This is a genomic window from Acetobacter ascendens, from assembly GCF_001766235.1.
Taxonomy (GTDB): domain Bacteria; phylum Pseudomonadota; class Alphaproteobacteria; order Acetobacterales; family Acetobacteraceae; genus Acetobacter; species Acetobacter ascendens.
Map to the genome: position 1 here is coordinate 1,575,858 of NZ_CP015164.1, position 230,686 is coordinate 1,806,543.

Genomic DNA, 230,686 nt, shown 5'->3' on the forward strand with positions numbered 1-230,686 from the left:
GGCTTTGTAAAATCCTTATGGGATTTTATGGGACAGGCTGAAGGTAAGGGTGAAACGGTGCGGTAAGAGCGCACCGCTCCGCTGGTAACAGAGGAGGCACGGTAAACCCCACCGGGAGCAAAACCGAATAGGAACGGCAGAAACTCTTGTGGTTTCGGGGGTTCTTCCGCCCTGCCGTTCGGGTTGGTTGCGAGAGGCATGTTGCAAAACATGCCCTAGACGAATGACCGTCCAGCCTCTTTACGGAGGTGGACAGAACCCGGCTTACAGACCACCTGACACTCTCTTTCTCCTCAATCTGCTCTGTTTTTACACCAAAAATAGAACATAAAAAGAACAGAAAACGGCAATCTTTTGTTTGCTGCCACAAAATCAATACATTCGTGTCAGAAATCTTTTCTGCATGAATACTTAAATAATGGCGGTTTTCTGCTGTTTTTTCTGTCATTTTAATTTGCGTCCCATAACATCCCATGCTATCCCATACCAGACCACAAGTGTGGTGAAGGCGGTTCTGTTCCCCGCTGAATTGCGAACGGAAAGGCTGTTTCTGCAAAGGCTTCTGACGTACGTGGGCGTATTTCTCGGCACGCATGAAAATCGATTCGACGCCAAGGGGCGCATTTCGATTCCAGCCGGGTTCCGTTCAGTGCTCAAAACGCAGCAGACGGAAGGTGACGCGCTGATGATTCTTCGCCCCTCCCATACCCTGCCATGTGTTGAGGCATGGCCTGCCGTGGCTTTTGCACGCCTGACCGAACCGTTGGATCGGCTGGACATGTTTTCTGATGAGCATGATGATCTGGCCGCCGCCCTGTATGCCGATGCTTACCCCATAGACCCCGATCGTGAAGGCCGCATTATTTTACCCGATTTTTTACGTGAACATGCCGGGCTGACAAAAAACCCCACGGCTGCCTTTATGGGTGTTGGTCGTGTTTTTCAGATTTGGGAGCCTCAGGCCGCGCAACAGCGCCGGGCAGAAGCACGCCAGCGTTCACGCCGTGTAAGTATTCCGGCCGCAAGTGGAGCAGATTCAAAAGGGCGTAATGCATGAACGCTCTTTCTTCCTTTACGCACCCTGAAACAGCTCAGGGCCACATTCCGGTTATGCTAGCAGAGGTTCTGGAATATCTTCATCCCGCAGATGGTAAGCGTATTCTGGATTGTACTTTTGGTGGAGGCGGCTACAGTTCCGCCATTCTAAAAAGTGCTGATTGCAACGTATGGGGTATTGACCGTGACCCGGATGCCATTGCGCGTGGGCTGGTATTAAGCCGTACATTCCCTGCTGCAAATGGCGGTTCTCGCCTTCATATGCTGCAAGGCAGCTTTGGCAATATGCAGGATCTGGCAAGTGCAGCAAGCATCTCCACGTTTGATGGTATTGTGCTGGATCTGGGCGTGTCCTCTTTCCAGTTGGATGAAGCTGATCGTGGGTTTTCCTTCCGTATGGAAGGCCCGCTGGATATGCGCATGGAAAAATCCGGGCCATCCGCAGCAGATATCGTCAACAAGGCACCTGAAGCAGAGCTGGCAGATATTTTCCATTTCTATGGAGAAGAGCGTCATGCACGCCGTCTTGCCCGCGCGGTTGTAAATGCCCGTTCGGAAACGCCTTTCGAAACCACTACGCAGCTGGCTAATCTTGTGCGATCTGTTATTCCCAAAGATCGTTCCGGCATAGATTCCGCTACACGTGCCTTTCAGGGGCTGCGCATTGCGGTAAACGATGAGCTGGGCGAAATTGAGCGCGGGTTGGAGCAGGCACTGGATATGCTGGCCCCGGGCGGGCGGCTTGTTGTTGTTTCCTTCCATTCACTGGAAGATCGTATCGCCAAGCGTATGGTGCAGCATGCCACGGGTAAGGATAATAGCTTTTCACGCTATGACCCCCGTGCAGCAGGAACCCCCGCGCCAGAAGCGGGCTTTGTAGCCCTTACGCACAAAGCCCGACGGCCCAGCGATACTGAATGTAGCCATAATCCTCGCGCCAGAAGTGCACGGCTGCGCGCTGTCATGAAACGTGCATCAACCCCTGCTTCCGTAAAAAAGGGCTAAGTCCATGATACCCCGTCCATTTACATGCTGCTGTGCGGTTCTGGCGATTGCATCTGGCTTTTTCCTTTACACAAAGAAACATCAGACCACCCTTCTTGATCAGCAGATTTCTCAGATCGTGAAGGAAACGGAGCACGTTCGCACACAAACATCTATCCTACGCACGGAATGGGCTCTGGAAAACCAGCCAGAACGCCTTGCCCAGCTTGTGGCGCGGCATGAGGCCGGGTTGCAGACCATGAACCCTACGCAGTTTGTGCGTATGACTGATTTGGAAAGCCACCTGCCTGCGGTTGCAAAAGATGCCTTGCCACCTGCACCGGCACTGGTGGCAGATAAATCAACCAGCATTGCGCCCCCTCCGGTTATTGCGCCACCAGCGCATGCACCGGCTGTTGTGGCTGATGCACGCCCTACTCACGTAACGCCGCCAGCAGTTATTCATCCAGCGCGCCCTGTAACAGCGCCAACTGTTGTGGCTGACGTGCCGCGTATTGCAGCGGAACCTGCCCCTCACCCACGTGCAACATCAGTGGCTGATGCGGCACCTGTTTTGCGCGCACCTATTGTGCATCATGATCGCCCGCACACTGCGCCTGAATCTGCCGTTGCTCCGGTCCGTGTTGCTCAGGTGGCTGATCCTGTAGCATCTGCGCACCCTGTGCATCATCTGGCTGCAGAAACACCACGCCCACAGGTTGTTGCCTCCACCAACGTGGATGATGATGCGCCTGTAGCCCCGGTTCGCCATAGCCTTACACGTGTGGCATCTCCGGCTATTCGGCATGTTGCACAGGCTTCAGATGATGATACAGCGCCAATCCGGCATCCGCTTCCGGTTGCGGCCGCTAGTTGGCATGCCACGCGCCCGCATCGCGCATCATCTACGCCTTCCAGCTATATGGAAGCACGCGCTACTTCCAGTTATAGCAGCGGCTCTTTGCTCAGCCGTAGTGGTGATGCGCTGCCGGCTCCTGTTCCGGTTGCCAACTGATTTTTTGTGGTTAAAGGCCTTTCTGACCTGGCATGTCTGTCTCCCCCAATGACCCCGACTCAACGCGCACAGTAGGTGTTACGGGGGACGATTTGCGCGCCCGCGCACATCGGGACCAAATGCATGTAAGGCTTTTGGGCGTTGCTGGCGGTTTTTGCCTGATTTTTGCTGTTGTCGCCATCAAACTCAGCATTGCGACAGTCATTCACCCCATGGCGCCGGAAAAGCGGCAGATTGCGCCGCAGATTCCCGAAATTCCTAAAATTGATCCTAAGGGCAGCCTTGCTGGGGATTTCTCTCTACCGCAAGTGCATCGCGCTTCCATTGTAGATCGCAATGGTCAGACACTGGCACTTTCCCTGCCTGTTGCGCAGGTTTATGCCAATCCGCAAGAACTGATTGACCCCAAGGATGTTGCGCACAAGCTAAAAGCTATCCTTAAGGATATGGATGAGCAGGAAACTGCCGATCGCCTTTCCCGCCCCAAACAATTTGTTTACATCGCGCGCAATATTTCCCCCCAGCAGGAACTGGCCATCAATAATCTTGGCATTCCGGGTATCTATTTTGAACCGGGTGAAAGACGGCATTATCCGCTAGGCCGCATGGCCGCCCAGATTATGGGTACTGTTGATATTGACGATCACGGCGTGGCCGGGATTGAAAAATACTTCGATAAGCGCCTGCTTTCTGACCATCGTCCTCTTCATCTGTCATTGGATATTCGTGTTCAGTCTGCTGTGCGTGAAGAAGTGGCTAATGCTATGCAGACATTTCAGGCGATTGGGGCATGCGGCATTGTAATGGATGTGCGCACAGGCGAAATTATTGCCATGGTCAGCCTGCCTGACTTTGATGCCAATAATTTTGCCCACGCCACCAATGATGAACGTTTTAACCGTGCTGTTACCGGTTTGTACGAACCCGGTTCCACCTTTAAACTGCAAACAACGGCTATGGGGCTGGAAACAGGTACCATCCATATTTGGGACCGGTTTTCATCTGTGCCTTTGCATATCGGGCGCTTCACCATCCGCGATATGAAGAATGATCATTTCTCTCCGTGGCTAACGCTGCCCGAAGTGATGGCTTATTCCTCCAACCCGGCAGCCGCACATATTGCATTGGATGTTGGCGGCAAAAAGCAGTCCGAATGGCTGCGTTCCATGGGTTTTTTCTCCCCCGTTCCGGTTGAGCTGCCAGAAGCTGCACGCCCGTTGGTGCCACACCAATGGGGTATTGCCACAGTTATGACAGTTGGGTTTGGGCATGGTGTGGCTGAACCCCCATTGGCCATTGTGCGTGGCACAGCGGCTACGGTTAATGGTGGCATTCTGGTAACGCCTACCTTGCTGGATAAGGAAGATCCGGCCAATGCCACTGCCAGCGCGCCGGGCATAAGCCCACAATTTGCCAGTGGCATTCAAAACGCAGCGCTTGAGCAAAGCGTAGAAGATGATACTCAAAGCAACGCGGCAGATGCCCCAGTTACGCCCGCAGGCCCACGTATTCTTTCCGAAAAAGTATCCAGCCTTCTACGCCGCCTTCTGCGGCTGGACGTTACCCACGGCACAGGGCGCACAGCAGAATCTCCGGGGTATTTTGTGGGTGGTAAAACCGGCACGGCAGAAAAAATTGGCCCACATGGCGGCTACCTGAAGCACGTGAACATCTCAGCTTTTACAGGCATCTTCCCCATGAACGCACCGCATTATGCCGTGTATGTCATGCTGGATAGCCCCAAACCCACACCTCAAACCCACGGCTGGACAACTGCTGGCTGGAACGCAGCACCTACTGTTTCCAAAATTGTTTCACGCATTGGCCCCATGCTCCAGATTTTCCCGGATACAGAGCATGCTGAGCAGATTGATGCGCAAATGGCCCTGCCCCTGCATCCTGCAGTGCCGCGGGGCGTAAGACCGCTTGGGCCGGGGAATGATCCGGGTGATCCGCGCAAAGCAGAAGCCGAGCACAAGGCAGAAAAAGAAGCGCTTAAACGCGCAATGGCAGAACGCAAAAAAGCAGCCGCTGAGGTTATGGACGAATGAGCCTTCCTCTTTCCGCCCTTCTTGCATTTGCAGGGCTTCCAAACCTACCCGAAAACCCTGATATTTCCTCCATTACGGCGGATAGTCGGCAGGTAAAACCGGGTACGCTTTTTGCCGCTTTGCCGGGCGTTAAAGCCGACGGTCGGGCCTTTATTGCAACAGCCGTGCAAAATGGTGCTGCGGCAGTTCTGGCACCAGCAGATACGCAGTGGCCAACAGGAGTGCCCACCTGCCCACTTATTCTGGCCCCAAATCCGCGCCACGCACTGGCACTTATGGCGGCTGTTCTGGCTGGGCCTCAGCCGCAGCATCTGGTGGCAATTACTGGCACAAATGGCAAAACCAGCACTGCGGATTTTCTGCGCCAAATCTGGGCATTACAGGGGTTTAAAGCCGCTGCCATTGGCACGCTTGGCCTTACTGGAGCGGAAGATACTCTCATCTCCCTCCCTGCGCTTACAACGCCAGATCCGGTCGCTCTTGCCAATGGGTTGGCTGCACTCACCCAAGCTGGGTTTAACCATGTTGCACTGGAAGCCTCGTCCCACGGGCTGGAACAAGGGCGGCTAGATGGTTTGCACCTTGCCGCCGCTGGTTTTACCAATCTAACGCGGGATCATCTGGATTATCATCTGACCATAGAGGCCTATCGCACAGCCAAATTGAAGCTGTTTGATACTCTTTTGCCGGAACATGCCATCGCCGCCGCCAATGCTGATATGGATGCGCAAACACTCCAAGCCCTCCGCACCATTGCTGCCCGCCGGAACCTACGGCTACGGCTGGTTGGTGAACGGGGCACAACATTACGCCTTGTAGCACACAACGCTCTTCCTGCTGGGCAGGAACTGACCATTGAACACAATGGCCACGTCAGCACAGTTTTACTCCCTATTCCGGGACGCTTTCAGGCAGATAACGTTTTACTGGCTGTAGCTCTAGCTGCGCAGGATGATACCGAAATTACAAGTATCCTGCCCCATCTCCCTCACCTCAAAGGGGTTCGGGGGCGGCTGGAACGTGCAACAATTCTGCCCAACGGGGCCTGCGCATATGTAGATTACGCCCATACACCAGATGCGCTAGCACGGCTTCTGGCTTCTTTGCGCCCCCACGCACGCGGCAAGTTGGTTGTTGTTCTGGGCGCAGGGGGTGATCGTGATAGTGGCAAGCGCCCTCTTATGGGTCAGGAAGCCATTAAAGGTGCGGATATTGCCATTATTACAGATGACAACCCGCGCACAGAAAATCCCGCATCTATTCGTGCAGAGATAAAAGCCGGCGCCCCGCAAGCGCTGGAAATTGCAGACAGAAAACAAGCAATAGCAGAAGCTCTTTCCATGCTTAAAGCAGACGATGTACTGGTTGTGGCCGGCAAAGGCCACGAACAGGGGCAAATTATAGGCAATACCATTTTACCGTTTGATGATGCCGCCGTGTTGCGCACACTGGCGGGCCATCCATGAGCCTTTTGTGGACGCGTGAAGAGCTGGAAATCGCAACAGGTGGAACGTTTTTAGGAAATACCTCTGTTTCTGTTACCGGTATTTCCATTGATACGCGCACTCTCGCCCCCGGAGATCTGTTTATTGCCCTAAAAGGCGATAACAGCGATGGACACACACATATTGCCACAGCGCTTGAAAAAGGTGCTGCGGCTGTTCTGGCTCATTCAGCCGAAGGGATAACAGACCCGCGTATTCTGTTGGTACCAGATACCATGCGGGGCCTTCAAAAGCTGGCGCAGGCCGCACGGGCACGTTTTAAGGGCAAAGTTGTCGCCATAACAGGTAGCGTGGGTAAAACCACCACCAAGGAAATGCTGCGCCTTTGCTTAGCGCCTTCTGGTCTTACACATGCGGCAGAGGCTTCCTACAACAACCATTGGGGGGTGCCACTTACACTTGCACGCCTACCGCGAGAAGCTGCTTTCTGTATTAGTGAAATTGGTATGAACCATCCGGGAGAAATCCTTCCGCTTGCTAAAATGGTACAGCCGGATGTGGCCGTTATTACCACTATTGGTTCAGCGCATCTGGGCCATATGGGCAGCTTGGATGCTATTGCGGAAGAAAAATCTTCTATCATTACCGCACTTCCCAAAGGCGGGATTGCCATTGTGCCGGATGATGCGCACGGCAGGCAGTTTTTTACTGCTGCAGGAAAAAAAACACAGGCTATTTTATGGCCCTGTGGTGCGAACCCTCAAAGCACAGCACATCTGGCACATTTGCAAACTGGCTCTGATGGCTCACGCTTTGATGTTTCTATTCAGGGCAAAACGTTTAACGTCCACCTTCCAGCCCCCGGCACACATCTGGCCCGCAATGCTGTTGCAGCACTGGCAGCCTGTGCCGCTCTTGGCGCAGATGTTGCTAAAGCTGCGGCCGCACTGGCAGATTTTCGCCCCGGTAAAGGCCGTGGTGCCCTCATCCAAGTTGCTGGTGGAACCATTACTCTGCTGGATGAAAGTTATAATGCCTCGGCAGCTTCCATCCGGGCTGCATTGGATGTTCTGCGTCATATCCCTGCCACGCGCCGCATTGCCGTTCTGGGCGATATGCGTGAGCTAGGTGAATTCTCCATTTCCGAACATCAGGCACTTGCTGCCCCGGCTGCCAGTGCTGCTGACCTCGTTTTTTGCTGCGGATCTTACATGAAAACCCTTTTTGATGCCCTTCCGCCCTCCAAGCAGGGTGCATGGGCAGAAAGTGCTGCCTTACTTGCTCCTCATGTCTGCGCGGCTTTGCGCAAGGGGGACGCTGTATTGGTGAAAGGCAGTTTAGGGAGCCGCATGCGAGACATTATTGCAGCACTAAACGCACTTCCCGCAGTGGAGTGTGCCTAATGCTATATATGCTGATTTCTCACGCTGCGCATGATGGGCACATCACGATCCTGAACTTGCTGCGTTACATTACGTTCCGCGCAGGCTGTGCGTGTATGACCGCCTTGGGCATCAGCCTGCTTCTGGGCCGCCCGCTTATTAGAATGCTGCGCCGTATCCAGCGAGAAGGTCAACCCATTCGCGCTGTTGGCCCTGAACGCCATATTCTGGAAAAAACTGGCACGCCAACAATGGGCGGTGTGTTGATTTTGATTTCTCTGGTGATCTCCATGCTGATTTGGGGAGATCTGGAAAACGGATTTGTGTGGGCTGTTATGCTCACCACTCTGGGTTTTGGCGCCATTGGGTTTGCAGATGATTACCGCAAACTGGCACGCCGCAACACAGATGGCCTTTCCAAACGCGCCAGACTTGGCGGGGAGTTTGGTATTTCGCTTATTTGCGGGTTATGGCTGCAATATCTCATGCCACCAGAACTGGCAAACCATCTGGCTTTCCCGTTTGTAAAAGATCTTTTGTTGCCACTAGGTATTCTTTACCCCGTATTCGCCATGATCGTGATTACCGGCTTTGGCAATGCGGTCAATTTTACAGATGGGCTGGATGGGCTGGCTATCGGGCCTGTTATTGTGGCCTCTTTGGTGTTTGCCATTCTCTCCTATCTGGTTGGCAACCATGTTTTTGCAGATTACCTGCAAATCCACGCCGTGCCCGGCACGGGGGAACTGGCTGTATTCTGCGCTGCCCTTGTTGGTGCTGGCCTTGGGTTTTTGTGGTTTAACGCCCCTCCGGCCTCGGTATTTATGGGGGATACGGGCTCCCTTTCCCTTGGTGGGGCGCTGGGTTCTCTGGCCGTTGCCATCAAGCATGAACTGGTGCTGTGCATTGTGGGCGGCCTGTTTGTGGCAGAAACACTTTCTGTCGTCATTCAGGTATTTTGGTACAAACGCACAGGCCGTCGTGTGTTTCTTATGGCCCCGTTCCACCACCATTTTGAGAAAAAAGGGTGGGCAGAACCCAAGATTGTTATCCGGTTCTGGATTGTTTCCATTGTTCTGGGGCTGTGTGGTCTGGCCACACTGAAACTAAGATGAACGGCTTTTCACCCTCCCTGTTTTCCGGGCAGCACTTTGCTGTTTTCGGCCTTGGCAAAAATGGCCTGCCAACCGTGCTTATGCTGGCAAGCACAGGTGCCACCGTGCAGGTATGGGATGATGGTGAGGCCGGACGCAAAGGGCTGGCAGACGCACTTTCCACCCTTGCGCCTGATGTTGCAGCACGTATTACGTGCAAGCCGTTTGAAAACTTGAACGGGTTTGAAGCGCTTATTCTTTCCCCCGGTATTCCGCACGTTTTACCCAAGCCTCACTCTATCGCCCTTATGGCCAAGGCAGCGGGTATTCCCATTTTTTCCGATGCCGAATTGCTTTATCGGGCTGTGCGTAAATCTGGCAGCAAAGCCCGTTTTGTAGGCATTACAGGCACCAACGGCAAATCCACCACTACCACTCTGCTGGCCCATATTCTGGCAGAAGCCAAACTGCCCGTAGCTGCTGGTGGCAACCTTGGGCCAGCCGCACTGGCCCTGCCTTTGCTGCCAGATAACGGCGTATATGTGCTGGAAATGTCATCCTACATGTTGGAACGGCTGGATACCCTGCGCTTTGATGCCGCTTGTTTGCTGAACCTGACACCAGATCACCTAGACCGTCATGCCGGTATGGATGGCTATGCCCAAGCCAAACAACGTGTGTTCACCGGCCAAACAAACAAGGATCTGGCCGTAATTGGTATGGATGATGCATGGTGCCGCGCCATTGCCGCCGAACTGGAACATGGCCCTGCCAAATGTGAGACCATTTCCGGCACCAACCCTGCCTGTTCTTATTACGGCAAGGATGGTGCCATATGGCACCACAACACACGCATAGCGCAAACCGGGCCTAGCCTTCCCGGCACGCATAATGCAGAAAATGCTGCTGCCGTTATTGCCATAGCGCGTTTTCTGGGTGTGCCAGATGCAACCATTGCACAAGCCGTGGTCTCTTTTCCCGGCCTACCGCATCGGCAAAAGCTTGTAGCTTCCTGCAACGGGGTAGATTTTGTGGATGACAGCAAAGCTACAAATGCAGATGCAGCCTCTCGCGCCTTGGGGTATTATGAAAAACTGGTGTGGATTGCAGGCGGCACGGCAAAAGAAGGCGGCATTGCCTCTCTCACGCCCTATTTCCCGCATATTGCACATACATTCCTGATCGGGCGGGATGCGCCGCAACTGGCCCAAACACTAAAAGAACACAACGTGCCTTTTACAATGGCAGAAACACTGGAAAACGCCGTGCCTGCGGCTTATACGGAAGCACACCTTACGCATACGCCTGTTGTGTTGCTTTCACCCGCCTGTGCCAGCTTTGATCAGTTTTCTGGGTTTGAGGCACGTGGCCTGCGCTTTCAGGAACTGGCGGATGAGGTTTGCGCCCGGCATGCGGGCATGACAGAGCAGTGAGAGACTGATGGCCGGTTCTTCCCGCACCGATGATTCTCCGTTTGGCCGCTGGTGGCGGAATGTAGACCGGACAACTCTGATCTGCACCTTTATCCTTATTGGTTTTGGCTACATTCTTATGCTGGCTGCCAGCCCTGCTGTGGCTGTGCGTATTGGCGCATCGCGCAATATGTTCATTTTCAAGCAGGTGCTGTTTCTGGGCATTGCGGGCGTGATTGTGGTGGGCATTTCCATGCTTTCTCGCAAAGCTGTGCTACGCCTTTCCATGATCGGCGGCGTGCTGATGCTGGGGGCTACGGCGCTTACCCTTGTGCATGGCATAGAAATTAAAGGGGCACGGCGCTGGATTGCCCTGCCCATGATGTCTCTCCAGCCATCCGAGTTTTTAAAGCCCTGCTTTGCCGTTGTTACGGGCTGGCTGCTCACACAGCGCCGCGTTTCTCGCTACTTCCCCGGTATGCTGATTGCCTTTGCCCTGTATGGGTTGATTGTGCTGCTGCTGAAATCTCAGCCAGACATTGGCATGCTTACGGTTATTACCGCCGTGTTTCTGGTGCAGCTTTTTGTAGATGGCCTCAACCTCATTCTGGTTGCATTTGGCTTTGGCTGCATGATTGCCGCCGGTATTGCGGCGTTCTTTATCTTCCCACATGTGCGTTCACGCGTTGAACGGTTTATGCACCCCGGCGTGGGGGATCATTACCAGATTGATACCGCCCTGCGCGCCTTTGGTAATGGTGGCTTACTGGGCCGTGGCCCCGGTGAAGGCCGCGTGAAAGACCTGTTGCCCGATGCGCATGCAGACTTTGTGTTTGCTGTAGCGGGGGAAGAATACGGGATGGTGGTGTGTATGCTCATCATCTGCGTATTTGGCGTGATTGTGGTGCGCACCCTGCTCCGCCTAATCCGTGAGGATGATCCGTTTGTTGTTATTGCCACATCTGGCTTGGTGACTGGCTTTGGCCTGCAAGCATTTGTGAACATGGCTTCTTCCTTGCATCTTATTCCCACCAAGGGCATGACACTGCCATTCATTTCCTATGGTGGCTCTTCTGCCATGTCAGTCGCATTGGCTATCGGCATGGTGCTTGCTCTTACACGACAACAGCAGGGGCGGCCCCTCGCTGGCAATGGTTTTGTAACCACACTCAGACAATGGCGGTCAGCATGAGTTCACGTACTATCGTCATTGCCGCAGGCGGCACTGGCGGACACTTTTTCCCGGCCGAAGCTTTAGCAGACACGCTGGCGGAACGTGGCCACCATCTTGTGCTCATGACGGATGGGCGCGCAGGCAAGCGTGAAAGCGGCGTATTTGCTCGTGGCCCACAATATGTTCTTAGCGGTGCAGGTGTGGCTGGACGTGGACCAATACGTGCCATTCGCGCAGGTCTCACCCTGTTGGCAAGCGCATGGAAAGCACGTTCCATTCTCCAACAAATCAAACCTGATGTTGTGGTGGGGTTTGGGGGCTATCCTTCCGTACCGCCTTTGCTGGGGGCACGGCTTATCGGGCGTAAACACCCTGCCCTGATTATTCATGAAGGCAATGCCGTATTGGGTAAAGCCAACGCGGTGCTTTCGCGCTTTGCGGATGTTATTGCCACATCCTTCCCCTCCGTTGCCAAACTGCCAATTGGTGCACGCACCGTGTTTACTGGCATGCCCGTACGCCCCGCCATTGCCGCCCTTGCGGGTGAAGGATGGGTGCCACCAACAGACCATATCAATCTGCTGGTATGGGGTGGATCTTTGGGGGCGCGCATTTTCTCTCAGGTTGTGCCTGCGGCTATAGCCAAACTGCCGGAGGGTTTGCGCCAGCGTATTCGCATTACGCAACAGGCACGGCAGGATGATCTGGACGCCGTGCGTACTGCCTATGCTGAAATGGGCGTGCAGGCACGTGTTGAATGCTTCCTGCAGGATGTGCCCGAACTTCTGGCCTCTGCCCATCTGGTTATCGGGCGTGCAGGCGGATCTTCTGTGGCAGAAATTACAACTGCGGGCCGTCCGTCCATTCTGGTGCCCTTGCCTATTGCCGCCAGCGATGAGCAGACAGAAAACGCCCGTGCCATTACCAATGCTGGAGCAGGCTGGATGATCCGCCAGCCAGACTTCACCTCTGCGGCTCTTGCCAGCCGCCTGAATGATCTTTTCACCGCGCCGGATGAACTGGCACAGGCAGCACAAGCCGCTGCCACGCTTGCCCGCCCGGATGCAGCCCTCCGCTTGGCCGATATAGTAGAAGAATGCTTCACTCCTTCCCCTGCACCCGCCCATCCGACGACCTCCAGCGAGACGGAGACACGCGCATGAGAGCCCTCCCCCTTTCCATCGGAACCATCCATTTTGTCGGCATTGGCGGCATTGGCATGTCCGGCATTGCAGAGGTGCTGTGCCTGTTGGGCTATTCTGTTCAAGGGTCGGATATTGCAGAAAACGCTAATGTTAAACGCCTGCGGGCTGCGGGTATTCCCGTAACCATTGGCCATAAAGCCGAAAATCTGGGTGATGCACAGGTAGTAGTTATTTCCACTGCCGTTAAGCGCGACAATCCGGAAGTTGTGGCCGCACGCGCCAAGCTGCTTCCGGTTGTGCGCCGGGCAGAAATGCTGGCGGAGTTAATGCGCCTGCGCTGGTCTGTTGCTGTGGGCGGCACGCACGGCAAAACCACCACCACCAGCCTTGTTGCTGCGGTTCTGGAAGCCTCCAAACTGGACCCAACAGTTATTAACGGTGGTATTATTGAAGCCTACGGCACCAATACCCGCATGGGTAAGGGAGACTGGATGGTGGTTGAGGCAGATGAGAGCGATGGCTCCTTCCTGCGTCTGCCTTCCGTGATTTCGGTTGTCACCAACATGGACCCGGAACATCTGGATCACTGGGGCTCCCCCGAAGCCATGGAAGCTGCTTACGACCAGTTTGTTTCCAACGTGCCATTTTATGGGTTTGCTGTGCTGTGTATTGACCACCCAGCCGTACAGCAGATGATCCCACGCCTGTCTGACCATCGGATTGTCACCTATGGATTCTCTCCACAGGCTGATGTGCGCGCAGAAAAACTGATTACCGACAAACTGGGCGCCACGTTTGAAGTCACGCTGACAGACCGCGTAAGCCGCCGCACCCGCAAGGCTGGCCCCTTCCGCCTGCCTATGCTGGGTTCTCACAACGTGCAGAACGCTCTGGCCGCCATTGCTGTAGCAACGGAAATGGACATCAGCGATGATGTTATTCGTTCCGGCTTGGCCAGTTTCCGTGGTGTAAAACGCCGCTTTACCCGCACGGGGGAAGCAGGCGGCATTACGGTGATTGATGATTACGGCCATCACCCTGTTGAAATTGCAGCCGTGCTTAAAGCGGCTCGGCAGGCAGGTGCCAACCATGTTATTGCCGTTATGCAGCCGCATCGTTATTCGCGCCTGAAAATTCTGTTCTCAGATTTCTGCGCCTGCATGAATGATGCAGATACCGTGATTGTGTCTGATGTTTACGCTGCGGGTGAAGACCCATTGCCCGATGCCAGCCGTGACAAGCTGATTGAAGGCCTGCGTGAACGTGGCCACCGCTCTGTTGTGCCACTTTCCAGCCCAGACCATTTGGCAGAAATGATCAATGCCATCGCCAAGCCGGGTGATTATGTTGTGTGCCTTGGTGCTGGCACCATCACCAACTGGGCGCAGGCTCTTCCTGCCCAGCTTGCCGCCCTGCAGGCGGAAGACAAAGGTGGCAACGCGGCATGAACAATCCGGCCTCCATGCAGGATATGGTCAAGCACGCCTTTGCCAATATGCGCGGAAGGCTGACACCACAGGCACCTCTTGGCCCACGCACATGGTTTCGGGTTGGTGGGGCTGCAGAATGGCTGTTTCAACCTGCCGATGCCGAAGATCTGGCCGGTGTTTTGCAACGTCTCTCCCCCGAACTGCCCATAACGGCTTTGGGGGCTTGCTCCAACATCATCATTCGTGATGGTGGTTTGGAAGGTGTTGTTGTGCGTATGGCCCGTGGCTTTGCAGACATTACGGTAGAAGCTGATGGCATTATAGCTGGCTGCGCCTGCCTGGATGCCACAGTGGCCGAACATGCAGCACAGGCTGGGCTTGCTGGACTGGAATTTCTGGCTGGCATTCCCGGCTCCATTGGGGGTGCCGTGCGCATGAACGCTGGCGCTTATGGATCAGACATTGCCAATGTTCTGGACTGGGCCGAAATTATTACCCGTGATGGCAGCCTGATCCGGCTGGATAACGCAGCCCTGCGGTTTGGCTATCGTCGCTCTGGCCTGCCAGAAGGCGCATTTGTTATTCGTGCGCGCTTGCGTGGCACGCCTGCAAACCCACAAGATGTTGCCAATCATATTACAGAAGTACGCGCTGCCCGTGAACTTTCTCAGCCTGTGCGCGCACGTACGGGCGGCTCCACCTTCCGTAACCCAGATGCAGAAACATCTTCCCGCAAAGCGTGGGAATTGATTGACGCAGCAGGGTGCCGTGGGCTGCGCCGTGGAGATGCGCAAGTGAGCGAAAAACACTGCAACTTCCTCATCAATCTGGGCAATGCCACAGCGGCAGATCTGGAAGGATTGGGGGAAGATGTGCGCACGCGTGTTGCCCAGAATTCTGGCGTTTCCCTGCACTGGGAAATCAAGCGACTAGGTAAAACGGAGGCATCTGTCCAATGAATGCACCAAAACGCGTTACCGTGCTGATGGGTGGCATGTCTTCCGAACGGGTGGTCAGCCTTTCATCCGGGCAAGGTGTGGCTGAGGCTCTGCGCAGCAAAGGGTATGAAGTTTGCACGCTGGATGCCCAAGCGGATTTGGCCACATTGGTTGAAACACTGAATGCACAAAAGCCGGATGTAGTGTTTAACGCCCTGCATGGCCGTTTTGGTGAAGATGGCAGCATTCAAGGTATTCTGGACTGGATGGGTATTCCCTATACCCATTCGGGCATTCGGGCCTCTGCCACTGCTATGGATAAAGCCGCTGCCCGCGCTATTTTTCAAACAGCCGGGCTACCTGTGGCAGAAGGCATGGTGGTAGATATTGCCACCCTTGCAGATACAGACCCCCTGCCCACCCCCTATGTGGTGAAACCGCTCAATGAAGGCTCATCCGTTGGGGTTTCCATTGTGCGTACGGGGTCCAACACGCGGGCAGATATTGTTAAAAACTGGACTTATGGCCCGCAGGCTCTTGTAGAAGCTTTTATTCCCGGCCGGGAAATTACCGTAGGCGTTATGGGCGATCGTGCCCTTACCATCACGGATATTACCCCTACCGGCACTGGCCATGATTTTTACGACTATGATTCCAAATATCAGGTCGGTGGCTCTGCCCATGTTCTGCCCGCGAAAATTGATACCGCCAGCGCCAAACTTGCGCTGGAAGTTGCTGTAAGAGCGCATCAGGCTTTGGGGTGTTCTGGTGCATCGCGCTCTGATTTCCGATTGGATGATACCAATCCAGATCAGCCGCACCTCATTCTGCTGGAGGTCAACACGCAGCCGGGTATGACGGCAACATCACTGCTGCCCGAACAGGCCGCCTATTGTGGTATCAGCTACCCAGAACTTTGCGCGTGGCTGGTTGAGCAGGCTACCTGCCGACAATGAGAGCCCCTCCATCTCCTGCTGACAGGCCTTCCCGCATCGGGCTTTTTCTTAGGCGGCAAAAACGCTTGCTACGGCCTATTGCCGGGCTGCTGTTTCTTGCCGGGCTGGGTGGCGCTGGATATGTCAGTCTGAAAATTCCTGCGGTGCAGGAACAACTGGCCCCCTTGCGGGATAAGCTGCTGGGCACCTCTACCCTACGCGTTACCAGTATTCATATTGATGGTGCACAGCTCACCAGTGAGCAAAGCATTCGTGATGCTTTGGGTGTAGAAGTTGGAGACCCCGTGCTAGACTTTAGTGTTTCCGATGCGCGGGAAAAACTGGATACCCTGCCGTTTGTTGATCACGTTACCATAGAACGCCATCTCTCTGGCGAAATTGACGTGCATATTACAGAACGCCTGCCTTATGCTGTGTGGCAGCATCAGGGGCATTTTGAACTAATAGACAAGCAAGGTAACCGTGTGCCAGACCAAGGCATGACAGGTAAGGATGCAGAAGCCTTTACCAAATTGCCATTGGTTGTAGGTGATGGGGCAAACACATCTGCTGCGAGCCTGATCGATGTTCTGGCACAAGAACCGGATGTTAAAGCCCACGTTACGGCTGCGGTACGTGTAAGTAACAGGCGCTGGAATCTGACATTACGTGATGGCGCAACTGTGCTCCTGCCTGAAGGTGAGGAAGCCCCGGCCATTCACAAGCTAGCAAAAATCAACGCCACAACACGGCTGTTGGATCGGCCCGTACTGCTGATAGATATGCGTCTGCCTGACCGGTTGACCATTAAGGAAAAACCACCTGCATCTCCCCCACCATCAGATGCAGGAAATAACACGCAAGATACGCCAGTCTCTGCTCCGCACAAGGCTGACACGCCCAAACCGGTCTCGCATCCTGTGCATCCTGCGCCTAAAGAAACAAAAAAAGATAACCCGGAGGAAAACCCAGATGAGTGACCCCACGCGTTCACCCGCTTCCTCTGGATTTAGTCTTTCTGACCGCCTGCATAAAAAGCGTACGACCGTAGCAACCGGATCTTCCTTGTTGATGAGCGGTGGGGAAAGCTCACTCCCCTTGCCTCCCAGTGAAAAAAACAAGCGGCCACATACGTGGCGCAACGGTTACACTGCTGTTCTGGACATTGGTTCCACAAAAATCACCTGCCTGATTGGCAAAGGTGAGCCCAACGGTAATTTGCGCGTGGTTGGCTACGGCTGGCGGCGTTCTGCTGGTGTACGTAATGGGGCCATTACAGAACTACAGGAAGCAGAAGCTGCTATTCGGGCCACCGTTGGGCAGGCCGAAACCATGGCAGAGCGCCCCATTGATAAGGTGGTGGTGAATCTTTCATGCGGGCATCCGGCTAGCCGTCTGTTTAACGTGCGCTGGCCTATTGGTGGCCGCGTTGTTACAGAAGCAGACATTCGGCGCGTAGTAACGGAAGGTCGTATTCAGGTCACCGTTCAGGGGCGCGAAGTTATTCACACCCTGCCCATAGATTTTACCGTGGATGACACAGAAGGTGTTTCAGACCCACGGGGGCATCTGTGCGAAACGCTAAAGGCACGCCTGCACATTATAGATGCAGCCACCACAGCGCTGATGAATCTGGAAACCGTACTCAGCCGTGCGGAACTCAAAATGGAAGCCCTGGTTTCCTCCCCCCTTGCTTCCGGCCTTTCCGTGCTGGATGCCGATGAGCGAGACCTCGGCACCACCGTAGTGGATATGGGCGGTGGCACCACATCTCTGGCCGTGTTTGGTGAAGGGCAAATCCTGCACACGGCGCAGATTGGTGTAGGTGGCCTGCATGTTACGCGTGATATTGCACGCGGGCTTAGTACCTCTTTAGAAAATGCCGAACGCCTGAAAACCTTTTATGGCAGTGCAGATCTGGCATCGGATGTAGAAGACGAAATTCTTACCGTTGAACTTCTAGGCAACGATGTACCACACTTTGAGCAGGTTTCTCGCGCACAGCTCGGCCATATCATCCGCCCGCGTGTAGAAGAAACACTGGAACTGGTGCGCGAAAAACTGGATGGAGCGGGCCTTGGCACTGCGGCCAGTGGGCGCATTGTGTTAACGGGTGGTGCATCCTTGTTAGATGGTATTCGCCCTATGGCAGAACGCATACTTGGCATGCCAGTAAGCTCCGGCCGCCCATCCGGGGCTGGTTTTACGCGCTCTGTGCGCCTCGGGCGGCCCAAACATATTGTTGGTTTGCCTGAAAATACTGCGGCGGCGGCGGGCTTTGCAACAGCCGCTGGGTTGCTGTGCTGGGCTGCCAGCGCAGAACGTCCTTTTGGGGACGTAGAATTTCGGGAAGCAGCCCCTACCGGCTTTTTACAAAAACTCGTCGCTTTTATTCGAGAGAGGGTTTGATTTAGCTTACAAATTCTTGGTAATCTGAACGTAATCTTATTTCTCTAAGCATATACCGGTAAGCTGCAGCCGTTCGGGAGACACACATGACACTCAACCTGACCGTTCCCCCCCAAACACATGCTGATTTTTCCCCAAAAATCACAGTCATTGGTGTTGGCGGTGGGGGAACGAACGCAGTTGACAACATGATTGCGTCTAACCTGCAGGGTGTTGATTTTGTTGTTGCCAACACAGATGCCCAGAGCCTGGAAAAAAGTCTGGCAGATAGCCGAATCCAGCTTGGCCCACATCTCTCCCATGGCTTGGGTGCCGGTGCAAAGCCAGAAGTAGGCCGTGCTGCAGCAGAAGAAGCCGCAGATGAAATTGCACGGTATCTGGATGGCGCTCACATGGTTTTTATCACCACAGGCATGGGTGGTGGTACGGGTACAGGGGCAGCCCCTGTTATTGCCCGCATGGCACGTGAGCGGAATATTCTGACCATTGGCGTTGTCAGTAAGCCTTTCGCTTATGAAGGCAAGCGCCGTGGCCGTGTTGCAGATGAAGGTATCAAGGAACTTCAGCAGTATGTTGATACGCTGATTGTTATCCCTAACCAGAACCTTTTCCGTATTGCCAACGAACGCACCACGCTGCGTGAAGCCTATCAACTGGCTGACCAAGTGCTCAACATGGGTGTGCGCGGCGTAACCGACCTGATGATGGATCGTGGTTACGTTAATCTGGATTTTGCCGATATTCGCAGCGTTATGGCTGAAATGGGCAAGGCCATGATGGGTACGGGTGAAGGTGAAGGTGAAAACCGTGCTGTAGAAGCAGCAGAAGCCGCTATTTCCAACCCACTTCTGGAAGACACCTGCATGTCCACCGCCAAGGGCCTGCTGGTAAACGTAACCGGTGGCGAAGACATGACCTTCTTTGAAGCCGAAGAAGCCTTTAACCGTGTCTGCCGTGAAGTGCCTGAAGATGCGAACATGATCTTCGGGACTGTTATTGATGAAAAGATGAGCGGTCGTATCCGGGTATCCGTGGTTGCCACGGGCATTGATATGCCTTCCGATTCGGCAGATCGCCCCCACCTCGTAGCTGTTGAAGGTGACGCTCAGACAGAACAGCCGCAGGCTGCTGTTGGTGGTGCCGCTGCTCCAGCACCTGCTGCTGCTGTTCCGCCCACAACCACGCAGGCTACTGCGGCACCGCAGCATGCTCAGGTTTTTCAGCCAGCAGGCGCCAATAATGTTTCTGCTCCGCCAGCGCATACGGTGCCGTTGCAGGCCGCGCCTGCTGCTGCAGCCCCTAACCAGCCCCAGCAACTGCGCCCGGCGGTATCTCCCCGCGCGGGTCTGTTTACAGAAACGCCGCGCCAGCCTTCAGCAGCTCCTCAGCAGCAGGAAGCCCCAGCACATCGCAGCCTTTTTGGCCGCGTAACTGGCGCATTCCGCCGCAACGCAGCTGATGCAGCCCGGCAGGAACCAAATGCTCAGCCTCGCCCCACCATCAGCCAAGCTGATCAGGGATCTGGCCTGCGTTCTGGTGAAGAGGATTCCGGTCTGGAAATTCCGACCTTCCTGCGCCGTTAATTTTTTATACTTTACTCTATAAATGCGTCGCCTTTTATAAGGCGGCGCATTTTTTATGTAATAGATGGCAATAATCGTTGACTGGCTTCTCCCAGAAACAGGCTTTAGCGTTGTCATAACTTTCTATCTACGCAAACATAGGATGCCCAGATAATGGACGGTCTGCTAAGGGAGCCACTCCTGTATTCCGATATTGTAGAAAGCCCAGCATCTTTTATGCGTTCTGTAAGGAAAACCCCGTCTGCTTTGCAGCATACGTTGCGCCATGCCATTTCGTGCACCGGCACCGGGCTGCATACAGGGCAATCCATTCGCATGAGCTTGCATCCTGCCTCTGCCGGACATGGCATTGTGTTTCAGCGCACAGATCTGCCCAATGCGGCCCCCATTGCTGCCCGGTACGACAATGTGTTGGAGACACGCCTGAGCACCGTTTTAGGTGAAGTCCAGCACCCGGAAAACCGCGTGGCTACAGTTGAGCATCTTATGGCAGCTTTAAATGGTTGCGGCGTAGATAACGCGCTTGTTCTGATTGATGGCCCAGAAACTCCGGTTTTTGATGGTTCTGCCGCAGATTTTGTATTTTTGCTGGATTGTGCAGGGCGTAAGGCACAGGATACGCCACGCCGTTTTATTGAAGTTTGTAAACCCATTCGAATTTGCCATAACGATTCATGGGCCGAACTTCACCCTACCGCAGGCCACCATCTCCACCTTTCCCTGAGTATTGATTTTCCGGCAAAGGCTATTGGCCAACAAAGCTATAGCGCAGAGCTTACACCGTGGTCTTTCCGCCATGAGCTAGCAAACAGCCGCACCTTCACCCTTAAAGCAGAAATTGAAGCCCTCCACCGTGCCGGACTGGCACGCGGTGGTTCGCTCGATAATGCCATTGTGGTGGATGATGACCATATTCTGAACCCCTCCGGCCTTCGTAAGCCAGATGAATTCATCCGGCATAAAGTTATGGATGCGGTGGGGGATCTCTACCTTGCCGGTGGCGTGTTGTTGGGTGAGTTTCGTGGCCACAGATCCGGTCATGCATTGAACAATCAGGTTTTGCGCGCTCTTTTTGCAGACCAGAATGCTTGGCGTGATATCACCACATCTCTGCCCGCAGCGTCTGCCGCCTGATGCCTTTTTGACGCAATAACGAATCAATAGCTGTTTCATTGCTTTTCTTGCGCAGTGGGCATGCTATAAGATGCCGTCTCTAAATGAAGAGCCGGTATGTCTGATATTTGCATTAAACCACAGTTGCTTCGCCACGTTCTGCCCCGCGTGCTTTCAGTTGCCCTGCTGACGAGCTTGGCTGGCTGTGGCTTGTTTAATGAAAACAAGAAGCTTCCGCCGGCTCCCAAAATTGCTGCGCCTGAAACACTGTACAATAACGGTATTGATGCCCTGCGTACTAGGCGCTACGCCCTTGCGGCTTCAGAGTTTGAAACGCTTCAGCAGAATTACCCTTACTCTGGTTACATCGCGAATGCCCAGCTTATGGAAGGCTACGCGTATTACCTGAAAGGGAAATACCCTGAAGCCGTGCAGCAGCTTAACCGCTTTATCAGCCTGCACCCCACCAGTTCAGATTCAGCTTACGCCTATTACCTGCGCGCATTGTGCTTTTATGAGCAAATTGCAGATGTACAGCGCGATCAGCAAGGCACGGCAGAATCCATGGATGCGTTGGAAGAAGTGGTCACACGCTTTCCGCAGTCCAAATACGCACGTGATGCGCAGCTGAAAATTGACCTTTGCCGAGATCATCTGGCCGGTAAAGAAATGCTGGTTGGCCGCTATTATCAGCGCGAAAAAAACTACGAAGGTGCTATCAACCGCTACCAACGCGTGGTGCAGGATTTCCAGACCACTAACCACGTGCCCGAAGCTTTGGAGCGCATGGTGGAGGTGTATCTGGATTTGGGTCTAACGGATCAGGCGCGTAAATCTGCCATTGTGCTGGGCTACAACTACCCCGGCAGCAAATGGTATCGTTACGCTTATGATAACCTGCACCAGTATCATTTGCTGACAGATAAGTTCCCTATTCCCGGTAAGCTTGTTTCCGCATCTGATATGCCAAAAGATGCAGAACCCGGAACAACTGGCGCCAAAAAAGGCGCAGCTATGGAACCAGATGCCCTAGCGACAGATACGCGGAATGAAAACACACAGCCGCAGGCCATGCCTATCAAGGCGGCACCTGTTACGCCTGTAAAAGCTGAACCTACTGCTCCTGCTGATTCTGCAAGCTCACCAGCAAAATAAAGAACACATAGAGAACATTTTTCTGGCGGCTCGTGCCTGAAATGAGTATTGTGCATTTGCCGCCCCTCGCGGGCGGGGCAAGCAGGAAGCTATTGGCTTTTGTGTTTTGCCGTCTTTCCTGTCATTTGGGCGCAAGCCCGGAAAACCGGATGCCATTATGCTAACAAGCCTTTCCATCAGGGACGTAGTTCTGATTGAAACGCTCGATCTCTCACTCCATGCAGGTTTTACTGCACTTACGGGGGAAACCGGAGCGGGCAAATCCATTCTGCTGGACAGTTTGGGCCTTGCCATGGGTGATCGCGCCAGTGCCGGACTGGTACGTGCTGGTGCCCCAGAGGCACGCGTAACCGCCAGTTTTGATGTTTCTGCTTCACACGAGGTATTCGGCATTCTGCAAGAACAAGACATTCCCGCAGAAGCGCAAGAGCCTTTGGTCCTCCGCCGCGTCATCTCCAAAGAAGGCCGCTCTCGCGCATGGATCAATGATCAGCCTGTTGGCATCACGCTTTTGCGGCGCGTGGCGGCAACCCTTATTGAAATTCAAGGCCAGCATGAGCAAATGGGGCTGGCTGATTCCAGCACACATCGTGGGCTGCTTGATGCATACGGTGTCAAACCCTCCCTCTTAAATGGTGTGGCCTGTGCATTTGATCGTTGGCAAACTCTGCGTTCAGAACTTGCCAATGCGCATCGCGCATTAGAGGAAGCTGCGCGGGAAGAAGAATGGCTGCGCCATACAGTTGATGAACTCACAGCCCTTGCCCCCCAGCCGGGTGAAGAGGATGAACTGGCTCAACAGCGCCATGCTTTGCAGCAAGCTGAACGACGGGGAGAAGCCGTAGCCGCAGCCCTTTCCGAACTCACACCCAAAGATAGACGCTCCCCCGGCCCGGCCGCTGCCTTGCGCGGGGCAACTCGTGCCCTGTTGCGCCTTGTACCAACAAATGCTTCCGCTGCTCCCTCAACATCGGCAGAAGCCGAACCTCTGGAAGCCCGCACAACAGAAGCCCTTACGGCACTGGAAAATGCCGAAAATGCCTTGGCAGAAGCGGAAAACCTACTCTCTCGCCTAGCGGCAGATACAGAAGCTAACCCTCGGCTGCTGGCAGATACAGAAGAGCGCCTGTTTGCCCTACGCACCGTGGCACGCAAACATTCCATTCCCGTAGATGATCTGGCAGATCTGCTTACCCGCCTTTCTGGCCGCTTAACAGCACTGGAAAACGGTACGGCAGCGCTGGAATCCCTTAAAGTGGCAACTGAAGAAGCGCGCGTAACGTATATTCAAAAAGCCGAAGCCCTGCACGAAGCCCGCACCAAAGCCGCCCGTAAGATGGAGCAGGCTGTTACAGCGGAATTAAAGCCTATTAAACTAGAAAAAGCGCGCTTTCTGGTGGATATCAAACAGCTTCCCGCTGAACAGTGGAGCCGGCAGGGTATGGAACAGGTCATCTTTCTGATCGCTGCCAACCCCGGCCAACCGGCAGGGCCTTTGGCAAAGGTTGCTTCTGGTGGTGAACTTTCCCGCCTTATGTTGGCGCTTAAACTGGTTCTGGCTGGTCAATCAGGCATTGGCACGCTGATTTTTGATGAAATTGATGCAGGCGTTGGTGGTGCCACAGCCGCTGCCATTGGTGAACGCCTGCATCGGCTTGCGCAAAATGTGCAGGTTCTGGCTGTTACCCATAGCCCTCAAGTGGCAGCTAGCGCAGATGCACACCTGCGTATTGGCAAACTTACCCGCAACGGCCAAACCGTAACACACGCCACCCCACTAACAGACACAGAGCGTAATGAGGAAATTGCGCGTATGCTGGCAGGTGATACAGTAACCGATGCCGCCCGCGCCGCCGCCGCCAGCCTGCTTGGACATGATAATAATGCCTGAAACTGCCCTTCTTCCCGCTACAATGACTCCGCAACAAGCACGGGAAGAACTGGAACGCCTTGCCGCCGAAATTGCCCACCATAATGCGGCTTACTATCGGAACGATGCCCCAGAAATCAGTGATGCAGAATATGATGCCCTGCGCCGGCGTTATGATGCCATTGTAGCCCAGCACCCAGAGGCCGAACCAGAAAACAGCGCAGCCCAAGACGTAGGGGCCGCACCCGATACCGCTTTTGGCAAGCACATCCACCTTGTGCCCATGCTCTCGCTGGATAACGTGTTTGACCGCGAAGATTTTGAAGGCTTTATCAGCCGCGCCACCCGCTTTTTAGGGATGGATCAAAAAGCAACAGAACAACTGATTTTTGTAGGGGAACCCAAGATTGATGGCCTTTCCATCAGCCTGACCTACGAAAAAGGCCGTTTTATGCGTGGCACTACCCGTGGAGATGGCACAGAAGGCGAAGATGTTACCGCCAATTTGCGCACGCTGAAGGATTTGCCGTTACGCCTTTCTGGCTCCTATCCCGATCTGATCGAAATTCGTGGTGAAGTTTTCCTTTCCAAAAAACACTTTCTGGAACTCAACGCCGCGCAGGAAGCTGCAAACAAGCGGCTATTTGCCAACCCACGCAATGCAGCAGCAGGCTCTTTGCGGCAACTGGACCCCAAAATTACGGCACAACGCCCGCTTTCTTTGTTTGCCTACGCTCTTGGTTTTTGCTCAGAAAAAATCAGCCGCAGCCATTGGGCGTATCTGGAACAACTGAAAGAATGGGGTTTTCCCGTTAACCCGCTCTCCCGCCAGATTAAGGGCGTGGAAGATGCCGAGGCTTTTTTTGCTGAAGTCAGCCAGAGTCGGGCTGAACTTGCTTACGATATTGATGGCGTTGTTTACAAAATTGATGATCTGGCCTTGCAGGAACGCTTGGGTTTTGCTGGCCGCGCGCCCCGCTGGGCCATTGCATGGAAATTTCCGGCAGAACAGGCAATCACGCGCCTAAAAGAGATAGAAATTCAGGTTGGCCGCACAGGAGCCCTTACCCCTGTTGCTCATCTGGAGCCGGTAAATGTTGGTGGCGTGCTGGTAATGCGCGCAACCTTGCATAATGAAGATGAAATTGCCCGCAAGGATGTCCGCCCCGGTGATACGGTTTTTATCCAGCGGGCTGGGGATGTTATTCCGCAAGTGCTAGGTGTTGCTCCTTCCACAGATGGCACGCCCCGGCTGGCACCATATCACTTCCCCGATCATTGCCCTGTCTGTGGAGCGGCTGCTGTTCGACCAGAGGGAGAAGCTGTGCGCCGTTGTACGGGCGGGCTCACCTGCCCTGCTCAGGTTGTAGAACGGCTTATCCACTTTGTTTCCCGCCAAGCGTTTGACATTGAAGGCTTGGGAGACCGTAGCATTCGTGAATTTCATGATATCGGCCTGATTTTAACACCCGGCGATATTTTCCGTCTGCATGAACACGCCGCAGACATAGAAAAGCGCGATGGATGGGGGGAGCAATCGGTTCAAAAGCTGTTGCAGGCCATAGAGAGCCGCCGCACCATTTCCCTTTCTCGGTTTATTTACGCACTGGGTATCCGCCGGATTGGCGCCAGCAATGCCCGCCTGCTGGCACGCCATTACGGCACGTATGAAAACTGGTTCAGCCAAATGCAGGCTGCCGCCATTATTGGATCTGATGCTCGGCTGGAACTGGGCTCCATTACCGGCATAGGCACGACCACGGCGGAAGATCTGGTAGCCTTTGTGGCAGAAGAACATAACCTGCAAACATTAGCAGATTTGCGCGCAAATCTGACCATAACGGAAGAAACCGCGGCATCCGAAGGTGCCTTGGCTGGCAAAACCATTGTGTTTACTGGCACCTTGCACACCATGACACGGCCAGAAGCCAAAGCAACGGCGGAACGTATGGGCGCTAAGGTTTCGGATTCAGTGTCCAAAAAAACAGATCTGGTTGTTCTGGGGGAAAAAGCTGGCTCAAAAGCCAAAAAGGCTGTGGAGCTCGGCCTTCAGACCATGGATGAAGCTGAATGGAACGCCTTTTGCTCCGAACAGGAATAGTGGGGCACGGCACACGTTTTTTTGTATTCTGATACAAAAGAGAGATTGCTCGCCCAGCAAAACTACGCCATGCTACCTTCCAACGAAGGGATGGATTACCAAAGTCGTCCAAAACCAAGAATAAAAATAGCACGCAGGCCAGCCTATCGCCCCGTTATCTCCTTTTCCTCCCCTCGGTCGGGGCTTTTGGCTTTACTGTATGCAGGAATGAAGTGAACGGCACATGACCAAGTGGATCTACAGTTTCGGCGCAGGCCAGAGCGAAGGCAACGCCGGGATGCGCAATCTCCTCGGCGGTAAGGGAGCCAATCTGGCAGAAATGGCCAATATCGGCCTGCCCGTCCCCCCCGGATTTACCATTACCACTGAAGTCTGCACGGCGTTCTACGAAAACGGACGGAAATACCCGGCTGAGCTGGAATCCCAGCTTGAAGAAGCCATGGGTCTGGTTGAAAAAGCCATGGGCCTGCGCTTTGGCGATGCCAATGTCCCCCTGCTTGTTTCTGTCCGTTCTGGCGCACGTGTTTCCATGCCCGGCATGATGGATACAGTTCTCAACCTGGGGCTGAATGACAGCACCGTTGAAGGGCTTGTAAAATCATCCGGTGATGCCCGGTTTGCATGGGATAGCTACCGCCGCTTCATTCAGATGTACGGCTCTGTTGTGCTGGGTGTTGCCCACCACCGCTTTGAAGATCTGCTTGAGCAGATCAAGCGTGCCATCGGCAAGGAAGACGATACGTCTCTGAGCGCTGAAGAATGGCAGGAAGTCGTTAAAGGCTACAAACAGATTGTTCTGCAGGAAACCGGCACCGCCTTTCCTGAAAGCCCGAAGGAACAGCTTTGGGGTGCCATTGGAGCCGTGTTTGGCTCATGGATGAACCCACGCGCCAACACTTACCGCAAGCTGCACGATATTCCGGCAAGCTGGGGCACGGCTGTTAACGTGCAATCCATGGTGTTCGGCAACATGGGTGATGATTGCGCCACTGGCGTCTGCTTCACACGAGATCCTTCTACCGGTGAAAACATTTTCTACGGTGAATACCTGATCAACGCGCAGGGTGAAGACGTTGTGGCCGGTATCCGCACGCCGCAGCCTATGGCGGCCTCCCGTGCGGCTGAAGGCCAAGTGCCTATGGAAAAGGCCCTGCCCAACGCGTATCAGGAACTGCTGAAAGTGCGCGATCTGCTAGAACGCCACTACCGCGATATGCAGGACATCGAGTTCACGGTACAAGCCAACAAGCTGTATCTGCTCCAGACACGTTCGGGCAAACGTACAGCCGCAGCTGCTCTGCGCATTGCCATTGATATGGCCAAAGAAAACCTGATCACGCAGGAAGAAGCGGTTAACCGCGTGCCTCCTGCATCCCTTGATCAGCTTCTGCACCCTGTGCTGGACCCCAAGGCCGAACGTCAGCTTCTTACACGTGGCCTTCCCGCTTCGCCAGGTGCGGCAACAGGCGTTATCGCGTTCTCTGCTGAAGATGTGGAAGATCGCGCTGCCAAGGGTGAAGATGTTATTCTGGTGCGTGTTGAAACCTCCCCAGAAGATGTACACGGCATGCACGCTGCACGTGGTGTACTGACAACACGCGGCGGTATGACATCCCACGCTGCTGTGGTTGCTCGTGGTATGGGCCGCGTGTGCGTGGCTGGTGCTGGTAGCATTGCTGTAGATTACAAAGCCCAGACCATGAAAGTGGACGGCCACACGCTCAAAGCGGGTGACTGGCTTACACTAGACGGTGGCACAGGTGCTGTTTACAAAGGCCGTGTTCCCACCATTCCGCCAACACTCTCTGGTGACTTCGCAACCCTTATGGGGTGGGCAGATTCCATCCGTCGCCTTGGTGTGCGTGCCAATGCTGAAACGCCAGAAGATGCGGCAACAGCCCGTCGCTTTGGGGCTGAAGGTATTGGCCTGTGCCGCACAGAGCACATGTTCTTCGGTCCGGATCGGATTGGCCATGTGCGCCAGATGATCATGGCGGATGACAAAGCCACACGTGCCAAAGCCATTAACGCACTTCTGCCCTTCCAGCGAAGTGACTTTACAGAATTGTTCCGCATTATGGCGGGGCTGCCTGTTACCATTCGTCTGCTTGATCCGCCTCTGCATGAATTCCTGCCGCATGGTGAAGCAGAGCTGGAAGAAGTCGCCAAAGCGCTTGGGCAGGATGTTGAAACCCTGCGTGCCCGCCGCTCTGCACTATCCGAAGCCAACCCAATGCTGGGCCACCGTGGTTGCCGTCTGGGTATTACATACCCAGAAATATACGCCATGCAGGTGCGTGCCATTGCAGAAGCGGCTCTTGATATTGCCAAGGAAACAGGCAAGCCTGTTGCCCCAGAAATCATGATCCCGCTGATTGGCACAAAAGCAGAGCTGGATCTGGTGCGTAAAACCTGTGAAACTGCCATTGCTGATGTTCTTTCTGAACGCAAAGCAGAGCTGTCTTACAAAATTGGCACCATGATTGAGCTGCCGCGTGCAGCTATTACGGCAGACCAGATTGCACAGAGTGCTGACTTCTTCTCCTTCGGCACAAACGATCTCACGCAAACCACCCTTGGTCTTTCCCGTGATGATGCTGGCTCCTTCCTGCCAGAATACGTGGAAAAAGGGCTGCTTCCGCAGGATCCGTTTGTTTCGATCGACCGCGAAGGCGTTGGCGCACTGGTGCGTATGGGTGTTGAAAAAGGCCGTGCTACCAAGCCTGACATCAAGCTGGGTATCTGTGGTGAACACGGGGGCGATCCGCTTTCCATCTCCTTCTTTGAAGAAGTTGGGCTGGATTATGTGTCCTGCTCCCCTTTCCGGGTGCCCGTTGCCAGATTGGCCGCAGCACAGGCCGCACTGGCTGCTAAAAACAACAAGGCCGTAAAAGCCTGAACAAAAAGGTGGCCGCCTCTCACCGAGGCGGCCATTTTTGAATCTAGATCATGCAAAAAAAAATCACGCTCCACCTTGTCTCCGAAGCAACGGGCCAGACACTGGATTCTGTTGCCCGCGCCTGTATTGCGCAGTTTCCTAATACAGAGGTGCATCTGCGCCACTGGAACCTTATTCGCACGCAGCTCCAGCTCCGCCGGGTTTTACGGCATATCGCGCTGGACCGTGGGCCAGTTATGTCTTCACTGACAGACCCAACCTTGCAGGCTGATATGGAAGCAGGCTGTGCAAGCCTACAGGTGCGGCTGTTGGATGTGCTGGATAACGCCCTGCACTTTTTAACGGAAGAAACAGGAGAAGAAGCTACGCTGCATCCAGGTGGCCAGTACATCATGGATGAAAACTATTATCAGCGCATTGAGGCCATGCACTATGTGCTAGCGCATGATGATGGTCAGGAAACTAAGGGCCTGAACGAAGCTGATGTTATTCTAGTGGGTGTTTCACGCGTTTCTAAAACGCCCACTTGCTTTTATCTGGCAAACAGGGGCCTAAAGGCTGCCAATGTTCCCTTGGTTATGGGCATTGAACCACCGCAGGATCTGTTCACAACCAATAAACCCGTTATTGGACTGACAATAGACCCAGAACGCCTGATTGAAATTCGCCGTAACCGTCTATCCCAGATGGTGCCATCTAAGGCCAAGATCGATCCGATAGCAGATTACGCCTATATTGATCTGGAAAAGGTGCAGGAAGAACTGCACTGGGCGCGCCGCTTGTGCCGCCGCCATAACTGGCCGGTTATTGATGTGACTCGCCGGTCTATTGAGGAAACATCCGCCGCTATTCTGGATCTGATTTCCGCCGGATAAAAAACACCTTCTTCTCCCTGAATGTATACAGGAAGAAGAAGGAAGTCTGTTCTAGTCAGCCATTTCTTCCGGGGTCAGGTGCTGGATGCGTATCGCCTGCCCTTGTGCATTATAATAAATAATGCTGCTTCCACGCCGCTGTGCGTAACCATCTGGCTTGCCATCTTGGGTCCAGAATAACAGTCGGTTTGCATCTGGCTGTTCCTGCACTTTATCGCCCTCTGGCTTGTAGCGATATTTGCTGAAATCCTTATGGGCACGTGGCAATGGCGGTTTGGTTGCCAACTTGTGCATATCTGCTGGGCGATGCGTGTCTGCATCATCATCATCGCCCAGCCCTTCTTCTGCCATAGCAGAAGGCATATTCAAAACAGGCAGAGCAACTGCGCAAACACCTGCCAGAACCAACCACTTCTTACGCAACACAGGCATCATGCTGCTGCTTTCCTTTTTCTGCTCCACTGCTTGCAGATACATGATCTGACAGCAGCGAAATGCCATTGTTCCCATATATTGGAACAAAACGATCCTACACCCAACAGAGCAAGCCTGTTTTTCACCATCCTGTCATGCCATTTTACCAAAGAAATATCCTTAATAAGGCCACAACAGCGATATTCTGCGTATATATCCACCAGAATACCTGTTTGCGGGGCTTTAGGCAGGCTGTATCATTAAGCGCATGACCGAAACGCTTCTCAGCCCCTTTACTCTGGAACGGGATATTAAAAAAAGCCGCTTTCTCGCCAGTGCTACACCTATAAACAGCATAGAAGAGGCCGAAGCTTTTATCAGCCGTATTGCCGCGGCAGGGCCAGATGCCACGCACCATTGCTGGGCATGGCAATTTGGCCCGCACTGCCGCTGCCATGATGCCGGAGAACCATCGGGCACTGCTGGGCGGCCAATTTTACAGGTTGTTGTTGCACAAAAGCTTGATCGGGTTGCCATTGTGGTGTCGCGCTGGTTTGGCGGCATCAAGCTTGGGGCCGGAGGCCTCGTGCGCGCTTATGCAGGCACTGCGGCAGAGTGTTTGCGGGAAGCCCCCAAAGAACCGCTGATAGACCGTATTAAGCTGAGCTTTCATTGCCCGTTTTCACTTATCGGGCTGCTACAGTCTCGCCTGCCTGAATGGGGAGTAGAGGCTGACACGCCAGAATTTGATGCTCTGGGCGCTCAGTTCGTTCTTACGCTGCCCGCTGAATGGCAGGAAGACATCACTCAACGCATCACAGACCTGACAAATGGTCAGGCCCAGATACGCTTGGTGGAAGAAAATTAGCGCGGGATAACCCACCCGTTGCCGGTAGAATCCCCAACCTGCCCGGAACCAAACGGGCTACTGCTCTGATAAGCAGAACCGTATTTGGAAATATCAGAACCGGTTACCGAGTCACGGTGCACCTTGGCCAGATGATCTGGATCTGCGCCATGCTGAAAATCCATGGACGGGGCATCCTGATACCCCGGCGGCAAATTACGATGCCCATGCACGGTCTTCTTTTCAGAAGACTGGCTCTGCTGGCCATTGGAATCGAGGCTGCCAGAACCTTCAGCGAAGGAAACATTATCATCAGGCATCAGGGCCGGATCTGCATAAGCCGCAGAAATACCAGCCATAAGGCCAAACCCAACACATATGCCCGAAAGCACCGTTACAAACGGTTTACGCAGCTGCGCCATTGCGCGTTACCCCGCGGAAAAATGAAAATTTACCCTGCCCGAAAAACCGTTCCAGCCGGGCTGTGCTAGTGCTATATTGCACCAACGTGGCAAAATGCCAAACCAAACGGCCATATGTCCGCCATACATTAACGGCAGGCGCGCGCGTTTGGCATAAAGATGGAATTTGCCTATTGCCGCTGTTTTAGACATAAAGGCTTCCCCTTGGCAGCCGTACGCGGATGCAAGGCGCTTTATGTATCTTTATTCAACCTCTGACCTGACCACCCTTAAACTGACAGGAACCGCGTTATGAGTGCAACGCTCACCCAGCCCAACCCGACGTCTGCGACCTGGATGCCGGATAGCTGGCGTTCGTTTCCCGTAAAGCAGATTCCCAGTTATCCGGACCAGGCTGCGCTTAAAACGGTTGAAGATCGGCTGAGTTCCTATCCGCCACTGGTGTTTGCTGGGGAAGTGCGCACCCTGCGCAACCATCTGGCACAGGCTGCTACCGGGCAGGCCTTTGTTCTTCAGGGCGGCGCATGTGCCGAAAGCTTTGGTGAATTCAAAGCCAATATCGTGCGTGATACCTTCCGCGTGCTGTTGCAAATGGCCGTGGTGCTGACATTTGGCGCCAAGGTGCCAGTTGTTAAAATTGGCCGTATGGCTGGCCAGTTCGCCAAACCGCGCTCTTCCGATACAGAAACTGTAAATGGCGTTACCCTGCCATCTTACCGGGGTGACATTATTAACGGTTCGGACTTCACGCCGGAATCCCGCATCCCTGATCCTGTGCGTATGGAAACCGGCTACTTCCAATCCACCGGTATCCAGAACCTTTTGCGTGCATTCTCACACGGTGGGTATGCCAATCTGCATCAGGTGCACCACTGGAATCTGGGCTTTATTGAGCGTTCTCCGCTTTCCAACCGTTACCGCGTTATGGCGGAACGTATTGGGGAAACACTGGCATTCATGCAGGCTTGTGGGCTGAACGCCGCATCTGCCCCGCAGATTGATGAAACAGAGTTTTATACCTCTCATGAAGCGCTGCTGCTGCCTTACGAACAGGCTCTGACACGTATCGACTCGACATCTGGTGAATGGTACGACTGCTCCGCCCACTTTGTGTGGATTGGTGACCGCACCCGCCAGCCCGATGGCGCGCATGTTGAGTTCCTGCGTGGTGTGCGTAACCCTATCGGCATTAAGGTTGGCCCTACCACCAGCGTGGAAGACATCAAAAAGCTGACAGAAATCCTGAACCCAAAAAACGAAGCCGGGCGTATTACGCTTATCTCTCGTATGGGTGCGGATAAGATTACAGAAAAACTGCCCCCGCTTATGCGGGCCGTAAAAGCTACAGGGCAGACTGTAACGTGGCTGACAGACCCCATGCACGGCAACACCACATCCACGCAGCAGAAGATTAAAACCCGTTCCTTCGATTCCATCGTGAAGGAAGTAAAAGGCTTCTTTGCTGTTTGTGCGGCAGAAAACGTGCCTGCCGGTGGCGTGCATCTGGAAATGACAGGCCAGAACGTAACGGAATGCGTAGGTGGTGCGCATTGCCTGACAGAAGAAGATCTGGGTAACCGTTACGAAACCTTCTGTGACCCGCGCCTGAATGCTGAACAATCCTTGGAACTGGCATTCCTGATTGCAGAAGAACTCAAAAGCGAACGCTAAGGCAAACACGCTTTTATGAACTCAGCCTGAACATTCAGGCTGATCACAGAACCGGGGGGTGGGGTTTACCTTGTCCCCCGTTGTTCCCATCATCCCTGCAGCCCCAATGGCAGAAAGAGCAGATCAGGATGACGCATTCCTTCTCCAAACCTTCAGCAGGCGTCTGTTCGGCCCGCACAGCAGCACCGCTTTCCGATGCGGAAATTCGCGCGCGCACAGATTCCTACTTTAATCGTACCCGCCAGATTGTAAGCCGGTTTGGAGATTGCGAGGTTACATACGCCTTCTTTATCCGTCGTCCGGTTATTTCTGCTCCGGGGCTGATGCTGGAATGGCTTAAAAACGTTATGGCCCAGCGCCAAGCGCCCTACACCGTAGATGTGGTGCACCCGGAAGGTGAATGGGTGGGCGCTGGTGAGCCGCTGGTTTACGTAACAGGGTCCTTTACCCATCTGGCGGATTTAGAAACGCTGCTGCTGCAAAAACTCGGCAGCCCATGTGTTGCGGCCCATCGCGCTTACCAGATGGCTCTTTCCCTACCCCATACTCGCTTCTTGGCCATGGATGCCCGCCATTGCGCTGGGTATGAAATGCAAGAGCTTATGGCTTACGCGGCCTCTGTGGGTGGGCGTGAGGCGCAGGAAAACGGGGCTATCGGGTTTGTAGGAACAGCCAATGATGCCGTAGCACCCTTTTTTGGGAGCACACATGGCGCAGGCACCATGCCACATGCCTTAATTGGCTATGCAGGCTCTACCGTGCGTGCGGCTGAAATGTTTCATGCGGAATTCCCGCATACCGATCTTGTGGTTCTGGTAGATTACTTCGGGCAGGAAATTACGGATGCACTGGCCGTTTGCTCTCGCTTTCCCCAACTGGCGGCAGAAGGCAAGCTAGCTGTTAGGTTGGATACACATGGTGGCCGCTTTATGCAGGGGCTGAATCCGCAGGAATCCTATGCGGTCGTCAACCGTCATGCGCCTGAAGCACTGCGCCGTTACCGTTCCGATAAAGAACTGCGTTACCTGATTGGCACAGGTGTTTCTGCCGCAGCCATTTGGAAGATGCGTGAAGAGCTGGACCACGCAGGCTTCCCACACGTTAAAATTATTGCGTCTTCTGGCTTTGGCGTTACCAAGTGCGCCTGTATGGCGGATGCACATGCCCCCATTGATGTTGTGGGCACTGGCTCCTTTATTCCTGAACTGTGGAACGAAACCTACGCCACAGCCGATATTGTCTCCTATAACGGCGTTGAACGGGTAAAAATTGGACGGGAATTCCTTCTTCCTTCCTTCCGCAAAACCACCAAAGGCGAACAGACATGACCGAAAAAACCGATACTGAAGAAAAAACATGGAAAGTTCGCATTCTGGATCTTTCTGGCGGTGCGGAAGATAACATTGTGGAAGATGTTGGCGTTTTTCATGATCTGGCCCACGCCAACGCATTTGCCCGCGCCTATGTGCGCGACAGTGTAGAACGCTGCCGCACCCCCGGTGCCAGCGCCAAAGATGTGCTAACAACATGGTTCAGCTTTGGTGAAGATGCCATTGTGCTGGATGCAGGTGAAGATGGCTGGCATTCTGCCAATGAGCTGGATGATTTTACAGCCCACCGCGCGACACCAATGGAACGAGACTGGCGTGCGCTGGACCCGCGCCGGCTGGTTGAAGATAATGAAGACCTGACAGACCTTTACGGCACGCCAGACGATGCAGATAATAGCGGCCACCAGCACTAACACAGCATAACGCTGTGGCTGGCCTTTCCTGTTCATTCGCGCCATAAGCTTCTGTCATGAAACTCCGTTTTGCTCCCAGCCCTACCGGCCTCCTGCATGTTGGCAATGCCCGTCAGGCACTTGCCAATGCCCTTTACGCCCGCCGCCATGGTGGCCAATTCCAACTTCGTATTGATGATACGGACATCGGCCGCTCCCGCGAGGAGCTGGTGGAAGCTATCCAGAAAGATCTGCACTGGATGGGCATTCAGTGGGATGAAACCTTCCGACAGACAGAACGGCTAGACCGCTACGCTACGGCTATTGAGAAGCTAAAGGCTTCTGGCCACCTTTACCCCTGCTTTGAAAGTGAGCAGGAACTGGCCGCCAAGCGCGAAACACAGATTCGCCAGCGCCGCGCCCCGGTTTATGACCGTGCCATGTTGAAAATGACACCCCAGCAGCGCGCGCAGGCAGAAGCAAATGGTAAAGTGCCTTACTGGCGCTTCAAGCTATCCAACACCACCGTGCGCTGGCGCGATATGGTAATGGGTGATTGCCAGGTTAAGCTTCCTTCTGTTTCAGACCCCGTTCTGGTGCGCACAGATGGTACGGTGCTGTACACGCTAGCATCCGTTGTGGATGACCTGGAAACAGGCATTACCCACATTATCCGTGGGGAAGACCACGTTACCAACACCGGTGTGCAGATTGATATTGCTCAAGCGCTTGGTGCACATCCTGACCATTTCCGTTTTGCACATCTGCCACTGCTGCTTGATGAAAACGGTGGCAAACTTTCCAAGCGGTTTGATGCGTGTTCGCTGCGCACATTCCGGCAGGATGGCATAGAAGCAACAGCCCTTATCTCCTACCTCGCCCGCCTTGGCTCTTCGGATGATCCGGTGCTGCTGCCGTTTGATGAGCAGGCCAAGATATACGATATCTCCCATATCTCCCGTTCTGCTGCACGGTTTGATACGCGCCAGCTTTTGGCTATGAACCATAAGCTGCTAGCCCAGACACTCTATGCAGATGTGGCAGACAGATTGCCTAAAGGTGCAACCGAAGCATTCTGGCTGGCTATTCGTGGAAATATCGAACTGCTTTCAGAAGCTCGCCTGTGGCATAATGTAACGGATGGAGACATCATTCCCCCCGTGCAGGAAGGTGAAGATGACTTCCTGAAAGAAGCTGCCAGCCTGTTACCGCCTGAACCATGGGATGAAACCACATGGAAGGCATGGACCACTGCTGTGCGTGAAAAAACGGGCCGTTCTGGCAAAGCCCTGTTCCACCCCCTTCGTCTGGCTCTAACTGGGGAAGAACAAGGGCCGGAACTGCGTGACCTTCTGCCGTTAATTGGCCGCAGCCGCGCCTTGGCCCGGCTGCTTCCTTCTGCATAAAGAGTAACACTCATGCCACCGCAATCAGCGCCTTTCCCTCCTGCCTTTATACCAGGCAAAACGGATGCGTTGATTGTGGTGGACGTGCAGAACGATTTTCTACCAGATGGCGCCCTGCCTGTGCCCAAAGGCCATACCATTGTGCCTGTTATCAACAGATTGGCACATTTACCTTTTGGGTTGATCGTGACCTCGCAAGACTGGCACCCATCCGATCATATTTCTTTCAAAACCAATCATCAGAACGGTCTGTGGCCTCCGCATTGTGTAGCCGATACATGCGGAGCGGACTTTCCCAAAAATTTACACCTGCCTGAACATGCCCTGCACTTGTTTAAAGGCACACAATCCGATCAGGACAGTTACTCTGCTTTTGGGACCCAAACAAAGGCAGGCCTGTTACTAGATGCTGTTTTAAAACAGCATGGCATTACGCGTGTTTTTGTGTGTGGCTTAGCATTGGAATACTGCGTGCAAGCCACAGCAATGGATGCACAAAAAGCCGGATATACAACCGTGCTTCTTACAGATGCCACCCAAGGGTTAGAGGCTAACCCTAGCCCCGCTTTAACTGCCTGTCAGGCAAAAGGCATTTTGCTGTATTCTGGTTTACAATTACACACATCTTGCCCAACACGCTGATTCATACCCTACGCAAACCAGCCAGAGGTTTTTATGCGTACCAGTCTTTCTCGCCGTCGTTTTGGTCTTTGCTGTGCCAGTATGGGCATTTCTGCTCTGGCAGGGCTACCCATTGTTGCACGTGCAACATCCATTCCCGAACTGATGGAACGCGAACCACCTATGCTGGAAACCCTTAAATGGGCACCGCATGTGCATAAGGCCATTCAAGACGTTATCAACGCCAACGGGCAATATTCTTCCAGCTATAACCCGCAGCGTCGGCCCTACGTGGTGGTGGATTGGAACAACACAACTATTGTAGGCAATGTGCAGGAAACGCTGTTTCTTTACATGCTGGAACACTTCAGCTTTTTAATGCGTGCAGATGAGTTCCGGCACCTCATCCACGTGCATGCATTTGCGCAACCCTTGCCTGCCCCATTTTTCAATATGGCCGGGCAACCTGTTTCCTTTCCGGTGCTGGTAGATGATCTGATAGAGGATTACCGTGCGCTGGCGGCCCGTTACGGGCATATGCCGCACCCGCTCCCACGGGATGTGCTGGCAAAAGATGTCACTCTGCAAGCTTTTCGGGCCAGAATGGCCTTTTGCCAACAAGCTGTTGCCGCACTGCATGGGCCAGAAGCTGCACAACGTTGGATGATACGGCTGGTAGCAGGGCAGACGGCAGCAGATGTTATAGCCCTTAGCCGTGCAGCAAATGAGTGGTGCCTAGGCGCTTCCATAACTACACAAACATGGGAATGCCCAGCCGAGCGCCCCGGCAAGGCTGGCCCTGTATCTGCCAAAGTTATGCAGGCTCTGCGGCTTACGCCGGAAATGGCCAACTTGTTCCAGATTTTACAAGAACACGGGATAGACCCTGTTATCTGCACCTCCGGTATGGAGGATATTACTGCGCTGTTCGCCACATCGGCAGAATATGGATACAATCTGCCGCGAGAGCATGTTTTTGGCGCACGTTTGGCCGAGCGTAAAAAAATCCTGCTTTCTACCGAGGCCGCCCATTATCCCTTCCCGGCAGAGGCTGGCAAAACAGCTATTATTCACAAATATTTTGTCGCAAAACGGCAAATGCCCCCGTTAATGATTTTTGCGGGGGAAGACTGCTCCGCCCATATGCTGGAAGCTTTTCCTGATACCAAGCTGAACTGCCTGATTAACCGCAAACAATCCGCCCCTATGCAAAAATTTCTGCAAAAGGCTGCGCAATCTATATCAGACACCACGCCCCGCCAGTTTTACCTGCAAGGGCGTGATGAAAACACAGGGGAATGGCTGCCAGAAGAAGGCAGTATTCTATTGGGAGAAACCAATCCTTCCCTCCCCACCTGATATCATCAGGATTTGGGTTTCCACCGGTTCAGCAATAGGGAATTGCTAACAACAGACACAGAACTCATTGCCATGGCGGCTCCGGCCAGAACTGGGTCCAGTTTACCAAGGGCTGCTAAAGGCAAACCAAGAATATTGTAAATAAAAGCAAAAAACAGGTTCTGCCATATTTTGGAAACAGTCGCGCGTGAAAGGGAAAGCGCATCCACCAAGGCCATCAGGTTGCTGCGCATCAGCACAACATCCGCCGTTTCCAAGGCAATATCTGCCCCAGCACCTATGGCAAACCCAACATCAGCAGAGGCAAGAGCTGGGGCATCATTAATGCCATCACCCACCATGCCAACGCATTTGCCCTGCTCTTTCAGTTTACGAATTTCAGCCGCTTTGCCATCTGGCAGCACACCAGCAATAACTGTTTTTATACCCACTTGCTGGGCTACGGCCTGCGCAACACGGGCATTATCCCCTGTAAGCATCACCACATCCAAGCCCTGCTGCTGCAAGGCGGCTACTGCTTCTTGCGCTTCTGGGCGGATCTGATCTGCCAGCGCAAACCACGCCAGAACCATTTGCCCCTGCGCCACGCCCACAACGGTACGCCCGTGCTGCTGCCAGCTTTGGGTGAGGCCATAATCTATCGTACAACCAAGGGTGGCCAAATATGCGGGAGAGCCCAACGCAATAGGATGGCCCTGATATTCCGCCTTAACACCCTGCCCGGGCACGGCCTGAAAGCCAGATATTGCTGCCGCAGTTACATCCTGCGCACGTGCATAGTTCACAACAGCCCGCGCTAACGGATGCTCGGATTGGCTTTCCAGCGCATACGCCAATGCCAGCGCATCTTGCACAGAAACATGCTCTGCTCCCTGAGCATCCACAACTGCGGGCTGCCCTTGTGTCAAGGTACCTGTTTTATCCACCACAAGCGTTGTGAGCTTACGTGTTTGTTCCAGCGCATCTGCATTACGGAACAAGATGCCCGCCCGTGCACCCAGCCCTGTGCCCACCATAATAGCGGTGGGTGTGGCTAGCCCCAGAGAGCACGGGCAGGCAATGACCAATACGGAAATAGCGTTAACAAGGCTTTGGTCCCACACACCTGTTAGCAACCAGCCTGCGGCAAATGTCAGCACAGCCAATGCCAGCACCACCGGTACAAAAACAGACGCCACTTTATCTGCAAGCCGTTGCACACTGGCTTTGCTACCTTGTGCTTGTTCTACCATATGCACAATACCTGCCAGAACTGTCTGGCTGCCAATGCCGGTCACTTTGGCACGCAGGGCACCTGTCTGGTTTAATGTGCCAGCAAATACGTTGGCTCCGGCCTGCTTGGTAACAGGCACGCTCTCACCCGTCAGCATGGCCTCGTTCACATCCGATGCGCCAGAAAGCACCACGCCATCTACCGGAATATTCTCACCGGGGCGCACCAGAAACACATTGCCTACTTGCAATTGCTCTACGGGTTCATCCGTTATCTGCCCGGCTCGTTCAACATGTGCTGTTCTGGGTTGGAGCCGCAGCAGACTTTCCATACCGGCACCTGCGCGTGCCTTGGCGCGTGCCTCCAGTAAACGCCCCAATAATACCAGCGTAATAACCAGTGCGCTGGCCTCAAAATATACAGGCTGATCTAGCCCAAACAATACCACAACCGCACTGAAGCCATAGGCAATGCTGGTGCCCAAAATCACCAACACATCCATAGTGGCTGCACCGCTACGCAATGCGTGCCATGCACCCGCATAAAAGGAACGGCCACACCAAAACTGCACCACAGTGGCCAAAACAAGCTGAACCCATAACGGCAACATAACCGCATGGTGTGCGCCCACCACCATGCCCACCATTTCCATCAGAAATGGCAAACTTAAAACAGCAGCCAGCACAAAACCCATAAGCGCTGCACGCCATTCCTTCTGCCGCTGATGTTTGGCTTCTTCCACTGTTTTCTGTTGGAAAACACTTGCGCCATATCCGGCTTTTTCTACCGCCGCTATCAGCGCCTGTGCGGTTACAATGCCGGGAACAAAGGTAACGTGCGCACGCTCGGTAGCCAGATTAACGTTTGCATGCACGGATGGCAGGGCGTTGAGCACCTTTTCCACCCGTCCGGCACAACCCGCACAAGAAAGCCCTGTAAGGGCCAGATCCACACTGGATGCTTGTGCCCCAAATCCGGCTTTGGTAATGGCATCCAATACATCCGTGACGTTGCTTGCACCGCCCCCCAGATCAATCTGTGCCTTGCCTGTTGCAAAGTTAACAGAGGCTTGCACACCCTCCAGCCTGTTCAGCACTTTTTCCAGTCGGGCAGCGCATGCGGCGCAGGACATCCCTTCTACCGGGAAACTGATTGTCTGGCTCATTCACCCTACTCCGCCTATAGCTGCCACGCCTGCATATCGCACCAAAAACCAACTATGATACGACTTCCTGCTTTGCAGGACATTTTCTTGCTCTCATATACACATTGCAGATATGGTGGCGAGATGATGGATCGCATCCTGCCTTTCAGAAAAATTCTGAGCGGCCTGCTTTTTGTAGCAGTGCTGGTAGGGTTGTATGCGCTTTTGCCAGGCAAGGTGTTTGCATCTGCCCATGCCATGACAAACTGGCACACAGGCGTACAATCTGCGGAATGCCATTCTCATGGTTCCATGAACATGCCGATGGCACACCCTGCGGCACCCGCACATACAGCACATTGTGCAGTGCAAGATCATGCGCACCATCATCAACAGCATTGTTGCCAGCCCGACTGCTTTGCATCTGGGCTTTCTGCGCTTCTGCCTTATACACCTGCGCATGAAGCTGCATGGCAAATGCCTGCGCACCAGTTGCGCAGGAATGCTCTATTCCTGCCAGAATACACAGTGGCTCCCCTGCTAAGGCCACCCAAACTGCATAACGTCTGATTTTTCATACGTTTTAATCAGTCGGTCTGCGCGTTTTTATATGCGTGCAGCATGATGCAGAATGGACAATACCCATGCGTATTCCCCCTGTTTTGAAAGGGAGAAATGTGCCTCGTCGGCAGTTTATAACTGGCGGCAGCGCATTGGCAGCCCTGTATGCTTTTAAGCCACCCAAACAAGTTTTTGCTTCTGCCCACACATCTGGAGTTGTACCCCAGAACACCAGCAACACTTTTGATCTGACCATCGGCTGGGCGGACGTCAATATTCTGGACAAACCACAGCGCGTACCCACCATGAATGGTGGCGTACCCGGCCCTATCCTGCGTTGGCGTGAGGGCGATGATTTACGCCTGAACATCCATAACACACTGGATGAAACAACCTCCATCCACTGGCATGGCCTCCGCTGCCCCGCAAATATGGATGGTGTGCCAGGGCTAAGCTTTGCGGGAATTGAACCCGGCGCACGCTTTACCTATCGCTTTCCCGTAAAACAGAGCGGCACATACTGGTATCATAGCCACTCCAACATGCAGGAAGCCATGGGGCTGTATGGGGCCATTGTGATTGACCCCAAGGAGCCAGACCCCAACAGTTATGATCGGGATTATGTGATCCTGCTTTCAGATTGGTCTGATGTGGCGCCCCACACCATTATCAACAAGCTGAAGTTTCAGGATGACTACTATAATTTCCGGCAACGCACGGCTGTTTCGTTCTTTCATGATGCTAAGAAATCTGGGGTTTGGCCGACGCTAAAAGACCGCATGCAGTGGGCTGGCATGAACATGTCCGCTACAGATATTTCAGACGTAAGTGGTATTATCTACACCTACCTGATGAACGGCTGCGCCCCCGCTGCCAACTGGACCGGTATTTTCAAACCCGGTGAACGTATCAGGCTGCGGTTTATCAACGCTTCCGCCATGACCTTTTACGATATCCGCATTCCCGGCTTACAGATGGATATCATTCAGGCCGATGGAAATAATGTTGAGCCCGTGCGGGTAGATGAATTCCGCATTGGCGTGGCTGAAACGTATGATTGCATTGTGCAGCCCCAAGGCAACCAAGCCTACACCATTTTTGCCCAAAGCGAGGACAGAACCGGCTATGCCCGCGGCACGCTCGCCCCTCATTTCGGCATGAGCGCTCCTGTTCCGCCTATGGATGAACGCCCTGTACGCACCATGGTGGATATGGGCATGGCCATGCATGGAAAGCACGATATGGGCGGCATGAACATGCACGACATGCCGATGCACCAAACTGCAAAAACACATGCCCCCCCTTTGAATGTAGAAAACCAGAACCGTGCCGCCATGCCGATCAACCGGCTGGCAGACCCTGGTGATGGCTTACAAAACAACGGCCGACGGGTTCTGACATATGCAGACCTGCGCGCCACTCACCCAGTCACAGATCAACGCCCACCATCGCGCGAGATCACGTTGCACCTTACCGGCAACATGGAGCGTTATATCTGGGGATTTGATGGCAAAAAATTCTCGGAAGCCGAACCTATTCCGCTGCGTTTGGGTGAACGCGTACGCTTTACCCTGATAAATGACACCATGATGGAACACCCCATCCATCTGCATGGTTTATGGAGCGAACTAGAAAACGGGAACGGTCTGTATAACCCCGTAAAACACACCATTATTGTGCAACCGGGTGGGCGGCTCAGCTATCTGGTTTCTGCCGATACACCGGGTTTATGGGCTTTTCACTGCCATCTGCTTTACCATATGGATTTAGGCATGTTCCGCACTGTGGTGGTGTCATGAAAACATATTTAAACCGCCAATATATTTCCCATTTTTTGCTTTGGGGCATATCGGCTGTGTTTATGGCATCTGCGGTTATTACCCAGGCCAAAGCTGCTTCCATGAACCATGCAGATATGGAAGGCATGGATGATATGGATATGCGCGACATGGACATGCCTGCCCAAAAACCTAAGCCCCAGCAAAGCTCAACACCGGCACAGCATTTTGGGCACAGCATCGCGCCCAACAAAAGCACCAAGACGGGCGCTTCTGCCTACCCACCCATAACGCCCAGTGCCCAGTGGCCTGCAACGCCGCCACCTGTGCCTAAAGTGCATTATGTGCAGCACATCCATCCGGTTATGGACCACAACACATATTTCCATGCCTTATTGGAACAGTTTGAAGGCCGATACACGCCGGGCAACAGCTTGTTCCGGTATTCTGGCCAAGCGTGGTTTGGCACAGATTACAACAAGTTCTGGGTAAAGTCTGAAGGCATACTAGATGGCCACCGTCGTTTTTCAGATGGTGATCATGAGTTCTTTTATGACCGAGCCATTTCCACCTATTTTGATGTGCAGGCTGGCATTCGGCTAGATGTGGATAGCGGCCCTACCCGCGCATGGGGTGCCGTAGGTGTACAAGGGCTGGCACTTTACTTTTTTGATGTGTCTGCCACGGCGTATTTCAACAACACAGGTGTAGCTGGCAAACTGGAAGGCTCTTACGACTTCCTGATCACCAATCGCCTGATTTTACAACCACAGGCCGAACTGAACTTCTATTCTCATGCAGACCCGGAACGCGGTGTCAGCCGGGGTTTTTCTGACATAGATGCAGGTTTGCGCCTACGCTATGAGTTCAAACGCCAGATTGCCCCTTATATTGCTGTTACTTATGCCGGGCATTATGGCAGCACTGCCAGCGTAGCCAGAAACAACACCCGCATGGCAGAAAATGGGCCAGAGGATTTACGTTTTACCTTTGGCATTCGCTCATGGTTTTAACCTTACGATAACCCCCAAATAGAAAAAGCCCTGCCACATATTTGGTGGCAGGGCTTTTTGCTACGGCTAACGCCAGAACTGGATTAGTTCTTGGTTTTGTCAACCAGACGGGATTTTGCAATCCACGGCATCATGCCACGCAGTTTTTCACCAACGGCTTCAATCTGGTGGGCATCGTTACGTGCACGTGTGGCTTTGAAGAACACGTTGCCGGACTGGTTTTCCAGCACAAAGTTACGCACGAACGTACCGTTCTGGATGTCCGTCAGGATACCTTTCATAGCTTTTTTGGTTTCCGGCGTAATCACGCGCGGGCCAGACACGTATTCACCATACTCAGCTGTGTTGGAGATGGAGTAGTTCATGTTGGCAATGCCGCCTTCGTAGATCAGATCCACGATCAGCTTCATTTCGTGCAGGCACTCAAAGTATGCCATTTCCGGTGCGTAACCACCTTCAACTAGCGTTTCAAAGCCAGCGCGGATCAGTTCAACCAGACCACCGCACAGAACTGCCTGTTCACCAAACAGATCGGTTTCAACTTCTTCCTTGAAGGACGTTTCGATCGTGCCAGCGCGGCCACCACCAATGGCGGAAGCATAGGACAGAGCAATGTCCAGAGCCTTGCCAGACTTATCCTGCGCAATAGCAACCAGGCAGGGCACGCCGCCGCCACGCTGATATTCGGAACGCACGGTATGGCCAGGGCCTTTTGGTGCAATCAGGAACACGTCCAGATCAGGGCGTGCTTCAATCAGACGGAAGTGGATGGACAGACCATGAGCAAATGCCAGAGCCACACCCTGCTTCAGGTTCTTTTCCAGAGATTCTTTGTACAGAGCGCCCTGGCCTTCATCCGGCGTCAGCACCATAACAACGTCTGCCCATGCAGCAGCTTTGTCTGGGGTCATGACGGTGAAGCCAGCAGCCTTGGCTTTTTCAACTGCTGAGGAGCTTTCGCGCAGGCCGATCACGACCTCTTTCACGCCGCTGTCCTTCAGGTTGTTAGCGTGGGCATGGCCCTGGCTACCATAACCAATAATGGCAACCTTTTTGGATTTAATCAGATTCACATCGGCGTCACGGTCGTAATACACGCGCATTGCCATGATTTTTGCTCCTTTTAGCAAGCCGGAATAGCTTTTCCGGCTTTTCTCATACTTCAGATGCTCTGAATTGTCTGCGGCCCGCGGCAAATGGAGGCCACGCCTGTGCGCGAAACCTCAGCCAGCCCAAGCGGACGCATCAGCTCGATAAAACTGTCCAGCTTTTCTGTAGAGCCAGTCAGTTCAAACACAAAAGAACTTGCCGTGGTGTCCACCGCCCGTGCACGAAATGCCTGCGCAATCCGCAAGGCCTCTGTGCGTGGTTCGCCAGAGGAAACCACTTTCACCAACGCCATTTCCCGCGCCACATATGGGCCTTCTGCCGTAAGGTCCACCACGCGGGATACAGGCACTACACGCGCTATCTGGGCACGTATCTGGCGGATGGCGGAGGGGGTACCGGTTGTCACCACATTTACGCGGGATGTGGTCTGGTTTTCATCAACCGGGGCAACTGTGAGGCTTTGGATGTTGTATCCTCGGCCAGAAAACAGTTCAACAATACGGGCCAGTGCGCCGCTTTCGTTGTCTACCAGAAGAGAGATAACGGCAGAACCGGAAATTTCCTGCTGCATTGTCAGTGTATCCTGAAATCAGACTGGAAGAAGAAAGAAACCTCTTGGGGAAAACCCCAACCAGTCTCAGACCAGCATCTGCCCTTCTTTGGTGATCTTGGCTCCGCTTTCTTCCTGATCTGGCCCCAAAATCATTTCATTATGGGCTGCGCCAGAGGGAATCATGGGGAAGCAGTTTTCACCTTCCGCCACGCAGATATCCACTATCACCGGCCCATCATGCGTCAGTGCCTGCCGGATGGTATCATCCAACTGGCTTAACTGTGTGACGCGCAGGCCCGTGCCATGGAAGCTTTCTGCCAGCTTTACAAAGTCTGGCAGCGCATCGCTGTAGCTTTCAGAATAGCGAGAACCATGCAGCAGTTCCTGCCACTGACGCACCATGCCCATATAGTGGTTGTTAATGATGAAAATTTTTACCGGCAGACGGTACTGCGCAATGGTGCCCAGTTCCTGAATATTCATCAGGGTAGAAGCCTCACCGGCAATATCCATTACCAATGCATCTGAATGTGCAATCTGCGCGCCAACGGCTGCTGGCAAGCCATAACCCATGGTGCCAAGGCCACCAGATGTTAGCCAACGGTTGGGATGATCAAACTGAAAGAACTGCGCAGCCCACATCTGATGCTGCCCAACTTCGGTTGAAACATAGGTATCCCGCCCGGTTTCACGCGCCAGTTCATAAATACGGCGAATAGCCTGCTGGGGCTTAATAACCGCATCTGGTGCCTGATCCTGCGTAAAGCGCAGGCAATCCAGCGCACGCCACGCATCAATCCGGCTCCACCATTCAGCAAGGTCTGCCTGATGTGTGTAGGCGGGTTCTTTTTCCCATTCCTCAATCATCATGGCGATGGTTTCACCCACATCACCAATAATGGCTTCATCTACGTGGATGATCTTGTTGATCTGGACCGGATCAATATCCGCATGAATTTTGAAGGATGTAGGAGAAAACGCATCCACACGCCCGGTCACACGGTCATCAAACCGGCTGCCTAACGCAATCAGCACATCGCAATCATGCGTGGCCAGATTGGCTTCGTAAGTGCCGTGCATCCCCAGCATCCCCAAAAACTGGGAATCGGTGCCCGGATAAGCTCCAAGGCCCATTAGCGTAGAGGTGATGGGAAAGCCCGTCATCTTCACCAGCTTGCGCAGGGCCTCACTGGCCTGCGGGCCGGAATTGATAATACCACCACCCGTGTAAAACAGCGGGCGTTTGGCGTTTTTCATGGCCTTTACGGCGCGGGCCACAGCGTTCTTATCCGGCTTGGCCTGCGTTCTTTCCGTACGTGGTGCAATTTCCTGAGCATCCATGTACGGCGCATCACCCACAGTGATGTTTTTAGGCAGATCAATCAGCACCGGGCCGGGACGACCAGAGCGTGCAATGGCAAAAGCCTCATGCACTGTTGGCGCCAGATCTTCGGGCTTGCGCACCAGATAATTGTATTTGGTAACAGGCCGCGTAATGCCGGTGGTATCTGCTTCCTGAAAAGCATCATTGCCGATCAGGCTTGTAGGCACCTGCCCAGACAGACACACCAGCGGGATGGAATCCATCATGGCGTCCAGCAAGCCAGTTACGGCGTTTGTGGCACCCGGACCGCTGGTGACCAGCACAACCCCTACCTTGCCGGTAGAACGCGCATAAGCCTCTGCAGCATGAACAGCCGCCTGCTCGTGCCTTACCAATACGTGGCGAATCTGGTTTTGCTTAAACAGGGCATCATAAATAGGCAGGACCGCCCCGCCCGGGTATCCGAAAATAACTTCCACACCCTGCTCAGCCAGCGCGCGCATAAGGACTTCCGCACCAGAGAGAGCTGGTGTGTTCCGTGCGTCTGATGGTGCCGAAGCAGTTTTGAGTGTCATGTCATCCTCTCTTCCCGGAAATGGGACAGGCGGCATCTTTAGGCCTCGAATCAGGCAGCGTCAATCCCGGAGAGCACAAAAGATACAATTTCTTCGTATTTCCTTTCCGAAAATTGCGCAAAATCAGAAAAAGATGCATCAACTGTGCATTCCACGCCCTTTTTTGCCAAACTGTGGTGCGCAAACCACGTTGCTTGCCGCTTTGTATACCGCCCTGTGGCCTGCACTGCCCGTTGCGTAGCTTCTTGCTCCGTTATTTCTCCGCGCAGCATGGCAGAAAGCTCTGGCACACCATGCGCACGCATGGCTGGCAGGCTGGTATCCAGCTTTCGGGCTAGTAATGTCTCCACCTCCGCCACGGCACCATTGCGCAGCATGTTCTCAAACCTTGCCGCAATACGCGCCCATAGCTCCGCACGTTCAGGATTCAGGCGCACGGCCACAAAACGGCAGGCAGCGGGCGGTAAGCCGGGCTGTTTATGCCACCATGTCAGCCCATGCCCAGTGCCACGCCAGACCTCCCACGCGCGTGAAATGCGTTGGGAATCTAGGGGCTTTAGGCGGCTGGCTGTTTCTGGGTCTACTTCCATCAGGCGTGCATGCAAGGCTGGCGCACCATACTGCGCCACACTCTGGCGAGCTTCCTGCCGTGCCTCATCCCCTGTATCTGGAATAATGGCCAAGCCATTTGTGAGGGCGTGTAAGTACATGCCTGTGCCGCCACATAAAATAGGCAAACGGTTTTGCGCCCACGCTTGTTGCATGGCGGCCAAAGCCTGCTCTCGCCACCATGCAACACTGCCTTTTTCTTCCGCTGGCAGCACACCATAAAGCCGGTGTGGCACAAACTGTTCATCCGCCGCACTGGGGCGAGCCGTTAAAATATGGAGGTCCTTATAAACCTGCATGGAATCGGCATTGATAATCTCGCCGTTCAATCTGTGGGCCAATGCCAGCGCCAGAGCGGATTTGCCAGAACAGGTTGGCCCGGCCACAATAAGTGCTGCGGGCAGGTTAGCGGAGGTCTCCGCAAGTCTGCCCATATGGTGTTCTGCTTGCCTCATGCCTGCATTCCTGCCACACACCCCTTTGCCATGACGAGCCTTGTTCTGACCCTTGTTGCCCAGCGTGAGGCAACCACCCTTGATACCGCCACCATTGCACTGGTGCGCGACATTCTTGCCACCAATGCAGAAGCCACTGTGCTTTCAGCAGGGGAAGCGGTTGATATCCCTTGCCCACAAAGCGCAGCAAGCAAATTGCCCGCCGTGCGGGAAGCACTGAATACCCTGCCTGTGGATACGGTGCTGACCCCTACAGCCACGCGCCGCAAAAAGCTGCTAGTTTCTGATATGGACAGCACCATTGTTGCCAATGAAACATTGGATGACGTGGCAACCCATGCTGGTATTGGTGAAAAAATAGCCGCCATTACCGCACGCTCCATGAATGGTGAGCTGGATTTTGCGACATCCCTACGTGAACGCGTGGCCCTGTTGAAGGGGCTCCCCGCTTCCTTGCTGGAAAAAGCATGGAAAGATGTCAAACTTAACCCCGGCGCGCGTGAACTGGTGCAAACCATGCATGCACATGGCGCTTGCACAGCACTGGTTTCTGGTGGTTTTACCTTTTTCACTTCCAAAGTGGCTGCGCTGTGCGGGTTTGATGAAAACCACGCCAATACGCTGCTTTTTGATGCAGAAGATTGTCTAACAGGCACAACCGGCCAACCTATTCTGGGGCCAGATGCAAAACTGAGCCTGCTGGAAAAGCTGACAGTTACACACAACCTGCCCCCAGAAGCCACGCTGGCTATTGGTGATGGTGCGAATGATCTGCCCATGCTGCGTAAGGCCGGGTTAGGCATGGCTTTTTATGCTAAGCCAGTTGTGCGCAAGGAAATTACAGCCCAGATCAATCATACATCCCTGCGCACGGTTCTGTTTGCGCAAGGGTATCCTGCTTCTGCATTTATCAGGGACTAAACATTACATTTGGCATGACGGCATAAGGAAAAGATTATGCAGTTTGATCCGCGTGATATTTCAAGTTATCCCATCGTCCGTACAATCTGCGTGATTGTTGGGTGTGGGCTGATGGCCTACTGCTTTGTCTTTTACCTAAATTTGCCACCAGATACGCCAGAACACGTTATGCGCCATGTTGCCGCACTTATTGTGGGCACACTAATCCTGCTGGGATCTATCTGGATTTAGAATGCATCACACAAATGGTTTGGTTAAAAACCAAGCCGTTTGTGCAGTTCCCTAATAATATAGGGTGTATCATCCAATGGTAGCGCCAGCCAGGGAGCCGGAAGGCGCGTTTCTGCCTCTTCCAACACATGCACCCGCCCGACAAGTTCCAGCTCTTCTATAAAATCGCTAATCCGGCGTGAACGGCCCGGCAGTGGATAAATTGTAACCGGTGCGCACCCAGCAACAGCTTCTGATATCATCGATACACTGTCGATCGTGACAATCAGATTATCCGCACAGGCAATGAGCCCTTCATAGGGGTTTTCTCCTTCCCCATTCCAGATATGGCCGCCAGCCCCTTCTACAATAGCGGTCAGCACTTTCATGGCTGCCGGGCTTGTACGCCGAGAAGGTGTAACAACTAAGCTGCCCCCCTCCGCCTTAAGCGTTTCCACCAGAACTTGACCAAGGCGATGGGCTTCTGCCTCTCCAAAATGGAAGCGGCCATTTGAGCCTCCAACCAATGCAGCAATAAGAGGCCGCGGCAGTTCTGCAAATTGTGGCTGCCATTTTTCACGCGCCTGCTCCAACGCTTCTGGCGTAAGCCCGTGCAATGCTGTGCGCCCCAGCAAAACATTGGGGCCAGCAATATCATCGTGCCGGCAAGCAACAATCAGATCAAACCGTGACAGATTTTTACGAGGATTCTGGATTTGCACCACAGGCCGGTGTGAGCCGCGCAACCCAGCCCCCACTTCTCCACCTTTGCCACCAACACTCACTACAACAGAGGATTGTGCAAAAGCCGGATTTTCTTGCAGCTCTGCCCCATCGCTCCCGCGTAAAAAGGGCTTACCAATCCAGCGCGGCCCACGCAGCATAACACGGGCGAGTTTACTGGGGCATATCGGATGGAAAGTGCCATTCCACCCCGCACGTGCCACAAGCCCTAAAGCCTGCGATCGCATGCCAGCAAAATCTTCCCCCACCACAAAGGCAGCAACGCCCGCCTGCATTCCGCAAGACGACATATTTGAACCCTCTGGGGTTCCGGCGTAATCTGCACGCGCCATGATGCGTTCTTCCTCTGTTGCGCAAGGGAGAGTGCTGAAAAGCGCTCCCGTATCTTTCTCTCCTTGCCGCTGGAACGGAAAGCGTGCAAGGCGTGTTTGCGCATTCCAGATAAGGAGAAAGGCAACACGATGTCCGGCAGTTTCCATGATCTGGGCCTAGATCCAGCATTATGCGCATATGCGCAGCAGGCGGGCATGGCTGCCCCTACTCCAGTGCAACAGGCAGCTATTCCTGCTATTTTGGATGGCAGAGATGTCTTGGTGCGCGCCCCCACGGGCACAGGCAAAACGGCTGCCTATGCTTTACCGCTTAGCCAGAAGCTGCTGAAATCTCGCAAGCCACGCTTTGTGCTAGTGCTTGTACCCACGCGTGAACTGGTTTTGCAGGTAGAAAAGGTTTTTCGCACCTGTTTGGGCGAAAGTAAAAAAGGCCAGAAGCAAACCCCAGTTACCCTCGTGCCGCTTTTTGGTGGATCTGACCGCGCAGAGCAGGAACATTTTCTTGCGCAAGCAACAGGCCGGCGCATTCTGATTGCAACACCCGGGCGCTTGCTGGATTTTGTTTCCAACCGGATTTGCGATCTTTCAGAGTGCGGATACCTGGTTCTGGATGAAGGAGACCGTCTGTTTTCTCCCGAATTTCAGGAAGATACAGAAACCCTGCTCTCCTATCTGCCTTCCATGCGGCAAACGCTGGTGCTTTCCGCTACCCAGCCCGAAAGTCTTAAAAGCACGCTCTTGAACCTGCTGCATAAGCCGGTTGAAATCTGCATTGAACAAGCCCCTCAAAAGCGAGGGCCTATCCGCCAGGCTACGTTGTTTTTAGATCCTACCCAGAAGCCGGGCTTTATTAAGGAATTTTTCAGCCGTGCGCCTAAAATGCGCAGCATTGTGTTTGTGCGCACAAAAGCAGAAGCAGATCAGTTAGCCGCTATCCTTAAAAAAGCTCGGCTTGCTGCCGCCCCTTTGCATGGCGATATTGCGCAGGACAAACGCACCAGCACCGTTGCCAGCTTTGAATCTGGGCGGCTTTTTATTCTTGTTGCTACAGATGTTGCTGCACGTGGGCTGGATGTGCCTTCTGTAAAGCAGGTCATCAACTACGATGTGCCGGACCAGCCAGAAACCTATTTACATCGTATCGGGCGCACAGGCCGTGGTGGAGAAAAAGGTTCTGCTTTGACGCTATGCACAATGGATGACCGCAAAAGCCTGAGGCAAATTGAAGTTGGCGCTCAGGTAAAATTACGGATTATCAGCGCCGAGCAAGCTCTTCCCGCGGCTAAGCTGCCTCAAACTGCTTCACGCCGTTCAAAATCTGTTCGGCCATAATCTGCCACGCCTGCTCTGCCTCCCGCTTGCCTTGTGTATTCGGTGTGGCAGCAGGTTTACTGTTTACAAATTCTGCAAGCGTTGCCGCAATGCTTTGGGCTTCTGGTTTACAGAACAACACATTGGGTTGCCCGGTAAACTGTTCTGCCAGACCGCTGACATCGGTTGAAATCACCCAACGCCCGGCAGCAAGGGCTGCTGCCCCTACACCACTTTGCGTTGCCTCTCTGTAAGGCAGCACCAGTGCATCTGCCCATGCCAGAAGCTTGCTAACTTTTGTTTCCGGCACCCATCTGTTTTCAATCTGCACATTTGGTAAGGCTGCAAGCTGTTCCAGCTCTGCACTATGTGGGCCTTTACCTGCAACACGGCAGATATAATGGGTATGATCATCCATGGCTGTAAGAGCTTGGGCCAGCAGATCCAACCCTTTGTAAGACAGCAATCTGCCAAAAAAGAGCAGCCGAACAGGGCCTTTATGCGCAAAAGGCACACTTGGCGGCCCCTCTGGCGCAACAAATGCAAAAGGTGGATGAAAAGCCACCAGCGCACGCCGCCCACGCATACACCATTGCTTTTCAAGCTGGGCCGCCACATGCCGACTTAATGTAACCGGAATATCAGCGGACCAGATAAGTAGGCGCTGCAAAAACATCTGCCCAACAAAACCATCGCCAGGGTGGGCTGCCGCATCATGCACCAGCACCACAACAGGCACGCCCGCTTTACGCAAAGCCGCAACCATAATCAGATCAAGCGGTCCCGGCATGGCGCATATGGCAATATCTGGCCGAACAGTGCGTAACATACGGCCTAATGCATGCAACATATGCGGGGCTTGCAACAAACGCATAAAAAAGCTGGAAAGGCTTGTATATGTGCGCACCGGCACATCGTTATGGAGATCAGGCTCGGCCTGCAGCACCTCTGCCTCAGAAGAGAGGGAAAGAACAGCCGATGTATTTGGTAACGTGTTCAGGGCTTTGGCAAGTTCCGCAGCAATGCGCGGCCCGGCCCCTTTGCGCCCCCACTGCCAGACAAATACCCGTGTGCCACTCAAACCACTTTTCCTAACCTACTTCTGCAACGCAGCTACGGCGTTCAGTAAAGGGGCTGGCCCAAAGGCCCGCAATGCTGCCTTACCAGCAGCCTGCCCAAGCTGGCGGCGCTTGTTGGCATCATCTGCAAGAGTTTGCAATGCTTCTACTGCGCACCCAATATCTGCCTCTGCCCACACAGCTTGAGGCACCTGATACACGCCCCGCGTATCTGTGGCTGTTACAAGTTTGTAAGAAATTGGCCAACCACAGTCTGATGTTAGAAATTCTGATGTAGCAGACCAGTCTGTGGCGATAACAGGGCGTTCCAACAACATAGCTTCTGCTGGCACCAACCCAAACCCTTCGCTCCGGTGTAGGGAAAGCACAATATCAGCCTGTTGTGTCATGGCGTACACATCTGGCATTGGCAGCATACGGTTTTCAAAGCGAATGTTCTGTGCGCCACCTGCGGCATCCTTCAGGCGCTGCATATCTGCCGCATAATGGTCCGAGCCAGATATTTTCATCACCAACAGGCGGTCTTTTCTATCTCCAAACGCCTGCCGAAATGCCGCTATAGCGGCCAAGGGGTTCTTGCGCTCAAAACTGGATGCAAGACTAAAGGAAACCAGCACCACCACAGCGTTCCCAGGCCACCCAAAAGCCTGACGATCCAATTTGGAGGGCTGCGGAGGCACACACGCCAACGGATAAGGCACAACCTTGACCCGGCCAGGCATGAGAGGTTCCAGCGCGCGTGCGCTAAAGTGCGAAGGTGTCCAGATTTCATGCACGCATGGCACGCTAGCATGCCACTCTGGCGAGATAACCGGTAGCTCCCACACCCAATAGCCCACAATACGCCGCCCGAGCACATGCTTGCGACCCAGGCGCAAAAGAGCTGCTGGCGTTTGTGGTGCATTTACATGCAGAACCAAAGCCGCTTTTGGATCTGCAAATACAGAATCCAGCCCCTCTTTCCCCTGAGATTGTAGGAGGCCAGCCTCTACCCCTTCTGTACTTACGCCCTGAGAAAGCAGACCTCGCAAAAGCAATCTGGCCCCTTCACCCAAGCCAGAACCCCGGCCGAGTTCTCCTCCAATAATCACGTTTGCATCAGCTATAGGCGTAGGGCTGGCCGCTTTGGGAGCGAGCAAAGCAGTGGCCTTGGCCAATAAACGCCGCCTTTGAGCTACGGGAAACAGACGCCACAAGTGATGTAGAGGATGAAGGGAAGATGTCACTCGTACTGTCCGTCACCTGAAAATAAGAAGAAAGTTGAGACAAAGCAGGGATTGCAGCCCCGCACAACCCACCGCATACTTTTGCCCATGCGGTGCTGTTCCTTCTTTCATTCCCCCATACACGCCGAAATACCTTCTTCCACTGGGTATCTGGAGAGAGGGTTATGAGTTGTGCTTCCAAGCGGCATGTACGTTCTGAAAGCGCATTTCGTTTTCGGGCTGTTTCTGCTTTACTGCCACCTTCTCCCCCAGCCTTGCCTGCTGTGCGTATTGAATACCCACCACCAGATATAAGCCCATGGATTGCCGGAAATTGCGGCATTCAAGGCGTGCATCATTTTGAAAGTCGCCGCCCCGGCCCCCATGTGGCTGTTACAGCCCTTATGCATGGCAACGAATACGCCGGGGCCTATGCTCTGCAACAGCTTCTTATGCAGCCATTACGCCCATTACATGGAAGGTTAAGCCTGATTTTTCTCAATCTGGCCGCTTATAAAAACTTTAACCCCGCACGCCCCACATTATCCCGCTTTGTAGAAGAAGACATGAACCGGTTGTGGCAGCCGGAATTAATTGCTTCGGCACACACATCCGTTGAAATGCAACGCGTACGCGAAGTGCTACCAGTGCTGGAAACAGTAGATATTCTTTTGGATATCCACACCATGCTTTGGCCCGCGCAACCTCTTTTCCTGTGCAGTATGGCGGAAAACAGCCGAGATCTGGCCTATTGTGTATCTGGCGCACAAACTAACCCTCCTGCTGTTGTTCAGGATAGCGGGCACGAGGATGGATTAAGGCTTATTGATTATACGCGCTTTAATACACCACATTCATATATGCGCGCCTGCTTGCTGGAAGCTGGGCAACACTGGCAAAAAAATGCCGCACAGCAAGCCTTGCTCAGCACACGCCTATTTCTGGCACAAACCGGCACCCTACCTTCCGCTCCAACATCTACTGCACCTTCAGAACCTGTAAGGCAAGCTGTTGTGACAGACTGCGTGCAAGCGCTGACATCTCGTTTTGTTTTTGTGCAGCCGTTTACAAGTGGCAGTATTATCCGCAAGGCGGGCACTGTTATTGCTTTTGATGGGCAAGATGAAATTCGCACACCCTACAATAACTGTATCTTGGTGATGCCCAATTTGCGCCCCCGCCGGGGCCATACAGCCGTAAGGCTTGCAAAGCGCCTTAACAACAAAACAGGCACGTAAGCCTAAGCCTACATGCCTGTTCTGAGCGCCTAAAAGGCTTAAATATTATGCGCGGCTATAGATAGGGAACTTAGCGCACAGAGCCTTAACGCGTTCATGCACAGCGTTTTCAACTTCGCTGTTACCCTCGCCACCAGAAGCGGCCAGAGCTGTCAGAACTTCGTCAATCATTTCACCAATCTGGCGGAATTCTTCTTCACGGAAACCGCGAGCCGTTGCTGCCGGGCTACCCAGACGCACACCGGAAGTGATGGCAGGCTTTTCCGGATCAAACGGAATGGCATTTTTGTTGGCTGTAATACCAGCGCGTTCCAAAGCCTGTTCTGCTGCTTTGCCTGTCACCTTTTTGGGGCGCAGATCAACCAGAAGCAGGTGTGAATCCGTACCGCCTGTTACAATATCGAACCCGCGTTCCACCAGAACTTCGGCCAGAACGGCTGCGTTTTTCTGCACAGCTTTCTGGTATTCCTTAAATTCCGGACGGAGGGCTTCACCAAACGCCACAGCCTTACCGGCAATAACGTGCATCAGCGGGCCACCCTGCAAACCAGGGAACACAGCGGAGTTGATCTTTTTGGCCAATGCTTCGTCATTGGTCAGGATCAGGCCACCACGTGGGCCACGCAGGGTTTTATGCGTGGTAGAGGTAACAATATGCGCGTGTTCCAGCGGGTTCGGATACAGGCCAGCAGCCACCAAACCAGCAAAATGCGCCATATCCACCATCAGGAAGGCACCAACTTCATCCGCAATGCGGCGGAAGCGGGCAAAATCAATGATACGCGGATAAGCAGAGCCACCAGCCACAATGATGGAAGGTTTATGCTCGCGCGCCAGCCGTTCCATTTCCTCATAGTCCAGCATGCCGTCTTGCTGACGCACACCGTACTGCACGGAATTAAACCATTTGCCGGAATAATTAGGGGCTGCACCGTGGGTAAGGTGGCCACCAGCAGCAAGGCTCATGCCCAGCACCGTGTCACCGGGCTTGCCCATAGCCATAAAGGCGGCCTGGTTGGCGTTGGCGCCAGAATGCGGCTGCACGTTGGCAAATGCGGCACCAAACAAGGTTTTTACGCGGTCGATGGCAAGGTTTTCAACCTTATCCACTTCCACACAGCCACCGTAATAGCGGCGGCCGGGATAACCTTCGGCGTATTTGTTGGTTAGCACGCTGCCCTGAGCCTGAAGCACGGCTTCAGACGCCATGTTCTCACTGGCTATCAGTTCAATGCCTTCCTGCTGACGCTTCAGCTCGCCTTCAATGGCGGCTGCAACATCCGGATCAGTCTGGGCTAGAGACGCATGGAAAAAGCGATCCAGATCCGTGTGGCTCATTCAGGTGTTCCCTCAAAATCAGACAATATGTTCACCAGCATATTTGCCGGGCGGCAGGCGGTGTCGTTTGTTACGTTAGAAACACATCTTGCCAGGATGTGCTGCTGGCCTGTTTATAGAAAAAAGACCGTTGGAGGCTTCTTACCGCTTTCCGTGCGGCCCGGACAGGAGAAAAATATATGGAGCAGAAGTCTGCCCCCTCTATGACATCGGCATTTACGCGATGTTTGCCGCTGGACAAGCTACAGGCAGCGCCTGGGCTAAAGCGAGTTCTAGGGCCGGGAAGCCTTGTAGCGTTGGGTGTTGGTGCCACAATTGGGGCGGGTCTGTTTTCTCTTACCGGCATTGCAGCTTCTGAAAATGCCGGTCCTGCTGTAGTTCTTTCCTTTTTTATTGCAGCCATTGCCTGTGGCTTTGCCGGGCTCTGCTACAGTGAGCTGGCCAGCATGATCCCCATTGCGGGCAGCGCCTATACTTATGCGTATGTCACGCTAGGGGAAATGATGGCATGGATTATTGGCTGGGATCTGGTGTTAGAATACGCCGTGGGTGCGGCCACTGTTGCGGTCAGTTGGTCTCGGTATGTGGTGTCGTTATTGGATTCGTGGGGAATAGTACTGCCCCCGCGGCTTACTGCTTCTCCCTTTGAAACTGTGCAGATGCCAGATGGCAGCATGGTATCTGGGCTGATGAACCTGCCCGCAGTTTTTATTACCTGTCTGGTTTCATGGATTCTTATTCGCGGAATTTCGCAATCCGCTATGGTGAACGCCGTTGTAGTGGTTATCAAACTGCTGGTAATTACCGCATTTATTGGCTTTGGCATTCACTACATTAACCCAGCCAATTACCACCCCTTTATCCCACAAAATACGGGCACCTTCGGGCAGTATGGCTGGTCTGGCATTATGCGCGCAGCGGGCACCATCTTTTTTGCCTATGTGGGGTTTGATGCCGTTTCCACCACAGCGCAGGAAACCAAAAACCCGGCGCGTGATATGCCTATTGGCATTTTGGGCAGCCTGCTGATTTGTGCTCTGGCTTATGTTTGCTTCTCTTTTGTCATGACCGGTCTGGTTAATTACAAAGACATGCTGGGGGATGCCGCCCCAGTGGCCACAGCCATTAACCGCACGCCCTATACATGGCTGCAATTGGCCATTAAAATTGGCATTATCTGTGGGTTTACGTCGGTTCTTATGGGCATGCTTTTGGGCCAGAGCCGCGTGTTTTTTGCCATGTCCCGCGATGGCCTGCTGCCTCCAATGTTCAGCGCCACACATCCAAAATATCAGACACCTTGGATGTCCAACGTCTTTTTTATGGTCATTATCTGTGTGCTCAGCGCGTTTTTGCCCATTTCTGAGCTGGGACACATGACATCCATCGGCACGCTTCTAGCCTTTATTCTGGTATGCATTGGCGTGATAATCCTGCGCCGGAAGGCTCCTGATCATCCACGCGCTTTTCGGGTTCCCGGCGGAGACATTATTCCCATTCTGGGTGTTCTCTCTTGCGGTACGGTCATGGTCTCACTTGATGGGCTGACATGGATCCGGCTGATTGTGTGGCTGGCTATAGGAATGGTGATTTACCTCACCTATGGCCGTTACCACAGCGCATTAGCGCGACCCAGCATTCCGCCAGACAGGGTTGCATAAAGCGCACAGGCGCGCATACTTCCGGGCAGCATTCACCCGTCTGTCCCGCCCGCCGTGGTTGGGGTTCTTTAAAAGCACCCCACTACGCCCGCAGGCAGCAGCAAGGAGATCCTGCCCATGATGGCTGGCCGTTTTCCTCTGGCTCGCCCCCGGCGCAACCGGATTGATGATTTCACGCGCCGCTTGGTTGCTGAAAATACGTTGGGCATCAACAATCTGATCTGGCCCATCTTTTTTATGGAAGGCACCAACACAGTTACCGAAGTGTCCTCCATGCCCGACGTACACCGCGTTACGCTGGATAAACTGGCTGCACATGTTGAACCCGCAGCAAAGCTAGGCATTCCGGCTTTGGCGCTATTCCCCATCACACTCACAGAAGCGCGGGATGAAAAAGGCACGGAAGCCACCAACCCGGATAATCTGATGTGCCGGGCCGCCCGCCTACTTAAAAAGGAATTTCCAGAAGTCGGGCTGATTGGTGATGTGGCGCTAGACCCCTACACCAGCCACGGCCACGATGGCCTGATTGAAAATGGCTACGTGGTGAATGATCCATCCGTAACCATTCTTTCCCAGCAGGCCGTTAATCAAGCCGCTGCAGGTGTGGACATTATTGCCCCATCAGACATGATGGATGGCCGTATTGAGGCTATTCGGCGTGATCTGGACGGCAACGGACTCATTAACACCCGTATCATGTCCTACGCTGCTAAATATGCCAGTGCCTTTTATGGCCCGTTCCGTGATGCTCTGGGTTCTGGCGGTATGCTGAAGGGTGATAAAAAAACCTATCAGATGGACCCTGCCAACAGCGATGAAGCCCTGCGCGAAGTGGAAATGGACATTGCCGAGGGTGCAGACATGGTTATGGTCAAGCCCGGCCTGCCGTATCTGGATATCATCCGCCGCGTGAAAGATGAATTCCACGTTCCCACCTTTGCCTATCAGGTATCTGGTGAATATGCGATGCTGATGGCTGCTATCCGCAATGGCTGGCTAGACCATGAACGCGCCGTTATGGAAAGCCTTCTGGCCTTCCGCCGTGCTGGTGCCAATGGCATTTTAACTTATTTTGCTATTGAAGCCGCCGAACGTATCCGGGCATCTTTTGGCAAATAAGTTTCCGGTCAATATCACGGCATATGGGCCAGAGTTTTCTGGCCCATAATTTTGTTGCGGGATAATTTCTCCCCATGACGTCATCGCAAGACAGGCCGCATTTTTTCTACACCGCTCCGCCCGGTGCCTGTCCGTATCTGCCCCATCGTATTGAACGTAAAATACTGGTGGATTTGGCAACTCCGGATGCCAATTTCCTACACAGCCGCCTTTCCCATGCGGGTTTCAGGCGCAGCCATACCTTAGCTTATGCGCCTATTTGCGATGGGTGCTCTGCCTGTATTCCCATTCGCCTGCCTGTCAGCCGCCTAACACCTAATCGCACACAAAAACGCGCCATCCGGCGTAATGCTGATCTTATTCGCAGCCTCCTGCCCCCCACCGCGACAGACGAACAATACACGCTCTTCCGCAGGTATCTGGATAGCCGACACTCAGACGGTGAAATGGCGGGCATGTCTGTGCATGATTACCGGATTATGGTGGAAGAAACGCCGGTAGATACGCGGCTTGTCGAATTTCGTGCACCAGACACCACCTTAATGGCAGCTAGGGCCTGTTAGCACTTGATCCAGTCTGCGGCGGCAGCGATGTGGATGACCGCGAGGAACGAGGTTGCTGTTTTTTCGTATCTGGTTGCGACAGCGCGCCATTCCTTGAGACGAGCCCAGAGGTTCTCCACAAGATGTCGGCATCGATAGGCCCATTTGGGACAGGCGACCGGCGCATCGCGTCGTTTCGCGGGAATGGCCGGTCGGGCTCCCATGTCCCATATCCGTTCACGAAAGGCGTCTGACGCGTAGCCTTTGTCCGCCACGACCCACAGGGGAACAGAGGGGAGATCGTCGAGCATGGCTGGCGCCAGTGGCAGTTCATGGGCCTGTCCGGGTGCCAGAGCGAAACCAATGGCTTTTCCGTGTCCGTCCGCGATCACGCACACTTTTGTGCCATAGCCGCCGCGAGAGCGGCCAAGTGCTTCACGATGGTCTCGCTCTTCGAAAGAGGCCCCTTTTTTTGGGCTCCCGCCGCCTTGTGGTGAGCCCTGATGTTCGTGCCATCCAGAAAAGTCATGCCCAGCGCCACTCCGTGGTGGTCCTGAACCAGTTCGAGCAGGCGTTCCCACACCCCCAGTTTCGCCCAGCGGATGAAAAGCTGCGCCGCCCGCCACCACGGACCCAGCTCAGCGGGGATACTTCGCCATTTCGCACCATTCTCATGACGCCAGAAGATCGCTGCTATCGTACGCCGCAGATCATGGGGCGGTGTCTTGCCCCTTGGCCGAACCGCCTCAATCAGCGGTTCCCAGATCGCCCATGTCTCATCAGTGAAAGTGCCTGTTCCGTCTCCTTCTTCAATCCATACAATATAGGAAGTATTTTAAGATCTAACAGGCCCTAGCCTGATTGATGTTCTGGAAGATGGAATTTCTGCTGTTTACAGTTTTTATGAGCCTGACTGCCCCCAACGTTCGCTCGGCAGTTTTGCCATTCTTTCCTTGGCAGAATTAGCCATGCAAATGGAGTTACCATACCTGTATCTGGGATATTGGGTGCCGGGCAGCCCTAAAATGGCTTATAAAGAACGCTTCCAGCCCGCAGAAATTTTGCGCAATGGCACATGGCTGACGTTAGACGTAAGCCATCCCCTCCAAACAGAAAGGGCCCATCCGTTTCCGGAAGACCCTCTGTTCTAAACACCAGCACTTAGCCTTTTTTAGCAGCCCAAGGTGGCGCAACCTTGCCAACGGCTGCACGACGGCTGACCCAATCTTGCAGATCAGCAAACTGGCGTATGCGTGCAGTACCCGGCCAGTGCAGCCCATCTGCTGCGGTAAACACTACGGCTTGGCGCAAACCACCATCCGAGTATTTTTGCAGGGCCACACCAAGACCCCGCGCCATAACAGGCAACTGTTCCAGTGGGAAAATCAGGAATCGCCGATTATCCCCTACAACAGCAACGTGGTCCCCTTCTGCAGGCACACATACGCGGGCAAACTCGCCTTCCTTCAGGTTCAGTACCTGTCGGCCAGAGCGTTTTTCCGCAACCAAGGCGTCTTCTTCCACCAGCATACCGCGCCCAGCGCTTGAAGCCACCAAACGACGTTTTCCATCTTCTATTGGGAAAACAGCCAGAAGGTCTTCATCGTTGGAAAGATCAATCAACAGACGAATAGGTTGCCCATCTCCACGGCCTCGCGGCAGATCTGTTCCTTTTACGGTATAGGCCCGTCCATCCGTTGCAAAGAAGCATAGCCTATCTGTTGTCTGGCAAGGAATAGCCAGCTTAAGGGCATCTCCTTCCTTGAATTTCTGGTTTTCCAGATCAACATTGTGGCCCTTAACCGCACGCACCCATCCTTTTTGAGAAAGGATCATGGTCAGTGGTTCGCGCTCCACTTCTTCCACCACAGAAATATCGACTAGCTTGGGTGCAGAAAGAATGGTGCTTCTACGCTCGCCCAAGCGGCCTTTCCCGAAGGCCTTGATCATACCAGTGAGTTCGCGCTCGATCGTTTTCCAGCGCTGTTTTTCGCTATCAAGCAACGCCATCAATGCTGCTTTCTCGGCGGAAAGTGCATCATGTTCCTTGCGGATTTCCATTTCCTCAAGCCGACGCAAACTCCGCAGCCGCATGTTGAGCACGGATTCTGCCTGCAAATCTGTCAGCTTGAACGTGGCTATAAGGCTGGCCTTGGCATCATCATCTTCACGAATAATGCGGATAACCTCATCCAGATTAAGGTAAACAGCCAGAAAACCCGAAAGAATTTCCAGCCGCCGTTCCACCGCTGTCAGCCTATGGCGGCTGCGGCGTTCCAGCACCTCATGCCGATGGTTCAACCATGCCTGAATAACCTGTTTAAGCCCCATGACACCGGGGGAGCGATCCGCCCCCAGCACATTCATGTTCAGGCCAAAGCGACTTTCCAGCGGTGTGGCACGGAACAGCGTTTCCATCAGCACTTCTGGTTCTATGCCACGTGTTTTGGGCTCCAGAACCAAGCGGATTTCATCCGTACTTTCATCGCGGATATCCCCCAGCAGAGGCAGTTTTTTCTGATTCAGCAAATCAGCAATCTGCTCAATCAGGCGGGATTTTTGCACCTGATACGGGATTTGCGTGACAACAATATGCCACGTGCCAAAACGGCCCTGTTCGACCTCCCACCGCGCACGCATCCTAAAGCTACCGCGCCCGGTTTCGTAGGCCTGCAAAATGGCATCCGAATCTTCAACAATCAGACCACCAGTGGGAAAATCCGGCCCCGGCATAAGCTCTAGCAGTTCCTGCGTGGTGGCAGAGGGTTTACGTACCAACAGGGCAGCAGCGGCACATACCTCTGCGGCATTATGGGGCGGAATGCTGGTTGCCATACCCACAGCAATACCCGCCGCACCATTGGCAAGAAGATTGGGGAAAGCCGATGGCAGAACAACAGGTTCCTGCTCCTCACCATCATAGGTCGGGCGGAAATCTACGGCATCATCTTCAATGCCATCCAACAAGGCTACAGCAACTTCTGTCAGACGAGCTTCCGTGTACCGCATGGCGGCTGGGTTATCACCATCAACGGAACCAAAGTTCCCCTGCCCTTCTACCAGCGGATAACGCGCGGCAAAATCCTGCGCCAACCGCACCAGTGCCTCATAAACCGAAGCATCACCATGTGGGTGGAACTTACCAATAACATCACCCACCACACGGGCGCATTTTTTAAAGCCGGAAGCCGGATCTAACCGGAGTTGGTGCATGGCATAAACCAAGCGCCTATGCACCGGCTTAAGCCCGTCCCGCACATCCGGCAAAGAGCGAGACATGATGGTGGAAAGCGCATAGGCCAGATAACGCTCACTCAGCGCCTCTGCCAGTTTTGTTTCCTCAATATGTCCTGCGGTTTCGCTCATCTGCCATCCCTGGAAAGCTGTGCATGATCCATTAGAAACAAGACATACAGCCCTCGTATCGGTTGTGCCAGTCTTGCGCTACTCGGTTATAGGTGTTTGGTCTGCCAGAACACGCATTTCCAGCCGATCATACATCCGTTGGCGGGCTGCGGGTAACGGTAAATGGCGCTGGCCAAAAGCATCCCGTGCCAGAAAATGGCCTGTCAGGCGTAAACCTTCCAACCAATCTGCGGCATTACCGGTTTGTTCTGTATCTCGTAAAAAAGATGGAAGTGGCAAAAGCCGATCTTTCCACTCTCCCGCACCTTCTTCGCTAACTGCTCGACCTGTGCGTGGTGAAACATAATGCAAATTTTCTGCACTGCCAGTAACGGCACAAGCTGATAAATCCAGCCCAAAACCCAATGTTGCCAGCAATGCCATTTCCCACCGCACGACGTGAGGCATACCTTCACGCTCTGCAACAATAGGATCATACCCCAAAAAAGTGAGCAAGCGCACTGTTTCTGCAAAAAGGAATGGGCAAGGATCAGCTTCTGGCAGAGTCACATCTGCCAACACACAAACAGATTGCACCATACCTAACGCTAACGGAGCATCCAGCAACCGTGCGGCACAGGCGTAAAGGAGCTCGCCTGAAATTTGTAATGGTGCAGCGGCACTGCGTTTATGGAAGTTTGTTTTAACAACATTGCCTGGCTGCCAAAGGGCCCGGCCTGTTTTACTAGCCCCGCCATAGGCTATACCCCTTAGAGGGCCATAATCTTCTGTTAGAATATGCACGCGTGCGCTGGTTTCACCCTGCACACCTGCAAAAAGCACAAGGGCGGGAGCCTCCTGTTGATAGGAAGTCCCGCCCTTGTCCGTCATTCGGAAAACCCGACCTTAGGCGCCAGCAACTTTGGCGACTTCAGCAGCAAAGTCATCTTCTTCCTTTTCGATGCCTTCACCCAGCTGGAAGCGGTCAAAGCCAACCAGCTTAACGCCAGCTTTCTTCAGCACATCTTTCACGCGGTTTTCGCCATCATGCACCCATACCTGTTCCAGAAGCACAACTTCTTCGTAGAACTTACGGATACGACCTTCGACCATCTTTTCGATGATAGCTTCTGGCTTGCCGGAAGCACGGGACTGTTCAACCAGCACTGCGCGTTCACGTTCAACTTCTGCCGGGTCAAGGCTGGAAACATCCAGAGCAGAAGGACGTGTGGCGGCAACATGCATGCCAACCTGACGGCCAAGCTGTTCGATAGCTTCATCAGCTGTCGGAGCTTCAACAGCAGCCAAAACGCCAATCTTACCCAGACCGGGGCGCAAAGCACCGTGAACATAGGTAGCAACAACGCCAGAAGGCACAGTGAAGACACGAGCCCGACGCAGGGTCATGTTTTCACCAATGGTTGCAACCAGATGTGTCAGTTCGTCAGCAACGGTGCGACCGGTTTCAAGCGTGGCAGCCTTAATGGCTTCCAGATCTTCACCAACCTTGAGCGCAACCTTGGCAACGGATTCCACAAAGTTCTGGAAGGATTCGTTACGGGCTACAAAGTCGGTTTCAGCGTTCACTTCAACCATGGCAGCCACTTTATCTGCAGAGGCAACGCCTACCAGACCTTCAGCAGCAACACGGCCAGATTTTTTTGCCGCAGCAGCAAGACCCTTGGTGCGCAGCCAATCAATAGCGGCTTCGATATCACCGTTGGCTTCGTTCAGTGCTTTTTTGCAGTCCATCATGCCTGCGCCGGTTTTTTCGCGCAGATCCTTGACCAATGCAGCCGTAATTGCCGCCATAATTTTATACTCCTTGAAAAACCCGAACGCGCCCTCTTAGGGGCGCGAACCGGAATATTCCATGGCCTGCTAATGCAGGCATTCATGCAGGAAAAAACAGCCCGGCATGATAACCGGGCTGTTTGTGTATTCCGTTAGCTTGCAGCCGGTGCTGGAGCTTCTGCTGCAGGGGCAGCAGCTGCCGGAGCAGCTTCGAGAGCAGGCTCAACAGGCAGTTCTTCAGCAGCGCCGATATCTTCACCGGAAGCGCCCAGTTCTGCGGAAATACCATCCAGAACAGCGGAAGAAACCAGATCACAATACAGGCCGATGGCGCGGATGGCATCATCGTTACCTGGGATCGGGAATGTTACGCCACGCGGATCGGAGTTACTATCCAGAATAGCTACAACCGGGATACCCAGCTTGTTGGCTTCTTCAATAGCCAGCTTTTCCTTGTTGGTGTCGATCACGAACAGGATGTCTGGCAGACCACCCATTTCCTTGATCCCGCCCAAGGAACGTTCCAGCTTGTCGCGCTGGCGGGTCATGTCCAGAATTTCTTTCTTGGTCAGACCGGCTGTTGCACCGTCCAGCGTTTCTTCAATACCACGCAGGCGCTTGATGGAACCCTGAATGGTCTTCCAGTTTGTCAGCATACCGCCAAGCCAGCGGTGGTTGACGTAGTACTGACCGCAGCGACGCGCAGCTTCTGCAATCGGATCCTGTGCAGCACGCTTGGTGCCAACAAACAGAACGCGGCCACCACCTGCAACAGTGTTGCGGATAGCCTGCAGAGCGCGATCAAGCAGGCCAACGGTCTGCTGCAGATCAATGATATGAACCTGGTTGCGCACACCGAACAGGTACGGCGCCATGCGCGGGTTCCAGCGACGGGTGTGGTGACCAAAGTGAACACCAGCTTCCAGAAGCTGACGAAGGGTAAACTCAGGCATCGCCATAAGCGTATTCCTACCTTTCTGGTTATTCCTCCGCGAGGGGTTACCCTGCCAGACAGACAGAGCACCAGATGGTGTTTTCCTCGCGTGTGTTATGCTCCCGGCCTTGACCGAGCGCGGCTCTTATGGCCGTTTTTTTGCGCCCGGACAAGATAAAAAACGCTTTTTTCAGGCTGCGTCTTCGGACTTGGAGGCTGTTTCCACCGGATGTGCGTATTTGTTGGGCACACCACTCCGCGCCAGCAGAGCACGAAGTGACTTTACAACAGGGAACACTTCAACGTTGTGATCTCCGCCCAGTTCACGCCATGCGTTCTGTTCCATTTCCACAATTTCGCGGTCTTCTTCAAAGATGCGGTGTGTGAAAATACCCAGTGCAGGCCATGCCAGATTAAGCAGGAAGTTCCATTTGGGCTTTTTAACAGAAAGCAGACCAAATGCCTGTGTAACCTGCTGCGTTTCACCCAGCGGCACATAGGATGTCCACAAATCCATAATCAGATCACCATCCTTATCGTGGATCTGCAGAGTCTGATACGGATAGGTGGTGCGGATGGACACAACTTCCTCAACCGGCTGTTCCCGGTCTTCGTAGTCATGGTGCTTGCCAAAAATCAGGGCTTCAGCCAGCGGCTGATTGCCACCTTTACGGGCAAAGCTGTAGCGTGCTTCTAGGAAATCATCACCTTTATCCTGCCCCAGAAAACGGGCTGTGATGGAACCCATCTGCCGCCGGTGCAGGAACTGATGGTTCATGTCCATCAGGTTTTCATGCATGAAGGTATAGTGGCATTTCAGGCGCGGGCTGAACATGCGGGTTTTGTATTCTGGGTTCCCTACCTGCGCCACATCTGGCACGGGCACTTTATCTGCCAAAGCCGGATCACCGGGGAAGATAAAGATCAGCCCGCTTTTTTCACGGCAGGGGTAAGACTTAACCGGGCGGCCCACCCCTTCTTTGTTCAGGTAAGGCACGGTCACGCACTTGCCCGCCCGATCAAATGCCCAACCATGGTAGCAGCATTTTACGCAGCCTTTATCATCCACAACGCCCTTGCTCAGAGGCACCTGCCGGTGTGCGCAACGGTCTTCCAACGCATAGACGGACCCATATTCGGGGCGAATAAGTGCAATGGGGTGCCCGGCGTAACGCGCGGCAAATGTTTTGCCGGGGCGCACCTTGTGCGACCACGCCACAGGGTACCAGAAATTAGGATCGCAATCGATCTGCCGAAGATCGTAATGCGGCGTATTAGAACCGTCCGCCTGTTTGCCCTTGGCCTCTTCCACCAGCATGACGTCACCCTTTCAGAATCCAACAAGGCCGATGCAGCAGGAACAACATCACCTTAAAAACATGCCTATGCCCATGCGCCCCACAGATCCGCATAACGGAACCGCCAGGGCAAGCATGGGCGGGGATGACGCCTTCAAGATATTGAAGCTGCTTTTTGCTCAGCCCTGCCGCGCCATCACATGGATGGGAAGGCTAGCCGATTTTACACGCTACGCCCAGATGCAAACAGCCAACCAAGCTGTGCGCTAGCCGCAACGGTCCTATCCTGCCAAGCCACATGCTTAACAGGATAACCACTCTTCATTGCATTATTGTGGGGCGTGATTTTCCAGAAGATGCGTAGAAGACGGCTGGTTGTCGCCAGGGGTTGTTTCACTTGGGCTTTCCATAACCCCAGACTTCTTGCCATGCTGATTATGGTGAGGATGATATTCCTTAACCGGATGCGCCGGATGCTTGTCATCATTAGAAGGGGGTTGGGTGCCGGGCTGTTCATCTACCGTGCGTGGATTGCTCCATAGTTTTTTGGATGGATCAACATGTTCGCCATTCGGCCCCTCTGCTGCTTTTGAGGGAGGCTGCCCCTGCTGGGCCGCCGCTCCTGCCGCTGTAGGGGGTGTGCCGCTATTATCCTGCGCCATGACTAATGCTGGCACCACGCTTAAAGACGCACCAAGCAGCATAGAAGTTAAAATTTTCTGCATGGGACATTCCTTTGTCATAAAATGAAGTATCCCGTTTTCCAACGCCAGCACTTTGGAAGGGTTGCAAATTTTTATTTTTCCAGAATTTCCCTTATTTTCCCATAAGATTCCGGATGATGTGCGATCGGTTTTCCATCTAAATGCGTGACAGTGCGCAAAGAAAGACTGTTTGTTAAATATACACCCTGTGCTCTTATAATATCTTCGTAAGAAACAGATCTCTCTTGCACCACTCCTGCATCTAGTAGCAACCTGCGGGCAATACCCGGCAAAGCACCTTCTGCAACAGGAGGCGTTATTAATCCCTCCTCTGTTTGCACAACAATATTGCTAATGGTGCTTTCCGCTACGCGCCCTTGCATATTCAGCAAAAGAGCATCGTCGCAACCTTTTCGATCTGCTTCCTGCCTTGCCACAATGCCGGACAAGTAACTAAGCGATTTAATACGCGAAAGTGGGGAAAGCTCATCCCGCCGGATCAGCTCACTGATGCACACACAAATAGCCTGCTCCCTAAAAGCACCCGCCGCACCTGTTATAAAAACCGTTGGCTTGCAATGTTCTGGCGGCAGCAAACTGCGTGGCGCTACCCCGCGCATTACAGTTAACCGGGCAGAGCCATTCTCAAAACCCGCATGCGCCAAAAACTCCCAGATCGCCTGCAAAGTGTGTTCTTGCTCTGGAACAGGCATAGCCAGAACTTGCGCACCATCACAAAGACGCTGATAATGCCTTGGAAAATGTAGAACTGCGCTGTTTTTTATACGCAGAGTTTCAAACAATCCGTCTCCCAATGTTACACCACGATCCAAAGGGCTGATAGAGGCATGTTCTGCTGGGTATATTTTTCCGTTTAACCAGATCACACTCATGCCTGCCCCCAGAACTTCTGAAACGGCGCAAACTTCAGGCACATTTCTTCGTACTCTTTTTCTGGGTCAGATAGAATGGTCACACCACCGCCAACGCCAATACTCAGGTAATTTTTGGAACGCTCCAGACTGCGGATAATGACTGAGCTGTCCATACTGCTATCGGCCCCAATCCGGAACACGGTGCCACAATACGCACCCCTGGCCGAGGCTTCCAGTTCATCTATAATCTGCATGGCCCGATATTTGGGTGCTCCAGTTACAGACCCCGGGGGCAACGTGACTTTCAAAAGATCAAAAACATCTTTATCAGGCAACAATTTTCCACAGACTTCTGAAACCAGATGATGCACATGCGGAAACTGCTCCACCACCAATAGGTCTGGCACACACACGCTACCTATTTGCGCCATGCGCCCAATATCATGACGCATCAGATCAACTATCATCAGGTTTTCGGCACGTTCTTTTTCATCATGTAGAAGTGTTTTATGCCAAAAAGCATCTTCTTCTGGCGTTTGCCCACGTGGTGCCGTGCCCTTGATAGGCCGTGATGAGACACAACCATTGGCATCCACTTTTAAAAACCTTTCCGGGGAAGAAGACAACAGCGCAAAATCTGGCCCGCATGACAAATATGCGCCAAACGGCGCTGGTATTTGCTGCCGCAACGCACGATAAACCTCTGCGCTCAGCACACTTGCATCCACTTCTGCTGTGTGCCGACATGTTATATTCGCCTGAAAAATATCTCCTGCAGCAATATAGTCCCGCGTTTGTGTAACGTTTTGACAATAAGCCTGACGGCTTTGCTCTGCCACAAACTGCGTGCTTGTATGTATCTTATATGGTGGAACATGCTCAGGAAGCATATTCCACGCCCTTACCGACTGCGCTACATTTACATTGTCTGCAAAGAATTTTGAAATTCCTGCAAGAAACACACGCTTTTCAAAGCGGTCCCAAATAAAGGCATGATCATACACACCCGCTGTCAGTATGGGCGTATGCTGATCTTTATGCCGAGATAAAACGCCTTCCAGCATCATTCCCATTTGATAACTGGCAAACCCAACAAGACCACCCCAGAATGGAATGTCTTGCAGGCGCGTACCATCTGTCTCTTCTTTTAATTCATTATAAAAAATACGTAGAGTTTCAAAAACATCGCAAACCGAAATTATCGGTTTATTTATGCCATCAACCTCTATTCCATGAGGCCAAGCCACCACTGTATGGCATGGTTTATGGCAAAAAATCTGCCACCGGCTCCGATTGTCTATCTTGCCGCCACTATCCAGAAAAGCACACCACGGCTGCTGGCCCCATACTGATAAAACAGCATCAGGGTCCTTCCATGATAATTCCTTTATCTGAACCAATGTCAGACCTGTTCCACCCGTGAAACGCCAGAAAGCGTGCGCAGCCTTTGCCCCAATACAGGCGTAACTTTATAGCGCCCACGCAGCCGCACCTCTACATCACAACTATCAGCCACACCCGGCAACAGAACAATCCGCCCTGCCCCACCCTTTTGTGGTTCCAGAATAGCTTGCAAATCAGGCAAGGCATCTGGCTTTTCCAGCCACACCCGCATTTCGCTTTGCCCCTGCGCCGCAGCCGCTTCCAAATCCACAATATCTGTAGCGGTAAGCCGCAGAGCCTCCCCTTCCAGCTTTAAATCGGCTGTTACAAGTATAGCTGTGCCTGCCACCAGAATATCGCGCACTCGCGTCAACACTTCCGAAAAAACGGTTACCTCGCAGCCGCCAGAAGCATCGGAAAGGCGTACCCATGCCATTTTATTACCTGTGCGTGTGGGGCGCTCTTTTTTATCCACCACACAGCCTGCAATTTTAACACGGCCACCACCCAGTTCCGCCGCTGTTAGCAACTGAGATGTGCGTGTAACACCCAGACGCCGCAGCACAGAACCATAAGCATCCAGCGGGTGGGCTGTCATATGGAAACCAATAGCTTCGGCCTCCATCGCCAGACGTTCAAATTCTGGCCAATCATGGCCTTCCACCAACCGTAGGGGTTCGACTTCACCCGGCCCGCCAAACAATCCAATCTGGCCAGAAGCAGCCTCCTGCGCCTGGCTATGGGCCCGCCGCAAGATCACATCCGCAGACCTGAAAACACGCGCCCGGTTTTTATCAATACATTCAAATGCACCGGCTTTTGCCAGATTTTCCAACTGCATCCGGTTAATGTGCTTAGGGTCAATACGGATTGCAAAATCCACCAAATTTTTAAAGGGTTTTTCGCCCCTTGCCTCTACCAGAGCTTCCATTGCGCCATAGCCAACCTTTTTAATGGCAGCCAGCGCATAACGGATTGCATATGTTCCATCCGGCTGTTGTTCCACCGAGAAATCAGCTTCTGATTTATTGATATTTGGCGGCAGAACAGCAATGTGCATGCGCTCTGCTTCCTGACGCAAAGCGGCAAGCTTTTCCGTACGTTCCCGCGCCAGAGACATACAGGCAGCCAGAAAGGCCACCGGGTGGTTGGCCTTCATCCATGCTGTTTGGTAAGACACAAAAGCATAAGCCGCCGCATGGGATTTATTAAAACCATAGTCTGCAAACTTGGCCATGAGGTCAAACACCTCAACGGCTTTATCACGGTCAATCCCGCGTTTGGTTGCACCTTCTGTAAAGATTTCGCGCTGATGATCCATTTCCGAACGGATCTTTTTACCCATGGCACGGCGTAGCAAATCTGCGCCGCCTAGGCTGTAGCCAGCCATTTTCTGGGCAATCTGCATAACCTGTTCCTGATAGACCATGATGCCATAGGTCTCTTCAAGAATATCGCGAATTTCCTCGTGCGGGGGTTCCCATGCTTCACCGTGTTTTCTGCGGCAATAATCGGGAATGTTGGCCATTGGGCCGGGGCGATATAGCGCCACAGCCGCAATCAGATCTTCTATTCGGGTTGGGCGCATCTGTTTGAGAACATCGCGCATGCCTGCGCCTTCAAACTGAAACACGCCAGCGGTATCACCACGCCCCAGCATTTCATACGTTTTGGGGTCATCCAGCGGAATGTGGCTCAGATCTACATCTTTGCCCATTCGGCGGATGAAATCGACACCCCTTTTGAGAATCGTAAGTGTTGTTAAGCCAAGAAAGTCGAACTTAACAAGGCCCGCCTGCTCAACAAACTTCATGTTATACTGGGTAACCAGCGTATCACTTTTAGGGTCTCGGTACAGCGGCACAAGCTGCACAAGTGGCCTATCCCCAATAACCACACCCGCCGCATGTGTACTGGCATGACGGAAAAGCCCTTCTAGCTGCTGGGCAATTTCCAGCAACCTACGCAGGGCCTCATCATTATCTCGCATGTCCTGCAGCTTAGGCTCACCCGCGATAGCTTCCTTCAGCGTAACCGGCTTGGCAGGGTTATTGGGAATAAGCTCTGCCACACGGTTAACCATACCGTAGGGCAGCCCCAGCACACGCCCAACATCGCGTACAGCGGCACGAGCTTGCAGCTTACCGAAGGTAATAATCTGCGCAACGCGATCTGCCCCATATTCACGCCGCACATAAGCAATCACTTCGTCTCGCCGGTCCTGACAGAAATCGATATCAAAGTCAGGCATGGAAACACGTTCTGGGTTTAGAAAACGTTCGAACAGCAGATTAAACGGAATAGGGTCAATATCCGTAATGGTGAGCGCCCATGCCGCCAAGGAGCCCGCACCAGAACCACGGCCCGGCCCAACCGGTATGCCATGCGCCTTAGCCCACTGGATAAAGTCTGCCACGATCATAAAGTAACCGGGGAACCCCATCTTGGAGATAATATCCAGCTCGAAACGTAAACGTTCCTTGTATTTTTCTACCGTTTCTGCATCCAGATCCATGCCGGACATGCGGTGTTCCAACCCTTCCCACGCCATGGCGCGCAGGGTTTCATCTTCTGTCGCGCCTTCTCTTACTTTGGGGCAGACAGGCAATAGCGGCTTGCGGGTTTCTACCTTAATGGCGCAGCGGCGTGCAATTTCCAGCGTGTTGTCACACGCATCTGGTAGATCGGCAAAAAGTGCGCGCATCATTTCCGGCGGCTTAAACCAATGCTCCGGCGTAACGCGAAAGCGATCTTTTTCCGCCATGGTGCGCCCTTGGGCAATGCACAACAGAGCATCCTGTGCTTCGTGCATTTCTGGCGTAGGAAAAAAGCACTCATTGGTGGCTACCAATGGCAAGCCGAACCGATCTGCCAATGTGAGCACGCCCGGTTCCACGGCTTTTTCAATAGCCAGGCCATGACGGTGCAGTTCTACAATAAGTCTGTCACCAAATGCCTCGTGCACACGGGCCAGCCATTTTTCGGCATCTTCCGTTTGCCCTTCTGCCAGCATCTGGAACAGTGGCCCGCGTGAGCCCCCTGTCAGCAGCAGCAGACCCTCTGCTTTTTCACATAGTAGGTCTAAAGAAACAAAAGGATCTGCCGGATCTGAGGTCTGGAATCCGGCGGAAGAAAGAAACTGGAGATTGGCCAACCCCGCTTCGTTCTGTGCCAGAAGCACGACTGGTTCGGCCGGGGAACCGGGTTTATCATTACGCGCCGGCAGGCCGATCTGGCTGCCAATAATAGGCTGAATCCCGCTTTTTGTACAATACTGAGAAAATTCCAACGCCCCGAACAGATTACCAGAATCTGCAATACCTACGGCAGGCATATGCATTTCCTTCGCCAACCCCACAATATCGGGCACACGAATGGCCCCCTGGCTAAGCGAATAGGCAGAATGAACACGAAGATGGACAAAATCAGCGTAAGACATGCGCCTTTATAGCACAGACTTAGGTCTTTTCACTCTGCCTAAAATTCTGTTTTAGCTTATCTCGGTATGCGCAAAAATCTACCAACCCAAAGCACTTCGCGCCGCTTCTGGCAGTGTAACAGATTCAGCGATACATTGTTGTTCTATAAAGCATGGAACATCTATTCCGGCTGACTAAATGACTGGCGTTCAGGATTCATCATGCAGATTATAAAAACCAAGGCAGAACTGGCAGCATTAAGCTCCAGTTGGCAGAAAGAAGGCCAGACTATTGGCTTTGTGCCCACTATGGGCGCACTTCATGCAGGCCATCTCTCACTGATAAATGCGCTAGACGGCAAAGCTTCTCGTCGGATTGTGTCCATTTTTGTAAATCCCATCCAGTTCAACAACACCAGTGATTTCCAGCATTACCCGCGCGGGCTGGAAGATGATGCCACCCTGTTGCACAATACCGGCAAAGTGGACGTGCTTTACGCGCCAGATGAAAGCCAGATGTATACGCCCGGATTTGCAACCCGCATAAGTGTTTCCGGTCTGGACAGCATGTTGTGCGGAGAGGACAGGCCCGGCCATTTTGATGGCGTTGCCACGGTGGTAACCAAGCTGTTTTTACAAACGCGCGCCAATATCGCAGCTTTTGGTGAAAAAGATTACCAGCAGCTCTGCCTTATCAAACGCATGGTGCAGGATCTGGATTTATCAGTAAATATTCTGCCCGTGCCGACCTTGCGGGAAGCAGACGGGCTTGCTCTTTCATCCCGCAACCGCAGGCTTACGCCTGAACAACGCCAACAAGCCGCACTTCTACCCCAAGCCCTAAAAGCATGCCTTGCAGCCATACAAAACGGCACAAGCGTAGAAAGCAGCTTGGTGACATGCCGTGAAGCATTGAAGAAAGCGGGCTTTCACGTTCATTATCTGGAACTCCGCCATGCGGAAAACCTGGCACCTGCACCTATTGCTGGCAAAGATACACGTTTGTTTGTGGCTGCCAGCCTAGGGGATATCCGGCTTATTGATAATATGCCGTTTGCCTAACTCTTGCTTTCCAGAAAACGCTATTCACAACAGCAAAGAACCTAAAATCATGAGCATCAAACGCCTTGCACCCGAAGAACGCTTAACAGGTGCCGTTATTCATAACGGCCTTGTTTATCTGGCTGGCCAGATTGCCGATGATTCCTCATTGGATGCAGAAGGCCAGATGGCTGATATTCTACAGCAAGTAGATGCCTTATTGGCTGAAGCAGGCACAGATAAAAGCCGCCTGATTTCCGTTCAGATCTTTTTGGCTGACATGAATGATATGGCCGGCATGAACCGTGCATGGGATGCGTGGCTAGATAGAAACAACAAACCTGCCCGCGCAACGGTAGAAGCAAAACTGGCCGACCCCACATGGAAGGTGGAATTAACCGGCATTGCCGCGCTGCCCCAGCCATAACGGCATTTTGGTGGGCGGCTGCTTTGCCAGCCGCTCCCTACAAAAGCATAAGCCAAAACAAATGCTTTAAAGCACTTCTGTATTTTACAAATTTTAAAGGGGAAATAAGGGTGGCTCCCGAAGTAGGACTCGAACCTACGACCCAGCGATTAACAGTCGCTTGCTCTACCAACTGAGCTATTCGGGACCAGCGAGGGAGCATATAGCTAACCTAAATCGCGCCGTAAACCCCCTTTTTTATTTTTTTTCATATTTCCTCCATCACTGATAAAGCGACAGACAGAGCAAGGCATAGTAAACCTACAAAAATGAACGCCCAAGGTCCTTCCCCAACACGTCGTAACCTCCTGCTCGCTAGTATTGGCGGTATTGCTGCTATTGGTGGAGGAACCTTTCTGGCAACACGCGGCAGACACCACCCGCACAAACAGCCCGATGGTGCCTATCGGCAGATCAAGATAGGCTGGCCAAATTCTGGCTCAGCTCCTGTATTGGCTGTTGCAGCACAAAAAGATTTTTTTGCGCATTATAGCTTGGATGTAGATCTGCCCTTCGCCACCATAAATGGGGAGGACACAATTAATGCATTGGCTAGAGGTGATATTCCCTACGCTGTGGCCCCGGCCCTCACGTGGTTGAGGCACCTTTACGCGGGGCTAAATGCGCAATTACTTATTGGGGTGCAGCCGGGCAATTTCCGCCTGCTAGTGCGCCGTAGCAGCCGTATTACACGGCTAGATCAACTTATGGGCCGCTCTGTAGCTGTTATGGATCAGAACGCAGCAGATAAGCTGTTTTTTGCCATCATGATGCGCCGCAAAGGGTTGGATGCCATGAACCGCATCAACTGGCTGGATCTTCCCCTCCCACAAATTGATGATGCCGCACGTAGCCAAAGAATCGATGCTGTTGTCGCGCATGATTATCAGGCTTGGTGGCTGCTCCAATCATTCCCTGATCTGTTTATTGAGCTGGCAGGCAGCAACACCGGCCATTATGCCGAGCGCACAAGCATGGTGCTTGGTGCCTCCAGCTCTGTACTACAAGATGACCCAGACGCTGCCATTGCTCTTGTGCTGGCCCTGCGTGATGCTGCCCGCTGGACAGATACCCACCGCGATGATGCCGCAACCCTGATTGCGCCGGATATTTCGGATCTTTCCGCAGCCAGCATACGCGCAATGCTGCACAGTGAACCTGCTATCCGGCCCGTTATTGGTAAATCATTGCGCGAACAATTGGCGCAGTATTGCGATGAGCTGCAACTGGTTGGCCTGCTGCCCGAAACGGAAGACAGCGCCGCACTCGCGCGCCGTTTTGCGCGTAATGTTTTGAAAGAATAAAAAGTGCCGACACATTTTTGATGCACCTGCACTTTAACTAGAAAGCCTTATTGCAAACCTTCTACAAACTGAGCAATACGCTGGCAGGCCTCTTGCAGCGTTTCATCTGCCGTTGCGCAGGACAGACGCAAATAAGGTGAATGCCCAAAGGCGCTTCCTGGCACAGTGGCTACAAAAGCCTCCTCCAGCAAAGCCAATGCAAAGTCATGGTCTGTTTCCAGCCGCTTACCCGCAGCGGTGGTCCGGCCAAGACATCCGGCAACACCCGGATACGCGTAAAATGCACCGTCTGGCATAGCGCAGGTAAACCCCGGAATAGCCCGCAATGCCTCCACCACCTTCCGGCGGCGGCGGCCATATGTTGCCACCATTTCCTGCACCAGATCTGCCGGGCCATCCAGCGCAGCCGCAGCCGCAGCCTGCGCTATGGAACACACACCCGACGTAGCATTGCCCTGAACACCCCGCATGGTGGCAATAATATCTGCCGGACCACCTGCAAAACCTACACGCCAACCTGTCATGGCATACGCTTTGGAAACGCCGTTGAGAGTAATAGTGCGATCTTTCAGGTCAGGCGCTACCGCTGCAATAGATGCTGATTTTGCACCATCAAACACCAGATGTTCATAAATTTCATCTGAAAGTATCCAGATATCTGGATACTGCCGCAGCACTTCTGCAATAGCGCGCAGATCATCCGCTGAACACACACCACCAGTTGGGTTGTTGGGGAAGTTCAACACCACCCAACGTGTGCGAGGTGTGAGCACTTTTACCAGCTCATCTGCCTTCAGGCGGAAACCGTCTTCTTCCCGGCAGGAAACATAAACGGGGGTTGCGCCAAACATACGGGCAATAAGCGGATAGCTGACCCAATAAGGTGTGGGCACCACCACTTCATCCCCCGCATTAAGCGTGGCCATGAAAGCGTTAAAAATAACCTGCTTGCCACCGTTGGAGACCATAATCTCCTCCGGCTTGTAATCCAGCCCGTTTTCACGCGTAAATTTGCGAGCAATGGCTGCCTTAAGTGCAGGCGTGCCATCTACGGGTGGGTATTTGGTCTGCCCGGCCAAGGCTGCCTGATGGGCTGCCTCCACCACGGCAGGCGGTGTGGCAAAATCCGGTTCCCCCAAAGCAAGGGAGATAACAGGCCTGCCTTCCGCCTTAAGTGCGCGTGCACGGCGTGCCATTTCAATAGTAGCTGGTGCAGGCAAACCTTTTAGCCTGTTCGCAAAAAACCGCGCCATATTTTACAGCAGCCCTTTGCAAAAGCGCTGAATACGCGTGCAGGCTTCGCGCAGGCTATCTGTATCCGTTGCATAGGAAATGCGGATATGGCCGGGGAACATGAAGGCCGAACCATGCACGGCAGCAACGCCTTCTTCTTCCAGCAGGGCTGTTACAAAATCCTCATCCGTTTCCAGCTTTTTGCCGCCGGGGGACGTTTTGCCCAAACATTTTTCCACCGTTGGGAACACATAGAATGCACCCTGCGGCATGTCGCATTCCATCCCTTCGGCTTCATTCAGCATGGAAACAACCATGTCGCGCCGCCCCTGATAGGTGGCAACCATTTCCTGAATGAAGTCCTGCGGGCCTGTTAGCGCTTCCACCGCAGCAGCCTGCGCGATGGAACAGGTGTTGGAGGTGGACTGCCCCTGCAGTTTGTTCATGGCTTTTGTCAGTTCTACCGGAGCACCGGAAAAACCAATACGCCAGCCTGTCATGGCATACGCCTTGGAAACACCGTTCATGGTAACGGTGCGGCTACGCAGCAGCGGTTCAACTTCCACAAAAGTAGCCGGACGGAAACCATCGTAAACCAGCTTGGCGTAGATATCGTCCGTAAAGATCCACACATGCGGGTGGCGCAGCAGAACATCACACAGCGGGCGCAAATCTTCGGCTGAATAAGCCACGCCTGTTGGGTTACAGGGTGAATTCAGGAAAAACCATTTTGTACGTGGTGTAATGGCGGCTTCCAGCTGTTCTGCCGTAATGCGAAAACCATTTTCACGTTTGCAGGGCACAATAACAGGTGTACCTTCTGCCAGCGTGACAATATCGGGGTAAGAAACCCAGCAAGGTGCCGGAATAATAGCCTCGTCACCCGGATTAAGGGTGGACATCATGGCATTGTAAATAATCTGCTTGCCACCAGTGGAAACAATAACTTCCTCTGGCGTGTAATCCAAGCCACTATCAAGCTTAAAGCGCTCTGCCACAGCCTTACGCAGTTCTGGCGTGCCAGCAACATCGGTATAACGGGTCTGGCCGTTTTCAATCGCCTTGGCTGCTGCGCGGGAGATGTTTTCGGGCGTGCGAAAATCTGGCTCACCGGCAGAAAGGCTGATGATGTTCCGGCCTTCGGCTTTAAGTGCACGGGCCCGTGTCGAAATGACAATCGTCTGGCTCGGGCTGATCCTATTCATGCGGTCAGCAACAATGCTCATGGTTCTCTTACTTTCCGACACTATGTTTTTCATGCCAATAACCAGGACATCACCCATGCCCCAGAAACAGACATTTGGTTCTGGGGCGGCACAGTAATCCTGTTCGGCCTCCGGCGGAACCGGAGATTTCTCATACGCCGCATTTTTGTACGCAATTCAGCGTTTATCTCTCAAAAATATGAGGGAAACCTGCTTTGCAACGCACATCTTCAGCCGAAAGGCCTGCTTCACGCATAGCGCGCACGGCCAATGCCCCATCCCGCTTGGCCAACCTGCGCCCTTCTGCGTTACACAATAAGGGGTGAAAACTGTATTCCGGCACGCTCCACCCCATAAGTGTTTGCAATACCCGGTGCAGGTCTGTTGCAGGCCGCAAATCTTCCCCACGCGTTACCAGCGTAACACCTTGGGCGGCATCATCATGCGTAACGCAGAGATGGTAAGATGCGGGAATATCTTTACGCGCAAGAACCACATCGCCAAACAATTCAGGGTGGCACACAACTGTCCCGTGCTCTTGATCCTGATACGTTAACGGCACGCCATATGTATATTGATGCACCCATTGTAAGGCTTTACCCATATCCAGCCGTAGCACGTGGGGATGTCCTTGGCTGATACGCTCCCGCCTTTCCTGATCTGAGAGATGGCGGCACGTTCCGGGGTAACACAAACTGCCATCTGGAGCTGTATGTGGTGCCGAAAATATAGCAGCACTTTCTCGCATAATATCAGACCGCGTGCAAAAACAAGGATACAGCATCCCCATTGCATCCAATGTTGCCAACGTAGCCTCATATGCTGGCATATTGGCTGATTGCCTTAAAACAGGTCGCGCAGGCTGTAACCCCAACCATTCCAGATCTTCCAGAATAGCGGGTATAAATTCCGGCTTGCAGCGCTGGATATCAATATCCTCCAGCCGCACAAACCATTCTCCATCCGGCTGCGCTTTTTGCCATCCATACACAGCCGAGGCCACATGCCCCAGATGCAAAAAGCCCGTGGGGCTAGGTGCAAAGCGTGTTACCCATCCTGCATGGTTTATTTGACTATTATGTAATAAATTGTTCATGTTTTTCGTGAAACTACGGCGTGTCGTCAGTTAAGCCCTGAGAGTGGCACGTGAGGGTTGTACTTTGTGTCTGCGTGTGCTGACTGTTTTCCCGTTTTTTTGGGGAGACAGACAGATGCGGCGCTATAGTTTACGCGATGACCAGTGGGAGCGGATAAAGGATCTTCTTCCTGGTCGAGAAGGCTATGTCGGCGGCACTGCGGTGAACAACCGTCTGTTCGTGGAGGCGGTGCTGTATCGCTATCGCGCGGGTATTCCATGGCGCGACCTTCCTGCCCGTTTCGGTGACTGGAAAAACGTGCACCGGCGTCTGCGCCGCTGGTGTGAAAGCGGCGTCATCGAACGGATATTTCGTTATCTGGCCGCTGATTACGACAACGAATACATGATGATCGACAGCACAATTGTCCGAGCGCATCAGCATAGTGCCGGAGCTCTCAAAAAAGGGGCACGGATCAGGCCATCGGACGATCACGAGGCGGGCTAACTACAAAGATCCATGCCATCTGCGACGCTCTGGGCAATCCAGTGGAACTCGGCATCACACCGGGACAGGATGCCGATATCACCCAGGCAGAACCACTTCTGGAAAACATCGAACCGGATGCTTTCCTTGCTGACAAGGCGTATGACGCGGACAGGTTGATCGATCGGCTGATACAGCGCGGGATTACCCCGGTCATCCCGCCAAAACGCAACAGAACGACACGACGGAAAACCGATTTTTCTCTCTACCGCGAACGGAACCTTGTTGAGAAGTTCTTCAATAAACTCAAGCAGTTTCGCGCTATCGCAACCCGCTACGATAAACTGAAATCGACCTTCCTCGCAGCCGTGCAGTTCGCCTCAATCATCATCCTGCTTAACTGACGACACGCCGTATTACTAAACTCTCAAAAGACGCATCAAACAGACAGCCGTTTTGTTGCCTCCTTCTAGAACCTCTGCAATACTACATGCAGTAATTACCTCGACGACGCACCTTTTGCAGGCAATCGGCTCCGAGTTTTACGATCGCAGAAAGATGCGCCCTCGAAGATAAGCCGAGGAGACAAGTCTTGCCTGACGGAAGTACCCTCAACTTTCCTGCATTGGTTCTAAATGCAGATTTCCGGCCACTCTCCTACTATCCTCTTTCCTTATGGGCTTGGCAGGATGCCATCAAGGCTGTTTGGCTGGATCGTGTTTCTGTGCTGAGTGAGTATGAAACAGAAGTACACTCTCCGCACCATACCATCCGTCTGCCCAGTGTAATCGCCTTAAAGGACTACATTCCTGCAGCCCGCAAACCTGCTTTTACCCGTTTTAATGTTTTCCTGCGGGATAACTTTTCCTGCCAGTATTGTGGTGAACGCCACCCCACGCAGGAACTCACGTTTGATCACGTTATCCCGCGCTGCAAAGGCGGCAAAACAAGTTGGGAAAATATTGTAACTGCGTGCGGATGCTGCAATCTGCGCAAAGGCTCTCACCTTCCGCACGTTATTGGCATGCTGCCACGGCATCGGCCAGAACGCCCCTCATCCTGGCAGTTGCAGGAAAACGGGCGTGCCTTTCCGCCTAACTATCTGCATGAGAGCTGGCGCGATTATCTGTATTGGGACACTGAACTGGAAAACTGATCAGGTAGGCGTTTTTAGCGCGTATAGCTATAACCGTATTCATCTGCCTGTTTCTGAAGATCCGGCGCATCTTTCAGGTTCAGCGGAATCGGTTTTGCGTTTTTCTCACCAAACATAAAGCCATGGTTGGTCATACGCTGGCATGTGTTGGCGGCAAGCGGAAAGCTAAGATACATCGGCCCGGCCATTTGCTTGCGCAGGCAGGTAATATCCGTATCAACTAATGGCAGACGCCCAACCTCGGAAGAGCAGCCACCCAGCAGGGCCAGGCCTACCACTACAAACCCAAGGCGTAATGTATTTTTCATCTGCATAACGGATCAGCCACCTTGCTTCAGCATATCTTGCAGCGGCTGCGGGCCGCGCTGACGTGTCATTCATAAACAGCCATACTGTCAGTTTCTGCCCCTTTCAGCTAGACAGGGAACATCACGCCCCCTGTCTGCTAGCCGCATGGCAGAACTGGCTTAAAATAAAGATGCCGCTTTTAGCTTACTTCGTAACCTGCTCCTCGGATTGCATTCTGCAGAGAAGAAACGCCAGCCCGTGTTGGATCATACGTTACTTTCACTTCACGCGTTGCCAGATTAACATCTGTGGCTTCCACACCATCAATAGCAGCAAGGGCGCGCTTAATAGCAGATACACAGCCATCGCATGACATACCATCCACCATAAAGCTTGCTGTAGTTTGGGTCATTTATCTGTACCTTTCTCAAATAACATATTTACGCCGCATCATACGTTGCGCGCCTTATAGCGCAGCTCTGGCCCAGACGGAATAAGCAGATGGGCGGTCTGCCATCCTGCATTCTCATGCTATAGCTATGCGCATGAGCAGCCTTTCCATGCCTTCTGGCCCAAGCAAAATGCACAACACCATATCTGAGTGGCAGAATACCCCGCTCCACCGCCTCATGCTGGCAACTCTTATAGAAAAACTGGAAAACAAGCTGCTTGCCAACCCCAGCGCCACACGCGTGCTGGAACAGTGGATACATACTTACAATCTGGCGCCAGACAGCAATCTGCACGCCCATCGCCAAACGGAAAGCTCTGCGCCCTGCCCGCCATTCTTGCTGCAAACGCTATTTGGTACCTCTGATACGCAAACAGAGGATGTGCATTACCGGAAGGTGCAACTTACCGCGCATGGGAAGGTTTTTTCAGAAGCCGAAAACTGGTACATTCCGACAAGATTATCCCCGGAAATGACCACACAACTCAATACCACAGATAAACCCTTTGGGCTTGTTGTGGCTGCCCTTAACTTCTCGCGCCAACTTATCAAACGAGAGAGTTTATGGTTCCCTCTTCCAGAACACTGGGAACAAGAAGGGATACCGGCTGGTTCTACCCAGCCTATTAGCCTACCACCTTACCTATTCCGGCATATGGCGGTGTTGCGTGCGCAAACAGGGCAAGCTTTTTGTGTGGTGATTGAAACCTACACTACAGAAGCATTGGGGTTTCCGCCGCCAGCCATGCCAGCATAAACGAAAACCCCTTTACTTTGGCCTTAGGCTTCAGCGTCAGCCTCTGCGCATTCACCCATACGGGTTGTATCTACAAATTTTTCAGTATCATCATCCAGCGCACGTGTTTTACGCCCACCGGGACCATGCACGTACAGGTCTTTCTTGTTCAGCTTGGTCACAGCGTCAGGCTGCACAGGCATCAGATACCGTGCAGGGCGTTGGTGATCTGCCAGCTGAAGTTTGGGGTTAAAGACCGAATTAAACTTCCAGAGCATTTTTACAAAGTTGGTCTGGCCATTGCGTAGCAGACGTGCCGCAATACCTGCGGTGTCTTTTAATGCTTCCCAACCCATATGCTTGGTGTTGAGCACCTGCTGGGTTTTCACCAGTTCTTCGTAAAATTCAGGCAGAGGCAACGTGGTAGGCAGCACTGCATGCTGAATATCGAACAGACGATAATCCCGCGTGGTCAGGCGGCGTGCTTCCTTGTGCCAAATTTCTGTACCCGGATACGGCGTGGTGACAGAAATATTCACGATATCCGGGATTTCCAGACACCACTGACGCACCGTTTCAAAGCGCTTCCGATCCCATGAAGGATCAGCAATGATGTTAATGGCAACAATCAGCCCCAGAGAACGCGCGTATTCCAGTGCTTCAAAGTTTTTATCAAGAGAAACACGCTTACGGAACTGCTTCAGGCCTTCTTCATCCACGGCTTCCATACCGATGAAGATGTAGGAGAGCCCTATTTCACTCCAGACCTTGAACACTTCCTTATTGCGCAGCAGCACGTCTGCGCGCGTTTCAAGGTAGTATTCTTTTTTAATGCCGCGCTTCTTAATTTCGTTGGCAATGGCCATGCCATGCTCTTCATGCACGAAGGCCACGTCATCCACGATAAAGATGCCCGGCTCCTTAATTTCCTCCAGCTCATCCGCAATCACCTGCGGGCTGGCTGTACGGTAGGAACGACCATAGAATGTCCATGCAGAACAGAACGTACAATCCCACGGGCAGCCACGCGCAAATTCGATAGAGGCTGCCGGATCCAGCGTGCCAATAAAGTATTTATTGCGGTGCCGCAGAAGATCACGCGCCGGGCGCACCTCATCCAGAGATTCTACAAAGATAGGCGGCGGGCCTTCACCATCCTTGGTGATAACGCCGGGCACTTCCAGAATATCCTTACCATTCTGCACGGCATCCAGCAGCAGCCCAACCGTGGCGTCACCTTCACCTTTAAGAATGCAGTTAATGGTACCTTCAGAAAGCTCCAGCACATCCTTTGCAATAAAGGATACAGAGTGGCCGCCTACAAACTGGAAGATATTGGGGTTGCGGTAGCGGGTTTCTCGGCACAGATCCAGAATTTCTGGCACGTTTGCCAGATAGTTGCCGGAGTAACACACCACATCGGGCTGAAACTCATCCAGCATTTTCCAGTAATCTTCATGCGTTTCAGCCTGAAGATCTAAGATCTGCACATCATGGCCGGCACTACGAGCTGCACCAGCAACCAGTTCCATGCCAAGAGGCTCCAGACGGAGAAAGACCCGCGTGTACATCAGGGCGCTGGGGTGAACCGCCAGAACTTTCATGTCATTCCTTTTCGCTCGCCAAGCCAACAGCGCGCGGAGGTTTCCTCAACACGCAGCCGGAAAATTCTTTGGATGCTTACATATTAGAGGAATGCTTATAGAGCAAATGTTAGGCATGACCTCATCTTTGCAGCCACACCTCCCATGCAAAAGGTGATTACCTCTTGTATACTGCGCCCAATAAAAGGCCACAGCAATATATTTATATAGCTCTGGCTGGCAGCAAATGCACCAGCCAGAGTAAATCCGAAAAAACGGATCAGGGCAGGATTTCGGTTTCCGCAAAGAAGAAGCGGATTTCGTTCGCTGCGTTTTCTGCACTATCAGAACCGTGCACGGAGTTTGCTTCAATGCTTTCAGCAAACTGAGCGCGGATGGTGTTGGGTTCTGCCTTTTTGGGGTCTGTTGCGCCCATCACTTCGCGGTTCTTGGCAACTGCGTTGTCACCTTCCAGAACCTGCACCACAACCGGGCCGGAGATCATGAAGGACACCAGATCGTTATAGAACGGGCGTTCTTTGTGCACTTCATAGAATGCGCCAGCCTGAGCCGGAGACAGCTGGATGCGCTTCTGGGCAACAATGCTCAGGCCTGCATCTTCAAACACGGCATTGATCTTGCCGGTCAGGTTGCGACGGGTTGCGTCCGGCTTGATAATGGATAGCGTACGTTCTTTAGCCATTGGGTTTCTCCTTTTTTCTGGCATACCAGCACCATAAGGGTGGCAGCCGTAGCGCTCCATCTAGAGCATATCGGCGCGGGCTGGTAGGTACCATGCCGGATGTAATGCACGATTCATAAAGAAACGAGAGTTGCGTTGAGCCTTCTTGTCATATCCGATCTTACCCTGCGTATGGCAGGCCGCACCCTTCTGGACCAGGCAAACCTGTCTATAGAGCCAGGCCGCAAGGTGGGCCTTATCGGGCGCAACGGGGCCGGAAAATCTACCCTATTGGCTGCTATTGCGGGCGACATTTCCCCAGATGGCGGTGAAATTCGCCTATCTGCCCGCGCCCGTATGGCACGCGTAAAGCAGGAAGCCCCAGCAGATGGTGCATCGCTTCTTGATACCGTGCTGGCCGGTGATACCGAACGCAGCGCCCTTCTGGCAGAGGCCGAAACAGCGACGGACCCCGTACGCATTACAGAAATACATGAACGTCTGCGCGCGATACGTGCAGATAGCGCTCCAGCGCGCGCGGCCTCTGTTCTGGCCGGGTTGGGGTTTAATGCTGCCGCACAGGCCCGCCCTGTTTCAGACTTTTCCGGCGGCTGGCGTATGCGTGTTTCCCTCGCAACGGCCCTGTTTCTTGAGCCAGATTTGCTGCTGCTGGATGAACCAACCAACCATTTGGATCTGGAAGCTACCCTTTGGCTGGAAGATTGGCTCCGCCGATTCGCAGGGGCTGCGCTAATTGTCAGCCATGATAGAGGGCTGTTAGATTCCTGCGTGGATGCCATTGCGCATCTGGACCACGGCAAGCTCAGCCTAACACCAGGTGGATACGAAAATTTTGTGCGTATTCGCACGGAGCAGGCCTTACAGCAGGCTCGGCAGGTTGAAAAAATTGCGGCTCAGCGGGCGCATATGCAGTCCTTTGTTGATCGCTTTCGGGCCAAGGCCACCAAAGCCAAGCAGGCACAAGCCCGCCTGAAGGCTTTGGAAAAACTGCCCGTTATCGAATCCGTGGCGGAAGAAACACCCGCTCACTTTTCATTCCCAGAACCCGAGCAGCTTCCCCCTCCCATTCTGAGTATGAGCCGTGCCAGCGTAGGGTATGATGGCAAGCCTGTGCTCAGCAATCTTTCCCTCCGGTTGGATATGGATGATCGCATTGCCCTGCTTGGCGCCAACGGCAATGGTAAATCCACCTTTGCCAAGCTTCTTGCTGGCAGGCTGGAACCACTATCTGGCATGGTAGAGCGTAATCCTCGGCTTAAAATTGGGTATTTTGCCCAACACCAGGCAGAAGAACTGCGCCTGAACGAAACACCTATCGATCACATGACACGTGCCCTACCAAAAGCCACACCTCCGGTTGTGCGTGCCCAGCTTGCGCGCTTTGGGCTGGATGCAGAACGGGCTGAAACAGCGGTTAAAGACCTTTCGGGCGGAGAAAAAGCACGCTTGCTGCTGGCTTTGGCAACGCGTGATGCCCCGCAACTTCTGCTGTTGGATGAACCCACCAACCATCTGGATCTGGATGCCCGCGATGCGCTTATTCGTGCATTGGCAGACTATGAAGGCGCAGTGGTTCTGATCAGCCATGATCCTCATTTGGTTGAACTGGTAGCGGATCGCCTGTGGCTGGTGGGTGATGGCAAGATCACCCCATTTGAAGGCGATATGGCAGAATATCGTGCATGGTTGATCGAGCATAACCGCGCGGCAAACCGCCCCAAACAAGAGGGGGCAGCCCAGCCCAGCCGCAAGGATGACCGGCGTGAGCGTGCAGAAGCCCGCAAAGCCTTGGCACCATTGCGCAAGATTATAAAAGACGCCGAAGCACGCCTTGCCAAACTGGCGCTGGAGCAAAAGAAAATTGAAGCCAGTTTGGCTGACCCTGCGCTGTATAGTGAAGGAAAAACACAAGATCTTACGCGCCTGAACACACGCCTTGCTGCCCTTAAAAAAGAGCAGGAAGAAGTAGAAGAACGCTGGCTGGCGGCCGAAGCTGAAATAGAAGAAGCGGCTAACGAAGCATGATTCCAAAGCTAGCGTGAGGCATTTTTGCCAATGCGCTAGCTTTTCGTGTCTGACTTTTCAGAATTTTCTTCTCAGATCGTGAGACACATGGATAAGAATACACCTCAAACACAATAGCACGCCCTTCGCGCCTACCCCTTCCAAACATTCCAGTTTTCAAGCAGCATTTCGAAAGACACTTGCGCATGCCTTCAGATACCCCTTCTTCTCCTGCCGCTCCTCTTTCTGGCGGGCCGTATGAAGGCAAGCCGCACTCTGCGGATTGGTTGCAATCTATCTCCAGAATTCTGCGTATGACCTTCAGCGGCGCTATTATTGCGCTGGTGGTGTGGTTAATGGGCGATGTGCTGATGGTGGTGTTTGCAGCAGTGCTTTGCGCTGTGGTGCTGCATGGGCTGTCTAAAATTCTGGTGCGTCATCTTCGGCTGCCATATGGGTGGGCACTGAGTGCAGTTATCTGCGGATTAATTGGAAGCGCTGTCTTTTTGGTCTGGAACAGCGGGCCAGCCATGATCAGCGAAGCCCTGCGCCTGCAAGATGCCTTGCGCCAGCAGGAAACCGCACTGCGTAGCACCTTGCAAAGTACACCCACAGGACAGATGATTCTGAATTATCTTCCGGCTTCTCTGGGTGGTCATCAGGCAGGTGGTGGAGATACCAGCAGCCTTGCTTCTCTTGGCTCACGCATTGCCGGATCCATGACTGGTATTCTGGGGTCTGCTTTTGGGACTATTGGCACATTGCTGGTTGTGCTGATTGCCGGGTTGTATTTTGCCATGTCCCCCGCAGTTTACGCCAATGGCTTCCTGCGGTTGGTGCCTGTTTCTAAACGCCCCAAAGTGCGTGATCTTCTACTACGGGCTGGGCAGACACTTTGGGCGTGGGTTGCCGGGCAATCCTTAGACATGCTGGTGGTTGGCACGCTTTCTGGCCTTGGCCTGTGGTTTATTGGCGTACCTTTGGCGCTTGCACTGGGTGTGCTTGCCGGGCTGTGTAACTTTATCCCGTATATTGGCGCCATTATGGGGGCCGTTCCTGCGTTGTTGCTGGCACTTTCTCTTGGCACACGGGAAACCATTATGGTGGCTGTACTTTATAGCGTGATCCAGTTTCTAGAAGGTAATGTGCTGACCCCGGTTATTCAGCGCCATGCCGTGCAAATGCCCCCTGCTCTTACAGTTTTGTCACAGACCCTGTTTGGCGCCATCTTGGGTTTTCCGGGCCTAATTTTTGCCTCTCCGCTTACGGCTGTGTTGATGGCAACATTGGATGGCCTTACCCCCAAGCTGGATGAAAAAGACCAGATTTGAACGCGGACCGTGACATGAATGTATATTTATCGTAAGGTTTTGGTAATACGCTCTGGATAATGTAAGGTCTGGATCATGCGCGTTCTTCTTGTTGAAGACGATCAAACAGTTCGCAATTTTGTAGCCAAAGGCCTGGCAGAAGCTGGGCATTTGGTTGAGCAGGCTGAAGATGGCAAAACCGGGTTATCTCTCGCTGCCAGCGAAAAGTTTGATGTCATCATTCTAGATCGCATGTTGCCAGGCGGTGTAGAGGGCCTTCATATCCTACAAACATTGCGAAATCAAAATAACCTAACCCCCGTACTGCTGCTTTCCGCCTTAGCCGATGTGGATGAAAAAGTGGCCGGACTAAAAGCGGGTGGGGATGATTACGTTACAAAGCCCTTCTCGTTTTCCGAGCTTCAAGCGCGTCTGGAAGCATTGGTGCGCCGTAACAGAAATGAGGCTCAACCCCAGACGCGCCTGGCCATTGGAGATCTGGAAATAGATCTGCTCTCACGCAATGTACGGCGCGCAGGCCAGAAGGTTGAATTGCAACCGCGTGAATTCCGCCTATTGGAATTTTTAATGCGCCATGCCGGTCAGGTTGTTACGCGCACCATGCTGCTTGAAGGCGTGTGGGATTATCATTTTGACCCCCAGACAAACGTAATTGACGTGCATATTTCCCGCCTGCGCCAGAAAATAGACAAGCCGTTCCAGCACGCGCTGGTTCATACCATCCGTAATGCGGGGTATATGCTACAAGAATAAACAGAATTGCAGCCAGAGGGCCGGATAAGAACCTCTTTGGCGCGGTTTAAATTGTTTAGCCTTAGCTGGAATGAGCAGCGCAATGTTTCAACGTATTATTCGTCTCATTCACAAAACCACTGCAGCTATCACTCAAGGCGATCTTTCCCAACGTATCCCACTCTCTAGCAACAAAGATGAAGAAGATAATGTTGCCTCCGCCATAAATACCATGTTGGATAGCGCCAGCCAGCAGATGGAGGATGTGAGGCAAACTTCCAACGCCATTGCGCATGATCTGCGTGCCCCTATCGCACGCGCACGCTCTCAACTGGAAGATGCTGCCCTACATGCACGCACTGAGGCTGAACTTCGGGCAGCCATTGAGCGTGCGGTTGAGCATCTGGATGCTGTTACCAGCATTGGTGACGCACTGTTACGTATTGCGCAGATAGAAGCCGGTACCCGCCGCTCTGCTTTTACCCAGTTTGATATAGTGCCTGCCCTACAGGATATTTTAGAGCTTTACGCCGCCGTTGCAGAAGATCGCGGGGTAGCAATCCAAGCTACTTTGTCCGAAGAACTTCCTTTTTATGGTGATCGCGCCATGTTCCAGCAGGCTATTGCCAATGTGCTGGATAATGCCATTAAATTTTCTCCGTCAGGAGGCAGCATTACCTGCTCTGCCCAGCTTATTCCGCCCTCACTTCATTCAGAAAATGACGGCACTATAGAACTCACCATAGCTGACAACGGCATGGGCATGACACCAGAAGACATGCTGCATGCCACAAAACGTTTCTTTCGGGCTGAACAGACACGCCATATTTCCGGCTCAGGCCTTGGGCTTTCTGTTGTGCAGGCTATTGTGCAGCTTCATGGGGGGCAACTGCACCTCGCCAACAACAATCCCGGCTTGATTGTGCGTATTGAAGCCCCGTTGCCCAGCAAGACAATCAGTAAGATTGCGGAAATTAACGGTTAATCTAACGTTTTAGAGACAACCCTACCTTTGCAGCAGATACATTGCCTTTCTGCCTTGAACTTGCCCCACTGATAGATTGTTATCGTAGTAGCAAGCATTCACCTGTTGTAGACAGCCTGAGAAAAAAGCGCTGCTCTTTGCCAATAGGGAAACATCTGGTCTCATTCATTTTCTGATATCAAAAGGAAACACACCCTGATGCGTTTTTATTCTCGTTCCATGTTGTTCCTCCTTTCCGCAAGTTCCTGCGCATTCATGACAATGCTCCCCACAGCTCATGCGGAAGACACAAATACTTTCACCAAACTTGAGCTTTCTGCTTCTGGCACCACAGATGCCACGCCAGACCAGCTTACCGCCATATTCCGGGCAGAAGCACGCAACAAAAATGCAGCAACCGCCCAGCAGGCTGTAAATGCACTGGTGCAGAAAGTTACCGAACAGATAGGCAAAAATGATGCCGTGCAGTTAGCGGTAACAGGATACGATGTTTCTGAAACACGCCCAGACAAAGACCCTGCTTTCTGGACAGCCACCCAGAGATTGAGCCTAAAGGCCCAAAATGGCAACGCGCTCCTGCCTTTAGCCGGACAGTTACAGGCGAATGGCCTTATTCTGGAAAGTCTAGATTGGTCTATTTCTGATGATAAGCGCGAAGCTCTGTTTTTAGATGCTGAAAAGAACGCCATTGCCGAGCTTAAAAAACAAGCAGATACGGTGGCGGCATCTCTGGGCTTACATGTTGTGCGTTTTTCAAACGTAATCATGTCTGAAAACCAAATCATGCGCCCCATGCCTATGATGATGTCCATGGCTCGCAGCGCAAATGCCCCGGCAGCACCATCCAGCACAGCGCAAACCCAGCACGTTCGCGCAAATGCACACGCAACTATCTTACTCGCACCATAAAACAGAAACCCCCTGCCTCCTTAATAAGGAGGCAGGGGGTTGTACTGGAAATCAGACTAAAAACACGGTTTAGCGCGGGGCCAGAACCATGATCATCTGGCGGTTTTCAAGGCGCGGCATCTGCTCCACCTTGGCAACCTCATCCATTTCGCCACGAATGCGTTCCAGAACCTTAATACCCAGTTCCTGATGCGCCATTTCACGACCACGGAAGCGCAGCGTAACCTTTACTTTGTCACCTTCACCAATAAAGGTTTTCACAGCACGCATTTTAACCTGGTAGTCATTTTCGTCGATATTCGGACGAACCTTGACTTCCTTGATTTCAATGACCTTCTGCTTCTTCTTGGCTTCGTTGCGCTTTTTCTGCTGTTCGTACTTGAACTTGCCGTAATCAAGAATCTTCGCAACAGGCGGTTCGGCATTCGGGCTTATTTCAAGAAGATCCAGCCCAACACTATACGCTTTTGCCAAAGCATCACGCACAGTCATAATGCCTGCCATTTCGCCATTTTCATCAATAAGGCGAACCTGTGGCACACGGATTTCTTCATTCACTCGCGGCCCTTCTCGGCTGGGCGGCGCGGGATACGGTGATCTGGCTATGGTCGGCTCCTGTAGTACATTTCAATAATTTGCAGAGGCCCCTTTCGGAGCTTCTACCTGTGGTTAGTATGTGCGCAATTATCTGCGCTTTATCAAGCAGGGCAAGCACAAAAACATCTTCATTGCTGCCCTGCTGTGGCAATAAAACTCCGGTTCACCCTTTTTTGCGCAAATCTGGCGGTGTTGCTTCGTTTTTCAGGCGGGCAACAGCATCATCCAAGCTCAGAGTCTCTTGTGCCTGGGTGCCAAGGCGGCGCATGGCAACAGTGCGTTCTTCTGCCTCACGCCGGCCAACAACCAGAATAACCGGAACACGGGCCACGCTGTGCTCGCGCACTTTGGCGTTGATCTTGTCATTCCGCACATCGGCTTCCACAGCCAGCCCGGCTTCACGCAGAGCAGCAGCTACTTCCTCTGCATAAGGTGCGGCATCGCTTACGATGGAGGCCACAACCACCTGCACAGGTGCCAACCAGAGTGGGAAACGCCCTGCGTGCTGTTCGATCAGAATACCAAGGAAGCGTTCGAAAGAACCCAGAATGGCACGATGCAGCATAACGGGGCGATGCCGCCCGGAGTCTTCACCAATATAGCTGGCATCGAGTCGTTCTGGCAGAACCAGATCAACCTGCAAGGTGCCGCACTGCCAATCACGCCCAATGGCATCACGCAGCACAAACTCCAGTTTGGGGCCGTAGAATGCGCCTTCACCGGGGTTATGTTCGTATTCCACCCCAGCCACGGTGCAAGCTTCTTTCAGAGCGTTTTCAGCCTTGTCCCACACTTCATCGCTGCCAGCACGCTGCTCTGGGCGGTCAGCAAACTTTACGCGCACATGCTCAAAGCCCAGATCCTGATACACATCATGCAGCATCTTTACGAAGCGCACAGTTTCATCTGCAATCTGATCTTCGGTGCAGAAAATATGCGCATCATCCTGCGTAAAGCCACGCACACGCATCAGGCCATGCAATGCGCCTGAAGGTTCATACCGATGGCATGCACCAAATTCTGCCATACGCAGCGGCAGTTCCCGATAAGAGCGCAAGCCATGCCGGAAAATCTGCACATGGCAGGGGCAGTTCATGGGCTTGAGCGCAAGAGTTTTGTTCTCGTCCTCAACCGTCGCAATGAACATGTGGTGGCGGTATTTATCCCAGTGGCCAGAAGCCTCCCACAAGGCACGGTCAACAAGCTGCGGTGTGCGCACTTCCTGATAACCGTGACGTGTTTGGGCGCGGCGCATGTAATCCTGCAGCGCCGTATAAAGCCGCCAGCCTTTAGCGTGCCAAAACACCTGCCCCACGGCTTCTTCCTGAAAATGGAACAGGCCCATTTCCTTACCGATCCGGCGATGATCGCGCTTTTCTGCTTCTTCCAACTGGTGCAGGTGAGCATCCAGCTCCTTCTGATCACGCCACGCCGTGCCGTACACACGGGTCAGCATGGGGTTACGATGGTCCCCACGCCAATAAGCGCCAGCCACCTTCATCAGTTTGAAAGCATTGCCTACATCCTTGGTGGTACGCAAATGTGGGCCACGGCATAGATCCAGCCATTCACCCTGCCGATAGATGGAAATTTCTTCATCTTCCGGCAGATCACGAATCAGTTCGGCTTTGAACTTTTCACCGCGCTCTTCAAAAAAACGGATCGCATCATCGCGCTTCCAGACTTCACGCACAAAAGGCTCAGCCTTAGCGACAATTTCACGCATCTTGGCTTCAATGGCCGCAAAGTCTTCCGGGGAGAACGGTTCAGAACGATAGAAATCGTAATAGAAGCCGTTTTCGATGGACGGGCCAATCGTCACCTGAGTGCCGGGGGATAGCGCCTGCACGGCTTCTGCCAGCACATGGGCAGCATCATGCCGGATAAGTTCCAGAGATTCCGGGTCCTTGCGGGTAATAAACCGCAGGGCGGCATCTTTGTTGATGGTCTGGCGGATATCGCACAGTTTTCCATCCACTTCCATGGCCAGGGCGGCTTTGGCAAGACCGGGACCGATAGCTTCCGCCACCGTCGTGCCTGTCACCGGCCCGTCAAAACTACGAACAGAACCGTCAGGCAAGGTAATGGCGGGCATGGTCAAAGGCTCCAGAAAAGAAAATCAGAAACTGATAGAAGATGCTTAATGACGCCACCAGAGCGCGGCTGCAACCCTTTGCACACAAAGCAATGCAAGATCTCGCACACGTAGCACGCGCACCTGCCCTGCCTGCCACCCTAACGGGGCTGTAAGTGCAGGGTTACTATCAGCAGAAAACAGCACAACGCAGCGGCAACCCATAACGGCAGCCAAATGCATGGGGCCTGTATCATTCCCCACAGCACATTGGGCCCGTGCTGCCAGCCCGGAAAGCTCTGGCAGAGTGGTTTTGCCCATTAGATTTAGGGCTTGTGGGCAATAATCCAGAATATCCTGCGCCAAAGGCTGCTCGGCTTCATGCCCCACCATTACGGGAAGCAAACCACGACGGGCAATTTCTGCTGCCAGTTCACCATACCGTCTGGCAGGCCAGCGCTTGGCTGGCCGATGCACGGCTGCCCCGGGCACAATCAGCACATAGGGTTCATCTAGTTTTGGCCCTTTATCACGCAACCATGAAACATCTGGTTGCGGCACATCCTCAATACCAGCCACACGTAGCTGATCACGCTGGCGAGCACGGGTGTGCATTTCATCCCGCCATGGGTTTAAATGGGCCAGATTACCTTTTCCCACATGCCCACACCATGATGCAGGCCGACCAGCCAGCACAAAATATCGCGCTGTGCGAGCAGATGTCTGCAAATCATAAACCCAATCATACCTGCGCAACATCTTACGCAGGGCGCGTATTTGGGGTACATCTGTCCAACGCGGGCGTGTATCCGTAAGCACTTCATCAAACCAAGGTGAAAGCCGGGCCAGCTCAACAAACGGCGCAGTTGTTAGCAAGGTGATATGTGCAGCAGGATATGCCTGCCGAATGGCCTGAAACGGGCCAAAACTTTGCACGAAATCTCCCAACGCACCCAAACGGATAACAAGAACCCGTTGCGGTGTGTGCCCTTGGTTTTTTTCAGAATGAACTAAATTGCTCATGGTGTATCCGGATCTGCGGCCATAACGGCAAGATCCTGCCGAGCCAGATCTGCTTCATGGCTATCTGGCGCCAGATCAAGCACCCGCTGCCAATCTGCCTGTGCGCCGGTAGCATCTCCTTTGCGTTCACGCACAATGCCGCGTTCCAGCAAGGCTGCCGGGTTTTCCGGCTCTATTTCCAAAGCATGCGCGACATGCGTGGCAGCCGTATCAAGTTGCCCTACGCGGCGCTCTGCAGATGCCAGCAGAACATAGGCATCGGCTCCAATATCTGGCTTTTTGGCCACCAGCGCAGAAAGTTCTTTAACCACAACATCGGCCTGATCCTGCGCCAGCAAAGCACGGGCACGCAGCAAATGCAGGCGGGTATCATCTTCAAACGCCAGCCCGTAATCTACACTGCTCAAGGCTTTTTCTGGCTGCCCAGCAGAAAGCCAAGCATCTGCTGCATCTTCCTCCAACCCAGCGCGAAAGCTGGAAGGTGCGCGCTCTGCGTGTTCTATAGGCTGGTGGGCAAGTTCATCCAGTTCCTGTGCCGCGCTTTCTTCATCCCCGGCTTCCAGCAATGCCAGAGCGTGACAATGCTTGGCCTCCTGCCCTCCGTTGCCGTGGCGCTCCCAGTCCAGCGCGTAATCTCTGGCGCCAAATGGATCATCCCTCACCATGGCCATACAGGCTTCGACCGACCATTTCTGCCCATTGACTGGCCCGGATGCAGCCGCAGCATGGCCGCGTGCAGTGGCCGCCATAACAGGTGCGGAAACAAGCAACGCTGTGCCTGCAACCACGCAGGGAAGATGCCGCCGTGTAGGCACAAAAGAAAACTTCATCCTGCCTCCATACCAAACAGGTTCATTCACGCACAGGCCGGGAACCTGAAAAGGAAGAACAGTTCTGCCCTACTGATCTTATGGCACAAAATGTGCAAATTGTGATAACACCCTGTTCATGAGCAGTTTTCTGGCCTCTGCCTCCATTCTGCAAATCCTGCCCGCTCTGGAGCAGGGCGGAGTGGAAAGAGGCACCATAGAAATGGCGCAGGCCATTACGCAAGCTGGGGGCAAAGCACTTGTCATCAGCTCTGGTGGGCGTATGGAACCTCTGTTGCGGCATAGTGGCGCAGAGCATATTACCCTTCCCGATTGTGGCAGCCGAAACCCGTTAAAAATTGCCAAAAACAGCCATTTCCTCAGCAACATCATCCGCCAGCACAATGTGCAGCTTGTTCATGCCCGCTCTCGCGCACCTGCGTGGGTTGCCAGAATGGCCTGCAAGCGCACACAGACACCTTTTGTCACAACATGGCATGGCGTGCATGCCAACAGCTTTCCCGGCAAACGGCATTACAATGCCGTTTTAGCATCTGGTGACCGTGTTATTGCCATTAGCAACCATATCGCCCAGCGCCTTGCGGAAGAATACCATGTAGGACCAGATCGACTACGCACTATCCCGCGCGGGGCAGATACCGATCAATTTTCACCTCAAGTGGTGTCCAGCCAGCGTGTGCACCGTTTGGTAGAAGCTTGGGCGCTTCCGGCTGATGCGCCGGTTATTCTCATGCCCGGCAGGCTGACAGCGTGGAAAGGCCAAAGCCTTGTACTGGATGCGCTGGCACAACTGCTAGACCTTTTACCGGATATAAACTGGCACTGCGTGTTTGCTGGTGGTGGCACGCCAGAAGATAAATATGCACAGGAACTTAGTACAAAAGCCGCACAACTGGGCCTGACTGACCGCGTGCGTTTTGCGGGCCATTGCGATGATATGCCTGCCGCCATGATGCTTGCCAACATGGTGGTTGTGCCCTCCCTCCGCCCAGAACCCTTTGGCCGTGTGGTGGTGGAGGCTCAGGCAATGTGCTGCCCGGTTATTGTAGCGCATCATGGCGCAGCAGTAGAAACCGTAGCCCACGGCCAAACGGGCTTTAGCTTTACCCCTGAAAACGCCAATGAACTGGCACAGGCCATTTATGATGTGCTAGCTGCGCCGCCAGAAATTTTGGAAGCTATAGGATACACTGCGCGCCAGATGGTACTGAGCCATTACAGCACCTTTGCCATGCAACACGCCACACTGGCTGTGTATGACGAACTGCTTGGCACCACTCTGGCAGAACACTTTGCTAGCATTAAAAATGACCCTGCCCTCTTTCAGGAACCAACATTTGCGGGATAAGGAAGAAAGACTTTAATTTTCCTGACCTGGAAGGAAGCAGGACACAGGCATGACTGCTACTTCTCTTACAAACCCGCCCTCAATCTTTATGCGGCCTCCGCAACATCTGGCCTTTATGGCAGCCCCTACAGAAACCGCCCGAGATGAGCTTGACCGGCTGGTAACCCGTTATGGCAACTGCCACCCCGGCGAGGCAGACGTTGTGATCTGCTTGGGCGGTGATGGTTTTATGCTGGAAACCCTGCGCGTTATTCTGGAAGCCGGGTTGACCACCCCAGTTTATGGCATGAACTGTGGATCTGTAGGGTTTCTGATGAACCCTACAGATGAAGAAGATCTGCCCTACAGATTGGCGCATGCACAAGCTGCAATTATTCACCCCCTGCGTATGAAAGCCGTAACAGCGCACGGTGAAGCGCAGGAAGCACTGGCGCTGAACGATGTTTATCTGTTCCGCCAAACACGACAGGCAGCCAAATTACGCATTGATGTGGACAGGCTGGTGCGCATTCCCGAGCTAATTTGTGATGGTGCGTTATTAGCCACGCCAGCCGGTTCCACCGCCTATAATCTTTCTGCCCACGGGCCAATTGTACCGCTTTCTGGCAATTTGCTTCCACTCACCCCTATCTGCCCATTTCGGCCACGCCGCTGGCGCGGGGCACTTCTACCTTCCTCGGCCCATGTCGGCTTTAGTGTTCTGGAGCACGATAAACGCCCGGTTGCAGCCGTTGCCGATTCGATAGAAATTCGAGATGTTGTTTCTGTGCAGGCGTGGGAAGACCGTGAATTGGCCGTAACCTTGCTGTTTGACCCCGGGCAAACCCTTTCCGAGCGTATTGCGGCGGAACAGTTTTCTGCATGATGCCGCAGTGTGGCCGCTTTCAGGCACCAAAAGCAGGTTGCCTCTGTTCTTCTTCCTCTTTTTCTGGATTAGTCTTCCATTTAATGCAGAACATGTTTCCTTTCTCTCGCCGCCTTGTCCTTCTGTGTGCCGCAAGTTTACTTGCCACCAGCGCGGTCTCACATGCTCAGATTGTCACCAACAGTCAGGCTCTGGACAGCTTGGGCGGCGGCGCACCCGTAGCAGCACCCACAACTCCTGCTGCACCTGTGCGTGAAGCAGCTCCACGCCGGACAACAACGCCCGTGCGCACTGAAACGCGCCGCCGCGTTGTGGAAAAGCCGCAAGCCACCACAACGCAGAAAAAAGAAACATCCAGCGTAAAAAATACGCAGCCGGCTGCAACTGCGCCTAAAAGTGCACCAGCCCCTAAACCGACAACCACGGTTCCGACCGTACCCGCACCCGTGGCTAAGGCTCCGCCTGCCCCGGCGCAAGAAAGCAAAAGTGCAGCACCTGCAGTTCAGCCGCACAAACCACCGCCACCGGCAACAATACCCAATGCTCCTCCTCCGCTGCCGCAACTAACTCCGGCACCATCAGACGTGGAAGTTCATCCTTTCCCCGTGCCTCCGCAGCCCTCTGTGGATCTGAAAGCCCAAGGCGTGGTGACGCCTATTGAAGGCGGTGTGCGCATTACCTTTGCGCCAGAAGCAGCCACACTTAACCCAGAAACACATCAGGCCATTCTGGCATTTGGGCAGCGCTTGTCTGACAAACCGCATGAACGCGCCCTGATAGATGCCTACAGCTCTGGCGCTGTAGATGATCCATCATTGCCACGGCGTATGGCATTGGCACGCGGGTTGGCCGCACGCAGTGTGCTTATGAATGGAGGCACACCCTCCACCCGCATTTATGTGCGCGTTATTGGTCTACCCAAACAATCCGCACCCAACACACCGCAAGATTATATTGATATTTATCAATCTGATGTTGAGCCCTGAGAACGGACTCTTCAGTTCTGCGGCATCTTAAAGGGGTGTGACCATATCAGCAGAATATTGCTGCCTATGGGTATTTCCCTTTGTGCAGGCCCAAACTGCGTTTGCGCCTGCCGGGCCTGATCTGCACTTTCACATACAATAAAATTGCCGCCTGTTTCATACCATTGCCGCTTGCTGAGGGTATGAAATGCTTTGATGCCTGATGGCATGAACTCAATGGGCGCAAGACGTGTCGGAAATGGCAGACTATTGCGGGCAGCGCTCCAATATGGGGCAAAACCCTGCTTAAGCTCCATTTGTTCCAGAGTGCGATTTACGGGAAAGTTTTGGTTTGCCGCAGCATATCCCAAAACAGGGTGTGGCAGAATTGTTACCGCATATAAAATACAGCAGGCACCCAACAGCAAACCATAACCACGGGACATCTGCACATGCCGAATGACCAGCAAGACAGACAACAAACACGGAAAAACCAGATAGCGGAATGACTGCTCATCCATTGTCAGTTCGCCAAAAACAAAAGCAGCCAACATAATAACAATGGCAAATACGGATGAGAGATCAAACAGGCTCCATTGCCGGTTTTTGCGCAGCGCATAAAAGCAGCTCCATACTGCGCCACCAGCACAAGCCAGATGGAACAGTTCGCGCCCAGACCCTGAAAGCGTTATCGGCTTTCCAAAAAAATCAGCACCAAAATACTGCAAAAAGCCGGAAAACAGGACGCTCAGATTATAAGAGGCCCGACTTTGTGAGCCAAAAGACGAACTCCACAACCCCGGCACATGGAAGGCCCCATTATGGACCAGCACTGTCTTAATAACGTGCTCCAGCAGCAAAGCCCCCACCATGCCGCTGGCAAGCCCGAAATATCTTGGAGCACGTTGTTCGAGGCTGCATCCGATAGCCGCCAGAATAACTGGCAAAGCCAGAGTGTATTTTACCAGATCATCACTGCTTAACAGCAGCGCAACAAACAAAACGGTACCACTCCAGCACGCGCAGGTGCCGAACGCACTTTTGGATTGTAGGTATTGAGGCTTCTGCAACCACATCAGCCAGAACAGCAACATGCCCACATAAGCGCCAACATGATAACAAGGCGACAACACCAGATGGACGGCAAAGGCGCTAGGCACCCCTAACAACACAAGAAGCGGCCACCCCGTATTGCCCTTTGCCAAACCAGCAATATGAAACGCCAATAACATGGCAATGGCCCACAGCATGGCGGGCACGATGTAATAAAAAGATACATGCCAGCCAAACAGGCCGACCATCACAACATAAGGCAGTATTTCGGTAAAATAGAAGGATTGGGTAGAAAGGTCCCACCCTTTCAGCAAAACATTGCCGTGCAGAATATCCTGCGCTGCCAGCAAGGTAGAAACACTGTCTGAATTAAAAGGCTGCGTCATACCCAAAGTAGTATAAAGCAGCGTTAAAGCCACAAACGCCACCATATACCCTGCTACGGTTTGGTATGTTTTGTGTTCAGCCACAGTGATTTTTCCCTCACAATGCGCCATGAAAAAAACCGGCCTTTCAGCCGGTTTGTTTTTAGCTCTCTAAAAGAGACTGCTCTATTTTTTCCCGGGCTTCTGTTGCCAATTGGTCCACCCGTTCATTTTCTGGTACACCGGAATGTCCTTTTACCCAGTGCCAAGAAACCTCATGCCTTTTGGCTACGTCCAGCAGCCTGCGCCATAAATCCATATTGGCAACTGGATCACCCGATGCATTGCGCCAATTCCGCCTTACCCAGCCTGTATGCCACCGGGTAATGCCATTGCGCACATATTCGCTATCTGTATGCAGGTTCACCACACAGGGGCGTGTCAGAGCTTCCAGCGCTTCTGCTGCGGCTGTGAGTTCCATACGGTTGTTGGTGGTTTCACGCTCACCGCCAGAAAGTTCCCGTTCTACGCCTTTGCAGCGTAGCAGAACGCCCCAGCCACCTGGGCCGGGGTTTGGGCGGCATCCGCCATCTGTCCAGATTTCAACCGCCAGAGCGGGTTGTTCTGTTGCGTTGCTATTTTCAGAATCCGTAGGCATCGGCACTTTCCGTTTCCAAATGGAAGCGCAGGCGCTTCAGATAATCCATAGGATCTTTGGGCGTGACCAAGGCATCTGCTGGCGTGTTGATCCAGTCATACAGCCGGGTTAGCAAAAAGCGCATGGCCGCACCTCTGGCCAGAACAGGCATAAGCTTACGTTCTGCTGGCTCCAGTGGGCGTATTTCCTCATACCCTTGCATCATGTGCCGGGCAAAGGTGATGTTAAACGCCCCATCCGCCTGAAAACACCATGCGTTCAAACAGATGGCAATGTCGTAGGCCAGTAAATCCGTGCAGGCGAAATAGAAATCAATCACGCCTGAAACGGCATGATCCAGAAAGAAAACATTATCTGGAAACATGTCTGCATGAATCTGCCCGCGCGGCAGAAGTGGATTATTCCCCCGTCCCGGCCAGAACGGCAGAATATGCTCAAGCGCATTTTGCAGTTCATCCCGCAAGCCAGCGCACACATTATCCGCGCCTGCGCCACAGCTTTGCAGCAGCGCAAACCACGCATCTGGCCCCAAACCATTCTGACGTTCCGGCTTATAGGAACGCCCTGCCACATGTAGTTGTGCCAAAGCGCGCCCAAGCGGGCGGCAGTGTTCCAGCCTAACCACACGCGGCCAAACACCGGGCAAAAATGTGGTAATAGCAGCAGGCCTGCCAGCCAGTGTTTTGAGCACATGACCTTGCGAATCAGCCACGGGCTGGGGGCATGTTACCCCCTCACGCGCCAGATGCTGCATCAGCCCTAAAAACCAGGGCAGATCCTGCGCATTCACCCGTTTTTCGTACAGGGTAAGAATGTAATCTCCATCTGTTGTACGCAGCTGGAAATTACTGTTCTCCACCCCTTCGGCAATACCGCGAAACGCAACCAGAGACCCTATGGCGTAATCCTGTAAAAACGCTTCTAGGGCCTCGTTCCCAACGTCCGTATAAACGGCCATGCAGCACCTTTAGCCTAGCGGTGCGGGAAGGCGGAACGTTACGTTTTCTTCCTTCACAATCCGCTCTTCAATGCACAGCGTGTAACGCTTGGCCATTTCTGCCAGCATTTCCTGCACCAGTGCTTCTGGCGCAGAAGCACCAGCCGTAATGCCCAGCGTGTTCACGCCTTCCAGCACAGACCAATCCAGAGAATCCAGACGTGGCACCAAAAGTGCGCGCGGCGTGCCGGAACGTTCTGCCACTTCACGCAGACGCTGGGAGTTGGAAGAGTTGGGAGAGCCAATAACAATGACCAGATCGCACTCGGGTGCGATGGTTTTAACAGCTTCCTGACGGTTTGTGGTAGCGTAGCAAATATCTTCGCGCTTTGGCCCTTCAATCAGCGGAAACCGCGCACGCAGAATATCTACGATTTCTGCCGTATCATCCACAGAAAGTGTTGTCTGGGTGATAAAGGCTAGACGTGTTGGATCTTCCGGCTCTACCGTACGGGCTTCTTCTGCATCGTTAATCAGCGTCATGGCACCCGGCGGCAGTTGGCCCATTGTGCCAACCACTTCTGGGTGGCCTGCATGGCCAATCATCAGAATATGGCGGCTTTCTGGCCCACCACCAGCGAAATGACGCTCAGCTTCACGGTGCACCTTAGAAACCAGCGGGCACGTGGCATCTAGATACAGCAGGTTACGGCGTTCGGCCTCAACCGGCACGGTTTTTGGCACGCCATGAGCAGAGAAAACAACGTGGCCATCTACGGGAACTTCATCCAGTTCCTCAACAAAAATGGCGCCTTGTGCTTCCAGCTCTTCCACCACTGTCCGGTTATGGACAATTTCATGGCGGACATAAACAGGCGCGCCGTAGCGGCGGATGGCTTCTTCCACCACACGGATGGCGCGGTCCACCCCTGCGCAGAAACCACGTGGGCCTGCCAGCAGAACCTTAAGAGATCTGCCGTACTGAGCATCTGCGCTCTGGGGCGGGGTAAGGGTATCAGTTTGATCGGGCATGGTGTTCCCCAAAGTTGCAGCGGACTGTATAGAAGAAAACTGGCTATGAAGAAGCATATTGAAAACAGGCTATGCCCGAAACCCATAAAGGTGACGGAAGTTGTGGCCTACGCAAAGGACGCATGGGATGCAACCCGTTTTACGGCATCAAAGCCTTGAAAAACATACCTATGTGGGTGTGATGGCTGCTATCTGCTGTGTTCAACCCGTTTTAACCGATAACGCCGGATCCATACATGTTCCCTAATCACAACCAACGGCGCAGCCTGTTCCCCCGTATTGCCGCCCCGGGTCTGGCAGCACTTGGGCTGCTGGCCACCCTTAGCGGCTGCGGTGATGGTGAAAGCAAATCCATGGATTTTGCGCCCACCTGCCCCATTACGCATATTCCCTCTGAAGCCGCAGATTACTACCTCTACCAAGGTAAGCAGACGGGTTTTAAAAACATGATCGCCCGCGCCAGCATCCTGCAATTACAGGGTGATTGCCTTGCCGCAGGCCCCAAGGACCTGAAAACCCGAATCGTATTGCGCTTTGTGATTGAACGTGGCCCAGCAGCGGCAGCCAATACGCTTACCCTACCGTGGTTTATTGCCGTGCTGCACGGGGACAGGATTGTGAACAAGCATGTGTTCCGCCACACCGTGTCCTTCCCGGCCAACCTCTCTACCTTTGAAGACGATACAAAGGTGATCACAGTGGATCTGCCTATTCCACCCAAAAATGTGGATTCAGATTATCGGTTTGAAATTGGTTTCCAGCTCACCAAGGATCAGCTTGAATATAATCAGCTTCACCTTAAGCGCGCGGCTTATCAGGCTTACTGATATTAGGTGGTAGCACTTTGCTGGGGGCTTTTATCACCCCCAGCTAAAACACCTTTGATCGGGAAGCTGGCTGCGTTTCTGGAGGGAAACGTGCGGCCTTTATGGCTGCCTGCTGGCGCTGTGCCAGAGCCTGTTCATCAAAATCCTGCACGATTTCATGGAATAGCTGATACCAGTTCATCTTAACCTTCAGCCGCATGAATACAGAACCCAGCCCAAGAGCTGAACGATCAACCAGCACAAACTCACGCGGCAGGCGCACACCTCCGGCTTTTTGCAGCCCATCATGCACCTTGGAAAGAATTTCCCGCCCAAGGGCTGGGTTGTTATCATCCTGAATGTAGCGTTCTTCATCTACCATCAGCGGGGCATATAACAGCCCTGCCCATTCGTTCAGAACAGCCACTTTCTCACGCGTCAGGTCACGGAAGCCCCATGCTTCATAAGCATGAGCGGCCATGTCCATATCCTTGTTACGGAGCGCGTAATACAGATCAATATTACCCTTGATGAACGAAGGCTGGAAAATACGGATAGCCCCAAAATCCAGTAGATTCAGGCCAGCATCTTCCCGCATGGTAAAGTTGCCCATATGCGGGTCACCATGCACCACGCCATACTGATACAGTGGCACATACCATGCTCGGAACAGCGCGCGTGCAATGCGTTTTTTCTGTTCTTCTGTCAGGCCGGCCTTGATGGCTGCATTGAGGTTTTGCCCCTGCACCCACTCCATAGTCAGCAGCCGCTGCGTGCATAGTTCATCTATTGGCAAAGGCACCGTAACTTCGGGGCAATCTGCCAGCACGGCATGATAGAGGCGCATATTGGCGGCCTCGTGCCGGTAATCCAGCTCTTCCCGCAGTCGTTCAGAAAGTTCCTCCACCACATCATCCTGCCGGATGGCATTATCCAGCTTGTGGTAAACCCCAATAGCCATACGGAACTGGCGCAGATCGGCCTCAACAGCCGCCTTCATATCAGGATACTGCAACTTACAGGCTACGCGGCGGCCATCAGTCAACACAGCCTGATGCACCTGCCCAAGGCTGGCCGCGGCAGCAGCTTCCCGCCCGAAGGAACGGAAATTCTTTTCCCACCCCGGACCAAGCTCCGCCGTCATGCGGCGGCGCACGAAGCTCCATCCCATTGGCGGCGCGTTAGACTGGAGCTGCGCCAACTCATCGGCATATTCATCCGGCAACGCGCCGGGAATGGTGGCCAAAAGCTGCGCTGCCTTCATGAGCGGGCCTTTCAGCCCACCCAGCATGGATTTAAGATCTTCTGCGTGAGAAGCCCCACCAGAACGCAGGCCGATCTTGTTACCTGCCAGCCGGGCTGCAATGCCACCAACGGTTCCGGTTGTTTGCACCATACGGCGCAGTTCACCAAAAACGCCGGTATTATCCATATCTCGCGCCATAATCAGCCTTGCTCCAACTGGTCAATAAAGCCGGAAATGACATCCAGCCCCTTGCGCCAGAAACCCGGATCAGATGCATCCAGCCCGAAGGGAGCCAGCAGTTCCTTATGGCGGAGGGTGCCGCCTGCTTCCAGCATGGCAATGTATTTATCCTGGAAACCCGGCGCGCCTTCACTGAACACCTGATACAGCGCATTCACCAAGCAATCTCCGAATGCATAGGCATACACATAGAACGGAGAATGGATGAAGTGCGGAATATAAGCCCAAAACACATCGTATTCCGGCGTAAAGTTAAAGGCTGGACCAAGGCTTTCTGTCTGCACACTGCGCCAGATAACGCCAATCTGTTCGGGAAGTAGCTCACCCTTTTTACGGGCATCGTGCACGCGGGTTTCAAATTCATAAAATGCAATCTGGCGCACCACGGTGTTGAGCATATCCTCAACCTTGGCGGCCAGTAGCAGACGACGGCGCTGCGGATCTTTTTCTGCATCCAGAAGAGACTGGAATGTTAGCATCTCGCCAAACACACTGGCCGTTTCAGCCAGTGTCAGCGGCGTGTCGGACATGAAGTAGCCCTGCTTTGCCGCCATAACCTGATGCACACCGTGGCCCAACTCATGCGCCAACGTCATGACATCCCGAATACGACCATGATAGTTCAACAGAATATAAGGATGTGCTGAAGGCACAGTAGGATGTGCAAACGCACCGGGGGATTTGCCCGGTGCAGGTGGCACATCAATCCACGGGTTGGTCAGGAAAGTGTTAATAACCTTCCCCATACGCGGGTCAAAACCATCATATGCTTTTTGCACAATGTTTTTGGCTTCAGACCACGGAATCAGCTTGTCATCATTGCCGGGTAGCGGGGCGTTGCGGTCCCAATGTTCCAGTTTGTCCAGCCCCATCCACTTAGCTTTTAAGGCATAATAGCGATGGGAAAGACGCGGATAATCTTCCCGCACGGCAGAAACAAGCGCATCCACCACTTCATCTTCCACCATGTTAGAAAGATTGCGAGATGAGGTTGGCCGCGCAAAATGCCGCAGATTATCCGAAATGGATTTATCCTTGGCCAGCGTATTGGTAATGAGCGCAAAGAGGCGGACATTCTTTTCAAAAACGCCACCTACAGCTTTGCCTGCCTGCTCTCGCGTTGCCCGATTTGTATCAGACAAACGGTTGAGCGCATCTCCCACCGTAATTTCCTGCCCATCCAGAGTGACACGCAGGGCTGCAATCGTTTCATCAAACAGACGGCACCATGCCTGCCCACCGGTTACGGATTTTTCTAGCAAAACCTTTTCCACATCATCAGAAAGCTGATGCGGGCGATACATGCGGATATCACGCAGGTAAGGCTGCCAATGCGCCAGTGCGGGATCTTTCAGCTTTTCTTGAAGGTCCGCTTCTTCCAGCCGGTTCAGTTCCAGCGTGAAAAACAGCAGATGGGTGGAAATGGCCGTCAGCCGTTCATTGATGGACTGGCTGAACTGACTGATGGAGGCATCTGAAGAATCTGCGGCAAACAGCAGGGAAGCGTAAGACCCTGCCTTGCCCAGCATTTCCTCAATAACTTCAAAGGCTGCGATGGCGTCTGCCAGTTCCTTGCCGGAAAGGCCGCTGATTTTGCCCTGATACTTCTTGGCAAAATCCTGTGCCTTTTTTTCTGCTTCAGCCAGATCAGCATGCAGCTTCGGATCATCCATCCCTGCGTAAAGGGCTGAAAGATCCCAACGCGGAAGAGAGGCCGCCCCCTGCCCTGCAGGTGTGTTGGCAACGGTACCGGCTTGTGTTGCAAAAACCGGAAGCGAATGTGAACGGAGGGAATGCGCTGTGTGTTCCATATTGAACACTTTACAGTGCATTTCTGCTGGAAGCGAGAGGCCGTGAACACAAGCGCGGTTCACATGCACAACAGATATGAAAAACAAATGGGCGGAAGGTTTCCCCTCCGCCCATCTGCTTCTGTCAGCTTGCAATCAGCCTTATGGTTCAGGCTGTTTTTTCTAGCTGCTGCTCCGGCACCGTAAAGCCGATAATACGGGCGTAATCCTTGGGAACAACGTGCCAGAAGTGCGGCAGAACCTCATCCCATTTATGCAGCAACATGCTGGCATAAGCAGAACCTGTTTCTTCCACATGCCGTTCAACAAGGCCGCGCAGCATCTGTTCCCATTTAGGTTCAGTTACGCGCACCCATAGCAAGGATTCGGGGTTTACCCGGCTATCAAACACATTGCTCTTGTCCAGCACAAAGGCCATGCCGCCGGTAAAGCCCGCGCCAAAGTTATCACCCACATCATCCAGCACCACTACGGTGCCGCCAGTCATGTATTCACACCCGTTAGACCCACAGCCTTCTACAACTGCGGTTGCGCCAGAGTTACGCACGGCAAAGCGTTCACCCGCCTGCCCTGCGGCATATAGTTCACCCGCAGTGGCCCCATACAGAACCGTGTTACCGATAATGGCGTTCTTGTTAGATACCAACGTGGAGGACGGAGAAGGACGCACCGTAATGGTTGCGCCAGAAAGCCCTTTACCCACGTAATCGTTGGCATCGCCCAGCACTTCCAGCTTGAGCCCCTGCACGGCAAACGCCCCCAGAGACTGACCGGCAGAACCACGCAGGCGCACTGTAAGATGCCCCGGTGCCAATGTTTTCATGCCAAACTGACGCACGATCAAAGAGGAAATGCGCGTGCCAATGGCGCGCTGGGTGTTCTGCACATTGTAGTGCAGCTGCATTTTTTCACCATGATCGAACAGCGGCTTAGCATCGCCAATCATCTGCGCATCCAGCGTATCGGGCACTTCATTCCGGCCATCCAGAGTGCAGTAGCGCGCAAACGGCCCCGGATCTGCCTGAGACAGCAGAGAGTTCAGATCCAGATCATCCAGATAATCATCCCCGCGGGAAACCTGCCGCAGCAGATCCGTGCGCCCGATAATTTCATCCAGAGAGCGGAAGCCCAGCGAAGCCAGAATATTCCGCACATCCTCTGCAATGAAGGAGAACAGGTTGATGACCTTTTCTGGCGTACCTTCAAATTTGGCACGCATTTTGGGGTCCTGCGAACACACGCCCACCGGGCAGGTGTTGGAATGGCACTGGCGCACCATAATGCAGCCCATGGCCACAAGGCTAGCCGTGCCAATACCAAATTCCTCAGCCCCAAGCATGGCGGCTATCACCACATCACGCCCGGTTTTGATGCCACCATCGGCCCGCAAACGCACACGATGGCGCAGGCGGTTAAGCATAAGCACCTGATGTGTTTCTGCCAGCCCAAGCTCCCACGGCAAGCCCGCATATTTAATGGAGCTTAGCGGACTTGCGCCTGTGCCACCACAGTGGCCGGAAATCAGAATGGCATCAGCTTTTGCCTTGGCCACACCAGCGGCAATGGTGCCAATACCAGAACGTGCCACCAGCTTAACGGTAACCGTTGCTTCCGGGTTAATCTGCTTCAGATCGTAAATCAGCTGCGCCAGATCTTCGATCGAATAGATATCATGGTGCGGTGGCGGAGAAATCAGCGTCACACCCGGTGTGGCATGGCGCAGCTTGGCAATTAGCTCCGTGACCTTAAAGCCCGGAAGCTGCCCACCTTCACCCGGTTTGGCACCCTGTGCCACCTTGATTTCCAACTCACGGCAATCATTCAGATACTGCGCCGTTACACCAAAGCGGCCAGATGCCACCTGTTTGATGGCGGAAGATGCGTTATCCCCATTCGGGCGTGGCTTGGCGCGTGCCGGATCTTCCCCACCCTCACCAGAATCGGATTTTGCACCAATGCGGTTCATCGCGATGGAAAGCGTTTCATGCGCTTCCGGGCTGAGCGCACCCAGGGAAATTGCCGGAGAAATCAGGCGTTTACGCAGTTGCGTAATACTTTCCACTTCTTCTACCGGAATAGGCGTGCGCCCATCACGGAAGTCCAGCAGATCACGCAGGGCTACAGGCGGCTGAGCATGTACGGCATCTGCATAGCGCTGGTAGATGGTAAAGCTGCCAGTGGCCACTGCTGTTTGCAACATATGGATAAGGCCGCCATCAAAAGCGTGCTGCTCCCCACTCCGGCGCAGCTTGTAAAGGCCACCCACCGGCAGAGTGAGCGCATTGGTTGCAGCCCATGCACGTTCGTGCAGTTGCAGCACGTTGCGCGCAATACCGGAAAGCCCAATACCAGAAATACGCGAAGGCATGCCCGGGAAGAATTCTGCCGTAAGCGCGCGGGAAAGGCCCACCGCCTCAAAATTACAGCCGCCACGATAAGATGCCACGATGGAAATACCCATCTTAGACATGATCTTGAGCAGGCCTTTATCCACCGCTTTACGGTAGCGTTCCATGCACTCACGCAGGCTCATCTGCCCAAACAGACCACGGCGATGCCGGTCTGCAATGCTTTCCTGCGCCAGATAGGGGTTAACCGTGGTGGCGCCCACGCCAATTGTTACCGCAATGGCGTGCACATCCAGCGCCGTAGCTGTACGCACGTTCAGAGACGTAAATGTGCGCAAGGATGTGCGCACCAGATGCGTATGCACAGCACCTGTCGCCAAAATCATGGGGATAGATGCACGTTCGGCAGACTGATCTTCATCCGTCAGGAACACGTGGGTGCACCCACCGCGCACACCTTCTTCTGCCTCACGCCGGATACGGGCAATGGCTTCACGCAGACCTGCTTCCCCATCCTTGGAGGAGAATGTGCAGTCAATCACGCAACCAGACGCACCAGTGAAATTACGCAGCCCTTCATACTCACCAGATGTCAGCACCGGGCTAGGCAGTTGGAGCATGTCACATTGTTCGGGCGACTGATCCAGAATATTACCCAGATTTCCCAACCGCGTTGTCAGACTCATTACGCGGGATTCGCGCAGAGAATCGATTGGCGGGTTGGTAACCTGGCTGAACATCTGCCGGAAATAGTGCGCCAACCCACGATAACGCGGAGAAAGCACAGCCAACGGCGTATCATCACCCATGGAGCCAATGGCTTCACTGGCGGTAGATACCATCGGATGCAGAATAGCTTCCAGTTCTTCCAGCGTGCTGCCCACAGCCAACTGGCGGCGGCGCAGTTCTTCACCTTCATAATAAACTGGCTCCGTCACATCCGAACGGACGATATGGCCAATTTTCTGGGTGCGTTTAATCCAACTGGAAAAATCCTGCCGTGCAGCAAGCAGATCAAGCAGTTCGGTATTACCGTACAGCTTGGCTTCCTGAAGATCGACGCCGATCATCTCACCCGGTCCAAGGCGGCCACGGCTGACAATAGCGTTTTCAGGCACGCGCACCATGCCGGTTTCAGAGCCGACAATCAGCAGATTATCAGTTGTGACCGTATAGCGCAGCGGGCGCAGGCCGGAACGATCCAACCCGGCCACAACCCAGCGGCCATCTGTAGCGCAGAGTGCTGCGGGGCCATCCCACGGTTCCATGACTGCGTTGCAATACGTGAACATGTCACGGTGCGCGGGCTTCATGGAGGAATTGCCACTCACGCTTGCCGGGATCATCAGCGCCTTAGCAAATGGGGCATCACGCCCTGCAAAAGTCAGCAGTTCGTAAACATTATCCAGAGTTGCGGTATCGGACCCACCAGCCTGCACCAGCGGCTTGATATCTGCCATCCACGGATCAAGATCTGGGTGAGAAAGCCGTGTTTCATGACTTTTCATCCAGTTGATGTTGCCTGAAATGGTGTTGATTTCACCATTATGCGCAAGGCGACGGAATGGCTGTGCCAGCTTCCATGTTGGGAAGGTGTTAGTGGAGTAGCGCTGGTGATAAATAGCAAAGCGGCTGACAAAGCGTTCATCCAGCAGATCTGGGTAAAACTCTGTCAGATGCTCGGCAAGGAACATACCTTTATAAATAACAGACCGGCATGATAGCGAGCAGATATACAGATCAACCTGCGCGGCAATGGCTGCTTTTTCTATCCGGCGACGGATCACATACAGATCACGCTCAAATTCCTCTTCCCCCTTGTTGGGAAGATTGCGGATAAGGATCTGCTCAATTTCCGGGCGCGTTGCGTTGGCTTTTTCACCAATGCAGGAGGTATCAATCGGCACCTGACGCCAGCCATAAATGCCGTATCCAAACGCCAGAATCTGGGTTTCGATAATCTGGCGGCACTGTTCCTGCGCAGCCAAATCGGTTTTGGGTAGAAACACCTGCCCCACCGCAATCCGGCTTTCGTCTGGGCGATCACCCGTGCTGGTGATGGCATCTGCAAAAAATTCCTGCGGAATTTCTACATGGATACCTGCGCCATCACCTGTTTTACCATCGGCATCCACAGCGCCGCGGTGCCAGATAGCTTTCAGCGCGGCAATACCGGCTTCAACCACCTCACGCCGGCGCTTGCCATCCAGTGCGGCCACAAGGCCCACACCGCAGGAATCGCGCTCATCAGCGGGATCATACAGCCCATCCAGCGCGGCCACGTTGGAATCCCACGCTTTCAGAAATTCCTCGCCACTTTCAGCGGAAACGGTGTTGGGAAACTGTTCCATATCCATTAGCCCTGCTCCGCCTTGGCGGTAGCCATTATATTTTCCTGAATCCATGTGTGCATGCAGGCGGCTGCATCGCGCCCATCACGAATGGCCCACACAACCAGACTGGCCCCACGCACAATGTCCCCTGCGGCGAACACGCCCGGCAGAGATGTCATGAAATCTTTCTGACCAACCTTGAGCGTACCCCAGCGAGATACGGCCAGATCCTTCTGCCCCCACAGTTGCGGCAAAGGTTCCGGATCAAACCCAAGAGCCTTGATAACCAAATCAGCATCCAGCGTGAAAGAAGACCCCTCCAACGGCTCGACCGACTGGCGGCCCGTAGCATCTGGTAGGCCCAACTTCATCCGCACGGCACGCACGGCAGAAACATGACCTTCGCCCAAAAATGCTTCGGGGGCTGCCAGCCATTCAAACTGCACGCCTTCTTCTTCCGCATTTTTTACTTCGCGGGCAGAACCGGGCATGTTGGCTTTATCGCGCCGATACACACATTTCACGGATTTTGCGCCTTGGCGAATAGCCGTACGCACGCAGTCCATTGCGGTATCACCACCGCCCAGAACTACCACGTTTTTGCCCGCTGCATCCAATGCCTGAGCTTCTGGCGGCAAGGTATCCCCCAAGGAACGCCGGTTAGAAGCCGTAAGGTAATCCAGCGCCTTTTCAATACCTGCCAGCCCAACGCCGGGGCCACCGATTTCACGCGATTTGTAAACGCCTGTTGCAATCAAAACGACATCATGGCGGCTACGTAAATCTGCAAAAGACAGTTCGCCTTCACCATCGCCAATGCCTTGGCCGAGATGAAAGACCACGCCACCTTCTTCCAGCAACTGATGGCGGCGCGCCACAATATGTTTTTCCAGCTTAAAGCCAGGAATACCGTAAACCAGCAGACCGCCTACCCGATCATACCGATCATATACATGCACTTTATAACCTTGTGCACGCAACTGATCTGCCGCTGCCAAGCCAGCCGGGCCCGCACCAATAATGGCAACAGATTGGCTGCGCTCCAGCACCGGGCTAACAGGTTTAACCCAGCCTTTTTCAAACGCGGTATCGGTAATGTAGCGCTCTACAGCGCCAATGGTCACACTTTCGAAACCCGGCTCGATAACGCAGTTACCTTCACACAGCCTATCCTGTGGGCAAATACGACCACAGATTTCTGGAAAGGTATTGGTGGCGGAGGAAACGCCATAGGCTTCTTCCAACCGCCCCTGTGCCGTGAGCATCAGCCAATCAGGAATATTGTTGCCGAGCGGGCAATGGACCGAACAGAACGGCACACCGCACTGCGAACACCGGCTGGCCTGTTCGGTGGCTTCTGGTGTTGCGAAGTCCTTATAAATTTCATCAAAATCTGTCCGCCGCGCCGTAGCCGCGCGCTTGTCTGGCTGCTTTTGCGGCACAGAGACAAATTTAAGCATCTTGGTCGTCATGTGGCATCCCCGGAGAAAGGGCGCGCCAGACAGACTCCGCCCCTAAACTTTGCTGGGGCTAACATGCTTCTTCTCCGTAAATATAAAAAGACAGCAATGCTTACCTTTTTATATTTTTCGTCATGCCGAAACCAAAATTCATCCAAGCGGTCAGATAAAAAGGTATTTTTTCGGACCTTTTTGGCCTTAACCTATTATGCAGGAATGGATATGTCTTTTTGGGCTCCACCAACCCTAAACCGCGCCAAATAAGTCGGCACAATAGCCGCAACGCTTTGCGGCACTATATTCAATGCCTCAAAACCGGACTTTCCTGCCGGCACTACATTATCGGTTGCCAGCATGCGCAGTTGGTCCTGCGTAAGAAAATGCCCTGGCAGTCGCTCTAAAACCATAGCCTGCAACTTTGCCAGCACTGACGGCACAATAAAAATGGGCTTATGCCGCTGCGTTACGCGCAACACAAATCGAGCAATATCCAGCATGGTCATTTCCTGCGGACCACCTAACAAAAGCTCCTTCCCCGCAAAAGCCGGAGATTGCGCAGCCATGAATACCGCCTGCGCCACATCTGCCACATACACGGGCTGTAGGCGCGATTGCGCACCGTAAACCGGCAAGCACGGCAAATACCGCGCAAGACCAGCAAACATATTAAAGAAATGATCGTCTGGCCCAAAAATAACAGAAGGCCGTATGATCACAGCGTCAGGCCGATATCGGCGCACGGCCTTTTCACCCGCTGCGCGGCTTTTGCCATAAGCCGAAAGAGCTGTTTCTGAAGCCCCAAGCGCTGACATTTGTACAAACACAGGCACTTTTACTTCTGCGGCTATGCGGGCTACACGCCCCGCACCTTCTACATTAATAGCCTGTAGTGTTTGCCGCTTTACTGAAGACAAGACAGCCACAAGGTTGATGACCACATCCGCCCCCTGTACCGCGCAAGCCACGGAAGCATCATCCAAAACAGATGCATAAAAAGGTGCAATTTGCCCAACACGCCCCAATGCGTGTGAACGCGCAGTTAAATCTGGCCGACGGCTGGCAACGCGCACCTCATATCCAGCCCGCGCCAGATTTTGCACCACATAACGCCCTACAAACCCGCCGCCACCCAATACGGTTGCAATTTTACGCGCACCCATAAGTCACCCTCATTTTCCACGTTTAGCCAGTGTTTTGTGCACTGTGTGCTATTCCCCTCGCCCACGCCAGACAGGCAAATGACACAAATCTGTCAGAAAAATCATTTTCCCTGTTGACGCCCCCACCACAGCGGGGTAAACGGCTCTTCACCAGCCGGGAACACTCCTGGTTGCCATTTGAGCCCAGATGGCGGAATTGGTAGACGCGCAGGTTTCAGGTACCTGTGGCCGCAAGGTCGTGGAAGTTCGAGTCTTCTTCTGGGCACCAAATATCATATATAGCTTATATGATATTTTCTTCTCCCTAAATGGTAAATATAAAGAATTGAGTGTTCAATTCAGCCTTCGGGCTGTTTATGACACCTCTTTATTCTTTTCACTTACGCGCCATTAGGCAGAGCAAAACACATGAAACTTAGCCCGCCCACCAAGGGCCTGCTGCTGTCTTTATTGGGGTTTGCAGCTTTCTCCATAAGTGATGCTTTTTCCAAACTGCTTACCGGCAGGCTCAACCCATTTGAGGTCGCCTTTTCTGGTGGCGTTTTTGGGTTGCTGCTGGTCCCGTTTGTTAAAACACGCGGGCAATCATGGCTGAACATTCTGCCCATTCAAAAACCGGACATGTGGTGGATTCGGGCTATCGCAACATTTATTGCCACAGCCGCCAGCGTAGAATCCTTCATGCTTCTGTCTATGCCAGAAGCGCTCTCGCTGATGTTCCTAATGCCTTTTATTGCTACCATTCTTTCTGTGGTGGCCCTTAAGGAAAAAGTGTCTCCTTGGGGCTGGGTTGCCGTGGCAATCGGGTTTCTGGGAGTTCTGATTGTACTGCGCCCCGGCGTGCGGCCACTCCATTTTGGACATGCCTGCGCATTAGCCGCTGCCATTGCCAGCGCTGTAAATGTTATCGCTTACCGGGTAGCTGGTACGGGCACAACAAAGTTGGGGGTTCTTGGCTCCAGCCTTGCCGGACCACTATTAGGGGATGGCCTTCTGGCCCTTCCCAACTTTACATGGCCCGATACGGTTGCTGATTGGGGAAATCTGTTTGGCTATGGGTTTCTAGCTGCTCTCGGCCAATTGCTTATCATGCTGGCCGCCACCCTCACCCCCGCCAGCCGCGTAGCGTTGCCTCAATACACCCAAATGGTTTGGGCTGTGTTGTTCAGTTATACGCTGTTCCACGAACCGTTGGATAAATGGACAATCATTGGCGTAACCGTTGTTACACTATCCGGCATGCTGGATTGGTTCCGCAAGCACCTGCTGATCCTTAAGCAACGCCGTCTTGCTCGTAAGCAGGCGCGCCTTCAGCCCGCAAGCCCCACCCCGGCTGATGCAAAATAACGATTAACGGCGTCTCGCATGGCCCCGGCCACCATGGCCCGGTGGCCTGCCTGACGCAACGCAGCCTCATCCATCCGGTTTGACATAAAGCCCATTTCAACCAGAACAGAAGGAATCTGGGCAGATTTCAACACCGCAAAAGCCGCATGCCTATGCGGGTGCGGCAACAACAATACCCGAGAATTAAACGCCGACACCACAGCCTGCGCCATGTGGGCCGAGCCTTTACGAGTTTCCTCGGTGACCAAACTGGCGAGAATCTGCTGCACCTCTGGTGATGCACTGTGCACCATTGGCCCACCACATCTATCTGCACTGTTTTCGGTTTTAGCCAAATCTGCCGTCTGGCTATCTGATGCACCGTGCGAATGAGTGTAAACACTTGCGCCGCGCACCTGCGGGCTGTGCAAAGCATCTGCATGCATGGAAATAAAAAGCGAAGCCCCATGCTGCTGTGCCAGTTCTACCCGTCCATCCAGCGGCACAAAATGGTCTCCGGCACGCGTCATGGCTACACGGTAGCGCCCTGTTGCCAACAATTGCCGCCTAAGCTCCTGCGCGGCAGCTTCCGCTACATGCTTTTCATATGTGCCGGTATACCCAATGGCTCCAGGATCTTTGCCCCCATGTCCTGGGTCTAGCATAACAAGAGGGGCTGCTGGCCGTGCTTTACCAACAATAGCCGGAGCTGCCAGTTTATGCGCCGTTACTTGCTTATTTGCAGCCCAAACATCTGTAGATGCTACTGTAGCAATCAGCCCGCCACCGCCTAAATACAGCAGCCCGGAACGGCGTGTTATACTCTTCCGCACCGTTGCAGAAGCAACAGTTTTGCCGTCCATCTTGTCTGCCTGAAAAGCCATTAAAGTGCTCCTGTTTACTTTATGCCAAAGCGTGCACTGAAAATGACAGAAAAAAGGTATATCGGCACCCTAAAACAGTGTTTGTTACGAATGGCTTGCGATTTATGGTTATTTGAGCCATGTTCACACAGCGTGGCACAAGGGTAGAAATGCCCGTCATGCGCTTTTTCCGCTCCGTCCATGCCGTGAACGGGGGCCGCCGGTTACATAACACCGCGCCCGCACGCATAAAGATCAGGGGCAGAAAACACTGACTGAAGGATACATGACCATCGCCCGCCCCACCCCTTTGCTGAAAACAGCCAGACCACAGGCCGTACCGTGCCTGAAGGATGCTGATACAGGGGCAGCTGTGGAAACTTTGTACGCCTTCCAATTTTTATCGCATGCCTGTTTATATCCGCCGGAAGAGCCCCTGCTCCGTCGTGCCATGCCATTTACACGGCAGCACCACACAGGCTGGCCACCGGCGCACCGGAGTTTTTCTTTTTATGTCAAAGCGTATGCTGATCGACGCGACACACGCGGAAGAAACGCGTGTTGTTGTGATGGACGGAAATCGGCTTGAAGATTACGATGTTGAATCTGCTGCAAAAAAGCAGCTTAAAGGAAACATCTACCTTGCCCGCGTTGTTCGCGTAGAGCCAAGCTTGCAGGCCGCTTTTGTAGAATATGGCGGCAACCGCCACGGCTTTCTGGCTTTTAGCGAAATTCATCCGGATTACTACCAGATCCCGGTTTCTGACCGTGAAAAGCTGCTGGCTCTTCAGGCTGAAGAAGAAGCTTTGCTGGAAAACAGCGAAAACGGCTCTGATGAAGAAGAAGACGCGCCAGACACCGCAGAAACGCAGGCATCTGACGCAGAGCAAGACACTGCCGCTTCTTCCGCCCAGAATGAAGAAGAGGAAGGTTCTGAACGGGAAGAACGTTCTGCCAACAAGCAGGATGCGCCTGATTATGTAGGTGGCGAAACAGATACGGGTGAAGAAGCCCTTATTCAAAAACGTATTGCCCGATTCCTGCGCAACTATCGCATTCAGGAAGTTATCCGCCGCCGGCAGGTGCTGCTGGTGCAAGTAGTTAAGGAAGAGCGTGGTAATAAGGGCGCAGCCCTGACCACCTATGTTTCTCTGGCTGGCCGCTATTGTGTGCTTATGCCAAATGCCCTGCGCGGTGGTGGCGTTTCACGCAAGATTACATCTGTGGCGGACCGCCGCCGCCTGCGGGATATTGTTTCCGATCTCAACCTGCCACGTGGCATGGCCATGATTGTGCGCACAGCAGGCGCCCAACGCCCCGGCCCGGAAATTACACGGGACTGCGAATACCTGCTCCATCTGTGGGATGATATCCGCGAGCATACGCTTCAATCTGTTGCGCCTGCGCTGATCTATGAAGAAGCGAGCTTGGTGAAACGTGCTATCCGCGATGTTTACACCCGCGAAATCAGCGAAATTGTGGTAGATGGAGAAAATGGCTGGAAGGCCGCGCGTGACTTCATGCGGATGCTGATGCCTCAGCACGCAGAAAAAGTCCGACTGTGGAACAAGGAAAACCAGCCCTTGTTCACACACTACCACGTGGAAGGGCATCTGGATGCCATGTTCTCCCCCGTGGTGTCTCTGCGCTCCGGCGGTTATTTGGTTATCAACCAGACAGAAGCCTTGGTTGCCATTGACGTAAATTCCGGCAAAGCCACCAGCCAGCGTAATATTGAAGAAACAGCCTTCCGCACTAATCAGGAAGCCGCTGATGAAGTAGCGCGCCAGTTGCGCCTGCGCGATCTGGCCGGTCTGATTGTGATCGACTTCATTGATATGGAGGCTCGCCGTCACAATTCCATGATCGAACGCCGCCTGAAAGATGCCCTGCGGCATGATCGGGCACGTATCCAGATCGGCTCCATTTCCCACTTCGGGTTGCTGGAAATGTCACGCCAGCGGCTCCGGCCATCTGTGGCAGAAGCCGCTTTCATGCCCTGCCCGCACTGTAATGGCACAGGCATGATGCGCAGCATTGAAAGCTCCGCCCTGCATGTTCTGCGCGCAGTGGAAGAAGAAGGGGCACGCCGTCGGTCTTCGGCCATTACCGTGCATGTTGCTGCGGATATTGCTTTCTATATCCTGAACAACAAGCGGGATTGGCTGACCCAGATTGAACAGCGCCACCAGATGGAAGTGCTGTTTGCCGCAGACAATACGTTGCCAGCTCCGGAAGTTCGGATCGAACGCCGCCAGCACGCACGTCCACCACGGATTCAGCCGCCATTGCCGCCGGTTGAAAACATTGTGGCTGATGAAGTTGTTGCTGCCGTACCAGAAATTCCGGCTGCGGAAGCCTCTGCTATTCAAGAAACTGTCGATAATTCTGATGAACCACGCCGTCGCCGTCGGCGTCGTCGCCGTCGGCGGAGTGATCAAGATACCAATCAGGTTCCTGAAACACAGGCACAGTCTGATACAGAAACGCCAGAATCTGGTGAGGCTGCCTCAATTGTTGCCTCTGAAAATGCAGCAGAACCTGCCCCTGAAACAGAAACCAATCTGGTACCAGGCCGGCGTAGAACCCGCCGCTCACGCGTGCGCAAACCGGCTGAAACACGCACAGAAATCCACGTAGATATTGAAGAAGGCCCTGCACCACGGCCCAATATGCCAGCATGGGAAGGTCCAACACCGGCCAACCCATTTGGCGGTGCGCCGGATATTTTCGAGCTACTGGAAAACACTGCGCGCCAACAGACTACCGAAGTAACACCGGCGTCCAAAGCAGCAGACGTACAGGAAGAAACTGCAAGCGTGCCTGTTGAACCGGCAAAAACAGAAGAGATTGCGCCTCAGCCTGTTGCTGCTGCAGTGGAAGAGCCTGAAAAAACGGAAGAAGCGCCTAAACCACGCCGTCGCCGTACACGGAAAAAGGCAGAACCCGCAGCAGAAGAAAATGCCGAACAGACTGAAGCATCTGTAGCGGCACCGGCAGCCGAAGCTGCCCCAGCGGAAGCAGAAGCCCCTAAAAAGCCTGTACGCCGCCGTGCACCCCGCCGCAAAACAGCGGTAAAGGATGAAACTGCAGAAACGGCTGAAGCTTCCACAGCGGAAACTGCTGAAGAAAAGCCGAAGAAAACAACTCGTCGGCGCACCACGCGTAAAAAGGCAGAAGCCGCACCCGCTACGGAAGCTGCCAGCGGAAGCGAAGTAACATCTGCTCCTGCACCAAAAGAGGCTGCAACCGAAACTTCTGATAAGGAAGAAGCCGTAGTTCAGCCTATCGTGATCGAAGATAGCCCACCGGCCACACGCAGGCGTACCGGTTGGTGGAAAAAGTAAATCACACCATGCCTCTGCCAGATTTAAAGGGCCTTCCCCTTTAGATCTGGTGGGTGGCCATATCTGCCAGAAGCAAACTGATGACAGATGTGGCCACTACATATTTTTCTTCTGCTGCGCCTTGTGGTAGGAGTGCAGGCCTAATTTGACACGCCTTGCCTCCGCCGGAGTTTTCATGAACCATCCCCGCCCTGCCCATCAGACCGAAACATCTTTCGGCACGGAAGATAACGGGCGCATTGTTCTGGCTCTCCCCAAAGGCCGTATCCTCAAAGCTGTGTCACCCCTTATGTCTGGCACAGGTATGGCCCCTGCCCCGGAATGTCTGGGCGGAGATAGCCGCAAACTGCGCTTTCCTACGCAGGACCCACAAGTTGATGTGGTGCGCGTGCGCTCGTTTGACGTTGCAACCTTTGTAGCCAGCGGTGGTGCTCAGGTTGGCGTTTGCGGCGCTGATGTGCTGATGGAATTCGATTACCCAGAAATTTATGCCCCGCTTGATCTGGGTATTGGCGCATGCCGCATTTCTGTCGCGCAGCCCGCTCACCTTCCCCATGATCCGCAGGAATGGAAGCGCTGGTCTGAAGTGCGGGTAGCTACCAAATACCCTGCTATCACACGCCGCTTTTTTGCAGCGCGCGGCATTAACGCCACCATCGTGCATTTGCACGGCGCCATGGAACTAGCCCCCATGCTTGGGCTTTCTCGTTTGATTGTGGATTTGGTGGATACGGGTTCCACCCTGAAAGCCAACGGCCTGAAGGAAGTGGAAACCATCGCTCAGGTTACCAGCCGCGTTATTGTTAACCGCACAGCGCTGAAAACCCGTCCAGAACAGATTGACCGCATTCTCTCCCGCTTTCGCACGGCGCTTGCAGCATCTTCGCCCGTTGCGGAAAATGTGTAAGGCAGACGCATTCTATGAAACGGCTTGATACGCGCGAACCGAATTTTGAAACCGCCTTTACTACTCTTCTTTCCAACCGTGAGGAACAAGGGCAGGAAGTTCATAAACCGGTTGCAGATATTCTGGCTGCCGTGCGCAAAGAGGGCGATGCCGCACTTTGTGCTTTTACGGAACGCTTTGACCGCCTGCCCCTTACCGCTCAACAGCTTGCCTTTACGGCACAGGAAGTTGAGCAAGCACGCGCAAAAGTAAGCCCGGAACTGCTGGAAGCGCTGGATGTTGCGGCACAGCGTATCGAGTCCTTCCATAAAAACCAGCTACCTTCTGATATCCGTTACACAGATGATGTGGGCATGACACTGGGGATGCGGTGGATTCCGCTGGATGCAGTCGGCCTGTATGTGCCCGGTGGTAAAGCGGCATATCCCTCTTCCGTGTTGATGAACGCCATTCCAGCCAAGGTTGCTGGAGTAAGGCGTTTGGCCATGTGCGTGCCAACTCCTGATGGGGTGATTAACCCACTGGTGCTGGCCGCAGCGCATCGAGCAGGTGTAACAGAAATCTATCGTGTTGGTGGCGCGCAAGCCGTGGGCGCCATGGCTTACGGCACACAAACCATCCGCCCGGTTGACCGTATTGTTGGCCCGGGCAACGCCTATGTGGCCGAAGCCAAGCGTCAGGTTTTTGGATATGTGGGCATAGATAGCATTGCTGGCCCATCTGATGTGGTGGTGATTGCCGATTCGAATACGAATCCGCGCCTGATTGCTCTGGATCTACTGGCACAGGCTGAGCACGACGAATGTGCGCAGGCTACGCTAATCACACCAGATGCTGCGTTTGCAGACACCGTTATTCAGGCTGTGGAAGCAGAACTACGCGTGCTCTCCCGCGCAGCTATTGCTGGAGCAAGCTGGGCCCGTAACGGTGCCGTTCTGATCTGCCGCGATATGCAGGAAGCTGTGGAACTAGCAAACCGTCTGGCCCCTGAGCATCTTGAGCTTATGGTGGATGATCCGGAAAGCCTGTTTGCCCATGTGCGCCATGCCGGGGCTGCTTTTCTGGGCCGTTTCTGCCCAGAAGCTATTGGGGATTACGTAGGTGGCCCCAACCATGTGCTGCCAACTTCGCGCACAGCACGTTTTGCTTCTGGCCTGTCTGTTTTTGACTTCATGAAGCGCACAACGTTCCTATCCGGCGGGCCGGACGCCCTCCGCCAGATTGGCCCTGCCGCTGTGGCGTTGGCTCAGGCCGAAGGGCTGGAAGCCCACGCACTTAGCGTTTCCGCTAGGCTGGATGTTCTGGCAGCCTCAACACCTAATACTTGACCATAGGCTGCCGCTCACCCATATCTGCTCACCAAGATTGACCTTTAACGGCTCTGAAACATACGAAGGATGCAATGTCTAAAGAAGACATGATTGAATTTAGCGGCACGGTAACTGAACTGCTGCCTAATGCCATGTTCCGCGTAAAGCTGGACAATGAACACGTTATTCTGGCGCACACCAGCGGCAAAATGCGTAAGAACCGTATTCGCGTTCTGGCGGGTGACCGCGTGAATGTTGAAATGACACCTTACGACCTTTCCAAAGGTCGCATTACGTTCCGCTTCAAATAAAGCCGTGACAGTTTCCGGCCAGCAGAACTCCGTTAAAGGAGAGACACCTCTCCTTGTACTGGCATCTGCTTCGCCCCGGCGGGTATATCTGCTACGCCAGATTGGCGTAGTGCCTGACCGCATTGTTCCGGCTGATATTGACGAAACGCCCGCGAAAAACGAACTTCCCCGCACCTATGCCCGCCGTATGGCGTTGGAAAAAGCACGGGCTGTTGCCAGTAGTGTTACCGAACCTGCATTAATTCTTGCAGCAGATACAGTGGTCACGCTAGGGCGGCGTATTCTGCCAAAAGCCGAAAATCGCGAAACAGCGCAATTCTGTCTAGAACGCCTTTCTGGCAGACGGCATACGGTAATTACATCAGTTACTGTAATGCCTAGCCTCAACTGGTCTCAAGGTAGAATAGCAGAACGGCTGGTAGAAACAGCCGTTACATTTAACCGCCTCACACCACATCAGATCAATACACTGTTGGACGCAGGAGACTGGGAAGGCAAAGCTGGCGGGTATGCCCTGCAAGGTCATGCCGCTGGCTTTATTCGTTTTCTGTCTGGCAGCAGTTCGGCTGTTATTGGTTTACCGCTATTTGAAACAGCCCAGCTTTTACGCGGGCAACCCGGACACTGGCTAGCGTGATTCAATATTTGCGCGTTGCCACCTTTCCGGGTGAAATGCGCCTTGCCGTTACCCAAGATGAAGCGCTGCTGGATTACGCACTCTGGCGGCCAACTGCCCCAGATCTTGTTGGCAATATTTATGTTGCCCGCGTGGCGGCACAAGCTGCCTTTATGGGCGGTGTTTTTGTTGATTTAGGCCAAGGTCTACAAGGCTTTTTATCTGATCAGAAAGCCGTATCGGACCTTACCGAAGGCCAAAGCATAACGGTTTGCGTTTCGCGCGCTGCGCAAGGCGGCAAGGGTGTGCGTGTACGTATGCTAGAGCCTTCTGCACAAGGTAAGGGTATTGGCCTTGTAACCCCTGGCCCAACGCCTTTGGAGCGTCTGGCCCGCCAGTGGCCGCATGCAACCATTGTCGTAGATACTCCACAGGCAGCAGCCCTTGTGCCTCTACCCTTACGCTCAAGACGCGAATCTGGGTTTACACCCATGCCGCCAGAAATCACGGCAGCATGTCATGCACTGGAAGACAGCACTGTAGAGCTACCCGGCAATATGCAGGCAACCATTACGCCAACCCCTGCCCTGATTGCCATTGATATGGACGCCCCACCTGTTGCGGGTTCTCGCTTCAAACAGACCGCACAATTTGCTGCAAACCGAGATACTCTGCCCGAGCTTTTGCACCAAATTCGCCTGCGCAATCTTTCTGGAGCAATTGTAATTGACCCAGCAGGCATGGCCATGCGCAAACGTCAGGCTTTGCAAGAGGTCGTGCAAGCGGCTTTGCGGGCAGACCCACTTCGCCCACGCTGCCTTGGTATAAGTGCCTTAGGGCTCATTGAAATTGTGCGCCCGCGCATTCACCCCTCCCTTCCAGAGCTTCTCAATTCTCCCCATGGGCATGCGCTTAGGGCACTCCGAACCATCTTGGCAGAAGCCCCTACAGCAACCATCTTACGTGGTAGTATTCCCCTTATTCGGGCACTGGAGCAGGATCCGCAGGCTGTGGCAGACTGCGTGCAACTTCGCGGCAAACCTTTGGCCCTAAAGGCTGATCCTGCTTTGCCTGATTTTTTCTGGACGGTTCAGGACGCATGACTTCTAAACCAGCTAAATGCCCCGTATGTGGCAAACCTGCACAAGCAGAATTCCGCCCTTTTTGCTCAAAACGCTGCGCAGATGTGGATCTGGGCCGTTGGTTTTCTGGCGGCTATCGTATTCCGGGTGCACCTGCTGCGATTGAAAATGATGAAAAAGCTGAAAGAAATGACGAAAGGTGACTTGATCTCCAGCAGAGAGTGAGATACATGCTCTCTCACGCCGCAAGGCTGCGGTGCCCAAGTAGCTCAGTTGGTAGAGCATGCGACTGAAAATCGCAGTGTCGGTGGTTCGATCCCGCCCTTGGGCACCATTAAATGGCAGTACACTGCTAACCTCCCTTAAAAATTTAATGTAATTGTGGTTTTAGGTCCGTACTTATTATATGCGGGCGTGATCGATTCTTTATTTCCATACTTATTACCTCTGGAATAAAGAGCTGTTCCTTCAAAAATATCCTCTCAATTCCATTTAGAAAAATAGATGTGCTCACGCAAAATGCGCTTTACCTCATGCGCTCTGTTCTCTCTTTTTTGCGCAGCTATCTCACTACTTCATCCCTTATTTGCAGCCGCAAAGCCTTTCTTCCGCCCTGATTGTTCGAAATAAAGAAAGCGTATTCTTTCAACCTCCTTAGGTTGAGAAGATAGGTTATCCGTGTATAGTCATTTCATTATCGAACAGTTTTCAGGAGTATTTTATGAAAAAGACCGTTCTCGCTCTGCTAGCAGCTCTTACCGGAGGCGTAGGCTTTTCCGGTGCGGCGCATGCAGCGGCAGATGGCGCGCAGCTTTATGCAACGCACTGCGCCATGTGCCACCAGAGCAGCGGCGATGGCGTTCCAGGGCAGTTTCCACCCCTGAAAGGACGCATTGACAAAATTGCGGCTTCTCCTGAAGGCAAAACCTACGTGACACACGTACTGCTGAACGGTCTTGCTGGTAGCCTGAAGGCTGCTGGCGGTTCTTACATGGGTTACATGCCTTCCATGTCATCCATGTCTGATGAAGAAATTGCTGCTCTGCTGACCTATGTTTCTTCCCTGAGTGGCGCGGCTTCTACGCCTACCTTCACGGCGGACGATATTAAAAAGGAACGTGCTACCACCCTGCAACCGGGTGTTGTGCTGGAAGAGCGTGAAAAGCTGAACGCTGCTCATCCTCTGCCATAAATAAACCAAGAGCCAGTCATTCTCAGAAATGGCTGGCTCTTTTTAATTCTCTTTAATTTTTAAAATTATTTAGCCGCTAACGTCTGGGGGGCTTTCGGTAACTTCTGCCTTACCGCCTCTTTTTCGGCGTCCATCTACTGCTTCTGCAATTTCAGACACCAGATCCAGATATTTATCCCGATCTGTTTCTACAGAAGAACCAAACTGGTTAAGCAAGCCAAGAATCAGGTCCTCACGTGTTGCATGTTTTTTCTCCCGCCTTGGAGAGAAGTGCTTTTTACCGGACATAAAATTTCACTCCTTTACACCTGCACGTAGTTACCATCTGCACTCTGCTTATTGTGCGGTGTACCCACCATCAATGACCAGCTCACTCCCTGTGACAAACTTGGATTCATCAGAGGCAAGATACAAAATGCCGTACGCAATATCATTTGGCTCACCCAGATGGCCAATGGGGTGCAGATCAACCAGCTTTTGGCGTGCAGCAGCATCTTCCTTAGTTAAACCGGCCACCATAGGTGTCCAGATATAGCCAGGATGCACTGAGTTTACCCGAATTTTGTATCCAGATTTGGCACAATGTAGGGCCGCAGATTTTGTAAACAGCCTTACCCCACCTTTACTGGCGTTATAGGCGGCCAGCATTGGATCCCCAATCAGTCCTTCAATGGATGACAGATTGACAATGGAGCCACCGCCAGATTTCTTCATGGCCTCAATAGCCACCTGTGTACCCAAAAACACGCCATCCAGATTGATAGACTGAACGCGCCGCCAATCTTCCAGAGATGTGCTTTCTACACTGCCAGAATACGCAATACCTGCATTGTTAACTGCGATATCCAGCCGCCCATAAAGCTTAAGCGTCTGCTCAATAGCGGCCTTCCATGCAGCCTCATCTGTTACGTTCAGTTTGACAAATGCGGCTTCACCACCTACTGCCTTAATTTCTGCAACGGTTTTCTGCCCATCTTCTTCTTTCAAGTCGCCAATAACAACTTTTGCGCCTTCCTTGGCCAAAAGCTGTGCAGTCGCCTTACCGATACCGTTAGCGGCCCCAGAAACAATGGCAACCTTGCCTGCTACACGTGCCATAATACTACCCCTTGCTTACGCCTTATGTTGCGTTACATGCTGATCCTAACCTGAATCAGATATCCCAACCATGACCTGCATCAATTCTTGCAAATGTGTATTTTGGGGCATCGCAAAACAACCGAAAGATTGGGACAAATTTCTGCCCTGAACATAATGTTTTGAGGCTATGATAGTTTCTTTTCGAGCCATTTACTGCTTTTTTGAGTCTGCCCCGTATCCAACAATTGCTTTGGTTTCCAAAAACTCTGCAATTCCAAAACGGCTGCATTCACGGCCATTGCCAGATAAACCATACCCACCAAACGGAGCTTTTACGGTCCATGCTGCACCATTAAGGGTAACTGTTCCCGCCCGGAGTTTACGTGCAACCCGACGCGCACGCTCCATGCTGCCAGATTGCACATATGCCGCCAAACCATATGGAGTGCTATTTGCCAGCCGGATGGCATCATCTTCATCCGCATATCCCATGATGGACAAAACTGGACCAAAGATTTCTTCCTGAGCAATCACCATATCCGATGTAACATGACCAAACACGGTAGGCCGCACGTAATACCCTTGTGTTAGCCCTTCTGGGCGCCCTCCCCCGCCAGCAGCCAGAATGGCTCCTTGGGCTGTACCTTTTTCAATCAATGCCTGAATACGATTAAACTGGGAGGCACTTACAACGGGGCCAAGCTCTGTCATGCTATCTGTCGGATCACCCACACGCAGACTATTCGCAACTTTAGCTGCAATATCCATAGTCTTTTCCATCAGATCATACGGCACCAACATACGGGTTGGTGCATCACAGGATTGGCCTGAATTTCCGAAACACTCCTGAGCACCCCGTTCCACTGCATCTGCAAAATCCGTATCGGGGAAAATGATATTGGCAGACTTGCCCCCCAGTTCCTGCAAAACACGTTTAACAGTAGGCGCTGCGGCCTGCGCCACGGCAATACCTGCCTGTGTTGATCCGGTAAAAGACATCACATTCACCAACGGATGCCTGGCCAAGGCTTCTCCGGCTACAGGGCCATCACCATTCACCATATTATATACACCAGCGGGAACACCTGCTTCGTGCAGGATTTCTGTAAATATAATGGCAGATAACGGCGCAATTTCACTGGGTTTGAGCACAACAGTGCATCCAGCAGCCAAAGCTGGCATAACCTTGCAAGCTATCTGGTTCATGGGCCAGTTCCATGGCGTAATCAGCCCGGCAACACCTATGGGTTCATGAGTGATGAGAATACCATCCTCACATTCCTCAAACTGGTAGTGGCGCAAGGCATCTAGCGTTTCTTCTATATGTGCCAAGCCTGCTGGTGTCTGACTTTCCCGCGCAAGGGTGATAGGGGCACCCATTTCCAGAGAGATTGCCTGCGACATCTCTTCCGCTCTGCGCTGATAGATAGACGGAATACGGCCTAGAATCTCCAGCCGTTCAGCACGTGTTATGGCACTCCATGCTTCAAATGCCGCATGGGCAGCCTCAACAGCCCGATTCACATCCTGCGCGTGTGCCAATGCAATACGGCCACACGGTTCTTCTGTCGCTGGGTTGATAATGTCTTTTTGATCTTGCGCAGAAGGGGAAACCCACTGCCCATTGATAAAAAATCTTTCAGAATTTTCCAAACAATTCATTTCATCTCCCTCCAGTAACCGCATGATGCGTTGGGCATTTTAAGATAATACGACAAACGCGCCCCAACATGTTATAACAGCCATGCGTTACCAAAAACGGGGGTAGCCAGAGACTTTCTTGCTTGTCTGTGACATGTTTCTTGTCATTTGTTATTCACAGCGCAATATCAAGCGTAATCGTGAAAACAGCTTTACGTTATACTCTTGCCGGTTATCTGAAATACGACCTCCGGCTGCCGTAGAAAGGATTTATGCGTGACAACCGCCGCAGGAAACAACAAGCAGTTGATTGAACAGCTGAAGAATATAGCTGGCCAGCACCATGTCCTGACCGGAGAAGACAGCACATATCGCTTTACCCACGGTTTTCGCTTTGGCGCGGGTAAGGTGCTTGCTGTTGTTCAGCCGGGTTCACTTATCGAGCTTTGGCGCATTGCTCAGGCCTGCGTAAATGCCGACAAAATTATTATCATGCAGGCCGCTAATACTGGTCTGACTGGCGGCTCCACTCCCGATGGCAATAATTATGACCGCGATATCGTGCTTATCAGCACGCTACGGCTGGATAAATCTCACCTGATTGGCAACGGCAAGCAGGTTGTATGCCTCCCCGGCGCCACGCTTTATGAACTGGAAAGCAAACTGGCTGCCATTGGGCGGGAACCGCATTCCGTTATTGGCTCCTCCTGTATTGGCGCTTCTGTTCTAGGCGGCGTAAGCAATAACTCTGGTGGCGCATTGGTGCAGCGCGGCCCGGCTTACACAGAAATGGCTGTGTTTGGTCAGGTTGGGCCGGATGGTAAACTGCAACTCGTCAATCATCTGGGTATCCAATTGGGAAATGACCCAGAAGCGATACTGCAGAAACTAGAAGCTGGCACCTTTACAGAAGCGGATATTGATTGGAACGCCGGCAAAGGGCACGATGGCAATTACATCAACCACGTGCGCGAAATTGATGCTGATACCCCCGCCCGCTACAATGCAGATCCAGCACGCTGGTACGAAGCAGCAGGCTGCGCAGGCAAGTTGGTTGTATTTGCTGTGCGCCTTGATACCTTTCCCGCCAACAAAGATACGTCTGTTTTCTATATTGGCACCAATAATACGGATGAACTGGAAAACCTGCGCCGCCATGTGCTGACAGCATTTAATGAACTGCCGATTTGCGGGGAATATATCCACCGTGACGCGTTTAATATTGCTGAAAAATACGGCAAGGATACCTTTGCTGTTATCCGTTATTTTGGCACCAAGTTTTTACCAAAAATGTTCGCCATGAAATCACGGTTTGACATTTTTTCCAAAAAGCTTGGCTTCCTGGCAGATCATCTGAGTGATCGGATCATGCAGGCAATCAGCTACCTGTTGCCGCGCCAACTGCCTACACGGATGTTGGAGTATCGGGACAAGTTTGAACACCATCTGATGCTCAAGGTCTCGCACGATCTGGCTGGGCCTATGCGTCAGTATCTGCAAACATATTTTGGCAGCGTAACTGGCGAATATTTTGAATGCACGCCAGAAGAAGGCAAGCTTGCCTTCTTGCATCGTTTTGCTGCCGCAGGTGCGGCTGTAAGGTACCGCGCTGTGCATCATAAAGAAGCAGAAGATATTGTAGCGCTGGACGTTGCCCTGCGCCGCAATGACCATGAGTGGTTTGAAAAACTTCCGCAGGATATTGAAGACAAGCTGATTGTTAAACTCTATTACGGCCACTTCCTCTGCCATGTCATGCATCAGGATTACGTGGTGAAGAAGGGTTATAACGCTATAGCTGTTGAGCATGAAATGCTGCCCGGTTTGGATGCCCGTGGGGCACGCTATCCGGCAGAGCATAATGTGGGCCACCTGTATAAGGCCCCGCAAAACATGCTCGACCACTATCAGCAGCTTGATCCCTGCAATTGCATGAACCCCGGCATTGGCCAGGCTACAAAACGCAAAAGCTGGGTTGCAGAAAGCGTATAATCGCTAAATTGTTCTGAGCTTAGCGTATTACAATACTAAAAACCCGACATGGCACTTTTGTGCTGCGTCGGGTTTTATTTTACGTGCATATCAAACACCGTAAAAAAGTTCATGATTTATTCTGAATATTTCGGATAAGATCATGAATAAAATGCAGTTTGTGCACAACTCCCTGCGTTAACGTAAACGGATAAAAATCAGGCAAACCCATGGAACGATTCAAATTATTGACTGCATAAGTTAACGGAACCCATGCATTGATAATTTCCTCAAAAGGCATGGTTGTGTAAGGGTCTCCATGAGGAGAAAGAAGCGCATCTCCGCCTACTGTGGCGCTTACGGTCATATCGTAAGCTAATGCTGTTTCCAGTGTAGAAACGATATGGAAGTAATGCGCCCATGTTTCTGCAAAATCTTCCCATGGATGAGATGTCGCATAAAAGCTTACAAAATTCTCGCGCCAGTTCTGTGGGGGAGATTGCGCATAATAAGTTTGTAATGCAGCCTGATAATCTGCGCGATCATCGCCAAATATAGCACGGCAGGCTTCCAGATTTCCGCCATCTCTTACCAGAATATTCCAGTAATAATGTCCAATCTCATGGCGAAAATGCCCTAGAAGGGTGCGATAATACTCTCCCATTTCAATACGCATTTTCTCACGATAGGCATCATCCGCTTCTTTGGTGGCAATTGTGATAATGCCATTGCTATGACCCGTCATGATAGCAACCGAGCCATCTGCTGCATCATCCAGAAAATCAAATGCTAAGCCGTTTTCTGGGTCTTGCCGTCGATTTTTGAATGGAAGCTTCAAACGCAGGATTGTGTAAAACATCCTGTGTTTTGCAACTTCCAATTTGTACCAACGGTCTTTATTTTCCGGCACATTCAGGTTAGGAATCATACGGTTAAATTGGCAGGCAACACAAAACCCAGCAGTTGCACTACTATCTGCTGCCAATGTCAGCCAATTACACACACCATAGACATGATTGATACAAAAGGCGCGTGCTTTCCCTTCAGCCTTTTGTTCTAAAGGAAACCATGTACCATCTGCCTGTGGTTTTAACGCCGTCATGGCCACAAACTCGGGTAAATACCCTACGGTAATACCACAATATCCACACTGCGTTGCCTCAAACCCCACCAAATGATTGCAGGATTGGCAGGAAAACCGTTTCATTGTCGGGGCAAGTGTTGCACTTGCATGAACACATCAAATACAGCCTTACAACAATCCAGCACGCCAGAAACCGGTGCCGCATCCTGCGGTGTATTTGCAACCGCCAACGGAATATGCCCTGCCCCCGCCAGAAAACCAGATGTGGTATCAAACCCAATCCAGCCCTTTTGCGGAATAAGAACCTGCGCCCACGCATGCAGATCACCATTCAGCGTTGTAATTTTACCTTCCGCACATTCTTCCTGAATAAGATAACCTGAAACAAAGCGGGCCGAAAACCCAAGTTGGCGCGCGACACTTACCAACAACCATGCGCTATCTCGGCAAGAACCAGTTGCGCGCTGCAATGTTTCCTCAGCCGTCCAAACACCCGGCTCCATACGCCGTTGATATTGAATCCGCTGTGCAATAACTTGATTAAGTGCCTTAATTTTATCCAGCGGATCTTGCGCTGCCAGAACTTGGTGCGCACCGATGAGTGACTGCATGTTTTTACTTATACGCTGCGGTGTTAGCCCTTCTTCCTCACGCAAAGGTTCAGGGCATATGGCTGCATCAGCAACTGGATCATACGGCGTCAGATCCACCATAAGCGCCACTTCAATATCAAACTGCGTTACCTGATCGGCACATTCAACGCATGCAACCTGATTGCCCAATGCATCTTGTGTCCATTTTACCAAGGACTCAGTTGGTTGCACATTCAGATTATATGAGAGCACAGGTGTGCGAGAATACAGCGTAGGGCGCAGCCGGATTGTTTGTGGCCCCATGCTGACAGGCCTATCATACCGATAGCAGGTTCGATGCGTCAGCATAACGTGAGAACTCATCAAACCCTAACCCTGTCTTTTATCTTATTCATGGCAAGCATTGTTGCCTCGTTCAACAAGAACACACACTTGTAGCGTAAAACCATAGCAGCATGACGCGCACATGCAATACATATCCAACACAATCAAAAACTTGCTCAAGTAGCCGCTATTTTAGACTTGGCAAACATCTGGAAACCTGTTCAGTTAATTCGGTAGTGAAACAAGTTGAGGCCATACTGGCCACCAGCCTGACGGGAGAGAAACCATGACACCCACAGCCCTGCATGCTCCCCCTCTGGCTGCTTCCTCTGGATTACTGGACGATTACCGTATCCCTAATTTTTTTTGTGAGTTGATGAATCGGCGTGATCCAACGCCCCCTGCCCTACAATGCGTAAAAGACCGGCTTGCAGCTCTCAGTCTGCCAGAACTGCGCCGCAGAACGCAGGCTGCAGAGGCCCAACTTTACCGTATGGGCATTACCTTTACAGTGTATTCAGATAAGGAAGCTATTGACCGTATTCTGCCGTTTGATGCCATCCCGCGCGTTATTACCGCGCAAGAGTGGGAACACGTAGAGCGGGGTGTGCAACAGCGTATTCAGGCTATCAATCTGTTTTTGCATGATATTTACCATGATCGAAACATCCTGCGTGATGGCATATTGCCCGCCAAACTGGTGCTGAATAACCCCAATTACTGTGATGCCATGATAGGGGTAGATGTTCCGGGCGGCGTTTATGTGCATATCAACGGCACGGATCTGATACGGGACGATAACGGCCAGTTTCTGATTTTGGAAGATAATGCCCGCACGCCCTCCGGTGTATCCTACGTTATTGAAAACAGGCACATGATGCTGCGCCTTATGCCGGATCTGGCATCTGGCCTACCCATTCGCTCGGTTGATGAATACGGCCTTCGCCTGCACCAGACCTTGTGTGAAGTGGCACCAGAAGGGGTGGCTGACCCGCAAGTCGTTCTTCTTTCACCCGGTATTTATAATTCCGCTTACTTTGAGCATGTTTTTCTCTCCCGCGAGATGGGCGTGCCCCTTGTGGAAGGTAAAGATCTATTTGTTGAAAATCATCGGGTGTTTATGCGTACGGTTAATGGGCCACGTGCTGTTCATGCCATTTATCGCCGCTTGAATGATGATTTCTTGGATCCGTTGGTGTTTAATCCGAACAGTCTTCTGGGAGTTCCCGGATTAGTGGAAGCGTATCGACGCGGCAACGTCACACTCGCCAACGCCTTGGGCACAGGTGTTGCTGATGATAAAGCCGTATACGCTTATATGCCACGTATTATTCAGTACTATTTAGGGCAGGACCCTATCCTGCAAAGTGTTGAAACGCACATCTGCGCAGAACCAGACGGCCTTGCTTATACGTTAGAGCCCTTTTGGAAATTCACGGATGAGCGTTTCGGCGTAGCATGAGGCTTCCCATGGCGATGTGGATCATGGCCTCTGCGACGTCGATCCGCTGTTCGTAGTCCTTCACAAGGCGACGCCAGCGGATCATCCAACCGAAGGTCCGTTCCACAACCCACCGACGCGGCAGGATTTCAAACCCTTTTGCTGTCTCTGACCGCCGGATGATCTCGACTGTGAAGTCGAGAAAAGTGGCCTTATCCATCAACTGGAGGCGGTCATAGGCTCCATCGGCAAACAGGTGCTTCACCCAAGGCCAGCGTTTGCGAATGGCATCAAGGATCATCTGTCCTCCTGCACTGTCCGAAATATCGGCTGTTGTCAGCTGGACCAGGAGAAGGCGGCCATCCGTATCAACTGCGATGTGACGTTTCCGACCGACGATCTTCTTGCCTGCGTCATAACCACGTGTCTTTGCGTGGGGTGCCTTGATACTCTGGCTATCAATGACACCACCCGATGGACTGGTTTCGCGTCCTGTCGCTTCACGATCGAGCATCAGACAGACATCATGAATGGTCTGGAACAGGAAACGGCGCATCAGCCTGCGGAACCACCAGTAAACCGTTTGACATGGGCCAAAATGAACCGGAAGCATCTCCCAACCGCAGCCTGAGCGCACGAGATAGCGCAGAGCATTGATGATCTCACGGAAATCGGTTGTCCGTTTCCGACCACGCCGGTTCGCAGGGGGCATCAGAGGCGCTATGCGCTCCCATTCCTCATCTGTCAGATCAGACGGATAGCGTTTCGTCTTGCGTGTAATTCCGGCCATGCGGCCTCGTTGTGCTGGCGTCCACATCCTGCCTTTGAATCACGCTCAAAACCTCTTGAAAACCTATCATAGCGAATTTCCAAAAGGGCTCTTAGCCAATATGAACAAACTTGTAATAAAACCTGTTGGAGAATCAGGTGGTTATGGCTTGCTGATTGGCCCCCATGCCAGCCAGAAAGAACTACGGCGTGTCGTCAGTTAAGCAGGATGATGATTGAGGCGAACTGCACGGCTGCGAGGAAGGTCGATTTCAGTTTATCGTAGCGGGTTGCGATAGCGCGAAACTGCTTGAGTTTATTGAAGAACCTCTCAACAAGGTTCCGTTCGCGGTAGAGAGAAAAATCGGTTTTCCGTCGTGTCGTTCTGTTGCGTTTTGGCGGGATGACCGGGGTAATCCCGCGCTGTATCAGCCGATCGATCAACCTGTCCGCGTCATACGCCTTGTCAGCAAGGAAAGCATCCGGTTCGATGTTTTCCAGAAGTGGTTCTGCCTGGGTGATATCGGCATCCTGTCCCGGTGTGATGCCGAGTTCCACTGGATTGCCCAGAGCGTCGCAGATGGCATGGATCTTTGTAGTTAGCCCGCCTCGTGATCGTCCGATGGCCTGATCCGTGCCCCTTTTTTGAGAGCTCCGGCACTATGCTGATGCGCTCGGACAATTGTGCTGTCGATCATCATGTATTCGTTGTCGTAATCAGCGGCCAGATAACGAAATATCCGTTCGATGACGCCGCTTTCACACCAGCGGCGCAGACGCCGGTGCACGTTTTTCCAGTCACCGAAACGGGCAGGAAGGTCGCGCCATGGAATACCCGCGCGATAGCGATACAACACCGCCTCCACGAACAGACGGTTGTTCACCGCAGTGCCGCCGACATAGCCTTCTCGACCAGGAAGAAGATCCTTTATCCGCTCCCACTGGTCATCGCGTAAACTATAGCGCCGCATCTGTCTGTCTCCCCAAAAAAACGGGAAAACAGTCAGCACACGCAGACACAAAGTACAACCCTCACGTGCCACTCTCAGGGCTTAACTGACGACACGCCGTAGCAGATTTTAGAGAAAAATTACTGGCTGATCCTTCCAACTATATCAGCCAACCCGTTATCAATTTGTCTGTCACCCCCACCCTCTGCCCAGATGGCGTGGAAGCCAGACATGTAGACCTTCGCCCCTTTGCCCTAACCGGCCGTTCTGTTTGGGTTTTACCCGGCGGGCTGGCCCGTGTGGCGCTCCGCAAAGGGTCTCTGGTGGTCAATTCTTCTCAAGGTGGTGGCTCTAAAGATACATGGGTGATGGCATCATGATGAACGAAACACAGGGCCATCTGCTCTCTCGCTATGCAGAATGCATGATGTGGCTAGCGCGTTATATGGAGCGCACAGAAAATCTAGCCCGCCTTCTAGAAGTGACAGAAACATTTGTGCGCGATGCCAATGGGCAGATTGCATGGCATTCCATTGTGCAAATTAACTCGGATGAGCAAACTTTCCTTGCCTTACATCCATCAGGCGATGCAGATGCCGTAGCCAGCTTTTATCTGACTGAGCAGGCAAACCCGGCATCTATCTGCGCAACCGCCCATGCGATACGTGAAAATGCGCGCGCGGTTCGCCCCCTCGTTTCTATTGAAATGTGGACGCAGTTAAATGTGTTCACACGCTGGGTGCTGGATCTGAAAGAAAAGGATATTTATCAAAACAGCCTTTCAAGCCTGTGCACACATATCAAACAGGATTGTCAGGCCCATTTTGGCGTTACGGAAGGCACGCTTTACCGCGATCAAGCATGGCTTTTCTATAAGTTAGGCAAAACGCTTGAGCGGTGTGACCAGATTACGCGCTTGGTAGATATTCGCTACCATATGCTACTGCCCCAAGGGGAAGTTCCTGGCTCTGAAATTGACATCACGCAATGGACAGCCGTATTGCGCTCTGCGGCTGCTTACCATGCCTTCCGCCGTTTGCGGCCTGTTACAATTACACCTGCCAATATTGTAGGCTTTTTGCTGAAAAATGAAGGTTTCTGCCGCTCCTTAACCACCAATTTACGTTTAATGGATGAAACACTTGCGCTTTTAGCCTCTTACCCTGGCTTACGTTCACGTTGCAACCAACTGCAAGAATGTGTTGCAGAGCTACGCGTTACCCTTGCTGAACAAACTGCGGAAGACATTATTATCCGCGGCCTGCATGATTACATGAGCTGGATACAACAGCATCTTTCTCAATTGCAGGGGCAAATTGCATCTGAATTCTGGCCGCCTGTTTCGGCTGTGGCCGTTCAGACAGATTTTCAGATGCAAGCGTAAGGTTGTATGCATATAGTATAAAATCTTTTGGATATGTTTTGAAAAACTAGATGTAATCCAAGCCAATATCTAAAGCTTTTACGCTATGCGTCAGCCAACCTGCGGAAATAACATCCACTCCGGTTTCAGCAATTGCGCGCACTGTTTCATGCGTAATCCCTCCTGATGCCTCGGCTATGGCAGAGCCGTTAATCATATTTACAGCTTTGCGCAGAGTGTCCGTATCCATATTATCCAGCAAATAGGCATCAGCGCCACCACTGGCCAACGCGGCCTCCAACTGTTCCAGCGTATCTACTTCCAGTTCAATTTTCATAAGATGGCCTGCCCGCTTACGCGCCTTTTGCAAAGCCTCATCCACCCGACCACCACACAAAGCCAAGTGATTATCTTTAATCAAAATAGCATCATCTAACCGAAAACGGTGATTGCCACCTCCACCTGCCTTTACGGCATACTTTTGTAAAACTCTTAACCCCGGAAGCGTTTTGCGTGTGCAGCAAATAGTAGCTTTAGTGCCGACCACAGCATCCACCATCTGGCGCGTTTGGCTAGCAATACCACTAAGATGAGAGAGGATGTTCAAGGCTGTCCGCTCTCCCGCCAGAACGGTTAGGGCATCACCTTCTACTTCAGCCAGCACATCACCAATGGCCAGCCTCTCCCCATCCTGCGTGAAAGTGCGAAACTGCACGTGTTCATCTAAAAGTGCAAAAGCCTGCCGAGCTCCTTCAAGCCCAGCAACAACACCCTGATGACGTGCACGAAATACTGCGCGTATTTTCTGCCCGGGCGTTGCCAATACTTGTGTGGTACTATCTCCACCCTGCCCCAGATCTTCAAGCAGTGCTGCTTGAATAATAGGTTTCCATAACAAAGCAGGTAAATGACATGCGTAAGACATATGTATGAAAGCTCCTATCCTTGCCTTTAAATAAGCAACATGCGCTCAACAGCCAGACGAGCGCGCTCTTGCAAGGATTCAGGAATAACAATCTCCGCCTCCAGATTTTCCAAAGACTTTCGGATAGCGGGCAATGTAATGCACTTCATATGCGGGCACAGATTACAGGGCCGCACGAAAGTAGTGTTTGGGTATTCTGCGGCCAAATTATCACTCATGGAACATTCAGTAACCAGAAGAACTTTTTCAGGTTTTTCTTCTGCAATATATGCAATCATTTGGGCTGTTGAACCTGAATAGTCTGCTGCTTCCACCACTTCTGGCGGGCATTCAGGGTGCGCCACAACTTTGACACCCGGATGCATACGCCGATACTGCCGAATTTCCTGCGGAGTGAAACGTTCATGCACCTCGCAATGTGCAGGCCATGTTATCATTTCAATCCCGGTTTCAGCCTGAATATTACGGGCCAAAAATTCATCTGGAATCATGATAACACGCGGAACGTTCAGACTTTCCACCACCTTGCGTGCATTACCTGAAGTACAGCAAATATCGCTTTCGGCCTTAACTGCGGCCGTGCTGTTCACATAAGTTACAACAGGCACACCGGGATACGCCTGTTTAAGGCTACGTACATTTTCGGCTGTAATACCTTCTGCCAAAGAACAACCTGCCGCCACATCCGGAATTAGAATTTTCTTTTCTGTATTCAGCAACTTGGCTGTTTCTGCCATAAAATGCACGCCAGCCATAAGAATAATGTCGGCATCTATATTCTGTGCCGCACGTGCAAGAGCAAGGCTATCGCCCCGAATATCAGACACACAATGAAAGATTTCTGGCGTTTGATAGTTATGCGCAAGAATAACGGCATTATGCTGCTTTTTAAGGCGTATAATCGCCTCAATATCGGCGGCATAACGCTCTTCCCAAAAATCTCGTGCCATAATGCTGGCTACAGGCTGATACAAAGTATCCCTGTCTGGAATATTGAGTGCCAACATGAATACCCTCCCTTGCGGTACATATGCTCAATTTGAGTATATGTACCGCAAGGGAAAAACAAGCGCTTTTAACCTACTTTTTATAACAATGGCGTTAGCGGCAATTTAGCGCCTGCCAGATAGCAGTGCTGCCCTGCTTCTGGCCGAAAACGATATAGCTTTGCAGGCCGCCCCTGTTGCGGAACATCAAAAGCACCCGTTTCTTCCACCAGCTTTTGCTGCAAAACCAGACGTCTGAAATTTTGCTTATGCATCCAACAGCCCGCCAATGCTTCCATGGCCTGCTGAAGCTGCAACAATGTAAAGGTTTCTGGCAGCAGATCGAACACAACAGATGTATAGCGAATTTTCGCCCGCACGCGTGAAAGGGCAGTCGCCAAAACGCGTCGGTAATCTGCCTGCATTGGCAAACCTAATTGGATCTGCCCTTCACAATGTTTGGCCTCGTGCACCAAACCCGCTTCCCACAAAATTTCATAACGGTCCAAAGCCAGTTCATCATTCCATGAATGTGGAGGGAGGCCGAATAATCTGGCACATCTTTGCTGTTTAGCGGCACTCTTCCCGGCCCAGTTTTTCAGTAATACAACAATGTGCTGCAACAGAGCATGAGCCTCTGGATATCTACGATCTTCCCACGGGAAATAATCATATATGGGACGTTCTGCTATTGTTTGATCTGCATTAGAACTGATCAACGCCATATAGGAAATACGCACCAACCGGCTTTTATCGGCCACCTGTGTATCTGCAAATGTATAAAGCTGTTCTGTATGCCCTAACACCACGCCAGTTTGCTGCTCCACCCATCCGCATAGTTCCTTTTGCAAGGAACGCCCGCCCATGGTTAATGGGCCGGATGGCAGGGCCTGACCGTTTTCCAGCGTGAGCACACAGGGCGTATCTTTTCTGATATTCAAAAGAACGGCTACAAGCTCTGTCCTGCAAAACGCTGTCTGTTTCATGAAGCCTCAATAATGGACCAAAAATCAAAATATCATGGGTAATATCTGCATACTCATTTTTCGTATGGGCGTGAAGATTTCACCCCCAAACAGATATTCCTGAAAATGTTTCGACTACAATATTTTCCAAATGAACATGTCTCATGTATTATACAGCTACATCATTCATCTCTGCCATCATCAGGCTTATATTTGTGTCAGTTTAGAAAAGACAATATAAACGTTTTTGAAAGAAATCAGGACATTTTCGCGCCCATGAATACGCCGACAAAACATGATATCGCAAAAAAGAAAATTGTAGATTCTGCACGTGCGCTTATTGCTGAACGCGGATTTTCGGCTGTGGGTCTTTCGCAAATTCTGGAAGTTGCGGGTATTCCCAAAGGTTCATTTTACCATTATTTCGCGTCTAAAGAGGCTTTTGGTGAGGAACTTCTACGCTCTTACATGCATGATTATTTAATAAATATTCATGAACTCTTCACCGCACCAGATAAAAATGGCGCACAGAAGCTGTTTTCTTATCTGGATTTCTGGCGGGTCTCCCATATCAAAGGTCAAGTTGGGGATAAATGCCTGATCGTTAAACTGGCGGCAGAGGTTTCCGATATATCAGAACGCATGCGCCGTATCATGGAAACCGGCACAGCTTCCGTTATCATTCATCTTTCTGAAGTCATCAAAACCGGGCAGCAGGATGGATCTTTACACTCCTCCCTACCCGCCCATAAACTTGCATCATCACTCTATCAGCTTTGGCTGGGTGCAACCTTGATGACGAAGATTAAGCGTTCATCTCATCCATTGGATGAAGCATGGCAAACTTCGTTCACCCTTCTGGGTTGCGCATCAGATCAGTCCAAGCGCACAGAAGGTCGAATAACGGTTTCCACCATATCTGCAAAGATGGACGCCAAGCCGCGTATCCAACCAAACAGCTCTATCTGATGCTGCCGATAAAGCATGATATGCCCCATACGGACTGAAAGCCCATGCAGCATACCGCCGCCCATAACGCGGCCACCCGGCAAAGCGGCCCAGCCATTGTAATTACCCAATGCGACAATAGCGCCTTTGTTGCGGAAAATGCAGGAAGGAACTTCCTTGCCACTCTCTAGCCATGCAGGCAGATGTTGTGCCAGATGATGCGCCTGCTGGCGGGCAACCTGTGCGGTCGCAGGCAACGGATCATCTACAATGTAGGAGCAATCCCCCATTGCAAAAATACGATCATCATCAACAGAGCACAGATTGGGTTTAACGTTGATCTGGCCGGAACGACTGAGAGAAAGACCACCATAGGTTTTTGTCACTGCCGGTGCTTTAACCCCAGCGGCCCATACCCGCAGTGTTGCTGGCACATGTGTGCCATCTTTAAGTATAAAACCAGTAGCGTCAGCCGCAGCAACGCGTGCTGATGTGCGCACATTAACACCAATCCGCTCCAGTTCCTGCTGTGCTGCCATTGAAACAGATTCAGGAAAAGCAGGCAGAATGCGGGCACCAGACTGTAACAGTGTAATGCTCAGCTTCGGCGGAGCCTTGCCAAAAGCATGCAGGCTTACTGGATCAACAATTTCGAGAGATTTATGAAGTTCCGCAGCAAGCTGGGTGCCTGTAGCCCCGCCCCCAACAATAGCAATATCGAGTTCCGAATTATCAGCAAATGACTTCAGAATTTCCATTCTGAACTTTTCGTTAAAGGCATTTGCTTCAACAAGGTTATCAATAAACAGGCAGTTTTCTAGCACACCGGGTGTGCCAAAATCGTTAGCGCGGCTTCCGATGGACAGGACAATGGCATCATACGTCATGGTTCTGCTATCCAGAACCTTGCTGCCATCTGATGCATGTAAGGGGCTTAAAACAACTTCCCGCTTTTCTCTATCAATAGAAACAACTTCACCGGGCCAGAATTCAAAATTGTGGCTACTGGCCTGAGCCATAAAACTGATGCGGTCATTTTCATTCTGCACTGTGCCAGCGGCAAAACAATGCAGCATGGGCTTCCATACGTGTGAAAAGCTTTTATCAATGAGCGTGATACGTGCTTTTCCGTGCCGGCCAAGTGTTTTACCCAGACGCGTTGCAAGGGCAAGTCCTGCCACTCCGCCACCGACAATAAGAATTTCAGACTTGGACGACATCAGGTTTACATGCCTCTTTCAGGAAGTAAGCGGGAGATAACGTTATATTTTTGTATGAATATTTTTATTAAAAAGAATTATTCTGTTATTACACTATATAATTCTATTTACTTATGTTTCTTATACTATGCGTATTCTGTGCAAGCAGGCACCTTTACAGGCGCCTGCTAACAGTATGATCAGAACGGTGCGTCGATATCGACCGTGTTGATCAGCTTGTGGTTCACAAACTCTTTGATACCAAGACCAATCAGTTCACGACCATAACCGGAGTTCTTAATACCACCGAAAGGCAGATCTGCCTTAGGTACCAGCGGATGGTTGATGAACACCATGCCTGTGCAGATTTTTGCAGCCACACGTGCGCCACGTGCTTCGTCTTTGGTAAAGACAGCGCCACCCAGACCGTAAGGAGAATCATTGGCGATACGGATTGCATCGTTTTCGTCTTTTGCACGATACAACTGCGTTACCGGGCCAAAGAATTCCCAATGGCGGGCTGCGTTATTGCCGTCCAAACCGGTCATCAGCAGCGGACGGAAGAAAGCACCTTTACCGGGAACTTCTGGCCCAATGACTTCAACCTTCGCACCATGCTTGATGGCTTCTGTAACCTGACGGTGCAGATCATCCATAGCGCCTTTGGAGCACACCGGTGCCAACGTTGTGGAAGGATCCATCGGGTCACCAGCTTTCAGCTCGGAAACACCCTTTTTGTACAGTTCCAAGAAGCGATCATAAACAGCATCAGCAACAATCAGACGCTTGGCAGATACACACACCTGACCAGCATTCCAATGGCGGCCAATAACAGCCCATTTAGCGGCTTTTTCTACGTCGGCATCATCCAGAACAATAAAGGCATCTGCACCGCCCAGTTCCATGGTAGCCTTTTTCAGGGCTTTACCAGCAACGCCAGCAATAATGGTGCCTGCGCCTTCAGAACCTGTCAGAGCCACACCGCAAACGCGTGGGTCATTCAGGATAACTTCCGTGTGGCGACGTGCTGTATAAAGGTTACGGAACAGACCCTTCGGCAGGCCAGCTTCGTTCATCAGCTCTTCACAGGCAGCAGCGCACTGCGGCAGGTTGGAAGCGTGCTTGAGCAGAACAGCGTTACCAGCGGAAAGCTGCGGCGCAATAATACGGACAACCTGATAGAACGGGAAGTTCCATGGCTCAATTGCCAGCACGATACCAAGAGGTTCATGCACCAGAACGGCCTTACCTTCAGCCGGATCAGCCACTGGCAGAGATTCTGGCTTCAGCAGTTCTTCTGCATATTTTGCATAGTATTCGAAAATTTCAGCAGAAAGAATAACCTCTGCTTTAGACTCAGCAAACAGCTTGCCCATTTCCAGCGTGCCCAGACGGGCATACTTATCAACATCACGACGCAGAATGGCAGCTGCGGCATTCATAATACGAGCGCGTTCAGCAAAGGAGGTATCACGCCATTTTTCAAAAGCGGCATGAGCTTCGGACAGTGCGGTCTGAACTTCCTGATCTGTAGCTTCAGGAAAATTAGCAAGAACTTCCCCTGTGTAGGGATTGGTTGTCGCGTACGCCATTTTTACCTCGTGAACAGTGAAATGGAAAAAGCAGAACGAGCCCGCAAATGCGGCATGCACCCGGCAGAGCAAAATGCTCCAATGTGTGGCATCGTCTCCCTCATCCAAAAAATAGACCGGTCAACTTTTATCGAGAAGGAAAATCCCTGATGGCAAAAATCCATATACAAACTGGAAATATTCCTACCGAATCTGTATGGCCTGTTCTGGCTATCTATATATGAATGGATATAGATGAAGTCAATTCATAATTAGACCAGTCGTCTTATAACTCTTATCCTATTTATGGTGGGATCGCATAAATCCGATCAAAACCGTTACTATCCCCCTGCCCCACACCTCTTGGCGCTCAACAAATACAAAAAAAGCTGGAAGGCATATATCCTTCCAGCTTAAAGCGTTCGTGCAGAACTCAATATAAAACAAGAATATGAAACACTATAATGTTTCTATTCAGGAGATAGGTTGTCTGATTTCTTTCTGTCCACTCCGACGCAATACCAGAATTGCCAGCAAATACACAACCAGACCACCTGCTGAAAGAACAGCCCCACCAACACCCAGAGCCGAATAACCAAACTGATGCGCCAGCAGCATACTCCCTAGAGCGGCCCCTAATGCATTGGCGATATTAAACGCTGAGTGATTGAGAGAGGCTGCCAAAGTTTGAGCATCCCCTGCAAAATCCATCAAACGCGTTTGCAAAGCAGGCCCCAGACCATTCACAAATGTAGGGATAAGAAATACAGCAAGCGCCAAGAGCAACGGCTGATGTAGCACTGTGGAAAAGCCCAGCATAACAATAGCACTGCCACCTAGTGCCAATACTGCGGCCAGATCCAACTTGCGATCTACAAGCCATGCACCAACATTAGCCCCAACCAGCATGCCCATACCCCAAATGACCATATACACCATAACGGACCATTCAGGCACATGGGTTACATTCTGCAAGATACTGGTAAGGTATGTATAAATGGCAAACATGCCGCCAAAGCCGATAGCCGCTGTTAGCAACGTAAGCAGAACCTGCGTGTTACCCATGGCAGAAACTTCTTTAAGCGGTGAGTTCTTGCGGTTGGGCTGATCAGCCGGAATATAACGCCACACTCCCAAAAAGGTAATACAGCCAAATATACCGATAATCAGATATGCCACGCGCCAGCCAAAATGATCCGCTGCAAATGTAGAAAACGGTGCACCCACCAGAGTGGAAATGGCAATGCCAGACAAAACACGGCCAACAGCCCACCCTCGGCGTGAACGTTCCACCATTGAGGCCGCAACCAACGCAGAAATACCAAACAATGCCCCATGTGGCAGGCCCGTAATAAACCGTGCAACTTCAACCAACTCTGGTGAAGGCATGCAAATGCTCAGGAAATTCCCGAAACAAAACAGCACCAACAAAGAAAGGAGAAGTTCCCTACGGGAAAGCCGCGCGCCCAAAATTGTAATAAGTGGCGCACCAATTACTACACCCAAGGCATAGGCGGTAATGGCATATCCTGCATCTGCCGCAGATAGATGTAAGGAACGGGCAAATTCTGGCAGCATGCCCATAATGGCAAACTCACCTGTTCCAACAACAAAAGTGCCAAAAGTGAGAATAAATAAGGCTGCTGCACGCCCATGAGGCGGTTCTATGAATGAGGTGCTTGCGGGAGGAGGCTGAGGAGCTGTTGTCATTTAAAAACTCAAAAACAAGAAAGGTCAGTTATTTACGGCCTGCTTCATTGCAACACGAGCAATGGCAATATCATCTTCCGTTTTGGCACCAGAAACACCTATGGCACCTAAAAAAGAGCCATCTGTAGCTTTAATCACTAGTCCACCACCAAAGCTGGTTAAACCACCATTTGTATTTTCCAGCGTATAGGCTTCACCATCCGGGCGGCCTTTTGCTGCAAAATCTGCACTATCCATCTGGAACAGCGCAGCAGTGCGTGCCTTTTTCTGGCTGACATCCACCACACCTAACGGTGCCCCATCCATCCGGGCAAAAACCACAGGCCATGCTGCAGCATCTACAATGGACACACATACATTCACTTCAAGCCGGCGCGCCTCTGCCAAGGCGGCATCCAGTATGGATAAGGCCGTAGAAAGCTTCATGAAACAAAACTCCTGCACGAAGAAAAGCGCGCAGACTACTCATCTCGCTCTTAAATGAAAGAGAAATTATACATAAAACACATTTATTTAACGGCAATGAACATATTCTTGTTACAAATGAAGCATGAGGCCCATATTGGTTTTATTTTCAGCCTCAGAAATCCTTAGATAGTCTGCTTTTGTTCTCTGCGTGCCATATCTGCCAATGACTGTATCTGCCGCGTGAGAAATGCGCGTGTTTTCTCGTCAGTCAGTTCCAGCTTGTCTATATCAAACTTATCTGCTGCCTGACCGATCATGACTTCCGGCCTATTCAGCACAAGGGCATCCATAAACACCATACTCTGGCGTATGTGATACTGCGCACGAGCACCCCCAATCATGCCGGGTGAGACTGTCTGAAGCGCAACGGGTTTGCGTGCAAATGGTTGCGGCGTAAGACGAGAAAGCCAATCCAGCATGTTTTTAAGCACACCCGGCACAGAATAATTATATTCTGGCGTTACGATAATAACGCCATCGGCTTTCCTGATCCGCTCTCCCATTACCAGCACAGAAGCAGGGAAACCCTGCTCCTGCACATCCTGATTATAATGCGGAAACTCAGCGATAGATCCGAGCGCCGAAATAGTTATTCCATCTGGAGCCAACATAGGTAACGTGCGTGCCACAATACCATTATAAGATGCCTTACGCAGGCTACCCAACACGGTCACAAAATGCAGATGTTCTTTTTCCTGCGTCATGCTTCTGTCCTGCCTTTGAAGTATTTATTGAAAAAATTGCCTGTCATGGATGACATAACAGGCAACCTGTATGATTGTTGCGATACATGGCCCGACATATCAGGCTGAAATATTGCCAAAACGGCCGCTATTGAAATCTTCAAATGCCTGCCGAATTTCTTCCCGCGTATTCATGACAAACGGCCCATATCCAGCAATGGGTTCATTCAACGGCGCTCCAGTTAAAACAAGAAAGCTAGAGGCTTGGGGAGCTTGCAATGTTACATCCGTGCCTTCCCGGTCCAGAAGTGCAAATTGTGCACTTCCCACTTCTTCTGCACCATTCACAATTAACTTCCCTTCAAGCGAAACAATAGCGGCATTATGCCCAGCAGGGAGAGAAAGTGTGATGTATGCTCCTTCTTCCAGCTTCCCATCCCACACGTTTAGTGGAGAGAAAATACGCGCAGGCCCATGCTGACCTTCATAGTCTCCCGCAATAATACGTAGGCTGCCCCTCTTATCTGGAAACGCAATAGTTGGAATTTCTGCAGCCTGTAGAGTTTGATAACCGGCAGGCACACCTTTATCTTTAGCTGGCAAATTAACCCATAACTGCACCATCCGAAAATCACCCCCAACTTTTGCATATGCCGGAGAATGAAATTCCTCGTGCTGGATACCGTTGCCGGCTGTCATCCACTGCACATCGCCGGGACCAATAATGCCACCACCGCCAGATGAATCACGGTGTTCCACTTCACCATCATAAACAATGGTAACGGTTTCAAACCCTTTGTGTGGATGCTGACCTACGCCGCGCCGTGTATCTGTTGGCGCAAACTTATGCGGACCTGCATAGTCCAGCAGCAGAAACGGGCTAAGGTGATCACCAAAATCAGTATAGGAAAACAGAGAACGTACAGGAAAACCGTCACCAACCCAGTGCCCTCGTTCATTTCCATAACGACCAAGAATTTTCTTCTGCATGACTTTTGTCCTGTCTGAAGCAAGAGCGCTTTATGCGCCTTTTGTTGACACGAAACATGCGCTCTTCTTATCGTCGCATAAAGATTTCTAAATCAAACATTGCGTTTCATAGGTAGGACGATGAGAGACCTTAATGACTTTGGATATTTTGTGCAGGTTGTAAAATATGGTGGTTTTTCCGCCGCCGCTCGTGCAACTGGCCTACAAAAATCTCTCCTAAGCCGCCGTATCCGTCTTTTAGAAGAACGCCTGCATGCGCGTTTGATCCAACGTTCATCACGCCACTTTAGCGTTACAGAAACAGGACACCGCTTTTACGAACACTGTATTGCCATGTTGGAGGAAGCAGACACGGCAGAACGCTCTGTCGCTCAACTGCAAACTGAACCCTGTGGGCTTGTGCGCCTAAGTTGCCCTGTAGCTTTGCTAAACTTTCAATTTGGTGCCTTACTCGCCCGCTTTATCATGCTCTATCCAGCCGTAACGCTGCAGCTTGAAAGCACCAACCGGCGTGTAGATGTCTTGAAAGAAGGCATGGACCTTGCAATACGCGTACGGTTTCCGCCCATTGCTTCATCCGATCTTGTAATGCGCACACTTGATACCAGCACGCAGTGTTTGTGATTGCTGCACCTCATCTTGTACCTCACTCACTGGCTTCTCCGGCTGATTTAAACGCTTTTCCCAGTTTAGATTTTCATACCACACCGGGATCACATTCTTGGTTACTCGAAAACCAAGAAGGACAAACAGCGACCATTTTTCATGAACCCCGGTTGGCAACGGATGATATGGCTGTACTGCGAGAAGCTGCCCTTGTAGGTGCAGGTATTGTGCAAATGCCCACCATGATGGTGTGGCAAGATATTGAAGCAGGGCGTTTAGTGCGCGTTCTTCCCGGATGGCAGCCACAGGCGGGTATTATTCACGCAGTCTTTCCATCTCGCCGTGGGCTTGTGCCGGCTGTTCGTGCTTTGCTGGATTTTCTGGCAGAAGAATGCCGTGCACAACGTAATCTGGCCACTGAAGTTTTTAAAACATCGTTCTAAAGCAACAGTATATCTACGATAACCAATACCTAGGTTCTTATGGCCTTATCAGCAGAGGAAATATTCTTTCCTCCCGATGATAGGTTTTATTTTATTCAAATTTTCAAACAGATAGCAAAATCATTTTTCAAAAAGTCAAAACCGGAAACCTTACTTGCCAGAAGCGTTGTATCTGTATGTCCTACGCCAAACAGGCAGACATACAAAGATCCTGCCATTGTTGGTGCGGCATGTTTTCACAGCAATATGTATGAGGTTTGTTATGGCCGAAAAGAAAAACAAAGACAGCAAAAAACAGGCTCAAGATGAAAAACTTGATGAAGCTTTAGATGAAAGCTTTCCCGCAAGTGATCCACCGTCTCAAACTGGTTTTACAGGAGATAAAGATCCGCCTGCAAAACCCACTAAAAAACCCAAGAAATAAGCATGTCTGTTTTTAACGTGCCCTCAAGATGGCTCTCTCTTTAAAAATGTTTGCTTAAAGAGAGAGCCTCCATTTTTCACTTACCGTCAGCGAACTGTTCCTGCCCGACGATTCCGAGTTTTGTAACGTCGAGGCGCTGTGCATCGGCCATGACGTGAACGACGGTTTTATAGTCTGCCAGACGGTTGGGCTGGAGATGGAATTCTGGCCGGGAGGCCTCGGGCCCGCTTGCGATCTCACGCAGATGCGCCTGCAGATCGGCCTCACCATTGATGGGCTGACCGTTCCAAGTCAGCGAGTTGTCAAAGTCCACAACCAGCGTCACCACAGGGGTTTCTTCCGTGCTGGGCGGTGGATTACCCTGTGGCAGATCAATCGAGACCGCCTGCGTCTGCAACGGGATGGTGATGATCAGCATGATCAGCAGCACCAGCATCACGTCAATCAGTGGCGTGGTGTTGATGTCTACAATGCCTTCATCTTCCGTTGTGCTCTCAGAGCCAACATTCATGCCCATGGTCTGTGCTCTCCCCCACAGGATGGGGTGGCGTGCTGCGCCACCCGCCCCTGCCTATTTCGGCTTTTCCGTAATGAAATCGATATGGCTGATGCCTGCTTCCTGACACGTGGCCACCAGACGGCCCACACTCTCATAGCGTGTGGTCACATCTCCGCGGATCTGGATCTGCGGCTGCGGCTTTTGCACCGCCGCCTTCTCCAGCCGGGCCAAAAGATCGGCCCGGTCCTTGATCGGCGTTTCATCCCAGAAGGTCTGTCCATCCGCCGTAACGGCCAAAACCACATTGCTCAGCTTGGTCTGGGTGGGCTGGTTCATGTCCTTGGGCAGTTGCACCTTGACGGTATGTGTGGCCACCGGAATGGTGATCAGGAAGATGATCAGCAGCACCAGCATCACATCCACAAGCGGTGTGGTGTTGATGGCGGAGACGACGTCGTCTTCCCCGCCACTATCGCCAATCTGCATGCCCATAAGCGCTCTCCTTGCCTTGACCTGATTGATTACCCGATGCGGTTGGATACAGTGGCTGTGGTGGGGGAGTTATCCGGACGCACCACAATCTGGTCCACAGCGGCCCCATGACGCACACCCCCGATGAGGATGGACTGCAGGTCAGAGGCAAAGTCTCGCACCAGATCCATGGCTGTCTTGTTGCGGCGCACCAGCAGGTTGTAACCCAGAACGGCTGGCACAGCGGTGGCCAGACCAATGGCTGTCATGATCAGGGATTCACCCACAGGTCCGGCCACTTTGTCGATGGAGGCCTGACCGGCAATACCGATAGCTGTTAGCGCATGGTAGATCCCCCACACCGTGCCGAACAGACCGATGAACGGAGAGGTGGACCCCACGGTGCCCAGAAACGCCAGACCCTTTTGCAGGCTGTTTTGGATGTTGTTCACCGCGCGCTGGATGGACATGCCCGTCCAGCTATGCAGGTCGATGCTTTCCTGCATCGTGCCTTCATGGTGCTCGGCAGCCACAATGCCGGTATCGGCGATGTAGCGGAACGGAGAGGTGGAGGTCAGAGCGGAAGCCCCTTCCTGAATGCTGTGCTTGGTCCAGAAGCTTTTGGTGGCTTCCTTGGCGGCGGCAAACAGGCGGGCCTGCTCGATAAACTTGGTGATCATGATATACCATGTGCCCAAAGACATGGTGAGCATGATCAGCAGCACGCCGCGGGCAATGATATCCCCATTGGACCACAGGGCGCCCAGACCGTAGGGATTGGCTTCTTCCTTGGTGTCTGCCGCAGGTGGGGCCTGTTCAGCCGGAGCGCTGGCTGTGGGGGCTGCATCCGGTGTGACTGCGGGAGCCGGCGCGGAAGATGGCGCCGCATCAGGGGCGGGCGCCGTAGCTGCAGGCGCTGTGGCGACCGCATCCTGCGCAAAGGCTGCCACAGGGGCTGCAGTGCTCATCAGCAGCGCCAGAGCCGGAGCCGCAAGACCTGACACAAAAGAACGGGGCAGTCTGGTCATCTTCCTCATAATCCTCATCATCAGGGCCCGATCCGGCGGGGTGTGGCCATTATGGGCCGGGCAATCCGTTAGTGTGTTCGTAAGCTGATCTTAATCATCTAGCCTAAAGCGAATGACATAGACCTTGTGCAGTTCCTTCACCGGAGCGCCATTGCGCGTGGCCGGGCGATAGCGGGCCTTGTGCACGTAATCCAATGCCGCCTTGGCAAAAGCCTGACCGCCGGAGACTGACTGCACCTGGCAGTTACTGGTCATGCCCGTAGGTTCCACATCGCATGCTACTGTCACACGCCCTTCAATGTTCTCTTCCTCCATTTCTGGCGGATAGACCGGCTGCACATGGTTCAGCGGTGCCGTGCCAGCCGTGGTATCCGGTGCATCGGATGGGGGTGCGCTGGCTGCAGGCTCGGTGGCGGCTGGTGGGGCCTTGGCCGTTTTGGTTTGTGGTGGCGCCGGATGTTTGGGCGGCGTTTTGGCCACATGCTTGATGGGCGGCTTGGGCGGTGGGGGCACCTTGATCTTGGGCGGCGGAATGAACGGTGGCGGTGGCTCGGCCATCACTGGCGGCGGCGGCGGCGGTGGAGGTGGTGGCGGTGGCGGCTGAGGGGGTGGCAGCACTTGGGTCTGGATAGGCGGATGCTCAACAGGCACGCTCGCCTTCGTCCCCATCCCATACATCAGCCCCCACACACCAGCTCCATGCAAAAGAAGAACCGCTATAAGCGCTCCAGCTCCAACCACGCCTCCAGCGCGAAGAACATAACGCTCCTTCCCCTCTGAATGTTGAGCAGCGTCACTTTCCAGTTTTTCGGAATGTTCTGAAATATTCTGCATTATGCTCTCGCTGTTTTTGCACTGGCTTGAGCTATTTGTTTTAATAACCCAAGGTGTGTCAGCCTTGACCCTAAAGGCTTAAGTGTGAACACCTTTCTTTCCCTTTAGAAATCCAAAGAGGTTTTCACATAATACATCCCACCGCTGAACCCATACGGAGAATAGGATGCATATTTGGCAAGGCCTTGCTGGGTATTGGCAATGGAACTTGACACACGGGTAGGATGTTTATTTCCTACGTTGTTAGCCCCAATACCAACTGTCCACCGCGGGAAAATTTTATAGTCAACTTCCAGATTGGTAATAAAGCCCGGATTCTGCTGGAAAGGCACACTGCCCGCCCCCGTTGGGGAAGCCATATAGACAATGGAACCATACCGGAGTTCCTGCGCCATAAAGGACCACTTTCCACGCGTCCAGTTTACGCTGATCTGCTCACGGTTTTTGGGCGCAGAATGCAAAACCATCATCTTGGTATATTCATTTACCAGATCGGACTTTGCAGAACGAATTTCGTTATCCGAGAAGTTGATACCCATAGCAAAGCGGAACTGACCAAGATTTTTTGTGTGCAGGGTGTAGTCTGCACTCAAATCCCCACCAAATGTCTGCGTATTATACAGGTTTGCATAATATGAGAGGGATGTTGCACTTTCCAGATTTGCATTTTTCAGCATTTCCAGAAGAACAGAGTCATTCTGATCCACCGAATAGGTTTTTGTGCTGCCCATTCTGCCGTTAATGGCAATGTAATACAGGTTGCCTGTTACATGGAAATCATCAACTGGCGTTGAATCAAAACCGATTGAGTAGCTACGGGAGTATTCCCCTTTCATACTGCCTGCACCAAGATATTTGGCAATCTGACTTCCGGCAGGAATCTGATCTACCGTATAGCCCGGATAAGGCGCAGAATAAAAATAGTTCATCGCACCCAAGGTAGGTGGACGATACCCCGTATTCACATTCGCACGGATAGCCCAGCGCTTGTTAAAGTTATAGCGTGTGCCAACAGATCCTGTTTCTACCGTAGCAATATTGTTATAGCTGCCAACACGACCACCTAATGTCCACTCCCACTGCTTCGTCACGTAGAAATCAAGGTTGACGTTACCTTCATAAACATCGCGGTTCTGATAGGTTGCTGCCATGGGAACGTTACCGGGGTGATCTGTTGCGCCCATTCCGCTCCATGAGGCCATTTCACCCTCAACCATCTGGAAGGTATCGTGGCGATATTCGCCCCAAACCGCAGATTGATAGGCCGCGGCGCCCAATCTGGACGGAATGAACGAGAGCCTCGTAGACCAGCCGTTAGCTCTGTGGCAACTGAAGCACCATCATAAAAAGATGTTTGCGTGCTGCCGGGTATCGAAACATTTTCAGAATTGGTGGTGCGGTAATTTTGCTTATCACGTGCGTAGGTTACGTAAGCATCCCATGCAAAACCAAACTTGCGGGCCTTGATGCCGTTGTCTGTTTCAAAATCTAGCTGATCCATTGCAATATAAGGCTGGTTACCAGCAGGATATAGATCAGGATTAATCCACTCATCAGAAGCAGTGTTAGCCCTGTAGGTTTCAGGCACATTGGCCCGTCTGTGAGAAAACGTGGAAGTGCTATAGAAATTGAACCCGCTACTGGCCAACGGCACAGACATGTTTTCACTGATAGTTTCCAGTGTGGATTTAGGAATACCTAGGCCGCGCTGAACATTTCGGTTTGCTGTTTCATTTCTGGAATCATCAAACATTGTCCCATAAAAATCACCACCACGAGTTGTTGGCAATTGATGGGAAATCTGCGCGGCTAAATCCAGATAGCCGCCGTTATGGCCCAGAGCCATGCCGTAATTGGCAGAACCATCCAGATCCTGACCATCACCTGCGTAATAACCACTATTTTTAAAATTTATGCTGCCGCCATGTGTGTTGTGCTTAAGCACAATGTTTACAGCACCAGCAATGGCATCCTGACCGTAAAGGGCAGAAGCACCTTCTGTAACAACTTCAATATGATCAATAGCCGAGATTGGAATAAGGGAAATATCAGCAGGCTCACTTCCCCGGTTGGTGCCTGAGTTTGAGTTGAAGTTTGCCCCGATATGGCGACGATGGCCATTCACCAAAATCAACGTATCATCTGGAGACTGCCCACGCAGCTGCATGGTTTGTACAAATGAACTGGCACCCCCGCCTGGCAAAGCCGCTGTTGTAATAGCCGGATTTGCCTGCGCCAAAGCAGACAACACATTTGTCTGGCCTGTTTTTAACAGTTCAGCACCCGTCACAACAGTAACCTGCGTGGTGCTATGCTTCTGCGTTACAGGAGAAAAGACAGAGTTGCTGGAATGCCCACCAACCTCTACTGATTCCTCCCCACCACGTAATGCAGCAAGATTTTTGGTGCGTCGTGTTGGAACTGCTTTTGTAGTTTTGGTTTTTTTACAAGAACCTTTTGTGGGTTTGCTGTTGTAGATGTTGTATCTGCAGCAAAACCACTTTCTGCCGGAATGAGAGCACCGAATGCAACACTCGCGACAAGCGACAATTCAAACTTTGAGATCCTGGCCATCGCATCACCCTCAAATCCGATAGGATTAAGAAAATATCTTATGAAATTATGATACGTTTCCGTTACGTTTTGACGTCATATTTAATATTGATATATCTACCCTGCACTCAAGACAGAGCTTATATCGGATGGATAAATACCGGATTTTGCATAATAAAAATCCCTGAAAAACTGCATTAGCAGCTCTTGCAGGGATGCCCTTATACATAAACCAGATACTCTAAAGTATCTATATTTCTCTTTTAAACACTATGCCATCACAATGGGTTTGCGCACTATCAGTAATGAAATCAAGCCTGCAAGAATTAGTGCCACCGAACAACTATACTATGCCATATTAAAATTTCCTGTATATGACACAATATATCCTGTCAAAATTGGTGCTGTAAGGCCGAGGGCATTACTGAAAGTAAGTGTAACCCCTGTAACAGAACCTATTTTTTGACCATCCTGCAGCATATCAGCCAACATGGCTGTGTTGGCACCGTTTGCTGCAATCAGACAACAGAGAGACAAGGATAAGACAACAAGAATAGGCGTTGCTTGATGAAAGAAAGGGAGAATACCAATCATCGCGCTTCCTATAATACAAAATGCTACAATAAACCGACGATGGCTAGGATTTGCGTGATTGCGGAATACAATGTGCTCAGCAATACGTCCTAAAATAACGGCACCCATAGCGCCCAGAACGTAACATCCCGCCGTGCCACTGCCTGATCCAATAACGTTAACATGTAGTTCATGAATAAGGTAAAATGGCACCCAAGACATCAATAGAAAATTCAGAAAATTTTGTGTACATTGCACAACCAAAATGCCACAAAACGTTGAAGAGCGAAAGAGTGCGCAAACCTCTGAAAACCGAATAGGCCGGACACGTGGTTGCGCAGCCGTTTTGTTTGGATTCCTATAAAGAAGCCACCATGCAAGTGCCCACACAAGCCCAATGGCACCCAAAGCCATAAATTCAAACTGCCACCCCACTTTTGCAATCAGATACGCTCCGGCAATTGTGCCCCCAGCCAACCCAATCTGCATGCCTGTCAGCAATATAGTCATGACTGTTCCACGCTCATGCGGTTTGGCCCAGTTCCGAACAATAGTGGCCCCAACGCCAAATGTAGGCGCTTCTCCTACTCCTAACAGCATGCGTGATAAAATGAACTGGGTAACATTTTGCGTTAGCCCGCCTAACACCATAGCGCATGACCAAACGGAAACTGCCAAGCTACCAACCAAACGCGCACCAACAAGGTCCAACAATATTGTTGAGGGCAAATTCAGCAAGAAATAAGACCAAAGAAAACTGGAGGACACCCAACCCATCTGCACAGAAGACAACGAGAATTCCTGCCCCAATGCGGGAAGTGAAATAGAAAGGGCTGCGCGGTCTCCATAGCTGATAACGTACATCAGAAAAATCATAGTAAATAATATGTATCTTGATGAACCTGCCGCCTTGTTCATATCTTTTTCTACCCTTCAACCCCATAGCTTCAAGAGCCACCCTGCATCGTGCAGATCATCAATGTTATTTACGATACCGAAACATTATGAGCGCAATTCACCCGTAGATAAAAGAAAAAACATCTTCCAGATTATGCTTCAGATGAAACGTCTGTTTCTAAAACCACTTTTTAATTTTGCGGTCTTTCATGTTTCAACATCCACAGGCCTGAACCAATAATCAGCAGCCCACCCACAAACATGGCAACACCAGGTATCTCATGAAATCCTAGCCAGCCGATAAGTGCCGCCCAAATCAGACCGCAATATGCGAATGGCCCAATGGCTGAAACCTGAGCGGAAGCAAAAGCCTCTGTTTGCAAAACCTGCGCAATTCCGGCAAAAGCACCAACCGCAATAAGACACAACACATCGGCCCGTGTTGGCATCTGCCAGACAAAAGGCAGAGCTGCTGCTGTAGCAATTGTCATTAAAATGGCCTGCCACATTGCAATCGTTGTGCTTTTTTCCGTTGCTGAAAGCTGCCGAATCTGCATGGTTGTTAATGCCCCAACAGCGCCCTGCCCCAACGCAACAGCGTAAGCCCATGTAGGCACCGTGCTATGACTGCCCCCTAGCAAGCCTTTGCCAGTTGCAACAACAATAACCCCAATAAATCCAACACCCACAGCAACCCATCTCTGAATAGATGGCCGTTCGTGCATAAGCGGAATAGACAGTAGGATGAGGAAAAGAGGCTGTGTATAAGAAAGAACCTGTTGTTCAGCTAACGGCAGATGTGTGACAGCCACAACAGTCATGATCATGCTGATAAGCCCCACAACAGAGCGAATAACATGACCACCAAAGTGGTGCGTTTTTAAAACCAACCCACCACGTAAAGCGATAACAATAACAAATGGCATTGAAAAGAAGTTTCTAAAAAACACAATTTCAACAACAGAAAGTGTTGAACCTGTAATTTTTTGAAGCGCATTGAGCAGAGCAGTAAACAATGTTGCCAGTGCAAGCAGATAAGCGCCACGCACCAAATTATGCTGCATAGCCATTACAGTTCTGCTCCGGACAGAAACATACCACTTTTTTCCTGCCCTTTCCTGCGCAAAATCATATCTCTTTTCTTGCTGTATTTTTAGCTAGTTTGTTTTTCTGCCAGATAATAGCTGCTTACTCCGTATCGGCAGCAGCAATTTTTCCGCCCATTGCCTGAACTTGAGATGCAATGGCCTCTGCCAATTTATCCGATCCAGCCGTATCACTATGAACAAGTATGGAACGGGATTTTATGGGTAAGCTTTTGCCATCAGATGTGGTTACATTCCCTGTTTCCAAGAAATGTTTGACACGCTCTTTAACTTTATCCAAATCGTGAATCACAGCCCCTTCCTGCCCACGCGGAACCAGCGCTCCGCTAGACTGATAGGCTCGATCTGCCAGAAAGAGATACCGCACACGCAAACCTGCTTTTCTGGCAGCAAGATCAATGGGATGCCCCTCCATGGCCAACATAACCAACTGTGGATCAATTTTTGCAATCACACGGGCTAAGCGGTCTGCTAAATCCTGATTAGCATTGGCCATATTCCCAAAAGCTGCATGGTAACTTACATGACCCACACGCATATCATGCCTTGCGGCAATCCCTTTTAGCGCGCCAATCTGGTACGCCAACATGGCTTCCATTTCTTCTGGGCTTACCACCATTGCGCCGGCCAAACCCCATGCGATCTGGCAAACCGGGATGCGCCCCAATGCTCACTCCCTGCTCCTTGGCAGCTTTTACAACACGATCCATAATTAGATGATCACCCGCATGAAAACCGCACGCAATGTTTGCAGATGAAATCACCTTCATCAGGGCGTCGTCATTAGCAACAGTCCACCGTCCAAAGCCTTCGCCAATATCAGCGTTCAAATCAATCTTCATGATTTTTTACCGGTTTTTCCGGTATCCCTTCTGATGAGCGATTTTTTGTAAAGTCCTGAAATTTCCTGAATATTGTTCAGATAGCCATCAACATCTCGCATGGCCTGCAAGCCTTCTGCTTGATCGCATTGCAGGAACTGAATGTAACTTCCAATACGCGCCTGCGCGAGCCGCCACAAATCAGCTTCAATCACTGTTGCAATACGTGGGTAGCCACCGGCAGTATTGGCATCTGCCATCTGCACAATAGGCTCCCCAGCAGGAGGAACTTGAATAAGACCTGGGATAACACCGTAAGAACGCAATTCTAAAGGGTGCAGCAGCTTCAGTGCATCCCCTTTTAGGCGGTACCCTAAGCGGTTACTTTGCGCTGTAATCTGACATGATGCATCCCAGAAATGCTTGCGAGATTCCTCCGTAAACAAAAAATAATCTGTTGCTGGAATAACCCGCAATGTTACGGTTTTTTCCTTATCACACAACGCATTTAAAGCCCGAGAAGGTGTAAATATGCACCAAAACCATCAGGCACGCATCCTCCGGCACCTGCCATTTGATCACCCTGCTCTAGAGGACGACCATGATAGCCACCAAACCCACCACGCAACTGTGTGCTACGAGAGCCAAGCACCTCCGGCACATCAATGCCACCATGCACACAAAGATACATACGTGCACCAACGGTAGGATAATCAATTGTTAGGATATCTCCTTCTTGCGCAGATACCACAAACCAAGACAGAATTTTTCTTTCGCCAAGCGTTAGGGCACCTTCTCCACCCGTCACAACAAAACTGACTGATTTATCGAAACGAACTTTGAAAGGAAATGTCTGCACCTCAATACAGGCTGCATTCGGGACATTCCCCAACAATGAGTTGCCACAGCGCAGAGCAAGCGGATCCATCGCCCCAGCAGTGCTCACACCCAGATGACGGTAACCGAACCGACCCGCATCCTGCACACTGTTGAGCACACCTGTTTCTAGAACTGTAATCACACTTCAATACTTTCGGCATAAAAGCGGATCTGATCCCCCACAGCAAATAACGCTGGTGGATCACGCTCCGGATCAAACATCACCAGGTCTGTAAAGCCTATGGAATTCCAGCCGTTTGGCCCTGTTAAAGCAGATATACCTGCTTGTGGCCCACCAATAGTGACGGTACCAGCTAGCATTTTCAAAGAAGGCACAGACTTACGTGGTGTGGCAAGGTGTGGGTCTAACCCATGCAGATAGCCAAAGCCAGGCACGCTTCCTAGCACTACAGTTGCATTTTGTGTCGTGAGTGAGCGCGGATAGCGCTGGCCTGATGTGTTCGTCGAAAGACGGACCATCTGAGGATGTGAGAGACAGGTAGTCTGCGTTGTGCAAGTTTTACGACGAGGCGCCTGATTTCCTGAATGGACCAGCGGACGACGATTATCGTGTTCTGCGTTGTGTTTTTTTCGGTTTCAATGAGTTTGCCTGATACCGGACACTTGCCATGACGGCATAGGCCAGCATGACCAGAGAGACATGCCGATGCCAACCATGCCAGGAGCGGGTCTCGTTATGATCAAGACCAAATTCGTTTTTGGCCGTCTCGAAACATTCTTCGATCCTCCAGCGCGTCCCTTCAACGTTCACGAGTTCCTGCGTGGTTGTCCCTTTCGGGCTCCAGGTCGTAAAATAGGCAAGGTCCCCGTCAGAGATGTTTCGGCGGATCAACAGGCCACGTGTCCATGGTCCGGCTATAGGGCTGTCAAATTCTTCAGCATCCAGATCAGCAAGCGGAAGATACGCCCAGTCATAAAGTCGCTCACCTTTTGTGCCGTGCCCCGCTGACAGACGACGCCAGGCCTGGTCTGGCAGTCCTGCTGCAATATCTTTCGCCTCTCCGGCAATCAGCGGTTCCATTGTCCATGATCCGAACCAGTGATTGCCCTTGACCCCAAGAACGTATCCAATTCCTGCCCGGCGAAGCGTGCGTTCCACATCGCCGACGCCATACACGCTGTCTGCTGCAACCCAGCGGAAGGGCACACCGGCCTCAATATTCCGCTCAATCATCATTGAGGCTAACGCCGGTTTGGTTGCGAACACCACGTCATCGGGAACGTGGGCCTGCTTCAGGCGCTCAGGCTTTGATGTCCAGTCTTTTGGAAGATACAGGGCGCGGTCAATAAAGGCATGCCCCCGTTCCGAAACATAAGCGCCAAACACACCAATCTGGCAGTTCGTGATCTTGCCGGCAGATCCCGTATACTGCCGCCCCACACCGCAGGACGCCTGACCCTTCTTCAGAAAACCGGTCTCATCAATGACCAGCACGCCCTCTTCAGTGCCCAGATGCTCAATCACATAATCCCTGACGACATCACGAAGGACCTCGGCATCCCAGTGCCCGCGCCCCAGAAGCGCCTGCTGCCGCCATGGACCGGGATCTCCTACGGCTTCCGCTCGCATCCATCCCGTCTTGCGTGGTTCATTGCCAATCAGAACGTCAAGGAAGGCACACGCAGAAGCCGCAACACGCTTCTGCGTGAACAGCGGCGCCATCCGATCCTTGGCGGACCGAAGCGAGCGCGCCCATAATTCCAGCGTCTCTTCAACAGACGCACCGCCACTCATCATATCCTGAATCATGGTTACCCATAAATTCAGAACTCAATGCAAAATGCAACTGTAGTGCTAGGCTCAGGACTCATTCTTTGAGGTAGAAGATGAAGCTTGCTGCGATGTGGATAGCGGACATGAAAGTGTGTGCGCAGCGGTCATATCGTGTTGCCACCCGCCGCCAGTCTTTGAGCTTTGCGAACATGTTTTCGATGAGGTGGCGCTTTTTATATAGATGCCAGTTGTAAAGTGGCTTTGATTTCCGGTTCTTCTTCGGCGGAATACAAGCGGTGATCTTCCGTTCTGCGAGAGACTGCCTGATTTTATTACTGTCGTATCCCCGGTCCCCGATGACCTCTTCTGTCTCATCGGGAAGGTCTGCCAGAAGTACATCTGCTCCCTTGAAGTCACTAACCTGACCGGCCGTCAGATGAAGACGGACAGGACGGCCTTCGCTATCACAGACGGCATGAAGCTTCGAGTTCAGACCGCCTTTTGTGCGTCCGATATGGCGGGGAAAAGCCCCTTTTTGAGCAGGGACGCTGCCGTTCTATGCGCTTTGAGATGTGTTGCATCGATCATCAAACGCTTCGAACGGCCAGCCTTTTCCGTCAGAGCCACAAAGATCCGGTCGAAGACACCCAGGCGGCTCCACCGGATGAAGCGATTGTATAAGGTCTTGTGCGGACCATACGCTTTCGGAGCGTCTTTCCACTGAAGACCGTTGCGGATCACGTAAACGATCCCGCTCAGGACGCGTCGGTCGTCCACACGCGGAACTCCATGCGCCAGAGGAAAAAATGGACTGATCCGTTCCATCTGCCTCTCCGAAATCAAAAACAACTCACTCACAGCCTCACCTCCATTGGTAAGCCTGTGAATCACAACGTCTCGCTCAGTTCAATAAATTAATAGGTCCTGAGCCTAGCACTACAGTTGCATTTTGCATTGAGTTCTGAATTTATGGGTAACCATGATTCAGGATATGATGAGTGGCGGTGCGTCTGTTGAAGAGACGCTGGAATTATGGGCGCGCTCGCTTCGGTCCGCCAAGGATCGGATGGCGCCGCTGTTCACGCAGAAGCGTGTTGCGGCTTCTGCGTGTGCCTTCCTTGACGTTCTGATTGGCAATGAACCACGCAAGACGGGATGGATGCGAGCGGAAGCCGTAGGAGATCCCGGTCCATGGCGGCAGCAGGCGCTTCTGGGGCGCGGGCACTGGGATGCCGAGGTCCTTCGTGATGTCGTCAGGGATTATGTGATTGAGCATCTGGGCACTGAAGAGGGCGTGCTGGTCATTGATGAGACCGGTTTTCTGAAGAAGGGTCAGGCGTCCTGCGGTGTGGGGCGGCAGTATACGGGATCTGCCGGCAAGATCACGAACTGCCAGATTGGTGTGTTTGGCGCTTATGTTTCGGAACGGGGGCATGCCTTTATTGACCGCGCCCTGTATCTTCCAAAAGACTGGACATCAAAGCCTGAGCGCCTGAAGCAGGCCCACGTTCCCGATGACGTGGTGTTCGCAACCAAACCGGCGTTAGCCTCAATGATGATTGAGCGGAATATTGAGGCCGGTGTGCCCTTCCGCTGGGTTGCAGCAGACAGCGTGTATGGCGTCGGCGATGTGGAACGCACGCTTCGCCGGGCAGGAATTGGATACGTTCTTGGGGTCAAGGGCAATCACTGGTTCGGATCATGGACAATGGAACCGCTGATTGCCGGAGAGGCGAAAGATATTGCAGCAGGACTGCCAGACCAGGCCTGGCGTCGTCTGTCAGCGGGGCACGGCACAAAAGGTGAGCGACTTTATGACTGGGCGTATCTTCCGCTTGCTGATCTGGATGCTGAAGAATTTGACAGCCCTATAGCCGGACCATGGACACGTGGCCTGTTGATCCGCCGAAACATCTCTGACGGGGACCTTGCCTATTTTACGACCTGGAGCCCGAAAGGGACAACCACGCAGGAACTCGTGAACGTTGAAGGGACGCGCTGGAGGATCGAAGAATGTTTCGAGACGGCCAAAAACGAATTTGGTCTTGATCATAACGAGACCCGCTCCTGGCATGGTTGGCATCGGCATGTCTCTCTGGTCATGCTGGCCTATGCCGTCATGGCAAGTGTCCGGTATCAGGCAAACTCATTGAAACCGAAAAAAACACAACGCAGAACACGATAATCGTCGTCCGCTGGTCCATTCAGGAAATCAGGCGCCTCGTCGTAAAACTTGCACAACGCAGACTACCTGTCTCTCACATCCTCAGATGGTCCGTCTTTCGACGAACACATCAGGCCAGCGCTATCCGCGCTCACTCACGACACAAAATGCAACTGTAGTGCTAGCCCGTCTCAAAAATTCGAGATATGCGTCTCGCGCCAGTTCAGGCGGCTCGTGCCTGAGCACGCGCGCAAAGCCAAGCAAGAACTCGTCCGCCTCCAGAATCTTTGCGTGGACAAAGAACTTACGCATCTTGGTAACGTCATGAAGAATCTGTGCTTCCAATTCCTCATCGGTCAAGCCTGCCTTCGGGCCACTAGCCTTCTCAATTAGCGCCAGCAAATAGGAAAAGGAATTCTGAGGCTTATCGAGATGGCGCAAGCGTTCCACCAAAGCGGCTTTACGGGCGTTGGCGTCTAGGGCTGCTTGGGAAAGTTTAGTAACGTTCGCTACGCAGATATCGAGCATATATAAGGTAGGTATAGAATCGGACCACGCTTGCATCCCCGCAGCCTGCTCGGGAGTAAGGAGGAGCGTCAGCTTAATCTCGTGGCCGCTAACGTATTCAGTGCCATTCTCATTTGAAGTCATTTTTTCACTTTCATCGTAAGCGTAACGTATGCATGCGCCTGCTAAGTCCTACGGGCTCGTATTATTAGCGGCAGTGCAAATATGCCTTATCGTGCCAATAGATTTTCCACGAATGCCAGAGTTTTCTGCCTGTTCACTCAGTCTTTAGTTTTATGAGCGAGCTTAAACGTTATGCTGTCGCGGCGCCTAACAATGTCGCCTTTCGGGTAGCTGTGATGACCATCTGAATGTTCGACATGGAGGCGACTGCCACCTTTTCCTCGTATCGCGCCCACATATGTGCTAATGTGGGTTTGTGCTTCGTGGGAGGGATATATCATGAGCCGACTGACCATTGATATGACGGATCAGCAGCACCAGAGCCTGAAAGCACTGGCGGCGCTACAGGGCAAAACGATCAAGCAGTATGCGCTTGAACGCTTGCTCCCTGATAATCTTGATACCGACCAGGCGTGGCAAGAACTTAAAAATCTTCTTAGAGCCCGCGTTCAGGAAGGCCTTGATGGCAAGGTAAGCTCAAAGAGCGTCAGTGCGATCCTCGGTGAGGAACTCAACGAGAAGCGCACTTGAAAAGTTACATCCTTACTGAAGCCGCGGAAGCTGATTTGCGTGCGGTCATCCGTTACACAACAAAACAGTGGGGAGACGCTCAGGTTCGTCGATATGTCGCCGTTCTGGAGCAAGGCATTGTCAGTCTCGTCGAGGGCCATAGCGCTTTCAAGGATATGAGCACGCTGTATCCCGGGCTCAGAATGGTACGGGTCGACCATCACTACATTTTCTGCCTGCCGCGTGAGGGCGCACCAGCGTTGGTCGTGGCCATCCTGCATGAGCGCATGGATCTTCTGACCCGCCTGGCAGGCCGGTTATGATTTGACGTCCGCTTCCGGCAACGCAGATTGCCGAGCCCTACGTCCGACATGAGGGCGTAAACAGAACATCCGGTATCGAAAGGAAAATAGAGAAACCGGACATTGTAAAAAACGATCCCGGACGTTTGTCCGCCTGTGCGGCATAGAAACGGGCCATGCTATTGTGCCGGACAGGAGGGTAGCGGTCGTTCGCTTATTGGCGGGTTCGTCCCCGTTAAAAAACGTGGTCCATGGAACTGTGCGAACTTGAGAATGGTGACACCGCCTTGCGGTGATCCCGGTTAGGAAGATGATTGATAGGCATGTTCCACACCCTCCTCCAGCACACTGTGTGGAGATGTTACGATGCCTCGAAAATCTGCAAAAGCGTCCTTTGATCTCACACGCCATATTCAGGGAGCCGCTGCGATTGATATTGGATCACGGATGCATATGGCGGCGGTGTCCCCTGAGGCTGCGAAGGACCCAATCCAGTCCTTTGGCACATTTACGTCCGACCTGCATGCGTTGGCTGAGTGGTTCAAAGAATGCAAAGTCACCAGTGTCGCCATGGAATCTACAGGCGTCTACTGGATCCCGGTTTATGAAATCCTTGAGCAGCATGGTTTCGACGTCATTCTGGTGAACGCGCGCTACGCCAAGAATGTACCCGGTCGCAAGACGGACGTGAGCGATGCCGGATGGCTCCAGCAACTTCATTCCTATGGCTTGCTGCGTGGAAGCTTTCGGCCTCAGGCCGATATTGCCGCATTGCGGGCTTACTTGCGTCAACGTGAACGTCTGGTCGAGTATGCTGCGGGACATATCCAGCACATGCAGAAAGCCCTGATGGAAATGAATCTGCAACTCCATCACGTCGTCTCCGATATCACTGGCGTCACAGGCATGCAGATTATCCGGGCAATTGTCGGCGGTGAACGTGATCCAGAGACGCTGGCCGCTAAGCGCGACGTCAGATGCCGCTCATCGGCAGAAGTGATATCGGCAGCTCTGATGGGCAATTATAGAGATGAACATGTGTTCGCTCTGACGCAGGCCCTGGAGCTCTATGATATTTATCAGGAACGGATCATGGCCTGTGATCGCCGCATGGAAGGCCTGCTACTGCTTTTGAGCCACGGCAGTGCAAAGCCTGCAGCAGACCTCCCAAAGCCTCGGATCAAGACAAAGCAGGTGAGTGCTCCGTCCTTCGACGTACGAGGCATTCTGTATCGCTTGCTGGGCGTGGATCTCACGCAGATCCATGGCATCGGTGTGTCCTTGGCCCTCAAGCTTGTGGCAGAATGCGGCACAGATCTCCGCGCCTGGCCAAGTGCAAAACATTTCACGTCCTGGCTCTGCCTCGCTCCGGGGAACAAGATTTCCGGTGGCAAGCTTCTTTCATCTCGCACACGCCGATCCTCAAGCCGGGCCGCAGCACTACTACGTCTGGCTGCCACGACGCTCGGGCGAAGCGATACTGCGTTGGGGACTTTTTACAGACGCCTGTCAGCGCGGGTCGGGAAAGCAAAGGCTGTGACCGCCACGGCCCGGAAAATAGCAGTTCTGTTTTATAATACCCTCAGATACGGCATGGTTTATGCCGATCCCGGAGCAGGACATTACGATGAAATCCATCGCAAACGTGTCGTCTCCAATCTACACCGACGCGCACAATCGCTGGGGTTTGTCCTGCATCCCATCCCTGTAGCCACCGAACCTGCTGTTTCTTAGGAAGCAGAGGCACGAAGACATTCTAAATGTGAATGTCAGAAACAATCCTTAACGATCTGAATGAGGTGAAGCGGCGAATTCGATAAAGTCCCGCAGATATTGAATCTCATCGTCAGTTTCGCGGTGACCAAGAAATATCTGTTTCGCAATGCCTTTTTTACCAAGTTTTACAGGGTAAAGTTCAAAGCGGGAGGCATACTCTTCCACCAGCCAGCGTGGAAGTGCTGCAACGCCTCTTCCATGGGCCACCATCACCAGCATGATGTCCGTCGTCTCGATCTGCTTTTGCTGCCGTGGACCAATCCCGGCTGGTTGCAGAAACTGCGTGTAAATATCAAGCCGTTCTGACGGAACGGGATAGGTAATCAATGTTTCGTCTGCAAGCTGCTCCGGCAACACGAACTTTTCTTCACGTAAAGGATGTTCGGGACCAACAGCCAGTACGAGTTCATAATCAAAAACCGGTGTGAACGTCAGGCCGGGTTTGTAAAGCGGATCAGGTGTGACCAGAATATCAACTTCATTACTGAACAGCGCGCCGATCCCACCAAACTGGAACTTCTGTCGTACATCCACATCAACCTTCGGCCATCTATCCAAATAGGGAGCGACCACCTTTAGGAGCCACTGATAGCAGGGGTGGCATTCCATGCCGATGCGTAGTGTACCACGCTCTCCATTTGCGAATTGTTCAAGACGGTTTTCTGCAAGTTCAAACTGCGGAAGCAGACGGTTCGCCAGTGATAACAGCCATTTCCCTGCCTGGGTGAGCACGAGTGACCGTCCCTCCCGCCGCCATATCTTTACGTCGAGCTGCTGCTCGATCTTGCGGATAGAATGGCTGAGCGCTGGCTGGGTCAGATTCAGCCGCATCCCGGCGGCCGTCAACGAGCCCTCGCGCGTGACTTCCCGAATGATTGTCAGATGACTGCGCTCCAGAATACCCATGTCTCGTCCGATAAATGCACAAAATTCATATAATGATAAAAATGTATCATTTCAGTTCATTTTTATAAACTCTTATCGTGATGCTTCTGCGCGATCCATTCGGATAGTTTCCATAGTTTCGACTGACAACTATCGCTTTCTTCGTTCTGGATTTAAATACGGCCTCAATCTCCTGCCTGAAGCCTTCAGGAAAAAAGTGGGCGTTGCACCTCTTTCCGACTGCCATGACTGACACACTAAAAAGCAGGCTGTCGGAAGAGCGCACCGACGTGGTTGTCTCTACGCCTCTTCCACCACCGAAATCCCAATCCAGCGGTCTCTCAGACCGAGAGTTCTTTGCGAACAATTTCCACGCCTGCGCCTAAGGCATTGAGTTTGCCTCGGGCCACTTCACGCGACAAAGGAGCCATACCGCAGTTGGTGCAGGGATAAAGCTTGTCGGCATCGACAAACTGAAGTGCCTTTCGCAAGATGTCAGCGACCTTCTCGGGCGTCTCAATGGTATTGGTTGCCACATCAATAGCGCCGACCATGACTTTTTTTCCACGAATGAGTTCAATCAGATCCATCGGAACGCGGGAGTTCTGACACTCCAGTGAAATCAGATCGATATTGGATTTCTGAAGTCTGGGAAAGATCTCTTCATATTGTCTCCATTCCTGACCAAGAGTATTTTTCCAGTCAATATTGGCTTTGATGCCATAGCCGTAGCAGATATGGACTGCGGTTTCGCATTTCAGTCCTTCAATAGCTTTTTCTAATGTTGCGATACCCCAGTCGTTCACCTCATCAAAGAAAACATTGAAGGCGGGTTCATCAAACTGGATGATATCGACGCCTACCGCCTCCAGCTCTTTGGCTTCCTGATTGAGGATTTTGGCGAAGTCCCAGGCCAGTTTCTCGCGACTTTTATAGTGGCCGTCATAAAGTGTATCGATCATGGTCATAGGGCCAGGCAGCGCCCACTTGATGGGCTTCTTCGTCAGTGTGCGTAAAAACTTCGCATCCTCGACAAAGACCGGCTTCTCACGCGTCACGGTGCCTACGACTGACGGCACACTTGCATCGTAGCGGTTGCGAATTTTAACCATCTGACGGTTTTCGAAGTCGACACCACTGAGATGCTCAATAAACGTTGTGACGAAATGCTGACGTGTCTGCTCACCATCGCTGACGATATCAATTCCGGCACGATCCTGATCGTCCAGGGTCAGACTTAGCGCATCCTGTTTACCCTTGATCAGTTCCTCACCCTGCAATTTCCAGGGTGACCAGAGCGTCTCGGGTTTGGCAAGCCATGAAGGTTTGGGCAGGCTGCCGGCCGTTGAGGTAGGGAGCAGTGTTTTCATAAGAGATGGCCTTGTGTTTCTGATTGATCAAACGGCGTAACTGGCAGACCACTGCTCAAGAACATCGTGATACGGCTTGATGAAATTCTCTTCCGTATATTTCCCCTGTGCGGTCGCCAGCTGGCTGCGCTCCTCGCGATCGTAGACAATTCGGGTATTTGAATAGTCCTGATTCTTCAGGCTCGGCTGATAACAATCGGCAGCAGCAGAATTGGCATTGTAAATTTCAGGACGGTAAACTTTCTGGAAAGACTCCATCGTGCTGATGGTGCTGATAAGCTCAAGAGCGGAGTAATCAGACAGCAGATCGCCGGAGAAATAGAACGCCAATGGTGCCATGCTATTGGGTGGCATAAAATAGCGAACCTGCATTCCCATTTTTTCAAAATAGTAATCCGTCAGGGAAAATTCGCGCTGCTGATATTCAATACCCAATACAGGATGCTGATTTTCTGTTCGATGATAGATCCGATTGGTTGAGACACTAAGGCATATGACAGGGGGCTTCCTGAAATTATTTTTGTACGCCGTGGAATTCACAACGCTCTTAAAAAGATTTCCATGCAAGTTCCCGTAATTATCAGGAACGCTAAATTCTGGCTTATCTTTGTTATATTTCGGTAGCAACACGCTGAAGTCATAGTCCCGCACATACGAGGAAAAACTGTTCCCTGCGAGACCATCTATGCGCTTGTTGGCTTTTTTATCGACAATCGTCGTGTTCAGAACTTCGATCAGCGGAAAGCTGTCGCTTTTGCCAGAAAAATCGATATCCATGTCGACGGAAATGATTTCAAGCTCGACGGAATAGCGATCCCTATTGGGGTTATCCCAATGGGCCAGATCATTGAAACGATTGTCAATCATCAGCAGGACATTACGCAGGTTTTCCTGACGGCTTTCCCCTCTCGCCAGATTGGCGAAATTGGTCGTGAGGCGTGTCTTATCGGATGGATGATAGTTCTCATCAAAGCGAAGTCGATTGATACTGAATGTAAAGTCCTTAATCATTATGGCTCTGCATCTCTTTTACCACGAAAAACCAGAATTTGATTTATGGGGATTCAAGATGGCCCCAAATTTCGTTTCCAGTTCTCTCAGGTCGTGGTCATCATCATGTGTGCTGGTAAGCGCGGTGTCTGCTTTATGCCCGAATGATACAGTGAACAAAAATGATTTTATTTCATAAAAACATAAATATCGTTCATGGGTTGATGGAAGCAAAGCCTTACCCGGAGGAGATAAAGCCAGAGACATTATCAACGGGGCGCTTGTTTTCCGGCGTGTTGGCGAGTCAGACGGATGTTCTACATGCGAAAAACTGATATCTGCCTTCTGCCCCATCCATGATGTTCCAGCTTGCACGCTGGATGCGTTTGGCGGCATGTTACAGAGGCAAACGCTTCAATGGTCCCGCGCAAGCGGGTTAATAGGGAACTCCGTCACGCACTGGTCAGACGACCGTCCAGGCGCGAAGTCGGAGGCTGCTCCCGCAACTGTAGGCGGTATGCCGCTGGTTCGTTCGCCCTGAACGTGGACCACTGTTCCCATAGGGGACGGGAAGGTTGGAACCAGTTGGCCATGATCCGTGAGCCAGGAGACCTGCCATTGCTCAGCCACCAACCGTCGGGCGGGATGACCGAAGAGAGGAGAGAATATATGCCTGTCTGCCTCATGCCTCGGTCGTTCCTGATGAATCAGGCGACGGCTCTTTTCAGGCCAGAGTTTTTTACCCCATCATTTGTGGCCGATATACGAATGACGCTTTTGTGCTGCAGACAGCATTGATCCGTTAGAAACTTGAGATTCAGTCACCGGACAATGACCCATTCTGTCCGGTATTGGTAACGGGTACACTTGCTCAGAGAAACTGTGAGAGACGGCACAATGCTCCATGTCGGGGTGTTGCTTCGTTTCGCTTTGTGCTGAGCCAGTTGAAATGCCGAGGCAATGGAAAACGAGCTTCACTAAATTTCAGACCATTCAGTGTGCGCGGCACAGATCGATTTAAGACGAGTCAGAACCAATCCGGACTTCTGGTATCCTGTCGCCTGGTCCCGTGAATTGGGACGGGAAAAGGCAATCGATGTCCGGTTTGCAGGACGGCATATCGTCGTCGTGCGTCCCAAAAGCGGTGTGCCTTACGCTCTGGATGGCCTGTGCGCCCATCGGCAGGTTCTGCTCGCCAAAGGAGAGGTCCATGGTGATCTTCTAAGCTGTATCGCTCATGGTTTGAAATATAACCGAGACGGACAATGTGTTTCGCCCAATGTTTCTGCCGAAGCGCAATGTCTGCGTCTCAGGACCTGGGCCTGCCGGGAAAAAGATGGGCTCATTTTTGTTTTTATGGGGGATCAGTCTCTTGCGGACAAAACCCCATTCCCTGACTTTCCAAGGGTGAGAGACAGACGTTACCGCACGCGGCGCTTCCGCCAGGTGGTGAACTGTCATTACAGTTTCATGCATGAAAACCTGATGGATATGAATCACCAGGTTCTGCATAGCCGACTTGTCGGCAAAATGAAGCCACGGTTTCTGGGAATGGATCACGGAGATGATTTTGTTGAGGCCCGTTAAACGTTTGCACGAACGGGCGGCAAGCAGCCTTTGAGTGAGGCGCTGATTTACGGCCAGAGACGCCGTGATGGTCGGGATTTTGCCTATCGGGACGTCATGACCATCAGGACACAATATCCCTATCAGAGCCTGCGTATTGAAACGCAAGGGATTGAGGATCCCGTGATGGAGTTGTGGATCTGTATGGTAATCCCCCCATAAAAAGAGTGACTTTTGAATGAGAATTTTCTCAGCGTAAGAATTGAGGAGATTCTGATGAAGAGTGATCGCTTTACTGACGCCCAGATCATGGGTGTGATCCGCCAGGCTGAGGGCGGTGTCCCGGTTCCTGACCTGTGCCGGGAGCATGGGATTAGCAACGCCACGTTTTACCGGTGGCGCGCGAAATATGGCGGCATGGATGCTTCGACGCGGAAATCTCACGGAAGGGTTGTACATCGGGTTAGATTATGAAAAAGTCTATTTTGTGTAAAAGAAATTTTCGTAAGCTATAAGAAAACCCGATGCAGACAGAGTGTAGCGCAGGCGCGTATGAATTTCCAGCCTCCTATGGACGGCGTGTTGTAGCCCGTTTTGACGGGGGTCGCATGAGTTCGGATGGCGGTGTCATCCTGGTAAAGCAGGTCGATGATAGTCTGGGGTTCAGCCGCCGCTTTGCTGCATGTTTTCGCGATGAGCGGCATCCTGCCTTTGTGGAATACCGGGTTGAAGACCTTGTCCGTCAGCGGATCATGGGCCTGGCACTGGGCTATGAAGACCTTAATGACCATGACGCTTTACGTCATGATCCTGTCATGGGTCTGGTATCGGGACGTCTGTCAGGAAGCCGGGCCAACTGTGCGGCACTGGCAGGAAAATCCACGCTGAACCGGCTAGAGCGCAGTGGGCAGCAGGCAGATCGTTACTGCCGCATCATTGCTGATCATGAGGCCCTGGCTACCCTGTTCGTGACGCTTTTCATGGACCAGCATGAGCGCGCACCCGCCCGGATCGTTCTGGATGTGGATGCCACCGATGACCGTATCCATGGCCATCAGGAAGGCCGGGCCTTTCATGGATATTACGGCCATAACTGCTATCTTCCCCTGTATGTCTTCTGCGGGGACCATCTCCTCAGCGCTACCCTGCGCACGGCAGACAGGGACCCGAGGAAGGAAGCACTGGCAGACATCCGCCGGATCGTGGAGCAGATCAGGAGCCGCTGGCCCCGGGTGCGTATCCTGGTGCGTGGGGACAGCGGTTTCGCCCGGGACAGTCTGATGACATGGTGCGAAGACAACCACGTTGACTTCCTGTTCGGGCTTGCAGGCAACACCCGCCTGTATGACCGGATTGCCTCTTTGTCCGCTGAGGTTCGTGACGAAGCCGCCACGACAGGCAAAGCGGCGCGCGGCTTTGCCTCCTTTGACTGGATCACAAAGGACAGCTGGACGCGCCGCAGGCGGGTCGTGGCCAAGGCCGAATGGCGCCACGGCAACCGCTATCATCGCTTTATTGTCACCACGCTACCGCAGGGAATGTCCGACCCCCGCCATCTCTACGAACAGATTTACTGCGCACGCGGGGATATGGAAAACCGCATCAAGGAATGCCAGATGGATCTGTTCTCAGACAGGACCTCGTCCCACACCATCCGGGCCAACCAGCTCCGGCTGTGGTTCTCGGCCGCAGCCTATGTCCTGCTGACCGCTCTGCAAAGACTGGCCCTTGGCCAGACCAGCCTGGAGACGGCGACCTGTGGCACCATACGCGCACGACTGCTCAAAATCGCGACACGTGTAACGCTCAGCGTCCGTCGGATTGTCCTGTCCATGCCGGACATGTTCCCCTGTCAGCATGAATTCGCCCTCGCTCATGCACGATTGCGAAGGCTCCGGCAGGCCATCTGAAGAAACAGACAGTGCACAGACCACATAGCTTCCACCAACACTGCCTTCTCAGGCCGTGACACCCTCACTGCGTTCAGAACCCGCCGCCAGAAGCACAATATCGTCAATATTCCAGATCGGGCTCCTGTGGGATGACTGAATTCTACAAAATGACCTGAAATTGCCTCAAGTGTGAGATGGGGTGATTGCCGTCCTCCCCGCACGGCATCGCAATGTGCCAGAATGGTCGTTGGAAGAAACGACTGCGCGAAAGGACGGCAGATGAAGGATACAGTGATAGGCGTTGATCTGGCAAAGAACATTTTCCAGGTTCATGGAGCTTCGCGTGCGGGCGAGGTGATGTTTCGCAAAAAGCTGCGTCGTCAGCAGTTTATGCAGTTCATGGCCACGCAGCCGCCTGCTCTGGTCGTTCTTGAAGCGTGCGGGAGCGCGCATTACTGGGCTCGCGAACTGGCAGGAGCTGGTCACGAGGTCAGACTGATCGCTCCGCAGTATGTGAAGCCTTTCGTGAAGCGCCAGAAGAACGATGCTGCTGATGCGGAAGCGATTGTCATTGCGGCCCGTCAGCCGGAAATGCGCTTTGTCGAACCACGCACTGAAGCGCAGCAGGCGCGTGGCGTTCTTTTCCGGGCCCGGCAGCGTCTGGTGCACCAGCGCACGGAACTGGTGAATGCCCTGCGTGCCGTTCTGTATGAATTCGGTCTCGTCGTGCCACAGGGGATTGCGCATATCAGACACATTGAAGCCATGCTGGATGAGGCGGTTCTGCCAGAGGCTGTGAAGCAGGAATGCCTTGATCTGCTGCGACAGATTTCGGAGCAGAGTGTGCGGATTGATGTCAGAACAAAGAAGATCAGGATGCTTGCCCAGGAAAGTGAAAACACCTGCAGATTGCAGAGCATGCCTGGAGTGGGTCCTCTGACCGCTCTTGCGATTGAAGCTTTTGCGCCTGACCTGCAGAGCTTCCGGCGCGGGCGCGACTTTGCTGCCTGGCTTGGGCTTGTGCCTCGTCAGTATTCTACCGGCGGTAAAACCCGTCTGGGAAGGATTACCAAAACGGGCAACCGGCAGATAAGAACGTTGCTGGTTCTTGGTGCGACGGCCATGCTTCATCGTGCCCATAAGTGGGATAGCGCTGCGGGTCAGTGGCTATGCGAACTCATGGCGCGTCGTCCAAGGCGTCTGGCAACAGTTGCACTTGCCAATAAAATGGCTCGTATCATCTGGGCGTTGTTGTCACGTAAAGAGATCTATCGTCCGACTGGTGTCAGTGTTTCAGCAGGCTGACCTGCACCAGCAGAACGATGGACACCGGAGCTTGCTCCGGTAGATCCGGCAGTATGTACGAACCGACGTGATGGGAAGACTGTCATTCAGCAACAGTTCAGGCCATACCGTTCGACCGTCTGTGCCCCTGAGCACGCGATACGAGATTGGTGCCTGACACGTGAGCGCACACCCATGATGGCCAGCGCATAAAGTCGCATAAACAGGCCGGACATAAGAGCGCATCTGACCGGGTCTTCACGTTAAATCGGTATGCATCATCCGCCAGTAGAATAATACGTTTTGGAAATTGCATGGGAAAGACAATGTGAAGCATTGCCTTTAAACGGCCGTCCACATAAACGGTCGAGCTTCAGCATGGGCGCACTCCGTAATGAAAAGGGCGCTTCTGCTGACTGGACCGCCCCTGAGATGACGTCCGCACTATCCCACACTTCTTATGGAAGGTGCTTTCTTATTGGATGCCAATAGAACTTCTAAAATTCTCCAAAATCGATCATATCGTATGTTACTCATCATAAAATGCCATCAATCTGGAGGATTTTTTCATGTTAGAAAACCTGGACCGAATCGATATGTCCCTGCTGCGCCTGCTTCAAAAGAACGGCCACATGCCCAATGCAGAGCTGGCTAAGGAGGCAAATATCAGCGCGGCGACATGCCATCGCCGCGTCCAGCGTCTCATGACAGAGGGTTACGTGCGCGATGTCCACGCACAGCTCGAACCGGCAGAACTCGGCTTTGGTACGCTGGCTCTCGTCGGTGTCGTTCTTGACCGATCTACACCGGACAGCTTCGGCCTGTTCGAACAGGCCGTACACAACATCAGGACGATCCTGGACTGTTATCTTGTGGCCGGGGATTTCGATTATTTTCTTAAAATTAGGGTAAAGGATATGGCGGATTTCAACCGGTTTCACGCCAGCCGCCTTATCGCCCTGCCTGGCGTACGTCAGACACGAACATTCTTCGTTATGAAGGAGGTCGTGGATGGGCGGCCTCTGCCACTCTGAGCAGGACTTGCCGGTCAGAAACCGCTTCATCATACCAGTGCTCAGTCTACAGCGCCTCCGTCGGCATGGGACGAGAGGGTGGCAGACCTGCCTCCGACTGGTAACTTGTCTCTCCGACATTCTTTCAAAAATCATCTTTCGATTGGCGTTCAGAGCATCAGACTGTTGATTTTCACTGAAAACTGGGTTCTTCCGCACTTTTCGTGATGATGTTTTTTGATTATGCGGGCTGAAGGACACGCGCCCTGAGGAGTTCGAAGCCTGCTCTTCCGAACATGGTTCGCTTGATCATTTTCAGTCGGCTGATCTGTCCTTCAACCGGGCTGGTTGTCCAAGGTGTGACAAGAGACGCTTCAATGGCAGCCGCATCCCGTTCAAGCGCGGGAATCAGACGTGACAGCAGCGTCGTCTTTCCTTCTTCCAGCAGAGCCTTCAGATCGCCTCCCGTGCAGGTGTCACCCCTTTTACAGAGCAGGGTCTGCATTTTCCTGAGCCAGCAGAGTGTGACGGCAAGGTGCGGTTCAGCTTCCAGAAGGGCAGGAACCAGCAGTCCCTCCTGTCCGGCAGATAACGGATCCTCTGCGAGGAGAAGCCGCGCAAGTCTGCGTCCCCGAGGTGCAACGACATGCGCGGAAGGAACGGGTTTCGCGGAACATCCCTGTCGCGTCGCCACCCATTTCCAGACGGTGCCATATTGTCCTGCAAAGCCCTGCTCCAGGAGTTCCCGCCATAGCTGACGACTATTGCGACATCCTTCGGACCATCTCTTTTCCAGGTGGGCTGTGTAAGGCACGAGTATGCTGCGTGACGGAACCGTTCTTTTCCATGGTGGTGCATGGCCCCGCTGAAACCAGCGCCGCACGGTTTTTCTCTCTACCCCGATCGTTGTGGCGATAGCCTGAATGCTGTGTCCCGCTGCTTTCAGGGCAAGAGCTTCCTTGAAAAGAATGTCACGCCGTTCCCCAGAGGCTGACCTGACGACCGCCTGCGCCTCTTCTGGATGCGCTCTGATTGTTTCAGATATTTTGCTTACGACCGTTGATACGTTCATCTGTCGTGTCAGGGGCCTGACAGTCGTCGTAAAACGGTCCAGAATGCTGACAAAAGCGTCTGACAGGTTCTTCAGCAGATGCCAGCGGCCTGGCACCTGAAGAGCGGATGGTGCGCCTCTGCGGCATCCGTCTGCATAAGTACCGGCACGGTCTCTGGCAATGATTTCAATACCGGGGTGGACCTGCAGCCATCGGGCAAGGGTATCAGCGTCCCGATCTGGCAGGAGGTCAATGACATCATTTTTCTCAAGATCGACCACAATCGTTCCATAGTGATGTCCCCGCCGCCATGCCCAGTCATCCACCCTCACCACACGTGTAAGGGCCGTGCCTTTTGTGGTGTTCTGCACACGTGAGAGAAGACGGCGGACAAGAGTATCCGCGCTGATGGGGCAACACAGGCGCACGGTCATTCGTGCTCCAGCGGAACCGCCCAGGGTGTGGGCGATATAATAATGAAGATCGGCAAGACGTGTGGTCTGTCTGCCATGACGCACGGTTATCCCCTCAAGGGGCATGACAAACGTCCGACGTGGACAAAGCATCGTCTGGCAGAAAAAGCGCGGCACAGAAACGATCAGCGTGGCTGGACGGCCCTGCCATGGAAGATCCGCGAGTTTTCTCTGATAGAAACTGTGAATGCGTTGTGTCGGGCACTGACAGTCCGGACACACTGCACTCCGTTTTCGCAGACCGACTTCGATCTCCACTCTGTTATCCAGTGCAACAACACGACGAACGACGAGGGAACGGGGAAGATCAAGAGACCGAAGGCGTGACACTGGGGAATATCCATGAAAGTGAACGACTTTCTGGATTTCCCAGTTCCGGAACCTCAGTACAAGATACCCATCACGAAAAGTGCGGAAGAACCTGGATATTTCATTTTTTTATATAAAAACTAATTTAATTAATAATTGCTGAGATCATGATTGATATGGATCATGACTGCAACAGAGGGGAAGGCGTAGTTATGCGCGCTATTACAACAAACTATCCCCCTAAGGTTTGCATATGAAAAAAAATTGTACTTTCTGCGCTGCTTATGCTGGGCCTCCATAGTGCGGCTATGGCTGAAACATACACTTTTACCCCAGATGACTTTACGTATAAAACCGTGCATGACGTTGCAAAAATTGCGCCTGTTGTTATGGATGAAACCGGAAAACCCAAAACCGTTTTCCTGAAAATTCCTAAGGGCAATATCTTACCACCGCATGGTGTGGAAAAAGACTATCGTGTTTTCACGGTAATTTCAGGCCCAGTATTCTGGGGTGACGGTGATGTTGTAGACCCCGCAAAAGAAAAGCGCTTGCCTGCAGGTAGCGTCATTGTTGTCCCACCCATGAAGGGGCATCATTGGGTTGCCGCTCGTGAGGGGGATATTTTAATGCAAGGTGTTGTTGTTCCTGACAAAACATTCGTGCCTGTCATCGCAAACAAAATTGCGAATTAAACAAAAAACACCCGGCGCTTTTTTGTGCCGGGTGCCCTGACTGTAATTAAGTAATCCTATTAAGCTGTAAAAATTTTTCTTATTTTTTATATGCCATAAATTTTTGAAAAACTTCAGAAACGGTAGTCGAAATAATAACACCTATACATATTACGCTAATAGTTTTTATATCTGAATGAAATCCGCCCAAGCTCAGCAATAATGTTGTTGCTGCTGCGGGAGGATGATTTGCTTTACAAAGGCCCTGCCCCAAGACTGTCAGGGATATCGCCAGGACACTCGCAGCCATACGGTTCCAAGTAATGTGGTCAATACTCATAGCAGCGGGGGCTGCCAAAGCGTCAAATATCCACAAAGAGAACACCGCAGCAATGATCCCGATTGCATGCCCTGCCAGTGTGTTCCAAACTCTTGAAGCGTCCTGTTGTGGCGTAACAATATGAATAAAAATAGTTGGCCCCAAGCTAGGAAAAAGCAATGGGTAATGCGTAAAATATGCTAATGCCCCCATGACCCCTGTAGAGACCAGAACGGCAAATGTTTTAAAAATTATTTCCAAAACCATAAAAGCCCTCAGATTTTTTAGCCGCAAGATAGAAAGTATTGTTATACAGTCAGGAAGGTTTTTTCCCTGTGCAGTTTCCTCCATCCGGCCAACCGGTGCTGGATGCCTGCGCTGTTGTGCCAGAAAACACGTCAAACCCTTTAATTCGCGCTTTAGAGGCAAGCATGGCAATGTAGTTCTGCACGCCCTGCTTCCAACTACTATCTTCAAGGAAAATCCGAATACGCTGTTTTTCTTCTTTATTTAACGCTTCGACCTTTAGCTCAGCGGAAAACTTTTTTAAAAGCTGCACAATATGCACGCCATATCGTGTTTCTATCAGACCATCATAGAATTCACCTTCTTGGACAGTTTGAAGGGCTTTCCTGAACTCTGGCAAAAGATCTTGCTCTTGCATTATGCCTAAATCCCCCCCTCTACTGGAGGAAGGACATTCTGAATAACGTGCTGCTACTTGTTCAAAATCTATGGCGTTATTTTTCAGGTGGTTCAGAAACTCTTGCGCTCTTTTTTGCGCTGTTTCCACTGAACCCGGCATAGATTTGTCTGCATATACCAAAATATGCCGCACATGCATGGCGGGACCAGCCTGCATATGGGCAATATTGGACGCACTCCAGCGCTCAAGCTCATCATCCGTTGGTGTTGGCACCTCGACCTCCCGCTCTAGCAAAGCCTGAATGAGCGCTTCATCGGTCAAACTGTCTCCGCTCTTAGTGTCGAGCTTTTTCCGGGCTTCATCAAGCAGGAGTGTTTTTACCACCAGCGCTCTTGCGGCATCATTCCGTTGCGCCTGAAGAGACGCTGTTTTGTGGTGCGGCATTTCTGCCTGAACATCCTCCAATGAAATGGCGGTGTCATTTACAAAGATTGTGTGACCGGTTTGATTGGGAGAACTCATCATGTTCGGGGCTCACGTCTCATCATTAGCGACATGGTGGTTCTGGCGGACAATCTGCCACCCCGGCCGAAAAACGTACCAGATAGGAGCAGAGATAACATGCACCAACCGGGTAAACGGCGTTAGCAGAAACAACGTCATGCCGGTTACCAGATGTAGCTTGTAAACCCACGGGATAGTGGTGAGCAGATTTGGCAGGCCTGACCGGAATGTCAGAACACCCCGGCACCATTCCCCTAATATTTCCATTGTGTGCCCGTCTGAATGCATCATGGAGTGTGGCAACCCAAGAATTCCGAGCCAGAGTTGCGCATAGACAAACAGAAGAATGAATAGGTCAGTTGGGCGGCTGGTGGCCTTGACGCGCTTGTTAAAGACTCGGCGGTAAATAAGCCCTGCGCCACCAACAGCAGCGAACACTGCAAACACACTTCCGGCACCGACAGCCAGCAACTGGTGGGCGTGAGCACTCAGGCCCAGCATCTCAGTCAGTTGGGGCGGGGTCAGAAGCCCCGCAGCATGGCCCATCATCAACCCCAGCACACCAACGTGGAAGCTATTACTGGCCCACTTCAGGTACTGGCCCACTTCAGGGTTTTTCTTTCAAGGAACTCACTCGACTCAGCGCGCCATGAAAACTGGCTTCTATCGAACCGCGCCCAACACCCGATGACAAAGACCGACAAACATAGATACGGATAGATTTGGAACAGAAAGTACTCGACCCAGTTCATGCTCTTGCCTCCACATGATCCTTGCCTGAATAGCCAGTACACGCTGCGCTACATGCCGCAGGTGAGGAGGCATGATCGAACGTGACAGGTTTTTCTTCATACCGCATATCAAGGGTTGCGGGATCATCCATCACGGCTGTGTCTCTTAAATGCGCGTGCACAACTTCTTTGTCAGGAAGACGTGTGGATTCTTCCTGTAAAATTTGGAAAATACCAGAATATATAGACCGCCTTTCTTGAAGTCTTCTGTTCAGAACTGCAAGAATATCCACTATTTCTGTCAGAAGCTCCTGTGTTTTCTGAGGGTCACACACAGACGCATACTCTAGATAGGCGGGAAGAAAGTCTGGTAACTCGTTCCCCTGCAAATCCAGACCGGCAGAACGATATTCCTCTAACAGATCCACCATTGCCTGCCCGCGCATACGGGAATCCCCATGCACATGCTGGAAAAGGTAGAGCGATAAAGAGGGGGACATATCGAAAAGCTGCACATACTGGCTTTGCGCATCCAGAAGTGGTGTTTTTTCAAGAAAAATCCTGATTTCTTCGAAAGCTTTTTTCTGTTCTATAGAGAGATTGGAAAGCGAAATCAGCGTGCCTAATTCTACACTTTCCTGCTTTATAAGTTCATCAGGGTACCGAAGAAAAATAGCGCTTAACTGACAGAGGAATGACAGAGACTGAGACATTGTTATCCCCCTTTCACCGTATGACGACGAATTTCCGGTCTTACACCCTGCTGCCCCCATAGGCTGAAGCGGCTTTTCCCGGAGGTTGTGCTCTGGTTAAAATGAAAACCCGCGATGCCGCGCTGATGGTAAGGGTCTTCTGCATCTTCTTTATGCGCGGTTGGCACAACGAAGCGATCTTCATAATTCGCAATAGCCAGAAGACGGTACATGTCCTGAATTTGCTGCTCTGACAGCCCTGCCCCCTGCAAGAGAGAGGCGTCACGTACATTCTCAATCTGGAAACGGCGCATATAGGCCCGGAGCGCCAGCAGCCGGTTAAGAGCCGCTTTGACGGGCGCTTCATCCCCCGCAGTGAGCATATTAGCCAGATATTGGACCGGTATACGTAGGCTGTTGATATCTGGAATACCATTCAGGGTTTCCAGACTACCAGCAGAAGCTGCTTCCTGAATGGGCGACAAGGGCGGGATGTACCAAACCATAGGCAGGGTGCGGTATTCAGGATGGAGCGGAAAGGCGATTTTCCATTCCTTGATCATACGGTACACTGGCGAGCGTTGGGCCGCGTCAATCCATGCGTCAGGTATGCCGTCCCGACGTGCCTGCTCAACCACTGCCGGGTCGTGTGGGTCCAGAAAAAGGTCGAGCTGCTGCTCATACGCATCTTCAGGGTTTGTTGTAGCCGCAGCGGTTTCAATTTTGTCGGCATCATACAGCATGACGCCAAGATAGCGGATACGCCCCACACAGGTTTCAGAGCAGACGGTAGGCTGGCCACTTTCTATACGGGGGTAGCAGAACACACATTTTTCTGATTTTCCTGTGTGCCAATTGTAATAAATTTTCTTGTAAGGGCAACCGCTGACACACATGCGCCACCCACGACATTTTTCCTGATCAACCAGAACAATGCCGTCTTCTTCCCTTTTATAAATAGCACCTGATGGACATGATGCAACACAAGTCGGGTTAAGGCAGTGTTCACACAGTCGCGGGAGAAACATCAGAAAGCTATTTTCGAACTTTCCATATATTTCTTTTTCTACATCACGGAAATTATAGTCTTTGGAACGATGTTTAAATTCTGTGCCCAGAGACTCTTCCCAGTTCGGGCCTCGTTCAATTTTATCCATGACCTGCCCGGTAATACGGGAATACGGCCGGACAGACGTAACAACCTGCTCGCTTTTTTCGTTCTGCAATGCAGCGTAATCAAAATCAAATGGTTCATAATAATCGTCAAGTTGGGGCAGGTTTGGGTTTGCAAAAATTTTCGAAAGAATACGCCATTTTCCACCAATTTTAGGGCGGAGTGACTCTCCCTTTCCCAACTGCCAGCCGCCATGCCACAGTTCCTGATTTTCCCACTGCTGCGGAAAACCGACACCGGGTTTACTTTCGACATTGTTAAACCATGCGTATTCAACACCGTCACGGTTGGTCCAGACCTGTTTGCACGTCACACTGCATGTATGACACCCGATGCATTTATCGAGATTAAGAACCTTACCTATCTGCGCACGTATCTTCACGGTTACTTACCTATAATGCAGGGAGAAGCAGGAAAATTACTCAAAATCATCTTCATCCCTTCCCTTTTTCGGTGGTGTCAAACCAGTTCACATCGTTCATTTTACGTAAGAAAATAAATTCATCACGATTAGACCCAACCGGCCCGTAATAATTGAATGACCATGAAAGATGTGCATACCCACCCACCATATGGGTGGGTTTCATGACAACACGCGTCACTGAATTATGAATACCGGCACGCTTGCCAGTAATTTCACTACCCGGCACATTGGCGGTGCGCTCGGCCGCATGGTACATAAACGCTGCACCAGACGGAATACGCTGGCTGACAACAGCACGCGCCACCAATGTCCCGTTACAGTTAAAAGCTTCTACCCAGTCATTATCGACAATCTTGAGCCGTGTTGCGTCATCCTCACTAATCCAGACAACCGGGCCACCACGACCAAGTGTCAACATAATCAGGTTTTCAGCATAGGTGCTATGGATGCCCCACTTTTGATGAGGGGTCAGGAAATTCAGCGGGATAACCGGGTTTCCGTTATCATGCGCAGCCCCTAAGGCCTCTGGCGTTGAGTGTGTTTCAATAGGTGGCTTGTATGTGGCAAAGGTTTCCCCAAAGTCACGGAGCCAAGGGTGATCCTGATAAAACTGAAGCCGACCTGTTAATGTACGCCATGGTACATATTCGTGCACATTCAGCCAGTTAGCGGTGTAGGCTTCCTGCGTTGACGAGACACCGCTCCATACCGGCGAGTTTATGACCTGCCGAGGCTGTGTAATGATATCTGCAAATGTAATCCGGTCACCGTCTCTTCCGCCCAGACGGTGAGAAAGGTCACGCCCGGTTTTGTCTGAAAGAGACTTCCAGCTTCTGGCTGAAACTGCACCATTTGTTTCCGGTGCCAGCATAAGTACCGTCTCAACCGCATCGGTATCCTGAAAAAGAGAAGACCTCTCGGGATATTTCACTGAGACTGACGGATGTGTCTGCTTAAGTTCCTGTATCTCTGCTGTTGTATCCCACTGTAACCCGTGGTCTGCGTTCCCCTTCTTTTCCAAACCCGGACCTAACGTAATGTAGCGATCATAGACCTCATCATAACGTCTTGGCACAATAGCAATCTGGGGCATTGTCTTGCCCGGTACACCAGCTATCGGGTGCTCTGACCGCCAGATCTCGTCACCATAAGGCTGCGCCAGCTCGGCTGGTGTGTCTTTTTGCAAGGGTGACAGAACAACATCTGTTTCACTCTCCAACTGGCCTTTTGCCAACCGTTGGAACGTCTCAGCCAAACCACGGAAAATGCTCCAGTCCGTGCGGGCTTCCCATGCCGGGTCAACAGCAGCCTGCAGCGGATGAATAAACGTGTGCATGTCAGACGTATTCAGGTCTGATTTTTCATACCATGTTGCGGTTGGCAAAACGACATCGCTGAACATTGCTGTTGTGCTCATGCGGAAATCAATAGTTGTCAGAAGGTCCAGTTTTCCTTCTGGAGCCTTATCATGCCATTTTGCAAAATCCGGCCTCTGGTCACTATCCTCGTTCATGACATTGTTAGGCGCGCCCAACAGGTGCTTCATGAAATATTCATGTCCTTTGCCGCTGGCACCTAGCAAGTTTGACCGCCAGACAAACATGTTACGCGGCCAGTTCTCCGGTGCATCGGGGTCTTCACAAGCAAGCTTGATGGAACCGGATACAAGAGCGTCCTTCACATATGTTGCAGGATCCTGCCCACTTTGAGCGGCTTTTTGACCGAGCTGTAACGGATTGACCGCAAGCTGTGGCGCACTTGGCAGCCAGCCGCGTCGTTCAGCCTGAATGTTACAATCAAGCACGGTTTGAGGCCATTTTTCAGGCGAGGCCAGAGGTGAAAGCTGCTCCCTTGGTGTTAACTGCTCATAACGCCACTGGTCTGTATGTGCATAGAAGAAGCTTGTGCCGTTCATTCGGCGTGGCGGGCCGCCCCAATCCCCCGCAAACGCGACTGGCCCCCACCCTGCGGATGGGCGTAGCTTTTCCTGCCCCACATAGTGCGCCCAGCCGCCGCCGTTCTGCCCTATGCACCCACACAGCATGAGCATGTTCAGAATAGCACGGTACGTCATGTCCATATTGTACCAATGGTTGAGGCCTGCCCCCAGAATAACCATGGAGCGCCCCTGCGTAGCTTCCGCATTTCGGGCAAAGCCGCGTGCTACAGCAATACATCTTTCACGCGGCACACCGGTAATGGCCTCCTGCCAAGCGGGCGTACCGGGCACATTACTCTCATAATCCGGCCACGCGGTAGCGTCCGCAGAAAGCCCATAATGTGCGGTCATTAAATCAAAAACAGTGGCGCACTGGACATGCTCGCCTGTTTTCAGGGCTATGCTTCGTACCGGAACCTTACGGGCATGAACTGGCTCGGCCTCATTCAAACCAAAGCGCCCGTCTCCACCAAAATATGGAAACAGTACTGTGGCCATCTCTCCACTCTCACCCAGAGAAAGAGACGGTGTTAAGGGCGCACCTGTTACGGCATCAAATGGTTCAAGGTTCCATTTCCCCTCGTTTTCCCACCGAAAACCGGCAGACCCGCGCGGCATAGCAGGGCAGGCCTGTTCCCGGTCCCAAACCAGAGGCTTCCAGTCAGCTTCTGTGGTGTGGTACCGGTCATCCGCCAGATCAGCCGCGCGGAGCAGCCTGCCGGGTTTCTGACCTGCATCGCTGGGGTCCAGGATCACCAGAAATGGAAGGTCTGTGTACCGGGTTGCATAGTCCTGAAAATAAGGGACCTGACGTTCAAGATAGAACTCACGAAGAATGACATGCACCATGGCCAATGCCAGTGCAGAGTCCGTTCCTTGGCGAGGGTGCAGCCATAAATCTGCAAATTTAGCGACTTCAACATAGTCCGGAGCAATGACTACACTTTTTGCGCCCCGATACCGTGCTTCTGTATAAAAATGAGCATCGGGTGTGCGGGTCATGGACACATTGGAGCCCCAGACCAGCAGATAGCCCGAATTATACCAGTCAAGACTTTCTGGCACGTCTGTCTGGTCACCAAATGTCTGAGGGGACGCGGGAGGCAGGTCACAATACCAGTCATAAAAAGACAGGCATGTTCCGCCAAGAAGGCTTAAATAGCGTGTTCCGGCAGCGTAACTCAGCATAGACATGGCTGGAATGGGCGAAAAGCCCACAAGCCTGTCAGGCCCCCATGTTTTGATGGTATGGATATTTGCTGCGGCAATCAGTTCGTTTGCCTCATCCCAAGACACCCGAACAAAGCCCCCCAGCCCACGCTGTGCCTGATAACTCTGACGGGCGATCGGGTCGTTTTGGATGGCTGCCCAAGCTGAGACCGCATCCAGCGTCTTACGTTTTTCGCGCCACAACTCAACCAGCCGTTTGCGCACCAGCAGGTAGCGAATACGGTTACTGCTATACAGATACCATGAGTAGCTTGCGCCACGCGGGCAGCCACGTGGTTCGTGGTTGGGCATATCTGGTCGCGTGCGCGGGTAATCGGTCTGTTGTGTTTCCCACGTGACCAGACCACTTTTAACATAGATCTTCCAACTGCAACTGCCGGTGCAGTTCACGCCATGCGTTGACCGGACAATTTTCTCACTCTCCCACCGGGACCGGTAGGTATCCTCCCATGCCCGGCTTTCATCTGTATTGACGCCATGGCCACCCGCAAACTTACCTTGATATTTTTTGAAAAAGAGAAGTCTGTCGATGAGTTGGCTCATAGCAAGAGCAAACCTTAGGAGGATAGTTTGTTGTAATAGCGCGCATAACTACGCCTTCCCCTCTGTTGCAGCCATGATCCATATCAATCATGATCTCAGCAATTATTAATTAAATTACGGCGTGTCGTCAGTTAAGCCCTGAGAGTGGCACGTGAGGGTTGTACTTTGTGTCTGCGTGTGCTGACTGTTTTCCCGTTTTTTTGGGGAGACAGACAGATGCGGCGCTATAGTTTACGCGATGACCAGTGGGAGCGGATAAAGGATCTTCTTCCTGGTCGAGAAGGCTATGTCGGCGGCACTGCGGTGAACAACCGTCTGTTCGTGGAGGCGGTGCTGTATCGCTATCGCGCCGGTATTCCATGGCGCGACCTGGAGGGTTCTAAAAACCCCCTGGTTTTGAGGTCTTCTGTATGATTCTATTTCTTCTGCGTTGATTGAGGGAATGGCGATATGAAGCAGTCTGGTTTCTTTGATGTTGAAGAGCGTCTTGCCCGGCTGAGTGGGCTGGGCGATCAGCTCGAAGCGTTTTCCCGGACTGTGGATTTTGAAGCGTTCCGTCCTGATCTGGACAAGGCCCTGGCGTATTCCGATGGAAGCAAGGGCGGACGACCGCCATTTGATCCTGTGCTGATGTTCAAGATCCTGGTGATCCAGACGCTCAACAATTTGTCTGATGAGCGGACGGAATATCTGATCAACGATCGCCTCTCCTTTATGCGTTTCCTTGGGCTGGGACTTTCAGATCGGGTGCCGGATGCCAAAACGGTCTGGCTGTGTCAAAAGCGTCTGACCCAGGCGGGTGCGATCGATGGGCTGTTCAACCGCTTTGATGCGACCCTGCGTAACGCCGGGTATTTGCCGATGTCAGGCCAGATCCTGGATGCCACGCTGGTAGCGGCTCCGAAGCAGCGGAACACCAATGCAGAGAAAGCGGATCTGCGAGCAGGCCGTATTCCTGAAGACTGGCAGGACAAACCCGCAAAGCTGTCGCACAAGGATCGTCATGCGCGCTGGACACTGAAGTTCACGAAGGCGAAGCGGCAGGATGATGGAACCATGCCATCCAGCGATCTCGCCATCCCGTTCTTTGGCTATAAATCGCATGTTTCCATCGATCGGAAATACCGGTTCATCCGCAAATGGAAAACAACGCATGCCGCTGCCAGTGATGGCGCGCGATTGAGAGAGGGGCTTCTGGATAAAACCAATACGGCCTCAAGTGTCTGGGCCGACACGGCCTATCGCTCAAAAGCCAACGAAGACTTCATGGAAAAGCAGGGCTTTGTCTCCAAGGTTCATCGCAAAAAGCCGCATCTCAACCCTATGCCCCGGCATATCCAGAAATCAAATGCTGGAAAGTCGGTCATCCGCTCGCGTGTCGAGCATGTCTTTGCCGATCAGAAGTCACAGACGGGGCTGTTTGTCCGGACTGTCGGTATCAGTCGAGCCACCATGAGGATCGGGCTCGCCAATATCGTCTACAATATGCGCCGCCTCCTCTTCCTCGAAAGATTGAACGCGAGCGCATAGCCATCCAGCGAGAGACAACTCCCAATCTGCTCAAAACGCAGACTGGACGCCATCGCAAAAACCGTCAATCAAATCGCCAAAACCCAGAAATTACCGGCCAAGCACATCAATCAAGGGTTCTTCGATCCCTCCACCTTCCTGCCCGTTTCGGTGACTGGAAAAACGTGCACCGGCGTCTGCGCCGCTGGTGTGAAAGCGGCGTCATCGAACGGATATTTCGTTATCTGGCCGCTGATTACGACAACGAATACATGATGATCGACAGCACAATTGTCCGAGCGCATCAGCATAGTGCCGGAGCTCTCAAAAAAGGGGCACGGATCAGGCCATCGGACGATCACGAGGCGGGCTAACTACAAAGATCCATGCCATCTGCGACGCTCTGGGCAATCCAGTGGAACTCGGCATCACACCGGGACAGGATGCCGATATCACCCAGGCAGAACCACTTCTGGAAAACATCGAACCGGATGCTTTCCTTGCTGACAAGGCGTATGACGCGGACAGGTTGATCGATCGGCTGATACAGCGCGGGATTACCCCGGTCATCCCGCCAAAACGCAACAGAACGACACGACGGAAAACCGATTTTTCTCTCTACCGCGAACGGAACCTTGTTGAGAGGTTCTTCAATAAACTCAAGCAGTTTCGCGCTATCGCAACCCGCTACGATAAACTGAAATCGACCTTCCTCGCAGCCGTGCAGTTCGCCTCAATCATCATCCTGCTTAACTGACGACACGCCGTAGGAAGCGTAACATTTAACTGGAAGGTTGCCTTAAAGGCAGGCTCATCCCAGCCGGGGAACATGCGGCGGGCATCGGCCACCTCAAACTGCGTGACCAGCATCCGCTTTGTCTCGCCGGTAGGGGCCGTGTAGTCATCCACATAAATGCCGTTCGGCGTCTTCAGGATCGGCCCGGAATAGGTGATGACCAGCGTATGCGCGCCCTTGCTGACCTTTGCCGGGAAATGCAGCGTTGCGGTCTCAGCGGCATCGTCCTGCGTGATCCCGGCTTTCACGCCGTTATCCAGAACAGCCTCAGCCAGATGCAGGCCTGCCTGATTGAGAGTCACATCCGTGGTGGAGGTGCGCACGTCAACCTGAATGGTTTCCTGCCCAGTGAGTTTAAGGTTGTCTATATCTGTTGAAATATTGATACCGTACGAGACAGGCACAACAGTTTTTGGCAACTGTCCCGCGGCGCGCTGAAAGGAGAACACCTGTTCCGCACAGACCGGGTCGACCAGCGGCAGCCCTGCCAGCAGGGTTGTCAAAGTCAGAAGCCGACGCATTCCATAATTCTCCTAAAAATCCGTTTAACTTATCGAAATCATTTTGACTCCGGATTATTCCGATCCTACTATCTTAACATAATCACCATTCCGTCAACGGCGGCGGGGTGGCACGGCGCCTTATCCAAGGCTGAGACGGCACACAGGGCGAATCAACGGCGGTTCGCTGGCTCATAGGAGCGATGGTTTTCCGCGCAGAACGGGCGGGCCATCTGGAAGACGTTCTGTGGATAAAGGGTTTCTCAAAGCCGGCCATACCCCGACGCTCATCGCCGCTTTCCTGTATTTTGATGTCTCCTTCATGGTCTGGGTTCTGCTCGGGCCGCTGGGCATTTCCATCGCGCATGATCTGCACCTCAATGCAGGCCAGAAGGGTCTGCTTGTCGCCACCCCGGTTCTGGCTGGGGCAGGCCTGCGGGTGCTGGCAGGCGCACTGGTTGATCTCTTCGGCCCACGCCGCGTGGCCATTGGCGCGCAGATCAGCGTTATTCTCGGCCTGTGGCTGACATGGTTTCTGGCCCCGCACACCTATGCCAGCATGTTCTGGGTGGCACTGGTGCTGGGGATTGCCGGCGCGTCCTTCGCCATTGCGCTGCCACTGGCCTCCGTCTGGTATCCGCCGCGCTATCAGGGCACCGCGCTGGGCATTGCAGGGGCCGGGAATTCCGGTACCGCCCTTGCCTCCCTGTTCGCCCCCGGTCTGGCCGCCATGCTAGGCTGGCTGAATGTGCTGGGGCTGGCCACCATTCCGCTGGTGATCGTGCTGATTGCCTTCCTGTTTTTGGCGCGGGAGCCTGCTGCGCGCCCCACCATGTCCAGTCTTGCCGCGTGGGGGCCTATCCTGAAATCCGGCGGCTGCTGGGCGCTGATGTTCTTCTACAGCGTCACCTTCGGCGGTTTTGTCGGTCTGGCGGCTTTCCTGACCATTTACTTTAATGACCAGTATCACCTGCCCCCCGCCATTGCCGGAGCCTGCACGGCTTTTGTGGTGTTTGCCGGGTCCTTCATCCGCCCGGTTGGCGGGGCCATGGCCGACCGCGTAGGCGGCACAAAGGCGCTGATGCTGCTCTACGGGTTCTCCGGGGTCATCTTCCTGCTGATCGCAACCGGCCTGCCGTCTGTCTATCTGGCGTTCGGCGCCTTCTTTCTGGGCATGCTCACACTGGGGCTTGGCAACGGGGCCGTGTTCCAGCTGGTCCCCATCCGCTTTCCGCAGCAGGTGGGCATTCTGACCGGGCTTGTGGGCATGGCTGGGGGTGTCGGCGGGTTTTACCTTGCCTCCTCCCTCGGGGCTGCCCGCCAGATGACGGGCTCTTACGGACCCGGCTTTTTAACCTTCGCACTTGTCTGTCTCGTTGCTTGCGGGTGCGTCACGGCGTGTCATCGCCGCTGGACGGAGAACGCTCAATGAGACGTGTTATGCGCTGCTTTCAAAACTGGAAATCAGGCAGCCTTGTTCTGAGCGTCGCCCTCACTGGCACAGCGTGGGCAGATGAGCAGACGCAGCCCAAAGCGCAAAAGCCCGTGCCGCCAGCAGCAGCCACTCCGCTGGCCCCCGTGGTGCCGGTGCCTGTTCTGGCCATCCCGGATAAAAAGGCGATGCTCAAAGGCTCTCTCTACCATCCGGACTGGCAGGTTTTTAATGCCGGGAACAATGCAGCCTCCGGCTTTGGCGTGGTGAATGGTTATGGCCAGGCCCGATGGACTGAAGACTGGAGTGATCTGGCCCGCACACCGTCCAACATTCGGAAAAATGACTGGTTTAACCGCCTGAAATATGTGCGGCTGAATGACAGCGGCAGCATCTGGATGAGCTTTAGCGGCGAGGAACGCCTGCGCTATATTTTTGAAAACCAGCCCATGCAGGGGCAGGCTGGCAAAACCGATGCCAGCCGTGTCCTGTTGCGCAACCAGTATGGAGCGGACCTGCATCTGGGTGAACATGTGCGCGCCTATGCGGAATTTCTGTATGGCGTAGCAGGCGGGTCCAATACTTACGGCTACCAGACCGGCACCCAGCGTGAAAGTCTGGACCTCCAGCAAGGGCTTCTGGAAGTCAAAGGGCGACTGCTCGGCGCACAGATGGGTGTGATTGGTGGCCGACAGGTCTTTCTGGATGCGCCGGTTTCCATGCAATCCCCGCGCGATCTGACCAACGTGCAGCAAACATGGGACGGCTTCCGTGGCTATGCTGTCTGGAACCAGTTCAGGCTTGACCTGTTCGACTTCATGCAGACCAACAAGCTGCCGCAAAAGGTTTTTGCAGACGGCACCAATTACAATGCCCGCCTGTATGGGGCGTACAGCTCCACGGCTCTGCCCTCCTTCAAATTCATGGGGCAGAAAAGCCAGATGTTCGCGGATCTGTTTTTCCTCGGCTATCTGTATGGCGGGGCAGCAGCCTCCATCCCCACAGCAACGACTGGCGGCACCCAGAAAGGTTCCACCCGGCGGGACAATGTGGGCATGCGGCTTTGGGGCAATGTCGGGCCTTTCAGCACCAGTCTGACCGGTATTTTTCAGGGCGGTGAATTCCGCCCGGCCAAAACTACCCAGAGCACCCGCTCTGTGCGCGCTTATGCCGTGAATGGCAGCATCACGTACACACGCTCGGACTGGGCCGGCAAGCCGGGCTTTGGTGTGCAGGGGGATCTGTTCTCCGGCGGGTCTGACCGCAGTCAGGGGGGTGCCGTCGGCACGTTTGCCACGCCGTTTGTGCCGCTGCCCTATTACAATGACCTCTCGCTCTCTCTGACCTCACAAAACCTGATTGGTGTTGGCCCCATCGCCAACTTTACCATGCTCCCTACCCTGCATCTCAAGCTGCATGTGCCCGTCTTCTGGCGTGCCAGCACGCAGGACGCCATTTATGGCGGGAACGGCAAAATCTATAGCTGGCGCAATAATCTGCATGGCGGCTTTACGGGTGTGATGCCCTACACCCAGCTGTCCTGGAATTTTGCACCGCACTGGGCGTGGACGCACGATATTGAAGGCATCCTGCTCTCCCGCGGGATGCGGGATGTCGGGGCCAAAGAGGGCACGCTTTACATGCAGACGCTCGACGCGGATTTCTCACACTTGAGGCAATTTCGGGTCATTTTGTAGAATTCAGTCATCCCACAGGAGCCCGATCTGGAATATTGACGATATTCTGCTTCTGGCGGCGGGTTCTGAACGCAGTGAGGGTGTCACGGCCTGAGAAGGCAGTGTTGGTGGAAGCTATGTGGTCTGTGCACTGTCTGTTTCTTCAGATGGCCTGCCGGAGCCTTCGCAATCGTGCATGAGCGAGGGCGAATTCATGCTGACAGGGGAACATGTCCGGCATGGACAGGACAATCCGACGGACGCTGAGCGTTACACGTGTCGCGATTTTGAGCAGTCGTGCGCGTATGGTGCCACAGGTCGCCGTCTCCAGGCTGGTCTGGCCAAGGGCCAGTCTTTGCAGAGCGGTCAGCAGGACATAGGCTGCGGCCGAGAACCACAGCCGGAGCTGGTTGGCCCGGATGGTGTGGGACGAGGTCCTGTCTGAGAACAGATCCATCTGGCATTCCTTGATGCGGTTTTCCATATCCCCGCGTGCGCAGTAAATCTGTTTGTAGAGATGGCGGGGGTCGGACATTCCCTGCGGTAGCGTGGTGACAATAAAGCGATGATAGCGGTTGCCGTGGCGCCATTCGGCCTTGGCCACGACCCGCCTGCGGCGCGTCCAGCTGTCCTTTGTGATCCAGTCAAAGGAGGCGAAACCGCGCGCAGCTCTGCCTGTCGTGGCGGCTTCGTCACGAACCTCAGCGGACAAAGAGGCAATCCGGTCATACAGGCGGGTGTTGCCTGCAAGCCCGAACAGGAAGTCAACGTGGTTGTCTTCGCACCATGTCATCAGACTGTCCCGGGCGAAACCGCTGTCCCCACGCACCAGGATACGCACCCGGGGCCAGCGGCTCCTGATCTGCTCCACGATCCGGCGGATGTCTGCCAGTGCTTCCTTCCTCGGGTCCCTGTCTGCCGTGCGCAGGGTAGCGCTGAGGAGATGGTCCCCGCAGAAGACATACAGGGGAAGATAGCAGTTATGGCCGTAATATCCATGAAAGGCGCGGCCTTCCTGATGGCCATGGATACGGTCATCGGTGGCATCCACATCCAGAACGATCCGGGCGGGTGCGCGCTCATGCTGGTCCATGAAAAGCGTCACGAACAGGGTAGCCAGGGCCTCATGATCAGCAATGATGCGGCAGTAACGATCTGCCTGCTGCCCACTGCGCTCTAGCCGGTTCAGCGTGGATTTTCCTGCCAGTGCCACACAGTTGGCCCGGCTTCCTGACAGACGTCCCGATACCAGACCCATGACAGGATCATGACGTAAAGCGTCATGGTCATTAAGGTCTTCATAGCCCAGTGCCAGGCCCATGATCCGCTGACGGACAAGGTCTTCAACCCGGTATTCCACAAAGGCAGGATGCCGCTCATCGCGAAAACATGCAGCAAAACGGCGACTGAACCCCAGACTATCATCGACCTGCTTTACCAGGATGACACCGCCATCCGAACTCATGCGACCCCCGTCAAAACGGGCTACAACACGCCGTCCACAGGAGGCTGGAAATTCATACGCGCCTGCGCTACACTCTGTCTGCATCGGGTTTTCTTATAGCTTACGAAAATTTCTTTTGTGCAAAACAGACTTTTTCATAATCTAACCCGATGCACAACCCTTCTGTGAGATTTCCGCGTCGAATTCAAGTTTTAAAGGCAGGGGAGAAAACCCATGACCACCAAAGACAACATCATTATTGTCGGCAACGGCATGGTTGGCCATTACTGTGCGGAACAGCTCGTCATGCACGGCCTGCACGAAACCCACCAGATTCACGTCTTTGGTGAAGAGCAGCACCACGCTTATGACCGTGTGCATCTGACCGATTACATGACCGGGCAGGATGCGCTGGCCCTGCGGCTGCATCAGGAAGATTTCCATACCGCACACGGCATTACGCTGCACCTGAACAGCCGTATTACTGATATTGACCGTGCGGCAAAAACCGTCACGACAGAAAACGGGAGCCTGACTTACACCACACTCATTCTCGCAACTGGCTCCACGCCGTTTGTGCCACCTGTTCCGGGCAACACCGGCACCGCCGGGCTGGTCTATCGCACACTGGAAGATCTGGACCTGATCCGCGCTGCTGCCGAAGGGGCACAGCATGGCACAGTAATTGGCGGCGGCCTGCTAGGGCTGGAAGCGGCCAACGCGCTCAAGGTGCTGGGGCTGGATGTGAGTGTGATCCAGCTTGGCACGCATCTGATGTCCGCGCAGCTGGATGAAGAGGGCGGACGCGCCCTGAAAAAGCGGATTGAGGCGCTCGGTATTGATGTCCGCGTCCTGCACCAGACACAGGAAATCGTGCCCGGCACCACGCACCGCCATAAGCTGATTTTTGCTGATGGGTCCGCCTTAGAAACCGACATGGTTGTCTTTTCCGCAGGGATCAAACCGCAAGATCTTCTGGGTCGCGCCTGTGGGCTGGAAATCGGCCCGCGTGGCGGCATTGTAGTGGATAACCAGTGTCGCACGTCCGACCCGGATATTTTTGCCGTTGGCGAATGCGCCTTGTGGGAAGGCCAGATTTTCGGCCTTGTCGCCCCCGGTTATACCATGGCCCGTACCGTGGCCGCGCTGCTGGCCGGGGATGCAGAAGCCGCCTTTACCGGCGCGGACATGTCCACAAAACTGAAGCTGCAAGGCGTGGATGTCGGCTCGATTGGCGACGCCCACGGGCGGGAACCGGGCTGCACCAGCTATCGCTTTATTGGTGAGGCAGACGGCTCCTACCGTCGCCTTGTGCTTTCAGCGGATGGTAGCCGCGTGACCGGCGCTGTGCTGGTCGGCGATAATTCCTACTACGACACCATTTTTCAGTATGTGCAGAACGAGATTGCACCCCCGGCTGACCCGGCAGTGCTAATCCTGCCACGTGGGGAAGGTGCGGAACTGCTTGGCGCAGACGCCCTGCCGGATACCGCGACCATCTGCTCCTGCCATAACGTAACCAAAGGGGCGATCAGCACCGCAATTGAGCAGGGCTGCACGGACCTCGCCACCCTCAAGAAAGATACAAAAGCCAGCACCGGCTGCGGCGGATGTTCCGCGCTGTTGAAAAGCGTTTTTGAAACAGAACTCACGGCACGCGGCATTACGGTTGACCATAGTCTGTGCGAACATTTCTCCTACACCCGGCAGGAACTCTATTCCCTCGTCCGCGTGCATAATATCCGCAGTTTTGAAGACCTGATGGCCCAGTACGGCAATGGCGGTCTGGGCTGCGATATCTGTAAACCGGCAGTCGGCTCCATTCTGGCCTCTGCCTGGAACAAGCCCATTACGGACCCGCTCTATATCCCGCTGCAGGATACGAACGATACGTTCATGGGCAACATGCAGAAGAACGGTACCTATTCCGTTGTCCCGCGCATTGCCGGGGGTGAAATTACGCCAGACAAGCTGATTGTTCTGGGGCAGGTTGCCAAAAAATATAACCTCTACACCAAGATTACCGGCGGCCAGCGCGTAGACCTGTTTGGCGCACAGCTGCACCAGCTGCCTGATATCTGGCGGGAACTGCTGGATGCTGGTTTTGAAACGGGGCATGCCTACGGTAAATCCACCCGCACGGTAAAATCCTGCGTCGGCAGCACATGGTGCCGTTATGGCGTGCAGGATAGTGTGGGCAAGGCGCTGGATCTGGAAAACCGCTATAAAGGCCTTCGGTCTCCGCACAAGCTGAAATTTGCAGTCTCTGGCTGCACGCGGGAATGTGCGGAAGCCCAGAGCAAGGACGTTGGTGTGATTGCCACGGAAAATGGCTGGAACCTGTATGTGTGCGGCAATGGCGGCATGCGCCCGCGTCATGCGGAACTGTTTGCAACGGACCTCGATGCGGAAACACTGGTCAAATATATTGACCGTTTCCTGATGTTTTATATCCGCACCGCAGATAAACTCCAGCGCACCTCCGTCTGGCGTGAAAATCTGGAAGGCGGGCTTGAGTATCTGCAAGATGTGATCATCCACGACAGTCTCGGCATCTGTGACGAACTGGAACAGCAGATGCAGCTTGTTGTAGATACCTATCAGTGCGAATGGAAAAACGCTCTGACGGATGAAGAAAAGCTCAAACGCTTCCGCACCTTTGTGAATGATGCGCGCCCAGACCCGAATATTCGCACCGTGCCGGAGCGCGATCAGGTCAAACCTGCGGATAATCAACCGGAGCTGCCGATCTCCGCAGGCCCGGCAGACTGGACTGACCTGTGCGCGCAGAGTGACCTTGTGCCTCGCTCCGGCGTGGTCGCGCTTTATAACACCACGCAGATTGCCCTATTCTATCTGCCCGACACGCAGGGTGAAGACCGGGTTTTTGCCGTGGATAATCATGACCCCTTCTCCCACGCCAATGTGCTGGGGCGTGGTTTGATGGGGGATATCCACGGGCAGCCGGTTGTAGCCTCCCCACTTTACAAGCAGCACTTCAATCTGGAGGACGGCACCTGTCTGGAAGATGCATCCAAATCCATCCACGCCTGGGATGCCCGGCTGCATAAGGGCCGTGTAGAAATCCGCGCCCGTAAAGTGACCGCCCCGGCGGAAGCCGCCATGGCGTAACCCGCATGGCCTGCGCGGAAGAAATCCGGTCTGTCTGCCCCTATTGCGGTGTCGGTTGCGGCATTGTGATGGAGGTGGAAGACCAGAAAATTGTCCGGGTGCGGGGGGATACCGCACACCCGGCCAATGGCGGTCGGCTCTGCACCAAAGGAAGCTCATGCGACAAGCCCGTTACCTCCGCCGCCCGACTGGACTGCGCCCTGCTTCGGCCAGACCGCGCAACACCGCTGACCCCCGTTTCCATGGACGCCGCGATTACGGAAACAGCCAGACGGCTACGCCATATTCTTGAGACCGATGGACCCGACGCCATTGCGCTTTACGTGTCCGGCCAGATGTCCATGGAGGCTCAATACCTCGCCAACAAGCTGGTGAAAGGCTACCTCCGCACACGGCATATTGAATCCAATTCCCGCCTGTGCATGGCAGCCGCTGGCACGGGATATAAACTCTCCCTCGGCGCGGATGCGCCCCCCGGCTCTTACGAAGACTTTGACTGCACCAATCTGTTTTTCGTCATCGGCGCGAATATGGCAGATTGTCACCCCATCCTGTTCCTGCGCCTGATGGACCGCAAACGGGCCGGTGCAAAACTGATTGTGGTGGACCCACGCCGCACTGCCACAGCGGACAAAGCCGATCTCTTCCTGCAAATCCGCCCCGGCACGGACCTCGCGCTGCTCAATGGCTTGCTGCACCTTCTGATGGAACATGGTGCGCTTGATACGGACTTTATCGCCACCTGCACCACCGGCTGGGAGGACATGGCCGCCTTTCTGGCTGATTACACGCCAGAGCGCGTCGCCAGTCTGACGGGCCTTGCGGAAGACGATATCCGCACCGCCGCTCGCTGGATTGCTGAAGCGGGCGAATGGCTCTCTTTGTGGACCATGGGGCTCAACCAGAGCACCTCCGGCGCATGGCATACCAACGCCTTGTGCAATTTGCATCTGGCCACCGGGGCTATTTGCAAACCGGGCGCTGGACCGTTCTCCCTTACCGGCCAACCCAACGCCATGGGCGGGCGGGAAATGGGCTATATGGGGCCCGGTCTGCCCGGCCAGCGCAGCGTGCTCTCGGCGCAGGACCGTGCGTTTTGTGAAGAGCAATGGCATCTGCCCCCCGGCACCATCAGGGATGCAAACAGTGATGGTGCAATCGCCCTGTTTCAGGACATGGCGGAAGGGCACATCAAGGCCTGCTGGATTATCTGCACCAATCCCGTCGCCACCGTGCCCCGGCGTGGCAGGGTTCAGGCTGCGCTTGAAAAAGCCGAGCTTGTCATTGTACAGGATGCCTATGCAGACACGGAAACCGGCCCCTATGCCGATATCCTGCTCCCCGGTGCGCTGTGGGCGGAAGGTGATGGCGTGCAGGTCAATTCCGACCGCACCATGACCCTTGCCCGGCAGGCCGTGCCCCCTCCGGGGGATGCCATGCCGGACTGGCAGATTATTGCCCGCGTGGCCTGCGCCATGGGGTTTGCGGAAGGGTTCTCCTTCACCTCCGCAGCCGATGTTTTTGCTGAAGCCAGTCGTTTTGCAAACCCTTTGACGGGTTATGATATTTCCGGCGTCAGCCATGCCCGCCTGAAAGACGGCCCCGTGCAATGGCCCGCCCCGGTAGGCGATACCGCACCACGCCACCCCATCCGCTACCGCCCCAACCCGGACGCACCCCCAGTGTTTGCCACACCCACTGGCAAAGCGGTGTTCTTTGCCCGCCCATGGATGCCGCGAGAAGACGAACCGGATGAAGATTACCCCTTCCTGCTCAATACTGGCCGCCTGCAACATCAGTGGCACACGCTCACCAAGACAGGCCGGGTGGAGCAACTGAACAAACTCAACCCCGGTCCTTTTCTTGAACTGCACCCTGATGACGCCAAACGCCTTGGGATTGCCGAAAACGATAGGGTTGAAATCCGCTCCCGCCGGGGGAGCGCCACACTTCCGGCTCGTATTTCCCGGCGTGTCGCCCCCGGCACCTGCTTCGCACCCTTCCACTGGAATGACCGCTTTGGCGAGGCGCTATGCATCAATGCCGTCACGCCGGATGCGATTGACCCCGTCTCTCTCCAGCCCGGCATCAAGCACTGCGCCGTCTCCCTGACCCGTGTTCAGACTGCCGCCCCTCCTGCTCAGGAAAGCACAGAGACCATGCCCACAGATCAGCTTGCCCGCCATCTGGGTCTGACGCCACAGAAAGCGCCTGATTTTTCCGGGGAAAGCCTTGGTTGGCTCAGTGGTTTTCTGGATGGTCTGCGCATGGCCCCGCCGGAGGACAGCGTGCCAGTTGTGCCGTGTTCCGCCCCACTTTCTGACGCACAGAGGGCTCACCTCAACGGCCTGCTGGCCGGGCTGTATTCCCGCACCCCGGTAGCAGCGGCAACCCTTTCTTCTACAGAAGCTTCTGCTCCAACGCTCACTCTCTGGTGGGCTTCCCAGACCGGACGCACGGAGGCTCTGGCGGCACAAACTGCACTTTGGTTGCGGGAAAACGGGCATCCGGTGCGTCTGGCTGAACTCAATGTGTGTGACCCGGCCACCCTTTCCGGCACGGCGTTGTTTCTTGTTTCCACCTTTGGCGATGGCGACCCACCGGATAGTGCTGCTCCGTTCTGGGAGGCCCTCAAAGAACAGGACCTCACGTTGCCAGCCCTCTGCTATGCAGTGCTGGCGCTGGGGGATTCTTCTTACGCCAGCTTCTGCGGGTTTGGTCGCGCGCTGGATGAACGGCTGAGCGCACTTGGCGGCACACCACTCCTGCCCCGCGTGGACTGTGAACCGGATTATGAGGACACCGTTGAAGAGTGGCGGCCCCGGCTTCTCGCAGCATTGGGTGGCCCCGCGCCGTCCGAAACCAGCCCTGCCCTGCTCGCCCCGGTTCTGGCCCCTGGCATCACCCGCACCACGCCTGCCCTGGCACGCCTCGCCAGCGTGACCCGCCTGACCGGCAATGACCCTGATAAGGAAACATGCCACATTGCACTGGATATTTCCGGCAAAGGCGTAACTTATAAAGCAGGCGATGCGCTGGGCGTCTGGCCACGCAACAATGAGGGCATTGTGCAACAGGTTCTGGCCGCCCTGCTGATGCCCGAAGAAACCATCCTGACGCTGCGCCACCACGGACCCACACCGCTGGGCGAAGCTCTACGCCGCTGGTTTGACCTCTCACGCCCGTCCGCCAGACTGCTGGAACGACTGGGCCGCACGGAAAGCGGTTATCTGCCAGACCTTATCGCCACTCTACCGGCCCCTGTGGCACCAGAGGATCTGCCCACGCTCTTTCGGCAGATGCAGCCGCGGCTTTATTCCATTTCCTCCTCCCCCACAGTCTGCCCGGACAGCGTGCATCTCACAGTGGGCGTCAACACCTCCCCTTATCCCGGCGTCTCGTCCACATGGCTGGCAGGACTAAAGGCAGGTGATACAGTGCCGGTGTTTGTACAGCCCACAACGCATTTCCATCTGCCTGCGGATGAGACCGTGCCCGTCATCATGGTGGGACCGGGCACTGGCATTGCCCCCTTCCGTGCCTTTTTGCAGGAACGCTCAGCCCGAAAGGCCTCTGGCCCGAACTGGCTGTTCTTTGGGGAACGACATGAACGCACCGGCTTTTATTACCGTGAGGAACTGGAAGCCTTTATGGCCGAAGGCTGCCTGACACGGCTGGACACCGCGTTCTCGCGCGATCAGCCGGAGCGCATTTACGTGCAGGACCGTATGGAAGAGCATGGTGCCATACTCTGGGACTGGCTGACCCAAGGGGCTTATTTCTATATCTGTGGAGATGCCGCCCGCATGGCGCGGGATGTTGACAGCGCCCTGAAAAAAATTATTGCACGACATGGATCAATGACAAGCGAGCAGGCAGACGCTTTTATAACCGACCTTACCCGCAGTGGCCGTTATCTGCGGGACGTGTATTGAACGAAAGGAGGACAGGCTGCATGAAAGTCCTTCTGGCTGATGAAAACTCTCACCGTGCCGGCGCACTGGCCCGTCTTCTGGAAGCCGAGGCAACGCTGGACGTTATTCTGGTAGAAGACGACACCAGCCTGATTGATGCCGTGCGCCGCCATACCCCGGATATTGTGCTGGTGGACATTAGCCGTGCCGACCGCGATGCGCTGGACAGTGTCCGCGCCCTTTCCGCCTCCGGGCTGGAACGGCCTGTGGCCCTGTTTGTGGACGAAGATGACGAAAGCCTGATGGAAGATGCCTTTGCGGCCGGGGTCTGTTCCTACAATGTGCTGGATGCGCCGGTTACAAACGTCAAACCCCTGCTACGCGCCGCCATTGCGCTCTATGGTCGCTTTCGGAACACCAATGCGGAACTTGAGGCCGCCAGAAAGACACTTTCCGAACGTGAGACCATAGACCGCGCCAAATTTCTGTTTATGAAGCAGGAGCGCTGCAAGGAAGATGAGGCCTATCGCTGGTTCCGCAAACAGGCGATGCAGCAGGCGCGAAAAATTATTGATGTTGCCACAGATTATCTTGCTCACCAGAACAGGAATCCGAAACAATGAGCACCACCTGCCGCATTGGCCTGCTGCAACTGGCGGATAGTGCCCCTGTGCTTGGGGCCCGCAGCATGGGCATTTTTAGCCGGCACGGGCTGGATGTTGAGGCCGTGGTCGTGCCCTCGTGGGCCAATATTGCGGACGGGCTGGTGTGGAACGGGCTGGATGGCGCGCTGATGTTTCCTCCGCTGGCCATTATGACCGCTCTTGGTCAGCGCGGGCGGGCTATTGGCCTGCGTCCAGGCTTTCCAGTCAGCCGTGGCGGCAACACAATTGTGCTGCGCGGTCAAAAAGTCGATCATACAGAATGGACGGCGCAGGCCGATAAACACCAGGCTTTTGAAAACTGGAAAAACACTTTAGGCCGCAAGCCGCGTCTTGGTGTCGTTCATCTCTACTCCACACACTATCTGATTTTGTCACGCTTTCTAAAAAGTCTGTCCGTTTGCCGGGATACAGAAATCGAGATTGTCATTATGCCGCCAGCCCGCATGATTCAGGCTCTTGCCGCTGGTGAGATTGACGGGTTTTGCGCAGGGCCACCATGGGGAGCGGATGCACACCTCAAGGGTCTGGCATTTATTGTCGCAGGCTCTGCCTCTCTTGCGCCGGGCCACCTGGAAAAAATGCTGGTTTTGAAAGAAATCTGGAAAAACCAGAACCCGGACGGCCCCACCCGTATACATGCGGCACTCACCGAAGCCATTGCCCTGTGTCATGATCCGGCACACGCACAGGACATTACACATCTGCTCAGCAGGCCCCTCGACGCCAACGGGCTGGGCCTGCCGCAAGAGGCTGTCAAAGCCGTCATGCCAGACTCCCACACCATGGCCGATACCATGATGTTTGGCGGCCAGAACGGCCAGACGGGCGCCGCCTGTGGCTGGATGATTGAGGATATGCAAAATGAGGGCTGGCTGCCCGCACCCATGCTGGAAACCCTGCGTACCCTTGGCTGGTATGACTGCCAATGAGTTCCTGCGCGTGCCCATAATACTGTGAGTGCATGCGCTCAGGGACTGTCCTTATTTTGACCGTCTTTTTGTCAGAACTGAAATAAAAAGACAATTCTCATTTTTGTGCATCCCAGAACCAGAAATCTGTGCTTAAAAACGATTCTTAAATAGATCGTTTGTTTTTCATCATGTCATTTCTGATCCTATGAAATGACGTGATGCGCAGCTTTCTACGTTTTGTTACTGGATGCCCGCCATGTCTTCTGCTTTTTCTACTCTGCGAGAACAGATAACGGAAACTCGCAAGAAGACGATGGAACAGCTCTGTGGCATTACCCTGCATGGTGACCTGCAGGAACGGTACGTAGACTGGAGGCTACCCCTCCCCCTGAGCAGGAAGCGCCAGCAGCGTCTGGACATTATCCGCAACGCGGGCGTTCTGTTTATTCATGTGCCCAAAAATGCCGGGACCGCCATCTCTAAGGAGCTTTATGGCTGTAGCATGCGCCATGAAAGCATCCGTTATTACCAGAGGCATGCGCCGGACGTTGTGCGCACCATGCCCAGCTTTGCCTTATGGCGGGACCCGGTTGAACGCTTCCTGTCCTCTTATGATTTCATCCGGAATGGGGGCGGCAGCCATGTCAGTCTGCATCCCGGCTTTGCAGAACACTATGCAGATTTAACCACTCTGGACCGCATGATTGAGTATGTGGACGGTACAACCTCAATCTATCAGCTGGACCATGTGCTGCGCCCGCAACACTGGTATCTGACCGATCGCCACGGCGACATAGCCGTCAAAATGCTGTTTGATCTTAGAGCCCTTTTGGAAATTCGTAATCTGACGCCAAATCAGCCTCACTGAGCGCACATATAGCATCAGGAAATAACGGATTTCCGTCATTCTCGTGTTAATGTAGAGGTCTCGTCCATACTTATTTCGGCGTCATCGGCCTTTTCCAAAAGGGCTCTTAAGGATATTGACCGGATCTATCCTTTTGTCCCCGGCCTGCATGCTGGCGAGATCAAGAAAATTAATACCACCCAGCGCTTCACTACAGATCTTCGCCCCCTCCAGAAAGAGAAAATCATGGATCTCTATAAGGAGGATTACAAAATCCGGCAGGCCATTTTACCCGTTGATACGCTGCCCGAAAAATACTGTCCCCCACAGAAAATCAGCGTGCAGCGCAGTCCATCTGCCAGGTTCTATCCAGCCCTTAACACCAGCCTCTGATTGCTCACCCGTAAACCACGGCAGATTCGTGGCGGCCGTGTCGTCGGAAGGCTGCCTCGCGCAAATATGATCGATTTTTTCACGTCATTTATCCTATAATATTTATCGTATATTCCTATTATTTTTCACATTTGACATATTATATTTATTTACTGCTTTCCTCCTTTTAGTAAAAAAAAATCCTCTTATGTTTTCCCCCAGACAGGCGAGAGAGTCTTTTTCTCCCGCTCTGCATAAAGGGTTTTGTAATGATGAAAAAAGCTATTCTCCTCGCCGCTGCTCTGGGTGTTGTGGCTCCGGCTCTGTCTCACGCTGAAGAACACAGACACCACCACAACCAGAACAGCGACAACGGCAATTCTGACAACCAGAATAGCAACGATGGTGACGAAAACGGCAACCGCCGTCATGGTGGTGAGCATCGCGGTCATCGCGACAACTCTTCCAACTCTGATAACCAGAACAACCAGGGTGACAACCAGAATGGTGGTGAGCACCGCCATGGGGGCAACCACCGTGGCGAAGGCCGTGATGGCAACCGTGACGGTGGCCAGAACAACGGCGACAACCAGAACTAATCTGGTTCTGACCGCATGAAACAGAAAGGCACTTCCCCGGAAGTGCCTTTTTGCATGCTCTCCGGTTTTTCCCTTGCGTTCCTTTATAAAAGCAGCGTCTTAATAGACGGATACATGAGGCCTGACTGATACGAGAACAGCACATTTGTCTTCACATCCCACTTCCTCCTCGCCGACACGCTCCGAAGCGCACGCAGCCATGACAGACACCCCGCAGGCTATCCATATCCTGATTGTGGAAGATGACCCCGAAATTTGCGGGTTATTGCAGCGCTACCTTCAGCGACTGGGGTATAAGGTCTCCACCGCCCTCAACCGCGCTGGCATTGATGCCGCAGAAAAGCGCCGTCCTGTTGATCTCACCCTGCTCGACCTCATGTTGCCGGAAGAAGACGGACGCACTTTGTACAAGCATCTCCGTCAGACGTCCGCCACGCGCATCATCATGGTCAGCGCGCTGAATGATATTCATGACCGTATTTCCGGGCTGGATCTGGGCGCGGATGACTATGTCTCCAAACCGTTTGATCTGGAAGAACTGGCCGCCCGCATCCGGGCTGTGCTGAGACGCGCCCAACCCGAAGCCGCCCAGCCGGAAACTCAGGGCGTTCAGCACTATCGCTTCGATAACTGGTTGTTTGAACCCGCCAAACGCGCGCTGTACGGCAAGACTGGCATCCGCGTGGCTCTGACTGGGTCAGAAACAGACCTGCTGTTGACCTTCTGCCAGAACGCCCATCATGTCTTTAACCGGACGGAGCTTCTGGCCCGGATTCATGGGGATGAGAAAAACGTGGCCCCCCGCGCGGTAACGGGGCATAAGAGAAAGGCGGCACAGAGGCCGCCTTGTTGTCATGAATTATGGGAGGCCTGAGCGTCGAGCCTGTCGCGCAATTTGTTCAGGCGGCGCAGGATTGGTCCTAGAGCTAAACCAATGGAGAGAGTTCCGACGGCAAAAATGCCGTAGATCACTACCATGTTAACCGTGAAATTATCCATGATCGGTTTTCTCCTCGTCTGGAGGATATGGGATATAGGCCAGAATAAGCAAGGAAATACCTTCCATGAACAAAGAACCGCAACCCGCCACGATCATATGACTCAGACTGACGGGAAAGGTTGCTGTCAGTAACGGGGTTATAATCCCGATGCCCGCGATACTGAGGGCGCTTGTTTGGAGTGCTCCTGCAAGAGCCTTTAACCTGTCTTCCTGAGATTTCCGGGTCTGCCTTGGGGGGCAGAATAGCCCTGAGCAAGCGGCGCTCTCGGTCTGTAATCTGCTGCGTGTCCATCAAATTATATCCGGTTTGAAGGAAAGAAAACCGGGCGGCGAAGCTGCCCGGCCGCTGTATCAGAAGCCGAGAGCGTCGGCCTGTGCGTCGGCAATCTGGCGATCAAGAGAGCGGGCGGAATTGCGGCTGTAGGGCTTCCATTCAGAACCAAAGTATTCGGCGTAAGCCTTGGCGGCACCTTCTGCGAGGGCTGAAAGGCCGTAGGCTTTCATACCGAGTTGGGCTGCAAATTCGCGGGCAAAGGCCGCGCGATTAGCCTGACCATCAACGCCCATGCGGTCTTCGTCGCGGTTGTCGTTTGTAAAGCCAGAGGAGATTTCACGGGCGGCCTGCCGCTTTGTTTCGTAGAACTGTGCCTGCCCGAAAGCAGAGGCCACGCGGGCTCCCACGATGCGCTGCATGTGCATTTCAAGGGCGCGGTAATTCTTTTCGCCGTTTACGGTGGTTGCAAGAATGGGTTCCATGATCTTGATTTCTTCCATCACGGAATTGTAACCGGCTCCCAGCCAAACCCACCCGTATTCTGATTGACCCCAACGGCTCCTTTCATATTCCATGGCAGACAGTCTGGCTGGGCTTTGGCGTGATTGGCGTGTGTCTGGCCATTGCCACATGGTTTGTCATGCCGCGCGATTCAGGTGATAGCGCCGCCCACCATGGCCATCTTTCCGCTGCCAACCTGCTCAAGCCGTTCCGCATCATCTTCAGCAACCCGCAAAGCTGGTTTGCCGGGATTATTGGCGGCCTGCTGTTTGTGCCCACCACCATTGGCGCACTGGGCTGGGGCGCTTCCATGCTCAACAAAGGTGAGCATGTGACCATGGCTTTTGCCGCATCTGATGTTTCCATGGTGCCCATTGGCTGGGTGATTGGCTGCCCGCTGCTGGGCTGGATTTCTTCTGTGATGGGGTGGACGGCTCCCAACGGCATCGCGATGTGCCAAGGTGAAGTCGTTGCAGAATTCACAGAGGAGGCCACCCATGGAACAAATTATCCGTATTGGCATGGACACGTCAAAAAGTGTTTTCCAATTGCACGGTGTAAACGCGAAGGAGCAGCCTGTTTTGCGCAGGAAGCTATCCCGCCGGGAGATGGTAAAGTTTTTTGAGAAACTGCCCCCGATTGAAATCGCGATTGAGGCCTGTGGCGCCTCCCATTACTGGGGGCGGGTGCTCTCGTGTCTGGGACACACAGTGAAGCTGATCGCGCCGCAGCTCGTGAAGCCTTATGTCAAGCGCGGGAAAAACGATGCCGCCGACGCGGAAGCCCTCTGTGAAGCGATGAGTCGGCCTACAATGCGGTTCGTCCCGCTCAAGAGCGAGGAAGAGCAGGCAGCGTTGATGCTGATTGGAATGCGGGCACGACTTATCCGGAACCGCACACAGCTCGCCAATACGATCCGGGGATATGCTGCCGAGTTTGGGATCACGGCGCCCAAAGGCATGTGCCGGATTGAGGCACTCCTTGATCGGATCGCTGCGGACGAAAGCCTGCCCACATTGACGCGCGAGTTGTTTGCCCTTCACGCAAAGGAATATGCTGAATTGCAAGGTGAAATCGAACAGCTTGAGGGCAAGGTGATGGCATGGCACCGCGCCAACGAATGCAGTCAGCGTCTTGCGAAAATTCCGGGCGTTGGCCCGATCGGCGCAGCGCTGCTGATGATGAAAACGCCTGATCCGCATCTGTTCAAATCGGGTCGAGCCTTTGCGGCCTGGATCGGATTGACGCCCAGGGATCACTCAACCGGTGGAAAAACAAGGCTTGGCAGAATCACACGCGCTGGCGATGAGGTCTTGCGAAGCACGCTGGTGGTTGGCGCGACCGCAGTCGTGTCGCATGCCCGGCGGACCAATGGGAAGAATGCCTCATCTTGGTTACGTGAATTGCTGGAGCGCAAAAAACCGAAACTCGCAGCGGTGGCCCTTGCCAATAAGATTGCGCGGATTGCCTGGAAACTGATGGTCAGCGGCGAACACTATAAGCGCCTTCTGCAGCAACTCGGCGCAGCTGCTGTTTGAGCTTAGCCTGGCACGATGCGCTGACATTTGACGCTCTCGTGCCGAGCTGAGGTCGTGGCTTGCAAGTAATAGAGCAGATGGTGTGATCGATCGATCCATGGCGTGAGAAAACCCGTGGCAACCAGTGGTCATCAAAGACCGCTTCTGTGTTTGGGGCTCACGCTGCGGAAGCCATCTTGGCCAGCGACCCTATGGCCGCATCAACAGGCCGGACATATGGAAGCAAAGATCCGATCATTTTCTTGCCTAGCCCCTTGCAAGGGGGAGCCGTCCACATATGGAAGCAAAGATCCGATCATTTTCTTGCCTAGCCCCTTGCAAGGGGGAGCCGTCCACATATGGTTGCCGTCCGTTATGCAAGAGTTTTCTGACCCATATTGACGTGTGATCGTGTGCGGTCTTCTGTAAGGCCTGTTGATGTGGCCTTTCAGAAGCCACTGGCCAGTATGGTGATCAGCGGATCAGATCCAAATCTCACAGGCGTGCTTTAAAGCACAGAGAAATCCACTGGTTTTTCCGATCCGGATCAGACGATCATGCGCCCATTCAGGTCATCGCCCTCTCACACCCCTACCGGTTCCATCCGCGGGAGCCGAGCCATCGCTCAGGCTGCCACGGACAGGGCCGGATCCCGATAATCCTCCTGTTTTGTTGCCATGGCCCAGATGGCTCGTGCCATCCTGTTGGCCAGCGCAATGGCTACCAGCATACGGGGCTTGCGGGCCAGCATCCGTGCCAGCCAGCTTCCCGGTGCAGGGGCCTTACGGCTGGCCCAGTTCACCTGGGTCATGGCGCCCATGATGAGAAGCCTGCGGATATCAGCCTGCCCGGCTTTTGATATCTTCCCCAGCCTTTCCTTTCCGCCAGATGAGAACTGACGGGGCACCAGCCCCAGCCACGCAGCAAAGTCGCGCCCGCGCCGGAAGCTCTGCAGGTCAGGCGCAAAAGCTTCAATCGCAAGAGCGGTCAGAGGACCCACTCCAGGCATGCTCTGCAATCTGCAGGTGTTTTCACTTTCCTGGGCAAGCATCCTGATCTTCTTTGTTCTGACATCAATCCGCACACTCTGCTCCGAAATCTGTCGCAGCAGATCAAGGCATTCCTGCTTCACAGCCTCTGGCAGAACCGCCTCATCCAGCATGGCTTCAATGTGTCTGATATGCGCAATCCCCTGTGGCACGACGAGACCGAATTCATACAGAACGGCACGCAGGGCATTCACCAGTTCCGTGCGCTGGTGCACCAGACGCTGCCGGGCCCGGAAAAGAACGCCACGCGCCTGCTGCGCTTCAGTGCGTGGTTCGACAAAGCGCATTTCCGGCTGACGGGCCGCAATGACAATCGCTTCCGCATCAGCAGCATCGTTCTTCTGGCGCTTCACGAAAGGCTTCACATACTGCGGAGCGATCAGTCTGACCTCGTGACCAGCTCCTGCCAGTTCGCGAGCCCAGTAATGCGCGCTCCCGCACGCTTCAAGAACGACCAGAGCAGGCGGCTGCGTGGCCATGAACTGCATAAACTGCTGACGACGCAGCTTTTTGCGAAACATCACCTCGCCCGCACGCGAAGCTCCATGAACCTGGAAAATGTTCTTTGCCAGATCAACGCCTATCACTGTATCCTTCATCTGCCGTCCTTTCGCGCAGTCGTTTCTTCCAACGACCATTCTGGCACATTGCGATGCCGTGCGGGGAGGACGGCAATCACCCCATCTGACAAGATCGGCCGCCGTAAGCCCGTGCTGATTGTTGGCGCGCTGGTGCTGCTGGCTGCATCCCTCTGCGCGCTGTATGTGCCGGTTGGTGTTCTGCCCCGCTACTCCGTGGCGCTGGTCATGGGCATTGCCTCCGGGGCTGCCATGATCCCGTTCTCCTCCATGAAGGAAGTGAACCCGCCGGAAGTCAAAGGCACGGCTGCGGGCGTCATGAACTTTCTGGTGTTCGGCACAACAGGCGTTATGTCTCCGCTGGTATCCGCCCTGATGTCTGGCGGCGATACGGACAGCATGACCCTGTTCCACCGCGCCTTCCTGCCGCTGGTGGTCGGGATTGTGATTGCTATTCTGCTCTCCTTCCGCCTGCAGGAAACCGGCTGGAAAGTACAGAAACAAGGCTAACGTTCTTTTTCTAAAGCCCGTTTCAAAAACGGGCGTCTTTCCACAGGCACGGACCATCCGGGGCAGCCCTCCGCCCCGATGGTTCCGTGCCTGTTTTTGTTTGTGGGAGTACCCTCGGCTCCCTCATCCTTTTGAAGCCACCAGCGCCAGCCCGGACAAACTGCCCCCCACGCAAAAGCACGGAGCCTGAGCCGAATGCGGACGACAGGCACAGCCCGCCATCACACCGTTAGCAGTCGGGCCTCGCGCGCCATTCGGCCTCAGCGGAATAGTATTTTGACAGACAGGGAGACAGGGAAGCAGTCCTTTCAACAGGACAGACCTGATGCTCTCCGCCCTGCCGGTACAGAGTGCCTCCCTCTCCGCATTGCCTTATATCAACGTGCGTTTGCTGAAATTTATCGTCGCTTTTCAGCTTCACATGCGAATGTGCCCACTTCGTTTCATGCCAGCAAGGCAACACGTGTTCAGGCAAGCACAGGTTGCGTTTTACGGAATGAAGCGGTCCGCCCGCAGGCGTCCAAACACATCAAAGAAAGACGCAGGGGTGGCCTGATAACGGGTGAAACCGGCCAGGCGGCTTTTGGTCATATCCGTCACACATTCCACAGGACGACCCAGATCGGCATCCGTATGCCAGGCAGAGGCAAGACGGGCCAGATCAGGTTCGCGCAGCGTGTATCTGGCGCTGATCTCTGCCCAGGTTGCGGTCTCGCCAGCCATGCGGGGTTCAAGCGGCGTTGTTTCCGCGGGCATGGGGGCTGCTTCAATGCCAAACCATGCCGCAATCTGGGGCCAGAGCCATTTCCAGCGGAACACATCCCCGTTGACCACATTGAAAGCCTCATTCCGTCCGGCGGCGGATGTTGCAGCCCACAGCAGATGCGCGGAAAGCTGGCGCGCATCCGTTACATCGGTCAGACCATGCCACTGCACGGCAGAACCGGGAAACACAAACGGACGGCCTGTCTCCCGGCAGAGCGTGGCATACACGGCAAGCGTGCTGGCCATGTTCATCACATTGCCAATGGCGTAGCCAATCACGGTATGGGGGCGATGCACGCTCCATGTAAAACCGTGTTTTTCTGCGGCCAGGTAGAGTTCATCTTCCTGCGTGTAATAGAAATTTTCCACATCCAGCCGGGGCATGGATTCACGGAAAGGCGTTTCTGGCGCGGCCCCTTTGGCATAGGCTTCAAACGGGCCAAGATAGTGTTTAAGGCCGGTTACAAGGGCGGCATGGGCAATGTCCGCTGGTGCTGGCAGGGCGTCAAACACGTTGCGCACCATGGCCGCGTTGGCAATGCAGTTTTCACGCTCCGTGGCGCGGCGTGTCCATGTGCAGAAAAACACGTGGGTTGGGCGCACATCCACCAGAGCGGTGCGCAGGGCCTCCACGTTCAGCAGATCCGCCGCCACGGGCAGACTGCCGCCGTCCTGCCGAGGGGTGCGGGCCAGACCGTGAACCACCCATCCTTCCGCCAGCAGACGGTTGGTCAGCGCCTGCCCGATGATACCGGTTGAACCGACCACAAGAGCACGTTGTGCCATATTGGTTTTTCCCTATTGCAACACTCAGAATACCCGCGCCAGCTAATGCCGGCACGCCAGGCCTGAACAGAGAATGGCGGCTTGCCTCTGATCTCACAATACGGCACTCTTTTGTGCCCCGGATACCAAAAGGTTCCCACACCGCCATGCCTGAACTTCCCGCCGCCTACCGCACCGCCCCGTTTGACGAGCACTGCGCCCCGCGCCGCCTGTTGCGGCTGTTCAACGGCAAATGGACCACCATGGTGTTGCACACGCTGCATCTGCTGGGTGGCTCCTCCCGCCCCGGCCACCTGCTACGCAGTATCCCCGATCTTTCCAAAAAGATGATGACGCAAACCCTGCGCGAACTTGAACAGGCGGGCCTCATAGCCCGCACGGTGCAGCAGATCATGCCGCCCGTTGTGGAATACAGCCTGACAGAAATGGGTCAGAAATTCATTGAACCCATCGAAATGCTTTACCTCTGGGGCATAGAACACGCTGACCTTCTGGACCGCGTGACCGCAGCCCAACATGCCGCAAAAGCCGCTATGAAAAATCAGCCGGAAAGCATCACCGAAGACTGGTGAGGGAGAGAGCAGGCGCGGCGGCTTACAGGCTCAGCACGTAGAACAACAGAGCGGCCAGAATAATGGTAACCGGCAGCGTGGCCAGCCATGCCAGCACAATGCGGCCCACCATGCCGCGCTGCACCCCACTGCCGGAGCCAAGCATGCTGCCCGCAATACCTGCGGTAACAATATGCGTGGCGCTGACCGGTAGCCCCGTATAACCGGCGGTAAGAATAAGCCCGGCCCCCACCAGTTCAGCCGAAGCCCCTTGGGCTGGGGTCAGGTGTGTGCGGCCAATTTTTTCGCCCAGTGTGCGCACAATCCGCTGGTAGCCAATCATGGTGCCAAGGCTCAGGCAGGCCGCGCTCAGCAGGCGCACCCACCATGGCGCAAATTCCACCACCGGCTTCAACTCCGCCTGCAAGGCTTTGGCCGTCGCCTTGGCTGGCGCAGGCACGGCGGCCTGATGCGTCACCTTCTTCAGCCCCGCCACAACCTGAAACACATCGCCCCGCTGCACTACGGGAGACATATCAGCCGCACCGCCAAGAACAGCCTGTTGCTGCGCGGTTCCCTGCGTGCCGATTACTTCCATTTGTGAGTCTGCCGGGGCATTTTTGCTTGTCTGATCTGCACCGTTCGGTAGGGGCGCTGGCGCATCCACCCTCTGGCCTGCTGCGGATTCACTCTGGGCGCGCAGGCGGGCGGCGGCAGCCAGAGCATCCGCACGCAGGCCGTCATGGTCATACTGGTCCAGAATCTGCTGCATCTGTATGGCGTGTTCAACAGGCAGCGGCAGCCGGTGCGCCTGCTGCGGTTTGAGCGCATAGAGGGCGGGCCACAGACCGACCACCGTGAGCATGATCAAACCGATGCTCTTCTGCCCATCATTACTGCCGTGGGAGAAACTGACAGCGCTACAGGTGTCCACCAACAGCCAGCGCACCCAGCCGCGCGGTGGGGCATCGCCCTTGGGCGGCGGTTGATACAGGGCCGGGTCTTTCACCACTGCCCGCATCAGCCCGTACAGAAGCCCTGCCCCAATCAGCCCCAGCACTGGGGAAAACGCCAGTGCCTCCAGCACCTTTGTCACCTGCTGCCAGTCCACCCCATCACCCAGATGGCGGCCGTGCAGGAAGGAGTCTGCAATGGCCACCCCCACAATGGCCCCGATCACACAATGAGAGCTGGAATTGGGAATACCCGCCCGCCATGTGAACAGGTTCCACGCCAGCGCCGTGCCAAACAGGGCCAGCAACATGGGCACGGCGGGCGCGCCATCTGGTGGGGAGAGCGCATCAGGCGGCAGCAGTTCCACCAACGCATACGCAACACTCAGCCCGCCTGCCAGCACCCCGAAAAAGTTCATGATGCCGGAAAGCACCACCGCCATGGCAGGCCGCAAGGAGCGCGTGTAAATAACCGTTGCCACCGCATTGGCAGTATCATGAAAGCCATTCACGAACTCGAACACGCACACCAGAACGCCACAGAGAGCCAGCATGGCGATGGAAAGCAGTGAGTCAGGCGTGAAATGCAGCATGAGGAAACGGACAGACCTTCTGAGTTAAGCCGCCCGTTGCATAGAGGAAGAAGGGTTTGTTTTTAATACCGTTTCCCGTGTTTTTCCGCATGTGTCCGCCCCGCACGGCCACCCGGGCAGAAATCAGACCACTTTTTCCGCAGTTTTTGGCGCGTCAACCGGGGCCTCGGCGGGGCCTGCCTGGGTCAGAACTTTTCGTTCATAGGGGGTTAAAAGGTCCGCCAGAGTGCGGGCGTCCAGCACAGTCATGAACGCACCCAGCGCCTCCCCCAGCACGCCGCGCAAGTGGCAGGCATTGGCCAGAAGGCATCCGCCTGCCGAACCTGAACGCCCCTCCCCTGCGGCAGAACCGGCACTGGTGGCTCCTCCCGCCGCCATACCCCGCGGCGAGGACGTCCCGCGTGCCGCGCTGCCTGCAAGCGCCGCCAAGGAGGCCCGTTTGCCTCCCCCACCCGCGGCCGCCAGGGCAGATCTGGAACCCGGCCCCATGCCGGGAGAAAGAGGCGACATGCAGCCCACAAGGGCCATGTCTTCCTCCGTATGGCGCACCACATCCCCCACATTGATCTGATCGGCAGGGCGGGCCAGCATCAGGCCACCACCCCGACCCCGCAGCGTATCCACAAAGCCGCCCCGGCCGAGGTGATGGATCACCTTCACCAGATGGTTTTCTGAAATGCCATAGACCTCCGCCACCTCCCGTATGGAGACACGGCGGTCTGCATGCACGCCCAGATAGAGCAGCGTGCGCAGGGCGTAATCTGTGTAAAGGGTCAGACGCATGCGTAAAGATACATCACCTTGACATCTTTTTTCCAGCGCTCAATAAGATGTATGTAATTTAGATCTTTAAAGGCACAGACTCCTATGGCTCCCCAGCTTGACGACACCACCCGCGCCATCATCACCGCCTGCGTGCCCGCCCTTGAGGCCCACGGGCTGGACATCACGCGGGAGATGTATGCCCGCCTGCTGGCAGACCCTGCCATCAGTGCGCTGTTCAATCGGTCACACCAGAAAAATGGAGAACAGCCCACGGCGCTGGCGCTGGCCGTGCTGATGTATGCCCGCAACATCAATGATCTGGGCAAGCTGGGCGGCATGGTGGAACGCATTGCGGAAAAACATGTGGGCCTGAACATTCTGCCCGAACACTACCCGCATGTGGGCACTGCCCTGCTGGGGGCCATCAAGCATGTGCTGGGCGATGCCGCCACGCCGGAGATCATGGATGCGTGGGCCAAGGGCTATCAGTTTCTGGCCGATGTGCTGATCAACCGGGAAGCCCAGCTTTACACCGCCAACGCGGACGCCCCCGGCGGCTGGACCGGCTGGCGCGCCTTTACCATCCGCAACCGCGTGGCGGAGAGCGAAACCGTGATGTCCTTTGATCTGGAACCAACGGATGGCAAACCCGTGCTGCCGCACAAACCGGGCCAGTATCTCAGCTTCAACATCACCGTGCCGGAACAGGGCTCCCAGCGGCGGAACTACAGCATTTCCTCCGCACCCAGCCAGAAAGGCTACCGTATCAGCGTGCGCCGTCAGCCTGAGGGGCTTGTCTCCAACTGGCTGTATGACAGCGCGGTTGTAGGCACGGAGCTTCTGGTATCCGCCCCTGCCGGATCCTTCATTCTGCCCACGCCTGTTGCCGCCCCCATTGTGCTGCTGAGCGCTGGTGTAGGGCTGACGCCTTTCCAGTCCATGGTGGATACACTGACCGCAGACATTGGCGCGCAAACAAGTGCTGCTTCCGGCCTGCACTATATCCACGGCACGCACTCCGCCCAGACCGAAGCCTTCGGCCCCCATATCCGCGCCCTTGCGGCCAAAGGGGCTATCAAAGCCGATGTGTTCTACAGTCACGGCCCGCTCCCGGCTGAGCAGACTGCTGGCACAACCGCGCATCAGGGCCGCGTGACCATGGAGTGGGTGCGCGCCAATACTGCGCCAAACGCCGTGTATTACATCTGCGGGCCAGAAGGCTTCATGCAGGACATGATCTCCGGCCTGAAAGCGGCGGGCGTTCCGGAAAACCGTCTGCGGCATGAAGTATTCGGCCCGGCCACCACCGTGGAAGATACGCTCTGCGCCGCCTGACCTGACCGCCAGAGGCAGCCCCTGCCCCGCATTTCAGCGCGACATGGGCTTGCCTTGCCGGAACGGGAAGATGCGGGGCCGCATCATTGAGGGAGGGCGTGTGTCAGTCGGGCTGGAGCGGGGCACCGCAGATGCCGGTTCGGCCGAGCCACTCCCTCCGTCTCAAACAGACTGTCACCTGCTCAGCCCGAGCCAGCTTCGCGTGGGCTGCCCTCTCCTTTGTCACATGTCTTATTGTCTTCACGCCGCAGGGGCACACCCCACTGTTCAGGTTTTGCAACAAGGAAGATATGCCATGCCACACGCCCATTCCTCACACAGCGCTGGCGGGCCGGTGCGCATTCGCCGGGTGTACGAAGACCCCCTGCCCGACGATGGCGCACGCGTTCTGGTGGATCGGCTCTGGCCGCGCGGGGTCAGCAAGGAACGCGCGCACCTGACGCTGTGGCTGAAGGACATTGCCCCCAGCACCGCCCTGCGCCAGTGGTTCGGCCATGATCCCGCCCGGTGGGACGACTTTCAGCGCCGTTACAGGGCAGAACTTGCCCAGAACCCGGACTGCGTGCGCCAGATTTTGGACCTTGCCCAAAAGGGACCAGTCACCTTGCTCTACGGTGCCCGCGACACCGAACATAATGAGGCCGTTGTGCTGGCGTCCTATCTATCCTCCCTGCAAGAGAATTAGGAAACGACCATCCGCCACAGTAAAATGGCAGGCATTTCAAGGCTTCATAAACAGCGTTGAAAGCCTGCCACGAGCCCAAAAGCCTTCGCTCCCTCAGCAAAAACACACATGCGCACTCAATTTTGCGCGGACGTTATTCAACCGCCCCGGAACTCAGTGAGACAGGAAAGACAGGTTGTTGATGTATTTCTGGAGGAAGAAGCCAAAAATAATAGCGATCCCCCACAGGGCATACACAATCATCGCCTGCGCGGTTGGCAAGCCTTCCAGCTTCTCCGTTTTCATGGCCACGCGAACAATTTTATGAATAACCCGGCGGCGTGGTGCCCCTTTGATCCACTGCGCTTCCGTTGTGAGGAAAATCTCACTCAGCCCCCCTGCATAGACATACCCGTCAAAGAACAGGTTCATCCCGATCAGAACAGACTCTGCCTGGACTCTAGTCCACGCCATGAGCGTAAGGGTTTCCTGATGAACGGACAGAAAGGGATGGCTTAGCGCCAGAAAAACAATACTCAGCGCGCCAATTGCACCGCCTTGCACCGCAGGCAGCACCGGCTTTGTAAAGCCCTCCGCCAAGCCGCGTCGGATACCAGCCAGCAGCACAGTAAACGCATAAAAATACACAGCCATTTCGGCGCTTATGATTGCTCTTTCCGCAGCGGCATAAGCCGCAAGGCACAGCAGGAGGGGCAGCCAGAACGTCTTCAGTCCCACATGCTTCTGCGTCCTGAATATCTCAAAAAACCGGGCAATCCGACCTGTTACGGCTCCTTTGAAATAAAGATTTCCCGACATCGGCATTTCCTTTTTCTGGTTGTTTCAGAACAGTCCAGGCTTGGAGACGGAGTGAAAAATCTGTCAGGTGGGTCCGTGGGCTGCATGCGTTGGCCTTTCATCCCGATGCGCCCGCATCATCGTGCCTTCATGCTTGGCCTTTGCTGCTGCCAAAGTCCCTCGCCGCCACACCAGCAGAGTTTCCACCTCCTTTTTAACCAAACGGGCGCAGAGTCCCGTACCTCACACTCGCGCGAGCAGCGGCACCAAGCAGGAAAAATCCACCGGCTGGCCCAACCGTGTCGCCCGAGCCGTTTTGGCCGCGCGGCGGGTGTTTTTGTCTCTATCGGGCCTTTCGCAGTTCTTCTGGCCGAGCAAAAGAACAAACCGGGAAACGTGTCAGAAACAGGCCGTACACCTGAGTGGGAGAAAACTATCCACAGAGTTTTCCTACACCCTATCCCCGGTTTCTGTGGATAAGAGTCATGGTTCTGTCACACTTCAACACAGCGAAAATGGCGGTTTTCTGCGGGTTATGGCTTTTCATGCGGAGTCCACCCAAAACAGGCTTGACGTGGCGAAAGTGTGACGAGTCGAACAAACGCCAACTCATCCACACCCTGACGGGTGATTTTTACAGGCTTTGGTTTTGTCAAGCGTTATCCGCCACCCAGTTGCAGACTGGCTCATGGCTTGGCACAAGAGAGCCCACATTCTGCGCCCTGGCCGCTCTTTCCGCACTTGGCGGGCCAGCACGCGTCACTCAGATCAGGATAACCACAGGGGTCCATGCACTTCATTCTCACCTTTTCCTGCCCGGACCGCCCCGGCATTGTGGCGGCCATCTCCTCCGTGCTGGCTGAAAAAGGGGCCAATATCGCGGAAACCCACCAGTTCAGTGACCCGGACACCGGCACGCTGTTCATGCGGTTGGCCTTTGTGGCCCCGCGCACCAACAGCCTTGCGGAAATGGAGCGCTGCCTGAACCCCGTGGCGGCAGAATTTGGCATGGCCATGCGCCTGCATGATGCCAGCGTGCTGCCGCGCATCATCATCATGGTGTCCCGGTTTGATCACGCGCTGCTCAACCTTCTGTATCAGGTGCGCGTCAACTGGCTGCGGGCTGAAATTGTCGCCATTGTCTCCAACCATCAGGACAGCGCCCAGGCTGCCGCGCAGGCAGGTATTCCGTATTATTACTGGCCCGTGACCAAAGAAAACAAAACAGAACAGGAAGACAAGCTACGGGCATTGGTGAAAGACACGGGGGCCGCCCTGATTGTTCTGGCCCGCTACATGCAGGTGCTTTCTGACAGCCTTTCCGCTGACATGAGCGGACGGATCATCAACATCCATCACTCCTTCCTGCCCTCTTTCAAAGGCGCACGCCCTTACCATCAGGCCTATGCCCGAGGAGTAAAGCTGATTGGAGCCACAGCCCATTATGTCACCGCTGATCTGGATGAAGGCCCGATCATCGAGCAGGAAACCGCCCGCGTCACCCACAATCTCTCCCCCGAGGACTACATTGCCACAGGCCGGGGCGTTGAATCTCAAGTTCTGGCCCGCGCTGTAAAACTGCATGTAGAACAACGCGTGATGCTGAACGGCCGCCGGACAGTCGTGTTTTCCTGAAAACACAAGACGACTACCCACAGAGGGAGAGAAAGCGCCCGCCACCGCAGTCGCATGACAAGGCTCTCCCTTCCCCGGTTGCATATCCGCACAAAGCGGAGCGGAACAGCCTATGAACCGGCGGTTTCTCCCCCATACCCCCGCATGGGGAGTGACTGGCAGGACTGGCCGCGCGTAATGGCGCGCGGTGGTTTCTATCCACGCTCCCCCACAGGTGGCGACGATTTTTAGATACTTCAGCTTCACGCTTGGCAAGTTTCTATCCATACCCCCGCACGGGGAGCGACAGTGGGAGCATAGTAGGAGAACAGGACTGGGGGATGTGGGGATGTGCGCGAACCTGTGTGGAAAGCGGGGAATTGTTACGCTTCCATCTGGCGGTTTGAGAGAAAACCTTTTGGTTTGAAAGGGGGCCGGGTTGCGCAAACCTGGAGGGTTCGAAAAACCCCCTGGTATTGAGGTCTGCTCTGTGATTCCATTTCCCCTTAGTTGATTGGGGATGATGAAAGATGAAGCAGCCGGGTTTCTTTGATGTTGAAGAACGGCTTGCCCGCTTGAGCGGGCTTGGTGATCAGCTCGAAGCATTTTCCCGGACTGTGGATTTTGAAGTCTTCCGCCCTGACCTGGAGAAGGCTCTGGCGTATTCTGACGGAAGCAAAGGCGGACGACCGCCATTTGATCCGGTGCTGATGTTCAAAATTCTGGTGATCCAGACGCTCAACAATTTGTCTGATGAGCGGACGGAATATCTGATCAACGATCGCCTCTCCTTTATGCGTTTCCTTGGGCTGGGACTTTCAGATCGGGTGCCGGATGCCAAAACGGTCTGGCTGTGTCAAAAGCGTCTGACCCAGGCGGGTGCGATCGATGGGCTGTTCAACCGCTTTGATGCGACCCTGCGCAACGCCGGGTATTTACCGATGTCAGGCCAGATCCTGGATGCCACACTGGTAGCTGCTCCAAAGCAGCGGAACACCAACGCAGAGAAAGCCGATCTTCGGGAAGGACGTATTCCTGAAGACTGGCAGGACAAACCCGCAAAGCTGTCGCACAAGGATCGTCATGCGCGCTGGACACTGAAGTTCACGAAGGCGAAGCGGCAGGATGATGGAACCATGCCCTCCAGCGATCTCGCCATCCCGTTCTTTGGCTATAAATCGCATGTTTCCATCGATCGGAAATACCGGTTCATCCGGAAATGGAAAACAACGCATGCCGCCGCCAGTGATGGCGCGCGATTGAGAGAGGGGCTGCTGGATAAAACCAATACGGCCTCAACGGTCTGGGCTGACACGGCCTATCGCTCAAAAGCGAATGAGGACTTCATGGAGGAGCAGGGCTTTGTCTCGAAGGTTCACAGGAAAAAGCCGCATCTCAAGCCTATGCCCAGGCATATCCAGAAATCCAACGCCGGAAAGTCCGTTATCCGGTCGCGTGTCGAGCATGTCTTTGCTGATCAGAAATCACAGACCGGGCTGTTCGTCCGAACCGTCGGCATAACGCGGGCCACCATGAGGATCGGGTTGGCCAATATCGTCTATAATATGCGCCGCTTCCTCTTCCTGGAGCGGATCAGCGCGAATGCATAGCAATCCAGCGGGGGGCAGCACTCAATCTGCTCAAAACGCAGATCGAAAACGAACCCAAAAGTAGTCAATCAAATCGCCAAAAACCTGAAATCACCAGCCAAGCGTATCAATCAAGGGTTCTTCGACGCGGAAATCTCACGGAAGGGTTGTACATCGGGTTAGATTATGAAAAAGTCTATTTTGTGTAAAAGAAATTTTCGTAAGCTATAAGAAAACCCGATGCAGACAGAGTGTAGCGCAGGCGCGTATGAATTTCCAGCCTCCTATGGACGGCGTGTTGTAGCCCGTTTTGACGGGGGTCGCATGAGTTCGGATGGGGGCGTCATTCTGGTGAAGCAGGCTGATGACATTCTGGGGCTCAGCCGCCGCTTTGCTGCCTGTTTTCGCGATAAGCGGCATCCTGCCTTTGTGGAATACCGGGTTGAAGACCTTGTCCGTCAGCGGATCATGGGCCTGGCACTGGGCTATGAAGACCTTAATGACCATGACGCTTTACGTCATGATCCTGTCATGGGTCTGGTATCGGGACGTCTGTCAGGAAGCCGGGCCAACTGTGCGGCACTGGCAGGAAAATCCACACTGAACCGGCTGGAGCGCAGTGGCCACAAGGCAGACCGTTACTGCCGCATCATTGCTGATCATGAGGCACTGGCGGAGCTGTTCGTCACGCTCTACATGGACCGGCATGATCGGGCTCCTGCCCGGATCGTTCTGGATGTGGATGCCACCGATGATCGTATCCATGGCCATCAGGAAGGCCGGGCCTTTCATGGATATTACGGCCATAACTGCTATCTTCCCCTGTATGTCTTCTGCGGGGACCATCTCCTCAGCGCTACCCTGCGCACGGCAGACAGGGACCCGGGGAAGGAAGCACTGGCAGACATCCGCCGGATCGTGGAGCAGATCAGGAGCCGCTGGCCCCGGGTGCGTATCCTGGTGCGTGGGGACAGCGGTTTCGCCCGGGACAGTCTGATGACATGGTGCGAAGACAACCACGTTGACTTCCTGTTTGGGCTTGCAGGCAACACCCGCCTGTATGACCGGATTGCCTCTTTGTCCGCTGAGGTTCGTGACGAAGCCGCCACGACAGGCAGAGCGGCGCGCGGTTTCGCCTCCTTTGACTGGATCACAAAGGACAGCTGGACGCACCGCAGGCGGGTCGTGGCCAAGGCCGAATGGCGCCACGGCAACCGCTATCATCGCTTTATTGTCACCACGCTACCGCAGGGAATGTCCGACCCCCGCCATCTCTACGAACAGATTTACTGCGCACGCGGGGATATGGAAAACCGCATCAAGGAATGCCAGATGGATCTGTTCTCAGACAGGACCTCGTCCCACACCATCCGGGCCAACCAGCTCCGGCTGTGGTTCTCGGCCGCAGCCTATGTCCTGCTGACCGCTCTGCAAAGACTGGCCCTTGGCCAGACCAGCCTGGAGACGGCGACCTGTGGCACCATACGCGCACGACTGCTCAAAATCGCGACACGTGTAACGCTCAGCGTCCGTCGGATTGTCCTGTCCATGCCGGACATGTTCCCCTGTCAGCATGAATTCGCCCTCGCTCATGCACGATTGCGAAGGCTCCGGCAGGCCATCTGAAGAAACAGACAGTGCACAGACCACATAGCTTCCACCAACACTGCCTTCTCAGGCCGTGACACCCTCACTGCGTTCAGAACCCGCCGCCAGAAGCAGAATATCGTCAATATTCCAGATCGGGCTCCTGTGGGATGACTGAACTCTACAAAATGACCTGAAATTGCCTCAAGTGTGAGATGGGGTGGTTGCCGTCCTCCCCGCACGGCATCGCAATGTGCCAGAATGGTCGTTGGAAGAAACGACTGCGCGAAAGGACGGCAGATGAAGGATACAGTGATAGGCGTTGATCTGGCAAAGAACATTTTCCAGGTTCATGGAGCTTCGCGTGCGGGCGAGGTGATGTTTCGCAAAAAGCTGCGTCGTCAGCAGTTTATGCAGTTCATGGCCACGCAGCCGCCTGCTCTGGTCGTTCTTGAAGCGTGCGGGAGCGCGCATTACTGGGCTCGCGAACTGGCAGGAGCTGGTCACGAGGTCAGACTGATCGCTCCGCAGTATGTGAAGCCTTTCGTGAAGCGCCAGAAGAACGATGCTGCTGATGCGGAAGCGATTGTCATTGCGGCCCGTCAGCCGGAAATGCGCTTTGTCGAACCACGCACTGAAGCGCAGCAGGCGCGTGGCGTTCTTTTCCGGGCCCGGCAGCGTCTGGTGCACCAGCGCACGGAACTGGTGAATGCCCTGCGTGCCGTTCTGTATGAATTCGGTCTCGTCGTGCCACAGGGGATTGCGCATATCAGACACATTGAAGCCATGCTGGATGAGGCGGTTCTGCCAGAGGCTGTGAAGCAGGAATGCCTTGATCCGCTGCGACAGATTTCGGAGCAGAGTGTGCGGATTGATGTCAGAACAAAGAAGATCAGGATGCTTGCCCAGGAAAGTGAAAACACCTGCAGATTGCAGAGCATGCCTGGAGTGGGTCCTCTGACCGCTCTTGCGATTGAAGCTTTTGCGCCTGACCTGCAGAGCTTCCGGCGCGGGCGCGACTTTGCTGCGTGGCTGGGGCTGGTGCCCCGTCAGTTCTCATCTGGCGGAAAGGAAAGGCTGGGGAAGATATCAAAAGCCGGGCAGGCTGATATCCGCAGGCTTCTCATCATGGGCGCCATGACCCAGGTGAACTGGGCCAGCCGTAAGGCCCCTGCACCGGGAAGCTGGCTGGCACGGATGCTGGCCCGCAAGCCCCGTATGCTGGTAGCCATTGCGCTGGCCAACAGGATGGCACGAGCCATCTGGGCCATGGCAACAAAACAGGAGGATTATCGGGATCCGGCCCTGTCCGTGGCAGCCTGAGCGATGGCTCGGCTCCCGCGGATGGAACCGGTAGGGGTGTGAGAGGGCGATGACCTGAATGGGCGCATGATCGTCTGATCCGGATCGGAAAAACCAGTGGATTTCTCTGTGCTTTAAAGCACGCCTGTGAGATTTGGATCTGATCCGCTGATCACCATACTGGCCAGTGGCTTCTGAAAGGCCACATCAACAGGCCTTACAGAAGACCGCACACGATCACACGTCAATATGGGTCAGAAAACTCTTGCATAACGGACGGCAACCATATGTGGACGGCTCCCCCTTGCAAGGGGCTAGGCAAGAAAATGATCGGATCTTTGCTTCCATATGTCCGGCCTGTTGATGCGGCCATAGGGTCGCTGGCCAAGATGGCTTCCGCAGCGTGAGCCCCAAACACAGAAGCGGTCTTTGATGACCACTGGTTGCCACGGGTTTTCTCACGCCATGGATCGATCGATCACACCATCTGCTCTATTACTTGCAAGCCACGACCTCAGCTCGGCACGAGAGCGTCAAATGTCAGCGCATCGTGCCAGGCTAAGCTCAAACAGCAGCTGCGCCGAGTTGCTGCAGAAGGCGCTTATAGTGTTCGCCGCTGACCATCAGTTTCCAGGCAATCCGCGCAATCTTATTGGCAAGGGCCACCGCTGCGAGTTTCGGTTTTTTGCGCTCCAGCAATTCACGTAACCAAGATGAGGCATTCTTCCCATTGGTCCGCCGGGCATGCGACACGACTGCGGTCGCGCCAACCACCAGCGTGCTTCGCAAGACCTCATCGCCAGCGCGTGTGATTCTGCCAAGCCTTGTTTTTCCACCGGTTGAGTGATCCCTGGGCGTCAATCCGATCCAGGCCGCAAAGGCTCGACCCGATTTGAACAGATGCGGATCAGGCGTTTTCATCATCAGCAGCGCTGCGCCGATCGGGCCAACGCCCGGAATTTTCGCAAGACGCTGACTGCATTCGTTGGCGCGGTGCCATGCCATCACCTTGCCCTCAAGCTGTTCGATTTCACCTTGCAATTCAGCATATTCCTTTGCGTGAAGGGCAAACAACTCGCGCGTCAATGTGGGCAGGCTTTCGTCCGCAGCGATCCGATCAAGGAGTGCCTCAATCCGGCACATGCCTTTGGGCGCCGTGATCCCAAACTCGGCAGCATATCCCCGGATCGTATTGGCGAGCTGTGTGCGGTTCCGGATAAGTCGTGCCCGCATTCCAATCAGCATCAACGCTGCCTGCTCTTCCTCGCTCTTGAGCGGGACGAACCGCATTGTAGGCCGACTCATCGCTTCACAGAGGGCTTCCGCGTCGGCGGCATCGTTTTTCCCGCGCTTGACATAAGGCTTCACGAGCTGCGGCGCGATCAGCTTCACTGTGTGTCCCAGACACGAGAGCACCCGCCCCCAGTAATGGGAGGCGCCACAGGCCTCAATCGCGATTTCAATCGGGGGCAGTTTCTCAAAAAACTTTACCATCTCCCGGCGGGATAGCTTCCTGCGCAAAACAGGCTGCTCCTTCGCGTTTACACCGTGCAATTGGAAAACACTTTTTGACGTGTCCATGCCAATACGGATAATTTGTTCCATGGGTGGCCTCCTCTGTGAATTCTGCAACGACTTCACCTTGGCACATCGCGATGCCGTTGGGAGCCGTCCACCCCATCACAGAAGGGACAATGTGGCAAACACAGCTTGCAAGGCCGTATCTGCATACAAACGCGCCTGCCAGAACACCACGCCATACAACACGGAGGCTATCAGCATAATGGGCCAGCACAACATGATGCGGCGGCCCGTAAGCCAGACGCCCAGCGCGCTGGCGACCACCGCAGCGATTTCAAGCGGACTCATGCAGGGAATGTCCTGTGTTGCTCACACGCCATTGCCCAACCCCGCACTGTGAAAACTGGCAGGACACCCATCAAAGCAGGGTAAAAACAAGGCTGTTTTAACAATATCTTTTGAAAATATGGAATCACATAATTCCACCCAGCCTGTTTTCTCCCGTTCAATCGGAGAAGGGCCTGACGCTGCCTTTCAGGCATGGGGACGATGCTCCGATGCAGAAAAAGCTGGCGCGTTGGTAGCGGGCGAAACATCGGCCGCATACCGGGTCAGCCAGTCCAGAAGCGCCTGCCCCTCCGGCCCGGCGAACCAGCGGGCATGGCCCAGAAGATAATCAGTATAGGCAACATCGGCCGAGGCATGATCCTGCAAAAGTGTTCCAAAATAAGCAACTTCTGAAAATGCAAATTCCACATGCACCAACGGTAGGAACGCCACCAGTTGCGTCCATTCTGCGGCATCAAGAGGGTGCGTGGCATGGTATCCTTGCAAAAATGCCTCAAGTTGCGCGTAGGCTACCACTCCATGGGAGCGGGAAAGGTCCAGCCAATCGATCATGCTGCGTTCTATGGCCACGGCCAGATCAAACGGAACGCAGGTGCGCTCGGCCATGCCAAAATCCAGAATGCAGGACACCTTGGCTTCTGTTTTCGTTTCTTCCGGATTTTGCCAGAACAGATTGGAACCGTGCCAGTCTCCATGCCCCCAGCAGGAACGAATATGGGGGAGCAACGGGCGCAATAGGGCATGGAACGGCGTAAGCACAGCCTGCACATCGTCCTCCCACGTATGGGGTGCAAGCTGTTCCGCCAGACCGGGTTGCTCCTTTACCCATTGTCGCAATGCGGGGAGCAGATCTGACTGGCCAAGGGCGTTCATGCTGGATGTCAGCGGCCTACCGGCAGGCACAGCCATACCTTGTGAAAAAGCCGCTTTCCCTGAGGCATTTTCTGCCTGCGTCTTCGTGCCCTGCCTTTGTGGGGCGGGCACGGTCCCCTCTCCACGAGATGGTGCCGCATAATCAGATGCCGCCAGATGCAGGCGGCCCAGCGCCTGCCCGGCAGCGCGGACATGAGCAGTAGAGTGATAAGGCTTCCAGGACATCACATCCCGATAGTCATCCTGGCCGGGGGCAGGTGGAAACAGTTCATAGGTCCACTCTCCCTGCGCCAGTGCCGTATGGCCGGAGCGCGTTGCCACTGGCAGGCAGACAGGTACATCTTTGGCCGCCAGATGCTGCATGAAGGCATGCTCTTCCTCCAGCGCGGCAACAGTGCGCAGGCTGGCGTGATGCCGTTTGAGAATAAAGGCGGCTTCTGGCTGAGGCAAACTGACGGTAATCCCCCCATTTTTAGTGGGGCATTGAATGAGAATTCAGGCAGCTGTTTTTAGTTTCTGGGCGGGGGTTAGCCCGCTGTTCCCCATGTTGGGTCTGTCATGGTTATATGTCCAGAGCCATTGTGTTGCGACCTCCTGCACGTCCTGAATGCTTTCAAACAAATACTGCTCCAGCCATTCCTGCCGGACAGTTCTGTTGTAGCGTTCAATATAGGCGTTCTGCTGCGGATTACCCGGTTGCGTATAGATCAGGGTAATCCCCTGTTTTTCGGCCCATGAAACCAACGTATGACTGACATATTCAGGGCCATTATCCATTCGGATGGCTTCTGGCCTGCCACGCCACTCCATAACCTGTTCCAGACAGCGGACAACCCGACAGGCTGGCAGGGAAAAATCAACCTCGATCGCCAGTCCTTCACGATTGAAGTCATCCAGAATGTTCAGGAGCCGAAAAGCACGTCCATCCATCAGCCTGTCCGCCATAAAATCCATGGACCAGACCCTGTTGGGAAGGGCCGGAACCGACAGTTTTTCTGGCTTTTCGCGAACCAGACGCCTGCGGGGTTCAATCCGCAGGTTGAGTTCCAGTTCCCGATAGATCCGATAAACCCGCTTATGATTCCAGAGCTGTCCCTGCACATTGCGCAGATACAGGAAACACAGACCAAATCCCCATCTCCTGTGAGCCTGGGTCAGTCCCACCAGAAGAGCGGCAATCCTGTCGTTCTCCGCTGCCAGTCGCGGACGATAGCGAAAGCAGGTCTCGGATATCCCAAAAATCCGACAGGCCAGCGCAATGCTGACCCCATGATGCGCCACAGCTTGTGCGGCCAGTTCCCGGCGCTGGGCTGGCCGCTTCATTTTTTTCCAAGGGCTTCCTTCAGGATATCCGTCTGCATGCTCAAATCCGCATACATGCGCTTCAGCCGACGGTTCTCCTCTTCCAAAGCCTTCATCTGACTGATCATCGAAGCATCCATGCCGCCATATTTCGCGCGCCACCGGTAAAACGTGGCGTTGCTAATCCCATGCTCCCGGCACAGGTCAGGAACCGGGACACCGCCCTCAGCCTGGCGGATCACACCCATGATCTGGGCGTCAGTAAAGCGATCACTCTTCATCAGAATCTCCTCAATTCTTACGCTGAGAAAATTCTCATTCAAAAGTCACTCTTTTTATGGGGGGATTACCCTGATTGTGGCGGATATTTTGTATCTCCCGCACGCGCAGCTTCAACTGCGGCTTCAACAACATGTGGAGGCGTAGGAAAATCTGGCTCACCCGACGAAAGACTGATGACCCGAATGCCTTCGGCTTTCAACGCCGTTGCTTTATCCGTCATTGCGGCTGAAGCAGAAATAGCAATTCCGTTAAGTCGATCGGCAAAACCCGGCATTACATACATACTCCGAAGATATTCTTACGCAAACGCGTGAGAATATTCAGTCAATTATCAATATGAAATGAATGTACGCCAAACCCGCCCTCAAGAGATAGCATTGAAAATCTTCTACCCCCATACAAGAATATTATGGAAAGTATATGAACACAAAAATAAGTAAATAATTATGAATTTATGATGCCATTTATAATTATCACGCAATACTTCTTGTTATTATATAAAATTCAAAACAAGCAAACCCTAACAACAGCAAATTATGCCAAGATATTCGTTTCGAATGTTTATTGACCTTCGCCAAAATTTCAGTAACAATAATTTGAAATGCAGCGCATGGAGATGACTTAAATTGGACATCAGGCGACTACAGGCATTCGTAAAAATCATTGATATCGGGAGCATTTCCCGAGCGGCTGATATTCTGAACATCGCACAGCCAGCCCTTAGCCAACAATTAGCTTCTCTTGAAACTGCATTCAAACAAAAGTTGCTTATCCGCAGCAAAATGGGAGTAACCCCAACAGCCGCAGGGCTGGAACTTTACCGCCACGCGCAAACCATGATCAAACAGCTTGATCGTGCCATGACAGAAGTTAGCAGTGGCGGTGGACCATTAGTCGGCAAAGTGTCCGTTGGTCTTTCTCCATATTCTTCCGGTTCTACTTTGTCCTTAGCTCTTCTAAAAGAAGTGCGTGCCAAATTGCCTGGTATCATACTCCATCTGACAGAAAGCTTCGATGACATTTACAGCGGAATGGTCATGACCGGTCGGCTAGATATGGCCATTATCCACGGTGCCGGGCCAATTAAAGGGGTCAATTTCACCCCCTTGATGAAAGAAAACTTTTTCCTGGTTGCGCCAGAAGATTCTGTTTTTGCGGGAAGAGGATCTGCGCCCGTTAAGCTTTCAGAGCTTACAGAAGTTCCGCTTCTGCTCCCGCCAGATTATAATTTCGTACGTAAACACATCAATACAGCTTTTGCACGCAAGCAAATAAAACCACACATTGTTGCAGAAGTTGAAGCTCTTCTGACACTTCAAGATGCTGTTGCTGCAGGCATTGGGTTTACTATTTTACCTTGGTCTGTTGCCAGCAAAATTATTGTTCCGGGAAAATCCCGCGTATATGAACTCTGCAGCCCAGTTATTCAGGAAGATGTTTCTCTATGTGTGCCAGAAAGTATTCCTGAAACGGAAGCAGGCGTTGCTGTTAGAAATATTCTTATTGCATTGGCCAAAAGCATGGTCATGTCCCAAAATTGGCCGGGTACACAGATTATGGATGCCTAAGAATTAAAAGCTGAACTCCATACACCATTAACAATTTAGAACAGATATTCTCATTAAACCGGCATCGTCTGTCTTTTGCTGTGGCTATAGGCCAACCATGATACACTCAAACCTATTCTTGTCATGGATCGACAGCCAATAAACACGGAATAGTCCCAATGCCCTCCTTCCCTTCTCTGTTTCATGCTGCGCAGGCACTTGCTGATGGCCGTACAACAGCCCGCAAGCTGGTAGAAAACGCTTTAGCCAACATTGCAGATCTACATGGAGAAGGGGCACGCACCTTCATGTCTGTGCATGCCGTAACTGCGCGTCAGCAAGCCGACATCATGGATAGGTTACGCTCTCAGGGACAAGCGCCTTCCCCTTTAGCTGGGTTGCCTATCTCTATTAAAGATCTCTTTGATGAAGCCGGTTCCATCACTAAAGCTGGTTCTATGGTGTTAGCGGATGCCCTGCCTGCCAGTACAGATGCTCCTGCCATTGGAAACCTTAAGCAAGCCGGGCTTATTAGCGTGGGCAGAACGACCATGACCGAATTTGCTTTCTCAGGCATCGGTATCAATCCGCATTTTGGCACTCCGGCCAATCCATGGCGCAGGCATGAAAAACGTATTCCCGGAGGATCTTCCTCTGGGGCTGCTATTTCTGTTTCGGATAACATGGCATTTGTAGGCATTGGCAGTGATACAGGGGGCTCCTGCCGTATTCCTGCGGCACTTACTGGCCTTATCGGCTTTAAGCCCACTGCGCGCCGTATTTCTACTAAGGGTACTGTTCCCCTATCTTCTACTTTAGATTCCATTGGAAGTATTGGCCGAACAGTAAAGTGTTGTTGGGCTGTAGATAGCCTGATGGCAACCGGAACGCTTCGCATACAGGATGCCCCAACCGGACGAGATGGACGCACTCTTCGCCTAGGTATTCTTGGCACTTCTGTCATGGAAGATATGGACGATACAGTGGCCCATACATGGGAAAATTGTTTGCGCAGACTTTCCAGAAACGGCGTTATGCTGGAAACATTTACCTGCCCTCCCCTTAAAGAAATTCCTAAAGCCAACAGCAAAGGGGGATTTCCCGCGGCTGAATCTCTTGCATGGCACCTGCCTCTGTTAGAAACGCACCGTAGTATTTACGATCCCTTTGTATTGCAACGCATTCTACGAGGTTATGAGCAAAACGCTGTGGATTACATTTCTTTACTGAAAAGCAGAACCAAGCTAATCCAGCAAGCAGCCGACATCATGAACCAGTATGATGCTGTTATTTTACCAACTGTGCCAGTTATTGCCCCAAAAATCAGCGATATGAATGATAACGCCCGCTATGCGGCTACTAACCTGCTCTTATTGCGCAACACCACTATAGCCAATTTTCTTGATCTATGCGCCATCAGCCTTCCCTGTCATCAGATGGGCGAAGCACCAGTGGGGCTGATGGTTATGGGCCGTTATGCTGAAGATCATGATCTTTTTCATATCGCTGCACAACTCGAACATATTCTTGCCCACTAAGCACTTACAGCAGTGTTTAGTGCGCCAATAGACAAACTGTCGATCTGCTTTTCGTCAGAGAGCTACCGAAGATACTTACTCTGACAATCCTGATAGCTGTATCAGACCGGAGTTCCCGGTCTGATATCATAAGCTTTCTGCACAAGAGGCGCCCGCTTTCCAAGGCCGTCTGTAACCTTCTGCTTCCATACAGCCTCTAGCTGTTCCTTCTGCTGGCCAATAATTTCCTTGGGCTCAACATTACGATAGCTATCAATTTCTCCCGTCAGAACACCAACCGTTGTTTCAAAAACCGGTTCGGGATCATACTGCTCATGCGGGAACGCAATATTTTTATAATCGAATAGACGTTTTGTAGGATCATCCACCCAGCTTTTCCAACTTTCGAACATGCGATCATTAAAGCCGGTAAGAAATGGTCCAGGGTTTACTGTAGCAACTTCAATCCCGAATTCCTTGACCTCCTGACTTAGTGCAGACGCAATTGCCTCAATAGCATGTTTGGAAGAGGAATAAGCACCGGAGAACGGATCTGTCGTTAAACCAGCTACGGATGACATAAAAACAATCCGGCCTTTCTTTTTCTCTACCATTTTTCTCAGAAGTAACTGTGTAAGTAAGACAGGTCCAATAACATTGACTTCATACTGACGCCGAAGATTTTCTGCTGGAATATCAGCAACGGCACCACCTTCAGAAATCCCAGCATTATTTAGTAGAATATCAACATCCCACTGAGTTGCCTTAAGGCGATCTCCCTCGCACGTGACATCCAGCTTCTCAACGAGCAAATCTACACCACGCTTTTTAGCTTCCTCGGATAATGCACGAACCTGTGATACAATTTCGACACCAGCAATAACATTGAAACCTTTTGCTGCCAGCCGAAGGGCAATTTCATGGCCAAAGCCGGTTCCTGCACCTGTTATGAGTATTGTGGACACCACTTTTTTC

Annotated in this window: 192 protein-coding genes, 3 tRNA genes, 1 other RNA gene, 15 pseudogenes and 1 riboswitch (1 of these 212 running past the window's edge); of the genes and pseudogenes, 112 read left to right on the top strand and 99 right to left on the bottom strand. The window is 53.3% G+C overall.

All coding sequences use genetic code 11. The features are described from left to right. The 23 genes from rnpB to A4S02_RS07690 all read left to right on the top strand — a co-directional run. An RNA gene (rnpB, locus tag A4S02_RS07580) (RNase P RNA component class A) lies at positions 1-283 on the top strand; it begins 145 nt to the left of the window's first position. Positions 284-571: 288 nt separating this feature from the next. Continuing rightward, positions 572-1,057, top strand: coding sequence for a division/cell wall cluster transcriptional repressor MraZ (mraZ, locus tag A4S02_RS07585; protein ID WP_070324215.1), 486 nt, complete (start codon positions 572-574; stop codon positions 1,055-1,057). Continuing rightward, positions 1,054-2,061 carry a 16S rRNA (cytosine(1402)-N(4))-methyltransferase RsmH gene (gene rsmH / locus A4S02_RS07590; protein WP_070323404.1) on the top strand — a complete coding sequence of 336 codons (1,008 nt, stop codon included), beginning with the start codon at positions 1,054-1,056 and terminating at the stop codon, positions 2,059-2,061. Before mraZ ends, rsmH begins: the two co-directional genes overlap by 4 nt. Before the next feature lie 4 nt (positions 2,062-2,065). Next, positions 2,066-3,055, top strand: a complete 990-nt coding sequence (ftsL, locus tag A4S02_RS07595; protein ID WP_070323405.1) for a cell division protein FtsL — start codon at positions 2,066-2,068, stop codon at positions 3,053-3,055. A gap of 32 nt (positions 3,056-3,087) precedes the next feature. Next, positions 3,088-5,106 carry a peptidoglycan D,D-transpeptidase FtsI family protein gene (locus tag A4S02_RS07600; RefSeq protein WP_070323406.1) on the top strand — a complete coding sequence of 673 codons (2,019 nt, stop codon included), beginning with the start codon at positions 3,088-3,090 and terminating at the stop codon, positions 5,104-5,106. Continuing rightward, complete coding sequence (locus A4S02_RS07605; RefSeq protein ID WP_070323407.1) at positions 5,103-6,572, top strand: UDP-N-acetylmuramoyl-L-alanyl-D-glutamate--2,6-diaminopimelate ligase; 1,470 nt, start codon at positions 5,103-5,105, stop codon at positions 6,570-6,572. The genes A4S02_RS07600 and A4S02_RS07605 overlap by 4 nt, the downstream gene beginning before the upstream one ends. Then, positions 6,569-7,954, top strand: coding sequence for a UDP-N-acetylmuramoyl-tripeptide--D-alanyl-D-alanine ligase (locus tag A4S02_RS07610; protein WP_070323408.1), 1,386 nt, complete (start codon positions 6,569-6,571; stop codon positions 7,952-7,954). The genes A4S02_RS07605 and A4S02_RS07610 overlap by 4 nt, the downstream gene beginning before the upstream one ends. Further along, positions 7,954-9,048 (top strand): phospho-N-acetylmuramoyl-pentapeptide-transferase, encoded by a 1,095-nt coding sequence (mraY, locus tag A4S02_RS07615; RefSeq protein ID WP_070323409.1) that lies wholly within the window; start codon positions 7,954-7,956, stop codon positions 9,046-9,048. Before A4S02_RS07610 ends, mraY begins: the two co-directional genes overlap by 1 nt. After that, positions 9,045-10,460, top strand: coding sequence for a UDP-N-acetylmuramoyl-L-alanine--D-glutamate ligase (gene murD / locus A4S02_RS07620; protein ID WP_070323410.1), 1,416 nt, complete (start codon positions 9,045-9,047; stop codon positions 10,458-10,460). The genes mraY and murD overlap by 4 nt, the downstream gene beginning before the upstream one ends. 7 nt (positions 10,461-10,467) lie before the next feature. Then, on the top strand, positions 10,468-11,631 hold the full coding sequence (locus tag A4S02_RS07625; RefSeq protein WP_003623071.1) for an FtsW/RodA/SpoVE family cell cycle protein: 1,164 nt from the start codon (positions 10,468-10,470) through the stop codon (positions 11,629-11,631). Beyond that, entirely contained in the window at positions 11,628-12,776 is a 1,149-nt protein-coding gene (gene murG, locus A4S02_RS07630) for an undecaprenyldiphospho-muramoylpentapeptide beta-N-acetylglucosaminyltransferase (protein ID WP_070323411.1), read from the top strand. Before A4S02_RS07625 ends, murG begins: the two co-directional genes overlap by 4 nt. Further along, complete coding sequence (murC, locus tag A4S02_RS07635; RefSeq protein ID WP_070323412.1) at positions 12,773-14,206, top strand: UDP-N-acetylmuramate--L-alanine ligase; 1,434 nt, start codon at positions 12,773-12,775, stop codon at positions 14,204-14,206. The genes murG and murC overlap by 4 nt, the downstream gene beginning before the upstream one ends. Further along, entirely contained in the window at positions 14,203-15,147 is a 945-nt protein-coding gene (murB, locus tag A4S02_RS07640; RefSeq protein WP_070323413.1) for a UDP-N-acetylmuramate dehydrogenase, read from the top strand. Before murC ends, murB begins: the two co-directional genes overlap by 4 nt. Next, positions 15,144-16,082, top strand: a complete 939-nt coding sequence (locus A4S02_RS07645; protein WP_019089183.1) for a D-alanine--D-alanine ligase — start codon at positions 15,144-15,146, stop codon at positions 16,080-16,082. Before murB ends, A4S02_RS07645 begins: the two co-directional genes overlap by 4 nt. Beyond that, the gene (locus A4S02_RS07650; protein WP_070323414.1) at positions 16,079-17,041 is read left to right on the top strand and encodes a cell division protein FtsQ/DivIB; all 963 of its coding nucleotides are present in this window, start codon (positions 16,079-16,081) and stop codon (positions 17,039-17,041) included. The genes A4S02_RS07645 and A4S02_RS07650 overlap by 4 nt, the downstream gene beginning before the upstream one ends. Next, positions 17,034-18,470: a cell division protein FtsA gene (gene ftsA, locus A4S02_RS07655; RefSeq protein ID WP_070323415.1), complete on the top strand. Its 1,437-nt coding sequence runs from the start codon at positions 17,034-17,036 to the stop codon at positions 18,468-18,470. Before A4S02_RS07650 ends, ftsA begins: the two co-directional genes overlap by 8 nt. An 86-nt stretch (positions 18,471-18,556) precedes the next feature. Further along, the gene (gene ftsZ, locus A4S02_RS07660; protein ID WP_070323416.1) at positions 18,557-20,053 is read left to right on the top strand and encodes a cell division protein FtsZ; all 1,497 of its coding nucleotides are present in this window, start codon (positions 18,557-18,559) and stop codon (positions 20,051-20,053) included. A 153-nt stretch (positions 20,054-20,206) separates the two neighbouring features. Next, entirely contained in the window at positions 20,207-21,187 is a 981-nt protein-coding gene (gene lpxC, locus A4S02_RS07665) for a UDP-3-O-acyl-N-acetylglucosamine deacetylase (protein WP_070323417.1), read from the top strand. Between the two features lie 96 nt (positions 21,188-21,283). Then, a complete protein-coding gene (locus A4S02_RS07670; protein ID WP_019089188.1) occupies positions 21,284-22,321 on the top strand; it encodes an outer membrane protein assembly factor BamD in 1,038 nt (345 codons plus the stop codon). A gap of 157 nt (positions 22,322-22,478) precedes the next feature. Continuing rightward, positions 22,479-24,212 (top strand): DNA repair protein RecN, encoded by a 1,734-nt coding sequence (gene recN, locus A4S02_RS07675; protein WP_070324216.1) that lies wholly within the window; start codon positions 22,479-22,481, stop codon positions 24,210-24,212. After that, on the top strand, positions 24,205-26,292 hold the full coding sequence (ligA, locus tag A4S02_RS07680) for an NAD-dependent DNA ligase LigA (RefSeq protein ID WP_070323418.1): 2,088 nt from the start codon (positions 24,205-24,207) through the stop codon (positions 26,290-26,292). The genes recN and ligA overlap by 8 nt, the downstream gene beginning before the upstream one ends. A 223-nt stretch (positions 26,293-26,515) precedes the next feature. Beyond that, the gene (gene ppdK, locus A4S02_RS07685) at positions 26,516-29,191 is read left to right on the top strand and encodes a pyruvate, phosphate dikinase (RefSeq protein WP_070323419.1); all 2,676 of its coding nucleotides are present in this window, start codon (positions 26,516-26,518) and stop codon (positions 29,189-29,191) included. Between the two features lie 50 nt (positions 29,192-29,241). Beyond that, the gene (locus A4S02_RS07690; protein ID WP_070323420.1) at positions 29,242-30,066 is read left to right on the top strand and encodes a pyruvate, water dikinase regulatory protein; all 825 of its coding nucleotides are present in this window, start codon (positions 29,242-29,244) and stop codon (positions 30,064-30,066) included. A gap of 51 nt (positions 30,067-30,117) precedes the next feature. Here the strand turns inward: A4S02_RS07690 and A4S02_RS07695 are convergent, their stop codons facing one another. Then, on the bottom strand, positions 30,118-30,576 hold the full coding sequence (locus A4S02_RS07695; RefSeq protein WP_019089193.1) for a hypothetical protein: 459 nt from the start codon (positions 30,574-30,576) through the stop codon (positions 30,118-30,120). A 172-nt stretch (positions 30,577-30,748) separates the two neighbouring features. On the opposite strand from A4S02_RS07695, the gene A4S02_RS07700 reads away from it, so the two are divergent. Next, positions 30,749-31,348, top strand: coding sequence for an IMPACT family protein (locus A4S02_RS07700; RefSeq protein ID WP_019089194.1), 600 nt, complete (start codon positions 30,749-30,751; stop codon positions 31,346-31,348). Here the strand turns inward: A4S02_RS07700 and A4S02_RS07705 are convergent. Together A4S02_RS07705 and A4S02_RS15790 are read right to left on the bottom strand one after the other, a co-directional pair. After that, positions 31,345-31,749 (bottom strand): hypothetical protein, encoded by a 405-nt coding sequence (locus A4S02_RS07705; protein WP_019089195.1) that lies wholly within the window; start codon positions 31,747-31,749, stop codon positions 31,345-31,347. The genes A4S02_RS07700 and A4S02_RS07705 overlap by 4 nt on opposite strands. Before the next feature lie 6 nt (positions 31,750-31,755). Beyond that, positions 31,756-31,941 carry a hypothetical protein gene (locus A4S02_RS15790; RefSeq protein ID WP_070323421.1) on the bottom strand — a complete coding sequence of 62 codons (186 nt, stop codon included), beginning with the start codon at positions 31,939-31,941 and terminating at the stop codon, positions 31,756-31,758. 99 nt (positions 31,942-32,040) lie between these two features. On the opposite strand from A4S02_RS15790, the gene A4S02_RS07715 reads away from it, so the two are divergent. The 6 genes from A4S02_RS07715 (at position 32,041) to A4S02_RS07740 (ending at position 38,529) form a co-directional block, all read left to right on the top strand. Beyond that, positions 32,041-33,420 (top strand): class II 3-deoxy-7-phosphoheptulonate synthase, encoded by a 1,380-nt coding sequence (locus A4S02_RS07715; protein WP_070323422.1) that lies wholly within the window; start codon positions 32,041-32,043, stop codon positions 33,418-33,420. A gap of 80 nt (positions 33,421-33,500) precedes the next feature. Then, on the top strand, positions 33,501-34,748 hold the full coding sequence (locus A4S02_RS07720) for a nicotinate phosphoribosyltransferase (RefSeq protein WP_019089198.1): 1,248 nt from the start codon (positions 33,501-33,503) through the stop codon (positions 34,746-34,748). Further along, a complete protein-coding gene (locus tag A4S02_RS07725; protein ID WP_070323423.1) occupies positions 34,745-35,164 on the top strand; it encodes a hypothetical protein in 420 nt (139 codons plus the stop codon). Before A4S02_RS07720 ends, A4S02_RS07725 begins: the two co-directional genes overlap by 4 nt. 56 nt (positions 35,165-35,220) lie before the next feature. Continuing rightward, complete coding sequence (gene gltX, locus A4S02_RS07730; protein WP_070323424.1) at positions 35,221-36,549, top strand: glutamate--tRNA ligase; 1,329 nt, start codon at positions 35,221-35,223, stop codon at positions 36,547-36,549. 12 nt (positions 36,550-36,561) lie between these two features. After that, a complete protein-coding gene (locus A4S02_RS07735; RefSeq protein WP_070323425.1) occupies positions 36,562-37,191 on the top strand; it encodes a nicotinamidase in 630 nt (209 codons plus the stop codon). A 33-nt stretch (positions 37,192-37,224) separates the two neighbouring features. Then, the gene (locus tag A4S02_RS07740) at positions 37,225-38,529 is read left to right on the top strand and encodes a lipoprotein pyruvate-formate lyase (protein ID WP_070323426.1); all 1,305 of its coding nucleotides are present in this window, start codon (positions 37,225-37,227) and stop codon (positions 38,527-38,529) included. Between the two features lie 5 nt (positions 38,530-38,534). Here the strand turns inward: A4S02_RS07740 and A4S02_RS07745 are convergent, their stop codons facing one another. Together A4S02_RS07745 and A4S02_RS07750 are read right to left on the bottom strand one after the other, a co-directional pair. Continuing rightward, positions 38,535-40,907 carry a heavy metal translocating P-type ATPase gene (locus A4S02_RS07745; protein ID WP_070323427.1) on the bottom strand — a complete coding sequence of 791 codons (2,373 nt, stop codon included), beginning with the start codon at positions 40,905-40,907 and terminating at the stop codon, positions 38,535-38,537. A gap of 145 nt (positions 40,908-41,052) precedes the next feature. Beyond that, entirely contained in the window at positions 41,053-41,436 is a 384-nt protein-coding gene (locus tag A4S02_RS07750; RefSeq protein ID WP_070323428.1) for a hypothetical protein, read from the bottom strand. 64 nt (positions 41,437-41,500) lie between these two features. On the opposite strand from A4S02_RS07750, the gene A4S02_RS07755 reads away from it, so the two are divergent. Together A4S02_RS07755 and A4S02_RS07760 are read left to right on the top strand one after the other, a co-directional pair. Then, complete coding sequence (locus tag A4S02_RS07755; RefSeq protein WP_082246788.1) at positions 41,501-43,246, top strand: copper resistance system multicopper oxidase; 1,746 nt, start codon at positions 41,501-41,503, stop codon at positions 43,244-43,246. Continuing rightward, positions 43,243-44,238, top strand: coding sequence for a copper resistance protein B (locus tag A4S02_RS07760; RefSeq protein WP_070323430.1), 996 nt, complete (start codon positions 43,243-43,245; stop codon positions 44,236-44,238). Before A4S02_RS07755 ends, A4S02_RS07760 begins: the two co-directional genes overlap by 4 nt. 83 nt (positions 44,239-44,321) lie before the next feature. Here A4S02_RS07760 and ilvC read toward each other — a convergent pair whose 3' ends face one another. The 4 genes from ilvC to miaA form a co-directional block, all read right to left on the bottom strand. After that, positions 44,322-45,341, bottom strand: a complete 1,020-nt coding sequence (ilvC, locus tag A4S02_RS07765) for a ketol-acid reductoisomerase (protein WP_070324217.1) — start codon at positions 45,339-45,341, stop codon at positions 44,322-44,324. A gap of 59 nt (positions 45,342-45,400) precedes the next feature. Next, positions 45,401-45,919 (bottom strand): acetolactate synthase small subunit, encoded by a 519-nt coding sequence (gene ilvN, locus A4S02_RS07770; RefSeq protein WP_003628530.1) that lies wholly within the window; start codon positions 45,917-45,919, stop codon positions 45,401-45,403. Positions 45,920-45,985: 66 nt separating this feature from the next. Further along, positions 45,986-47,836, bottom strand: coding sequence for a biosynthetic-type acetolactate synthase large subunit (gene ilvB / locus A4S02_RS07775; protein WP_208858870.1), 1,851 nt, complete (start codon positions 47,834-47,836; stop codon positions 45,986-45,988). Positions 47,837-47,850: 14 nt separating this feature from the next. Continuing rightward, a complete protein-coding gene (miaA, locus tag A4S02_RS07780; RefSeq protein WP_070323432.1) occupies positions 47,851-48,843 on the bottom strand; it encodes a tRNA (adenosine(37)-N6)-dimethylallyltransferase MiaA in 993 nt (330 codons plus the stop codon). Positions 48,844-48,894: 51 nt separating this feature from the next. Between miaA and serB the strand changes: the two genes are divergently transcribed. After that, positions 48,895-49,785, top strand: a complete 891-nt coding sequence (gene serB, locus A4S02_RS07785; protein WP_070324218.1) for a phosphoserine phosphatase SerB — start codon at positions 48,895-48,897, stop codon at positions 49,783-49,785. A 36-nt stretch (positions 49,786-49,821) separates the two neighbouring features. After that, positions 49,822-50,016 (top strand): hypothetical protein, encoded by a 195-nt coding sequence (locus A4S02_RS07790; RefSeq protein WP_019089211.1) that lies wholly within the window; start codon positions 49,822-49,824, stop codon positions 50,014-50,016. Between the two features lie 23 nt (positions 50,017-50,039). Here A4S02_RS07790 and A4S02_RS07795 read toward each other — a convergent pair whose 3' ends face one another. Beyond that, the gene (locus A4S02_RS07795; protein WP_070323433.1) at positions 50,040-51,071 is read right to left on the bottom strand and encodes a mitochondrial fission ELM1 family protein; all 1,032 of its coding nucleotides are present in this window, start codon (positions 51,069-51,071) and stop codon (positions 50,040-50,042) included. Between the two features lie 129 nt (positions 51,072-51,200). Here A4S02_RS07795 and A4S02_RS07800 point away from each other — a divergent pair, with 129 nt between their 5' ends. After that, positions 51,201-52,403, top strand: coding sequence for a DEAD/DEAH box helicase (locus A4S02_RS07800; protein ID WP_070323434.1), 1,203 nt, complete (start codon positions 51,201-51,203; stop codon positions 52,401-52,403). On the opposite strand, the gene A4S02_RS07805 is transcribed toward A4S02_RS07800, so the two are convergent. After that, positions 52,354-53,463, bottom strand: coding sequence for a glycosyltransferase family 4 protein (locus A4S02_RS07805; protein WP_070323435.1), 1,110 nt, complete (start codon positions 53,461-53,463; stop codon positions 52,354-52,356). The genes A4S02_RS07800 and A4S02_RS07805 overlap by 50 nt on opposite strands. A gap of 15 nt (positions 53,464-53,478) precedes the next feature. Continuing rightward, positions 53,479-54,687 (bottom strand): glycosyltransferase family 4 protein, encoded by a 1,209-nt coding sequence (locus A4S02_RS07810; RefSeq protein WP_019089215.1) that lies wholly within the window; start codon positions 54,685-54,687, stop codon positions 53,479-53,481. A gap of 164 nt (positions 54,688-54,851) precedes the next feature. On the opposite strand from A4S02_RS07810, the gene A4S02_RS07815 reads away from it, so the two are divergent. Continuing rightward, complete coding sequence (locus A4S02_RS07815; protein WP_228142319.1) at positions 54,852-55,904, top strand: M14 family metallopeptidase; 1,053 nt, start codon at positions 54,852-54,854, stop codon at positions 55,902-55,904. 45 nt (positions 55,905-55,949) lie between these two features. On the opposite strand, the gene glyA is transcribed toward A4S02_RS07815, so the two are convergent. Further along, complete coding sequence (glyA, locus tag A4S02_RS07820; protein WP_019089217.1) at positions 55,950-57,242, bottom strand: serine hydroxymethyltransferase; 1,293 nt, start codon at positions 57,240-57,242, stop codon at positions 55,950-55,952. Positions 57,243-57,421: 179 nt separating this feature from the next. Here glyA and A4S02_RS07825 point away from each other — a divergent pair, with 179 nt between their 5' ends. The 3 genes from A4S02_RS07825 to A4S02_RS07835 all read left to right on the top strand — a co-directional run bounded on the left by A4S02_RS07825 (position 57,422) and on the right by A4S02_RS07835 (position 60,588). Beyond that, entirely contained in the window at positions 57,422-58,903 is a 1,482-nt protein-coding gene (locus tag A4S02_RS07825) for an amino acid permease (RefSeq protein WP_019089218.1), read from the top strand. Positions 58,904-59,020: 117 nt separating this feature from the next. Beyond that, positions 59,021-60,025, top strand: a complete 1,005-nt coding sequence (hemB, locus tag A4S02_RS07830; protein ID WP_070323437.1) for a porphobilinogen synthase — start codon at positions 59,021-59,023, stop codon at positions 60,023-60,025. A gap of 74 nt (positions 60,026-60,099) precedes the next feature. Beyond that, positions 60,100-60,588: a hypothetical protein gene (locus tag A4S02_RS07835; RefSeq protein WP_228142320.1), complete on the top strand. Its 489-nt coding sequence runs from the start codon at positions 60,100-60,102 to the stop codon at positions 60,586-60,588. Here the strand turns inward: A4S02_RS07835 and A4S02_RS15070 are convergent. Further along, positions 60,585-61,333 (bottom strand): IS5 family transposase gene (locus A4S02_RS15070; protein WP_099046888.1). Its coding sequence is split into 2 segments (ribosomal slippage): positions 60,585-61,042 and positions 61,042-61,333, totalling 750 coding nucleotides; the frame shifts between segments, so codons are not numbered across the junction. The two genes, A4S02_RS07835 and A4S02_RS15070, sit on opposite strands and share 4 nt — an antisense overlap. A gap of 76 nt (positions 61,334-61,409) precedes the next feature. Between A4S02_RS15070 and A4S02_RS07850 the strand changes: the two are divergent. Then, positions 61,410-61,718, top strand: a pseudogene (locus A4S02_RS07850) (arginyltransferase); the annotation flags it as partial. A gap of 10 nt (positions 61,719-61,728) precedes the next feature. Here A4S02_RS07850 and parC read toward each other — a convergent pair. The 5 genes from parC to A4S02_RS07875 form a co-directional block, all read right to left on the bottom strand. Continuing rightward, positions 61,729-63,933 (bottom strand): DNA topoisomerase IV subunit A, encoded by a 2,205-nt coding sequence (gene parC / locus A4S02_RS07855; protein WP_070323438.1) that lies wholly within the window; start codon positions 63,931-63,933, stop codon positions 61,729-61,731. Positions 63,934-64,011: 78 nt separating this feature from the next. Next, the gene (recO, locus tag A4S02_RS07860; protein ID WP_019089222.1) at positions 64,012-64,803 is read right to left on the bottom strand and encodes a DNA repair protein RecO; all 792 of its coding nucleotides are present in this window, start codon (positions 64,801-64,803) and stop codon (positions 64,012-64,014) included. Between the two features lie 15 nt (positions 64,804-64,818). Beyond that, positions 64,819-65,724, bottom strand: coding sequence for a translation elongation factor Ts (gene tsf / locus A4S02_RS07865; protein WP_019089223.1), 906 nt, complete (start codon positions 65,722-65,724; stop codon positions 64,819-64,821). 134 nt (positions 65,725-65,858) lie between these two features. Continuing rightward, positions 65,859-66,665, bottom strand: a complete 807-nt coding sequence (rpsB, locus tag A4S02_RS07870) for a 30S ribosomal protein S2 (protein WP_070323439.1) — start codon at positions 66,663-66,665, stop codon at positions 65,859-65,861. A 165-nt stretch (positions 66,666-66,830) separates the two neighbouring features. Beyond that, the gene (locus tag A4S02_RS07875) at positions 66,831-67,958 is read right to left on the bottom strand and encodes an aromatic ring-hydroxylating oxygenase subunit alpha (RefSeq protein ID WP_070323440.1); all 1,128 of its coding nucleotides are present in this window, start codon (positions 67,956-67,958) and stop codon (positions 66,831-66,833) included. A gap of 31 nt (positions 67,959-67,989) precedes the next feature. Between A4S02_RS07875 and A4S02_RS07880 the strand changes: the two genes are divergently transcribed. After that, the gene (locus A4S02_RS07880; protein WP_070323441.1) at positions 67,990-68,208 is read left to right on the top strand and encodes a hypothetical protein; all 219 of its coding nucleotides are present in this window, start codon (positions 67,990-67,992) and stop codon (positions 68,206-68,208) included. A gap of 59 nt (positions 68,209-68,267) precedes the next feature. Here the strand turns inward: A4S02_RS07880 and A4S02_RS07885 are convergent, their stop codons facing one another. From A4S02_RS07885 to dnaE, 4 genes are read right to left on the bottom strand one after another with little or no spacing between them, the layout of a single operon-like run. Continuing rightward, on the bottom strand, positions 68,268-68,681 hold the full coding sequence (locus tag A4S02_RS07885; RefSeq protein WP_208858871.1) for a hypothetical protein: 414 nt from the start codon (positions 68,679-68,681) through the stop codon (positions 68,268-68,270). A gap of 53 nt (positions 68,682-68,734) precedes the next feature. Next, positions 68,735-69,535 (bottom strand): aminotransferase class IV, encoded by an 801-nt coding sequence (locus A4S02_RS07890; RefSeq protein ID WP_070323443.1) that lies wholly within the window; start codon positions 69,533-69,535, stop codon positions 68,735-68,737. After that, positions 69,532-70,917 (bottom strand): anthranilate synthase component I family protein, encoded by a 1,386-nt coding sequence (locus tag A4S02_RS07895; RefSeq protein WP_070323444.1) that lies wholly within the window; start codon positions 70,915-70,917, stop codon positions 69,532-69,534. Before A4S02_RS07895 ends, A4S02_RS07890 begins: the two co-directional genes overlap by 4 nt. 2 nt (positions 70,918-70,919) lie before the next feature. After that, positions 70,920-74,339 (bottom strand): DNA polymerase III subunit alpha, encoded by a 3,420-nt coding sequence (dnaE, locus tag A4S02_RS07900; protein WP_070323445.1) that lies wholly within the window; start codon positions 74,337-74,339, stop codon positions 70,920-70,922. Positions 74,340-74,540: 201 nt separating this feature from the next. On the opposite strand from dnaE, the gene panC reads away from it, so the two are divergent. Both panC and A4S02_RS07910 read left to right on the top strand, forming a co-directional pair. Continuing rightward, entirely contained in the window at positions 74,541-75,380 is an 840-nt protein-coding gene (gene panC / locus A4S02_RS07905) for a pantoate--beta-alanine ligase (RefSeq protein WP_070323446.1), read from the top strand. A gap of 49 nt (positions 75,381-75,429) precedes the next feature. After that, positions 75,430-75,786 (top strand): RidA family protein, encoded by a 357-nt coding sequence (locus tag A4S02_RS07910; RefSeq protein WP_019089230.1) that lies wholly within the window; start codon positions 75,430-75,432, stop codon positions 75,784-75,786. 111 nt (positions 75,787-75,897) lie between these two features. On the opposite strand, the gene A4S02_RS07915 is transcribed toward A4S02_RS07910, so the two are convergent. Further along, positions 75,898-75,973, bottom strand: a tRNA-Asn gene (locus A4S02_RS07915). A 121-nt stretch (positions 75,974-76,094) separates the two neighbouring features. Between A4S02_RS07915 and A4S02_RS07920 the strand changes: the two genes are divergently transcribed. Next, positions 76,095-77,129: an ABC transporter substrate-binding protein gene (locus tag A4S02_RS07920; protein ID WP_070323447.1), complete on the top strand. Its 1,035-nt coding sequence runs from the start codon at positions 76,095-76,097 to the stop codon at positions 77,127-77,129. Positions 77,130-77,176: 47 nt separating this feature from the next. Here A4S02_RS07920 and A4S02_RS07925 read toward each other — a convergent pair whose 3' ends face one another. Genes A4S02_RS07925 through gluQRS form a run of 3 tightly spaced genes read right to left on the bottom strand, consistent with a single transcriptional unit; the run spans position 77,177 to position 80,663 of the window. Beyond that, the gene (locus tag A4S02_RS07925; protein ID WP_070323448.1) at positions 77,177-78,382 is read right to left on the bottom strand and encodes a pyridoxal phosphate-dependent aminotransferase; all 1,206 of its coding nucleotides are present in this window, start codon (positions 78,380-78,382) and stop codon (positions 77,177-77,179) included. A 3-nt stretch (positions 78,383-78,385) separates the two neighbouring features. Next, positions 78,386-79,744, bottom strand: a complete 1,359-nt coding sequence (locus A4S02_RS07930) for a pyridoxal phosphate-dependent aminotransferase (protein ID WP_208858941.1) — start codon at positions 79,742-79,744, stop codon at positions 78,386-78,388. A 7-nt stretch (positions 79,745-79,751) separates the two neighbouring features. Continuing rightward, positions 79,752-80,663 (bottom strand): tRNA glutamyl-Q(34) synthetase GluQRS, encoded by a 912-nt coding sequence (gene gluQRS / locus A4S02_RS07935; protein WP_019089234.1) that lies wholly within the window; start codon positions 80,661-80,663, stop codon positions 79,752-79,754. Positions 80,664-80,778: 115 nt separating this feature from the next. Here gluQRS and A4S02_RS15075 point away from each other — a divergent pair. Further along, positions 80,779-81,533, top strand: a protein-coding gene (locus A4S02_RS15075) for an IS5 family transposase (protein ID WP_099046889.1) whose coding sequence is annotated in 2 segments (ribosomal slippage) — positions 80,779-81,118 and positions 81,118-81,533 — 756 coding nt in all. Because the reading frame shifts where the segments join, the coding sequence is not laid out codon by codon here. 188 nt (positions 81,534-81,721) lie between these two features. Next, positions 81,722-82,285 (top strand): HNH endonuclease, encoded by a 564-nt coding sequence (locus A4S02_RS07950; RefSeq protein ID WP_014457162.1) that lies wholly within the window; start codon positions 81,722-81,724, stop codon positions 82,283-82,285. Between the two features lie 14 nt (positions 82,286-82,299). Here the strand turns inward: A4S02_RS07950 and A4S02_RS07955 are convergent, their stop codons facing one another. Continuing rightward, positions 82,300-82,599: a hypothetical protein gene (locus A4S02_RS07955; RefSeq protein ID WP_070323450.1), complete on the bottom strand. Its 300-nt coding sequence runs from the start codon at positions 82,597-82,599 to the stop codon at positions 82,300-82,302. Positions 82,600-82,772: 173 nt separating this feature from the next. Further along, positions 82,773-82,985, bottom strand: a complete 213-nt coding sequence (locus A4S02_RS07960; RefSeq protein WP_003623174.1) for a heavy-metal-associated domain-containing protein — start codon at positions 82,983-82,985, stop codon at positions 82,773-82,775. A 133-nt stretch (positions 82,986-83,118) separates the two neighbouring features. On the opposite strand from A4S02_RS07960, the gene A4S02_RS07965 reads away from it, so the two are divergent. After that, the gene (locus A4S02_RS07965) at positions 83,119-83,781 is read left to right on the top strand and encodes a hypothetical protein (RefSeq protein WP_070324219.1); all 663 of its coding nucleotides are present in this window, start codon (positions 83,119-83,121) and stop codon (positions 83,779-83,781) included. A 23-nt stretch (positions 83,782-83,804) separates the two neighbouring features. On the opposite strand, the gene hpnR is transcribed toward A4S02_RS07965, so the two are convergent. Both hpnR and ndk read right to left on the bottom strand, forming a co-directional pair. Continuing rightward, a complete protein-coding gene (gene hpnR / locus A4S02_RS07970) occupies positions 83,805-85,364 on the bottom strand; it encodes a hopanoid C-3 methylase HpnR (RefSeq protein WP_019089237.1) in 1,560 nt (519 codons plus the stop codon). Between the two features lie 259 nt (positions 85,365-85,623). Next, entirely contained in the window at positions 85,624-86,046 is a 423-nt protein-coding gene (ndk, locus tag A4S02_RS07975) for a nucleoside-diphosphate kinase (protein WP_026019373.1), read from the bottom strand. A gap of 135 nt (positions 86,047-86,181) precedes the next feature. Here ndk and A4S02_RS07980 point away from each other — a divergent pair, with 135 nt between their 5' ends. The 5 genes from A4S02_RS07980 to A4S02_RS08000 all read left to right on the top strand — a co-directional run bounded on the left by A4S02_RS07980 (position 86,182) and on the right by A4S02_RS08000 (position 92,007). After that, positions 86,182-88,071: an ABC-F family ATP-binding cassette domain-containing protein gene (locus A4S02_RS07980; RefSeq protein WP_070323451.1), complete on the top strand. Its 1,890-nt coding sequence runs from the start codon at positions 86,182-86,184 to the stop codon at positions 88,069-88,071. A gap of 185 nt (positions 88,072-88,256) precedes the next feature. Further along, on the top strand, positions 88,257-89,381 hold the full coding sequence (locus A4S02_RS07985) for an AI-2E family transporter (protein ID WP_082246790.1): 1,125 nt from the start codon (positions 88,257-88,259) through the stop codon (positions 89,379-89,381). A 75-nt stretch (positions 89,382-89,456) separates the two neighbouring features. After that, a complete protein-coding gene (locus A4S02_RS07990; RefSeq protein ID WP_019089241.1) occupies positions 89,457-90,134 on the top strand; it encodes a response regulator transcription factor in 678 nt (225 codons plus the stop codon). 82 nt (positions 90,135-90,216) lie between these two features. Next, positions 90,217-91,098 (top strand): HAMP domain-containing sensor histidine kinase, encoded by an 882-nt coding sequence (locus tag A4S02_RS07995; protein WP_070323452.1) that lies wholly within the window; start codon positions 90,217-90,219, stop codon positions 91,096-91,098. 198 nt (positions 91,099-91,296) lie between these two features. Then, on the top strand, positions 91,297-92,007 hold the full coding sequence (locus A4S02_RS08000) for an SIMPL domain-containing protein (RefSeq protein WP_019089243.1): 711 nt from the start codon (positions 91,297-91,299) through the stop codon (positions 92,005-92,007). A 69-nt stretch (positions 92,008-92,076) separates the two neighbouring features. Here A4S02_RS08000 and infC read toward each other — a convergent pair whose 3' ends face one another. From infC to A4S02_RS08020, 4 genes are all read right to left on the bottom strand, one after another. Continuing rightward, positions 92,077-92,613, bottom strand: coding sequence for a translation initiation factor IF-3 (gene infC, locus A4S02_RS08005; RefSeq protein WP_035351884.1), 537 nt, complete (start codon positions 92,611-92,613; stop codon positions 92,077-92,079). A 154-nt stretch (positions 92,614-92,767) separates the two neighbouring features. Continuing rightward, complete coding sequence (thrS, locus tag A4S02_RS08010; RefSeq protein WP_070323453.1) at positions 92,768-94,699, bottom strand: threonine--tRNA ligase; 1,932 nt, start codon at positions 94,697-94,699, stop codon at positions 92,768-92,770. A gap of 45 nt (positions 94,700-94,744) precedes the next feature. After that, positions 94,745-95,701, bottom strand: coding sequence for a glycosyltransferase family 9 protein (locus A4S02_RS08015; RefSeq protein ID WP_070323454.1), 957 nt, complete (start codon positions 95,699-95,701; stop codon positions 94,745-94,747). Further along, positions 95,698-96,561: a tetratricopeptide repeat protein gene (locus A4S02_RS08020; RefSeq protein WP_070323455.1), complete on the bottom strand. Its 864-nt coding sequence runs from the start codon at positions 96,559-96,561 to the stop codon at positions 95,698-95,700. The genes A4S02_RS08015 and A4S02_RS08020 overlap by 4 nt, the downstream gene beginning before the upstream one ends. An 88-nt stretch (positions 96,562-96,649) precedes the next feature. Between A4S02_RS08020 and A4S02_RS08025 the strand changes: the two genes are divergently transcribed. Genes A4S02_RS08025 through A4S02_RS08035 form a run of 3 tightly spaced genes read left to right on the top strand, consistent with a single transcriptional unit; the run spans position 96,650 to position 99,730 of the window. Continuing rightward, complete coding sequence (locus tag A4S02_RS08025) at positions 96,650-97,879, top strand: glycosyltransferase family 4 protein (protein ID WP_070323456.1); 1,230 nt, start codon at positions 96,650-96,652, stop codon at positions 97,877-97,879. 49 nt (positions 97,880-97,928) lie between these two features. Then, the gene (locus A4S02_RS08030; protein ID WP_019089248.1) at positions 97,929-98,744 is read left to right on the top strand and encodes an NAD kinase; all 816 of its coding nucleotides are present in this window, start codon (positions 97,929-97,931) and stop codon (positions 98,742-98,744) included. Continuing rightward, positions 98,741-99,730 (top strand): hypothetical protein, encoded by a 990-nt coding sequence (locus tag A4S02_RS08035; protein ID WP_070323457.1) that lies wholly within the window; start codon positions 98,741-98,743, stop codon positions 99,728-99,730. The genes A4S02_RS08030 and A4S02_RS08035 overlap by 4 nt, the downstream gene beginning before the upstream one ends. An 11-nt stretch (positions 99,731-99,741) precedes the next feature. Here the strand turns inward: A4S02_RS08035 and A4S02_RS08040 are convergent, their stop codons facing one another. The 4 genes from A4S02_RS08040 to ispH are packed head-to-tail and all read right to left on the bottom strand — an operon-like array spanning position 99,742 to position 103,754. Beyond that, positions 99,742-101,259 (bottom strand): hypothetical protein, encoded by a 1,518-nt coding sequence (locus A4S02_RS08040; protein WP_070323458.1) that lies wholly within the window; start codon positions 101,257-101,259, stop codon positions 99,742-99,744. Positions 101,260-101,290: 31 nt separating this feature from the next. Then, on the bottom strand, positions 101,291-101,785 hold the full coding sequence (rnhA, locus tag A4S02_RS08045; RefSeq protein WP_003623207.1) for a ribonuclease HI: 495 nt from the start codon (positions 101,783-101,785) through the stop codon (positions 101,291-101,293). Continuing rightward, complete coding sequence (locus A4S02_RS08050; RefSeq protein WP_019089252.1) at positions 101,769-102,743, bottom strand: homoserine kinase; 975 nt, start codon at positions 102,741-102,743, stop codon at positions 101,769-101,771. The genes rnhA and A4S02_RS08050 overlap by 17 nt, the downstream gene beginning before the upstream one ends. 9 nt (positions 102,744-102,752) lie before the next feature. Further along, positions 102,753-103,754, bottom strand: coding sequence for a 4-hydroxy-3-methylbut-2-enyl diphosphate reductase (gene ispH, locus A4S02_RS08055; RefSeq protein ID WP_070324221.1), 1,002 nt, complete (start codon positions 103,752-103,754; stop codon positions 102,753-102,755). 236 nt (positions 103,755-103,990) lie between these two features. Between ispH and A4S02_RS08060 the strand changes: the two genes are divergently transcribed. Next, positions 103,991-104,581, top strand: a complete 591-nt coding sequence (locus A4S02_RS08060; RefSeq protein ID WP_019089253.1) for a hypothetical protein — start codon at positions 103,991-103,993, stop codon at positions 104,579-104,581. Between the two features lie 43 nt (positions 104,582-104,624). Here the strand turns inward: A4S02_RS08060 and A4S02_RS08065 are convergent, their stop codons facing one another. The 5 genes from A4S02_RS08065 to A4S02_RS08085 all read right to left on the bottom strand — a co-directional run bounded on the left by A4S02_RS08065 (position 104,625) and on the right by A4S02_RS08085 (position 115,158). Next, positions 104,625-106,004 (bottom strand): ABC1 kinase family protein, encoded by a 1,380-nt coding sequence (locus tag A4S02_RS08065; RefSeq protein WP_070323459.1) that lies wholly within the window; start codon positions 106,002-106,004, stop codon positions 104,625-104,627. 2 nt (positions 106,005-106,006) lie between these two features. Next, on the bottom strand, positions 106,007-107,944 hold the full coding sequence (locus A4S02_RS08070) for a M3 family oligoendopeptidase (RefSeq protein WP_070323460.1): 1,938 nt from the start codon (positions 107,942-107,944) through the stop codon (positions 106,007-106,009). A 61-nt stretch (positions 107,945-108,005) separates the two neighbouring features. Then, entirely contained in the window at positions 108,006-112,562 is a 4,557-nt protein-coding gene (gene gltB / locus A4S02_RS08075; RefSeq protein WP_070323461.1) for a glutamate synthase large subunit, read from the bottom strand. Continuing rightward, positions 112,562-114,010, bottom strand: coding sequence for an NAD(P)-dependent oxidoreductase (locus tag A4S02_RS08080; RefSeq protein ID WP_070323462.1), 1,449 nt, complete (start codon positions 114,008-114,010; stop codon positions 112,562-112,564). The genes gltB and A4S02_RS08080 overlap by 1 nt, the downstream gene beginning before the upstream one ends. A gap of 194 nt (positions 114,011-114,204) precedes the next feature. Further along, the gene (locus tag A4S02_RS08085) at positions 114,205-115,158 is read right to left on the bottom strand and encodes a complex I NDUFA9 subunit family protein (RefSeq protein WP_070323463.1); all 954 of its coding nucleotides are present in this window, start codon (positions 115,156-115,158) and stop codon (positions 114,205-114,207) included. A gap of 181 nt (positions 115,159-115,339) precedes the next feature. Here A4S02_RS08085 and A4S02_RS08090 point away from each other — a divergent pair. Together A4S02_RS08090 and A4S02_RS08095 are read left to right on the top strand one after the other, a co-directional pair. Further along, positions 115,340-115,426, top strand: a tRNA-Leu gene (locus tag A4S02_RS08090). Between the two features lie 140 nt (positions 115,427-115,566). Continuing rightward, positions 115,567-116,505: a DMT family transporter gene (locus A4S02_RS08095; protein WP_070323464.1), complete on the top strand. Its 939-nt coding sequence runs from the start codon at positions 115,567-115,569 to the stop codon at positions 116,503-116,505. Here the strand turns inward: A4S02_RS08095 and A4S02_RS08100 are convergent. After that, a complete protein-coding gene (locus tag A4S02_RS08100) occupies positions 116,469-117,368 on the bottom strand; it encodes an N-acetylmuramoyl-L-alanine amidase family protein (RefSeq protein ID WP_070323465.1) in 900 nt (299 codons plus the stop codon). The genes A4S02_RS08095 and A4S02_RS08100 overlap by 37 nt on opposite strands. A 491-nt stretch (positions 117,369-117,859) precedes the next feature. Here A4S02_RS08100 and A4S02_RS08105 point away from each other — a divergent pair, with 491 nt between their 5' ends. The 9 genes from A4S02_RS08105 to A4S02_RS08145 all read left to right on the top strand — a co-directional run bounded on the left by A4S02_RS08105 (position 117,860) and on the right by A4S02_RS08145 (position 126,112). After that, positions 117,860-120,694 carry an Rne/Rng family ribonuclease gene (locus A4S02_RS08105; protein ID WP_456303816.1) on the top strand — a complete coding sequence of 945 codons (2,835 nt, stop codon included), beginning with the start codon at positions 117,860-117,862 and terminating at the stop codon, positions 120,692-120,694. 175 nt (positions 120,695-120,869) lie between these two features. Further along, complete coding sequence (hisG, locus tag A4S02_RS08110) at positions 120,870-121,601, top strand: ATP phosphoribosyltransferase (RefSeq protein WP_003623223.1); 732 nt, start codon at positions 120,870-120,872, stop codon at positions 121,599-121,601. Positions 121,602-121,615: 14 nt separating this feature from the next. Beyond that, a complete protein-coding gene (gene hisD / locus A4S02_RS08115; protein WP_070323467.1) occupies positions 121,616-122,929 on the top strand; it encodes a histidinol dehydrogenase in 1,314 nt (437 codons plus the stop codon). A 74-nt stretch (positions 122,930-123,003) separates the two neighbouring features. Further along, positions 123,004-123,222 (top strand): translation initiation factor IF-1, encoded by a 219-nt coding sequence (infA, locus tag A4S02_RS08120; protein ID WP_003623225.1) that lies wholly within the window; start codon positions 123,004-123,006, stop codon positions 123,220-123,222. A gap of 4 nt (positions 123,223-123,226) precedes the next feature. Next, on the top strand, positions 123,227-123,859 hold the full coding sequence (locus A4S02_RS08125; protein ID WP_070323468.1) for a Maf family protein: 633 nt from the start codon (positions 123,227-123,229) through the stop codon (positions 123,857-123,859). Then, a complete protein-coding gene (locus A4S02_RS08130) occupies positions 123,856-124,941 on the top strand; it encodes a ribonuclease E/G (RefSeq protein ID WP_070323469.1) in 1,086 nt (361 codons plus the stop codon). Before A4S02_RS08125 ends, A4S02_RS08130 begins: the two co-directional genes overlap by 4 nt. Then, on the top strand, positions 124,938-125,123 hold the full coding sequence (locus A4S02_RS08135; protein ID WP_019089265.1) for a DNA gyrase inhibitor YacG: 186 nt from the start codon (positions 124,938-124,940) through the stop codon (positions 125,121-125,123). Before A4S02_RS08130 ends, A4S02_RS08135 begins: the two co-directional genes overlap by 4 nt. Before the next feature lie 55 nt (positions 125,124-125,178). After that, a tRNA-Phe gene (locus A4S02_RS08140) sits at positions 125,179-125,254 on the top strand. 387 nt (positions 125,255-125,641) lie between these two features. After that, positions 125,642-126,112 (top strand): c-type cytochrome, encoded by a 471-nt coding sequence (locus A4S02_RS08145; RefSeq protein WP_019089308.1) that lies wholly within the window; start codon positions 125,642-125,644, stop codon positions 126,110-126,112. A 69-nt stretch (positions 126,113-126,181) separates the two neighbouring features. On the opposite strand, the gene A4S02_RS08150 is transcribed toward A4S02_RS08145, so the two are convergent. The 3 genes from A4S02_RS08150 to A4S02_RS08160 form a co-directional block, all read right to left on the bottom strand. Then, positions 126,182-126,400, bottom strand: coding sequence for a hypothetical protein (locus A4S02_RS08150; RefSeq protein WP_019089309.1), 219 nt, complete (start codon positions 126,398-126,400; stop codon positions 126,182-126,184). Positions 126,401-126,448: 48 nt separating this feature from the next. Continuing rightward, entirely contained in the window at positions 126,449-127,210 is a 762-nt protein-coding gene (locus A4S02_RS08155) for a glucose 1-dehydrogenase (RefSeq protein ID WP_070323470.1), read from the bottom strand. A 192-nt stretch (positions 127,211-127,402) separates the two neighbouring features. After that, positions 127,403-128,854, bottom strand: a complete 1,452-nt coding sequence (locus A4S02_RS08160) for an aldehyde dehydrogenase family protein (protein ID WP_070323471.1) — start codon at positions 128,852-128,854, stop codon at positions 127,403-127,405. A 255-nt stretch (positions 128,855-129,109) separates the two neighbouring features. Here A4S02_RS08160 and dld point away from each other — a divergent pair, with 255 nt between their 5' ends. Then, the gene (gene dld / locus A4S02_RS08165) at positions 129,110-130,825 is read left to right on the top strand and encodes a D-lactate dehydrogenase (RefSeq protein ID WP_070323472.1); all 1,716 of its coding nucleotides are present in this window, start codon (positions 129,110-129,112) and stop codon (positions 130,823-130,825) included. A 109-nt stretch (positions 130,826-130,934) separates the two neighbouring features. Here dld and A4S02_RS08170 read toward each other — a convergent pair whose 3' ends face one another. Both A4S02_RS08170 and A4S02_RS08175 read right to left on the bottom strand, forming a co-directional pair. Next, complete coding sequence (locus A4S02_RS08170) at positions 130,935-132,011, bottom strand: zinc-binding metallopeptidase family protein (RefSeq protein ID WP_019089313.1); 1,077 nt, start codon at positions 132,009-132,011, stop codon at positions 130,935-130,937. Then, positions 132,008-132,844: a transglutaminase family protein gene (locus tag A4S02_RS08175; protein WP_026019382.1), complete on the bottom strand. Its 837-nt coding sequence runs from the start codon at positions 132,842-132,844 to the stop codon at positions 132,008-132,010. The genes A4S02_RS08170 and A4S02_RS08175 overlap by 4 nt, the downstream gene beginning before the upstream one ends. 247 nt (positions 132,845-133,091) lie before the next feature. Between A4S02_RS08175 and A4S02_RS08180 the strand changes: the two are divergent. Beyond that, positions 133,092-134,222, top strand: a pseudogene (locus A4S02_RS08180) (circularly permuted type 2 ATP-grasp protein); the annotation flags it as partial. Between the two features lie 16 nt (positions 134,223-134,238). Here the strand turns inward: A4S02_RS08180 and A4S02_RS08185 are convergent. Continuing rightward, the gene (locus A4S02_RS08185) at positions 134,239-135,063 is read right to left on the bottom strand and encodes an IS5-like element IS12528 family transposase (RefSeq protein ID WP_082246791.1); all 825 of its coding nucleotides are present in this window, start codon (positions 135,061-135,063) and stop codon (positions 134,239-134,241) included. 52 nt (positions 135,064-135,115) lie between these two features. Between A4S02_RS08185 and A4S02_RS16280 the strand changes: the two are divergent. Further along, positions 135,116-135,220 (top strand): annotated as a pseudogene (locus A4S02_RS16280) (hypothetical protein); the annotation flags it as partial. 10 nt (positions 135,221-135,230) lie between these two features. On the opposite strand, the gene A4S02_RS15085 reads toward A4S02_RS16280, so the two are convergent. Then, a protein-coding gene (locus A4S02_RS15085; RefSeq protein ID WP_087651418.1) for an IS5 family transposase occupies positions 135,231-135,985 on the bottom strand; the annotation gives its coding sequence in 2 pieces (ribosomal slippage) (positions 135,231-135,646 and positions 135,646-135,985; 756 coding nt in all). A gap of 104 nt (positions 135,986-136,089) precedes the next feature. Here A4S02_RS15085 and A4S02_RS08205 point away from each other — a divergent pair. Next, positions 136,090-136,344 (top strand): annotated as a pseudogene (locus A4S02_RS08205) (circularly permuted type 2 ATP-grasp protein); the annotation flags it as partial. After that, a complete protein-coding gene (locus tag A4S02_RS08210) occupies positions 136,326-137,348 on the top strand; it encodes an alpha-E domain-containing protein (RefSeq protein WP_070323476.1) in 1,023 nt (340 codons plus the stop codon). The pseudogene A4S02_RS08205 and the gene A4S02_RS08210, both read left to right, overlap by 19 nt. 46 nt (positions 137,349-137,394) lie before the next feature. Here the strand turns inward: A4S02_RS08210 and nadC are convergent, their stop codons facing one another. The 3 genes from nadC to A4S02_RS08225 all read right to left on the bottom strand — a co-directional run bounded on the left by nadC (position 137,395) and on the right by A4S02_RS08225 (position 140,224). Next, positions 137,395-138,252: a carboxylating nicotinate-nucleotide diphosphorylase gene (gene nadC, locus A4S02_RS08215; protein ID WP_070323477.1), complete on the bottom strand. Its 858-nt coding sequence runs from the start codon at positions 138,250-138,252 to the stop codon at positions 137,395-137,397. A 26-nt stretch (positions 138,253-138,278) separates the two neighbouring features. Then, positions 138,279-139,259, bottom strand: coding sequence for a quinolinate synthase NadA (gene nadA, locus A4S02_RS08220; RefSeq protein WP_070323478.1), 981 nt, complete (start codon positions 139,257-139,259; stop codon positions 138,279-138,281). Positions 139,260-139,339: 80 nt separating this feature from the next. Beyond that, complete coding sequence (locus A4S02_RS08225) at positions 139,340-140,224, bottom strand: NUDIX hydrolase (protein WP_070323479.1); 885 nt, start codon at positions 140,222-140,224, stop codon at positions 139,340-139,342. 255 nt (positions 140,225-140,479) lie between these two features. Here A4S02_RS08225 and A4S02_RS08230 point away from each other — a divergent pair. Beyond that, a pseudogene (locus A4S02_RS08230) lies at positions 140,480-141,082 on the top strand (TetR/AcrR family transcriptional regulator); the annotation flags it as partial. On the opposite strand, the gene A4S02_RS08235 reads toward A4S02_RS08230, so the two are convergent. The 6 genes from A4S02_RS08235 to A4S02_RS08265 form a co-directional block, all read right to left on the bottom strand. Further along, the gene (locus tag A4S02_RS08235; protein ID WP_070323481.1) at positions 141,079-142,371 is read right to left on the bottom strand and encodes an NAD(P)/FAD-dependent oxidoreductase; all 1,293 of its coding nucleotides are present in this window, start codon (positions 142,369-142,371) and stop codon (positions 141,079-141,081) included. The pseudogene A4S02_RS08230 and the gene A4S02_RS08235 overlap by 4 nt on opposite strands. A 179-nt stretch (positions 142,372-142,550) precedes the next feature. Further along, on the bottom strand, positions 142,551-143,942 hold the full coding sequence (locus A4S02_RS08245; RefSeq protein WP_070323482.1) for an NAD-dependent succinate-semialdehyde dehydrogenase: 1,392 nt from the start codon (positions 143,940-143,942) through the stop codon (positions 142,551-142,553). Positions 143,943-144,395: 453 nt separating this feature from the next. Beyond that, positions 144,396-145,631, bottom strand: a complete 1,236-nt coding sequence (locus tag A4S02_RS08250; protein ID WP_019089324.1) for an MFS transporter — start codon at positions 145,629-145,631, stop codon at positions 144,396-144,398. 24 nt (positions 145,632-145,655) lie between these two features. Beyond that, the gene (locus tag A4S02_RS08255; RefSeq protein WP_044582983.1) at positions 145,656-146,057 is read right to left on the bottom strand and encodes a GlcG/HbpS family heme-binding protein; all 402 of its coding nucleotides are present in this window, start codon (positions 146,055-146,057) and stop codon (positions 145,656-145,658) included. A gap of 164 nt (positions 146,058-146,221) precedes the next feature. After that, positions 146,222-146,803, bottom strand: a complete 582-nt coding sequence (locus A4S02_RS08260) for an NADPH-dependent FMN reductase (RefSeq protein WP_070323483.1) — start codon at positions 146,801-146,803, stop codon at positions 146,222-146,224. 99 nt (positions 146,804-146,902) lie between these two features. Beyond that, a complete protein-coding gene (locus A4S02_RS08265) occupies positions 146,903-147,772 on the bottom strand; it encodes a pirin family protein (RefSeq protein ID WP_019089327.1) in 870 nt (289 codons plus the stop codon). Between the two features lie 120 nt (positions 147,773-147,892). Between A4S02_RS08265 and A4S02_RS16285 the strand changes: the two genes are divergently transcribed. The 3 genes from A4S02_RS16285 (at position 147,893) to A4S02_RS16100 (ending at position 149,245) form a co-directional block, all read left to right on the top strand. Then, positions 147,893-148,396 (top strand): LysR family transcriptional regulator, encoded by a 504-nt coding sequence (locus tag A4S02_RS16285; protein ID WP_208858872.1) that lies wholly within the window; start codon positions 147,893-147,895, stop codon positions 148,394-148,396. Further along, positions 148,393-148,821 carry a LysR substrate-binding domain-containing protein gene (locus tag A4S02_RS16290; protein ID WP_208858873.1) on the top strand — a complete coding sequence of 143 codons (429 nt, stop codon included), beginning with the start codon at positions 148,393-148,395 and terminating at the stop codon, positions 148,819-148,821. The genes A4S02_RS16285 and A4S02_RS16290 overlap by 4 nt, the downstream gene beginning before the upstream one ends. A gap of 262 nt (positions 148,822-149,083) precedes the next feature. Next, positions 149,084-149,245 (top strand): hypothetical protein, encoded by a 162-nt coding sequence (locus A4S02_RS16100; RefSeq protein ID WP_162272817.1) that lies wholly within the window; start codon positions 149,084-149,086, stop codon positions 149,243-149,245. A gap of 76 nt (positions 149,246-149,321) precedes the next feature. On the opposite strand, the gene A4S02_RS08275 is transcribed toward A4S02_RS16100, so the two are convergent. From A4S02_RS08275 to A4S02_RS15100, 12 genes and pseudogenes are all read right to left on the bottom strand, one after another. Beyond that, entirely contained in the window at positions 149,322-149,762 is a 441-nt protein-coding gene (locus tag A4S02_RS08275) for an ExbD/TolR family protein (protein WP_070323080.1), read from the bottom strand. A 54-nt stretch (positions 149,763-149,816) separates the two neighbouring features. Then, on the bottom strand, positions 149,817-150,236 hold the full coding sequence (locus A4S02_RS08280; protein ID WP_019089631.1) for an ExbD/TolR family protein: 420 nt from the start codon (positions 150,234-150,236) through the stop codon (positions 149,817-149,819). A gap of 29 nt (positions 150,237-150,265) precedes the next feature. Then, the gene (locus A4S02_RS08285; protein WP_082246749.1) at positions 150,266-151,243 is read right to left on the bottom strand and encodes a MotA/TolQ/ExbB proton channel family protein; all 978 of its coding nucleotides are present in this window, start codon (positions 151,241-151,243) and stop codon (positions 150,266-150,268) included. 90 nt (positions 151,244-151,333) lie between these two features. Beyond that, positions 151,334-152,077 (bottom strand): energy transducer TonB, encoded by a 744-nt coding sequence (locus tag A4S02_RS08290; RefSeq protein ID WP_082246793.1) that lies wholly within the window; start codon positions 152,075-152,077, stop codon positions 151,334-151,336. A 104-nt stretch (positions 152,078-152,181) separates the two neighbouring features. After that, positions 152,182-154,651: pseudogene (locus A4S02_RS08295) on the bottom strand (TonB-dependent receptor plug domain-containing protein). A gap of 249 nt (positions 154,652-154,900) precedes the next feature. Further along, positions 154,901-156,121 (bottom strand): annotated as a pseudogene (locus A4S02_RS08300) (MFS transporter). 170 nt (positions 156,122-156,291) lie between these two features. Then, the gene (locus tag A4S02_RS08305) at positions 156,292-157,170 is read right to left on the bottom strand and encodes a DMT family transporter (RefSeq protein ID WP_408736030.1); all 879 of its coding nucleotides are present in this window, start codon (positions 157,168-157,170) and stop codon (positions 156,292-156,294) included. Positions 157,171-157,288: 118 nt separating this feature from the next. Next, positions 157,289-158,048, bottom strand: a pseudogene (locus A4S02_RS08310) (LamB/YcsF family protein). Continuing rightward, a pseudogene (locus A4S02_RS16345) lies at positions 158,045-159,048 on the bottom strand (5-oxoprolinase subunit C family protein). The pseudogenes A4S02_RS08310 and A4S02_RS16345 overlap by 4 nt, the downstream one beginning before the upstream one ends. Beyond that, positions 159,045-159,311, bottom strand: a pseudogene (locus A4S02_RS08320) (carboxyltransferase domain-containing protein); the annotation flags it as partial. The pseudogenes A4S02_RS08320 and A4S02_RS16345, both read right to left, overlap by 4 nt. Positions 159,312-159,471: 160 nt before the next feature. Further along, positions 159,472-160,677 (bottom strand): IS701 family transposase, encoded by a 1,206-nt coding sequence (locus tag A4S02_RS08325; protein ID WP_070323398.1) that lies wholly within the window; start codon positions 160,675-160,677, stop codon positions 159,472-159,474. Positions 160,678-160,735: 58 nt separating this feature from the next. Next, positions 160,736-161,499 (bottom strand): IS5 family transposase gene (locus tag A4S02_RS15100; protein WP_099046902.1). Its coding sequence is split into 2 segments (ribosomal slippage): positions 160,736-161,166 and positions 161,166-161,499, totalling 765 coding nucleotides; the frame shifts between segments, so codons are not numbered across the junction. A 121-nt stretch (positions 161,500-161,620) separates the two neighbouring features. Here A4S02_RS15100 and A4S02_RS08335 point away from each other — a divergent pair. Continuing rightward, the gene (locus A4S02_RS08335) at positions 161,621-162,826 is read left to right on the top strand and encodes an IS701 family transposase (RefSeq protein ID WP_070323398.1); all 1,206 of its coding nucleotides are present in this window, start codon (positions 161,621-161,623) and stop codon (positions 162,824-162,826) included. Between the two features lie 120 nt (positions 162,827-162,946). On the opposite strand, the gene A4S02_RS08340 is transcribed toward A4S02_RS08335, so the two are convergent. Next, the gene (locus A4S02_RS08340) at positions 162,947-163,456 is read right to left on the bottom strand and encodes a hypothetical protein (RefSeq protein ID WP_070323485.1); all 510 of its coding nucleotides are present in this window, start codon (positions 163,454-163,456) and stop codon (positions 162,947-162,949) included. 318 nt (positions 163,457-163,774) lie between these two features. Here A4S02_RS08340 and A4S02_RS08345 point away from each other — a divergent pair, with 318 nt between their 5' ends. From A4S02_RS08345 to A4S02_RS08355, 3 genes are all read left to right on the top strand, one after another. After that, positions 163,775-164,026, top strand: a complete 252-nt coding sequence (locus A4S02_RS08345; RefSeq protein WP_070323486.1) for an antitoxin — start codon at positions 163,775-163,777, stop codon at positions 164,024-164,026. Then, positions 164,023-164,328, top strand: a complete 306-nt coding sequence (locus A4S02_RS08350) for a type II toxin-antitoxin system RelE/ParE family toxin (protein ID WP_070323487.1) — start codon at positions 164,023-164,025, stop codon at positions 164,326-164,328. Before A4S02_RS08345 ends, A4S02_RS08350 begins: the two co-directional genes overlap by 4 nt. A 345-nt stretch (positions 164,329-164,673) precedes the next feature. Continuing rightward, entirely contained in the window at positions 164,674-166,041 is a 1,368-nt protein-coding gene (locus A4S02_RS08355; RefSeq protein ID WP_070323488.1) for an IS110 family RNA-guided transposase, read from the top strand. Positions 166,042-166,089: 48 nt separating this feature from the next. Here A4S02_RS08355 and A4S02_RS08360 read toward each other — a convergent pair whose 3' ends face one another. From A4S02_RS08360 to A4S02_RS08370, 3 genes are all read right to left on the bottom strand, one after another. After that, positions 166,090-166,989, bottom strand: a complete 900-nt coding sequence (locus tag A4S02_RS08360; RefSeq protein WP_070323489.1) for a LysR family transcriptional regulator — start codon at positions 166,987-166,989, stop codon at positions 166,090-166,092. 320 nt (positions 166,990-167,309) lie between these two features. After that, entirely contained in the window at positions 167,310-168,338 is a 1,029-nt protein-coding gene (locus tag A4S02_RS08365; protein WP_070323490.1) for a methionine synthase, read from the bottom strand. Positions 168,339-168,365: 27 nt separating this feature from the next. Further along, positions 168,366-169,349 carry a DUF1852 domain-containing protein gene (locus tag A4S02_RS08370; RefSeq protein WP_070323491.1) on the bottom strand — a complete coding sequence of 328 codons (984 nt, stop codon included), beginning with the start codon at positions 169,347-169,349 and terminating at the stop codon, positions 168,366-168,368. A gap of 380 nt (positions 169,350-169,729) precedes the next feature. Beyond that, a riboswitch (cobalamin riboswitch) is annotated at positions 169,730-169,962 on the top strand. Between the two features lie 347 nt (positions 169,963-170,309). Here A4S02_RS08370 and A4S02_RS15105 point away from each other — a divergent pair. The 5 genes and pseudogenes from A4S02_RS15105 to A4S02_RS08400 form a co-directional block, all read left to right on the top strand. After that, positions 170,310-171,104: pseudogene (locus A4S02_RS15105) on the top strand (Rieske 2Fe-2S domain-containing protein); the annotation flags it as partial. Positions 171,105-171,170: 66 nt separating this feature from the next. Further along, positions 171,171-171,323: pseudogene (locus A4S02_RS15110) on the top strand (transposase); the annotation flags it as partial. Positions 171,324-171,418: 95 nt separating this feature from the next. After that, on the top strand, positions 171,419-172,804 hold the full coding sequence (locus A4S02_RS08390) for an IS1380 family transposase (RefSeq protein WP_070323141.1): 1,386 nt from the start codon (positions 171,419-171,421) through the stop codon (positions 172,802-172,804). 261 nt (positions 172,805-173,065) lie between these two features. Continuing rightward, positions 173,066-174,091, top strand: coding sequence for an IS110 family RNA-guided transposase (locus A4S02_RS08395; RefSeq protein WP_070323494.1), 1,026 nt, complete (start codon positions 173,066-173,068; stop codon positions 174,089-174,091). Positions 174,092-174,639: 548 nt separating this feature from the next. After that, positions 174,640-175,104 (top strand): Lrp/AsnC family transcriptional regulator, encoded by a 465-nt coding sequence (locus tag A4S02_RS08400; RefSeq protein ID WP_070323495.1) that lies wholly within the window; start codon positions 174,640-174,642, stop codon positions 175,102-175,104. A gap of 220 nt (positions 175,105-175,324) precedes the next feature. On the opposite strand, the gene A4S02_RS08405 is transcribed toward A4S02_RS08400, so the two are convergent. Beyond that, positions 175,325-176,938 (bottom strand): ISL3 family transposase, encoded by a 1,614-nt coding sequence (locus tag A4S02_RS08405; protein WP_070323496.1) that lies wholly within the window; start codon positions 176,936-176,938, stop codon positions 175,325-175,327. 287 nt (positions 176,939-177,225) lie between these two features. Here A4S02_RS08405 and A4S02_RS08410 point away from each other — a divergent pair, with 287 nt between their 5' ends. After that, positions 177,226-177,612, top strand: coding sequence for a cupin domain-containing protein (locus A4S02_RS08410; RefSeq protein ID WP_157885533.1), 387 nt, complete (start codon positions 177,226-177,228; stop codon positions 177,610-177,612). Between the two features lie 79 nt (positions 177,613-177,691). Here A4S02_RS08410 and A4S02_RS08415 read toward each other — a convergent pair whose 3' ends face one another. The 7 genes from A4S02_RS08415 to A4S02_RS08440 are packed head-to-tail and all read right to left on the bottom strand — an operon-like array spanning position 177,692 to position 185,793. Continuing rightward, entirely contained in the window at positions 177,692-178,261 is a 570-nt protein-coding gene (locus A4S02_RS08415; protein WP_082246794.1) for an HPP family protein, read from the bottom strand. Continuing rightward, positions 178,227-179,081 (bottom strand): peptidylprolyl isomerase, encoded by an 855-nt coding sequence (locus A4S02_RS08420; protein WP_070323498.1) that lies wholly within the window; start codon positions 179,079-179,081, stop codon positions 178,227-178,229. Before A4S02_RS08420 ends, A4S02_RS08415 begins: the two co-directional genes overlap by 35 nt. A 9-nt stretch (positions 179,082-179,090) precedes the next feature. Then, positions 179,091-179,666 carry a respiratory nitrate reductase subunit gamma gene (gene narI / locus A4S02_RS08425; RefSeq protein ID WP_265733680.1) on the bottom strand — a complete coding sequence of 192 codons (576 nt, stop codon included), beginning with the start codon at positions 179,664-179,666 and terminating at the stop codon, positions 179,091-179,093. Beyond that, complete coding sequence (locus tag A4S02_RS16405) at positions 179,651-179,812, bottom strand: respiratory nitrate reductase subunit gamma (protein ID WP_082246795.1); 162 nt, start codon at positions 179,810-179,812, stop codon at positions 179,651-179,653. Before A4S02_RS16405 ends, narI begins: the two co-directional genes overlap by 16 nt. Beyond that, positions 179,809-180,564 carry a nitrate reductase molybdenum cofactor assembly chaperone gene (narJ, locus tag A4S02_RS08430; protein WP_228142326.1) on the bottom strand — a complete coding sequence of 252 codons (756 nt, stop codon included), beginning with the start codon at positions 180,562-180,564 and terminating at the stop codon, positions 179,809-179,811. The genes A4S02_RS16405 and narJ overlap by 4 nt, the downstream gene beginning before the upstream one ends. Next, positions 180,507-182,039 (bottom strand): nitrate reductase subunit beta, encoded by a 1,533-nt coding sequence (gene narH / locus A4S02_RS08435; RefSeq protein WP_035366585.1) that lies wholly within the window; start codon positions 182,037-182,039, stop codon positions 180,507-180,509. Before narH ends, narJ begins: the two co-directional genes overlap by 58 nt. Positions 182,040-182,091: 52 nt before the next feature. Then, positions 182,092-185,793, bottom strand: a complete 3,702-nt coding sequence (locus A4S02_RS08440; protein WP_070323499.1) for a nitrate reductase subunit alpha — start codon at positions 185,791-185,793, stop codon at positions 182,092-182,094. A 216-nt stretch (positions 185,794-186,009) separates the two neighbouring features. Here A4S02_RS08440 and A4S02_RS08445 point away from each other — a divergent pair. The 3 genes and pseudogenes from A4S02_RS08445 to A4S02_RS15120 form a co-directional block, all read left to right on the top strand. After that, positions 186,010-186,165, top strand: a pseudogene (locus A4S02_RS08445) (transposase); the annotation flags it as partial. Between the two features lie 78 nt (positions 186,166-186,243). After that, entirely contained in the window at positions 186,244-187,323 is a 1,080-nt protein-coding gene (locus A4S02_RS08450) for an IS5 family transposase (RefSeq protein WP_070323500.1), read from the top strand. Between the two features lie 134 nt (positions 187,324-187,457). Beyond that, positions 187,458-188,059 (top strand): annotated as a pseudogene (locus A4S02_RS15120) (IS5 family transposase); the annotation flags it as partial. Here A4S02_RS15120 and A4S02_RS08455 read toward each other — a convergent pair. After that, the gene (locus A4S02_RS08455; protein WP_070323501.1) at positions 187,990-188,619 is read right to left on the bottom strand and encodes a gluzincin family metallopeptidase; all 630 of its coding nucleotides are present in this window, start codon (positions 188,617-188,619) and stop codon (positions 187,990-187,992) included. The pseudogene A4S02_RS15120 and the gene A4S02_RS08455 sit on opposite strands and share 70 nt — an antisense overlap. 226 nt (positions 188,620-188,845) lie before the next feature. Between A4S02_RS08455 and A4S02_RS08460 the strand changes: the two genes are divergently transcribed. After that, positions 188,846-190,030, top strand: coding sequence for a nitrate/nitrite transporter (locus A4S02_RS08460; RefSeq protein ID WP_070323502.1), 1,185 nt, complete (start codon positions 188,846-188,848; stop codon positions 190,028-190,030). Between the two features lie 8 nt (positions 190,031-190,038). Next, on the top strand, positions 190,039-191,727 hold the full coding sequence (locus A4S02_RS08465) for an alginate export family protein (RefSeq protein ID WP_082246869.1): 1,689 nt from the start codon (positions 190,039-190,041) through the stop codon (positions 191,725-191,727). Positions 191,728-191,869: 142 nt separating this feature from the next. Here A4S02_RS08465 and A4S02_RS08470 read toward each other — a convergent pair whose 3' ends face one another. Next, positions 191,870-193,255 carry an IS1380 family transposase gene (locus tag A4S02_RS08470; protein WP_070323504.1) on the bottom strand — a complete coding sequence of 462 codons (1,386 nt, stop codon included), beginning with the start codon at positions 193,253-193,255 and terminating at the stop codon, positions 191,870-191,872. Positions 193,256-193,384: 129 nt separating this feature from the next. Here A4S02_RS08470 and nirB point away from each other — a divergent pair, with 129 nt between their 5' ends. From nirB to A4S02_RS08505, 8 genes are all read left to right on the top strand, one after another. Continuing rightward, the gene (gene nirB / locus A4S02_RS08475) at positions 193,385-196,282 is read left to right on the top strand and encodes a nitrite reductase large subunit NirB (RefSeq protein WP_070323505.1); all 2,898 of its coding nucleotides are present in this window, start codon (positions 193,385-193,387) and stop codon (positions 196,280-196,282) included. A 5-nt stretch (positions 196,283-196,287) separates the two neighbouring features. Then, entirely contained in the window at positions 196,288-200,217 is a 3,930-nt protein-coding gene (locus tag A4S02_RS08480) for a bifunctional nitrate reductase/sulfite reductase flavoprotein subunit alpha (protein ID WP_070323506.1), read from the top strand. 20 nt (positions 200,218-200,237) lie between these two features. Further along, positions 200,238-200,819 (top strand): ANTAR domain-containing response regulator, encoded by a 582-nt coding sequence (locus tag A4S02_RS08485; protein ID WP_070323507.1) that lies wholly within the window; start codon positions 200,238-200,240, stop codon positions 200,817-200,819. Then, positions 200,816-201,790 carry an ABC transporter substrate-binding protein gene (locus A4S02_RS08490; RefSeq protein WP_070323508.1) on the top strand — a complete coding sequence of 325 codons (975 nt, stop codon included), beginning with the start codon at positions 200,816-200,818 and terminating at the stop codon, positions 201,788-201,790. Before A4S02_RS08485 ends, A4S02_RS08490 begins: the two co-directional genes overlap by 4 nt. A 238-nt stretch (positions 201,791-202,028) precedes the next feature. Further along, the gene (locus A4S02_RS08495; RefSeq protein WP_070323509.1) at positions 202,029-202,640 is read left to right on the top strand and encodes a sulfotransferase family 2 domain-containing protein; all 612 of its coding nucleotides are present in this window, start codon (positions 202,029-202,031) and stop codon (positions 202,638-202,640) included. A 225-nt stretch (positions 202,641-202,865) separates the two neighbouring features. After that, the gene (locus A4S02_RS15665) at positions 202,866-203,012 is read left to right on the top strand and encodes a hypothetical protein (RefSeq protein ID WP_157885534.1); all 147 of its coding nucleotides are present in this window, start codon (positions 202,866-202,868) and stop codon (positions 203,010-203,012) included. A gap of 248 nt (positions 203,013-203,260) precedes the next feature. Further along, positions 203,261-203,590, top strand: coding sequence for a hypothetical protein (locus A4S02_RS08500; protein WP_082246797.1), 330 nt, complete (start codon positions 203,261-203,263; stop codon positions 203,588-203,590). Between the two features lie 199 nt (positions 203,591-203,789). Beyond that, positions 203,790-204,464, top strand: coding sequence for a response regulator transcription factor (locus A4S02_RS08505; protein ID WP_070323510.1), 675 nt, complete (start codon positions 203,790-203,792; stop codon positions 204,462-204,464). Between the two features lie 477 nt (positions 204,465-204,941). On the opposite strand, the gene A4S02_RS08510 is transcribed toward A4S02_RS08505, so the two are convergent. Continuing rightward, complete coding sequence (locus A4S02_RS08510; RefSeq protein ID WP_228142327.1) at positions 204,942-205,367, bottom strand: hypothetical protein; 426 nt, start codon at positions 205,365-205,367, stop codon at positions 204,942-204,944. Positions 205,368-205,465: 98 nt separating this feature from the next. On the opposite strand from A4S02_RS08510, the gene A4S02_RS16105 reads away from it, so the two are divergent. Both A4S02_RS16105 and A4S02_RS08520 read left to right on the top strand, forming a co-directional pair. After that, positions 205,466-205,990: a hypothetical protein gene (locus tag A4S02_RS16105; RefSeq protein ID WP_228142328.1), complete on the top strand. Its 525-nt coding sequence runs from the start codon at positions 205,466-205,468 to the stop codon at positions 205,988-205,990. Continuing rightward, positions 205,887-206,903: an IS110 family RNA-guided transposase gene (locus A4S02_RS08520; RefSeq protein WP_228142507.1), complete on the top strand. Its 1,017-nt coding sequence runs from the start codon at positions 205,887-205,889 to the stop codon at positions 206,901-206,903. Before A4S02_RS16105 ends, A4S02_RS08520 begins: the two co-directional genes overlap by 104 nt. 604 nt (positions 206,904-207,507) lie before the next feature. Here the strand turns inward: A4S02_RS08520 and A4S02_RS08525 are convergent. Beyond that, positions 207,508-208,530 (bottom strand): IS110 family RNA-guided transposase, encoded by a 1,023-nt coding sequence (locus A4S02_RS08525; protein WP_041247965.1) that lies wholly within the window; start codon positions 208,528-208,530, stop codon positions 207,508-207,510. A gap of 111 nt (positions 208,531-208,641) precedes the next feature. Between A4S02_RS08525 and A4S02_RS08530 the strand changes: the two genes are divergently transcribed. Then, positions 208,642-209,019 carry a hypothetical protein gene (locus A4S02_RS08530; RefSeq protein ID WP_070323513.1) on the top strand — a complete coding sequence of 126 codons (378 nt, stop codon included), beginning with the start codon at positions 208,642-208,644 and terminating at the stop codon, positions 209,017-209,019. Between the two features lie 489 nt (positions 209,020-209,508). Here A4S02_RS08530 and A4S02_RS08535 read toward each other — a convergent pair whose 3' ends face one another. After that, positions 209,509-210,570, bottom strand: coding sequence for an SDR family oxidoreductase (locus A4S02_RS08535; RefSeq protein WP_070323514.1), 1,062 nt, complete (start codon positions 210,568-210,570; stop codon positions 209,509-209,511). 146 nt (positions 210,571-210,716) lie between these two features. Here A4S02_RS08535 and A4S02_RS08540 point away from each other — a divergent pair, with 146 nt between their 5' ends. Then, positions 210,717-211,142 carry a winged helix-turn-helix transcriptional regulator gene (locus A4S02_RS08540; RefSeq protein WP_070323515.1) on the top strand — a complete coding sequence of 142 codons (426 nt, stop codon included), beginning with the start codon at positions 210,717-210,719 and terminating at the stop codon, positions 211,140-211,142. Positions 211,143-211,164: 22 nt separating this feature from the next. On the opposite strand, the gene A4S02_RS08545 is transcribed toward A4S02_RS08540, so the two are convergent. Both A4S02_RS08545 and A4S02_RS08550 read right to left on the bottom strand, forming a co-directional pair. After that, complete coding sequence (locus A4S02_RS08545; RefSeq protein ID WP_070323516.1) at positions 211,165-212,667, bottom strand: inorganic phosphate transporter; 1,503 nt, start codon at positions 212,665-212,667, stop codon at positions 211,165-211,167. Between the two features lie 123 nt (positions 212,668-212,790). Further along, positions 212,791-213,450 (bottom strand): RrF2 family transcriptional regulator, encoded by a 660-nt coding sequence (locus A4S02_RS08550; protein ID WP_070323517.1) that lies wholly within the window; start codon positions 213,448-213,450, stop codon positions 212,791-212,793. An 84-nt stretch (positions 213,451-213,534) separates the two neighbouring features. Here A4S02_RS08550 and hmpA point away from each other — a divergent pair, with 84 nt between their 5' ends. Both hmpA and A4S02_RS08560 read left to right on the top strand, forming a co-directional pair. Further along, positions 213,535-214,767 carry an NO-inducible flavohemoprotein gene (gene hmpA, locus A4S02_RS08555; protein ID WP_070323518.1) on the top strand — a complete coding sequence of 411 codons (1,233 nt, stop codon included), beginning with the start codon at positions 213,535-213,537 and terminating at the stop codon, positions 214,765-214,767. Between the two features lie 295 nt (positions 214,768-215,062). Further along, entirely contained in the window at positions 215,063-215,452 is a 390-nt protein-coding gene (locus A4S02_RS08560) for a DUF488 domain-containing protein (RefSeq protein ID WP_058987251.1), read from the top strand. Positions 215,453-215,605: 153 nt separating this feature from the next. On the opposite strand, the gene A4S02_RS08565 is transcribed toward A4S02_RS08560, so the two are convergent. Then, positions 215,606-216,169: a hypothetical protein gene (locus tag A4S02_RS08565; RefSeq protein ID WP_157885535.1), complete on the bottom strand. Its 564-nt coding sequence runs from the start codon at positions 216,167-216,169 to the stop codon at positions 215,606-215,608. An 849-nt stretch (positions 216,170-217,018) separates the two neighbouring features. Between A4S02_RS08565 and purU the strand changes: the two genes are divergently transcribed. The 5 genes from purU to A4S02_RS08590 all read left to right on the top strand — a co-directional run bounded on the left by purU (position 217,019) and on the right by A4S02_RS08590 (position 222,342). Continuing rightward, entirely contained in the window at positions 217,019-217,864 is an 846-nt protein-coding gene (gene purU / locus A4S02_RS08575) for a formyltetrahydrofolate deformylase (RefSeq protein ID WP_070323521.1), read from the top strand. A 54-nt stretch (positions 217,865-217,918) separates the two neighbouring features. Further along, positions 217,919-218,095, top strand: coding sequence for a hypothetical protein (locus A4S02_RS15670; RefSeq protein WP_157885536.1), 177 nt, complete (start codon positions 217,919-217,921; stop codon positions 218,093-218,095). 278 nt (positions 218,096-218,373) lie between these two features. Beyond that, on the top strand, positions 218,374-219,453 hold the full coding sequence (locus A4S02_RS08580; RefSeq protein WP_070323522.1) for an IS5 family transposase: 1,080 nt from the start codon (positions 218,374-218,376) through the stop codon (positions 219,451-219,453). 219 nt (positions 219,454-219,672) lie between these two features. After that, a complete protein-coding gene (locus A4S02_RS08585) occupies positions 219,673-221,058 on the top strand; it encodes an IS1380 family transposase (protein ID WP_070323523.1) in 1,386 nt (461 codons plus the stop codon). 261 nt (positions 221,059-221,319) lie between these two features. Then, a complete protein-coding gene (locus tag A4S02_RS08590) occupies positions 221,320-222,342 on the top strand; it encodes an IS110 family RNA-guided transposase (RefSeq protein WP_070323524.1) in 1,023 nt (340 codons plus the stop codon). Between the two features lie 543 nt (positions 222,343-222,885). On the opposite strand, the gene A4S02_RS08595 is transcribed toward A4S02_RS08590, so the two are convergent. From A4S02_RS08595 to A4S02_RS15530, 5 genes and pseudogenes are all read right to left on the bottom strand, one after another. Further along, the gene (locus A4S02_RS08595; protein WP_070323512.1) at positions 222,886-223,926 is read right to left on the bottom strand and encodes an IS110 family RNA-guided transposase; all 1,041 of its coding nucleotides are present in this window, start codon (positions 223,924-223,926) and stop codon (positions 222,886-222,888) included. Positions 223,927-224,001: 75 nt separating this feature from the next. After that, positions 224,002-224,190: a nicotinamide mononucleotide transporter gene (locus tag A4S02_RS08600; RefSeq protein WP_070323525.1), complete on the bottom strand. Its 189-nt coding sequence runs from the start codon at positions 224,188-224,190 to the stop codon at positions 224,002-224,004. Between the two features lie 186 nt (positions 224,191-224,376). Then, positions 224,377-225,513, bottom strand: a complete 1,137-nt coding sequence (locus tag A4S02_RS08605; protein ID WP_228142329.1) for a phosphotransferase enzyme family protein — start codon at positions 225,511-225,513, stop codon at positions 224,377-224,379. 45 nt (positions 225,514-225,558) lie between these two features. Continuing rightward, positions 225,559-226,646 (bottom strand): IS3 family transposase gene (locus tag A4S02_RS08610; protein WP_099046890.1). Its coding sequence is split into 2 segments (ribosomal slippage): positions 225,559-226,385 and positions 226,385-226,646, totalling 1,089 coding nucleotides; the frame shifts between segments, so codons are not numbered across the junction. Between the two features lie 68 nt (positions 226,647-226,714). Beyond that, positions 226,715-226,921: pseudogene (locus tag A4S02_RS15530) on the bottom strand (aspartate transaminase); the annotation flags it as partial. Positions 226,922-227,273: 352 nt separating this feature from the next. On the opposite strand from A4S02_RS15530, the gene A4S02_RS08625 reads away from it, so the two are divergent. After that, the gene (locus A4S02_RS08625; protein WP_070323528.1) at positions 227,274-228,215 is read left to right on the top strand and encodes a LysR substrate-binding domain-containing protein; all 942 of its coding nucleotides are present in this window, start codon (positions 227,274-227,276) and stop codon (positions 228,213-228,215) included. Positions 228,216-228,373: 158 nt separating this feature from the next. After that, positions 228,374-229,732, top strand: a complete 1,359-nt coding sequence (locus A4S02_RS08630) for an amidase (protein WP_070323529.1) — start codon at positions 228,374-228,376, stop codon at positions 229,730-229,732. Positions 229,733-229,833: 101 nt separating this feature from the next. On the opposite strand, the gene A4S02_RS08635 is transcribed toward A4S02_RS08630, so the two are convergent. Beyond that, on the bottom strand, positions 229,834-230,679 hold the full coding sequence (locus tag A4S02_RS08635; RefSeq protein ID WP_019088667.1) for an SDR family oxidoreductase: 846 nt from the start codon (positions 230,677-230,679) through the stop codon (positions 229,834-229,836). Positions 230,680-230,686 lie beyond the last annotated feature (7 nt).

Excerpts from the sequence above, each read along its gene's own strand:
- rsmH (WP_070323404.1), top strand. The coding sequence starts at position 1,054 with ATGAACGCTCTTTCTTCCTTTACGCACCCTGAAACAGCTCAGGGCCAC.
- ftsL (WP_070323405.1), top strand. The coding sequence starts at position 2,066 with ATGATACCCCGTCCATTTACATGCTGCTGTGCGGTTCTGGCGATTGCA.
- A4S02_RS07600 (WP_070323406.1), top strand. The coding sequence starts at position 3,088 with ATGTCTGTCTCCCCCAATGACCCCGACTCAACGCGCACAGTAGGTGTT.
- A4S02_RS07605 (WP_070323407.1), top strand. The coding sequence starts at position 5,103 with ATGAGCCTTCCTCTTTCCGCCCTTCTTGCATTTGCAGGGCTTCCAAAC.
- A4S02_RS07610 (WP_070323408.1), top strand. The coding sequence starts at position 6,569 with ATGAGCCTTTTGTGGACGCGTGAAGAGCTGGAAATCGCAACAGGTGGA.
- mraY (WP_070323409.1), top strand. The coding sequence starts at position 7,954 with ATGCTATATATGCTGATTTCTCACGCTGCGCATGATGGGCACATCACG.
- murD (WP_070323410.1), top strand. The coding sequence starts at position 9,045 with ATGAACGGCTTTTCACCCTCCCTGTTTTCCGGGCAGCACTTTGCTGTT.
- A4S02_RS07625 (WP_003623071.1), top strand. The coding sequence starts at position 10,468 with ATGGCCGGTTCTTCCCGCACCGATGATTCTCCGTTTGGCCGCTGGTGG.
- murG (WP_070323411.1), top strand. The coding sequence starts at position 11,628 with ATGAGTTCACGTACTATCGTCATTGCCGCAGGCGGCACTGGCGGACAC.
- murC (WP_070323412.1), top strand. The coding sequence starts at position 12,773 with ATGAGAGCCCTCCCCCTTTCCATCGGAACCATCCATTTTGTCGGCATT.
- murB (WP_070323413.1), top strand. The coding sequence starts at position 14,203 with ATGAACAATCCGGCCTCCATGCAGGATATGGTCAAGCACGCCTTTGCC.
- A4S02_RS07645 (WP_019089183.1), top strand. The coding sequence starts at position 15,144 with ATGAATGCACCAAAACGCGTTACCGTGCTGATGGGTGGCATGTCTTCC.
- A4S02_RS07650 (WP_070323414.1), top strand. The coding sequence starts at position 16,079 with ATGAGAGCCCCTCCATCTCCTGCTGACAGGCCTTCCCGCATCGGGCTT.
- ftsA (WP_070323415.1), top strand. The coding sequence starts at position 17,034 with ATGAGTGACCCCACGCGTTCACCCGCTTCCTCTGGATTTAGTCTTTCT.
- ftsZ (WP_070323416.1), top strand. The coding sequence starts at position 18,557 with ATGACACTCAACCTGACCGTTCCCCCCCAAACACATGCTGATTTTTCC.
- lpxC (WP_070323417.1), top strand. The coding sequence starts at position 20,207 with ATGGACGGTCTGCTAAGGGAGCCACTCCTGTATTCCGATATTGTAGAA.
- A4S02_RS07670 (WP_019089188.1), top strand. The coding sequence starts at position 21,284 with ATGTCTGATATTTGCATTAAACCACAGTTGCTTCGCCACGTTCTGCCC.
- recN (WP_070324216.1), top strand. The coding sequence starts at position 22,479 with ATGCTAACAAGCCTTTCCATCAGGGACGTAGTTCTGATTGAAACGCTC.
- ligA (WP_070323418.1), top strand. The coding sequence starts at position 24,205 with ATGCCTGAAACTGCCCTTCTTCCCGCTACAATGACTCCGCAACAAGCA.
- ppdK (WP_070323419.1), top strand. The coding sequence starts at position 26,516 with ATGACCAAGTGGATCTACAGTTTCGGCGCAGGCCAGAGCGAAGGCAAC.
- A4S02_RS07690 (WP_070323420.1), top strand. The coding sequence starts at position 29,242 with ATGCAAAAAAAAATCACGCTCCACCTTGTCTCCGAAGCAACGGGCCAG.
- A4S02_RS07695 (WP_019089193.1), bottom strand. The coding sequence starts at position 30,576 with ATGGGAACAATGGCATTTCGCTGCTGTCAGATCATGTATCTGCAAGCA.
- A4S02_RS07700 (WP_019089194.1), top strand. The coding sequence starts at position 30,749 with ATGACCGAAACGCTTCTCAGCCCCTTTACTCTGGAACGGGATATTAAA.
- A4S02_RS07705 (WP_019089195.1), bottom strand. The coding sequence starts at position 31,749 with ATGGCGCAGCTGCGTAAACCGTTTGTAACGGTGCTTTCGGGCATATGT.
- A4S02_RS15790 (WP_070323421.1), bottom strand. The coding sequence starts at position 31,941 with ATGTCTAAAACAGCGGCAATAGGCAAATTCCATCTTTATGCCAAACGC.
- A4S02_RS07715 (WP_070323422.1), top strand. The coding sequence starts at position 32,041 with ATGAGTGCAACGCTCACCCAGCCCAACCCGACGTCTGCGACCTGGATG.
- A4S02_RS07725 (WP_070323423.1), top strand. The coding sequence starts at position 34,745 with ATGACCGAAAAAACCGATACTGAAGAAAAAACATGGAAAGTTCGCATT.
- gltX (WP_070323424.1), top strand. The coding sequence starts at position 35,221 with ATGAAACTCCGTTTTGCTCCCAGCCCTACCGGCCTCCTGCATGTTGGC.
- A4S02_RS07735 (WP_070323425.1), top strand. The coding sequence starts at position 36,562 with ATGCCACCGCAATCAGCGCCTTTCCCTCCTGCCTTTATACCAGGCAAA.
- A4S02_RS07740 (WP_070323426.1), top strand. The coding sequence starts at position 37,225 with ATGCGTACCAGTCTTTCTCGCCGTCGTTTTGGTCTTTGCTGTGCCAGT.
- A4S02_RS07745 (WP_070323427.1), bottom strand. The coding sequence starts at position 40,907 with ATGAGCCAGACAATCAGTTTCCCGGTAGAAGGGATGTCCTGCGCCGCA.
- A4S02_RS07760 (WP_070323430.1), top strand. The coding sequence starts at position 43,243 with ATGAAAACATATTTAAACCGCCAATATATTTCCCATTTTTTGCTTTGG.
- ilvC (WP_070324217.1), bottom strand. The coding sequence starts at position 45,341 with ATGCGCGTGTATTACGACCGTGACGCCGATGTGAATCTGATTAAATCC.
- ilvN (WP_003628530.1), bottom strand. The coding sequence starts at position 45,919 with ATGCAGCAGGAAATTTCCGGTTCTGCCGTTATCTCTCTTCTGGTAGAC.
- ilvB (WP_208858870.1), bottom strand. The coding sequence starts at position 47,836 with ATGCCGCCTGTCCCATTTCCGGGAAGAGAGGATGACATGACACTCAAA.
- miaA (WP_070323432.1), bottom strand. The coding sequence starts at position 48,843 with ATGGGCAGACTTGCGGAGACCTCCGCTAACCTGCCCGCAGCACTTATT.
- serB (WP_070324218.1), top strand. The coding sequence starts at position 48,895 with ATGACGAGCCTTGTTCTGACCCTTGTTGCCCAGCGTGAGGCAACCACC.
- A4S02_RS07790 (WP_019089211.1), top strand. The coding sequence starts at position 49,822 with ATGCAGTTTGATCCGCGTGATATTTCAAGTTATCCCATCGTCCGTACA.
- A4S02_RS07795 (WP_070323433.1), bottom strand. The coding sequence starts at position 51,071 with ATGGCGCGTGCAGATTACGCCGGAACCCCAGAGGGTTCAAATATGTCG.
- A4S02_RS07800 (WP_070323434.1), top strand. The coding sequence starts at position 51,201 with ATGTCCGGCAGTTTCCATGATCTGGGCCTAGATCCAGCATTATGCGCA.
- A4S02_RS07815 (WP_228142319.1), top strand. The coding sequence starts at position 54,852 with ATGAGTTGTGCTTCCAAGCGGCATGTACGTTCTGAAAGCGCATTTCGT.
- glyA (WP_019089217.1), bottom strand. The coding sequence starts at position 57,242 with ATGAGCCACACGGATCTGGATCGCTTTTTCCATGCGTCTCTAGCCCAG.
- A4S02_RS07825 (WP_019089218.1), top strand. The coding sequence starts at position 57,422 with ATGGAGCAGAAGTCTGCCCCCTCTATGACATCGGCATTTACGCGATGT.
- hemB (WP_070323437.1), top strand. The coding sequence starts at position 59,021 with ATGATGGCTGGCCGTTTTCCTCTGGCTCGCCCCCGGCGCAACCGGATT.
- A4S02_RS07835 (WP_228142320.1), top strand. The coding sequence starts at position 60,100 with ATGACGTCATCGCAAGACAGGCCGCATTTTTTCTACACCGCTCCGCCC.
- parC (WP_070323438.1), bottom strand. The coding sequence starts at position 63,933 with ATGAGCGAAACCGCAGGACATATTGAGGAAACAAAACTGGCAGAGGCG.
- recO (WP_019089222.1), bottom strand. The coding sequence starts at position 64,803 with ATGACGGACAAGGGCGGGACTTCCTATCAACAGGAGGCTCCCGCCCTT.
- tsf (WP_019089223.1), bottom strand. The coding sequence starts at position 65,724 with ATGGCGGCAATTACGGCTGCATTGGTCAAGGATCTGCGCGAAAAAACC.
- rpsB (WP_070323439.1), bottom strand. The coding sequence starts at position 66,665 with ATGGCGATGCCTGAGTTTACCCTTCGTCAGCTTCTGGAAGCTGGTGTT.
- A4S02_RS07875 (WP_070323440.1), bottom strand. The coding sequence starts at position 67,958 with ATGCTGGTGGAAGAGGCCAAGGGCAAACAGGCGGACGGTTCTAATACG.
- A4S02_RS07880 (WP_070323441.1), top strand. The coding sequence starts at position 67,990 with ATGCAGCAGGAACAACATCACCTTAAAAACATGCCTATGCCCATGCGC.
- A4S02_RS07885 (WP_208858871.1), bottom strand. The coding sequence starts at position 68,681 with ATGACAAAGGAATGTCCCATGCAGAAAATTTTAACTTCTATGCTGCTT.
- A4S02_RS07890 (WP_070323443.1), bottom strand. The coding sequence starts at position 69,535 with ATGAGTGTGATCTGGTTAAACGGAAAAATATACCCAGCAGAACATGCC.
- dnaE (WP_070323445.1), bottom strand. The coding sequence starts at position 74,339 with ATGTCTTACGCTGATTTTGTCCATCTTCGTGTTCATTCTGCCTATTCG.
- panC (WP_070323446.1), top strand. The coding sequence starts at position 74,541 with ATGCAGATTATAAAAACCAAGGCAGAACTGGCAGCATTAAGCTCCAGT.
- A4S02_RS07910 (WP_019089230.1), top strand. The coding sequence starts at position 75,430 with ATGAGCATCAAACGCCTTGCACCCGAAGAACGCTTAACAGGTGCCGTT.
- A4S02_RS07920 (WP_070323447.1), top strand. The coding sequence starts at position 76,095 with ATGAACGCCCAAGGTCCTTCCCCAACACGTCGTAACCTCCTGCTCGCT.
- A4S02_RS07925 (WP_070323448.1), bottom strand. The coding sequence starts at position 78,382 with ATGGCGCGGTTTTTTGCGAACAGGCTAAAAGGTTTGCCTGCACCAGCT.
- gluQRS (WP_019089234.1), bottom strand. The coding sequence starts at position 80,663 with ATGAACAATTTATTACATAATAGTCAAATAAACCATGCAGGATGGGTA.
- A4S02_RS07955 (WP_070323450.1), bottom strand. The coding sequence starts at position 82,599 with ATGCAGATGAAAAATACATTACGCCTTGGGTTTGTAGTGGTAGGCCTG.
- A4S02_RS07960 (WP_003623174.1), bottom strand. The coding sequence starts at position 82,985 with ATGACCCAAACTACAGCAAGCTTTATGGTGGATGGTATGTCATGCGAT.
- A4S02_RS07965 (WP_070324219.1), top strand. The coding sequence starts at position 83,119 with ATGAGCAGCCTTTCCATGCCTTCTGGCCCAAGCAAAATGCACAACACC.
- hpnR (WP_019089237.1), bottom strand. The coding sequence starts at position 85,364 with ATGAAAGTTCTGGCGGTTCACCCCAGCGCCCTGATGTACACGCGGGTC.
- ndk (WP_026019373.1), bottom strand. The coding sequence starts at position 86,046 with ATGGCTAAAGAACGTACGCTATCCATTATCAAGCCGGACGCAACCCGT.
- A4S02_RS07985 (WP_082246790.1), top strand. The coding sequence starts at position 88,257 with ATGCCTTCAGATACCCCTTCTTCTCCTGCCGCTCCTCTTTCTGGCGGG.
- A4S02_RS07990 (WP_019089241.1), top strand. The coding sequence starts at position 89,457 with ATGCGCGTTCTTCTTGTTGAAGACGATCAAACAGTTCGCAATTTTGTA.
- A4S02_RS07995 (WP_070323452.1), top strand. The coding sequence starts at position 90,217 with ATGTTTCAACGTATTATTCGTCTCATTCACAAAACCACTGCAGCTATC.
- A4S02_RS08000 (WP_019089243.1), top strand. The coding sequence starts at position 91,297 with ATGCGTTTTTATTCTCGTTCCATGTTGTTCCTCCTTTCCGCAAGTTCC.
- thrS (WP_070323453.1), bottom strand. The coding sequence starts at position 94,699 with ATGCCCGCCATTACCTTGCCTGACGGTTCTGTTCGTAGTTTTGACGGG.
- A4S02_RS08015 (WP_070323454.1), bottom strand. The coding sequence starts at position 95,701 with ATGAGCAATTTAGTTCATTCTGAAAAAAACCAAGGGCACACACCGCAA.
- A4S02_RS08025 (WP_070323456.1), top strand. The coding sequence starts at position 96,650 with ATGAGCAGTTTTCTGGCCTCTGCCTCCATTCTGCAAATCCTGCCCGCT.
- A4S02_RS08030 (WP_019089248.1), top strand. The coding sequence starts at position 97,929 with ATGACTGCTACTTCTCTTACAAACCCGCCCTCAATCTTTATGCGGCCT.
- A4S02_RS08035 (WP_070323457.1), top strand. The coding sequence starts at position 98,741 with ATGATGCCGCAGTGTGGCCGCTTTCAGGCACCAAAAGCAGGTTGCCTC.
- A4S02_RS08040 (WP_070323458.1), bottom strand. The coding sequence starts at position 101,259 with ATGGCGCATTGTGAGGGAAAAATCACTGTGGCTGAACACAAAACATAC.
- rnhA (WP_003623207.1), bottom strand. The coding sequence starts at position 101,785 with ATGCCTACGGATTCTGAAAATAGCAACGCAACAGAACAACCCGCTCTG.
- A4S02_RS08050 (WP_019089252.1), bottom strand. The coding sequence starts at position 102,743 with ATGGCCGTTTATACGGACGTTGGGAACGAGGCCCTAGAAGCGTTTTTA.
- ispH (WP_070324221.1), bottom strand. The coding sequence starts at position 103,754 with ATGCCCGATCAAACTGATACCCTTACCCCGCCCCAGAGCGCAGATGCT.
- A4S02_RS08060 (WP_019089253.1), top strand. The coding sequence starts at position 103,991 with ATGTTCCCTAATCACAACCAACGGCGCAGCCTGTTCCCCCGTATTGCC.
- A4S02_RS08065 (WP_070323459.1), bottom strand. The coding sequence starts at position 106,004 with ATGGCGCGAGATATGGATAATACCGGCGTTTTTGGTGAACTGCGCCGT.
- gltB (WP_070323461.1), bottom strand. The coding sequence starts at position 112,562 with ATGGATATGGAACAGTTTCCCAACACCGTTTCCGCTGAAAGTGGCGAG.
- A4S02_RS08080 (WP_070323462.1), bottom strand. The coding sequence starts at position 114,010 with ATGACGACCAAGATGCTTAAATTTGTCTCTGTGCCGCAAAAGCAGCCA.
- A4S02_RS08085 (WP_070323463.1), bottom strand. The coding sequence starts at position 115,158 with ATGGGTGCGCGTAAAATTGCAACCGTATTGGGTGGCGGCGGGTTTGTA.
- A4S02_RS08095 (WP_070323464.1), top strand. The coding sequence starts at position 115,567 with ATGAAACTTAGCCCGCCCACCAAGGGCCTGCTGCTGTCTTTATTGGGG.
- A4S02_RS08100 (WP_070323465.1), bottom strand. The coding sequence starts at position 117,368 with ATGGCTTTTCAGGCAGACAAGATGGACGGCAAAACTGTTGCTTCTGCA.
- A4S02_RS08105 (WP_456303816.1), top strand. The coding sequence starts at position 117,860 with ATGTCAAAGCGTATGCTGATCGACGCGACACACGCGGAAGAAACGCGT.
- hisG (WP_003623223.1), top strand. The coding sequence starts at position 120,870 with ATGAACCATCCCCGCCCTGCCCATCAGACCGAAACATCTTTCGGCACG.
- hisD (WP_070323467.1), top strand. The coding sequence starts at position 121,616 with ATGAAACGGCTTGATACGCGCGAACCGAATTTTGAAACCGCCTTTACT.
- infA (WP_003623225.1), top strand. The coding sequence starts at position 123,004 with ATGTCTAAAGAAGACATGATTGAATTTAGCGGCACGGTAACTGAACTG.
- A4S02_RS08135 (WP_019089265.1), top strand. The coding sequence starts at position 124,938 with ATGACTTCTAAACCAGCTAAATGCCCCGTATGTGGCAAACCTGCACAA.
- A4S02_RS08145 (WP_019089308.1), top strand. The coding sequence starts at position 125,642 with ATGAAAAAGACCGTTCTCGCTCTGCTAGCAGCTCTTACCGGAGGCGTA.
- A4S02_RS08150 (WP_019089309.1), bottom strand. The coding sequence starts at position 126,400 with ATGTCCGGTAAAAAGCACTTCTCTCCAAGGCGGGAGAAAAAACATGCA.
- A4S02_RS08155 (WP_070323470.1), bottom strand. The coding sequence starts at position 127,210 with ATGGCACGTGTAGCAGGCAAGGTTGCCATTGTTTCTGGGGCCGCTAAC.
- A4S02_RS08160 (WP_070323471.1), bottom strand. The coding sequence starts at position 128,854 with ATGAATTGTTTGGAAAATTCTGAAAGATTTTTTATCAATGGGCAGTGG.
- A4S02_RS08170 (WP_019089313.1), bottom strand. The coding sequence starts at position 132,011 with ATGAAACGGTTTTCCTGCCAATCCTGCAATCATTTGGTGGGGTTTGAG.
- A4S02_RS08175 (WP_026019382.1), bottom strand. The coding sequence starts at position 132,844 with ATGAGTTCTCACGTTATGCTGACGCATCGAACCTGCTATCGGTATGAT.
- A4S02_RS08185 (WP_082246791.1), bottom strand. The coding sequence starts at position 135,063 with ATGTGGACGCCAGCACAACGAGGCCGCATGGCCGGAATTACACGCAAG.
- A4S02_RS08210 (WP_070323476.1), top strand. The coding sequence starts at position 136,326 with ATGGGTGATGGCATCATGATGAACGAAACACAGGGCCATCTGCTCTCT.
- nadC (WP_070323477.1), bottom strand. The coding sequence starts at position 138,252 with ATGTCTTACGCATGTCATTTACCTGCTTTGTTATGGAAACCTATTATT.
- nadA (WP_070323478.1), bottom strand. The coding sequence starts at position 139,259 with ATGTTGGCACTCAATATTCCAGACAGGGATACTTTGTATCAGCCTGTA.
- A4S02_RS08225 (WP_070323479.1), bottom strand. The coding sequence starts at position 140,224 with ATGAAACAGACAGCGTTTTGCAGGACAGAGCTTGTAGCCGTTCTTTTG.
- A4S02_RS08235 (WP_070323481.1), bottom strand. The coding sequence starts at position 142,371 with ATGTCGTCCAAGTCTGAAATTCTTATTGTCGGTGGCGGAGTGGCAGGA.
- A4S02_RS08245 (WP_070323482.1), bottom strand. The coding sequence starts at position 143,942 with ATGGCGTACGCGACAACCAATCCCTACACAGGGGAAGTTCTTGCTAAT.
- A4S02_RS08250 (WP_019089324.1), bottom strand. The coding sequence starts at position 145,631 with ATGACAACAGCTCCTCAGCCTCCTCCCGCAAGCACCTCATTCATAGAA.
- A4S02_RS08255 (WP_044582983.1), bottom strand. The coding sequence starts at position 146,057 with ATGAAGCTTTCTACGGCCTTATCCATACTGGATGCCGCCTTGGCAGAG.
- A4S02_RS08260 (WP_070323483.1), bottom strand. The coding sequence starts at position 146,803 with ATGACGCAGGAAAAAGAACATCTGCATTTTGTGACCGTGTTGGGTAGC.
- A4S02_RS08265 (WP_019089327.1), bottom strand. The coding sequence starts at position 147,772 with ATGCAGAAGAAAATTCTTGGTCGTTATGGAAATGAACGAGGGCACTGG.
- A4S02_RS16285 (WP_208858872.1), top strand. The coding sequence starts at position 147,893 with ATGAGAGACCTTAATGACTTTGGATATTTTGTGCAGGTTGTAAAATAT.
- A4S02_RS16100 (WP_162272817.1), top strand. The coding sequence starts at position 149,084 with ATGGCCGAAAAGAAAAACAAAGACAGCAAAAAACAGGCTCAAGATGAA.
- A4S02_RS08275 (WP_070323080.1), bottom strand. The coding sequence starts at position 149,762 with ATGGGCATGAATGTTGGCTCTGAGAGCACAACGGAAGATGAAGGCATT.
- A4S02_RS08280 (WP_019089631.1), bottom strand. The coding sequence starts at position 150,236 with ATGGGCATGCAGATTGGCGATAGTGGCGGGGAAGACGACGTCGTCTCC.
- A4S02_RS08285 (WP_082246749.1), bottom strand. The coding sequence starts at position 151,243 with ATGACCAGACTGCCCCGTTCTTTTGTGTCAGGTCTTGCGGCTCCGGCT.
- A4S02_RS08290 (WP_082246793.1), bottom strand. The coding sequence starts at position 152,077 with ATGCAGAATATTTCAGAACATTCCGAAAAACTGGAAAGTGACGCTGCT.
- A4S02_RS08305 (WP_408736030.1), bottom strand. The coding sequence starts at position 157,170 with ATGGCTATGCAGCATAATTTGGTGCGTGGCGCTTATCTGCTTGCACTG.
- A4S02_RS08325 (WP_070323398.1), bottom strand. The coding sequence starts at position 160,677 with ATGATTCAGGATATGATGAGTGGCGGTGCGTCTGTTGAAGAGACGCTG.
- A4S02_RS08335 (WP_070323398.1), top strand. The coding sequence starts at position 161,621 with ATGATTCAGGATATGATGAGTGGCGGTGCGTCTGTTGAAGAGACGCTG.
- A4S02_RS08340 (WP_070323485.1), bottom strand. The coding sequence starts at position 163,456 with ATGACTTCAAATGAGAATGGCACTGAATACGTTAGCGGCCACGAGATT.
- A4S02_RS08345 (WP_070323486.1), top strand. The coding sequence starts at position 163,775 with ATGAGCCGACTGACCATTGATATGACGGATCAGCAGCACCAGAGCCTG.
- A4S02_RS08355 (WP_070323488.1), top strand. The coding sequence starts at position 164,674 with ATGCCTCGAAAATCTGCAAAAGCGTCCTTTGATCTCACACGCCATATT.
- A4S02_RS08360 (WP_070323489.1), bottom strand. The coding sequence starts at position 166,989 with ATGGGTATTCTGGAGCGCAGTCATCTGACAATCATTCGGGAAGTCACG.
- A4S02_RS08365 (WP_070323490.1), bottom strand. The coding sequence starts at position 168,338 with ATGAAAACACTGCTCCCTACCTCAACGGCCGGCAGCCTGCCCAAACCT.
- A4S02_RS08370 (WP_070323491.1), bottom strand. The coding sequence starts at position 169,349 with ATGATTAAGGACTTTACATTCAGTATCAATCGACTTCGCTTTGATGAG.
- A4S02_RS08390 (WP_070323141.1), top strand. The coding sequence starts at position 171,419 with ATGCAGACAGAGTGTAGCGCAGGCGCGTATGAATTTCCAGCCTCCTAT.
- A4S02_RS08395 (WP_070323494.1), top strand. The coding sequence starts at position 173,066 with ATGAAGGATACAGTGATAGGCGTTGATCTGGCAAAGAACATTTTCCAG.
- A4S02_RS08400 (WP_070323495.1), top strand. The coding sequence starts at position 174,640 with ATGTTAGAAAACCTGGACCGAATCGATATGTCCCTGCTGCGCCTGCTT.
- A4S02_RS08410 (WP_157885533.1), top strand. The coding sequence starts at position 177,226 with ATGGCTGAAACATACACTTTTACCCCAGATGACTTTACGTATAAAACC.
- A4S02_RS08415 (WP_082246794.1), bottom strand. The coding sequence starts at position 178,261 with ATGGAGGAAACTGCACAGGGAAAAAACCTTCCTGACTGTATAACAATA.
- A4S02_RS08420 (WP_070323498.1), bottom strand. The coding sequence starts at position 179,081 with ATGATGAGTTCTCCCAATCAAACCGGTCACACAATCTTTGTAAATGAC.
- A4S02_RS16405 (WP_082246795.1), bottom strand. The coding sequence starts at position 179,812 with ATGAACTGGGTCGAGTACTTTCTGTTCCAAATCTATCCGTATCTATGT.
- narJ (WP_228142326.1), bottom strand. The coding sequence starts at position 180,564 with ATGGGGGCAGCAGGGTGTAAGACCGGAAATTCGTCGTCATACGGTGAA.
- A4S02_RS08440 (WP_070323499.1), bottom strand. The coding sequence starts at position 185,793 with ATGAGCCAACTCATCGACAGACTTCTCTTTTTCAAAAAATATCAAGGT.
- A4S02_RS08450 (WP_070323500.1), top strand. The coding sequence starts at position 186,244 with ATGAAGCAGTCTGGTTTCTTTGATGTTGAAGAGCGTCTTGCCCGGCTG.
- A4S02_RS08455 (WP_070323501.1), bottom strand. The coding sequence starts at position 188,619 with ATGCGTCGGCTTCTGACTTTGACAACCCTGCTGGCAGGGCTGCCGCTG.
- A4S02_RS08465 (WP_082246869.1), top strand. The coding sequence starts at position 190,039 with ATGCGCTGCTTTCAAAACTGGAAATCAGGCAGCCTTGTTCTGAGCGTC.
- A4S02_RS08470 (WP_070323504.1), bottom strand. The coding sequence starts at position 193,255 with ATGCAGACAGAGTGTAGCGCAGGCGCGTATGAATTTCCAGCCTCCTGT.
- nirB (WP_070323505.1), top strand. The coding sequence starts at position 193,385 with ATGACCACCAAAGACAACATCATTATTGTCGGCAACGGCATGGTTGGC.
- A4S02_RS08480 (WP_070323506.1), top strand. The coding sequence starts at position 196,288 with ATGGCCTGCGCGGAAGAAATCCGGTCTGTCTGCCCCTATTGCGGTGTC.
- A4S02_RS08485 (WP_070323507.1), top strand. The coding sequence starts at position 200,238 with ATGAAAGTCCTTCTGGCTGATGAAAACTCTCACCGTGCCGGCGCACTG.
- A4S02_RS08490 (WP_070323508.1), top strand. The coding sequence starts at position 200,816 with ATGAGCACCACCTGCCGCATTGGCCTGCTGCAACTGGCGGATAGTGCC.
- A4S02_RS08495 (WP_070323509.1), top strand. The coding sequence starts at position 202,029 with ATGTCTTCTGCTTTTTCTACTCTGCGAGAACAGATAACGGAAACTCGC.
- A4S02_RS15665 (WP_157885534.1), top strand. The coding sequence starts at position 202,866 with ATGGATCTCTATAAGGAGGATTACAAAATCCGGCAGGCCATTTTACCC.
- A4S02_RS08500 (WP_082246797.1), top strand. The coding sequence starts at position 203,261 with ATGATGAAAAAAGCTATTCTCCTCGCCGCTGCTCTGGGTGTTGTGGCT.
- A4S02_RS08505 (WP_070323510.1), top strand. The coding sequence starts at position 203,790 with ATGACAGACACCCCGCAGGCTATCCATATCCTGATTGTGGAAGATGAC.
- A4S02_RS08520 (WP_228142507.1), top strand. The coding sequence starts at position 205,887 with ATGGACACGTCAAAAAGTGTTTTCCAATTGCACGGTGTAAACGCGAAG.
- A4S02_RS08525 (WP_041247965.1), bottom strand. The coding sequence starts at position 208,530 with ATGAAGGATACAGTGATAGGCGTTGATCTGGCAAAGAACATTTTCCAG.
- A4S02_RS08535 (WP_070323514.1), bottom strand. The coding sequence starts at position 210,570 with ATGGCACAACGTGCTCTTGTGGTCGGTTCAACCGGTATCATCGGGCAG.
- A4S02_RS08540 (WP_070323515.1), top strand. The coding sequence starts at position 210,717 with ATGCCTGAACTTCCCGCCGCCTACCGCACCGCCCCGTTTGACGAGCAC.
- A4S02_RS08545 (WP_070323516.1), bottom strand. The coding sequence starts at position 212,667 with ATGCTGCATTTCACGCCTGACTCACTGCTTTCCATCGCCATGCTGGCT.
- A4S02_RS08550 (WP_070323517.1), bottom strand. The coding sequence starts at position 213,450 with ATGCGTCTGACCCTTTACACAGATTACGCCCTGCGCACGCTGCTCTAT.
- hmpA (WP_070323518.1), top strand. The coding sequence starts at position 213,535 with ATGGCTCCCCAGCTTGACGACACCACCCGCGCCATCATCACCGCCTGC.
- A4S02_RS08560 (WP_058987251.1), top strand. The coding sequence starts at position 215,063 with ATGCCACACGCCCATTCCTCACACAGCGCTGGCGGGCCGGTGCGCATT.
- purU (WP_070323521.1), top strand. The coding sequence starts at position 217,019 with ATGCACTTCATTCTCACCTTTTCCTGCCCGGACCGCCCCGGCATTGTG.
- A4S02_RS15670 (WP_157885536.1), top strand. The coding sequence starts at position 217,919 with ATGACAAGGCTCTCCCTTCCCCGGTTGCATATCCGCACAAAGCGGAGC.
- A4S02_RS08580 (WP_070323522.1), top strand. The coding sequence starts at position 218,374 with ATGAAGCAGCCGGGTTTCTTTGATGTTGAAGAACGGCTTGCCCGCTTG.
- A4S02_RS08585 (WP_070323523.1), top strand. The coding sequence starts at position 219,673 with ATGCAGACAGAGTGTAGCGCAGGCGCGTATGAATTTCCAGCCTCCTAT.
- A4S02_RS08590 (WP_070323524.1), top strand. The coding sequence starts at position 221,320 with ATGAAGGATACAGTGATAGGCGTTGATCTGGCAAAGAACATTTTCCAG.
- A4S02_RS08595 (WP_070323512.1), bottom strand. The coding sequence starts at position 223,926 with ATGGAACAAATTATCCGTATTGGCATGGACACGTCAAAAAGTGTTTTC.
- A4S02_RS08600 (WP_070323525.1), bottom strand. The coding sequence starts at position 224,190 with ATGAGTCCGCTTGAAATCGCTGCGGTGGTCGCCAGCGCGCTGGGCGTC.
- A4S02_RS08630 (WP_070323529.1), top strand. The coding sequence starts at position 228,374 with ATGCCCTCCTTCCCTTCTCTGTTTCATGCTGCGCAGGCACTTGCTGAT.